This is a genomic window from Francisella sp. SYW-9 (assembly GCF_008711465.1).
GTDB lineage: Bacteria > Pseudomonadota > Gammaproteobacteria > Francisellales > Francisellaceae > Francisella.
In genome coordinates this window covers 57,672-272,673 of the sequence record NZ_VXKQ01000009.1, presented here as the reverse complement: position 1 = coordinate 272,673, position 215,002 = coordinate 57,672, and the positions used below count along the sequence as shown (strand labels likewise).

Genomic DNA, 215,002 nt, shown 5'->3' with positions numbered 1-215,002 from the left:
TGGCTTTGTGGCTTTAGCTAGCACATTTATTTGGCTTAGATAATTTTTTGTTCATGGAACCTAGTTAAGCCATTAAAAATTCTGCTTTTAGAGCATTAAAACACATAGCTTTTAGCAGGGCTTAAGCATTTACTTTAATTGTAAAAAAGTAGCTACTCCTAGCAAAACCAAACCTCATCTTTAAAATACCACAACACTGCTTAACCCTATACCTAACTTTTGATATAAGAATATTTCTTGTTTTCTTTCTTCTAGCTAAAGGTTTATTTCTAATAGCTTTTTTAAGTATATGCGTATTCTATATCCTTCAGCAAATTTCTAGTCTATGCGCCTCATAAACTTAGACTGACTCTCTATTACTCAAACTATACCATTGACCTAGTAATAAAAATTTAAACATCATTATACAATCGCAAGAAGATCTATTTTGTGTAGTAATATCTTGGGCGTGGATAACTTTGAAAATCTACTAATCTGTTTATAGTTTTACAAATTTATTATCAATACCTAGTAACTCTTCTAAGCCTAAAAGAAAAACCTATGAGAGTTAAAATATAAATATCTTCGGCCTCTGTATTTTACAAGATATGGTCAGAATTTAGGATATTAATTCAACAGTCTTTAATTTATTACTATTTTTCATAAATAGGTATTTTCTACTCTATCACCTTCATTATATTCGTATGTAATATGATTTTATGATTTTAATCAAGCTATTTGAAAAAAAACAACACAATGTAAAAAGGAGAGTTTATATGGCTGTGAATGATGAGATACCAAAATCGAGGCTGATGCTTCGATATAAAACTGAGGTTGATGGTGAGTTAAAAGACAAGGAGCTACCTTTTAGGATGCTTGTGGTTGGAGATATATCTCAAGGATTATCAAAAGATAGAAAAGAAGACTTTGAGGAAAGAAAAGTTCGTCACATGGATGGAACTATAGATTCTCTGATGAAGGATATGGATATGGAACTAAATTTGTCAGTTCCTAATAAGATAACTCCATCAAAATCTTCTAATTTAGATATAAAGTTGAAGATTGATTCAATGAAATCCTTTCAGCCTGGGGTTATAGCGGAGAGTATTCCCCAGTTAAAGTCTTTAATAAAGTTAAGAGAAATGGTACAGGAGTTTGAATCCACAGTTGACAACAATAAAGGGTTTCGCAACTTGGTTAAGGAGATTTTACGTGATGAGACAGCCTTAGAAAAGATAAAACAAGAACTTCCTGCACTAGAATCATTTAAGATGACTGATGAAGAAAATGATGTAGTGGAAGGTGAAATTATCTCAGTTGAAGAAGGAGAGGAGTAATGTCTGAAGTAGCTACAGAAGTAAAAGAGAATAATGCTATTAGTTTGTCAAAACTATTTTCTAGCCTAAGTCTTGATACTACAGAAAAAGCTTTACAAAAAGTTCAGTACGACTATGTTACAGACGCTAGTAACCAGAATGATATAGTCTCAGATGATGTATTAAGATTAGCTGCTGGTTTATCTGCTATTTTCGCAAACGCTAAGAATGAAGATATGAATCTTTATAATAAGCATTTGACCCGTAATGTTATAAATCGTATTGACACCATAATAGAAGAACAAGTTAACGAGATTATTCATGATGTAAAATTCAAGGAGTTAGAAAAACAGTGGCTTTCGATTAATGAGATTTATCTCGATAAGCCTAATGATGCACCCATTAAAATATCTGTTTTGGATGTCTCAAAAGAAGAGTTGCTTGATGATTTTGAGACTAATGCTGTAGATATATCATCTAGTGATTTATTTAAGAAGTTATATGTAAGTGAGTATGATCAGTATGGGGGTGAACCTTATGGGACAATGATTGGTCTTTATGAGTTTGAGAATACTCAAGATGATATAAACTGGCTTTCTATAATGGGTAAAATTGCTACAGCGTCCCATGCGCCGTTTATAGCAGCAGCTAGTCCTAAGTTTTTTGGCTGTAATACGGCTGAGGATTTGGCAGATATTAAAAATCTTAATGCACTTTTAGAACACCCTAAGTATGGCAAGTGGAATAAGTTTCGTAAAACAGAGCAAGCAGCTTATGTTGGATTAACTGTGCCACAGTTTTTGTTAAGAGCACCTTATCATCCAGATAATAATCCAACAAAGGGTAAATATATTAAAAACTTCAAAGAAAAGATAGTTAACCCTATATCTAACCAAGAGTATATTTGGGGTAATGCATCAGTATTGTTTGCAAAAAACTTAATGAGAGCATTTAGAGTTACTGGTTGGTGTCAGAGCATACGGGGACCTCGTGCAGGAGGTACTGTGGAAGGGTTACCTAGTCATACTTTTAATATAAGAGGGTATGAGGAATTAAAGGTTCCTACTGAGTTTGTTATTCCAGACTATAGAGAGTTGGAGTTTGCAAATGCTGGGTTTATGCCTTTTGTGTATAAAAAAGGTACATCAGAAGGCTGCTTTTTCAGTGTTAATTCATTGAAGATGGTTCAGGAATATAAAGATCCTAAAGATTCTGAAAACTCTCAGTTAATAGCAAATATTTCTTATACATACTCAATTACTAGGCTGGCTCATTATATCAAGATGATAATGAGAGATCGTATAGGTTCTTCAGCTACTAAAGAAACCATAACAGATACTTTATCTAGTTGGATAAATAGTTATGTTACAACTGTTCCAAGTCCAACGGATTTGACTAAGAGCTATTTTCCTTTTAAGGCTGCAGAGATATCTGTAGAGCCGATAGAAGGTAAGATAGGTTGGTATAAGTCAAGTATCCAAATACTTCCACACGTTCAGTTTGAAGGTATGGATGTTGAATTAAGTGTTGAAGCTAGGCTTAATTCGTAAATAACTAAACTGGCAAGTTAATTAATATAAATAACAAGGAGATAAAATATGTCAGATTTTATAGCAATAGATGGTCAAAAGATGACTTTGGCACCAAACTCACACCCTGCAGCGAATCTTTCTGCACCATCACCAACACATGATGCTGTTTTTTTACAGGTAAAATTAAGTGCAGAATCAGGGCCCGTAGACTTAAAGGAAAAGCTACCGTATTATGATCTTGGGACATCAACTCCTGGTCAACAGCCTGTGAACTTTAAACTAGAATATGGCGAGTTTGATGCAATATCACAAACAATAAGTTTGCATCTTCGTACTAACAAGACTATTGCTGCAGAGCTAAATGCAGGGCTTACAAAAGTGCTAAAAGGAGGTGCTAAAGCACAACTTTCTGTAGAACTGGCTGTAGCAAATGATAAGCAAACTGTAGATCAAGCGAACAAGGGTACAATTGTGCAGTATTTTGACCCTCAAGGTGCCAAATTTACAATGTGTGAAGAACAAACTCGTCAATTTCAAGAGTTGATTGCTTATGAGTGTGGGGACTCATATCTTCGTACAGCAACACAAAATGAAACTGAGTTAACAGGTACTATAGTTCTAAGTGGAAAGTGGGAAAAAGGTACACCAGTATCAACATGGAGTGGAGATAGTACAAAGAAAGTTGTTATCGGCGTAGATGCTGGCGGTAAATAATTTTCAAATACTAAAGGTTTAGGTTAATTCTAAAATAGTTGAGGATATAAATTCATGAGTAAAGCAGATAAAGAGTTGTTACACTTGTTTGGTGATAAGCAGGATTGGGATTTAGCTAAAAGATCTGATTTTGATGTGTTGACTGAGTGTACAGGGCTTATCGATGCTAGAGAATTTCAGGCAGTTATCGATAAGATTTCTGAATATACTCATGAATATAGAGTTCTTGACATTCAGCTTGTATGTATTTATTTACAGGCACATTTTAACCTAAACCATTCAGCAGATGATTATGTTTCTAGCTTAAATATACTAGCGGATGTTTTAAATAAATATGACTTTATTTCACCAATAAATAAAAAAGAAACAATAACTATACAGAGTACATTAACTTTAATTAAAAATGCAAATGATGCTATAAACTATTATTATCCAGATTTCTTAGATACTCAACAAGAGCTGATAATACAACATCTAAGTCGTATCTTGGAGTTACTCTCAGAAAATATTGAAGATATCGATTTGTTGGAATTAAGTGAATCAAAGAATCAGTTAATATCGACAGTAGCAAAATATCTAATAAAAGAAGATAAAGATCCTGAGGCTGTAGAAGAAGCTCCAGAGGATGTCTTAGTTACACCAAATGTATCAAAACAAGATAGATATAGTTTTGCATGGGCAAATCTTTTACTGAAAATATCTAAGTTTGGAGGTTTGGCTAATATGGCAGAGACACCATCAGAGAAGTTCGAGCTAGCACTATTATTTGACTCGATTCAAACAGAAATTGACAATTTTAATCCAATTAAATATTTTCCAAGAGAGTTAGGAGCCTTTCTAAACTCTATAACACCAGAAGTCTATACTGAAATTTCACAAATAATTGAAAATAGCAAAGGATCGCCTTTGTGGGAGTTTATGCTAAACAAGACAGATGTAAATATTCAAATAGACCCTGATAATAAACCTTCAAATATGGGTGATTTTAATATTGATGAGATATTAAATAAACGAGCAGGTACAAAAACATCCCAGAATGACAATAATCAAGATAGTTATAACGATAATGAAGCTGATCAAATAGATCATGAAGATGATTTTAGCTCGGCTTTTGATTCTTTAGATTTATAGAGGAAGATGTATGTTTGATAATCTAAAAGTTAATGAGCTTAAACGCAATTATGATGAAATTTTAACAAAAAGAGTTTGGCAATATATTGAAGAGAAAGGCTTTACTAATATAAGTGTTGCTAAAGCATCTAATAAGGCTAAAAGTTATAGAGTGATGGTTACTTTAAAAGATACTATTTATCTTACTAACCTAAGTAATGAAAGTCAGAGAGATAGATCAGATACTTGTGTGTCAAAGATTAAATATGCTATTTCTGAAGAAGCATTATTAAAGGCAGATTTTAGCAATATTGATAGTCAAGGCATAGCACGTACTAAAGTTCTTATTTCTATTTTAACTAGAAGCTATATCAAACAAATTATAAAGCTAATATCTGAAATCCGTGAAGAGGTTGGTAAATCAAGTATACTTGTGAATAAGCTTAGTAGAGTTCTGTTAGATATTGTTACTAAGTTTTATACATTTTCAATGGAACTCTCGACAGAAGATACTCATGAGAAGTATAAGCAGATTCTTGAAAACTCTAACAACTATATAGAGTTAGCATCTAGCCAAATGAGTAGGTTAGAAGATGCTTGTGAGATTATAGGTCAGACATCACAAGCGTTAGATAGCGGTAAAGTATCTGAAGAAAGTGTAGAGTTGCTAAATGGTTATGTTAAAGAAGCTATTGAGCAACTTAATCAAACAATATTAAGAATCAAAGAATATATTGTTGCAGATGTGGCTGACAATATTCAAAATTTAAAAGCAAAGTTTGTAATGTTTAGTAAATATGCAGTTCCATTACAATATAGTTATCAATGTAAGGCTATTATCGATTCTGGTGATAGTTCTGCAATTTTTCATAAAGAAATGGCTCAATTAATATTTAGAGAAACCATTGAAATTTATATTACAGAATTATTGCCTAATTATGAAGTTCATATATTAAGCAGTCATAATAATGATTGGTTTACTCGTTTGCAGCAGAGTCTAAAAGCTAGGCTTGCTAGTCAAAATCTATTTGTAGATGATATAAAAAAAAATATTTTAGCTAAAGAAGAGCTTAGCGATGTTAGTCTACCAGATCTAGATAGTAGCTATGATAGTTTAGAAAAAGAGCTTGATCCTTTCGTTGATAGGCATCTTAAAAATGTCGATGAGGCATTTAATCAGAAAAAGGGTTTCAAAGGTGATCCTAAAAAACACTATATTCAATCATTGATAAAGTTCATAGAGGCTAATTATGAAAAAACTATTGCTGAGTATAGTTCCGATAAAATTGAATCAGAATTTTTTGGTGATAAAGTTAGTGATGATTTTCATAATAAAATTTTGTTTTTTAATTTGATAAACTTTATATGTGGTATTTCAACTAAATTATCAGCTGTTTATGGACAGGGTAAGATAACGGATAATAATCATATAAGGTTTATTTCGCAACAGCTACATATAACTACTAATTTCAGTCAAGATATTATAAATACTTTTGATGAGCCAATGACTAAAGCTCAGTTTAGAGAGTATTCGGAAGCTCTTTCTAATGAGATAAAGAGATTTAATAATTATAAAAATAGTGTTTTGTCTAGCTTAGAACGGTATCAATCACTACCTGATAACATAGAGCAGATAGGAGATGTTCTTAAAAATATTGATAATCAGCTTGGTGGTAGTAGAGATGCTGTTATTAAACTTAAAGAAAATATCACAGATATTAAATCAGCGGTTCATCAACAGCTCAAAATAGTTAAAAAACAGGCAGAGTTACTTTCAAGTACGCTAGAAAATATAAAAAGTACCACCGAAGATATTAAAGATATTGAAACTGCTAAGATTGAACGTTTAAGAACCTTTTCTCCTAATTTACAAGATGCTGAGAATAGAGCTCAATACTATATTTTAAATGCTTTGGCGGAAACTCAGTCAGAAACAGCTCAAAATGTAAGTAGAGATATTAGTGGCTTGCGTAACCGGGCATTAAATTTTGTTAAGATGACTGCGGTAATGAATTTTATTGTTAAGCAAGGGTTGATCGGTAAAACATCTTTAGAATTAACTATGGTTTCGAAGGATAATACTAAAAAGCTTTTTACATACAATGAATTTAATAAGCTTAAGCTAGAAGAGAACATCTTTACTGTCGATAATAAATCGATCGCTGACGATTTTCCTGGTTTGTTTCAATATTGTTATTTAGGGGCATTAAGAGAGGCTTATAACAGGGTTAATGGAGAAATAAAACTTAAAGATGATAAGGGTACTAAAGAATATGAATTCCATACGGTTTTTCCAACTGACTCAAATTATATTGACTTCATGATATCTTATTATTATATTCAGATAATTTTTCCTTTTCTTTCTAAGGATCAGGCTGAATTCGAGATATATATGCAAATATTAGCTCTTATGGAAAGTATATTTATCTCTTGGATATCAAATATTCAAGAAATGCTTAGCAAGAAAGAGCATTTTAAAATGATGAAAGAAGCATACATTAACGCTATGGATAATGCGATGAGGGATATGCATAGAGATCATCTTAAGTCTCAAGAAAATATGACTATATTTCAATCTATGAGTAGAGGAAGTAAAAGAGCTATATCGTGGGTTGGCGAGCTATTTGTTAAAGATTCATCAATGGCAAAAATTGGTAAAACATTTAAGAATTACAATGTTCAGGCTAAGCATATAGATGATTTTTATAAGATATTTGCTACTAAGTATAAAGATGAAATAGGTAATGCTACAACGGTTAATTTACCTATGGTATTGCTTGTGGCTTCTGATTTATCTATCAAGGCGGTCAAAGATAGGGAAGTTGACATGATTAAAGTTTTGTTTGCTGGAGCAATCACAGGAGGTGTAGCTGGTCTTATTGGAATATCTAAGTTTAAGTCTGTATTAGCAGGTTTAACTGCTAGCACAGTCTATGGGTTAGGTAGTTGGGTTTGTAATACATTTAGTAATTATCCTAACAATGCTTTGAGAGTTGAGCATTTAAGAGAGGCTAATGAAAATGCTAAGGACAATGATAAATCTTCAAAACTATGATAGAGGGTAGAAGTAATGAGTCAGAAATATTTTATTAAACCAACTGCAAAAATCCTTAATCCATTCGGTAATCTATTAAGTGTTGATACTAATTATTATAATAGTCGTTGTGAGAATGCATCAATTTTTATCAAAAATTTCACATTAGCTATCTTAGTTAAAGAAGATGCTGACTTATCTTTTGTACAAAATTTAGAAAAGGATTTAAATACTGCTATTGATAGATTAAAAGTTATAGCTAACGAGATAAGTAATTATACTCCACAGAACCCTAGTAATAGTCCACTAGATGGAATATATGTAACAGTAAAAAATACAGTTGAGCACTTTCAGAGAAGTTCAAATGGAATAAATAGAGATGAGCTTAAAAAAATAGGGTATGCAAATATCTTAGATAAAGTTGAAGGGTTGATTGAACTTGTCAGAAAAGTTTCACAAGAGCTTGTAGGTTCAATAAAAACTGTAAATGATGAATATAAAGAGCTTATTAAAAAAATAAAAAACATAGTTGAAAAAATAAATGATTTTATAAATTGCTCTTATAAAGTCGCCTCTACTTTTAAAGACTCTCTGTATGTCTTTAATACTGAAAACGAAAATGAAAGACTCTTATTTGAACACTTTAATGAAGATAAATTATTTTCACCATGTAGCGCTAAAAGCTATTTCAGTCTTAATTTGAATTATCAGCATAATTCAGCAAAGGAGAGTGATTTCACTAAGTATTTTAAGAATATATATAGTGAGAAAGAGATTATTTATGATGATACAAAAAACATTAAGCTATCAGCTACTAGCAAGTTTAGGTATAAAGAAAAAGAGCAAATAATAGAAAAAGAGGTTAAATGTAAACTTTGGCTTGTTCCAGTGAGTACTTTTATATTGCTTAGAGCTTTTGCGCGAGTAAACCAAGAAAGAAAAGAAAAAAGAGTCCTTAATGATCATATTGGTGTTATAAATAGTGCGAGTGAGTCTTATGAGGAACATGTTAAAAATAATAAAAGTCTATACCTTAAGAAAATACTAATAAGTCCCGCTAACGATCAAATAATGCTTGATAAAGATACTATACAGTCTCTAAAGGTAAATGAAATGGAGCTTCTCTGGCCTAAGTCACCAGGTGGCAAGCTATTGACTTCGTTAACTTTAAAAGATCTTATTATGATGCACTTTAGGGATGTTAGGAAACATGACACCTTTGGTAATATTATAGGTTTTAGGGGGACTCGTTATGAAAATAAGGTTAAAGAATTTATTAGGGATAACGAATATCTAAGTATTTCTCGAGTTAAAGCGGATAATAAGTATGATAGGTCTGTAGAGGGACTTATTGACCGTATAAATGGTTTTACAGGATCTAAAAACTCACGTTTAGTTAGAAAAATATCCATATTTATAAGCTCTTATATTACAGAGAAGTTTCAGTTTTCTTTATATGATAATGTTAAAACAGGAGCTATTTATAAAGATTATGATGAAACTAAGTTTCTTAGTAGCATTGTATCTGAGAACAAACTTTTAGAAGCTAAAAAAAAGTCAGTGATTGAAAAAATAAAAGCCAATAATAAGGTTGTAGAAGATATACAAAATCAACTAATCTCATTGACTGCAAATATTAAAAAAATTGATGATATTTTAAATGAAAGGCCGAATACAGAAGACAAAAATCACGATGAAGGGGTTAGTGTATCATTAGATGATGAAAATATTGACTCAATAGAAAATCCTTGCTTCAGCTTAGAATTAGGAGATAAATCACATGTTAAAATTAAAATTGATAAAAAACAATTAAACAGAAAAGTAGTACAATATAGTATAGCTAAGGTATTAAATAATATTCTTTTTAGTGCAAAAATAAACGTAATGGATAAGCTTATAAAGGAAACTGAGTTGCCAGGAGTTTTCTTAGATCCATTAGTAGAAGCACTACAGTATGATATCAATGATAAATCTATCGTTAGGTCGAGCTTTATGGGATATTTTATGGCTATCATGTATATGTCGCTTCCATATCATAAGTGTTTCCAAAGAAGAAATTGGTGGGATATATACCATTTGACTCCAAAAAGTAGAATACTCTTTATGTCAAAGGCAGCAAATTGGTACTACAAAGCATATTATGATATTTGTAGAGAACTTTGGTATTCTGTTGGGCCATTTATAGGATCAAACCTTGATTTACAAACTGTACGCAGTAGTCTAAGAGAAAATTTAAGATCTAATTTGGAAAATAAAAATCTAAAAGTAGGCTATGAAAATGCTTATAGTCATAAAGATTCAATATCTAAGAGAATAGATACGGTTGGCTCTGCCGTAACATATATTTCATCAATGTTTATATATGATAATGCAATACAAGAAGAAGACCTTGTATCTACAGAAGTCAATGAAAATATCGATTTAACAAGTCTAGATAAATCAACTACTAGTATTAAGAGACATGAATTTGAAAGATCGCTTGAGAGCCATAAACTTGAAAGATCTCGTTCATTTCAGCTGAACTCATCGATAGATGGCAAAATAATTGAAGTAGGTAACTGGATGAGGGAATCTAAATTTTTGGAATCTAATAATCTTGATTATGCAACTCTAATGGTATTGACAATATCCCTTCATGTTGAGTCTTCACATAAATATATAGTATCTGCAGATTTGAGTAAGAGGGCAGAAGTGTTTACGTTATTAAATAAAGTATTTTTTAGTGACTATGGAACTTCTATACATAGTAGCTATAATTTGGAAAATCGTGGAGGTATAGATAGAAATATAGTCAATGTGTTGTTAAATATTGATAAAGATTTTATAGATTTTGCTATTAGTAATATGGGAGAACAATACTCGATGATGTCATGTCCAAACTCAGACAGGACAGAAAGTGTTCAGCAAGATAGGGCATTAAAATTACTTTTAGTAATACAAATGTTATACCTTAAAATAGTCAGTTATAGATATTCATTAGATATAGGTAAAGGTGGATCGCAATGCTGGGACGATAATATATATGACCCATGCTATAAAGCTTTAGAAAGTAAAAAAAGTAGTTACCACCTTGGAGGGGTTTATAAGAAATGTGTCTTAGAGGAGGTAATTAGATCATATAATGCTATATTTGGGGATAAGGGCAAGGGTATTAGAAGAATAACAAAACCTGTTGGTGAATGGACTGGTTGGCATACAGATCTAACAAGTACTAATCAAAAAGCACAAATAATTCCTTTTGTAAAAGATGTTATGAATGGTATTTATATGTATACACAAAAATTTATAATCGGTTCTAATATTTTAGAAGGTGAAACAATATTTGATCATATTATAGCAGCTGTAAAAACGAATAACGTTTTAAATAAGTATGCTCTTAATTCTTATGAAGTCTATGGTAATAATTTAAAAAATATACTCATAGAGTTGAAAGATGGATCAAAAGAAAATTATTTTACTGTTTTGGTATATGGATTACTTTTAGCATGTATGGCATTAGTTACCAGAACTGCTTATAAGTATGGCTCAAAATTTGCAGGAGTAGCAGATTTTCAAAATAAGATCGAAGTGAGAACTTCAGAAGATGACATTCAAAGTATATTAAAATACTGTTTACCATTTTATATTTTTTGCGCGAATATGGTTAGTCGTATAGCCATAAAGAACCAACCGTTAGATTTAACATTAACAAATATTTATACAGATCCTAGTCTAGCTGACACAAGTATAGATAGGTATGGAGGTATAAATATTTCATCAGTATATGCTTTTATAAGATCATTTATAGTAGAAGATAAATATGTTGAAAGTGATGATAATAAAAAGGTTGATTTGTCAAATATGTCAATACGCCTAGATAATATGAAGGTTCTTGATAAAACAAAATATAATGATAATATGGATTAATTATGCAACAAATAAATTGGCACTTAGGTCAGGCAGTATTACCTGAGCATTTTACATTATCACAGAAGTTCTCAAATCAGCGTAATGTTGCTCTGTGTGAGATTAATTCTGCTACTGATTTCTATGGATTGGCAGAGTTAACTATAGATGAGCATCTTTTTGAGAAAAATATTTTTAGGATAGAGTCACTGACGTATATAACCCCTAAGTCAGAGTGTATATATTATCGCGAGTCTAGTTATCCTAAAACATTAGAGCTTAATCTTAATACTATAGATTCTGACACAGCTGTTATTGCAATCAAGGTTTCTGATGACCCTTTGATTGAAGATATTAAGAGTGGTCAAAATAGAGTTCAAACAAAGCTTTATAATATATCTTTTACTATAAATCCTGAAGAGGTTGATGAGCTATCTACTTTTAAGATTGCTGTATTAAATAAGTTAGGAGATGGCCAGTGGGTATTAGGAGAGTATCTACCTATGATTTTATCGACAAAGGTTTATAGTTTTAGACTTGTATCTAATAAGCTAAATAATCTCTTGCAGACTATACGCTCATATGTTCAAAATGAGAAAGTAATAAACTCAGCGATATCTGCAGCTAAACTAGCATTACTTAATAATATACTATATAGTTGCAATCAGTTGCAGTACTACATTTTGCAACTAGCATATACAAAGTATTCACCATTATTTATATTTCATGCGATTCAAAATATTTATTTGTACTTGTTACAATATCAAGATTTTGTAGAAGTGGATACAACACTAGTCTACAAGCATGATAAACCTCTAGATAGTTTTCAGCGTTTGATAACAGCAACCTTTGAGAAAGTTCTACACACTAAGTCTATAGAGTACAAGGCCTTTAATCTGATAGATAATCTTTTGTCTACTGGAGTTATTGAATCTGAGGCGCTAAACCGTAAGAAACATTATCTTGTTGTGCGTAAACCGGTAGAAGATTATAACTATTCATTAGCTATGATTAAATTAACATCTCCAAGCAGAGTTGAGCATGTATATAAGTATGCGATGGTTGGCTTGAAATTATCTAAGCTTGATTTTAATCCTTTACCGATCTCAAGTGTAGATAAGTATTGCGATGTTTATGAGATTTTGCCATCTAGAGAGTGGGATTACATACTAAGTGAGCAAGTTATATGCTTGCTAAATACAAAAGAAGTAAGTGAGCTAAAGTTTGTATATTACTATATATAGTTGCTATAAGTTATGAATATTTTAGAGTTAAAAAAGATAGATACTACTAAACTGAAGAAGCTAGATTTAATAGTGTTGTTGAATCTACTATATAGAGCTGGCTTTAGTAGAGATAACATTATTTTTGAGAGTCGGCTTAGTTTTACTCAATCAGGACATTTGGTTGAAGATGTTGAGTTTGATAATAACGACGTTAAGTTGATTCTTAATATGGGTATTCTTTCTGCTAACTCAGCACTACCTGATAAAATGCTAGATTTTTTCTCATCTCATAGTGATTTGACATCATTTAATGTTTTAAATGCTGTAGCAAGTAAGCTGCTTAAAAATCAGATAAATATGCTTTTATCTGAACAGTCTGTTGATCTAAAGAACTTTTACCTAAAAGGAGATGTTCTTTTCACAGCAAATGATAACTATTTTTACTCTCCAGCATCTTTAAACAGCTTATTTGAGAGAGCTTTAGAGTATTATAAACTAAATGTCTGCTCAGAATGGCGAACTACTTTAATAAACAAAAGTAGCTATTTAAATAAAGATAAAAATTTTACCAATATGCATCTTGGAGATATGGTTTTACTCCCTAAATTGCATTTTGATATAACAATTCAATCAGAGACACTTCTTGAGCAACATGAGTGTAATGAGATAGCTAAGTGTATAGATCAACTAGTTTTGGGTAAATTTTTTGATGCTAATAGGGAGTTTATAGCCGTTAGCGTTTGGCTTATTGTACATCCTGTTAATTTGATATTTATTCCTTTTAAACTATCTAAAAATGACAAGCTCATGAGCAATAAAATAAAAATTTATGAGAGATATGAATATGGATGTTAAATTAAAAGATCTTCAGTCAAAAGAGCAGTTATATCAATATCTTGAAACTAATAAATATAACAAGCATGATATATTGGGATCACAAGAGCTAAGAGCAATTATTGATGCTGTTGATTATACAGTACAGCGTTCAACCTATAGTACACAGAACTTCTTGCTACAGAGGAGGTTTAACCTTTTTTATAGTTATTATCCTTACTTTTTTCAGCATGTTCCGAATCATGCTATAGTTGAGGTATCTAAACCACTTAATGACAAGTTTATTGACTTGGAGTTAGGAGAAGAGTTTTCTCTTAGTTTTGACAAGCAAGATTTTAGATTTCAAGCAGCTATACCTTTTACACTATCGCCATTTCATGTATCAAATTGCTATGTAATGAAGAACCATATCAATATTGAGCTTGATGCGACTACCCCTTTTAGCTTTGATAGAAATTATTTTTTACTAGGGTGTGATCCTTTAGAGCTAAAAAACTATCAGATATATCATTTAATCAATGCAATGAAGAGTTATACCTCAGCAAAGATGTTTTTATATAGTAAGCAGTTAGAAGAGCCTTTAATAGTAGAAATATCTTTAGATTTTGATATTAAGTTTAATATAGGCGTAACACAAGAGACGATATTGCGTTCACTCACACAATCTATGTTTAGTAATTTTTATGTTAGATTTGAGAGTTTACCGGAGGACTTTCTTTTTGATAAGATAGTCTTGGAAATAGAGGCCTCTAAGTTAGATGATGTAGTTAGGCTATTACCAAAAAAAAGCATTAGAACTAATTTATTGCCTGTATTAAATCTTTTTGATGACTATGCGATGAAGATTAATTGTGATTATTCACAAGAGAGCTATGCAATACAACATCTTGAAGAACCAGAAGAGTATATTCCGACTAAGCTGTATGAGGTTCAGTATAATAGTACAAAGGCATATCATAGTTACTTAAACTTAAGTAATGCAAAAAGTTATAACTTAATGTTTGAGTCTTCTGGTCATATGAGAGTCACTTTTTTAGATCCTGATATAGAGGATCTCTCAAATGAGTCAAATGAGGTAGTAATCAATGCTCAGTGGACTCAGGCAGCTTCTGCTGAAACACAAAAAAAGAGCTATACATTTTTACCTTTGAGTAGAGCAATTGGTAATTTAAAGTTTAATATCATTTATAGCTATGGTTATAAACGTAATCAGCTTTTGGAGCGAGCGGATAACATCCTTAAAGTTTTAAATATTATAAATGCGATAGGTCTTGATACTGAGATATTTAAGATCTTAGTTTCTTTAGTAAGTAATCACGATATGTATGCTCTTGAATTTATTGATCAGAATATTGTAGATATAGAAGTTATTGGACAGTTTAATTATGCAATTTATGTAACTAGTGATTTATGTAAGTCCGAGTTTATATTCTATACAAGTTTAGTAGATACGTTTTTAAAAGCACATCTTTCTAGACAAGTAGGGATACAAATTAATTTTCAAGTAAAAGTCAGATAGGAGAGTTTTATGCATCAAAGTATTATAGATGTTTTTGTTACAATAAATACTTTTGTAGAAGAGTATAATGTAGATATTCAGGTGCAAGATTTAATTGCATTTCGTAATAAGATCATTCACAAAACTAATGATATTCGCGATATGATTTATCAAGATTATGGAGAGAGGGTTAGCTTTTTCATAGCTTTTGCAATATATAGTTATTGTGATGAGATGATAAATAAGGTAAGTCTAAATATGCAAAATAACCTGACAGAATGGCACCTTCTTCAAGAAGAAGTCTACCAAAGGAATGATGGAGGAGACTATTTTTTTGAGATAGTAGACAATGTTTTAGATAACCCTGTTTTTCCGAAAGTAGTTTCTCAAGTGTTATACCTTATCTTAGCACTGGGGTTTAAAGGGTGTTATTTAGGTGTAGAATCTGAGATAGATAAATATAAAAATAAGCTGAATACTATTCTACCAAAGCACGATATTAAAGGTTTAGACTATTCAGTTTATAATGACAAAAATGTTGAGTTTAAAAGAACTAATAAGTCAAGGCTTCTTAAAGCATTATTTATGATAGGTGTATCTTTCCCAATATTAACCTACTTGAGTATATGGCTTGTGAGATAATCAAATATGAGACAAAAGTTATTTCCACAGATTTTTCAAAAAAAAAGTTTTTTTGAAAAGTTACAGCAGACTATCACAGACAACATAGAACTTGTACAAAGAGGTAAAGAAAATTTATCTTTAGCACTAGAAAAATGTAGTATCGAATACCTTATAGCTTTAGAACATATTCCTTTGTGTGTCGAGCTACTCAAGGCTGAGTATGTCTTATCTTTCAATAAAGAATTTACGTTATCGTTTTTAGATAAAGATTTCACAGAGTTATATAGCTGTTTTAAAGAGCATAAATATACCAAACTAAACCAGGTAATACAGTTTATTAACAGAAGTGGTGAGGTGCTGAGTCAAAGAGAGTCTCAAAAGATACATATTTTAGATAGAGTTGGTTTAGCAATTAAACAACAGGCTAGTCATGACCAGGTGCTAAATCACTTGGATAAGTTACAAGAGTTAATTGACTATGATCAGTTGATTATAGAATCAAACATTATTAAAGAACAACATTTAAATAAAACAAGATCTATAGAATATTACCAATCTTGTATGGCTATCTTAGCATTAATCAAAAGTTATAATAAGAAGATTCAGCTACATGAAATAACTAAAGCAAGCCAACTAGAGCTATTAAATAACCTTGATAATACTCTCAAAAACTCTCCTAAAATGATAGCAAGACTGTTAGAGCCATTTATAAATAAAATAGATTATGGGTTGAGGAGTCAGATATCAGAACCTAAAGAATCGTTACAGCAACTCTTAAGAGATGCCAACCATATTCTGTATGCCAATAGCTTTGGAATTAAAGAGGAATTAAAGACAGTAAGGTCGACTAATTTTCTATTATTACCATTAGACAAACTGTTAGAACTAAAGCAGTATCTAGAAAGTTTAAGTACAAAGGATCGATATGTGATACTTTTAAAGTCTCTAGACTTTAGTATCGAGTATTGTAGATATAAAGAATTATGCATAAACCTTATTGAGATAAAAAAAACTTTTAATTTTAGTGATATTCTTTACAGTTTAGCAGAGCTTAAAGTAAATGCATTAATCTCTACAGATAGGAGTATTTTATGGGAGCCCATAGTTTCTAGACTAGAAAAAGAGTTTTTTGTAGATATTAAAGCAAAAAAAACTCTTGCATATCAAGATATTAAAATACTTACTCAAGATCTAAAAATATTTGATTTATTTTTCAGGTTCAAGCTTAATATGGTAGCATTGTGGAATTTTTATAAGTTAGCTTCTGATAGGTTTTTCGAGGATGTATCTTTTAATAAGGATCAAGTCGAGCCAAAAAAATATATTCAGATATTACAGCAGCAATCTAAAAAAAATATATTACAAGAGAGTCTTAATAATGATAATCAACAAGAGTTATATAATAAGGTCATTGACATCTTATCCGAGCTAGATCAGTTTAAAAAAATAGTATTTAGAGACTTTGAGAATATTAACGTAGATGAGCATCTTATAGATTTTGAAGTTAATGATGAGCAGCATTTTCTTAATAAAAAGCTAGCTTATAAAATTCTATATTCACGTTATATTGAGTCAGATCATACTAAAACTTACCAAGTGTTATATGATAAGTGGATAGAAGTTCAGTCAATATACGGAGAGGGTTTTGTAATTTGTGATCTTGAAAGAAATGTAGCTATTATTGATGACCTTTTTGTACAAATTAGAGAAAAGTTTTTGACTCAAGAAATAGCTGATCTGTGTGATAAAACATCTATGGAAATTATAAGCTTATATACAGAATGTTCTGAAAGAAATATGCTTCATAAACTTAGTCAAAGAATCAATGATGATACAAATATGCTAGATAAGTTAAAAAAATTACAAAGCAAAGATAAGTTTTCTTTAGAAGATATTACGTTGGCTAGTGATTTTGAATCAATAGTCAAAAAATCTAGAACTAGACGATGGCAAATAAACTCAGAATACTCTGATCAACTAAGTGAATCTTGCAAAAAGCAAAATCCTTTATTTAATTCTGCAACAAAGTTAGAAGAAGTTAGTCGTTGCCTTAATAGTTTAGAAAATGTGCCTGACAAGAAGAAGTCTGTTGTAGAGTTAACAAAGCTAATTAATAACTTATAAGGGGTTACTTATGGATATTAGTAGTTTAATTAGGAAAGTCGATCAAGATCGTAAACAACTACCTACTTACCCTAGTTTAAAAGAGTTAATACTAACTAAAAGTGTTTATCAAAATGGCTTCATAATGCAGCTACAGACTGTTCTAAGTGGCTGTAAGGATAATGTTGATATTCAAAAATTAAAACAGGCTGTTAATGAGTCACAGCTGTTAGCTACTAAGTCAAGGGAATCTTTTGTAAATAAGGGAGAGAATATCAAAAATCTAAATCAGCGTGATCAGCCTAAAAAGCTCTTAGAAAAGCTCAAAATAATAAGAGAACAAATATCTGATGCGAAAATTAGTTTTTTAACTAAAAAGAGGCTCTATCGAGTTATAGATATGAAAGAGTCTAAGTACATTAACTATGCAAATCTTATAGAGAGCTCTAAGCAAGTTAGTAGAAAACTATCAAGTTTTGCTGAAAATAATATTAGCCAAAGAGATATTGATATTTTTAAAGATAAGTTAAAAGAACTGGGGTATTACGAATGTGTAATTGAAAATACAGTTTGTAGAAAATCAATAATGCCTGAGCTATTAAATAAAAAACATTCATTAGAAGGGGAAGAATATGAGTAATTTTGTTGTTAACAATGCATTAATAAAGTGTTCATTTGGAACAGCTCCAGCTCCATTAACAACTTTACCAAAAGGACAATTGGTAAAAGGTCAGAATCAGCTAGCTGGAACTATAAATGATCACATCCCCATGGCTAACATAAAACCTTTTGGAATGTGTAATAGTCCATCAAATCCTGCAGGTATGGCAAAGCCTGCACTTCCAACACCTTGTCCATGTGTACCAGTTACTATGTCACCTTGGACACCTCCAGCAACAACTACAAAGGTTAATAGTCAGCCAGCACTATTAAAAAGCGCAACCTGCATGTGTATTTGGGGTGGGCAGATTAGTATTAATATGCCTGGTGAGATGATTATTACAGCTAAGTAGGAATAATATGTCTAATTATTATGAAAATCTTATAAGAAATATTAGAGAGTTAAGCAGTATCTCTAATATAATTTATACTGAAGTTTTAGTGGAAGATGACTGCTGTTTAGGATTAAATAATATAAGGAAAGCAGCTTTAGAAAAACAGGCCAAATACTTTATTTGAAACATTAAAGTTATAAGCATCTAATTACTGCTAGTTTAACTCAAGAGAGTATTGACATGACAAAGGTCTCTATCGGATTGTATGATTTAGATGTTCCTGGCCATAATAAACACTCTTTGAAAAAATATACTAGGTATTGACCTACAGTGGATAAGCAATACTAGTCACTAAGTACAGTTAAGTTAAGACAAAAAAGGAGATGTATAAAATGAATTTTGGGGGAGTTTATTTTGAGTTTGCTGTGGATGTAAATAGCCCATTTGTTAATCTATATAATAAGAGTGAAGAGCAGCTTATTAACATAGTTGAAGGAGATATTAGAAAGATTAAAAAATCAGAAGAAAAAGTTTTAGGAGGATTTAATGGGGAGATAATCAATACATTGTTGACCTATGGGGGACAGAGATATATTGGTATTAACTGTCAATTCCCTTTTTTTAATTACAAAAATGCTAAACCAAATCCGATTGATGTTGGAGTGATAAATCAGATAAAAGATTTTATTCAAGAAAGAATAACAGGTAAATCAATTAAAATTGTGGTTGCTATTCATGGGCATAATGATACATATTTTTCAAATACAATAGTACTATTTGAATATCGTATTTTAGGAGAAATAATATCACATATAACAGAAGGATTTTCTCAGATTGATTGTACATTAATAGCTTGTCATGCGAGAAAATTTGGTATAGATATGAAGCTTAGAGATTGTATATTAGAAAAGAATCCAGAAAAAACAGTTATTCTCACAAGCTATTTTGATTTGGTTACTTTGACTAAAAATAAACATATGAATGAAATTACTTTGAAAAAAGAAGCAAATCCAAGTTATGTAAATACACAGCCAGATTTTCTTTATAACATTGGGATGGATTTATTTAAAGATTAATCGAGATAGCAATGAATGGTAGTATTAAATTTATATGCTACGATAAAAAACTATTTTTGTACATAAAACCTGGTTAAAAACTTATGTTACTGGATATAATTATAGGGTAACACTTAAGCTGGACTAGCACGTCCGGGTATATCATGATAAGTTGAAGAGCTTGGAGATAATGCTCCTATCGTTTGTTTACCATCTGAAACACTAACATAGAAGTTAAATCCATTTTTTGATGTTGAGTCATTACAGTGTTGCCATATAGCTCCTGTAACTATTTTCTAATAAATGCTCCTTACGATTATGTCATATAAAAAATTATATGTATTTTTAGTTTAGCATCTTAATAAGAAAAAAAATTAAATTTTATTATCTATCTATAGAATAATTTTTAATTAAAAGTTTATAATAAATTAATTAATAAGAACAACTTAAAAAATATGTCAATATCGATAATAGGAAGTGCTAATAGAGATCTTGTTGTAAAAGTTGATAAGCTTGCCCAACCAGGTCAAACAATTATAAGTCAAGATTATGAAGAGTTTTGTGGTGGTAAGGGGGCAAATCAAGCTGTAGCGGCAAGAAGACTAGGAAAAAATATAAGCTTTATAACTAATCTTGGTAAAGATAGTTTTGGTGATAGGCTTTTAGAGTTCTATAAAAAAGTTGGTTTTGATACATCAACAATTAATCAAGATCATAATAGTAATACTGGATTGGCATTTATTTCTGTAGATAAGATGGGTCAAAATATTATCAATGTTGTAATGGGTGCTAATGCTAAATTAGGTGACAAGGTAATAGATAAATATATCCACAAAATACAGTCTTCAAAAGTTGTATTAACACAGTTAGAAACACCATTAGAAACAATTCAGTATTTAGCAAGTAACTTAATTGATAAGCAAACTTTTATATTAAATCCAGCTCCTGCTAGAGAGTTACCAGAAGATTTATTACAAAAGGTTGATATATTAACTCCTAATGAAACAGAAGCTTCTATTCTTTCGGGTGTAGAGGTTAGAGATATTGAAACTGCTAAACAAGCAGCAAAAGAGCTACATAAGAAAGGTGTAAAAACTGTAATTATAACCTTAGGTGAAAAAGGTGCTTTACTATCAAAGGATAATGCACAAGAACAAAAACTTTTTGCTACTAAAAAAGTAGATGTGGTTGATACAACTGCAGCAGGAGACACTTTTAATGGAGTGCTCGCTTTTTGTTTAGATAAAGACTTCTCTATAGAAAAATCTATAGAAATAGCAAATATAGCTTCAGCACTAGCTGTAACTGTAGCAGGAGCAGAAAACTCAGCACCAACTTTAGAAAAATTAAATACATATTTAGAACAAAAAATATAATAAGTGGAGATTTAAAATGGTTATATTACACTCATATGGTGTTGCAGTATTTTTTTGTATAGTGACGATGCTATGCTGGGGATCATGGGCAAATACACAAAAACTTTCGACAAAAGAATGGCCGTTTCAACAGTATTATTGGGATTATGCATTAGGAATCTTGATAATCTCTTTTATATTAGCTATAACAATGGGAAGTTTTGGTTCAGAAGGTAGATCTTTCTTTAGTGATATATCTCAAGCATCACCTGCGAGCTTTTTCTATGCATTTATGGGAGGAGTAGTTTTTAATTTAGCTAATATTCTTCTTGTTGCAGCAATTGATATAGCTGGAATGTCTGTTGCATTTCCATTAGCTATCGGTTTAGCTTTGGTTATTGGTGTTATTACAAACTATATAGCAACTCCTTTAGGCCAACCTGTGGTGTTATTTTTAGGTGTCTTAAGTGTGCTTGCTGCAATAATAATAGATGCTGTTATATATAAGCGTATTTCTGATAATAAAAACAAAAATATGCTAAAAGGATTTATAGTTTCGATAATATCCGGTATTTTAATGGGCTTTTTCTATCCTTTGGTTATTAAGTCAATATCTAGTAATTTCGTAACTCCTCAAGCTGGCTTGATGACGCCTTATACTGCTAGCTTTATATTTGCATTAGGAATTTTTATATCAAACTTTGTTATCAATGGCTGGATGATTAAATTTCCTATTTCAGGTAAGAAACTTAAGTTTAAAGATTATTTCTCACAAGGAACTCCTTGGTTGCATATCATAGGTATTTTAGGTGGTGTAATTTGGGGTGTAGGATCTTGTTTGAATTTTATAGCTTCAGGTATTGCTGGACCTTCGATTTCTTATGGCTTAGGGCAAGGAGCTACTATGATAGCAGCGTTCTGGGGAGTGTTTATTTGGAAAGAGTTTGCTAAAGCTCCTAAAGGTACAAATAAGCTGATAGTATTGATGTTTATAACATATATATTAGGCTTAACACTTATAGTTTTAGCTAGGAATATTTAATAGCTAGAAGTTTCTAAATACATTAACAACTCTACCAATAATCTCAGCTTCAGATGGTTGTTTTATTTCATCATTATTTTGAAAATCTGAATTAAGAGGCATCAAGCATAGTTTTCCATCTTCTATATAAACTAGCTTAACTGTAGCTCCATCTGAGTTTTTAGCTACGACAACTTTTCCAACTAAATTCATAATATTTATATCGTTAGGATCAACAATAATAGTTTCTCCTTCATCTAGGGAATATTTAGCATATTTTTTATCAAGCTTTTGTTTATCATTATAGTCATAATGCATACTATTACCTTTGACTTCTAATAAAAAGCCATTTTTAGGTATCATATTTACTGGTAAGTTGAGGTATCTTATAGGGTCTACTTCATAAGATGATTCCGTAAATTCGCCAGCTTGAACATATGATAATACAGGTACTCTAATAGACATATTATCTGTATCTGACTCGTCTATACCCAATATTTTCATTACTTCTAAGTGAGTATCATAAGCTGGTGAATTAACTCCAGCTACCCAATGTTTAATAGTTCTTTCACTTTTACCAAGGATTTCAGCTAATTCTTTTTGCTTCATACCTATCTTTTTAAGAGTTGGTTTTAGATCTTTTGAATATTTAAACATAAACAATAACGGATTTTGGGTTTTATATAATTATATGACTATCAATTGAATCAATCAATAATGCAATAATAAAAAAGTGCAATTAACCTTCACTTTGGTAAAAAATATGATATATTTTAAATGTAAGGTGAAAAAATAAGGCACTAAATAAGAAAGTGAAAGTGAATTTAAGCTATATAAGAGAATTTTTGATTAAATTTGTTTTCTAAGTTTAAAAAAATTTATTTATAAAAAGAGGAGTTACTTATGCGTAGATATTGTGTGATTCAAGAGGACCATAAAGTAAAGAGATTGCTATCAATAATAAAAACTCATTATAAAGCAGAATATGGAGATTCTTTAATACAAGAAGTTAACCTTAGTCATGTTATTAATAAAATTTATAATGATAATATAAAAAAATCAGTCAAAGATCTTTGGCAGGATTTAGAGCTTAAATTAGGATATGAAATAAGGTTATTAGAAGTTAATAGTAAAGTTAGTATTTTGCATAAATTTAATAAAAGATCGAGGGACTTATGTTTTATAGTAAAGATTCGAGCAGATATGACATCGGAGGATATTTTTGACTCTATATATAATGCTTCTGAATATAGAGTAAGGCTAAGAGTGATAAAAGTATAGTTTTCTAATATTTTTATTTATTAACAGTCAAAACACTGACAAAACTTTTACTTTGAACATGATCACCAGTATCTGATGTGTTTTTTGTATTACCCGCTTTTATATAGTTATCCAAGGAAGCAGAATATATTTTAACTTTTGGTAATTTATTTATTACACTTTTGATCAGTTCATTTTTAGCTTCATTAAAAGACATATATAAGTTGCCACAATTTATGTTATCTCCTTTAAACCATAGAGACTCTCGAGATATTGATATTGCATAGATAAATGTTTTTGTATTATCTTTTTCCTCTACATATGGACCCATAAGTCTAAAATGATCTGCATATTCATTAAAATCCTTTTCAAATGTGAAAGGAACATTCTTTTGATTGGTATTTGTAGGTGTTCCAGATAGTTGAGAATATAGTTTATTGTTAAAATACACTCCATAACCGCCACTATGGTTTATGGAATCTGTATTCGAATAGCCAAGTTTAGCAACCATATTAATTAGATAATTATTAGCTTGTTGAGCATTTGTAAATCCATTTAATACAAAAACAGTATTTATAGGTTCAACAGTATAGTTATGAGGCTGAGATACTCCATTAACAATAAAGTTTTTTTCGCCACGCCAATATACCCAAGCAGCAGCAATATCTTTAGGTAAATCTTCTTTATGATATCCCTTGGTATTTACCATCATCCATTTACCGATAAAAGGTAAAAATTTAGCCATATTGCTAGTTATAGGAGTAATGGTATATTCCTTCTTAGTAGTTCTAAATTTTATACTATCTTGAGTAGGTTTTAGTTTACCCTGTGAGTCATTTGTGATGCCTTTATTTTTCCAGTTTGTAGTATTTTCTAGATTTATAGGCTCGAAAGTCATACCACATGCTTTTAAGTTATTACCAAAATGGTTGTTTGAATAACCAAAAGTAATGGATAGTATAATAAATGATACAAAGAGAGTTTGCTTTTTCATTACAAGCCTTAGTAAGTTTTTATATTTCCTAAGTAATATTATTCTTTAAAAGCTTTTAGTAGTAAAGTTGTAGTTGTTTTAATAAAGTCATTTTTTTCTAAGATATCTTTATCAAGTTCATATGAAAGTGTAAATGGAGCTATTGTTGCCGCTGAAATAAATAAAATGACATATTTGGCTGAGAAGTCTTTTGATAACTGCCCAGTTTCTTGGAAATATTTAATTTTTTCTTCTAACTGATCAAATGATGCAAAGTTTTGTTGATTTTTAATACCAGCCAAAGAAGAGTTTTTTTCTAAGCGTTGCCAATCTAAAATTTTTAGCATATCTGGATTACTAGCATGAATGTTAAACCTTGCTTCGACTAATTTTTCTACAAAGCCTTCAAAAGTATCTTGTTTGATACAGTTATTTATAGAAGAAAAGCTTTCTGGATTTATTAAAGACTCTTTAACTGTTTTCCATAGTTCAACCTTATTTGAAAAGTAGTGATAAATTAGAGAACTTTGGACATTTGCTTTTTTAGCTATATCTCTAATAGATGTACCATTGAAACCATTTTCAAGAAATAGATGTTTAGCTGACTTAATAATCTTTTTTAGAGTACTGTTTGTTTTAGCTTTGGATTCCATAAATTTAAGTTTTTACTTTTAGCTATAAAAAGTATATCAGAAAGTTTATATCTTTTTCTATTGAACGATCGATCAAAATTTTGTATTATTATTGATCAAGTGTTCAATAAGTTTATTTAAAAAGGTTTTCCTTATGAAACTAATTAGAAAAAAGCCTATAGGCTTTGTGATGCTAACTATATTTACAATAGCTTTAGGATGTGGATATTTTTTTGGTGCTGTAATGTTTACACCATCTTTACCTGCAATAACAAATTATTTTGACACAAACTCATCATTAGCTCGAATGACGGTATCAAGTTTTTTTATTACAATGTCGTTATCACAGCTTATTTATGGTCCAGCATCTGATAAATATGGTAGAAAACCATTTATATTATCAGGAGGACTAATATTTGCATGTGGTTCAATATTTTGTATTTTGTCACAATCAATTATATTTTTAATCTTAGGTAGAGCTATACAAGGGGTCGGAGCTGGAGCTTTGATTACATTAGCTAGAACACTTGTACAAGACTCGTTTACAAAAGAGCGTTTCTTAAAAGCAGTAGCTTGGATGAGTATCTTTTTTGCAGTTGCTCCAGCTATTTCTCCTCTTATAGGAGGTTTTTTACAGTTCCATTTTGGTTGGCATAGTAGCTTTGTTTTTATGCTTATTTTTGCGATTACTTTAATTATCTCGGTAATTTTTCTTTTACCCGAAACAAATAAAGATAAAAACCCTAATGCTTTGAATGTTAAGCATTTAGCTAAAAACTACATAACTATCGCAAAAACCAGAATGTTTTGGGTTTATTTAACTTTTATTATTACAGGTTTCTCAGGAGGAATTTGTTTTGATGTGATTGGGTCTTTTGTATTGATTAATGACTATCATTTAACATCAGCAGTCTTTGGGATAGTTTCCACAATGTTATTAATGATGATAATTCTTTCACGTTTTTTGACATCGATGTTGTTGCTTATGTATATGGAAAAAGAAAGTATTATTTTATTAGGTTTATCTATGATGTTTTGCTCATCAATCGTTTTAGTTATATTGGATTTCTTAAACCTGATAAGTTTAATAGATTTGATTATTATTCTTGCTATCTTTTTCTTAGCAGCAGGTATTGTTACACCAATATCTGTGGCAAACCTTTTAAGTTTATTTGATAATATGAAAGGCGTAGCTAGTGCTTTTTATGGATCTATGCAGATGAGTGGTATTTTCTTGGTAAGCATTATTGCATCTAGTATGAATCCATCTATTGGATTTATGGTGAGTATCTTATGTGTATTGTCCTTTATCTCTTTGTTTATAGGATATAAAATACTTTACAAGCAAAAAAGTATTTTTAAACTTAGAAGAAATAGTCCAAGATTAGTCTAAACTTATCTTAGATTAGAAATTATTTTGATTGCCATTTGATGTTTTTAGGATCTTTATAATTATTTTTTGTAATTTTATATGTACCGAATTCAAAGTTTACTTTTTCGCCAGTTTGTAGTTTTGTTGTTTGAATAAAAGTATGATCTTTTGAGTCAAATAATAATTTTAGATAAGCTGCTTTACTATCCCAGTCATTAGAAGGCATAGATATATGATAAATTGTAAAAATATTTTGTTTAAAGTTACCACCTTCTAATGTATAAGACACCATTATCATAGTAGAAAATATTTGCTCCATGCCATGCTTTTTAGAGTACATTTTTTGATAGTATAGCTCTAGTTCGTACGTTAGTTTACTTACTTTTACATTTATCTCAGGAGCTGAGCTGTTTGTTGTTGCATAAGTAAGGTTTAGCAAATAAAATCTAAAAATATTACTATAAGTTTTTTCATGATTTTTTCCTTTCTCGTATCTCTATATTCGATAAATTTAATTAGATTTTCATTCTGTCATAAAAAAATGCTATAAAAGAATGACTAAATACTTAGATTCTAAGAAGATATATTTATATATTAGATAGGATAATTACTTATTTCTAATAACCTTTGTTTACCTGCTGAGATCATATCTGTAATAACTTTATGGTATATATCATCTGGTAAATCCCAATAGTGCCAGAATAAGGGCATTTTCCAGATATTCTTATAATCTAATATAATAAGCTCATTATTTGAAATTTCATTTAGGATGTCTGGTTTGGGTAAGAGTGCATATCCTTTACTCTGGAGACACATTTGTTTAAAACCTTTTACTGAAGGGATAATATGACAGTTATCTATATTGGCTTGAAAGTTATAAAACTTATCCATAAATCGAAAATTTAGCTGATCATATTGGTTAAAAAGTAATGAAGATGCTTGTTTTAGGGCTTCAATCCAGGAGTTATAATTGTTTTTAACTTTTTTGAAGTATTGATTATAAAAATCAGGAGAGCAAACTAGTAGATAATCGACTTCACCAAGTTTCTCAAAACAACAACCGTGAAATGTTTTTTCCATAGTGCTAATACATGATAATACTTCACCTTTTTGTAACAGTTTATGTGTCATTTCTTGATCGAATGTTTTGAGATTAAACTTTACCATACTAGGAATTTTTACAGCCTTTAAAACATCCAAAAACCATGTATCTAAGCTATCTTGATTTATTGCTATAGAGATATGTAAATTATTAGTTTTAGTACTTTGCTTTTCTTTTAAAAAGCTAGACTCTAACCATTCAACTTTTGATAGGTGGCTTAATAAATCTTGTCCTAATTTTGTAACTTTATATGGTAACACTCTTATCAATACAGGAGCTCCAAATTTAATCTCGAGAGATTTTATTCTTTGAGATACAGCTGACTGAGTAATACATAGCTTATTTGCAGCAAGCTCAAAACTTTGAAGCTCAATAACCTCTTTTAGTGCTTGGATGGATTTATAGTCAATCATAATTATTAGTTTATCTAATGATTAATAATATTTATTAATTATACTAATACATATGTCTGTGCTAAAGTTTTATCTCATAAATATAGTAAATGGATTTAATGATGGCATTTATATCAGGATTTAGTTTAGGTTTGTCACTAATTTTAGGAATAGGTGCACAAAATATTTTTGTATTAAAGCAGGCAATCAAAAAAAATTATGCTATTAGCACCGCAACTATCTGTTTTTGTTGTGATGTTGTGTTGATATTGCTTAGTGTTTTGCTAACTACTACTATGGTTAAGTATCTTCCAATTGTACGACCTGTTTTACTTATTTTTGCAATTATATTTTTGGTTTATTATGGTGGATTATCAATAAAATCATCATTTTTGAATAAGAAGATATTGGACGATAATTTTAGTCGAATTAGTTTCAAGAAAGTTCTTGTTTTAAGTATGTCTTTTAGTTTACTTAATCCTCAAGCTATATTAGATATTGTTGTGCTTTTGGGAGGAGTAGCATCTAACTATAGTACAAATATTTTAAAAATTGAATTTATGCTAGGTGCAGGACTTGCAAGCTTAGTTTGGTTTTCTTTTTTGACAATGTCTGGAGCTTTCTTAAGGAGGTTTATTCAAAAGATTGTTGTTTGGCAATGGTTAGAACGTATAACTGGAGTATTAATGTTTATAATAGCTATAGATTGCGTATTGCTATTGTTTACGAAATAATTTAATACAGATAATCTTTTCTGTAGGGTATTATTAGACAGTATAAAGTAATAAATACTGTTTCAATAAGGTTGCGATGAAAACTCTAAACTTTGAAAAATTATATTCAGATTTTACAAATATGTTTGATTTATGTAGATATACAGATGAGTCTTTAGAGGAAGAAATTATTAGAAGAGTTAAAGAAGATAGTATTACCCAAGGTATATTTCTCTTTAGATTTAAGCTAGTGATATTTAAATTTGAAGTAACTGATAACTCTATTGAATATATTGGTTATGAGAAGTAGCTAGTATCTAACGCTGTATCAAATATTAATCTTTAACTCTAAGTACTTTATTCTTAATTAGAAGGCTTTCTTTAGTTTTATAGACACGTTTAAAATAAACCATAAGCCTTAAATTAATCATGCCCCATATTATCTGAAGTTTAAAATTCTAGGTAGTATAAAAAATACACAGGGAGAGTTTAATGACTAATAGAAACTTCTATGAATTACATAAATCTTTTTTATCTTATGGTGATAAGTTGGCAATTTGTCGTTTAAAAGATAAAAATGTCATACAATCTATTACATATAATCAGCTATATAATAAGGTATGTAATAGTTATCAAAATATTTGTAACTTTGAAATTAAAACAAAAAATGTTTGTGTATTAACTACAGATATTATTAATTTTACTTCAGCTTTGATAGCGCTTATATTAGCTGGAAATACGGTTACTATTTATGAGAAAATAACTGATCAGGAGAGTTTAGATAATTATTGTGACAAGCTTAAAGAAAGAGTCGCCGATAGTAAATCTAGCGTACTGATCTGTGATGATACTGATGTTTCTAAATTCACTAAAATAGATTGTCAACTAATTTCTTTCAAAGAACTAAATAGACAAGTAGAATTGCCTGTTGAAATTAAGAAAGAGAGTGGGACTTTAATACAATACTCTTCTGGCTCGACAAGTTTACCTAAAGGTATTATTTTAAGTGAGGAGAGTATTCTTAAAAATATAAATGAAAGCCGAGATATCTGGAATGTCTTACCTAAAGATAATTGTCTATTATGGTCCAAATACTCTCATTTATATGGCTTAGCAACAAGCTTACTTTTACCATTATCTATAGGTTCAAGCTTATATCAGGTTGATACGGATGAAATACTAGCAAATCCATCTTATTTAGTAGAAATAATATCAAAATATAAGATCAACTTCTTAGGAGCTTTGAATTTTATTTATGACTTATGTACTAACTATACAGGTGATGATTTAGATATTGATTTATCAAGTTTAAGAGTTGCTGTTGTTGCCGGTGAGATAGTAAAGAAAAAAACACTAATAGAGTTTTACAAGAAGTTTAAACACAAAGGTTTTTTATTTGAATCATTTTGTCCTTCATATGGGATGACTGAGATGGCAGGGTTTATTTCAGCAACATCACCAGCAAGTATGATTGAATCAGATGAATCTTATAATGCTAGTGTTGGTAAACCTTTACAAAGTAAAGAGGTTTTAATTATAGATGATAACAATAAAGTATGTAGTGAAGGCGAACCTGGAGAAATCGTAGTAATAGGAGGTTTTATTGGATATAACAAAAGCTCCTTAAATATGGACGATTTATTTTATATAGAGCCATCAACAAGTAAAAAATTCTTTAGGACGGGTGATATTGGTTATATCAAGAACAATCAAATATACATAGCAAGCCGTAAAAAAGAGGTTATTGTTCAAAATGGTAAAAAGCACTATCCTATAGATATAGAAAATATCTCTTGTGATGCTCATAGAGGTTTTGATAAATATGTTGTTGCTTTTTCATATTTGGATAATGATCTTACCGAAAGAATTGTTATAGTACAGTCAGTAAAAGATATTAAAGCCAATGAAGTTTCTTTTTTAGTAAATAAAGTCAGAAGAGATATTTATAATAAGATGTTAATAAATATTGATGATATTGTTTTTATTAAGAGTTTAGATTTTCCATTAAGCAAAATGGGAAAAATATTGAGAAAAAAAGTCCAAGAAAAGTACTTATCAAAAAGATTAGATCTCATAAAATCTCATAAGGTAAAAAGGTATAAAGATATAAATTCTAAATATTTACCTATAGTTGATATTTGGAAAAATATATTAAAGGTGGATACTATCTGTAGTGAGAATGCAGATTTTTTTGAACTTGGAGGTAGCTCACTAAGAGCATTAGAATTAATTATTGAAGTAGAGAAAACACTTAATAAAAAAATCACTATAAAAGAGTTTATGAAAAACTCTAAGATTAGCAGTTTATATAGACTATTATCAATAAAACAGCTAGTAGAAGACGCATCCTCAAACAATGAGTTTTTAGTAGAGAATGAATTAAAAGATTTTCAAGTTACTTCTGTACAGCAGGGATTAATAAGCTTTTATGAAGAATATATTAATAACTTCTATGCTATGGGTATTTTTGATATATATTCAGATAGTTTTTCTCCTGAAGATATTTATAACTCAACAAAGTATGTTATAGCTAAAAATTTATCTATGCAGCTTAAAGTTTATAAAAAAGATAATAAGTTTTTTCAAACTAAAAAATCAGATATATATGATTTTAAGTTTGATTTCTATGACTTTGATGAAATGGAGCAGAGTCAGAAAATAATAGAAATAAAAAAAAGAACCTCAAAGTTAACCAAATTTAATATTTTTGGAGGAACTACGGTTGCTATTGGGTATTATAAGAATTTTGACAGTCTTGGACATTCGCTAATAGTTTTTAATGGCCCGCATATTTTTTTTGATGCACACTCTATAGATCTGTTTTATAACCAGATGTTTGAGTATTTATATACTAATATTAGAAATAATGAATTAGATACTTCATTATATAAATATAGTTTGATAATGGATAAGTTAGAAAAGGCAAGTATAGAGAGCAAAAGAAACTCTTACTTGCAGTGGAAGAAAGAGATTACGAATGGAGAATTTTTATTTTCTACTTTAATGAAACATAGTTATGATTTAAATAATAGTGATAGGGCCGAAAAACTTATAAATTTCAAATTAAATATATCAAAAGCTAATATAAATATAGAACATGCTCTTTTTATATCTTTCGTTAAGGCCGTTTATCAAGTATTTAATATTGATATTAATAAAAATATTGCTTTTCATTTGACCTATAATCATAGAAATATACCAGCCTTTGAGATAGGAGAAACTTTTTACAGCACAATGGGAGCATTTAATGGCTCTGTTCCAGTATGTGTAAATTTTAATGAAGTTTCATCTAAGGATACTACTAGAAGTAGAGAGCATATTAATGAGATTGTTTCTAAAGGAAGAGACTTTAGCCTTTTGAGGAAATATATATTTAAAAATCCAGCAGATGAGAGAAAATTATTTAAAACGATGTTTAATGTATTTAGTAGTGAAAAAGCCCATGAAAAATCAAATTTTGTAAAAGGAGATCGCTCTAGAGATATATGGGGTAAGTCATTAATATCATATAATGATATGTGTAAAATAAAGTACTTACTAGAATATCATGCTATTGTTTTTGATGATATGTTACAAATACAGATTCATTATTCAAAGTATCATTATACTGAAGATGTACTCATGAAATTAACTGATAAAATGATTGAAAACTTTTATAAACTAACAAACTAAAGAAAAGTTTTTAAAATAATGAAAAATCTATTAAGTATATTGGTTGTGAAAAGTAGTTTATAAAGTAGTTTTATTTATTATTTTTGTAGAGCTTCTTAGCTATTTTGTAAGAGCTTTAACTTCATTTAATTTTTGTTGAAGTATATTAAAAGGAGCATATCCAGGGATTACTCTAATATTTGATGGATTAGCATTTTGAGTAGGCATAATAATAATACCAGGGGTGCCTTGTATTCCTAATTTTCCACCTAATTCCATAGAGTTAGATATTAGGTTAGGAGATGATTTTCTCATATATTCTTTAACTTTATTAAGATCAACTCCTTTTATAGATTTAATAACATTATATATATCTTCATCTTTTAGACTTCCTTCGTCTTTATTAGCATTCTTACCTAGGAATAACTCATTATGGAATTGCATATATTTATCTGTTCCGTACAGATTATATATAGCAAATCCTGCTTCAGCACCTAGTTTAGATCCTGTGAAATGGTTACTAAAAATAGGGAACTCCTGGAATACATATTTAACGTCTTTATTATTATCCATTAATTTTTTGATAGCTGGGGCTTCTTTATGACAGTAGACACATTCGTAATCAAAAAACTCAATAACTGCTACTTTAGCATCTTTATTACCAAAGGTTGGCGTTGTCTTTGTGCTTAAAAGTTTCTTGGCATTACTAACTACAGCAGTATTCATGGATTTTTGTTGAGCTTGTATTTGTTTATTTCGAATTTCTTGAGCTGCTTTGATTATTATTTCTGGATGTTCATATATGTATTGTTCTGCAATTTTGCCAATTTCCTCCTTTTGTTGAGCTGAAAACGATTGGTTAGAGCTCGTATTGTTAGCAGCAAAGACTGATGTTGAAAGCAATATACTTGAGATTGCGATAGTTAGTTTTTTCATTAATTTTCCTTACTTTGTTGGTTATTTTTAATAAAAGATATTTCAGTATATTTAAAGCACATTATAATATTTTATAACAGATATATTTAGGTATATTTTATTTTCTTAGTCTTTATATTGTAGAGACATATTATATATCTGCTATAATTTCCTTATCTTAAAATTTCAAAAAATAATTTTCATGGCTGAAAAATATATATACTCAATGCATAGGGTTGGTAAAGTTGTGCCGCCTAACAAATATATCCTAAAAGATATTTCTTTATCTTTTTTTGATGGTGCAAAAATTGGTGTACTAGGTCTTAATGGTTCTGGTAAATCAACACTACTTAAAATCATGTCTGGTCTTGATACTGAGATCGTCGGTGAAGCAGCTCCGCGTAAAGGTGTAAAAATAGGTTATTTACCACAAGAACCAAAACTTGATGAAACTAAAGATGTGCGTGGTAACGTTGAAGAGGCTCTTTCTCATCTAAAAGATATGCTTACTAGGTTTGATGAAATCAGTATGAAATTCTGTGAGCCAATGTCTGATGATGAAATGGCGAAACTTCTTGAAGAGCAAGGTGAGCTACAAAATGCTATAGATGCTGCTGGAGCTTGGGAAATAGAGCGTAAGCTAGAAGTTGCTGCAGAGGCACTTCGTCTACCACCTTGGGATGCGGATGTTACTAAACTATCTGGAGGTGAGGCACGTCGAGTTGCCTTATGTAAACTACTACTATCAGCTCCTGATATTCTACTTTTAGATGAACCTACTAACCATTTAGATGCCGAGTCTGTAGCATGGCTTGAGAAATTCTTAGCTGAGTACAAAGGAACTGTAGTAGCTGTTACACATGATAGATATTTCTTGGATAATGTTGCTGAGTGGATTTTAGAGTTAGACCGTGGTGAAGGTATTCCATTTAAAGGAAACTATACAGAATGGTTAGAACAAAAAGAGAAGCGTCTAGAGATGGAAGAAAAACGTGAAACTGCGCATCGTAAAGCTTTACAGCATGAGTTAGAGTGGGTTCGACAAAATGCTAAAGGACGTCAAGCAAAATCAAAAGCAAGACTTGCTAAGTTTGATGAGCTAAGCTCACAAGAGTTCCAAAAGCGTAATGAAACTCAAGAACTATATATTCCACCAGGAGAAAGACTTGGTAAAAATGTAATTAAAATTAAAGATATTGTTAAATCATTTGATGATAGACTACTTATTGATCATTTAAATATGGAAGTTCCAGCAGGATCTATCGTTGGTATTATTGGTGCTAATGGTGCTGGTAAATCAACATACTTTAAGATGATAACAGGTCAAGAAACTCCTGATAGTGGTGAAATAGAGCTTGGTGAAACTGTAAATCTAGCTTATGTAGATCAGTCTCGTGATGCTTTAGATGATGATAAAACTGTATGGGAAGAGATTGCAGATGGTTTAGATGTAATCACTGTTGGTAAATATACAATCCCATCACGTCAGTATGTAGGTAGATTTAATTTCAAAGGTGCAGATCAGCAGAAATATATTTCTCAATTGTCTGGTGGTGAGAGAAACCGTGTGCACTTAGCTAAACTACTTAGAAGTGGCGGTAACGTTATCCTACTTGATGAACCAACAAACGATCTAGATGTAGAGACTCTAAGAGCACTTGAAGAGGCTATTTTGGCTTTCCCTGGTTGTATTATGGTTATCTCGCATGATAGATGGTTCTTAAACCGTGTGGCTACACATATGCTTGCTTTTGAAGGTAATAGTGAGGTAGTTTGGTTTGAAGGTAACTATGATGCTTATATCGAAGATAAGAAGCGTCGTCTTGGTGATAAGTATGATGCGATTACGAAGATTAAGTATAAAAGAATTTCTGTAGATTAATCTTTAACTTCTATTTTGTTAATATCAAAAGGTTGGTTTGTAGAAACAACCTCATTCCAGTTATCTATACGACACTGATTATCAAAGTTAAAAGATGCTATTTCAACAATTTTAAAGTCAGAGTTATTTTGATATTTTCCATTTATTTGGTATTTAAATATTAAATTATGACTGTTTTGACTTAAATAGTTGAAGTTACTAAAATGCATTTCTTTAATATTTTTGTTAAGCAAAATAAAGTGCTTTTCAAACTGATTGTATCCTGTTGCTAAAATTACATCATTTGTAGTCATTCTAACACTAGGGTTAAAGAAATTTTTGAAATCTTTTATTTGAGGCTTATTAAATTTAGTAGAGTTAAAATACTGATATAGATTTGTAACTATTTGAAACTTTTTAAGGTTACAGTTATTTACAATACTAGCATCTGCAAAAGCGTTTGTTGATATTAATAGAAGTGAAGCTAGACTAATAACCAATGTTAGTATATATTTCTTCATGGGATGCTCCTTGATATTTAGAATTTCTTATTTTCAGCTATCTATATTTAGGTAAATTTTGATCGAATATCTATGTAGATAGCTTTTTATATTTTTTTATTTATTCGCTATATCTATATGTACTATTAGAACCATTATTTTTTATAGAAATAGAACTAAAATTAGATCCTAAAGCGAATTTGGTTCTCATGATTTTCTAAGAACTTTAGCTAATCATGTACAGTATATTTTAGAGTAATCACTTAGCGCCTAATATCATTAATTAGACTATTTATGAATAATTATAGACATTTTGTTGTTGATAGATAAAAGAGGATTATCTACTATATAAATCAGTTTTTTAAAACAAGGCTAAAAGATTTGATTGTAAGGTAAAGATATATTTTTTGGTAGATTTTCAAAAGTTGCACTTATGTGCCAATCTGGTCTAAGCAGAATATATTTATGGGAATATGTATTTTCAGGAAGCCTTAATATACAAATTTCTTCTGGTAGATTAGTATCTATATTATGATCACCAACAACTAGTAAACTCCATTGAGTGCGAGATAAAACCTCATAAATTGATTTATTATCAATAAAGATTTCAGGAAGAAAATACCCAGGATCTACATGAGCTATGTAGTCATCATTTCTCTTTATATCATCTAGAGGTTGTAACCTATTTAGTTTTGTGAGGCTGCTATATAAATAAGTATAAGCATGGGTTAGATGTCTAGCATTAACTTGTTTATCTGAAATTTCAGCAAGTTTTTGAATATTATCTTTTACAAGTATTCTATCTTGAGCATTTTGTTCGGCAGTATGTAGATTGCGTATAGCAACAGGTCTACGTTCAGATTCATATGTTGATAGGATATTAGAGTTCTGCTGTTTATGAATTACAGCTGCAAGTTTCCAACAGAGGTTTATAATATCTCCAAAGCCTGTATTTAAACCAAGCCCACCTGTAGGAGCAAAGGCATGAGCACTATCACTAACTAAAAATATTTTTTGGTAATAAGAGAAGTACTCGGCTATTTGTACTTGCATTTGCCATAAGTGGTAGTTCATTATCTCTTTATCAATTTTTAGTCCAGCAACCTCATCGAGTATTTCACCTGCTAATTCTTTTGACGGAAGCTCTTTATCGGGATATTGGATTTGTGCATACCATATTTCCTCTTTGGCTCTTAGGTCTATAGGCCCAATTGCTGAAGCACCATCTTTAGTTAGGCATAAGTGCATCATACAAAGCTTCTTAATTTGTGATTTTAGATCATTCGCTTTAAATAAGATGCTCAGCATTTGCCTTTTAGGACCTAGCTCTAGAAAAGGAATCTTACATTTTTGGCGCACTATACTATTTGCTCCATCGCATGCAATAACATAGTTTGACGAGAATGAGTAATGTAGGTTATCTTTATTTATAGCAGATACTTTTGTTGTATCTTCAGATACCTCAATATCAACAACTTCATGATTTTTTAGTAAAGTTACAGATGAAAACTCAGAAAGTCTTTCTCGTAATATATTTTCAGTAATATATAGAGGTATTCGCAATCCTTCAGATTTTAGACTGCCAGTAGCAATAGGATTTGTTTTTAGATTAGCTTGCCAAACAACATCCTGAGGGAAGTCTTTACGCAGAAGAGTTTGACTTGATAATTTATCGAAAACTCCCCAGCGTTTTAATAAGCTAACAGTTCTTGAATTAAGATATTGAGCTCTAGGACTAAGTAAAGGATTATTATATTTTTCAATAACTAAAGTTTTTATATTTTGCATGCCTAGTTCTATAGCTGCTGCTGCACCAGTTGGTCCACAACCTACGATAATAACTTGATAATCTGTTGTAAATTTTGAAAAATTTTTCATAATACTCTCCTTATTATTTTAAGCTTTATATATTTTTTAACAATACATTCGATACTTTACATTGCTAGCATCATCTGTACGCTACCTTTTTTTGATAAAGCATGATGTGGATATGATGAACTTATAAGATATAAGCTATCGCCAATACTTATAGAAAATAGAATTAATGTAAGTATTAATAAAATATTAATTTTTTTCATGATTAATTCCCTTGAGATATTAATTTAATAGTATGCTGGAGATTGTAAAAGAATTAATTTAAGCGTAATATAATAATTTGGACTATTTATAACTATATGTGGACATTCAATGATTGATAAAATTCCTCCATTCCTTATAAAGAGTGAATCTCCAGTATTTGGTATTAGTCATGATGGTTCGCCATTTGTAGATGGGAGTCATCAACATATAGAGGCACAGCTGATGTATTGTTCTAAAGGAATAATAGAAGCACAAGTTTCCGAAAAGGTATTTTTAATTCCTCCAACAAATGCAATATGGATACCAGGTAATGTTCCACATAGTACATTAAGTAAAAATCCTGTGAACTATCGGAGTGTATATTTTTGTGAGGAAAAGTTAGATAATTTACCTAAAATACCACAGGTTATTTCAATCTCTCCTTTATTACGTGAATTAATTCTTGAAATTTGTAATTTTGAAGGACGTCTATCGATAGAGCAAAAAAATATAATAACTGTACTAATAGACCAATTGAATTTAGCAAAGCAGCAAAACTATATTCTAGAAATACCTAATGAAAGTATTATAAAATCTATTTATAAATATGTTATAGAAAACTTATCCGAAGCTCTTTTGCTTGATCAGGTAGCAAAGAATTTTGCAATGAGTAGTAAATCATTAACTAGATTATTTCAAAAACATGTTGGTATGACTTTTGAGCAGTGGAAACAGCAAGTGAAAATACTAGAAGCTATATCATTGTTATCTCAAGAGACAACTACTACGACACAAGTAGCACAAGCTCTAGGTTACTCTAGTGATAGTGCTTTTATTCATCGTTTTAAAAAAATGACAGGTAAAACTCCAATGGAGTTCAAGAAAAAGTAAAAACTACTTTGATAACTGCTGTTTTCATAAATTGTAATTTTTCTTTATTTAGATATTATCTTAATCAATAAATATAAAAATAAAATTTTATCTGATGAGCTTAACTAAAGATCAGTTTGATCTACTAATCAAAGAAGGGTATTGTGTTACAGATATTCCAGTATTATCAAGCTCTCAAAGTTTAGCAATATGTTTGAAGAGTTTTGTATTACGAGAAAAATCATACAAGCAACAATACCTACAAAAAAACTTTTCTAAAGGTTTTGATGGTTATTCATATTTAGGTCAAGAAGATAGTACAAATCAAGGAGCAACTGATCTGCTACACACATTTGTTTTATCAAATCTACATGATCCAAGTTATTTTCCTATAGAGTTTAAGAAATTTCTATCAAGTGAGTGGGCTGATATCTATAAACAGATTTTTAAGATAGAGAAAGATATACTTTTCCTTTTAAGTTTTAATAATCTAGAGGATATTCATAAAGATATGGCTCATATGGTTTCATGTAATTTCTATCCTGAAGTTAAAAAGGATATGCTTCACCAAAAATTACGGTTAACTGAGCATACTGATATTTCTCTTTTTACAATTTTTCCTTTTGGGACAAGTGAAGGTCTAGAGTATAAAAATTCTCAAGGGCAATGGCAGAAAATACCACCAAGTAATAATGTAACTATTTTTAATGGTTATTTTATGGAGTACTGGAGTAAAGGTAGATTTCCTGCTTGTAATCATCGCGTTAATCTTGATAAGAAAGAAGTTAAAGAAAGGTCATCTTTTGCGTTTTTTTCTATTCCTCATCCTCAGCAAGATATTAAGTTAATTGATGGTTCTAAGGTTTCAGCACAAAAGTATTATGAGGATTATTTAGCATTATTTTCCTAAAAGATACTTATATGCTAAACAGGTTCATATTTTTTTAAATAAATCATGGATTTTTTGATATAAAAATTATTCTTAGTATAAGAAGAGGTTAAAATATATCAATTTATAAAAGCATGTCGATGATTACATATATTAGAATAAATCTAAATAACCATAAGGATGCTGATTCTGGGCATATCTTAACAAGCTTAATTCCTATTGGGGTTCCTATAACTGAGCCAACTAGCAGCCCTAAGAAAGCAGGTAAATATAAGTATCCTAAGCTATATGCAGGTATTCCAAGCGCATGATAGCTTGATACTAACATTGTAATAGTTGCTATTAAAGCTACAGGAACAGCTGTTGCAGCCGCCATAGCAGCACAGTTTTTCATTGGATAGTTATAATGTTTCATATATGGGTTAACAATACTTGAGCCACCAATTCCAACAATACTTGACAATAAACCAGTAGCACCACCTAAAAAAGTACAAGATAGTCTAGATGGCATTATTATTTTAGAGTTTACAATAGTCTGATTAAAGCGGAATGTTTTAATCAGACTTACCAATAAGATTATTGCAAACAAAACTTCAATAGCCTTTGCGGGCATTACTTCACTAAGCATTGTCCCAAGTATTGCACCAATGAAAATCGCAGGTATGGCATTCTTTAATATTTTAGTCACCAAATGATTATGTTTATAATGTTTGTACGAGTTATAAAGAGCATTAATCATTATAAATGCTAATGATGTTGAAACTGCTAAGTGAATAGCTATTTCATGTGAGATACCTTGATATTTACATACAATTAGCATTAATGGAATAACTATAGCTCCACCTCCAGCTCCGATCCATGCTGATAGTGTCCCAGTAACAATCCCACCAATAAAATAAATAAATAAAACTAATGCAAACATAAGTAACTTCACTTGTAATTAATTTAATATAAATTTATTGTAAAAAATAAATAAATGAAATAATATCTTAATTATGGACATTTTATAGGTAATTATGGACATATGAATGTTAGAAGATAGATATCCTAAGGAAGGTGGTTTTTCTTATGTTTTTGGCTTTAAGCATAGTGGTGAACCGCTAGTTGATTATATTCATCATCATACTCATGGCCAGCTAATGTATTGCTCAAAAGGAGTAATAGAAATTCAAGTTTCTGATAAAGTGTTTATCATACCTCCAGGAAATGCTGTATGGATACCTAGTAATGTACCACATACTGCGTTGAGCAAGAGTATTGTTAGTTTTTACAACGTGTATTTTAATGTAGATAAATTAGAAAATTTACCTAATAGCGTACAAGTTTTTTCGGTTACTTCTTTAATTCATGAGTTAATTCGTAAAGTTTTAGTTTTAAAAGGTAACTCTATAAAAGAGGAAAATATTACAAGGGTATTAGTTGATCTATTACATGAGGTTAATCAACTAGAGCATTATGAATTATCAATACCCAATGATAAAAATATACAATCTATTTATGAATATATCATAAATAATATATCGAAGCCTCTTTTACTTGAAGATGTAGCTAAAGAATTTGCTATGAGTGGTAAGACCTTGACTAGATTATTTCAAAAACATGTTGGTATGACTTTTGAGCAATGGAAGCAAAAAGTAAAAATTTTAGAGGCTATTTCTTTACTTTCTGAAGGTGCTAGTAATAAACAAGTAGTACATGAATTAGGGTACTCGAGTGAGAGTGCTTTTATTAAGCGCTTTAAAAATATAATTGGATTAACCCCAAGAGAGTTTAAATTAAGAGATCGTATCTAATTATAATCAAGTTAGATTAAAAAACGCGTAACTTAAATTTTAAGCATATCTTATAAAATGTCCATTATCATATATAAAAAGTCTAGATACGTTCTATTAAGGCATTTATATTTTTCTTAAAATATTGAATTATTAAAAATTTCTGTAAGAGAGTATATTATGAAAAAAATTAATATTTCATTAATACTTACATTTATTCTGTTCTCTATAAGTGTTGGTGACAGCTTATGTCGCATAAGTTCACCATATCCTGAGAATTCTTCAAATAATACACAAGTGCATATGAATTTATTAATGTAAGCTTTTGTAGAGCTTAATATTTTGATAAATACATAATATTTAAATTAAAAAAAACAATTAGATAAAATGATTAATTATAAAAAATATTTCAGAACATTTAATGACAAAATTAAAGCTAATAAGAAAATCTATGGTATTTGTATAATTATCATATTAATACTCATATGGTTAATACTTGGAAATATAGGACTTACCATAGGGATTATATATTTAATTTTGAGATTATCAGTTGTTCAAAGGCAAATTCCTAAATTAAAAAATAGGAAAATAGCTGCTATATTTGTTATTGTAGTACCTATAATTCTTTTTGGGTTAATTTTTGGCGTAGCAGAATTCATGCAGGCTTTAACTAATCATAGGCTAGCATCTTTTATCCCTGAGCCTCCAAATGTAACATTTACTACAATAAAAGAGACTAAATGGAAACAAGATATAAGTGCGATTGGTGAAGCTCAGGCTCCTGAATCAACACAGATATCTTCACAGTCTGGTGGAATTGTTAGTGAAATCAATTTTAAGAGTGGCCAAGAAGTAAAGAAAGGTGATTTGCTTTTTAAATTAGATACAAGTCAGTTAGAAGCAAATTTAGAAAAAGCAATATCAAAATTGAAACTTACTAAGATAACTGCTGATCGTTATAATAAACTTGTTAGGCAACGAGCTACATCAAAAGAGTCAGCAGATAAGGCCGATTCAGATTATTTATCTGCTTTGGCAGAAGTTCGAAATATTGAATCTCAAATTAACTTTAAAGAGATTAGAGCTCCCTTTGATGGTAAAATAGGTATCAGAAATATTAACTTAGGACAATATTTTAATAATGGTGATAATGCTGCAACACTTACAAAAATATCGCCAATCTATATTGAATTCTCTGTACCACAGAAAAAGGTTGGATTAGTAAAAATTGGGCAAAATATTGATTTCTTTACTGATGCATTTCCTAATAAAAAATTTAGAGCTAAAGTAACTGCTGTTAACTCTTTTATTAATGACTCAAATAGATCAATTCTTGTTCGAGCAAGTTATAAGAATCCTAAACATAATATAGTTCCAGGAATGTTTTTAGATGTACATATAAACCTTCCTAGTAAAGGAAAATCTATTGTTGTGCCACGAAATGCGATAGCTTACTCATTATATGGTGAATCTATACTAACGTTGACTCCTGAATTAAATAAATCCGGAAAACCTAAAAAAGCCATCTATACGAGTGGGGGTAATATTATAAAAACAAATAAAACTTTATACAAAGTTGGAGAGGTTAATATTAAAGTTTTAGAAACTCGTAATAACTTAGCTTTAGTGAAGGGGTTAAAACCAAATACCGTTATCGTTACCTCAGGTCAAAATAAGCTTCATAAAGGTATGGATGTTATGTTAGATAAAGATGTTAAGTTTAATAATGATATTTATACTCAAGGTGATATGTAATGAAATTTATTGATATTTTTATATGTAGACCAATACTCTCAATAGCTATAAGTTTAATGATTATTGTTGTTGGAATTGGAGCATACTTTACATTACAAGTAAGACAATATCCATTTTTAGATACTGCAAATATTACTATAACAACAGATTATCCAGGTGCTAACCCTTCTACAATACAAGCTTTTATAACAAGACCAATAGAAGCTTCTGTAGGTGCAACAAGAGGTGTTGATTATATGACTTCTGAGTCTGCATTAGGAGAAAGTACAATAACCGTATATGTTAAATTAGGAAAGGATCCTGATACTGTGCTGTCAGAAGTTGTACAAAATGTAAATGCTGTTTTAAATAAACTTCCTCATGATGCTTATTCGCCAACTATAAAATTACATCCTGCAGCATCATTTCCTCCTTTTGTGTTAGCATTTACTAGTAAGTCTATGACTATTCCTCAAATATCTGCTTATATAAATGCAGCAATAGTTCCAAAACTACGTGCTCAAGGAGGTTTATCTGATGTTAATGTGTGGGGGAGTGAGCCTTATGCAATGCGAATTTTTCCAAATAAAGATAAGATGGCAGAGTATGGAATCTCACCAAAAGATCTAAACAAGGCTATAGCATCAAATAGTTTAATCTCTGCTGGCGGAACAATTCAAGGCCCATATTTAAATTATGTTTTGAATCCCAAAACAAGTCTTTCTACGGCGCAAGGATATAGTGATATAGTTATTAAAAAATCTAAGAATCAAATCATTAGATTAAAAGATATAGCTAAGGTTAAGCTTGGACCTCAGGATTACCAAAAAGATGTTGAATTTCAAGGTAAACCAGCTATACTTGTGGGCCCTGTTGTGTCACCAGACGCTAATATTCTTACAGTAGTTGATCGATTAGTAAAAAGTGTTCCTGGAATAAGAAAAACTCTTCCAAATGGTTTAAATCTTGTTGTAGCATATAATAGTACGGTATATATTAAAGATTCTATTAATGATGTAATTTATACATTAATAGAATCAATAATTATTGTAGCCTTTGTAATCTTCTTATTTCTAGGTTCATTTAGAGCAGTAATAATACCTATTATATCTATACCATTATGTTTAATAGGAAGTTTCTTCTTGATGAAAATGATGGGATTTTCAATAAATCTTTTAACATTACTTGCTATGATACTATCTATAGGACTGGTTGTAGATGATGCTATTGTAGTGCTAGAAAATATACACCGCTATATTGAAGAAGGAATTGCTCCATTTACAGCTACAGTTAAAGGAGCTCGAGAGGTTGCTACACCGCTAATATTAATGTGTCTTACTTTAATTGTTGTTTATGCTCCAATAGGTATGATGAGTGGTCTCACAGGACAACTATTTACAGAGTTTGCTTATTCATTGGCGGGAACAGTATTGATTTCGGGAATTGTTGCATATACTTTATCTCCAATGTTATGCTCAAAGATTCTAAAAGATAATTCTTCAGAAGCTAAGTTTGCTAAATTTATTAATCACATATTTGATAAGTTGGCTTTTATTTATAAAGAGGCATTGACAGTTGCATTAGATATTAAGCCGGCTTTTATTGTAATGGCTATAGTTGTTTTAATTAGTTGCTTTGTAATGGGACAAGGAATAAAAACTGAATTAGCTCCAACAGAGGATCAGAATTTTCTTGGTATAAATGCAATATCTCCTTCAGCAGCAAATATTAATTATTTAAAGAAGTTTAGCTCTTTACTTGGAAAAGTTGAGGCTAAAATACCTGGAGTAAAATATTCATTTACTTTAGATGGAGTATTAGGTGGTCCTCAGTCTATGGCTGGAGGACTTTTTATGAAACCTTCTAGTAAAAGGAGTATTTCTCAACAAAATGCTCAAAAATTACTTCAAGCCAAATTAAATGAGCTTCCAGGGGTTGTCCCTTTTAGTTGGCAGATTCCGTCTCTTCCAGGAGTTGCACATGGCCCTGATGTCGCATTGGTAATACAAAGTACAAGTGATTATAAATCAATTAACCAAGTTACAAATAATATTATTAAAAAAATGAAAAAAAGTGGCCTGTTTTCATTTGTAAATAGTAACTTAGTTTTTGATGATCCAATAACTAATATAAATATAGATAGAAAGAAAGCAGGAAGTTTAGGAATAACTATGTCAGATATTGCTGAGACTTTACAGAATGCATACGCTGGAGGATATATAAATTATTTCTTTTTAAAAGGCTATAGTTTTGAAGTAATACCACAGCTTAAAAGAGAGCAAATGTTAACAAATGAGCAGTTAGGAAACATATATATAGAATCTGATAAAATAGATAATATGTTTAACTCACAGGTTCCTTTGTCTGCGTTAGTTAATTTTAAAACAGTTGGAGAACCATTAACTTTAAATACATTCCAACAATTAAACTCTGCTACGGTATCTGCAATGTTAAGTTCAGGAGTGTCAGAAGGTCAAGCTATAAACTATATTAGAAAGATGATAGGTAACGACTTACCAGCAGGATTTTCATATTCATTTTCTGGAGGTGCTCGTCAGTTTATTCAGAATGGTAATACTATGATGATTGCTTTTGGATTTGCTGTTATTCTTATTTTCTTAGCCCTTTCTGCACAATTTGAGAGTTTCAGAGATTCATTGGTTATTCTTATTACGGTACCTATGGCCATATCTGGAGCCTTAATTCCATTATATCTGGGACAATTCTTTGGTAAAGATTGGGCTTCTTTAAATATTTATACGCAACTTGGTTTAGTTACACTAATTGGTTTAATATCAAAACAAGGGATTATGGTCGTTGAATTTGCTAATAAATTGCAATTAGAAAAAGGGTTAAATAAATATGAAGCTATTATTAGATCATCTTCTTTGAGGCTTAGACCAATATTAATGACTGTGACTGCTATGATTGTAGGAGTACTTCCTTTGGTAGTGGCTACAGGACCAGGATCTGTTAGCCGCGAATGTATAGGTATTGTTATATCATCAGGATTACTAATAGGTGTTGTATTCTCTTTATTTATATTACCTATTATTTATATGTATATATCATCTGATAAGCGAGAGACTGTTAAAGTGAAACTAGCAAACAGACAAGAAATAGAAAAGATTAACCGTAATGAAATATAAGTTCATAAATGAAAATTATAGACTATGATAAAGATAAAAGAATTATTATATCAGAGTATCAAAAAGTGTTTCTTCTAGAGTAGGAGATTAATCTCTGAGAGTACAAGCTCGGAGAATCCTTGTTTTTTTAAGACTCTAAAGAAGTAGTAATCATTTTTAGAAGTTTAGGCTCATCAAACTTATCAAAAGAAAGCTCTACTAGTTTAGGCCCATTTTTGCATAGAAAATCATCAATGTTAGATAATTCCGAAAAGTTTTCACATCTTAAAGTATGTTTAATACCTACAGACTCAGCAAATTTAGTATAATTCCATTTGACAATATCATTATATTTTGCATTAGGTCCATGTATACCTCTTTCAACAGTATAGCCATCATTATTTATTACAAAGATATTAATGTTAAGATTGTATTCTGATATGGTTGAGAGCTCTTGAGCTGTTAAATTAAAAGATCCATCTCCAATAAAAAGCATAACTCTTGAGTTTTTATTTGCCATTGATGCTCCAAGAGAGGCAGGTAGCGTGTAGCCAATAGATGACCATTTAGGTTGCGATACAAAGGAAACATTTTTAGGCAATTTTTCAGTCATTAGTCCGAATGCGGAGCATCCTATTTCACCTATAACAATATCATTTTCTTTGATGATGTGTTTACAAGAGATAAAAGGCCAAAACTTATTTTGTGTGAGCTTACCATTAAACTCAACATTTTCATTAGATTCGAAAGAATACTCATTTTTAAAAGTTGAGAATTCAAAATCTAAGCCATTTAAGTCTAAAAAAAGTTGCTCTAAACATTTATCATAATTGATATTAGTGGAGAAGAATCTTTTTTCGATTTGATAGTTGGTTCTGTTAAATATAATCATTTCTTTTTCATTTATATACTTGCTAATAGAGAAACCACCTAGGATCATATCGCTATTTAAAACACCAATAGAAATTATACAATCAGCATTTTTAACAGTTTTACAGGTAATAGGATCTGAAAAATCTCCTGCAAATATACCACTAAAAAGAGGATGATCCTCTCCAATAACTCCTTTGCTTGCAAGGGTTGAAACAAAAGGTATGTTATTTCTTTCTATAAAGCTTTTTATGATCTCTTCTTTTCCTTTAATATCATTACCTAAAATTAATAAGGGTTTATTAGAAGAAGAAATTTTCTTGATAGAGAGATTAATAAAGTCTTGCTCAAAACTACCAAGTATATGAATATCTTCAATATGTTCAGAAACATCCATATCAAAAAGATTAACAGGGATATTAAGATAAGCAGGCTTTTTTTGCTTAATCATAGTGCTAATGACTCGAATTATTTCTTGGATATAGTTATGCTTGGTAATCGAAGATGACGCACATGTGACTGTTTCAAAAACTCTATTAAATCTTGGAGATGTATAATCACCCAGACTATGATGTACAGGTAACTGAGCTTCAATTAAAGTATCTTTTGGGCAGCCTGCAATTAATAAAACTGGTATATTCTCTGCATAGCTTCCAGCAATTGCATTTACTAGACTAAGTTCGCCAGGTCCTGAAGTAACTATAGTCATTCCATAGCTTTTTGATCTTGCATAAGCATCAGCAGCATATCCAGCATTTAACTCATTACAAGTAGTGCAAAGAGTTATATCCTGATCTTTCTCATAATAGTCAAGACCATTCATGACATAGTCACCAGGCACTCCAAAAACAGTATCAATATTTAACTTCTTAGTAATTTTAACTAAAAGATCTCCTAGTTTCATGATGCACCTCCGTTGGCAATGATAACTAAATTAACGGAATGAGTATTAGTATAAATCGGATATGGTGTTTTATATAAATTCTAATTACTTATTAGATAATAAATAAATTAATATAATGATTCAATCAGCATTATAGCAGTAATATTGTAAATAATTACAGATTGAATACTTTATGAGATTTGCTACCTTCTTTATTTCCTGGGTTAATATTAATGCTAATGATCTAGATTAATTGAGGAAGCTCTATCTTCAAGTTGTCTTATTTGAAAATATTTATTGTTAGTATTTTGTTTAGTTGTAAAAGTCATACTTCTCATATATTGATCAGCTGTTGCATAAGTAAAAGGTAAAACTAACATTATTGAAACTATTAATATTTTTTTCATTTTAATCTCCATCTTATATCTATGCTTTAAATACTACAAAAAATATTTATTTTGGAATAGACAGAAAAAGGACTAATTATAGCTTATTATAGACAATTCTAAGTTCAGACATTCTGCGATCTATAAAAAGGTCAGTATTTAGGGCTTTCTATTAATATATTGTTTAAATATTTTTAGATCTTTAGTATTCATTTATGCGCTGAAACATTATTTTAATATAGTTTAAAAATAGGTATATTCCAGTACTAAAGTAATACAAGTTATCTTTCAAATATGGCATATTCACATCATCTTATAAGGAAAGTATTTAAGTTATTAAATGAAGGACATAGTTATAGGGAGTTGGCTTCTAGGTTTAATATTGGATTATCAACAATAATAAAATGGAAGAAAGGCATATTGCCTCAAGGTAAGCGTAATAAGCCAAACACTAAATTAGATCTAGAGCTATTAAAAGAAGATGTAATGCTATATCCATATGCTTTTCATTATGAAAGAGCAGCAAGATTGGGGGTAAAAAAATCCTGCATTGGTAATAATCTTAATAAGATTGGAGTTATATATAAGAAAGACTCAAAATTTTCAAAATATAAAAGAAGAAAAGCTATTATCCAATCAGAAAATTAAAGAAAAAAACTATTAAAGATCTGTATTATTTTTATACTGGATTATCTAAAAAAGTCACTTATGGAAAAATATTTTTTTACTGTATAAAGCCATTCAAATCCCCCAATGTTTTTGCTAGGTTGTTAATAACAACTTAAAAAAAGAAGTTCTATTTCTTAACGTATACCAAATTGTTTTTTAACAGATAGATAGCATTAAATTTTTAATTAGACCTAGGTTTGTTTTAGAAGTCGACCTAGATTAATACTGAGGAGTGTTTATTGTGAGAGTAGAGGATATTTCGATTAAACTACGACTAGGAGTGTATATTATAGCCTTGCTAGGGTATGTGTTTTATACATATAATTTTGTTGTTATAGATTATATTCGTCCCTATTTACTACAAAGTATGACCTTAAGTCAGACGGCATATCTTTATACTTCAGAAAGTGTAGGGGCTGTTATAGGCTCATTTTTAATGGCTTGGATGGGTAAGAGAATAGGTCTTAAAAATTCGATCATACTAATTACAGCAATAAATGGTATAGGGTCTCTCATAAATATACAGTTTTCTAGTTTTATACCTTGGTTAATTATGCGTTTTATTATAGGTATAGCACTAGGAGGATATTTTGTTGCAGCTGTTGGGATACTTGTGTTTTTTATGGAGATTACATATAGAGGTAGGTTAGGAGCATTTTATGAGTGTTGTTTTTCATTATCTTTAATACTACTTGGCTTTTTAGGTAGTTTAGTAAATCAGCATGATTGGCAATATTTGGTTGATTTTGGGGCAATACCTCCAATAGTAATAGCTATAGTTATGTATTTTGTTATTCCTGATGATAGAAAGCTTACTACCTTTTCGAATCAAGGTGAGACAAAAAAATCTAATAAAAGTAGTTATAAAGGGCTGTTTAAAGATAAACGTTTATTAGTGTTTGCTTTATTATGTTTGATTCTATCTGGCTGTAATTTATTTGCCTACCAGTTTTTTGCAGCTTATTTAACAACTTATACACATACAGTACTTCACTTATCTGATCATAAGATGGGATATATTATAGTTGCTCAAGGAATAGGTGCTTTAATTGGAGGGATAAGCTGGGGATTTATATCAGATTTTTTAGGAAGGAAAGTTGCGTTGTTAGGATTTGTGATAGCGGCTATAGCAATCTTCTTCTTCTTTTTAAGTGGGCATAACTTCGCATTATTATTTTTATGTGTAGTTATTTATGGGTTTATGATCTCTTGTACTTACTGCTGGGGAGTTTATTTCGCAGAAATTTTCCCTGAGGAACATAGGTTGGTTGGCGCATCATTATACCATGGGGGTAGAATATTTTCCTTTTTTGCCCCTTTTGCATTAATGACATTAACTAAAGATACTAGCTTAAGATTTAGCATGGAAGTCGGGTCAATAACAATATTGATTCTTGGAGCATTAATTTGGTCAGTTTTGCCTGAGACCTTTATAAAGCATCAGGATGCTACAGTTAGTAAAAATTAAGTAATAGTCTTTATCTATTGCTACTTTAAACAAATAAAATAGGAGATAAAAATAATGATACGAAAAATTAAAGATGGAATTACAACAGAGCAAAAGCAGTTAGATAATGCAAAAGTAAAGCAAATAGTTGAGTCTGCTTTAAATGATATTAGAGAAAATGGTGATGCAGCTGTTGAGAAATATGCAATTCAATTTGATAAATGGGATGGGGGTAAAAACTTTCGCTTATCTAGAGAAGAGATTGATGAATGCTATAAACAGTTAACACAACAAGAAATTGATGATATTAAATTTGCTCAAAAGCAAGTAAGGAATTTTGCAGAGATTCAAAGAGCATCTATCAAAGATGTTGAGGTTGAAACTTTACCAGGCATTACCTTAGGACATAAGAACGTACCAGTAAAAAGTGCTGGATGCTATATTCCTGGTGGGAAATATCCTTTAATAGCCTCAGCGCATATGAGCATTATTACAGCAAAAGTAGCGGGTGTTAAAAGAGTGATTGCATGTACTCCTCCTTTCCAAGGACGTATGCAGCCTTCAGTTGTTGTAGCAATGGATCTTGCAGGAGTAGATGAAATTTATTGTTTAGGTGGGATTCAGGCAATTGGTGCAATGGGTATTGGTACAGAGACAATTAAGCAAGTTGATATTTTAGTTGGACCAGGTAATGCATTTGTTGCTGAGGCAAAAAGACAATTATTTGGTGAGGTTGGAATAGATTTATTTGCAGGACCAACAGAGACTTTAGTTATTGCTGATGATTCTGTTGATGGAGAACTTTGTGCTACAGACTTATTAGGTCAAGCAGAGCATGGCTTGAACTCACCAGCTATTTTATTGACAAATTCAGAAAAGTTAGCGCATGATACTATCGAGCAGATTAAGCTACAGTTAGAAACTCTTGAGACAGCTCCTATAGCAGGTCCAGCTTGGGATAATTATGGTCAAGTAATAGTATGTGACTCTTTAGAGGAGATGATTGAAGTCGCTGATGATATTGCTTCTGAACATGTTCAAATTATGACAAAAGACCCTAATTATTTCCTAGAAAATCTAAATAATTATGGCGCATTATTTTTAGGAGAGGAAACAAACGTATCTTATGGAGATAAGGTAATTGGGACAAATCATACTTTACCAACACAAAAAGCTGCTAGATATACAGGAGGGTTATGGGTTGGTAAATTCCTTAAGACTTGTACTTATCAGAAAGTCACAAAACAAGCGTCTCATATGATTGGAGAGTATTGCTCAAGATTATGTAATATGGAAGGGTTTATGGGGCATAAAGCTCAGGCAGATATTAGAGTTAAACGTTACTCGATGGAGGCTAGTGGCAAATAATATGAACGGAGGGCATTATTTTTTGTCTGCAAACAATAAAAATGATAATCGTCCTATAATTTTCTTACCTGGGACTCTTTGTGATCAAAGACTATTTAGGCATCAAGTTAAGTATTTTAATAAAGATAGAGATATTTATGTCGCTAATTTTAATAGTTGTAAAACTATCAAAGAAATGGCTGAAGGAGTACTTAAACTTACTGATGGATGCTTTGACTTAGTAGGACTATCAATGGGAGGAATTGTTGCTTTTGAAGTAATTAGACAAAACAGCAATTTAGTAAAAAATCTAGTGTTGCTAGATACTAACTATGCTGGAGAAACCGATGTAAATCGACAGAATCGTCAAAATCAACTAGCTCAGGCCCAACATGATAAGGATTTTAACTATCTAAGACTAATAGATGATTTATATCCTAAGTATGTGGCAAAGAAAAATATAGGAAATAAGCAATTATATTTAGATGTTATAGATATGGCAAGACAGGGTACTTTAAAAGCTTTCATGAATCAGTGGAATGCTTTAATGACAAGGTCTGGTAGTTTAAGGACGTTAGCTGAAATACACTGCCCGACACTTATTATTTGTGGCGAGGAAGATATGTTAGTTCCTGTTGAAAAACATAAGTTTATGAATGAACAAATTAAAGATTCTGAACTTGTCATATTAAAAGAGTGCGGACACTTGAGTACTCTAGAATCACCATTAGAAGTTAACCAAGCTATACACAAATGGTATAAGCAAAGAGAAAATTGATTATTAAGAAGTATAAAAAAATGAATATAACTCATACCAATTTTAAAAAGGCTCTTAATTCCGGAGAGGTAATATTAGGAACATTTGTAAAAACTCCTAGTTTAATGATTAATGAAGTACTTTCACAGACATCGTTAGAAGCTTTTTGTTTAGATGCTGAGCATTCACCATTTGATAGAAAAGATTTAGATATGGCTATTTTTGCATTTAGGAGTAGAAATAAGCCTTGTTTTGTAAGAGTACCAAGCAAGCAAGATCATCATATATTAAACGCTTTGGATTGTGGTGCAACAGGAGTAATTATTCCTCATGTCGACTCAGCAGAGATAGCTAGGAAAGTTATAAAAGCTACTAAATACTGTACTGGAGGTCGAGGGTATGCAGGATCTTCTAGAAATGCAGAATATGGAGGTTTAAACATACTTCAAAATTTAGAGAATAATAGAGAAATAACAACTGTAATAGCACAAATAGAAGATAAGCAAGCATTAGATAATATAGAAGAGATAGCCCAAGTAGATGGGCTTGATTGCTTATTTATAGGCATAATGGATTTGACAATATCCCTAGGTGCAAATTCTCCTAAAGATGGTCAGGTTCAAAAAGCAATAGAACATATTTGTGAAGTTGCAAAAAAAGCAGATAAAAGATTAGGTATTTTTTTACCTAATACACAAGATTTAAATTATTGGTTTAATAAGGGAGTTACACTCTTTCTTTTATCATCGGAGCATTCGCTACTTAAACAAGCATGTGCTGCTATGGTAGAGGGTGCAAGGGACAGCTTAAGAAACAGAATATAAAATTAAAAATGGAGAAAATTATGACTTTAGAAAATGTTTCTTCTACTTTGAGAAGTAGAATTTTAAGAAATGCTGAGTTAGAACCATGTAAAACGGCGTTTATTGATGCTAAAACCCCAGGTAGTGATCAAAAGGAAAATTTTTGTTTAATAGGTGGAGGGGTCTCTGAAAATCCAGGTCAAGTCACTCATATTAAAATTCCTCATGGTTTTGATGTAGGAGCTGCAAGGCAACCTAAAGGTTGTAAGAATTCACATCACACCCATGATACAGAAGAAATTTTTGTAGTACATAAAGGCTCTTGGAAATTTAGCTGGGGACATGATGGAAGTGATGGCTATGTAGTATTAAATGCGGGAGATACTATATCTTTACCAACGGCTGTTTTTAGAGGTTTTGAAAATGTAGGAGATGGAGATAATTTCTTGTTTTGTATTTTGGGTCAAAAAATAGATGGTACAGCAGGTAAAGTAACATGGCCCCCTTATGTATTTGAAAATGCTAAGGATCATGGTTTAGTTTTACTAGAAGGTGGTAGGTTAATAGATACTTCTTCAGGTGAGAAAATTCCTGAAGGTGCAAAACTTATGAGAGCAACAACAGACGAAGATGTAGCTAAGTATAAGCCATTTAGTCATGCCGATATAGCAAAAGGAGTTTTATTAGAATCTGAATTAACTGATCAAATCTGTGAAACTGGTGGCTTAAATAGTATTGAGGGAGTTTCGGAAATACCTGTTATAGGTCTTCAAAATGCTAATGAATCATTAAATAAAGGTAAGATTGATTGGTCACATAATTTTGTTTTAAGACGTTTAAGACTAGAGTCAGGCGCTATAGTTCCTGAGCATAAGCGTTTTGAAGAAGAGGTTCTTTTTGTCCATAAAGGAAGTCTCCATGTCAAAACTTCTGAGGGAGAGTTTGATTTGCATGAAGGAGATTTATTTACATGCCCTATAGAATTGATGCGAGAGTATTCTAATATTGCTAATGAAAAAGTAGATGTTATTGTCGCTCGTCGTGGAGATAATCCAAAAGCTGCTGAATTTAAATAAGTAAGGAAATAGAGAATGACAACAAGTAATAATCATCAAGAAAATAAACAGTTAGTTTGGAGTTTCTTGCAGGAGTTAAATAACGCAACTCCAGATAATATTAAAAATATTTTTAGTAAGTACCATTCTACAGATGCTAATTTTAATATAAGTTATCCATTTAATATAATAAAAGGTATCGATAAATATATTGATACTTTTTGGAAAGATTTCCTACATGCTTTTCCTAGTAGAACTAGGGTTGAGAGTGTGTTTTTTTCAGGAGACTTTGATAATAAGCAATGGGTTACAGTAACAGGTAATTATTGTGCTGAATTTGAACACGATTGGCTTGGAATACCTGCAAATAACAAAATAACGTATATTCGTTATGGAGAGTTCTATCAAATAGAAAATAATAAGATTGTTAATACTTACGTATTATATGATATCGTTGATATTATACGTCAAGCAGGTATAACTTTATTACCTTCGAGCTTAGGTACGGAACTTCCTTTTCCATTACCACAGACACAAGATGGAATACTACTTAATCAACAGTCTGATGAAGCATCTAAAGCATCATTGAAATTAGTTGAAGATATGATATTTATAGGGCTAAGAGATAGATCTAAAGATGAGTTCGCTAGTAGAGGAGCTGAACGTTATTGGCATCCTAAGGTAATGTGGTATGGTCCATGTGGAATTGGTTCTACAAGAGGAATTGATGGGTTCCAAAAGCAACATCAAGAACCGTTTATTAGAGCATTTCCTGATAGAGTAGGAGGTGATCACAAAGCTAGATTTGCAGAAGGTAATTATATTGCTTCAACAGGTTGGCCAAGTATCAATGCAACACATACTGGAGAGGGATGGTTAGGTTTGGCTCCAACAGGTAAGAAAATCACTATGCGAGTTATGGACTTCTGGCGAAGAGAAGAGTCTCTATTAGTTGAGAACTGGGTATTTATTGACTTTCTCGATTTATTTAAACAAATGGGTTATGATTTGCTTGAGCGAATGAAAACGCAGTTAAATCCTCTGCGTAGATAAAAATCTAAGATTTTCTAAAGTAAATTTATTAAAAGGTTTTTCTTATTGGGCGGTCCATCCACCATCTACTTTCATACAAGATCCTGTTACAGACTTAGCTAGAATATTACTAGCTAAATATACTGTTGCATAAGCGACATCTTCTATAGTTGCTAGCTTTCCTAAAGGGATGTTATTCATAACATATTCTTTAAATTTAGGGTCAGTAAGCATAGGTTTTATCAATGGTGTTTCTATAAAAGTTGGGGCTATACTATTTACTCTAATTTCATTCTTAGCTAGTTCAATAGCTAAAGACTTGGTTAGTCCTTCAACAGCATGTTTTGTTGCACAGTAAACAGTTCTATTAGGAGCTCCAATATGTCCCATTTGCGATGAAATGTTAATAATACTACCTTGAGTATTATTCTCTAACATTTTCTTTACGACAGCCTGGGTGATCGTATATAGAGATCTTACATTAAGGTTTAGTAATTTATCGAGCTCTTGATTTGTGATATCTAAGAAAGGTTTGGGGATATTTGAACCCATATTATTTACAAGGATATCAACGCTGTCTAGCCTATTTATATAGTCTATAAACTCATCACTAGTTCCATCTATTGATAGTGTTTTAATTTTTCCATCAGATTCAGCTGAAAGTTTGTCTAAGTCACTTTGAGTTCTAGCAATAGCAATAACGGTTGCTCCTGCCTGGCTTAATGATAAAGCACAAGCTTTTCCTATACCTTTTCCAGCACCTGTGACAAGAGCTATTTTGTTGTTGAGTAAGTTTTGATTAAAGGGAAAATTTGAATATGACATTATAAACTAAAAGTTTAATGATTTGTGAAGTTTACTTTACTTTAAATAAGGCTAATCTGAAACAGTAAATAGCAATATTTTTTTCTTATTTATAACGTGTATTTTCTACTATAAACATTGTTGATGTTAGCTATTTAGAAGACTAAACTTAATTAAAGTAATTATTGTATATTCAATGCTCGCCCGAGTTCAGAATTTCAAAGTTTAAAACAGCTATTACAAGCAGTCTAATCTGTTTAGATAAACTGATTTATTGGTAAGTGATACAAACAAGGAGATAAAATGGATAATAGATTACAAGGACATTTTGATAATGCTAAGTCTGAAAATAATCAAACTACAAGCATGAAAGGTTTTGATAGTGAATTTACTGATATCGTAGATTATATAAAAAGAATCACATACAGAATATGGGAAGGTAAACAGATAGGCTTATGCTATGACTACTATTCTGAGGACTGTCCCGTATATACTTTGGCAGGCGTCTGTGCAGGCTATAAAGTTGTAACAGAGAATACCATTAAGACATTAGCATCTTTTCCTGACCGTACGTTACATGCAGATAATATAATTTGGGGAGGAGATGATAATGAAGGCTATCACTCATCTCACCTAATAAGTACTCATATGACAAATCTTGGAGATAGTGAGTATGGACCTGCTACTGGAAAAAAAGCTGTTATTCACGTTATAGCTCATTGTATTGTTAAAGATAACCAAATTATTGAAGAATGGCTTGTTAGGGATAATTATGCTCTATGCCAGCAGCTTGGTTATGACCCAATTGAGGTAGCTAAAAAAAATGCTTTAAGTGAGCAAGATAGTGCAACAAGACAATGGTTTGAATCAGAAATCAAGCGTCTAAAAGGTTCTGCAAGTAAGCCTAGATCACCAGTTGTCTACGAAGACTCTAATCCAGAAGGGCTTGTAAGGAGCATATTACAAAATGTTTGGAATGCTAAATTATTTGGAGATATTTTCTTAGCTTATGCAGAAGATGCACGCTTATATACAACAAGAAAGCGCCAGTTAAATGGACATACTGAGATCTTACAGTTTTATATAGAAATTTTAAGTACATTATCCGATCTGAATTTTTCAATTGATTATGTTTGTTCTAATTCACCGACTTCAAACACCGATGTTGCAGTACGTTGGAGCTTAGTTGGTAAGCATACTCATCTTGGTATGTTTGGACCAGCAACTAATGAAGATATTTTAATTATTGGAGAAAGTCATTATCAGATAGTTAATGGTAAGATCTATCAAGAGTGGACAGTATTTGATGAGGTTGCTGTACTAACGCAAGTTGAGCGTGCGCGTCTTAAAAAAAATTCTTGTATTGAAAATTAATATGTCATTTACCTAATTTCTTAATAATATTTTCTACCATTAGATCTATTTTATTACTAACCACATTAGAAACTATTTCATCTTTTTCAAAGATTCTTTGACCTTCTACACCATAAAACTCAACGTTGCTAATATCGATACCAATAGCATCAGCTAATGCTAAAGATGGCGCAACGCCAACACTATGTGAAGATAGAAAGCCACTAAAACTTAGAATATCTTTTGTTTTAAAGTAGAACTCTGTTCCAGGTTCAACTTTGGCATATACAGCATCTATAAGGATAACTTTATCATAGTCTCTATCTAGATATGTCAGTAAGTTTAATCCCGGCCTATCAGCACTTTCTACAGTTACATTTTGGATGTTTTTTTCTTTCATAATCTCAACAAGTTTATCTGCGACAAACCAGCCAAACTGATCATCTGCAAAGGGAGAGCCAATTCCAAGTATTAGAGTTTTTTGTTTCATTTTTTACCTTTATAATATAAGTCATCCTGAACTTGTTTCAGGATCTCAATATGATTTATACTTGTCGTGAGATGCTGAAATAAATTCAGCATGACGGGCTTATTTTAAGTTTGATTATTTTCTTTTTGAATACCCATTTGCAAATTTAAACATAAAAAATATAGAGAAGATAGTAACTAAGCTAAATCCAATAATAGGAGAGTTATTACCGATAAAGTCTGTAATTAGATTAATTGTTGCTACATTTGTATTTAATAACCCAAGTAGTTCAACTAGCGCGATAATGTACGCAGCAGTTACCACAATAGACAATATTATAATGTTATAATGATAAAATCTGTGTTCTTTTGAGTTGAAGCTCAAGACTTTTGACATCAACCCAGCATCTATAGAGTCAACTATAATCATACCAAGAGCAAATGAGAGAGGTAAAAGTATAACATACCAAATAGATAAGCCGTTTAGGATATTTGCTGCAGCCATGCCTAAAAGAGCAATCTCAGTAGCAGTATCAAAACCTAAACCAAATAAAAAGCCAACAAAATACATTTTATATGGTCTATCTATTACTTTTATTAAAGGTCTGAAAAGCTTTGATAATATCGAGTTTGAGGTATGATCATGTGTTGAAGAGTTTTTATTTTTTAGGAGATTCTTTAGCGAGATGAGACTCATTGTCCCTGTTAGTAGGAGAAATATCGCTGATACAATAGTTCCAAAGAATGCACCAATATCCAAAGCACTAGTTTTTTCGATACTAGCAAAGCTAAAGCCTATAATTATTAGTAGAGTAAGCAAAAATACAATTGTTGAATGACCTAGGGCAAAAAATAACCCAGTTTTAAAATTTGCCCTATTTTGAGTTATTAGTTGCCTAGTTACATTATCTATGGCAACTATATGGTCAGCATCAAAACCATGTCTAAGACCTAGTAAAAAAGCTATGCCAATCAAACTAAGCATTTTAAGATCTTGAACTGCTATGAATAAAAGTAGTGCTAAAATTAAAATAGAAAAAGTAACTATATTACTTTTCATAGAAGTTTCCTTTTTATATAACTTATATTTAGTGAATCTCATTATACCTGTTACATAATCCTTAGCAATATACTCTTTAAGCCCTTAAGCTGTTTCTTTAATATAAAATTCATAAATTTATGTATCATCTTGTTACAGATACAGCACTTTGATCGATATACTATTTTTATATAGGTTTTTTAGTTATTGATTAGGCTATTTTATAAAACGAGGTTATTATGAGTGACAGAAATATTAAAAATACTTCTAATTTATTTACTGAAAATAGTATTTCAGAACGAGCAATAGAATATTCTTTAGATTCTAGTGATATTCAAGAACTAAAATATGCACTTAAAAGAGCAGTTCAAACCAAAAAAGATTTAACCTATCTAAAAGTCACTGATTTTCCTATACCTAAATTATCATATAAAATTTCAGACTTTTCTAAGGAGTTAGAAGATGGTTTAGGTGTTGTTAAAATTAATAAATTTCCAATAAATGAGTTTAATTTATTTGAAATTAGAATTATTTTTTGGGGGTTAGGAATTCATTTTGGAACTCCTATTTCACAATCAGCTAGTCGACAATATATGATGGATATTAAGGATTTAGGAGAAAGTTTAGATGGTAAAGGACGTGGGCCAAGAAATAAAGATGAACTAGGCTTTCATACAGATGTATCTGATGTTATTGGCTTTTTATGTTATAATCAAGCTAAGCGTGGAGGGGAAAATTCTTTAGTAAGCTCAATACATGCTTATCACCATATATCACAAAATAGGCCAGATTTACTTAATGTTCTATTGAAACCTTTTCCTTATATAACACCAAAATGGGTTAAGCAAGAGTGTAGTGAACGACCTATCTTTGCAATAGAGAATGGAAAATTAGTTTGTCAGTATCTACGGGCGTTTATTGAGAATAAGTATAATATTGATAATAAATTGGCTATTTTATCTGACAAGCAGGTAGAGGCTTTAGATTACCTAGATAGTGTATTAAAAAAACTATCATGGAAATTTCTCTTACAACCTGGTGATATGCTTTTTATAAATAATTTTACTATTTTACATGCTCGTTCAGCATTTGAAGATCATATAGATGAAAAAAGAAAAAGGTTACTTCTTAGGCTATGGCTATCTATGCCAAATAGTCGGAAATTACCAGATTCTTATAAAAATTTCTATGGAGCAACTTTTGCTGGAGCCCTCAGGGGAGGAATTTATTAATAACTTAGCAAAGTATCTAACTTGTGAAATTTAACATTTGATTTTTTAAGAGAAGTATAAGTATTAATCTTAAAATGAAGTAAAATAAGTCACTTTAGAAAGTAGAGGTTTTCTAGAATATTTTTAGATCAATAGTATTATGAAAATCAGGCATCAATAGCCTTTCTTTTTAAGCAGTAGCTTATCTGTATTTTTATATGACTGAGGAGCAAAATCTCCCATCCACTCTTTAACAGCTTTAAAATTCTCGATAAAAGTTTGCTTATCACCATCAGAGACTTTTTCAGCATTAGAGTTTACAAAATCCGCGAATTCGGCGATAGTCTGTTGTCTTTGTTTATCAGACATAATAATATCAGCATATAGTCCAGGACCCTGACTAAAAAGCCTACCAACAATATTAAGCTCCATCTTATATACAGGGCTAGCTAACTTTAGCATTTTTTGGATATCAACATTTTTGTGCTTAAGAAATAACCCTAGGCAGTACACACTAAAATGCTCAATACCTTGGATAAATGTCATAGCTTCATCATGCTCTTCGGCAGTCATTTTTTCTATACTAAAGCCAATTCTGGCTAGATCATCGATAAAGTATTGATATTTATCTTGTTGTTTACCATCACAGACTACAATTACTTGATTATCAGGTGAGCTAATAGTTGGACCAAAGATTGGATGCAGACCGACAACAGGACCGTCATAGTTCGCTAACATACTATCTAGAGGCTCTTTTTTAATACTAGTATAGTCTGCTAAGATAGTTCCCTCAGAAAGATAAGGTATAGTTTTTTTTATAATCTCCTCGGTCATATATATTGGTACTGATAGTACTACAATATCTTGATTAGCAAGTTTTTGCTTAGGGTTTTGCCAATCGCTTTGACCAAAAATAGTTAGAGTATATTCAGGTAAAAACTTACTAAAGATGTTTTGAGTCATCTGACCCATTTCACCATTACCACCAATTATACAAATTCTTTTTTGCATTTTTAAAATCCTTAATTTTAATTTTTTCGCTGCTTACTCTGTAAGCTATAGCGACATACTTTTTTCATAGTAGAAAAAGTATGCAAAACTGCCTAGCACTACGCTAACGTAATTCAAAATAAATAGAAAATAAAAAAACTCACATTGTTCAAACAGTTTTATTTTCTTATTATTCATTTTTGAAATTACTAATCGCTAATGTGCATTTATTTTTCTATAAGAAGCAAGTCATCTATAGTTTTACTAATTACTAAATCTTAAAACTAAAAGTTACTGGTCCATCATTAGTTAGAGATACTTTCATATCAGCGCCAAATATTCCAGATTGAACTTTTTCATATTTGCTCTTAAAGATTTCTTGAAACTCTTCAAATTTACCTTTTGCAATATTAGGAGGGCAGCCATCACTAAAACTAGGTCTATTACCATTACGAGTATTCGCAGCTAAAGTAAATTGCGGTACAAGAATTATTTCTCCTTGGATATCTCTAAGAGATAAATTCATTTTACCAGCATCATCTTCAAATATACGGTATTTAAGGGTTTTCTCAGCCATCTTCTCAAAGTTTTGGTGAGTATCTTCTTTTTCAACACATACTAGGGCTAATATACCTTTGTTTATATCAGCAACTTTTTGCTGCTCTACAATTACATTTGCACAACAGACTCTTTGAATTATACTAAGCATTTTAAAAATATTTGTCTTATAAACAGTTTTAGATTGTATCAAAAAAATATCCCAGACAATATAATGTTTATAAAGATAGTTTAGTTCATTTGAACTAGATACTGTAATAGGATAAAGTTTTTCAAAAGGGAGAAAAGTTAGGTTATAAAACATATGGTTTCAAAAATTATAGAGGTCCTGCGAATAAGTATTATAGTTATTGGAGGTTTTTCTGTTTCATATATATACAAAGATAATGCTGTTGAAGTATTACATTATGATACGCTGATAGTAGTTTTGGCAATGTCAGGACTTTCTGGGATAGAAGGCATATTTTTTGGTCAAGAATCAGCAAAATCATTAGCAAGAGAGACTAACCACTCATACCAGTTACAGTCAGGAGCAAATAGTTTGGCAGTTGCATTAGTAGGTGTTTTTATTTATCTAAAAAACTGGGGAGTATATGCCGATGCGACGATACTTCTTTGTTGTCTAGTATTTTTTAGCTTATCCGCTATTATTCATACATGGGATTTTCTAAAGTATAAGAACCCTAGTAGAAAAAATGCAATGAGAGGAGTTTTAATGTTAGGATTATTATTTTGGCTTACTCCTGTTATATATCAAGCAGTATAGTTATTTAGCTAGAAACTTTTTTGTTTCTTACATATACGGTAAATACTAAAACAATTATAATCACACAAAGTATAGGTCCAAGAATTATAGGTACTTGCTTGTCGATATGTTGACCTAGGAATCCTGAGATAAATAGGCAGATCGAAGCACCTATAGAGCCTGACATTATTAAAAAAGAGGAGATCTTTGGACTAGAGTAATTTGCATTATTAATACCGTACCCAAGAAGTGTTGGAAACATTGCAGCACAACCAAAACCAAGTACGATACCACCTATGATAAACCCTGTAAGACTATTAGCAATTAAGAATATTATAAAACCAACTAGAGTAATAAATGAGCTAATCATAATATAAACAGCAGGCTTAATTTTTGTAAGTACAAATAGTCCTACTATTAATCTAGAAATAGCGATAATCCCCCAAAATAGACCGATAACTAGTCCAACATCTGTAACACTTACATGTTTAGCTTCTTGTAAATATGGAGAGAACCAATATGAAACAATATACTCAATATATACATAAATCATTATAGCAAGTGCGATTAGAACTACACTTATATTTAAAAGTTTTGGTTTAGCAGTATCAGATTCATCAACTAGATCATCACTAATAGTTACAGCCGCTTTTTCTTCAAATTTTGATAAAAAGATAATAATAAATAGGATCAAATATAAACAGCCCATACCGATAAACACCGCACGCCAAGAGAATTGCTCAACTATATGACCACCGACAAAAGGCACAAATGCCGAGCCGGCACCAAAGAAAAAGTTTAAAACATTTAAGCGTGATTCACTTTTACCAGTTTTTGTATATGCTGCATGGATTGTTTGGCTAACAGCTGGTACCAAAAAGCCCACGCAAGTACCATTTAAAAGAGCACAAATAGCATAGACATATAAAGGAAATCCAGCAGCGATAGTAAATTGTGCAATTAGACCAATTACTAAGGCAATTAGCAGGGTGTTTCTACAACCCAAAGAGCTCATTGTTTTTGAACTTAAAGCATTACCTACCAAAAGGCCTAATATATTTAAAACATCAATATAAACAATATGAGAAACATTAACGCCATAATGACTAGATATCTGTGGTGATACTAACCCAAGTATTGCCCCAAAACCTCCTGTAATAAATGCTGCGAAGAAACAAATGCTCACAGCCTTTAGTATTAAATTTTCTGGAACGGTGAATGTTGATAATTGATTATTTGTATTAATTGATGCCATTTGTACTCTCTCTAGTTTTTATTGCCATATTGAATTTAGTTCATATAATTTGATGATTAGGTTTTTTTGATCTGAAGCTTTAATCCTCATAGCATCTTTTATGTTGCTGGAGCGTTCAAATCTCATTGAGATAGACTCTTGACCTTTATTAACAAAAAGCTCAATACTTGTTGTATCTAAAAAAATATCTACACAGATATTTTCTGAACATATATCTTTTATAAAAGCTTCATCCATAACTTGATTTAGACTATTTTTTACTGAGATTTGGTTATCTTGATAACAAATATTAATCACAGGCTCATGATTATCCTCTAAAAGGTCTAGCTGCCAAGTATTGTTTGAATTAAACTCTAAATTTAGTTCAATAAGATCTGATGGGATATCAATATTTTTGTTAAGGTTTTCTATCTGTAAACATTGCACTCTAAGGGTTTTATAAGCATCAACAGGGTAGGAAATAAGCTTATTATTCACTACTTTGAACTGTCTCATTAGACTCATTGCACCAGCTGAATCTTCTTTTGATCGGTTCTTATGATCTTCCCAACAGTTCATCCAACCAATGACATATCTACTACCGTTAGCTTCAAAAGTCTGTGGAGCATAAAACTCTTTTGCAGAATCTATATATGTAGCAGGTGTTTTAGCTGAAAAATATTTACCATCAAAATCACCAATATAGTAGAAAGATTGATAATCGAAGTCTTTTTTATTTTTTGTTGTAAAAATTGAAAGCACTAGCACGTATTTGCCATCTAAATAAAATAAATCTGGGCATTCTAGCGTTCTACCAGAGATAGTTTTTTCTTGAAATAAGATGCTATGATAATGCCAATTCTTAGCATCATCAGATCTATACAGTGCAACGCTTGGATAGTTATTTGCATAAGTACCAATCACCATATAATAGCAATTGAAATTTTTATCAAACCATACTTTAGGATCTCTAAAATCGTAAGAGCAAAAATCAGGCTTACGATTAACAATAGTTTCAGGCTTTGAAAAGTGTATACCATCTTTACTTTTTATTAGATTCTGTTTTTCGATGAAAATATTAGGAGAATTTTCTAGATCCTCAAAATGCTCTGTATAGACAAGAAATAATTCATCATCAACAACCATGGCACTACCTGAGAAAGCTCCACCTATATATCTGTCATCAAGGTCATTTTGTGGATAAATGGCAATAGGTAAGTGATGCCAATGTACCATATCTTCAGAAACAGCATGCCCCCAGTGTAACATTGCTGTATGTTTACCATAAGGGTAGTGCTGATAAAACATATGATATTTACCTTTAAAGTAAACTAGGCCGTTAGGATCGTTTAACCAGGCTTTCTTTGCTGTAAAGTGATACTGTAGACGTTCTGTATCTTTTAGATTTGAGTTATTATGAGAATGATGTGACTGGAATTGTCCATATTTAAGACTAAAGCATATTCCTCCATGCTCAAGTAATGTATCATCATATATCCAACCATTTTCTATATTTAAACTTTGTGTGTCACAGACTATTTTAAGTATATATTCTTTATTTGATTCTAGTAACCACTCTACATGGTAGTATTTTGTTTTTAATGATGTTGTTTGTATAGGCTCACATTCAATTACTACATCATTATCATAAAGTCTAAACTGACCATGAATATTTGTGTTATAGTCAAAAGAAATTACGGAGTCATTTTCAACATAAATACTAATAGAATTCTCATCAAGTTTAGTTATAATCATTTCTTTAAAATAAAGAGTATGTATATAAAAAAGTTTATGTGACTAGATGTGTAGAGTCAATTTTATACTTAACAAAATAGAATCTACTTTAGATTTAGCACTAATTAGGTTACATTATTCCTTTAATCTAAATAATAAGTAGAGGAATAGTTTTGATAAAAGACATAGTAACTTTAGGTATGGGCTTCTTTATGCTTGCAATAGCTCTAGGAGGTGCTTTATCTGGTAAGTTAGGTCAGTTAGTTGCTATGCCTGATGGTAAGATTGATCCAATGGTAAGTTTAGGAATTTACCAAAACTACTTCTTATGGTTAGGAATAATCACTATTATATTAGGTATTTTATATGGAATAGTAGCCAAGGTTGTGACTACTATAGCTAATAAGCATAATATTTCATTAGGATAAATAAGTTTATAATCTCATCTGCCTTCTTTCTTAATACTTGACTGTCATTGGAGGGTATGATTACCTTTGATTTAACAGCTATAGTTCAATAACACAGCGTAACTCTATATTTCTTCTTGTTTGACCAACTAGTTTTGTATCATCACATAATTCAATACTTGAGTGTAGGGCGGGAGTTATACGATCTCCATCTAACGAATCATACTGAGACATTACTAATAACTCATTTGGAATCATTAATGGGTAAATATAGAACTTCAGAGATTTATTATATTTAGTAGAAAATATTTGCCTAGTTGGCACATTATCTCTATGTAAAGTTGCATTGAATAAAGAATCAGGATTAATACTCGATTTATCACATACTGCTAATGGTGCATTGATGATAGGGACTAGTGGTTTCCAAATAGTCAAGACTAACCATCTTTTATTAGGGTTATTAACATTTATTTTATCTAAATTTATTGGGTAATTAAAATAGTCTGTTTTTTTACCTTTTTTTAAATCTTGCAAACGGTCTAGAGATAAGTCTCCATGTAAGATAGCAACTGGCTTCCTTGGTTCTGAGCTTGAGGTACCTAAAGTATGTCTACCGGCCTCCTGAGAGCGAAAACAGTAACTGAAAAAATGCACTTCTTTAGCACCAATTTTTCTTTTTAATATTTTTTTTAACGTTTCAAAGTAGCTAAAGACGTCATCTTCATTTTTTAAACTATATAGTCCACTATCATCAGCTAATAAACAAAAACCATTTTCTAATAAGTTTAAGTTGTGATATCTTGCATTATATATATCTGTAGGTATTTTTTTTAGTCCGTCTATTTTATCGTTATTTTTATAGTAAAGAGCTTCATTCTCGATATATCCTATATCAGACACTACTGTTTTATCGGTTATTTTTTGATATAAATTAAACATAATTATCTCCTATTTATTAATGCCATATTCAATTAATTAGGTTTTTGCTTAATGAAACCTAAAGTCTAATTAAATAATATTAGATTGGTTTAATGAAAGGAAATTAAACTTTTTAATGGTTATCATAAGAAAAAAATATATCTATTTTATACGAGTCGTTAATAAATAAGATTGGCGTAATTTATTAGCGATAGGAGAGAGCTCTTCAATTGAGCTACAGACAAGATTTAGAGGTTTTCGAACTGGGAAAGGTTTGATATTTATAGGTTTAACTTTACTAAGTTTTTCAATACCATTATTGAAAATTCCCACTATCGAAATACCAAGGTTATTCTCTACTGCTTTATAAACACCGTCAGAGCTATTCACATAAAATAAATTTGATGTTGGGTTTACAAAATGAGTTTCTAGATATTTTCGTGGCTCAGAACCCGTTTCTCCTAAGATAATAGTTTCATCAGTTAAATCAGCTAATGTAATATTCTTTTTATGGAATAGGGGGTGTAGTTCTGAAGCAATTAAATATAGTGAATAAGTATCTATTACTTCAATAGATAAGGCCTGGTTTGGAACAGCACTCATTATCGCTAAATCTAATTCGTGATTTTTAATAGCATTTATAAGTGCTTCACGCGATAAAACTTGTAAATCAATAATAACGTTGGGATGGTCTAATTGAAATTTCTTTAAAATACTTAATAAATAATCTAAACAGCTAGATGGAATTCCTATAGCTAAATTACCTTGTAGAGAATGCTGAAATTCATCGATAAACTGTGAAAAAGACTCGAGATTATAATATGTTTTTTGTAGCTTTTGGTAAATAGTTCTACCTGAAGGGGTTAGTTGAATCCTTTTGTCTGATCTAAGCGAAAAAAGCTTTGCCCCAATTTGATATTCAAGCTTTTTCATCTGTATTGAAATAGCCGGTTGGGTAGTGTGTAAAAATTGCGCTGCTTTAGTGAAATTTGAGAATTTCACACAAGCCATAAAAATTTGTAGTTGTTTTAAAGAAAAATGAAAGTTCATAAGATTGAGTCTAGGAGTTTTTTAAAAAAACAAATGTAAAAAGATGGCTAAAATATTTTATTTTTCATTTATATTTTATCAAGCATCATAAAACATTTATCTATACCGTGTAAATATTCTATAGGAATTGTAAACGTAGGTATAGCTCCTTTAATTTTATAATCTCTTTATAATCTCATTTGTAAACTCTTGTGTAGAAGCTAGTTTAGTTCCTTGAGTATAGATATCTTGAGTTCTAAAGTTATCTTCAAGAGTTAAATTAATCGCATTTGCAATAGCCTCAGCTTCTGATACTAATCCAAATGAATAGGAAAGCATTAGTGATGCTGAAAGTATCTGTGCAATTGGATTTGCTTTGTTTTGACCTTTGATATCATAAGCAGAACCACCAGAAGGCTCATAAAGACCAAAACCACCTTTATTTAAGCTTATAGATGGCACTAATCCAATTGATCCAGGTAGTACAGAGGCTAAATCAGATATAATATCTCCAAAAAGGTTACCTGTAACCATTACATCAAATTGACTTGGATTTAGGACCATTTGCATAGCACAGTTATCAACATACATATGGTTGACTGTAACATTTGGATAGTCTTTCGCTACTTCATTAACTATATTTCTCCATAGTCTTGATGTATCTAAGACATTTGCTTTATCAACGGATGTAAGTTTATTTGAGCGTTGTGTAGCTCTCTCAAATGCTTGAGTAACAATACTTCTAATTGTATGTTCATCATATTCAGCGATATCTGTAGCACATCTTGTACCATTTTCATCTGTAAAAGTTCTATGCTCGCCAAAGTAGATATCTCTGGAAAGCTCTCTAAATATCTCAATATCAGCACCATTAGCGATACGGCTATCTTTTAAAGGGCATGTTTCTTTTAATGACGGGAATATTTGGCTAGGGCGAATGTTTATGTTAAAACCAAAGTGCTTTCTTAGCGCTAGGATACTATTGGCTTCACAGCCTTGCCATTTTTCTTCATTTTGAGCTTCAACAGGTCCACCAACAGAGCCAAAAAGGATCGCATCAGAGTTTTTACATATATCTAAAGTTTCAACTGGGCAGTGGTTTTTATATTTATCATATGCAGCACCACCAACTAGAGCTTCAGTATAGTTGAATTTGTGATTATATTTTTTAGCTGTAGCATCAAGAACCTTTATTGCCGATTCCATTACTTCAGGACCAATACCATCACCAGCTAATATAGCAATATTTTTTTCCATTTTAGCCTCTTCTTGATTGTTCAAATTGTTTAATTATATCTAATTTATCAATAAGATAAGTCATGTCATCTAATCCTTTGATAAGACAGTTTTTACGAAAAGGATCATAATCAAAATTATAAGTATGCCCATCAGCAGAAACTGCTTGGTTTTCAAGGTCAATAGTCACATTAAATTTTGGATCCTCTGCTCTGTCACATAGATTTTTAACAATATCTTTATCTAAAGAAATTAGTAATAAACCATTTTTAGCAGCATTATTGAAAAAAATATCAGAAAAAGATGGTGCAATTATAGCTCTAATACCTGCTTGAGTAAGAGCCCAAACAGCATGTTCTCTAGATGAGCCACAACCAAAATTACTGCCGGCGATTAGTATTTGTGAATTTGAGTAATCAGGATTATTAAAAATAAAGTCACTATCTTTTTCTTTTAAATTATGAAATAAACTACTCCCATAACCATCTTTACTTGTTTGAGTTAGAAAGTTTGCAGGGATAATCATATCCGTATCAATATCACTTAGCCATAAAGGAATTGCATTAGATGTTAGTTTTTTAAAAGCTTGCATTTTCGTAGAGCTCCTTATTATAGTTTATCAACACTGCAAATTTTACCCATAACAGCGCTAGCAGCAACTGTTTGAGGCGATGCAAGATGAGTTATACTACCTTTACCTTGGCGACCGATAAAGTTTCTATTTGATGTGCTAATACATCTTTGACCTGCGGGAACTTTATCATCATTCATTGCTAGGCACATTGAGCAGCCAGGCATTCTAAACTCAGCACCAGCATCAGTAAAGATTTTGTCTAATCCTTCTGCAATAGCTAGGTTTCTAACTTGCTCTGAGCCTGGAACTATATACATAGTTACATTTCCAGCGACCTTCTTACCTTTTAGAACCTCTGCAACAGCACGCATATCTTCAATACGACCGTTAGTACAGCTACCAACAAATGCCCATTGAATTTCTTTACCAAGAATATCCTCATCAGCATTAAACTTGGTATAGTCATAAGCTTGTTGAGCTAATTTATGTTGGTGTGAAGGGATATCTTTAAGATTTGGAATCTTAGCAGATATGCTAATTGCATGCTGAGGATTTATTCCCCAAGTTACCATAGGTTTTAGATTATCGATGTCTACTTCTATATGTTTGTCAAAGTGTGCATTTGTATCACTTTCTAGCTTTTTCCACTTCTCAATTGCTTTATCAAAATCAGCGCCTTGAGGAGCATATTTTTTACCCTTTAGATAACTAAAAGTTTTTTCATCAGGAGATACTAAGCCTGCTCTTGCGCCGCATTCTATAGACATATTACATAAAGTCATACGCTCTTCCATAGTCATATCTGAGATTACCTGACCAGTATACTCTATTACATGACCGCCAGCACCACCAATACCAATTTGAGCAATTAGTTTCATTACTATATCTTTAGCTGTTGCTAGATCTGAGGGCTTACCTATAAATTCAACCTTCATTGTCTTAGGCCTATATTGAAGGATACAGTTAGTAGCAAGTACATGTCCAACTTCAGATGTTCCAACACCAAATGCTAAAGCACCAAATGCTCCGTGAGTTGAAGTATGAGAATCACCACATACAAGAGTTGTTCCTGGTAGAGTAAAACCTAATTCTGGGCCCATTACATGAACAACACCTTGATGTTGACTGTCAAAGTCATAAAAATCAAGACCAAACTCTTTAACATTGCTACGAAGTTTTTCAACCTGAGCTTGAGCAACCTTATCTTCCATCTCCAAACGGTTAATAGGAGATGTTGAGATACTATGATCTACAGTTGCAATGATAGATCTAGGATCATTTATTGGTATATTCAACTCTCTAATTTTATCAAATGCTTGAGCGGAGGTTACTTCGTGCATTAACATTCTATCTATATATAAGATATCTGGAAAATTAGGTATCTTTTTTACAACATGGGCATCCCAAATTTTATCTATAATATTCTTTGCCATACTATTTCCTACAATTTGTTTCTACATGTAATTTATTCGTAGCAGATATTAGAGCTTTAAGAGTAGAAATCTCTATATCTTGATCAGTAGCGACACCCTCAAAAGTAGGGCTACTCTCACCGGCTTTTATTATAATTGTACTTTCAGACTTAGAGTTAACACCATCATTCTTTAGTGATCTAGAGAAATAATCTGAAATATTGATTGCTGGTATATATTCTTGGATACCTTTTAATAAAGCAGATAATGCTGAGTTTTCACTATGGTCTGCGATTCTAATATCTGTACTACCAAAGAAACTGCCCTTAAGTTCAACATATGTTTCACCATTAGACTTTCCATAGTCAATGCTTGTTACATTGATTGGGGATTTAATTTCTTTATAAGCATTAATTAGCTCTTCATCTGTGATACCTTTTCTACGCTCATGATAAATATCTTTTATTTGTTGGGCGATTTTTGCTTTTTCTTTGTCATCACAAATATAACCATTCTCTTCGATGATCTTTTTAGCATGATTACCACCAGAAAGAGGACCAAATACAAAACTAATTTCATTCCCTACAGACTCTGGGTGAAATGGTTGATATGCTAATGGATTATTTAATATTGCATTAGTATGGCCACCAGACGTATGCCTAGCAGAGTTTAGGCCTGTAATAGGGTAGTGAGGCTGTCTTGATAGCATTCTTTCACTAATAAAGTCAGAGATAGCTTTAAAGTTAGAAATATCAATATCGTTGTAATAGTGACAATCTTTTTGTTTACCAAAAAGATTTATAAACATTACACATTGCTCTAAAGATGCATTACCTGCTCTTTCACCGACACCATTAATACAGCCTTCGATTTGCCTTGCAGGCCCATCAAATACTGCATTCATAGAGTTTTCTAATGCTAAACCTAAATCATTGTGGCAATGTGCTGACCAGATTATATCTTTATCAGGGAACTCTTTTTTAATAATTTCAGCATGTTTTGACATGTTTTTGACAAAGTAATTATCGCCTTCTCTTTCACATGCACCACCAATAGTATCTGGACAGTTTATTACAGAAACTCCAGCAGAAACAGCAGCTCTAAAAACATCTGTTACATAGTCAAAAGTATCACCAAGCTTAGAGTATCCTTCAGCACTAAACTCAACTTCAAAGCCTTCATCACTAGCTAATTTAACTAGTTCGTAAACATTTTTAATATTTTGTTCATTATCATTTTTGTTACCTAAGCTTGCTTGAGCTAAATTAGGGTCTACAGGCAGATACATATGAACTCTGGCTTTACCTATCTCTAGCGAAGGGCGTAGAGCATCCATCGTGATTTCAACCTGGTTTTTACGTAATTGGCATAGTCCAGCAATAGTCATATTAGACTTTCTCTCAGCCATTTTTTTTGAGATAGTGTTAACTATTTTAAAATCAGTATTACTCGCTGAAGGGAACCCGGCCTCTAAGACATCAATCTTTAATTTATCTGCTAGATCAGCATATGTGATATTATCATCAAAAGACATCCCTGCTCCTGGAGACTGTTGGCCATCTCTAAGAGTTGTATCAAAAATATAAACTTTCTTCTTATCTCTATCCATCAATTAATGCTCCTATATGTATGTTAAAAAGTCTTTGTAAGCCTCTCCTTTGTTGAGTTTTGCAAAAACTTCTTTTATTTGCTTAGTTATTTTATGGTCTGAGTCATTAAGTTTACTATCATCAACACTTCCAACAGGGATTAGTTCAGCAGCAGTTCCTGATAAGAAAACTTCATCAGCATTCATTAGTTCATCTACTTTATATAAGCGCTCTGTAACTTTATAACCTAAATCTCTAGCTATTTGGATAATAATTTGTCTAGTGATTCCATTTAATATTGTTCCTGGAGGAGTTGTTATAATTTCATTGTCTTTTACCATGAAAATATTCATTGCACCAGCTTCTGCAATATTACCATCAACATCAAGCATTACAGATTCATGATAATGAGTGCCTCTAGTTTCTCCCGATGCTAGTATACAATTTACGTAAGTTCCACTAAGCTTTGCATCACAAACTGTTGATTGAGGGTGGATACGAATATATTTACTAATTTTAATATCAGCTAATTTAATATCAGTATAGTGATTTAGATCAAGGCAAAATATAATGATATCTACCGGATGACCTTCAGATGGTAATACACTTATACCTCCTTCAGCAAAGTATGCTAAAGGTCTTATATAGCATGAACTTTTGCCACTAGCTTTTACTATATCTATTACACCTTGGCATAATTCATCAACACTATATTTACTTTTCATTCCAAGAACACTCATTGAATATATGAACCTTTCCATATGCTCTTTTAATTTTAAAATGCCTGTTCCGTTAGGTGTTTTGTATGCTCGTATACCTTCAAATACAGAAGAACCATAATGTAGAGCATGAGTATCGATACCTACTTTTGCATCTTCATAAGAGATGATTTCGCCATTTTTCCAAATTTTCTTTGACATTTATTAAACTCCGATATTTATGTTTAGTTAGTTATTTTTTAAAAAATTGGGTATATTCTAATTGTCTTCATTAGAGACAGAGGAGTGCTTGAGAGGAATTACTTTGAGATTTATTTTTTTGAATGAATATTGCTGTAGTAGTATTTAATATAGTTTTGCTATTACTTAATATTCTAAGTTTAATATTTACATATGTACGTACACGTGTGCATGAATTCACTACTTTATACATTTTCCCTTATCTTTTGAGTGTAAGAATATTCTAGAGTAATACTCTTAATTAAAAGTTAATACAGCTATTGTAGCCAGATAATATTTTGGTGTAAACCTTGTTTTACCATAACTAATGATTTTTTCAATTCTATATTCATAAAAACTAGTACTTTATACTGTTTAAGATTAACTTATCTTTAGATAACCTTATCCAAAAAATTATGCTAAAAGGATAAATTCAAATGAAAGAACCTATTAGTTTTGAAAATAAAGATAAAGGTAATTATGAGAATTCTTATAAAGAAAGATTATATTCGAGTACAGATTTATCATACAACGAAAGATATCAACCTTCTAATAGAGATTTTTGTATGAAACCTAGGATGCAAAAAAGTTTTGAGGATATGGAGTTTGTTAATGGAGTTGGGTATTTTGATATTTCAAGTATTCTTATTGAGAATGGTACTATGGAATATGATTGTTTTCGCGCTTTGCAGAGGAGTCTTAAAGAATTTGATTATTATCAAGGCCTTCCTGTAGATCTCATTTTGTTCAATAAGAGGGATAGGTGGGAAGATGATTTTGAAATCGAATTTTTGGGATATGCTCAGTATCTATCTTCAACAAAAAATGCCCAAACTCTGTATATTGTTAAGAATCTGCCACCAAATAAAGAATATCCAGAAAATGTAATTAATGATAGTTTCATAGAAGGTTACCCAAAGAATGATGGAGAAATAAGCCATCAAGTAAAACTATATTTTAAGATAAAAAAATTATTAGAAAAAATAACTAGGCATTTAATCAAGGTTAAACTACAAAATCTTATAACAAGATCTGTTGAAAACTATATTGGGTGGTCTAAGAATCTAAGTATAATGAGCATTTTCAAACATGGTGAGAGTGGGAGGAGAAGGGCGTCAGCTCTTAAAAGGGAAGCTTATAACGCAACTAGTGCACAAGAGGTTGTTAATGCAATAACAAGTTTTTTTAATAATACTATTAGAGATGAGTTTGGAAAGAAAATTTCAGGTTCAATAAACACTAACAATCACTCATTTATAAGCTTTTTCCTAAATGAGCTAAAAAAAGAAGCTCTTTTTATTAGAAAGATATTAGTACCAGACCTAGAAATATCATCACCTAAGTATAATCGTATTAAGAATAATGATGCTAATTATACGATGCCTGGTGAGTCAATTGAAAGAAAAGACGCTAAGGAATGTTTAAGCAAAAAAAAAGAAATAAATATAAAGATAAATCCACAAGGCTATATCATAAATACTAAAAGGGTAGAAGAAGAGCTTAGACAAGCAAGAATACGAGAATGTTTAAGACAAAAAAAATGCGAAGCTAGGTTACGCAATGAATTATCACGACATAACATGCTCTAAATTCCTGGTAAAAATTAGTGGTTTTTTAGACTTTATATCCATAAAATCAGTATTTTGTACTATTTTAAACTAACGTGGCTTTAGTTAGTATTCTTCTTATCTTTATATGAAGGTAGTTATAGTATGGAATGTGTTATTTGTTGGAATTATATTGAGAATTATAATTTTTTCTCTCGAAAAGAACAAGATCAAGGTCTGCTTGAAAATAATATATATAGGCTACAATGTGGACATTTTTTTCACTTAAACTGTATAGTCGAATCGGTTATAAATAAGCCGGAATGTCCATATTGTAGAGCCCAGACTTCTTTGAAGGAGATAGAGTTTTTTATATCTCAATATTTTGATAGTTCTGGTGAATACTCAGTACCTACGCTTCTAGAGGATTTAATATCTTTGTATTTTAATAATTTAAGTAAATTCTTTGTATCTACGGATATGGAGTCTCTTACTCGAAATTCTATACCTATTACGTCTTTTTTTATAAGCTCTACTAAAGTTAATATTACTTTTAAAATAGATTATAATCAACGGTGGTCATATGAGTGTTTCCGGCTTTTGGCTGGTGACTCAGCCCCATATCAGCCTTATTCAGTTACTTCTATAGATCTCAGCTTTTCTGATGAGACACGGCCAGAACATATCCAAGTTATATTTTGTGAAGATAGTGAAGTAATACGTAACATGGTAACTTTACCAAGAAATAGTCGAACTGTCTTTATTGTTAAGAATATCTTAAGACCTTTTCCAAATATAGGAAATGTAATTAATGATAGTTCTATTCGTAATTCAGATGAATTATTAGGAATAATAATCTGGCGTTTAGTAAAGATTGAACTACAAGACACTATAACAAAATCTGTTGAAGAATATATTCGGTGGTCTCAGAATCTAAGTTCAATAAGCATTTTTAAACATGGTGAGAATGGGAAAAGGAGGGCTTTAGCTCTTAAAATACTATCTGATAGTTCAACTAGTGTAAAAGGTGTTGTTAATGCAATAAGAAGTTTTTTTAATAATACTATAACAGATGAGCGTGGAAATACAATTCCAGGCTCAATAAACACTAACAATCACTCATTTATAAGTTTTTTTCTAAATGAGCTAAAATATAGAAAATATCTTAATAAGATATTATTGCCAGATCTAGAACTAGATATCCGAACTGATTATCATAATCATAGCTCTGATAATAAAGACAAAAGAAATAGTGCTAAACTAAGTTTGAGCCAACTACCGGAAAGTATGGCTATAGGAATCAGATGATAAGCTTTAGATAATGAAACTTGTGTAGTCACTGTCGCTATATATTGATACAAATCAGTATTTTCTACGAATATTGAGTTAATTTGCTTTTAGGTATCCTTATCTGAAAAATTATGCTATGAGATAGTTTTAAATGAGAGTATGTAATATTTGTTTGAAAGATAAAAGAAATTATAGTAATTATCTTGAAAGAATATTAGGTGAGGATAGGGGTGAATTATACAGGCTACAATGTGGACATGTTTTTCATTGGGGCTGTATAGCTGCTACGCTTCGAGCTGCTACGCTTCGGGCTACTACGCAACAATGTCCATTTTGTAAACAAAAAGTCTCTTCTGAGGAGATGAGTTTAATACAGGCGTATTCGAACCTTTATTGTGGTAATTCTTACAATCCCGTTTTTAAACTTCTATCGGGTCATATGTATGAATATATAGACTATATGGAGCCTTCTAAAAATCCTAAGGAAGACCCCAGTCAATTAGTTTCTATTCCTATTTATGTAGGTCGCGATCAAAAGGAGTCATATAACTGTCTCCAGCTTTTGAAACATTACTCTGGTAATAGTTACTCAAATATTCCTCTAAATCTCCGGTTTAACTATATTACAGATAGTGCATACTTTAGCCCTAATGATTGTAAGGTCGTATTTTGTGAATATGATATAACTAGAACTAAAAAGGTGGTAAAGTTACTAGAAAATGCTCGAACGCTCTTTATTATTAAAATTCCGGAAGTGCTCACTCAAAATCCATTTAATCCTATGCGTACTTTGCCACAAGATATTATAAATCTAGAAAATGTAATTAATGATGGACCCATTGACTCAATAGATAAATTATTAGAAAAAATAACTAGGCATTTAATAAAGGTCAAGTTACAAGACGTTATAACAAAATCTGTTAAAGAATATATTAGCTGGTTTGATAATCGAAGATCAGTAGGCTTTTTTAACAGACATGGTGTGGATGGCAAAAAGAGGGCATTAGCCCTTGAAAGGAAGGCTTATAGAGCAAAGAATGCTCAAGAAGTTGTTAGAGCAATAAAAAATTTTTTTAATAATACTATAACAGATGAGCGTGGAAAGACAATTCCAGGCTCAATAAACACTAACAATCATTCATTTATAAGCTTTTTTCTAAATCAGCTAAAATATGAACAAACTTTTATTAAAGAGACATTAGTACCAGGTGTAGCACTAAGAATAAGTGCCGATTATACGAGTCCTAGTGAGAAAATAATAAGAAATCAAGCTAAACAAAAGTTGAGTCAATCAAGAGAAATAGATATAGGAGCAAAATCATCAAGATTTGAAGCAGTTCCTTTTAGACAAGAAACAGAAAAAGCAAAAAAGAGGTCTTAGATTCCAGTTGTAAGTGCGCCAAAATATTTATGGCACAAAAAAAGTAAGTTGTCTATTGTTGCACTTGCTTAAAAAAACAACTGGAGACTATAGTTCATAGGTTGTGGTAGAGTCCAAGCTTTACTGATAAAACATTGATTGAGCAGTATTTGATAGATCATCCAGATTCAAGTATACTAGATATAAAAGAAGCATTATCCCCTGATACTCCAAGAAGTACATTTTATGATTGTCTTAATAGACTTGGTTTAAGTTTTAAAAAAAGACTCCAAAATATGAAATAAAGAAAAAACATGAAAGGTTGGAGTATATAGAAAAAATTAAAAGAAATAGCTCAAACCTGTTAGTTTATATAGATGAGATGAGATGAGATGAGACAATAAGCTTTCTATACTAAGAGGATGGTTACTAACTGGTGAGCCTAGTTATGGTGAGGTTTTAGCATAGCTAGTGATTTTTTTAGACTTTATATTTATGAAACTAAGTACTTTCTACTGTTTTAAGTTAACTTATCTTTAGCTATTCTTGTCTAAAAAATTATGTTAATGGATGAGCTTAAATGGAAGCATGTTATTCTTGCCAGAAAAGTGGAAGTCAGTCTACAATAAAATCAATTCAGGATCAGCGTCAATTATATAAGCTACAATGTGGGCATTATTTACATTTGAGATGTATAGCGGAGCTTCTTAAGACTAGTCAGAAATGTCCATTTCCAGATTGTGGAGGAGATCTCTCTTCTAAGGACATAAGTTTAATAAGAGGAGTATCTAGATCTTTAGGTTATAGCTACCATTTTAATTATATACCAAAAGAGATGAAATTTTTTAAAAATCCTTATGTACAACCTGGAGAGCTTGTTACTATTTCTCTTGATATAAATGAAAATGACCTACAAAGTAGTCTAAATGGGTGTTTCAAGACTTTGAAAGAAGGCTCATACGAGCATTATCAAAATATTTCTCTAGAGCTCCTTATTTGCACTCAACCATCCCAAGCTATTAATCATAACATCTTATTTTGTAAATATGATATAGAAATAGAGGACATAATATCTTCACTAGAAAATGCTAGAACTTTGTTTATTGTTAAGGATCTGCCACAAAATAGAAAATATCCAGAAAATGTAATTGTAGATAGGCCCTCTTATACGATATATGAATTATTAGAAAAAATAACTAGACATTTAATAAAGGTCAAACTACAAGATCTTATAACAAAATCTGTTGAAGAATATATTAAATGGTCTCAGAATCTAAGTAGAATGAGCATTTTCAAACATGGTGAGAGTGGGAGAAGAAGGACGTTAGCTCTTAAAAGGGAAGCTTATAAAGCAAAGAATGCACAAGAAGTTGTTAGAGCAATAAAAAATTTTTTTAATAATACTATAACAGATGAGCGTGGAAAGACAATTCCAGGCTCAATAAACACTAACAATCACTCATTTATAAGCTTTTTTCTAAATGAGCTAAAATGTAGCATGTATCTTAATAAGATATTGTTGCCGCCAAATCTAGGGCTAGCTAGAGAAATTGATTATACGAGTCCTAGTGAGAAAATCATAAGAAATCAAGCTAAACAAAGTTTGAGCCAATTACCCAGAAGTATGAATATAGGAGTAAGGTAATAATTTTTAACTAATGATGTTTATGTAAATATAAGTATGTATTCTGCACTACTTATATCTGCATATTTGTGACTATTTATTAGTTCAATGAAAATTATTTTTTATCATGCATAATGAGAAAGCTAATACAAAAAATAGAGGATTATACACATAGGTCAAATGGTATTTTTAGTAGGCATGGTGAAGAAGGTAAAAAAAGAACTCGGTTATTGCAGGATATTGTAAATAGGTATTGGTTAAGTTCTATTTATGATGAAAGTTGGAAAGAAAAATTAAATTATTTTTTGGATAGATATTTAAAAAGCGAGTTTAGCTCTAGTGATCTAGATGAGTTTATAATTAAATCCACTGATAAGTGCTAGGAATATTCTAAATGGTGGAAGCTCTAGTAATAACTCACTAAGAACCTATATAAGAGGTGTTCTAAGTGAAAATAAGAATATTTATAATTGTGATGTAAAGTTACCAGAAAAAATTTCAAAAAAATTAAATCTTTGTATATTTTCCTATAAAATATTTTCTCAGCTAACATATCATATTGATCCTCTTTTTGAAGATTATGGAGTAGCTAAGTCTAAAGCTTTAAAAGAAATATCTCCGGTGGAAAGGCTTGACTATGTTGCTTCAGATGTTTTATTAAAGGATTATAGTTTCCCTGATTTTAATAAGCAAAACCTTTATATCCCAGTATACAATTGGATAGAGGCATTTGACATCCCCGAAGATATAAAAGATAAAATAAAAAATATTTATTTTACTCATAATGGTAGCAATAAATTAATTTCAGCTAGTGAAGGATTAGGGGGTAATATTGATCTTTATATCTTTACTGGGGAACAGGTGCAACTGCAAATAGACCAAATCAAAAGCAAACATCATATCTAGGATATGTATTACATGATACTCTTAACAAAGAAATTAATATTGTTTTTAGAGGGTCTCGTTCTGGTGATGAAACTTCAGCGTTTTTAAATGCTCTTATTTATAGTAAAGGAACTGCCGATTGGGTGACTGATATGAATATTTATAAAACTCAAGTGTCCGATGCTTTTATTAACTCTAGCCTAAAAGAGTATTGCTTTGGTGAGAATCTAAGGAATATAAATATCTCATCTGGTTTTGCATTAGCAGCATATTCTGTTAGAGAAAATTTAAAGAGTATTTTACAGAGTATAGAAGTTATTGGAGAATATCCTGTAGTAAGTATTACAGGGCATAGTCTTGGAGGGGCTTTAGCACAAATATGTTATCTTTCTATGAGATACGGTAATTATTATAGTAGCATTAAATATGATAAAAAGGAGAAGTTATTCTGCTATCCTTTTTCAGCACCACCATTTATTGAAATCGTATCACAAAACCTTTTACTTAAAGAGCAAGAAATTCTTGAGTCTTCAAATATATTTCATACATTTATCAACTCTGATTTAGTTCGTGATATAGATATTGATAACTCTCCAAACCCAGGAGCTCTTAATTTGGGGACTAGCTCTCTAGGATTAAGGCACACTGGTGTAAGAAAAAATATAAAGCATCCTGGTAAAGTTATTTTTCGCTTAAATTCAGGACTATTATCAAAGATAGCATTTCCACAGTCTCATAGTTATAATCTATTATTTGATGAGATTCATAATGTATTCAAGCAACAAGATATAGAAAAAAGAGAGTGTTGTTGTACATTTTCAGATAAAACATTACTAGAAGATCTTAAAAAGCTTGTTGATAATCTTAAAGAAGATGCAAGAGTTGAATATATAAAGGAAATACGCCTAGCTAACTTCATAGTTGCTTTACGCTTAATTTCAAAAAAAATGGCATCCTCTTTATCTGTTAAGTTAACCAAAGAACATTTTCAGATTTATGAAAAAGAAATAGTCAAGGTTTTAGAGTCTTGGGAGAGATTCCTTACAAACCCGGAGAAATGTAGTAGAAAGGATTTACTTACTAAACTTAAGGGTTTAATAATATTATTAAGTGAGGATAGCAGATACAAGACTGTTGGAAGCTATACTAAAGCATTTAGAGTAAAGTTAATCATTTTATTTTTTTGCATAAAATTTTCTACAGACACATCGCTTTTTAGGGCATAAATAATAATCTAGATTTATTTATAGAAAGAAAATTAATCAGTGATATTTTATTTAAATAGGCAAGAGCTATTTACGATCAGCGTATATTTTTGCTTGAGCTGCTGATAATCTTGCAATTGGTACTCTAAATGGTGAGCAAGACACATAGTCTAGATCTAAATCATGACAAAAGCCTACAGAGTATGGCTCACCACCGTGCTCACCACAAATACCCATCTTTGCATTAGGATTGACAGCTTTTACGCCTTCTTTGGCTATTTCCATCAGCTTACCAACACCTTTGGGATCAAGTCTAGCAAATGGGTCAAAGCTTAAGATACCATGCTCAAGATAATCTTTGATAAACTTATTAGCATCATCTCTACTAAAGCCAAAAGTCATTTGTGTTAGGTCATTTGTACCAAATGAGAAAAACTCACTACCAGCTTCAGCTAGCATACCAGCACCAATAGCACCACGAGGAGTCTCAAGCATTACACCAACTTTATACTCAATTTCAATATTTTCACGTTTAAGGATAGTGTCAGCGACTTCTCTAACAATTCCACTTAGAAGCTTAAACTCACCAAGAGTACTTACTAAAGGAATCATTAGCTCAGGTTTAACATCGATACCCATGCGTTTACTAGAAATCGCAGCATATATGATAGCTTTTGTCTGCATTTCTATGATTTCTGGGTATGTAACAGCAAGTCTACAGCCTCGATGCCCCATCATTGGATTCATTTCACTAAGAGATTCGATTCGCGCTTCTAGCTCGCTATAGCTAATATTAAGTTCTCTTGCTAAAGCATCTATCTCATCAACTTCATGTGGTAAAAACTCATGTAAAGGTGGATCAATAAACCTAATTGTTACAGCTAACTTATCCATTGCCTCAAACAGCTCTTCAAAGTCTTGCTGTTGTACAGGAAGTAATTTGTCTAGAGCTTTTTGTCTTTCTCTTTTATCTTTTGCTAAGATCATTTGTCTAACATATGAGATGCGATCTTCTTCAAAGAACATATGCTCAGTACGGCATAATCCAATACCTTCAGCGCCGAAAGCTCTAGCGATAGAAGCATCTTTATATGTATCTGCATTGCATCGTACACGAAGTTTACGCACGCTATCAACAAACTTCATAAAGTCTTCGAAGTCTTGAGTAACTTCAGGATCTACAGTTTTAATAATACCTCTATAGACATTACCTTTTGTTCCATCAAGAGATAAGTAATCACCTTCTGTGAAAACCTGACCTCTCTCAAAAGTAATAGTTCTTTTTTCTTCATTAATTCTTGCAGACTCTAAACCAGAAACACAACATTTACCCATGCCACGAGCAACAACAGCCGCATGTGAAGTCATACCTCCACGTAATGTAAGAATACCATTACAAGCATTCATGCCGGCAATATCTTCAGGAGATGTTTCAATTCTAACTAATATAGTTTTCTCTTGACCTCGAGCTTTTGCTGCAAGTAATGATTCAACATCAAAGTAAATTCTCCCACTAGCAGCACCAGGAGATGCTCCAAGAGCTGATCCAAGAGGGCGTTTTGATGCTAGAGCTTTATCATCAAATTTAGGGTGAAGTAGCTGCTCTAATAAGTGAGGTTCTACCATCATCACAGCCTCTTCATTAGTGATTAGACCCTCTTTTGCCATATCAACTGCTATTTTTAATGCAGCTCTAGCTGTTCTCTTACCATTTCTTGTTTGTAGCATAAAAAGCTTACCATCTTCGATAGTAAACTCCATATCCTGCATATCTTTGTATACTATTTCTAAATTCTTTGCGATCTTTACAAAGTCCTCAAATACTTGTGGCATTTTATCTTTAAGAGTAGATATATGTGCAGGAGTTCTTACACCAGCAACGACATCTTCGCCTTGAGCATTGATTAGGTATTCACCAAAGAGTTTGTTTTCTCCAGTAGAAGGGTCTCTTGTAAAAGCTACTCCAGTACCAGAGTTATTACCAGAGTTACCATATACCATTTCTTGAACATTAACAGCAGTACCCCAGTTATTTGAGATATTATTGATCTCTCTATATATGATAGCTCTTTCAGCATTCCATGATCTAAATACTGCTTCAACGGCAGCTAATAGCTGTTGAATTGGATCTGTAGGAAACTCTTTACCAACTAGATCTTTATAAACTTTCTTATATTCAGCAACAATATCTTTGTAATCAGTTGCACTTAGATCACAGTCATTTTTTACTTTTCTTTTCTCTTTTTTATCATCAAGTATTTTATCAAAGGGTTTTTTCTCACAGTCCATAACAACGTCAGCAAACATCATTATAAATCTTCTGTAGCTGTCATAAACAAATTGTTTATTGTTTGTCTTAGCTACCATAGCTCTAGCAACTTCATCATTTAATCCTAGATTTAGAACAGTATCCATCATTCCTGGCATAGAAACTCTAGCGCCAGAACGTACTGATACAAGTAGAGGGTTGTTGCCACCACCGAAAGTTTTACCTGTTCTTTTTTCTAAATCAGCAATATGAGCAAATATTTGCTCTCTAACATTTTTACTTAGTATTTGACGGTCATCATAGTATTTAAGACAAGCCTCTGTTGTTACAGTAAATCCGTCAGGTACAGGAAGACCGCTGTTAAGCATCTCACTAAGATTTGCACCTTTTCCACCTAGTAAATCACGCATAGACTTGTTGCCTTGGCTAAAGGCATAGACAAACTTCGACATAAAAACTCCTCTCAAGTTTTATAAATTAAATTGATTCTGTTACACCCTCAAATGTAACTATTTTTCATCGTATCATATTTTTATGAATAAAAGGAAGGGCTTTATGAAGAAAATTTTTAAACTAGTTTAACTCCTGATATGAATGGGTGCAAAAATATAAATATACAGAGAGCAACTAGTCCAACCAGAATATTTAAGATATCTGATTTTATAGAAAATTTTTCTGGGAGATTTTTTTGAATCTTCGCATCCCTATGATTTGTCTGTATTATTGAGATAATAGCCCATATTACTAGACCTCCAAATAAGATTATTGCTTTTAGATTTATATTGCTAATTATATGACCTACTCCCCATGTGATGACAGCGACTAATTGAGGATTGTGAATGTATTTGATAATTCTTGATTTAATACGTCCTGAGAAAAATAGCAAAAAGCTTATTGTTACACATATAAAAGTGATCGGATGAGCTATAGTTTCTGGTAGTGAGTATATTGTTTCAGCGGATGATGTTCTCCAGCCAATTACCATTAAAACTATAGATATTACTATTAGTAATGAGAAGATTCCTTTGTAGGGATTTTCACCAGTAATATTAATAATTTTTTTCCTAAAATTAAAAAAATAGGTAGGTATAAAGTGTATCAAAGACCATATAAGTATTCCGACTATCAAATATAACATAAGCTTTTATACGTTTTTAAGTCTTATAATATTAGATCATATAATTTTGTGTTAAAGATATCAAGAATTTAGGAAGATGGAAAATTTTATTTATATCTCAAAATAATCCTAAGAACATTTAGTGTTACAGCTTGAGCATCCTGTAAGATTGGCGACAAATCCTATCTTAGTTGATAAATATTTCATCGTAAAAACAATAATTAAGGTATAAATGATAGCACCAATAATATAGCTTACTGATTTTACAGGAGTATTGATGATATTGGCTGTTTGATAAACCAATAATGCAGCCACATATGCAATTGATGTACTCCAGATTATTGATAGTATAGCCCAGCCACGAGTAGCTTCTCTAACAGTTGCGCCTATTACAGATATACAAGGTATATATAACAGCACAAATAGCAAATATGAAAAAGCAGCAATACCAGAACCAAACTTGCTAACCATATTACCCATAGCAGCAGTACTCATATTTGCATCAGCCTCATTTGAAGTTATTGGATTAAAATCAATATGTTTGAAGTTATCTATTGTAGTACTTACAGCTTGTTTAAAACTATCAATAGCACTAAAGCTTTTTGGTATACCATCATCATCAGCTTGAGTATAAATAGTATTTAGAGTACCAACAACAACTTCCTTTGCAAGTGTTCCAGTTACTAGACCGACAGTTGCTGGCCAGTTATCATTACTAACCCCAATTGGATTTAATATAGGCGTTATCTCTTTACTTCCATAGCTTAGAAGGGTTTCATCTTTAGATACGTAAATACTATTTAAACTTCCAACAATAATTGCAACAGGTACAATAACCTTACCTGCACGGATAAGAAATGATTTTAGCCTATTCCAACTATATAGCATAATTGTCTTAGCATGAGGAAGGTGATAGTTTGGAATATCTAGAATAAATGGGGATGTGTCGCCTTTTAGAAAGGTAAATTTAATTACATAACCAGTTATGATGGCACCTATTATGCCTGTGATATAAAGTAAGAATATTATAGATGCACCATGGTTTGGAAAGAAGGCAGTCGCAAAAACTGAAAATATTGCTAGCCTAGCTCCACAAGACATAAAAGGTGACATCATAATAGTCATAAGTCGATCTTTTCGTGTCTCTAGAGTTCTAGCAGCCATTACAGAGGCAACATTACAACCAAAGCCTACTATAAGAGGGACAAAAGCTTTACCTGATAAGCCAATAGATTGCATAAATTTATCCATTACAAATGCCGCTCGTGACATATAGCCAGAATCTTCAAGGATTGAAAGAAATATAAATAAGAAGCCTATTTGAGGTATAAATGCTAAAACAGTATTAATACCAGTACCAAACCCTTGAGATAATATTTCAGTGACAGTTATTGGTAAACCTATTAGGTGTGAATAATAAGCAACACCATCAATAAATATAGCGCTAGAGAAATCATCAAATAGAGGCTGTACAGCAGCTCCTAAGGTAATAGAAAATAGAAACATTAGGTACATCATCAGTAAGAATACTGGTACACCTAAGTATTTATTCATACATATTGCATCTAGAGCACTTGTTAGATTAATACGTGATATCTTTTTATTTTCTGTTGAAGTATTTATAATCTCAGCAACAGCTTGATAACGAGATTTAGCAATATCAAAATTTTGCTTTCTATCTATAGATTTTTCTAGAGTATCTAAGTCTTTAGCATTAATTTCTTGAGTAATTTGGATGTCTCTACCATCAAGTAACTCAGTTGTAAGCCATAGGTTACCTATATGATTATGACGAAGATTGCTAATTTGCTTTTCTAAGTTAAATACTGTTTTAGGGTAGAATTTTGTAAGATCAAAACTTGGAGTCTTTTGAGGAGTTGCTAAAGTTTGCTTTAGATCCTGAATGCCAATATTTTTTGAGCCAACTATAGGTAAAACTTTACATCCTAGAATTTTTTCTAACTTATCATAATGTATTACAATTCCCTTTTTAGTCGCAACATCTACCATGTTTACAGCTAAAATCACTGGTAGGCCAAGCTCTATAAGTTGAACAGTTAGATATAAGCTTCTATTTAAATTTGATGCATCTACAACATTAATAATCGCATTTGGTTTTTCTTTGACAATAAAAGAATAAGCTATTTGCTCATCAATTGAATTTTCATCTGAAACCGATAAAGAATAGATACCAGGTATATCGATAATTTCTATTTTTTTGTTATTTGAATTTAAAGTACCTACTTTCTTGTCAACAGTAACGCCAGACCAATTGCCAACTTTTTGATTAAGACCTGTTAGTGAGTTAAATATCGTTGTTTTACCACAGTTTGGGTTGCCAACTAAAGCATATTTCATAATTTGTACTCTAGAATATATTTTTTTAAAAGGTAATTTGGTGTAACAAGTATAGCAAAAGATAATTGATTGTGATATACGATAATGAGAATTATTATCAAATATTTGTTGTGATATTAGGGCTTACTCCTAGTATTTGATCATTATCATAAATCATATTGCATCTAGCAGTACCTTTAATTATTCCAGAAGTTATTTCTACTCTAGCACCTTTTGCATATTGTGGCATCCTTGCGGTTATTACAGAACAGTCATCTAAAAAAGTATTTAGGTCCTTACAAATCTTAATCTGAGATCCTATTAATGAGATATATAGTTGTTGGCTTTCATTAAAAAACTTATTGTTGTTTTGATAATAGGTTAGGTTAGATGTAGTAGTTTTACCTTTAATCGTATCAAAACTAAATGCTTAAATATCATTTCAATTATTTATGAAAGCTTGATAACTGACCTTTTCTAATCACACATTGGATATACTGGCCATACTCAGGATGAGCTTTATGTTAGCAATTTCCTGCTGCTGTTGATAAGCTTGAGCTTGTTGCTCAGGAGTGATGTTTTGTCATGTCTCATCAGATAGGATGGGTAGAACAACTAGCTATTAAAAGAGCTGAAATACCTAAAATTAATATTTTCTTTATTTAGTTTATCTCTTTAAAGTGATAATAGTTTCTTTCTATAAAACTTTAGTTCCTCTATGGATTCTTGGATATCATCTAGTGCTTTGTGGGTAGCTTTCTTATTAAAAAACTCTCCATCACCCCAGTATTCATTTAGAAGTTTTAAGCTTGTAACATCGAGCATCCTATAGTGGCAATAGTCATCTATTTTTGGCATATATTTAGCTAAAAATCTTCTATCTTGCCATATTGAGTTGCCGCATAAAGGAGAGCTTTGATATGGTACATATTGTTTGATAAAATCAAGAACCTTTAGCTCAGCCTCTTCAAGAGAAATTTTGCTATCTTTAACTCTCTGAGTAAGACCTGTTTCGCCATGAGTCTTGATACACCATTCATTCATAGTTTCTAAGACTTCATTAGGTTGGTAGATTGCGATAGGCTCAGCTTCAGCAACTACATTTAAATCTTTATCTGTGATAATTGCAGCGATCTCAATGATTTTACATTCTTCTACATCAAGACCTGTCATCTCTAGGTCAATCCAAACTAAGTTATTTGAAGACTGCATGATCTATTAGTCCTTAACTCTAGATACATAGCTAGATGTTCTTGTATCTACTTTAATAACTTCACCAGTTTGCACAAAAAGAGGGACTCTTACAACTGCTCCAGTAGATAATGTCGCAGGTTTACCACCAGTTCCAGCAGTATCACCTTTTAAGCCAGGATCTGTTTCGATAATCTCAAGATTTACAAAGTTAGGAGGAATAATTGAAATAGGCAGACCATTAAATAAAATTACTTGATACTCATCTTGATCTTTTAACCATTTTTTAGCTTCACCTAATCCTTCTTCAGAAACCATATATTGCTCGAATGTCTCTGGATGCATAAAGACATAGCTATCGCCATCAAAATATGAGTATACGGCTGTTAACTCTTCTACATCAGCGGCCTCAACAGACTCACCTGATTTAAAAGTTTTTTCTATAATACGATCGTTAAGGAGATTCTTAAGTTTGACTCTATTAAAAGCTTGCCCTTTACCAGGCTTAACAAATTCATTTTCAACAATAACCATAGGGTTACCATCTATTAAAACTTTTAAGCCACCTTTAAATTCGTTTGTACTGTAATTTGCCATTTTTAGTAGTCCTTGATTTTCTAATTGAATATTTTATGGTTTTATTAATCCCAGCATGCTGTAGGTGTTCTATCAACAATAGCACCATTGACCTGTAGTTGAATATTTATACAAGGAGAGTCAGCTGTCTGTGTTCCTTGTGCTGTCGCTGTAATAGTATATCCTGAGCCTGAGTTTATACTGGTATAAGCTAGGCTATAAAGCCCAGTTTGAGAATTTGCATGGTAGAAAGAGTTTATGTTGCTATCAGATGGGTATGAACCATTACGAATTTCAAAACTATCTGCAGCGTTTGATGCTGCTAATAGCTCAGAAGTTGCTTCGCTACGATGGCTTCTTAATACATAGTTGTTATACATTGGTATACCAATAGAGGCAAGTATAGCTATAATTGCTATTACAACCATTAGCTCAACTAAAGAAAATCCCTTAACTATAAGTAAAAACTTTTTTTTAAACATTTCTATAAACTCTAGTAAATTTGAGGCTCGCTATTTGGTCTTGTTCTATAGCGTCTATGTTGCCATAAATATTGTTCTGGGTATTTACGAATAGCATTCTCAAGAAATTTATTCGTTATCTCTGCATCTTTGTAGGTATCGCCTGTAAACTCTAAAGGTTCTCCCATTACAATTTTATATTTTTTTAAGCATTCTTCCCTTACGTAGTAGACTGGTAGTACAACAGCTCCAGTTTTTTGAGCAAGCCATGGAGTTACAGTAAGGGTAGCACAAAGTTTACCAAAAAAAGGTGCAAAAACTGAGTTCTCAATACCTGAACTTTCTAAGCCAAAATCCTGATCTGGAGCATACCACATACTGTAGCCTTTTTTTATACTCCTAATTACAGAAATAAAATTTTTACTATCAAGACATTTATAAAGGTTTTTCTCACGATATTTCTTTATCAAATCCTCTATAAGAGCATTACTGTTTTTTTGGTACATTACTGTAAAAGGAGGAAACTCTTGGCCTATATATCGTCCAATTATTTCAATACAGTGAAAATGAAAGCCTAATGTAATTAACTTTTGCTTAGGATCATTGTGGTATTTTTCAAATATTTCTCTTGAACCATCGGCCCATTCAAACTCTATTTTGTTAAATCTTTTTTTTGATAAAAACCAAGCTGCAGTAGTTTCAGCACCGGAAAGTACCATAGAATAGTAGCTTTTCTTGACGAGTTTTTCTATTTCTTTATCTGATTTCTCTGGGTAAGCGATTTTAAGGTTTTCTCGGGCAATTGTATTTCGGCTTTTTAAGAAAGGCTTAATTATAAACCCAATAAATAAAACAATATACTTATGTGTAAATAAAGGCAGCTTAGAAGCATAATTCATTATGCCAACTATAATCCATATTCCCCAGTTTTCAGGTTTAAAGTTCTTACTGCTCATTTTACTCTTAAGTTAAGGTACTAATTCCAATTCTAACATATAGTCCTCTAATCATAAATAACTAATAAATTTTTTCTTCGCCCGGAGGTCTTGTTTTATAGCGTCTATGTTGCCATAGGTATTGTTCAGGATACTTGCGAATAGCAGCTTCAAGGAATTCATTAGTCATTTTTGCATCTGTATAATCGTCACCTGTAAACTCTAGAGGTTTTCCAGATATTATTTTATAACCAGATAAATCAGGTTTTCTAATGTAATATGTTGGAACAACTACAGCATTAGTTTTTTGAGCAAGCCAAGGGGTAACTTTAAGGGTAGAGCATAGCTTATCAAAAAATGGGACAAAGATAATGTGCTCTCTAAAATCTTGGTCAGGGGCATACCATAACGTGTATTTTTTTTTGAGACTTTTAATTACTGGTATAATATTCTTTCTGTGAAAGCACTCATAGACATACTTCTTTCGTGATGATGTAATTAAGTATTCCATTAGTGGATTCTTATGTTTTTGATACATTAATGTTAATGGTGAATAATTGCTTCCTGAGTGGCGGCCAACTATTTCTAATGTGTGAAAGTGAAAGCCTAAACAGATAGTAGCTCTATCTTTATCATTATGGGCACTTATAAATGTAGTTAGTTCAGAATCATCAAAGCTTATTTTTTTAAAGTTTTTTTCTGACATAAACCATGCAATTAAACTCTCAAACCCAGCCATACATGCTGACTTGTAACTTTCACTAGCAAGTTTTTTTATTTCTTTATCTGATTTTTGAGGAAATGCGATTTTTAAGTTGATTAAAGTAATTCTCTGACGTTTTTTAATTATGGGCTTTGTTAAATAGCCAATAAAGACTGCAAGTTGCATAAGGGTTTTATATGAAAGTGTATTGACGAGTATTTTAGCGATAAAAATTAGAAACCATATTCCCCAGTATTTAGGTTTTAAAAGATATTTATCCATTTTTAACCTCTCTATTTAATCATCAATACCTACATAATGAAGATCTATTAATATATAGCTTCTTCACCTTCTGGCCTTGTTTTATAGCGACGGTGTTGCCATAAGTACTGTTCAGGATACTTACGAATAGCACTTTCAAGGAATCGATTTGTCATGTTAGCATCCTTGTATGGATCACCTGTAAACTCAATTGGCTCACAAGAAATTAGTTTATATCCTGAGAGATCTTTTTTTCTAACATAATACATAGGAACTACTGTAGCACCAGTCTTTTGTGCTAACCATGGTGTAACTGTTAAAGTAGAGCAAAGCTTATTGAAGAAGTCTACGAAAATAATATGCTCTTTAAAGTCTTGATCAGGTGCATACCACATCGTCATTCCTCTTTTTAGGCTCTTTATTACAGAGACTATGTTTTTACGCTGAAAGCATTTGTCAATATACTTTTCACGGGAAGTAGTTATGATGTGCTCCATTAAAGGGCTACTATGCTTTTGATACATTATTGAGAGAGGTTTAATATTATCACCAACATATCTTCCTGCAATTTCTAAGGAATGAAAGTGAAACCCTAAGGCTAAAAGTGTCTTGTTTGGGTCATTATGAGTGTTGATAAAAGTGTCAAACTCAGATGTGTCTATATTTAATTTCTTAAAGTTCTTATCTGACATAAACCAAGCTATTAAGCTTTCAAAGCCTGCCATGCATGCAGATTTATAGCTTTCATCAGCAAGTTTTTTTATTTCTTGGTCTGATTTTTCAGGAAAAGCAATCTTTAAGTTTGTAACAGCGATTTGATTACGTTTTTTTGCAAGAGGCTTCGCTAAAAAGCCAATACCAATTGCTAGTCGCATTAGTACCTTATATGGAAGGGTATTTACAACAGCTTTACATAGACCAACTAAGATCCAGATACTCCAATATTTTGGTTTTAGAAAAGATTTATTCATAGACTAGAAAAATATTATTTTTTGTGTGTTGCCTGATAGCGTTTTGTTATTGTCCATTGTTGCAAGATACTTATTAGGTTGTTTGTTAACCAGTATAGCACAAGTCCAGATGGGAATGATGCAAATAGGAATGTGAATATTACAGGTAAGAACATCATTATCTTAGCTTGCATAGGGTCAGCTGGAGCTGGAGAAAGTCTTTGCTGTAAGAACATTGATAGACCCATTAAGACAGGAAGTACAAAGTAAGGATCTTTCATTGATAAGTCATGAATCCAGAAAATAAAAGGAGCATGTCTTAGTTCTACAGACTCTAGTAGTACCCAGTATAATGATATGAATATAGGGATCTGGATTACCATAGGTAAACATCCACCAAGAGGATTTACTTTTTCCTCTTTATACATTTCCATCATCTTTTTACCAAGAACTTGACGATCATCCTTGTAAGTCTCTTGAAGGCGTTTGATTCTTGGCTGTAACATTCTCATTTTTGCCATAGAACGGTAGCTCTTAGCAGAAAGAGGGTAGAAGATTGCCTTAATAAGTACCGTAACTAGGATAATAGATAAGCCCCAGTTACCAACTAAAGCATGAATATGGCTCATAACCCAGAAAATGATTTCTGAGAAGAATGAAAGCATACCGTAGTCTAGAGTCTTTTCTAGATTAGGAGCTAGACTAACAAGATTGTTCTTAATAATTGGTCCTGTATATAATACAGAAGAAATATTTTGTGATTGGTTAGGTGCTATAGTAACACTTGTATACTCACCAGCTTCAAAAACATTATCATTTAGGTTTTTATAGTATATTTTTGAGTTTGATGATTGTGGTATCCAAGCAGTCAAGAAATAATGCTCTAAAAATGCAACCCAACTTTGGCCGTTATTATCAATAACTGTAGGTTTGCCATTAGTTTTAGATATATCTTTAAAAGATTCTTTTCTAAACTTGTCTTGTGGAGTTGAATAAGCAACTCCAGTGAAAGTATAGCTATGAGCATTTAATAAGCTAAAGCTATCTCCGGCAGGATCAAAATCTCTAGCTAACGAATCATCAACAATTACATTTATTGGATTAGAACTAGTGTTAGTAATTTTTTGAGCTATAGAGATATTATACTTAGAGTCATCAAAAGTATATGTTCTAGTTATATTTAAGCCATCAATAGAACCTGATAGAGTTAGGACTTGTTTGTCACCTTCTTTCTTGATACCTTGATTTTTGAACTCAACATTTACTGGCTTTCTATCTATGACAATGCTGCTCTTAGCAATGTATTCAGAACCTTGTTTTTCAGTTAGAAGGTTCATAGGAGTTTTATCTTTAAGACTAACTGTGTAGTCTTTTAAAGATGCTGAAGTGATAGCACCATTTAGTAGGCTGATTTTTAAGTTTTTGAAAACCTTGGTGTTTATAGTTACACTATTAGTTTTGTCATATTTTGAGAAGCTTGTTTTAGCTGTTAAGCTAGGAGCCTGATCTTTTGTTACATCATTGGATGTTGAATCTGTAGATTTTGTATAATGGCTATTCTCTTGAGTTTTTGCAGGTTGCTGCGTATTGTCGTGTGAAGGGAAGGTTTGCTCCCACTTGCCCACTAGAGATATAAACATTATTGCTATTATGATTAATAGTAATATTCTTACATGATTAGCTTTCATTATTTTTTTAAACCTTTTATTTTTGCCGGAACTGGGTCAAAGTAGTCTCTTTTTGCTAATGGATGGCAACGCAAGAGCCTACGTATGGTTAAATACAATCCCTTTAGTATACCATGAGATTTTAGAGCTTCTAGAGCATATGCAGAACAAGTTGGATAATATCTACATCTAGCGGGTAGAAAGGGACTAATAAAATAGCGATAAAACTTGATTAATAGTACAAAAGGAACTATTGCGATTCTTTTAAAAAATGAGAGAATTTTTCTATAGATTGCCACAATTCTTCCTTAGTAGCTTGAGATGCCGGTTTTTTGCTCAGTACAATCAGGCTTTTTTGGTCTAAGAAAAATTTGTTTAAACGAAAAAACTCTTTAACAAGCCTTCGACAAAGATTTCTTTTAGTAGCTTTTTTTATGCTTTTTTTAGGTAAGATCACACATATACCAGGATCTTTAGTGTTTCTTTTGCTTAGCAAGAAAGTAAAGTGTAACGTGCTTAGTTTATTATCAACGTTATCAAAAGCCTGCTTGATCTCACTCTTATTAAGTATATTTTGTTTTGTTAAACAAAAGTTATGCACTAAGTTTAGCTCTACCTTTAGCTCTTCTGTTTCTGATAACCTTTCTTCCGCTTAAAGTTTTCATACGAGCACGGAAGCCATGGTTTCTTTTTCTTTTTAAGTTTGAAGGTTGAAACGTTCTTTTCATTTTTATTTTCCTCTTTTAAATTTTCTTTATTTTATATAAATCACAGAAATAGTTTCGGTATTCTATAGAAAAGACAAGAATTAGTCAAATGTTATTTGTTGATGTAATTATTTGGAACAAGGGATTAAATTCATTTTATTTAGTTCGCTCCAAGATTCACTAGGGCATTTTTTAGGTTGTTTACTTGGTAAACAATAACCTTTCCAACCTCTATATTCTTGGGTGCTAAGACACTTTTTGAACTTTTTAACTTTTAGGTATGCTGGAGTCCAAGTTGAAGAGCTAGAGCCAACTACCTGTTCTTTTTGCTTAGGTTGATCTATTTGTATTTTATTTTGATTTTGTTTTGCTTGCTCAGTAGTTACGTTTATGGGCATTGCATTCATAGCAGTAGGAGCTTTTTTAATACTAGAGCCAGAGCTAATTTTTTGAGTTGAGCCACTAGATACTTGTAGGCTAAATCCAGTAGATAAAAACACACTTAATCCTAATGTTATTACTATTTTCTTCATAGTTTATATTTAAGTTTCTTAATTTTTATGTGCCTAATGATATTTATTTTTTTTGCTCTATTCAAGTTAATCGTGTTTTTTAGCATGATATAATTCTCAGTAATTATAAAATTGTAGAGAAATTGCTGATGTCAGATCTGTATCATGTTATTGGATATCCTGTAAAGCATAGCCTGTCACCAAAAATTCAGATGGAGTTAGCTAGAAAGTATAATCAAGATATGATTTTTACCGCTATAGAAGTTAACCCGGAAGATTTAGAAAACAAAATTAAAGAGTTCAAGAATAATTCTCAAATTAAAGGTCTAAGTGTAACAGTTCCACATAAAGAAAAAGTTTTTGAGCTATCTGATGATTCAGACACTACCGCAAAAGCTGTTGGGGCTGCGAGCAATGTTATTTTTACGCCTGAGCGTAAAATGATTGCTCTAAATTATGATGGTTTAGGAATAGTTAATGATATTAAAAATAACTATAAAATTGAGATTGAAAGTAAGAAGATTCTTGTAGTTGGCGCTGGAGGTGCTGCAAAAGCTGTTGTGGCTGCAATAATAAAAGAGTCTCCAGGTTCGTTGACTATTACAAACAGGACTAAGCAAAAAGCCGAAGCTATTGCTGATTTATTTAGTGCAGACTTTACTATAAAAGTTGAAGATTTTAGTAGCATTTCGGGTAGTTATGATGTTGTTATTAACTCGACATCATCAAGTATTTATAATGAGGCGCTACCGTTAAAAGCAGCCAACTTTTCCAAAGGAGCATTTGCATATGATCTTATGTATGCAGATGGAGGGACTATTTTTACAAGGTGGTGTCAGGATAATAGTATTTATGCTGCTGATGGTGAAGGTATGTTACAGGAGCTAAGCAAGGCGGTATTTAAATACTGGCGAAAGCTGTGACTAATAGAGTCTGTATGGTATTATATTAAGTATATAAAATATTAGCGTTTGCTGTAAATCGAATTTGGATAAAAAAATATTATTTCTTGGTGTTGGTGGTATTGGAGTTTCTGCGCTTGCAACTGCAGCTAGAAATCTCGGAGCAACTGTTGTAGGATATGATTATAAGCCGAATAAGCTAACATCAAAGCTTGAGTCTCTTGGGGTTAAAATATATACCTCGCTAGATAATATTCCTTTGGATAACTATGATATGGTTGTTTATTCAAGTGCGATATCATCCGATAATAGTTTTTTACAAAAAGCGAGAGCTCTTGGTATAGAGTGCCTACAAAGAGCAATGTTTCTAGCAATTCTTATGAAAGATTTTAGCTATAGTATTGCTATAACTGGAACTCATGGTAAAACAACAACATCAAGCATTTTAGCAACTTTATTATGTCATCTAGATGAAAAGAGTAGCTTTGTCGTTGGAGGGGTTGTTAAATATTCTGATTCTAATATTCAAATTAATGGTATAGATAAGTTGGTAATTGAGGCTGATGAGAGTGACGCCTCTTTTTTACATTTAAATCCACAAAGTGCAGTAATTACAAATATTGATCTTGATCATATGACAACTTACCAAAATAGTTATGAAAATCTCTTAGATAACTTTTTGCAGTTTATATCGAAAGAAACTATTCAAGATATCTATCTATGTGCAGATGATAGAGGCTGTAACGATCTGTTAGAAAAAGGAGCCTTACTAGATAAAAATATAGTTCTATATGGTTTCTCAGAAGAAGCAGATATTCTCATAAAAGATTATTATGTAACTGATAAATACACTTACTTTAAAATTAGCTATAAGGGGATAGATTTAGATTTTTCTATTCAATTGCCAGGTAGATATAATGTGCAGAATGCTACAGCATGTATTCTTTGTTGTTTAGGTTTTGGTTTTAAGTATGAAGATATAAAGCAAGCGTTACTAAATGTTGAAGGTGTAGCAAGAAGGTTTGATTTGTATACAAAAAATATTTCAGGGCATAAAGTACGAGTAATTGATGATTATGGACATCATCCTGTAGAGGTTACTAATTGTTTATCAGCAGTTAGAGATAGATTTCCAAATAAAAAGGTTATTCACGTGTTTCAACCACACAGATATACTCGAAATAGAGATTTATTTAAAGATTGGCAACAAGCTCTTTGCTTGTCAGATCAGTTAATATTATTACCAACGTATACAGCCGGTGAAGAAGTTATTTTAGGAGCAGAAAGTAAAGATATCGCTAAAAAGCTCACTAACTGCACTTTAGTAGATGATTTTAACAGTGTTGTGAGCATCTTAAAGCTGATCGTTAATGAGGATACTGTTATCTTAGTACAAGGTGCAGGAGATGTTACAAATTTAGTGGAGATGTTAGGTGAGTAGTTGTGGATAACTCAATTCTTTATGTAGTTGCGACACCAATAGGAAATCTTGGAGATATAACTCTTCGAGCTATGGATGTATTAAAAGAAGCTGATGTTATCTTGGCAGAAGATACTCGTGTAACAGCTAAGCTCTTGATGAGTCTTAATATAAGAAATGAGCAACAATTAGTATCGTGCCATGACTTCAATGAGGAGTCCAGGGTACAACAGGTAAAGCAGTTTTTAGATGATGGAAAGAAGGTTGCTTTAGTTAGTGATGCAGGAACCCCACTAATATCTGATCCTGGATATAAAATAGTTGCAAACTTGCGAAATGATAATTATAAAATAGTCCCTGTTCCTGGAGCTAGTGCTGTAACAGCTGCTTTATCTGCAGCAGGTTTGCCATCAGATAGTTTTATGTTTAAAGGCTTTTTGGCTGCAAAAAAAGCAAAAAGACAAGAGCAGATTAAAGAACTTAAGAAGCTTAGTACAACAGTTATACTTTATGAGTCAGTGCATAGGATAGAGTATTTATTAGAGGATTTAGATAGTATATTACCAGATGTGGATATTGCTGTTGCAAAAGAGTTAACAAAACAGTTTGAGACTTTCATTAATGGTAAACCTGCACAAATAATGGAATTTTTTAGGGATTCTCCAGAGAAGTTAAAAGGTGAATTTGTTGTTGTTATTGATTGTAGTGGTTTTGATAAATCTGAATCTTCAAAAATTGATAAAGATTTATTGCTTGAAGCATTACTGGATGAGTTACCTTTGAAAAAAGCTGTTAAACTAACATCAAAGTTATTAGGGCTTAAAAAAAATGATATTTACCAAAGGGCTTTAGATTTAAAAAAAGATATGGGTTTGAAAGAAAATGCTTAGTCGATCTTTGTATACTATTAAACAAATGTTTAAGCATAAAAAAATGCTTAAATCTCTAAAATATAATAATTGCCTAGAGAGTGTTGTCAATTTGACACCAGAATTTTTAAATCAACAGCAAATCAAATATTTAGCATTAGATTTTGATGGAGTGCTAGCAAGTCATGGTAAGCCAGAGATTCTTGGAGAAGTTAAGCAGTGGCTAGATGGTTTTGTTACTAAATTTGATGAAGGTAATATATTTATCCTTTCAAATAAACCTACTCAAGAAAGACTTGAATATTTTAAAAAATATTTTCCTAAAGTTAGATTTATATCCGGTGTAGCGAAAAAGCCCTATCCAGATGGTCTTAATAAAATTATAAATATTTTAGGCTGCCAACCAGAAGAAGTCGCCCTTGTTGATGACAGGCTTTTGACAGGGGCTTTAGCATGTTTTATCGCAGGTTGTTATCCAATACTTATAACAAAACCTTATGTTGATAGAGATAATTATACAAAAGAAGAGAGATTCTTTAGCTTTTTGCGCTATTGGGAACAAAAAATCTTTTTATAGAATTTTACTTGTGAGCTTTTTGATTTATCATTAATTAATAACATTTGAGATTTTGAAACTAACTTTATTTATGAAAAAAATTATAGTTCTATTAGTAGTTGTGCTTTTGTACACTAATGCATTTGCTACCTTTACCCAATCTTTTTTTGATGATCATAATCATTCAACTAATAATTTTGTACCTAAAAATAACAGCTTTCGAGATGATGCGAAGGTACAGAGGTATGGTGATGGTTTTGGTAAAGATGATTCAGAGAATTATAACTGTAGCTATGATGTTTCAGGACAGGTTCGATGTGGTGACTATAAGATTAGGAAAGATACAACTAGTGATGGCGGTAAAAAGCTTAGTAAGGAAATGTTAAAGCATCTTGAGAAGCTTAAAAAATCTAAAGATGTTAGAGAAGGTGATGACTTTAATTGTGCCTTAGATGATGGCGATGAGGCTTACTGCTGGGGTAGTAATAAAAGAGGTCAGCTAGGAACTCCAGATATAAAAAATAAAGCCTCTCTACCACATAAAGTAGACACGAGTGTTAAATTTAAAAAAGTGTATACAAAAGCACATTATGCTTGTGCACTAGATGAAAAGGATCATGCTTACTGTTGGGGAGATGGTACCTACGGTGAGGTTGGAAATGGAAAAAAAGGTCTTTTCAATGAGCCACAAAAAGTAAAAACAGATATACAGTTTAGTAGGCTGATAATGGCAAGGACATATACCTGTGGAGTTACTAAGAAGTCCAATGAGGTGTATTGTTGGGGAAAAAATAACAAAGGCACTGTGAATCTAGACTCAACGGTACCTGTTAAAATTTAAAAAATGATATTAAGAAGTTTATTTATGAAAAAAAATGTAATTATAATAGCTCTGATGTTTTTATGTAGTAGTGCTTTCGCTCTTGATACATTTACACAAAGTTTCTTTACAGCATACAATAGAAACAATGAATATAATAAAAATATAGCTTACTATGCTTCTGGCGAGCTTAGGGTTGGACATTATGATATTATTCAACCTGATTCCGGTAATGATAATGCTAAACAAATAGAAGATCATTACAAACAACTTCAAAAAGCTAAAGGTATTAGTGCGAAGAGTGGTTCTAAATGCTTTATGGATAAAAATTATAATATTTACTGTATTAATGAGAAGAATACTGATCAACCTGAAGAGCAACAGCAAGCCCAAGCATCAGATGCTTTAGGTATGAGCTTTAGTGATAAAAACAAGTTTGAAAAAGTATATGGGCAAAGTAAATATGCTTGTGCTTTAGACAAACAAGGCAGTGCATATTGTTGGGGCGATGGCGAGCAAGGAGAGATTGGTAATGGAAAACGAGGTCATTTCAGTCAGCCACAGAAAGTTAAAACAGATGTTAAGTTTAGTAGATTAAGTGTATCTAAAACATATGTTTGTGGTATCGCTAAACACAACAAAGGTATTTATTGTTGGGGTAAAAGTTCAGGCAGTACAAATTTAAATTCTGCTGTTCCTGTTCAAATATAATATGAGTAAAGACTCTAAGAGATTTCTTACAAATTCAAAACATTCTAAAATCGTAACAGAACTAAATGATCAGCTAAATAATTGTGATGAGTTTATAATAAGTGTTGCTTTTGTGACGCTTAGTGGAGTTTTGTGTATCTTAGAATCTTTGCGTCAGCTACAAGCCAATAATATAAGAGGTAAGATTTTAACGGGATGTTACTTAAATTTTACAGAACCTAAGGCATTAGAGATTCTTCTTGAGTTTAACAATATAGAACTTAAAATTTTAGATAAAGAGAACTTCCATGCTAAAGGATTCTTTTTTAGGAATAAGCAAAGCTGGCAGGTAATGTTAGGGAGCTCAAATTTAACTCAATCTGCTCTAACAGTAAATAGTGAGTGGAATATTCTCTTTGAGGCAAAGCATAATGATGAAATTATCAAACAAGCTTTATCAGAGTTTAATAAACTCTTTAGTCAAGCTAGGTGGGTTAGTGACTTTATTGATGAGTATAGAGAGGTGTATTATAAACAACAAAGTTTACAGCCTATTCAAAATATACACCTACAAAATAATGAAGTAAGCCCGAATAAAATCCAAAGCGAAGCTTTAGGTAGTTTGGATGCTTTAAGAAATGATGATAAAGATAAGGCTTTGATAATAAGTGCTACAGGTACAGGTAAAACTTTTTTAAGTGCGTTTGATGTTGCAAAAGTTAAGCCTAAGCGTTGTCTTTTTATAGTTCATAGAACAAATATAGCAATAAAGGCTAAAGAAACTTTTGCTAAAGTTATTAAAGATAAAACTCTAGGTTTATATACGGGAGATAAAAAAGACTCTACAGAATACTTATTTGCGACTATACAAACACTTAAGAATCCAAAAATTTTAGAGAGTTTTTCAGAAAGTGAATTTGATTATATAGTTATTGATGAAGTGCATCATGCAGAAGCAAAGAGCTATAAAAGAGTACTTGGTTATTTTAGACCTAAATTTTTACTTGGAATGACAGCTACTCCGGAGCGCACAGATGAAGCAGATATATTTAAGTTATTTAACTATAACATTGCTTATGAGATTAGGTTACATCAAGCCTTAGAAGAAGATTTACTGTGTCCATTTCATTATTTTGCGATAGAGGATTTTTATATTGAGTTAGAAAAATCTTTAACTAAGGACTTCTCAAAGTTAATTAATGATAGTCGTGTTGAACATATCATCGCTAAGATGAATATTTATAAGTTTAGCGGAAGTTTTCGAAGTGCATTAATGTTTGTGAGTAATGTTAATGAGGCAAAACAGCTAGCGATTAAACTAACTAAAAGAGGAGTTAAGGCTAAAGCTTTAACTAGTGAAGATTCTGAAAAATCTCGATCAGATGTTATAAGTCAGCTTGAATCAAATGAATTAGAAGTGATAGTCACTGTCGATATTTTTAACGAAGGTATTGATATTCCATGTGTGAATCAAGTCATATTACTTCGTCCAACACAAAGTGCTATTGTGTATATTCAGCAGTTAGGTAGAGGTTTACGTAAATATAAAGATAAGCATTTTGTTGTAGTTTTAGATTTTATTGCAAACTATGATAATAACTTTCTTATTCCTGTGGCATTAAGCCAAAATAATAGCTATGACAGAGATGAGCTTAAGAAATTTGTTGTCTCACCAAATAGCTATATAGCAGGACAAAGTACAATAACATTTACGAATATTGCTAAAGAGATTATTTATAAAAATATTCAGATAACAAATTTTTCACAACTAAAGAATATTAAAAGAGATTATAAGCAATTGAAAAAAGAGCTTGGAGGAATACCTACATTAGTTGATTTTCAAAAGTATAATTTTATATCTCCCGAAGTGATCTTATCTGCCAAAGACACATATTATGATGTATTGAGATCTTTAAAGGAAGATATCGCAGAGCTTGATAGAAGGCAGTATTTAGTTTTAAAATTTATTTCTAAAGAGTTTACACCAGCAAAAAGGTTATATGAAATATTAATCTTAGAGTGTTTGCTAGCTTGTGATAAGTTGGAAATATCTCAACTTGAGTCAGATCTTAGAGGGAAACTAAATGATTTTGATATCGATAGTTTTGAAAATGCTCTAAAACATCTATCTTTAGATATATTTACAGTAAATGCAGCAAGACAAGACTATGAGCCTTTGATATCTATAAGTAAGGGTAAAATTATATTTCTAATAGCTGATTTAATAAAAGGAAGTGATTTATTGGAATCTCAACTTAGCGATTTGATTGAATACAATAAGCTAGTGTATCTAGAAAAGTATAATCAGCATAAACATAAAGGTTTAGCAATGTATAGTAAGTATTCAAAAAAGGATATTGCTCATTTGTTAAATCAGGATTATACCAATGGCGGAGTCAACTTAGCTGGATATAGATCTTTTGATGATAAAGCTCTTCTTTTTATGACTCTTGATGAAAATAAAAAGTTTACACAGCATGATAATAAATTTATTTCTTCAACAACATTTACTTACTATTCTAAAGTCGGAAAAAGTTTAAATGACGTACTTGAAAATAATTTAACAAAAGATATTTATATGCGATATGTCTTTGCAAGAACAAATAAAAATGATGATTATTTTTATTTAGGTACAGTATCTAAATGTATAGGTGCTAATGAGCTTTTAGAACCTAAGAAAATGATTGAATATATCTTTGAGTTAGAGTGTGAATTGCCTAATGAAATATGGAAATATTTTGAGGTAATTTACAAAAATAAAAATTAAGCTGTAATTAAATGCTTTTTTATTTTTGTTTGTTATAATGAAGTTAAAGGAAGACACGTTACGGAGATTTATCATGGCGTATAAAAAAGTACTATTAGCGGTAAATGTTTATGAAAATGCAGATGTTGTAATTAACTCAGCTGTTGATTTCGCTAAGAAGAATAATACTGAAGTTTTAAAGGTGGTCACAGTTATTGACTGCGTTGCTCCATTTGCACCATCTATAGTTGATTTCCAGCATTCAATAGAAAAAGAGGCAAAAGAAGAACTAGATAAGTTAGTAGCTAAAATTTCAGGTATCAAAGTCGAGCATGAAGTACTTGTTGGTAATCCTGCAGCAGAGATTGTTACATATGCAGAAGAAAGTCAGTGCGATGTGATTGTACTAGGTTCTCATGCAACTCATGGCTTAAATTTACTGCTGGGTTCTGTTGCTAATGCAGTTTTACATAAAGCTAAATGTGATGTTTTAACTATAAGAGTTAGTGAAGATGAGTCTGCTGTAAGTAAAGCACATAGCTATAGTAAGTTACTAGTACCGACTGACCTTGAAAATGATTCATGTGACGTTGTAGATAAAGCAAAAGAAGTTGCTAAGCTTTATGATGCTAAATTAGACACAGCATTTGTAATTCCAAATGATAGTATTTCTTTGATGACTTATGAAACTGCAAAAGTTGAAGCAGCTTTAGAAGAATTTGCTAAGAAAAATGGTATAAATGGCGAAAAGTCTGTAATGATAGGAGCAATATCTAATAGTTTATTAGAAAAAGCTGAAGAAAGTAAGAACGATTTAATTGTGATTGGTAGTCATAGAAGAGGTGCTATAGGTAGATTCTTCCTTGGTTCAACTGCAAATAGTGTCTTACAGGAAGCCAATATCGATGTCTTAGTTGTAAGATTAAAGTAAAAAAATAGTTCATTTCTTTTTTACCTTCTAAATCTTTCTTTTCTTAAATAAAATCTCACAATCTTTAGCTAATTTATATTTAAAAGTGTATTTCTGCCAAAAAATATATTTTAATAGAAGTATAAAGTCTAAATAATTGGTTAGAGAATGAAGAAGTTTTTAGTACTTTTAGCAAGTACAGCTGAATGGTATGAGTTTACAGTATATTCATTTTGTGCTGTGTATATTGGTGAGGCCTTTTTTCCAAATCTAGCAACTCCGTTTGCTAGTTTTTTAGCGGCTTTTGGAGCTTTTGCTGCTGGCTTTTTAGCTAGACCTTTTGGAGGCATTATTTTTGGATATATTGGTGATAAGAAATCAAGAACAACAGCTCTTGCTTGGACTGCATTTTTTATGGGATTTCCAACAGTAGGTATTGCGCTATTACCGTCTTATGCAAGTATAGGTATTTTAGCTCCTATATTACTGGTTCTATTTAGGATACTTCAAGGAATTGCTTTAGGAGGTCAGTATAGTGGTTCAATAGTTATTCTTGTGGAAGAGGAAGATACAATAGTCGGGAAAGCAAAAGCTACAGCAAATGTTATAGCTACAGCTTTTGGAGGAATGTTATTTGCTATTATTAGTTTTCAAATTATTAGATATTTTATTCCTAATGAGTTAATGTCACATGGTGGGTGGAGAATACTGTTTGCTATAGCAATTATCCTTATAGTCATGTCGTTTTTTATTAAACATACAGGTGATAGCAAATCGGAAGTTTCATCAAGTCAACAAGTTAAATTATGGCATTTAATTGTGAAGTATTGGAAAAGTATCGTTTTTATGATGTTATTATGTTTTCCTGGAGCAGTCGTAGCATATTTTCAGATAACTATATTACCAAATATTATTACTCAGGTTCTTGGTCACAAAGATGTTGATGTTGCTATCCTTACTACTATAAGCCTAGTTGTTTTTATTGGGTCATGTACTTTAGCAGCTAGATTAACGAAGTTCTTTAATATTAAGTCAATAACGGCTACAGGCTTAGTTCTAATGTTATTACTTCCATTGCCAATGTATGCTCTTTATAAATATGATAATAGTTTGTTGATCTTATTTTTTGTAATAATATCTGCTATTTTTGGTTTATTCTATGGCAATATTATGGTGATTTTCACAGAGAGTTTCCCTAAGCAAATACGCTACACCGGATTTGCTTTAGCATATAATATTGGCTTTGGAATTTATGGAGGACTTCTACCATTTTTATGTTTTTATCTAGCAGATCATGTTTCCGATTATATGGCTGTTGGAATGATATGCATAAGTGCAATAGTTGGATTAATTACTTTATATAAACTTGAGCCTGAAGGCTGTAAAAAGCTTACTAGTGGGGTAATTGGGTAATATTTATGGATGGATATTTTTTGGGTCAAAATTGTTTTGTATATAATTTAAGTAATCAACTATCTTTAAGTGATAATTTGAAAGTTCTTAGAATATATAATGATATTTTAGCTGATCGTCAATTTTGTGATAAATTTAATATTTATGATATTGTACCATCATATAACTCTGTGGCATTTCATTTTGATTATGGTGATCCGCTTGAACTAAAAAGCTCTATCCTAGATAAGATACAACATGTTGACTATGATCAGCAGATAGAGCCACAAACCCATAAGATAGACGTTAAGTATAATGGACAAGATTTAGAGTTAGCAGCAGAGAAGCTTGGAATCAAAGTAGCTGAAGTTATAAAAAGACATACTCAAAATGAATACCATATTGCGATGCTTGGTTTTAAGCCATACTTGCCATATTTACTTGGATTGGATAAAAGCCTGTCGTTACCTAGATTAGAGACTCCTAGAAATAGGATTGCTGCAGGATCTATAGGTATCGGAGGTGCTCAAACAACAATCTTTCCAGAACAAACTCCTAGTGGGTGGAATATTATTGGTATATCAGATTTTAATGATTTCTCTAAGCTTAAGCCTGGAGATAAAATAGTTTTTAGGGAGATATAATATGCTTTTGATAAATTGTGATTTAGGTGAAAGAGGTGTTGCCCATACTGTTGATGATCAATTGGTAAAATATATTGATATTGCAAATATTGCTTGTGGTGGACATGCTGGTGATAAGCAAAGTGTTGATTATTATGTAGATCTTTGTAAAAAAAATAATGTAAAAGTTACAGCTCATATATCGTATCCAGATAAAGAGGATTTTGGTAGAAAAGTTATCAAGATTGATGATAGAAGCTTATGTAAATCTTTTGATGAGCAATTTGCTCTTTTTGATGGTCATATCAAAGCAATAAAGCCTCATGGTGCTTTATATAATGAACTTAATGTGAATGAAAAGCTAGTTAAAACATTTACTTCTTGGTGTTTAAAAAATGATGTTCAAGAGCTATTGGTTAGCCCTTTTGGTCTTTTGAAGAAATATGCTGAGGAAAATGGTATAAAAACAATAAAAGAGAGCTTTGCGGAAAGAGGTTATTTGCTAGATAAAAATAATAATCCGATGCTTATACCAAGAGGTCAGCCAAATGCAGAAATTAAAGAGGTTGATAAAGCTGTTGATCAGTATCGTGAACTAGCAAAAGGCTTTATAAATGTGAATGGTCAGGAAATAGCATTTGACTCTCAAACAATATGTATACATTCTGATAGTGAGATAGCCTTAGAGCTAGCTAAAGAACTTAATAAAGTAAAAGGTTAATTATGGTAGACTTTTTTTCAGTTAATGGAGGATTATCTTTCCCTATTTCATTAAGAGAGTTTGGATCTCAGGATAAAGGAGTATCACCTAAAGGGGCACAGGATCAGTTAAGCTTTATTACCGCATATAACTTATTAGAAAAGCCTCGATGTTTTCAGGCTATAGAGATGATTTATCCATCAAAGATAAAAGCTAACAAGGATTTACTTGTAGTTATATCAGGTGCTTCTTATAACAGAACAGAGACTGCTTCTCAAAATATTCCATACAATCGAATTTGTAAGCTTAATAAAGATGAGATCCTAGAGTTTAAAGGTACAAAAAAAGGCTTCAGAACGGTTGTTTTAGCAATAGAGTTTGAATCAGGGTTACAACGCTTAATTGGTAAGAAAAGACCTGAGGAATTAAGTGATTTCATAAACCATAATTATAAAACTAATTTCATAAGAGTCATAAAAGGTCCTGAGTATTTTATTTTAAAAGATAATGCCTTTTTTGATGAGCTTTGGAGTATTTCACCAAACTCTAGCCAAATGGGGTTATCTTTAAAAGGAGCAAGTTTAGATACACAAAAAATTGAAATGATATCTCAACCTGTTTCTGATGGTACTGTGCAGCTATCTCCAGGAGGACCAATAGTTCTAATGAGACATCGCCAGACTGTAGGAGGCTATCCAAGAGTTGTAAATGTTATTGAGCCAGATATAAGTAAGCTGGCACAGTTTGCTCCAGAATCTACGATTAGATTTAGGCTTATTGAAGATGATGAGGCTTTTGTTATTATAAATGATCTAAAGAAGATGATTTAAACTTCTATATAGGATATTTCAAAAACTTTAAATAAGCCTAAATAACGTCTTTTAATTTAAAAGAAAGTTGTTTAAAATGTATTCTCACTTTTTCAAGAATGATCTTTCCCATCTAAAAAAGCCTAACATAATATATTAGTTTTGCTATTAAAACAACAAAAAAAATAATATAAAAAAAATAATAAAATCTTGTTGTTTTTGTTTATTTCTTTGTTATAAACTTTGAGTGTCGAATATGCAAAAACATAGTTAGGAGATTGTACATAATGTTGCGCAAACTAGTTAAGACACTAATTCCAAGCCAAGATAAAATATTTTTTGAGTTAATGATAGAGGCAACAGAGGCTGTAGAGGACTCAGCTAGAATCTTAGATCAAATAGTTAAAGAAAAAGATAGTCTAACACTATCTGAGCTAGCTGAAGAGTTACGCTTAACTAGGACAGTAACAGTAGAAGTTGCTAACAAAATGGATCATGAGTTAGCAAGACATTTTGTAACTCCTGTTGATAGGGTTGAGTTACATAATGTAATAACATTGCTACTAAAGCTTAATAAAAGAATTGTTAAAATACATAGATATATGCAGATCCTAATGGAAGAGGAAAGAGGTGATGTGAATCTATATCTAGCAAACTGTGTTGAAACATTACGTAAAATGACAAAAGTCTTAGATGACATGATGAAGGCTTTTACTAAAGGTGAGAAGAAAGATTTAAAGAGTTTATATATTAGATTAACAGCTTTAGATGAAAATGTTTTGGAAGATCTTGCTCATGCACTTAAACGTTTTTCTCACTTTGAAGAAGGTGATGTGATATTTATCATGAAGGTAAAGGATATATATAAAGCTATTGAAAATGCTATTTCAACTTGTACTTCGATAGCTGAGTCAATAATGAGAATTCATGTTAAAGAAGTTTAGTAAGGTATTTGCTATATGATTTCAACAGTTTTGGTAGCGATTATTATAATTGCTTTGTTTTTTGAGTTCACTAACGGTTTCCATGATGCAGCGAATGTCGTTGCAACACCAATTGCGACAAAATCTCTAACTCCTGGTCAGGCGATAGGTTTAGCAGCATTTTTTAATTTTTTAGGAGCATTTTTTGGAACCGCAGTAGCTGCGACTATCTCTAAGGGGCTTGTAGATACTAGTGTTGTTACAGATATTGTATTGATCTCAGCTTTGCTAGGAGCAATCAGTTGGAACTTTTTTACATGGAGTTTTGGTATTCCATCTAGCTCATCTCATGCGTTAATAGGTTCATTGGTTGGTGCTGTAATTATCGGCTCTAGTTATCAAGATGTTAACTATATGACTGTTGTTAATAAGGTTTTGATACCTATGGTTAGCTCGCCAATTATGGCATTTTTCTTAGCGCTAATTATTTGTATAGTTTTACTGAATATTTTTATTAGATTAAGTGGAGTTAGAAGAACAAATAAATACATACGAGAGATGCAAGTAGTATCAACTAGTTTGTTATCTTTCTCTCATGGCTCTAATGACGCTCAAAAAACAATGTCAATAATCACTTTGGCGTTATTTAGTGCTGGGCTAGTAAATACTACAGAAGTACCTACCTGGGTGATAGTATTATGTGGTATCGCAATGGGGTTAGGAACTCTTTCTGGTGGTAAAAAAATTATTAAGACATTAAGCTCTAAATTATCTAAGCTTGAGCCAGTAAATGCAGTTTCAGCAGAGCTAAGCTCAGGTGCTTTAGTTTTAGTAGCTTCTCATATAGGCTTACCTGTTAGTACGACACAAGTTGCGTCAGGATCAATAATGGGTGCAGGTTATGCAGACTCTGGGGTAAATTGGAAAGTTGTTAAAAAAATGGCTGTAGCATGGATTTTAACTATCCCGGCATGTATAGCAGTTACTAGTATTATTTATATAATCTTATTTAATATATTTGGTACTTTCTAAGAATATACTCTTTAGATCAAATTCTTTTTCCTTTTATTTTCAAAAGTCATTATAATCATAGATTATTTATAATTATGATGATTAATTATATGCAAGCAAAGATTAATCGACTTATGGTGTATATACATTGGCTTACTGTTATTTTGATATTTCTAGCATTTATATCTATAGAATTTAGAAGTACTTTTGGCAAACACACGTTATTTCATGATTTTATGAAAGGATCTCATTTGTATATAGGCTTTTTAGTACTATTTTTGACTATTTTAAGGCTTATTATTAGAAAGTTTGTGGAGTTTCCAATTATAGGGCAAAGAGTATACTATAATCTCTTTAGGAGTATTGCTTCTAAGGCTGTCCATATCTTTTTATATGTTTGGTTAATACTTATGTCCATTTTGGGTTGGTGTCTGATAAGTGCAAAGGGGACATATGTAATTCCTTTTGGCTTGCCAGCGATTCTTGAGGTGATGGCTAGACCAGATGTTGTTGAAATTAAAGATATACATGAGTATTTTGCCTATATTGGTTTAGCTGTGATATTTGTACATGCGAGTGTAGCTATTATTGAAAGTATAATTATAAAGAAGATTAACAAGTAGATTATATTTTATTAGTCTGTATATTTTTCTTTTATTTTATCAATGCCCGATCTAACTATATTTATAAGTTCATCTTTATACTTTGAATGCTTATATACTAGCACTAAATGAGGCTCTAGAGGGAACTCTATTTCAACACCTTCTACCTTAGCAATATTATCATAATCTCTTAACACTGTATTGTGATAGAACTTTGGCATAAAGCCAATAACATTCTCACTTTTAATAATATTTGCCTTTTGTATCTCATTATCAACCGTATATTTGACATTATCGAGATTAAACTTATAGGTTTCAGCTCCATGTTTAAACTCAGTTACACCCAGAGAAAAATCATATTTGTTAAAAACAACTGGAGATTCGATAATACGTTGCGGGTTATTATGCATATCTTTGATAAGATTTTTATTACCATAGATATATGCAGGCAGTTTGATGGCATCAACTGATGAGCAAACTATCCAGTCATCTAAATCAAGGTGCTCGAGGTGTTTTGTGAAAATTTGAATGACGCTATATGAGTCAAACTGATATTGACTCCCATTTAGATTGTCAATTTGATAACTATCTAAAGCAAAGTTAAAAGATTCATCGTTAATTTCTTGAATTTGTGGTAGTACAAAATCAATTACAATTTTTAGAAATAGTGGTGTCCCTAAGATTTTTATAGATTTACGCTCTCTAAAACCACTTTGCTTTACATTTTGAATAGTATCTTCTAGGTCCTTAAAAGTTTTGTTACAAGAGTGGTAATACTTCATTCCATCAGCTGTTGGAGAAATGCGATTCTGCACATTTCTAATAAGTTTTATATCTAGGAAACTCTCTAAAACTTCAATTTTATTTTTTATGGTATTTAATTCAACACCATAATATTTTTTGACTGAACTATATGAGCCTAGTTCGACTAATTTTAGGAAGTAGCGAGTTGCTTCAATAATATCTTTGCTTATAATGCTCATTTTGACATTAAATTAAATTTAATTTTAATGTTTTAATAATATCATTATATTGAGAATTACTAAAGAAATTAGAAAAAACTGACAAGGTTATGAATACTTTCTCTTTCTGTTCTATAGTTATTTACATCTGCAGATGTATCTTCGTAACCAATAGCAATACCACATATGAGTGTATACTCTTTAAACTCAGGGAAATCTTTTTTTATTATGTCTGGGTAGTGCCCTAATGAAGCCTGAGGGCAGGTTGCTAGGCCTAGGTCTGTAGCTGCAAGTAATATCGATTGGATTAGCATGCCACAGTCCATATAGCTACTAATACTATCAGTAGGATATTTAAATATAAAAATTGCAGAAGGAGAATCAAATGAAATATAATTTTTTTTCCATTGTTTGATACGCTTTTCTTTGTCTTCTCTAGAAATATCTAATGCCGTATATAGATCATGGCCACACTTGATAGCTCTTTCTTTTAGTTCTCCTTCTAGTTTAGTATCACCATCATAGTTGTATTCCATTCTTGGTTTTTCGCCATTTTCACAAGCATTTAAGATTTTATTCATGAGATCTATTTTCTTTTGTCCACTAACTACAACTATTTTCCATGGTTGAGTATTTTTGCTTGAAGGAGTCCATTTTGCAGCCTCAAAAAGCTGCTTAAACATTTCTCGGGGAATTTCTTTAGCTAAGAATTCTCTGACACATTTGCGATTTTTCAATACTTCTAATGTTTGCATAATATTTATTTAATTGGAAATTTATATAGTATTTATTTTAACTACAAGGTATTTAAAAATATATAGCTCTTCTGAGCGTAGCATAAAAATGTTACATTTGATGTATAAATTACATTTTGGGGAAAGTTAATGCGAGTAGAAACAGATAGCATGGGAGAAATCAAAGTTGCAGATGATAAATATTGGGGAGCACAAACTCAAAGGTCATTAAAATACTTCTCAATTGGTAATGATAAAATGCCTTTAGATATTGTTAAGGCTATGGCTATTATTAAAAAAGCGTCTGCTATTACAAATAACAAACTAGGTATACTATCAGAGCAGAAGAGGGATCTAATCGTTAAGGCATCTGAGGAAGTATTAGAAGGTAAGTTAGATGGCAATTTTCCATTATATGTTTGGATGACTGGTAGTGGTACTCAATTAAATATGAACGTTAATGAGGTAATAGCTAACAGAGCAAATGAAATATATGGTAATAAAAAAGGAACTAAAACACCTATTCACCCCAATGATGATGTTAATAAATCTCAATCATCAAATGATAGCTTCCCAACCGCAATGAATATCTCAGCAGTAATAGCAGTTTCTCAAAAGCTAATTCCTACTGCTAAATATATGCAAAAGCACTTACAAGAGAAGGCTCAAGCATGGATGAGTATAACTAAGATCGGTAGAACTCATATGCAAGATGCGGTACCTATGAAGCTAGGAGATGAGTTTGGCGGTTATGCAGCATTAGTTGAAAAAAATATTGAACGGATAAAGTTAGTCTTAGAGGATGTCTATGAGTTAGCATTAGGAGGTACTGCTGTTGGTACTGGTATAAATGCACCACAAGGGTTTGCAGAACTTGTTGCTAAGAATATTGCTAAAATAACTGAGATGCCTTTTATTACAGCAACTAATAAGTTTGAGGTGCAAGGGTCTCATGATGCCCTAGTCGCTTTAATGAGTACTATAAAAGTCTTAGCTAATTCTTTATTTAAGATAGCTAATGATATTCGGATCCTTAGTTGTGGTCCTAGAGCAGGATTGTTTGAGTTGATATTACCCGAGAATGAGCCTGGATCATCTATAATGCCAGGTAAGGTTAATCCAACTCAGTGTGAAGCTCTGGCAATGGTTTCAACTCAAGTAATGGGTTTAGATGCTGCTGTAGCTATGGCAGGATCAGCAGGATATTTGGAGATGAATGTATATAAACCGTTAATAATATTTAACATTATACAGTCAATCCAGATGCTGTCTGATAGTATGCTTAATTTCTCAGATTATTTGCTTAAAGGAATGAAGCCTAATAAGAAGAAAATAGATTATTATCTACATAACTCTTTAATGCTAGTGACAGCTCTTGCTCCAGAGATTGGATATGACGAGGCTACGAAGTTAGCACATTACGCTTATCAAGAAGATATTTCTCTAAGTGAGGCAAATTTAGAGCTCAAGTTACTACCTCAAGATAAATTTGATGAACTAATAAATAAGAGTATAAAATGATGCAAAGATTAAATATTCGTTAGTGTTGACAGTTAAATTATTTTTTTGTATATTTTTTCTTTCCTCTTCTAAAAAAAAAATTAGAAGGGAAAATAGTTAGTCACAAATTAAAGGGAGGGTAAATATGCGATTAACACAACAATTATTTACAACGAGAATTTCTTTAGTTCGATCTTTTTCTAAGAAAACTCAAGGTCTAAAGAGTTTAATAAAGACTCAGCCTAAAGAAAGCAAAATAAAAAAATGATTTTTACTATAAAGCCTATATAATATTTCTTAAACGCTAATAAAAAAGGAGCTAAAAAGTGTTTACGAAAAAAATGGCTTTTACTTATTTTATTACGGTTATATTGATTTTTAATACTGGTTGGATTGATAGCGTAGTTTTATATAACTCTTTTGGTGCCAGTGTGGCAGTAATGTCAGGGAACTTAAGGATTCTTGGTCATAGTATCGCGGGATCTGATTGGTTTTTTGTATATAAAGTTACAATTCTTGTCTTTGGTTTTGTTGTTGGAGCTGCTGTAAATGGCGTCTTAATGAAGACTGATGCATATGTCATTTCAGAAGATCACACCAAAACATTAGTTTTACAAAGTGCTGTAATGCTTACAGGTACTTTATTGATAGATATCTTTAGTAATCATCGTATTATTGATGATTTATTTTTAGCTGTTGCTATGGGAATGCAAAATAGTTTCACAACAATATTTTTTGGTGGTTTTGCTCGAACAACTCATATGACAGGTACGACCACAGATCTGGGTATTGAGATAGGGCGAGTTTTACGTGGTGATAGTTCAAATATTTGGAAAATCCCTTTTTTTGCTACTTGTATGATAACCTTTGTTGTTGGTAATGCTGTTGGTTTTGCTTGGGTAAGGATCGCTGGTGAGTATTTCACCTTGATGTTATTCCCCTCAGTCATTTTACCAATATTTGTCGGTATTGTGATCTTAATAGCTTATAATATGAAAATTAAGAACCATAGCCTTTAGTTTAGCCTGGGTAATAACTCAAAAGAGCTAAGAATCTGCAAAGAAATTATAACAATTGCAATAGCTACTATAATTACAGTCATAGCTGATGTACTTACAAAACCTTTTCTCTTACGGTAGTTGATTACCCAAAGCATCATTACAGGTAGGGCAACTTGTAATACAGCAACAAAAATACTTGCATAACCTAACGCTGATTTAAATCCATCAGGATATATAATTGCGTAAAGATATGCTGGTAAGAATGTAATTATAAAGGCAAGGATTTTGTGTTTGTGTAGGTTTTTTGAGATATTATACGTACTACGGTTAAAGTCAAATAGCCCTAATGCTACACCTAAAAATGAAGTTGCTAAAGCAAAAAAGCCAAATAGGAAAGATATTGTTGAAATATATCCAGAAGTTCCTTCAAAATGAGTAACTATTACAGATGTTATTTCTCCAGACTCTTTGCCTAATATACCTGTGGGTGTTGCTACGGGTAAAGAGCCAAGAGTCGCAAATATCCAAAGTAGATAGATTACTAAAGGAACTGAACTACCTAATATAATTGCTTGGCGCAAGGAGCCTCTATTTGAACCAACGTATGTTCTAAGAGTTGGTATAATATGATGAAAACCAAAAGATGTTAAAAGGATTGGAAAAGCAGCCCAGATAAAGTTAGGGTTTTTAATTTGATAGGCTAAATGATCAGTTGAAATATGAGGAACTAATACAGCGATTAGTAAAAAGAATGCTAGAAGCTTACCTGTTAACATAAGTTTATTAACATGGTCAACCACTCGAGTGCTAATGTAGATAAATACTCCAAGTATAAGTATAAAAATAATACTAGTGAACTTTTCAGATAAGCTAATACCTAAGCTACTTAGTGTTGTTGATAGTAATGATCCTCCACCAACTGTATAAGCAGCCACAAGAGAGTAAAGTAGTAAAACATAACAGATCCATACTACTCCCACACCAAAAGGACCAAGTGTTTTACTTGTCATTTCTATAAAGTTTGAGCCATCTTCCATTTTTAAGTTTACTTCAGCTAGGACTAAAGCCGTAAATGTCATTAAAGCCCAAATACAGATAATCAAAATAGAGCCAATAAAGAAGCCACAACTAGCAACTGTCGCAGGGATAGCTAGCATCCCTGCTCCGATACAAGTGCCTGATATAATCATTGCAGCACCAAATTTTCTTGATAAAATCATATTATATGCGTCATGTTTGAGATTTATAAAATTTTAAATCCCAACTATTTTTTTTAAGGCTTATAATATAACTTATTATAGCTTATATAAAAATTATATTTCTAGAAAATGGATATGAATAACAAAATTAAACAAGCTTTGACTGAATTAGATATTCAAGCTAATGAAACACAGATTAGCTTATGGATAGATTATCTAAAATTATTAGAAAAATGGAATAAAGTCTATAATATGACAGCAATCAAGAATATTGAAGATATGCTAGTTAAGCATTTATTTGATAGTTTAGCTGTTGCTAGATATATAAAAGGTTCATCAACTATAGATGTTGGCACGGGAGGTGGTTTGCCTGGTGTAGTTCTTGCTATATTATACCCAGATCATCAGTTTACATTAGTTGATAGTGTTGGTAAAAAGATTATCTTTCTTAAAAATGTCAAAAAAACCTTAAATTTGAGCAATATAAATCCTGTTAACTGTAGAGTTGAGGACTTAGAAGGAAGCTTTGATAATATTATTTCACGAGCATTTAGTTCTGTTGATACCTTCTATGAGTTATGTAAACAGTTCTTAACAAATGATAATCAAATGTTAGCAATGAAAGGTCCAGACGTAGAAGAGCAAAATCTAGCAAAGTTACCATTGGAGGCACAAAAGTTTAAAATAAAAGTACCTTTCTTAAAAGCTGAAAGAAATCTAATAGTAATGAGAAAAAAAGATGCTAAATAAAGATTATATAAAAGATGCTTATGAAACGATTAATCAAAATATAGCTAATCATGCAAACTTACTTGCAGTAAGTAAATATCAGTCATTAGAAAAAATAAAGTATCTAGCGGGCTTAGGCCAAAAAGATTTTGGAGAAAATTATTTTCAAGAGCTTGAGCAAAAAGCTCAACAACTTCCAGATCTAAGGTGGCACTTTATCGGATCTTTGCAGTCTCGAAAAATAAAGCATATTGTCAAATATGCTAACTCGATACAAAGTGTTGAGAAAGTAGAGCATATTGAGAAGATTAATAAATCAGCGTGCCAGTTAGAAAAAGTAATAGATATCTATTTGCAAATAAATATTGATGATGATCCTAATAAATCAGGATTTAAATCTTCTCAATACAAAGAAGTTGTTGAGTGTGTTGAAAGATCAAAAGATTTAGTTGGGGTAAAAATAGTTGGACTAATGAGTATTCCAGCTAAATCTGCATCACCACAAGAAAGTTTCAAAAGAATGAAGAACTTTTTTGACTTAGTTAATTCTAAACTTTCTCAAGATTTACGACTAAATAGATTATCAATGGGAATGAGTGCTGATTATAAACTAGCTATACAATATGGAAGTACTGATGTACGGATTGGGAGTAGTTTATTTGGTGAAAGAGAAATTAAATAGACGTTCTTTTTACACTCTAATCCATATAAGATTATACAATAGCTGGACTTTAGTAATTGAAATGTGTCTTAAATGCTTGCTCAATAATTTTAAACGCTTTATCTAGTTCCTCATTTGAGATTACTAATGGCATTAAAGTTCTAAGTACATTACCTTCTAGACCTGCAGACATTAAGACAACCCCATTTTTTAATGAAAGAGTTATTATAGATTTTAAGATATCACTACCATTTTCATTATTAGAGTTACAAAATTCTATACCTATCATTGCACCAAGTCCTCTAATATCAGAGATACAATTATATTTTTTTTGCATTTTACTAAAAAAAGATCTTACTTTTTCACCTATATCATTCGCTTTTGCTGAAAGATTATCTGATTCATAAATTTTTATTGACTCTAAAGCTGCTTGGCAAGCTAGTGGATTACCACAGAATGTTCCTCCTAATCCTCCAACATGAGATGCATTAATTAAATTTTTGCTACCTACAACAGCTGTTAGTGGCAATCCAGATGCTATTGATTTTCCTATTGTCATTAAGTCTGGAGTTATGCCATAGTTTTCTATAGCAAACATCTCACCAGTTCTACAAAAACCACTCTGTATCTCATCAGCGATTAATACAATATCGTTATCTGTACAAAGTTTTCTGAGTTTTTGTACAAAATCTTTTGGCATTGGTATAAAGCCACCTTCCCCAAGAACTGGTTCAAATATAATAGCTGCAATATTATCCGCTGCGACAACTGTATTAAATATATTTTCCCAATAAGCATCAAAGTTCTGAATACTTGATATTTCTGGATGTGGTACATGATAAACTTCTGGTGCAAAAGGCCCATAACCTAGTTTATATGGTTTAATCTTAGTGGTAAGACTCATCGTTAATAGAGTTCTTCCATGGTATCCTCCATTAAAACAAACTATACCTTGTCTTTTTTTGGCATAACGCGCAATTTTAATTGCGTTTTCAACCGCTTCAGCTCCAGAATTAAATAATACTGCTTGCTTTTCATTATCTCCTGGCATTATTTCTACAAGCTTCTTAGTTAGTTTAATATACGGCTCATAGTTGGTTATATTAATACCAATATGGAGGTAATTATCAGCTTGCTCTTTTATTGCATTTACGACACTATCAGGATTGTGTCCAGCATTAACACAACCTATAGCTCCAACAAAATCAATATATTCATTTCCTTCTGAGTCCCATATTTTAGCTCCTTTTGCTTTTACTATGTTCAGGTCTGTTAATTGAAAAACAGCATCTGGTACATATTTTTTACGTAATGATTGTAGTTCTTGATTGTTTAGCATAAGTTAATCCCTCTATCATATATTTATTAAATTTATCTCTTCTTTATAGCCCTTAGATCTTATGAATCCAAAGATTATACCTATAATCATCCATGATCCGCCAATAATGTATGTTTTAGTAGATAGTCCAGTCATTAGCCATATCATCAGTATAATACCTATAAAAGGTATTACTACATATCTAATTTTTCCAGCATCACTAGGCTTTTGTTTAAAATAAAAGTGGATTACAGTAATAGTTAATATTGTAAAGCCTAAGATAGCGCCAAAATTAACTATTTCTGCTAAGCTATTTAGGTTTAATGATAAGCCTAAAATAATTTGTACTATCATAATAATTATAAGGTTCAAGTGAGGTGTTCCATATTTATGATGGATTTTTCCAAAAATTGATTTGGGAAGAACATTATCTCTACCCATAGCATATAATAGCCGCGATGCTGCAGTATTTGCGACTAATATAAAAACCATTTGAGAAAGTAAGAATCCTGCTGTAAAGACAGTTACTAGTAGGTGTCCTCCTGTAACCTTAGATACATACAGTAAAGCGGTATTAACCCAATCTGGATTATTAATAAAATCTTTCCAGTTAGGGATTACTAGTACTCCTATATATCCTACTAGAAACATTATAATACTTATTGAAATAATAGAAATTATAATAGCTCTTGGGACATTTTTTGTTGGATTAATAGTTTCTTCACTCATAGTTGTGATCGCATCAAATCCTAAGTAGCAAAAGACAGCAATAGAAGCAGCAGCTGTTAGTGATGATATTGAGCTAAAATGGAATGGTATCGAAGATACTAGAGTTCCGGTACCTGTGCCATTAAAAACAGAGTACGCCCAAACAGCAACTGCGGATATTACAATTATCATTACAAGCAGTAATAAAAAAAGTCCTAGCTTGGCTAGTAAATTAATTCCTCGAATGCTTATTAAGCATGCTATTACAATAAAGCTGCAGTATAAAAATGCATAGTTACCAAAATGGGATAATTGCATGAAATATAAAACTGAACTCATAGATGCTATAGTTGGTATAAATATGTAGTCTAAGAATAATGTCCAGCCAGTAATAAACCCAACATGAGGGTTTAGGCCTCTTGAAATAAATGAGTATAGCGAGCCACATATTGGGAATTTTTTAGACATCAAAATATAACTATTAGCAACAAACAGCATTATAAATCCAGCTAATAGGTACGATAAAGATACGCTGCCTCCTGATTTTTTAAGTATTATCCCAAAAACAATCGCAGATGATGTTGGAACCATGTAATTTATTCCAAAAGCAGTAAGTTGCCATATCCCCATTCTTCTTTTTAACTCGGACAAAATCATCTCCTTTTTGCTTCAAAAAAACTTAATATAAGTTAAATTTATATTAGGGTTGGTGTGAAAACAATTTATTTAAGGGCTCTTATTGAGGGTTCTTTAAGTAATTTTCTTCATAATAAAGAAGATATTCATTAATCAGTATTTTGCATTTTAAGTTTTTTGACTTAGTTAATCCAAGCTTTCACAAGATTTAGTATTAAATAGGCTATCAATGGGGATGAGTGCTGATTATAAACTAGTTATACAATATGGAAGTGCGGATTGGGAGTAGTCTATTTGGAAAAAGAGAAATTAAGTAGCATTTGATAAAAATTTGCTACTTAATACTAAATTAACAAACTCTCTTATTTTAGGTTGGACAAATTTATTTTTTGGATAATATATAAATAACTCTTGTTCCTTTGAGAACTCATTAGCTAATATCTGAACTAATTTTCCATTCTCTAGTTCTTTCTTTACAATATATTCATGAAATTGGGCTATACCCATACCATCTAAAACACATTCTTTTATAAATTCTGCACTATCGGCAGAAAGTACAGGGTTATAGATATTTGCGTCAATATTATTTTTAACATTTAATAGCTGAGATTTTCTAGAGCTGTGCGTTATATAATCGTAGTTGGATAGATCTACTAAATTTTGAGGAGTACCATTCTTTCTAATATAGCCAGGAGTTGAGCATAGTATATACCGAGTTTTTGAAATTTTACGAGCAATGATATCTTCCGGAGGAGACCAGTTAACCCCTAAAGCAACATCAGTTTCCTGAGCTTTAAAGTCAGGTAATTTTTCTATAATATTTATATCTATTTGAACTTTGGGGAAGTTTTTCTTATATTCTTTTATGATTTTTAAGAGGAATTCTCGAGCAAAAAAGGATACTGTGGTTATCTTTAGTGTTCCGGATGGCTCACTATGAAATGACTCAGCAAGTCCTCTTACGTTGACTATTTCTTGTTGTAATTTACTACAATATTCAAATAAGATATTTCCTTCATGGGTTAGAGATAGGGTTCTTGTCGTACGGTTAATTAAATCAACTTTTAGTTCCTTTTCAAGAAGCTTTATCGAGTGGCTTATGGCTGCTTTCGTAACACCGAGAGCTTTTGCAGTATTAGTGAAACTATTATGCAAAACTAGCTCATAGAAAACTTCAAATAAAGATATTGATATTTTTTTATAGTTTTTCATTGTTTAAGAAAAGTTAACTTATGCTTGGTATACCATCTATTGTAAAATATAATTTATAATTTATCATTCTATTTTAATAAAATTGAATTCTAAATCTAATTTATAGATGAAAAGTTATAAAGTAATCATATTATTAAGTTATATTGGGCTGGCTAGTGGTTCAGCAGCTATTCTTAACCCTGCATTACCACATATTACTAGAGAATATAGTTTATCTAAAGGTGCTATTGAATGGATAGTGACAGCTTTTTTGATAGGATATGTTGTTGGGTTAATAATATATGGACCAATTGCAAAGAAATACGGTGGTGCAAAGACATTAAGAATAGGTATGGTTATAAATATAATAGGCATAGTAGTTTGTTTATTAGCTTCAAATTACTCTTCAATGTTTATGTTAGCTATAGGTAGATTTATAACAGCAGTGGGAGCATCTGCTGGTTTAGCATGTGTTTTTCTTATATTAAATCAATCACTTAAGCCTCATAGTGTAAAATTTGCTTTATCATTTGCAACTGTATCTTTTACCTTAGCAATAACAATAGCGACATTAATAGGAGGTGTTATAACTACTTATAGTTATTGGAGCTACTGTTTTTATGTGTTATTGCTACAGGCGGTATTAATGTTTGGAATGAGTTTCTTGTATGAAAATAAAAAAGATTCTGGGTATGAACTTAAAATATCAGTTATTGTTGGCGGGTATCTTGAAGCTTTTAGAAGTTTTAAACTAATAATTTTCTCATTAGCAATAGGTTCAATGTCTGTTTTTAGTTATTGCTATTCTGCCTCTGGACCTTTTATGGCGCATTCTTTATTTAATTTTAGTAGTGCTGAATATAGTGTTTGGACTTCTATGACTATGATAGGAATATTATCAGGATCAATAGTGATAGCTAAAATAATAAATAAATACGAAAGTGAGAATATACTTCTTGTTGCCTTGGCTTCTTTAATTATTTTGATTGTGATCTTATCTATACTAAAGGTCTCTAATAGTCTCACACCAATAATATTTTTTGTATTGATCACTTTGATGTATTTTGTATGTAATTTTATATTTCCTACAGGATCACATATTGCATCAAATGCGATTGAGTGTAAGGCAAATGGGTCAGCTGCTATGAATTTTATAAATATGTTAACAGCTGTTGTAGGAGTGACTGCGATGGGTTATGTACCATTTGAGTATATTTGGAGTTTCTTATTATTATCAGTTATATTGCCTGTTATATGCTTAGTGTTAATTGCAATTAATAAGAGAATATCTAATTAGTAAACTCATTATGCACACTAATCCTTATTAGCATCAGCTAAATGATTATTCTATATTTTCAATATCCTATCTCAAACAGTATTGGTATGAATTTTCTGAGTTATCAGAGTTGCTAGCTATAGATATCTCTAAAATGCTATTTTTCATAGTTTAACTATTTGTGATGATATTAACCCAAGTAATTTATTCTTAGTTTGTGTTAGTCAAATATATTCTTCATTAAAGTTTTGAATGTATACTTCTTTTTATATAAGAAATATTATCTATTAAATTAATTTTGACTATTTTAATATCAAGATATAAGAAAGTGATTTAAGGTTTCTATGTTTGTTATTTTAGTCTTTCTATCTGGATTGTTAAATAAAAGTAATCTAATGTTAAACTTCTAGGCTATTGTAAAATATTATTTTTAATTTATTATATATTTCATAAGTAAAAAGTAATAAATGATAATTTTAGTGATTTATTTTTTTATAATTACTACTGTTTAAAAAAAGTATACTTAAGTTAAACATATTTATTATTGTAAAATGTTGCCTTTTATTTAATATATTGTCTAATAAAATAATAAATGAGAAAAGTTATGAAAAATTATAAAATAATAATTCTGCTAAGCTATATTAGTATAGCTAGTGCTTCAGCAGTTATTATAAATCCTGCTTTACCAAGTATTTCTAAAGAATTTGGATTATCTAGTGGGGCTGTTGAATGGTTAGTGAGTATTTTCCTTATAGGGTATGTTGCTGGTCAAATAATATATGGACCAATTGCAAAGAAATATGGAGATTCCATAACATTAAGAATTGGTATGATTATAAATGTTATTGGTATTTTAATATGCTTATTATCACCTTCTATGACAATGTTGCTAATAGGAAGATTTATAACAGCTATAGGAGCATCAGCAGGACTGGTATGTACTTTTATTATATTAAATAATTCTGTTGAACCGCATAAAGCAAAGTTAGCATTGTCATTTGCTACACTATCTTTTGCGATTTCATTAACATTAGCCACATTGATAGGAGGTTTAATTAGTACTTACACTCATTGGTATTATTGTTTTTACGTGCTATTAATACATGCTGTAATAATGTTTATAGCTAGCTTTCTTTATGAAAATAAGAAAGACTTTGACTTTAACCTAAATGTATCAGCTATTATTGATGGTTATAAGGATGCTTTTAGTAGTTTCAAATTAATAGTATTTGCAATGACATTAGGTGTAATGACTGTTTTTAGCTATTGTTATTCAGCAGGAGGACCTTTTATTGCTCATCAAATGTTTGGTCTTAATAGTGCGCAATATAGTTTATGGACGTCAATGACGATTGTAGGTATTGTATTAGGTTCAATATTGATTGCTAAAATAATAAACAAACATGACAGTCATAGAATACTTATAGTTGCTTTGATATGTTTTCTAGTGTTGGTTGTAATTATGGCTGGGTTAAAGATTGCGAATGATATGACGCCGTTAATATTCTTTGTGTTAATAACTTTGATGTACTTTGTATGTAACTTTATATACCCTACAGCATCACATTTAGCATCGACAGCAATTGAGTGTAAATCAAATGCTTCCGCAGCAATGAACTTTATAAATATGTTAACGGCGGTTATCGCAGTTTCTATAATGGGTTATATACCATTTGAATATATTTGGAGCTTCTTATTAATGTGTACAATACTTCCAGTTATTTGTTTTGGGTTAATTATCTATAATAAATTTTAAAGTAAATAACTCTTCTTATTTTTTCACAAATTAGATCCTTCGGGAAATAAGCTTTGCTACCCGTAGTCTATGCTAGTAGTACAGTGTTCTATCTTATAATGATTGTAAAGGATACCATATAAATCAATAGACTTAATTATTATTGCAAGCTGGATTGTTTAGAAAATTAAATATAGTGTAGAAAAATTTATTCAAAACTCGTAGCAGTAAAACGTTGAACTATTTTATTGTTTTGTAGAATAACAATACTTTTTGCAGGGATATCTATTTTATTATAATTTTTCGTAGAATCAGCAAAGTTAGCAATTACCATAACACCATTTGAGAACTGTGTAGATTGAAGTAATTTATCCTTGCTTAAGTAGCTAAAGTTAGTCATCTTCTGTTGCACTAAAACTTTATGCCACTTAGACCATACTGGTAAGTATTTGCTTAGAAGGTTCTTTTGTTGTTCCCAAGCTTTTCTATCTAAATGTAATAATGGTGGATAGTTGTATAAGAAAGTCTTCAAGATATTGTTCTTTATCTGAGAAGGGAATTTAAAGGTTGCATATTCCCAGTGATCAGAAGTTATAATGCTATTGTTGTAAACCATTTGATAAAGAGGAACTTCAAAGGTAGGGTTGTAGTATATATAGCTTAATAAAGGCTTTAATGGAGTAGGTTTGCCATATCTAGGAGGAATTCCAGTGGGTGACCAATAGCTTCCCATATAGTATTTTGAATTCTTATTTTTGCGCATATCTTTATCCCAAATGCCTTGAGAAACTAAACCTTGGCCATAAACTGCGACAGGTGCAATATAATCTTTACCATCTTCTGTACCAACTACTAAATTATAATGCTTAGCAGCCCATTTAAAATAATCTATTTTATTTTGGGCGTCTTGAGCTTTAGTTTGAGGGTGCTTCGTAGAAAAATCATTATATAGAGCACCAGCTCCATCACTATCAAAGAACCAGGAGTTAAATTTTGTATTATATATGTTTATAGCTTTATTTAGACGGAGCTTGACTTGAGGCATTGCATATGAAGAGTTTAATTCGCGTTGCCCATCTAAGAAACCTTGGAGATATTTACCATTTTGTTTAATTATTGCAGCTTTATCAAAGAAGTTTTCTTTGGTAGCAAAATAAGCTGTTGGCATAGAATCTGGGTTTTTTTCTATTAATGAATTATATGAATCATAAGGAGCTATAAGATATCCAGCTTTTTTAGCGTTATTAATAACATTAGTATGATATATACCATCCATTACATCATTTAGACCTAGCCAAGAATTTTTTAAACCTATATCTTGTAGTTGTTTTATCATCCATATAGAGACACCATTACCCCATTGAGGGACAGGAGCAATATATTTAGAGTAAGCAGATTGGATTAGGTTTTTATTAAGTGCGATCGTATTGGCAGGAGTTCTTGGCTCAGATATTAATTTGGTAGCGGCTGAATTTAGTTTAATGGAGTCAAACTCTTGCTTGTTCCATAATGTTGGATCTTTTACTAATTCTTTAAGAGCATTGTCGACATCTGATTTTAGAGATTTATAAAGCCACTTTTGTTTGGCAAACTCTTCTAGAGAGTTATTCGAGTGTTCTTTTAGTATTATATTAAAGTATTTTGTTGGGTTATCAGACTTACTTTCAAGTTGTTGTTTGACAAACTTTTGGAGTTCTTTCCAATTTATATTTGTTTGACCAACTAGTTCATCTCCCCAAAGATATATAAAAGGAGCACCATAAAGCTTTGTAACATCTGGGACGACTTTAGCTTTTTCTGTTAATGTTACAAAATCTCCTTGATCTATCTTATGTTGACGATATGTATCAGCAATTACTGCTGGATCATTCTTTAATTCTTTAACTGTGAATCCAAAAGGTTTATCTTCGTTTAAGATATTAAAAGTATGTTTAAAATGTAACGTTAAATTTTCCTTACCTGTAAACCAAAAAGAATTATCAAAGATATTACTAATCTGATAGTAGGTAGCAGACTTACCAAATCCAGCTGTTAAAAATTGCATTGATAGGCTACCAATACCGGATAAAGGATACCTTTCACTAGAAGTTGATGTTAAGTATTTTATCCATTTTTTATTGTTTGCGGGGATATTCCATCCTTCTAACATTGGTAATAAGAAAGATTTTTCTCCACTAATAATAGGGAAGGTAATAGATTTATTTTGTGTTCTAGTCAGTTTTTGATTATTTTTAAAACTAACATTTAATCCATTGTTATCTAACTTAAAATCAACATTAATATTATCGCGTGTAAAGTCTAACTCGCTTTTATTCTGTGATATTATTTTGAAACTTTGCTTTGCTTGGGCAGCTGATATAGGAGTCTCATTAGTTCCTTTTTTAAGGTCGACTTTTAGAGTTGCTGGATCAATTACAAAACAACTATTTTGTTGGCAGAGACTAACAGGATTAGCAAAAGCTATACCTGATATTATAAGAGATAATAATGCTATATTTTGTAGTTTCATAAGGGTGACAAGATTTACGCTATTTTATTCAATAGTATAGATAAAAAATATAAGATAAATATTTTTATGGCAGTTCTAGATTAATTCTACTGGTTCAACTTTTATAGTCTTAAGGTCAATAATAGCACCCATACTATCATCAGCCCCAGCTTCACGAATAGTTAGTTTTTTAGTTGAAGCACCATCTGAGTTATCTAGGTCAATGCTAATATTTTGCCAGTCTGATGAGAAGTCTTCTTGTGTATAAACTACTTCATCGCCTAAGAGAACTTCAAAGCCTCCTGAGGCATCCCCCGTACGGGAGTAATACTCAAAGCTTAGATTCATTTTTTTAAACCCTTCAGTATTTAGATCATGAGATAGCTCAACAATTTCATTTGAATGGCCATCTAACTCAATAGCGGCTTCTCTACCATCAGAGTTCTCAAAACCATTCCATACTTCGAGTTTACCACCATCTGTATACCAATCACCTGTGAAGGGGTGGTCAGAGTCGATAAATGCTAAGAAACCATCTGGAGCAGGGTTATCTCCCCATTGGAAGCCATATCCATCAGGGATTAATGAATTTTGAGTAAGAGCATTATAAAAATCTATGCCATAACCTTGGCAAGTTGATGGAACCATAGCTTGTGTGATATTTTCTCCAGTAATTATACATCGCCACTCTATAATACTACCATTAATGGTAGATCTAAGTAATATGTAGGCATCTCCAGAGACAGTTTGTGCTCCTGAGCTACCAATATTGCGAGAGATATCTGCATTTTCATCAACACTCATATGAGGATCATTTATATTGATAGTAGAGACACTAGTTTGATTAGCTATTGCATTGGAAACATCTTGTTTAATAGCTCCCATAAAGCTCAGTTGGTTGGATATTTTTGATCTAATCGTGTAGTTTGAGTAGACCGGAATGGATACTGAAGCAATCAAAGCTATTATTGCGATTACAAACAAAATCTCTAATAATGAAATTCCTAGTTGAGATCGTAGATGTAACACTGTCTTTATTTAGATCCTGTAGTTAAAATAAATACTTTAACTATACATTGTAATATAAAAGAGAGTTTTTTTTAATATAATCTTAGATTCATTTGAAATACTAGTTATTACACTGGCTATCAAAAATTGGATATAGTAAAATTTTTCTAGGACTTAAATATAGAGTAAAAAATGACTTCTTTAGATAAGGTTAATAGCTATTTTGAAAGTAGTATACAAGCTAAAATAGAAACAGCAAATGTTTTACCTCCAGCTATTTCTCAAGCTGCAAAAGCTATGGTTTCTTGCTTAGAGAATGGCGGTAAGATCTTAGTATGTGGCAATGGTGGATCAGGTGCAATAGCTCAACATTTTTCATCAAAGCTATTAAATCACTTTGAAATGGAAAGACCACCTTTACCAGCAATTTCTTTGACATCTGATACTGCAACTATTACAGCAGTAGGCAATCATTATGGTTTTGCCGAGATTTTTTCTAAGCAAGTTGCGGCATTGGGTAATGAAGATGATATATTATTAGTTATATCTACTAGTGGTGACTCTGAGAATATACTTAAAGCTGTTGAAGAAGCTCATGATCTTGAAATGAAAGTTATAGCCCTAACAGGCGGAAATGGCGGAAGGCTACAAAATATGTATAACCCTGAGGATATAGAATTGAGAGTTCCTTCAGATAACGTTGCTAGTATACAAGAAAATCATTTTCTTATAATCCATTGCTTATGTGATATTATAGATCAAAAATTATTCGCAGGCCTAGAAGATTAATAAAATGAATTCAAAAAGACTAACTAAAATTATTATCTTGGCTACAATTAGTTTTTTCTTAGCAGGATGTGTAGAACCATATACTGCACCAGTTCCTCAGGGTAAAAAAATATTAAATAAAAAGCTTCTACTAATAAAGCCTGATATGACTAAGAGTGAGGTTGTATATATATTAGGCTCACCTGATATGATAGATACTTTCAACCCTAATCAATATATCTATATTAATACTTACAAAAAAGATATGCAGTCTAGTAATTTTAGTGAATCAAAACTAATATTGACATTTAATAACCAAGATAAATTAGTTGGAATTGCTGGGAACTATGCACCACCAACTAAAGAACCAGTATTCTAGAGACCAAAATAAAATTCAGTATCTGTTTGTCTTACAGTAACACGATAATCTATAGAAATGTCACAGTCACTACAAAGTAATTTTAGATCACCTAGTAATATGTTTCCTAGTTTCTTGCGTAGCTCAGTGCTCCTACCAGGAAGAATGTCTACTTCAAGTTGAATAAAGCCATCAAAATTACTAGAGCTATCACCAACGATATAATTTTTGCATGGATATATTAGGGTTCTACATGTATGAATATCTGTTTTGATTATTTCAACAAGAGTAGTATGTAAGCTTTTGCTAAATTTATCTAATTTGTCTGATATCTGAATATTGTCAGTATAATAAATTTTGATTGTAGGCATTGTATTATTACATTTCTGTGTAACGCTAAAAGATATAATAATACAAGAACTAGGAAATATTTATAGAAAAGTAATAAAAAATAATTAAGCAGCAGAAAGAGCTTTGATTTTAGCGCTTAAACGAGACTTATGTCTAGCTGCTTTATTTTTATGGATTAAACCTTTAGTAGCATACTTATCTAGTAAAGGAACTACTTTTGTGAAGTTTTCTTTTGCAGCTTCAACATCGCCTTTTTCTATAGCGTTAGTTGTTTTTTTCAAGAAAGTTCTCATCATAGAACGACGAGCAACATTATGTTGACGATTTCTTTCAGCTTGAATAATTCTTTTTTTTGCTTGTTTTGAGTTAGCCAATTTTATTCTCCAGTTTTAATTTTTTTAACTTTTATAACTTTAGTTTCTCTGGGGGATAAATCGAGAAACACAAATATATAAATATAATAGCTAAAGTATTTTGCATACATTACGCTTTTTTGTCAATAAAAAATATAAGATAATTAATCAATATTAGTTATTAAATATCACTATTACTACATTTTAACATCATTTTGTAGCATAATAGTTAGCTAGATTTATAAATTCAGTAAATAACCGTAACCGATAAAGTATACACATATATGAAAAATATTAGAAATTTCTCAATAATAGCACATATTGACCATGGTAAATCGACTCTCTCAGATAGATTCATCCAAGTTTGTAATGGTTTAACAGAGCGTGAAATGAAAGAACAGGTTCTTGATTCTATGGATATAGAAAGAGAGAGAGGTATTACGATCAAGGCTCAATCTGTAACTTTAGATTACACAGGTAGAGATGGGCAAACATATCAACTTAACTTTATTGATACTCCAGGGCATGTTGATTTCTCATACGAAGTTTCACGCTCATTAGCTGCTTGTGAAGGAGCTCTGCTTGTTGTAGATGCTGCTCAAGGTGTTGAAGCGCAAACTGTTGCTAATTGCTATACAGCTATCGAGCAAGATTTAGAAGTGATTCCAATATTAAATAAGATAGATCTTCCATCTGCTGAACCTGATAGGGTAGCAGAAGAGATTGAGGAGATCATTGGTATTGACGCAACTGGTGCGACTACTTGTAGTGCAAAAACTGGTATAGGTGTAGAGGATGTACTAGAAACAATCGTTGCTAAAGTTCCAGCACCACAGGGTAATGTTAATGATAAGCTGCAAGCTTTGATTATTGATTCATGGTTTGATAATTACTTAGGAGTCGTCTCATTAGTTAGAATTAAAAATGGTACTTTGAAGAAAGGTGAGAAATTCAAGGTTATGTCAACGGGAGTTTCTTATCAGGTGGATAGAGTCGGTGTATTTACACCGAAGATGAAAGATCTTGATCATTTAAAGGCAGGAGAGGTTGGTTTTATTATTGCTGGTATAAAAGATATTCATGGTGCTCCTGTTGGTGATACTCTTACACATACCCATAATCCTACAGATAAGCCAGTACCAGGGTTTAAGAAGGTACAACCACAGGTTTATGCAGGGATGTTTACCATAAGTTCGGATGACTATCCAGATTTTAGAGAAGCTCTAGATAAACTGAGTCTAAATGATGCTTCATTATTTTTTGAGCCAGAGGTATCTCAAGCCCTTGGATTTGGTTTTAGGTGTGGTTTCTTAGGCATGCTACATATGGAGATTATCCAGGAAAGATTAGAAAGAGAATATAATCTTGATTTAATCACTTCAGCACCAACTGTTGTCTACAAGGCAGTTAAGAAAGATGGTGAAATGGTTGAAGTCGATAATCCAGCTAAACTACCAGAGCCCGGCGCAATCGCAGAGATACATGAGCCAATTGTACGAGCTAATATTCTTGTGCCAAAAGATTATGTCGGTAGTGTAATAACTATCTGTGTTGAGAAAAGGGGTGTACAGGTTGATTTAAATTACGTTGGTAATCAGGTTTCAATAACTTATGATTTACCGATGATAGAGGTTGTTTCAGATTTCTTTGATACTTTAAAATCTGTGACTAAAGGATATGGCTCATTAGATTATGAACTTGTTCGTTATGAAGCAGCAAATATGGTGCGTCTAGACGTGCTTATAAATGGTGATAAGGTTGATGCTCTAGCAAGTATTGTGCATAAGGATCAAGCTAAGTACAAAGGGCGAGAGCTAGTTGAAAGGTTAAAAGAGCTTATCCCAAGACAGATGTTTGAAGTAGCTATCCAGGCTGCTGTAGGTGGTACTATAGTTGCTAGAAGTACAGTTAAAGCTTTACGTAAAAATGTCTTAGCAAAATGTTATGGTGGTGATGTTTCACGTAAGAAAAAACTTCTAGAGAAGCAGAAAGAGGGTAAAAAGAGAATGAAAAATATTGGTTCAGTTGAAATTCCTCAGGAAGCTTTCTTGTCTGTATTAAAGAAATAATCTTAATTTAATCCCATTTATTTCTAAACTAAATTTTTTATTTCACAGTCTTTTGAACAATGCTACTTTTTAAGAATATAAATTTTATTAGCATATTTTGTAATGATTACCATGTTTAATATATAATTTGTATCAATAAGTATTTATAAGAGTATTTTATGTCTAAAAAAATAATAGTAGGTATCTCGGGTGGAGTTGACTCCTCAGTTTCAGCTTTGCTACTTAAGCAGCAGGGCTATGATGTAACTGGTGTTTTTATGAAAAACTGGGAAGAGGATGATACAGAAGAGTTTTGTTCGGCTGAGCAAGATATTGCTGATGCTCAAGCAGTTTGTGATTCTATAGGCATTCCTTTTAAGAAGATCAACTTTGCCGCAGAGTACTGGGATAATGTCTTTGAACATTTCCTAGTGGAATATAAAGCAGGTAGAACACCAAATCCGGATATTCTATGTAATAAAGAAATCAAGTTTAAAGCTTTTCTAAGCTATGTTCATCTTCTCGGTGGTGATTATATAGCTACTGGTCATTATGCTCGTACACGCGTCTTAGAAGATGGTTCTGTACAGCTTGTTAAAGGGTTGGATGATAATAAAGATCAAACATATTTCTTATACACTCTTGGTCAAGAGCAATTAAAACAAACAATATTCCCAATAGGGGATATTGAAAAAGAAAAAGTTCGTCAAATAGCAAAAGAGAATAACCTTGTTACATTTGATAAAAAAGATAGTACAGGTATATGTTTTATTGGTGAACGTAAATTTAAGGAGTTTTTATCTAAATATCTACCAGCTCAAAAAGGCGAGATTCATGATGAAAATGGCATTAAAATTCGTCAGCATGATGGACTTATGTATTACACAATCGGACAAAGGCAAGGTTTAGGTATTGGGGGTGTTAAAAATCGTCCAGAAGTGCCATGGTTTGCTGCAAAAAAAGATTTAGAGAATAATGTTCTTATCGCAGTACAAGGTCATGATCATCCGATGCTCTTTAGAGATTCTTTAGAGGCAATTGATTTAAGCTGGGTAGCAGGACACCCTCCTGCAAATAAGTTTAAATGTAAGGCTAAAGTTCGCTATAGGCAGAAAGATCAGTCTTGTGAAGTATCTGTAATGTTAGATGGTTCAGTTAAGGTAATATTTGACCAATCTCAAAGAGCTATCACTCCAGGTCAATCAGTAGTTTTTTATAATGAAGATGTGTGTCTTGGAGGAGGTATTATAGTTTAAGAAGATTAGAAATATAAATAATATTTGGTTATACTTATTTAATATTACTCACTATCAAGTTTGTCCATTATAGAAGAGTTCTTTTGCTTTACTGATCCAAACTTGTCACTACTATCATCTGTGCTGGTTACTACTGAACTACCACTACTTACTTTGCTTGTGGAAGGAGTATTACTAGCGTTGTTACTTTCATTGTCTAGTTTTTCAGTAGTAAAGTTACTAGTTGTTGTTGAGCTAGAAGAAACAGCTGTAGTACTTCCTGAATTTACATTTGTAGTAGTAGAGCTACCGCTATTTTGAAGATCATTGTCCGTTACTATATCACTGTCTTGAGAAGCTATTTGGCTAGCAATACTCTCTTCAGGGTTGCTACTAGTATTTGCTTTTTTATCTTGATCTACAACTTCATTAAGATAATCAGCAATTTCTTTTTTAACTTGCTTTTGGTTACTTAATACATCTTTTTGCATATAGTGAGCTTCATGAACTGTATCTATAGTCATATGAGTGTATAAATATTCAGGATCGATGACAAATGGTCTAAGCTCTGTACCATAACGCTTCTCTAGACCTGGGAAGTCAACGGTATAAGCAACTTTTATGCGTTTTTTACCATCATTATCTGATGTAACCATTGCTACAAGATTAGCCTGTACTTTGTATTTTTGTCTAACTAGGTGATATTGTTGCTTTCTATCAATAACAATTTGTCTGATAGGAGTAGCGTAAACATCTTTAATCTTAATAGGTTTATTAACTGTAGTAATCCCAGCTTTTTGTAGTTCATGGATAGCGTAACTACCATAGTTGTCTTTAGCAAGTTTTAGATCTATCTCAATCATTTTAACCAATACTTTTTTTCTAAACTCTCTTGCTTGTTGTAAAGATAGGGCAAAACATGTTCCTGTATCATCTTTTTGGAAGCATCCATTTCGTTTATCTATCAGGACAAACATTTTACGAGTTTTATCATAATATAACTGATAGTCAGGGGTGTTTTTACCGTGACCTACATATACAAATTTGTCCCCAGTTAGCATTCCACAAGAAGCTATTAACAGAACAAATAATAGTAATGATGTTTTTTTAAAAATATTGCGCATATTAAAATCCGTTTTTACACTTATACAAGAAATATTTTGCCTAGAGTTACTATGAAAAGTAAAGCTTTGTTCACCAAAATTTTTAAAAAAACTATACTTGAGAGTTTTCTTTCATAAGTTTTTTATATTTTTTTTCAATCATCTTTCTTTTAAGAGAGCCAAGGTGATCAAAAAAAGTAATTCCGTTAAGGTGGTCTATCTCATGCTGGATACATCGAGCTAGGAAACCATCTTTCTGAATTATAACTTCTTCACCAAACTCATTTAAGGCGGATATTTTGACATTTGTTGCTCTTTTTACTTTTGCAGAGACTCCCGGAAATGATAAACAACCCTCTTCATCAATTACCTCACCATCTTGCTCTATTATTTTAGGGTTTATAATAGCTATAATCTCAGGAGAAGAGTCATCTAGATTATCAAACATTATAAAAAATCTCTTTTTGATGCCTACCTGTATAGCTGCTAATCCAGCACCATTAGCCTCAAGCATCATATCTCGCATTTCATTTAGTGTCTCACGGAGTTGATCATTTATCTCTTCACTCTTTACTTCTTCAGCAACCTCTTTTAAGACAGGGTGAGGATATTTTAAGATCTCTAAAGGCATTTGTTATGCTCCATATATTTAATTTATATTTATCGTTGAAGCTAAAGATAGCTTATCTCTTTACTTATTATAAAAACCGTCATGCTGAATTTTTCAACATATCATTGTAAGTATATATTGTATAAATATTGAATCAAGTTCAGGATGATTGGTAATTTTTTGTTAGTTACACGCGGCTAGAAATAATGGTAAGGTTTTTACTAAAGCTCTTCACTAATACTTTTTTTCAGTTTTGCCATAGTTAAAGCTGCCTGGACGCAATACTTACCTTTGTGGCCTTTTTTACCACCAACTCTTTCTAGGGCTTGCTCTTTATTATGCGTAGTTAATATACCAAAGATTACTGGTAAATTATATGCAAGCATAACTTCTTGAGTACCATAGCTCACTTGATCGCATACGTAATCATAGTGATCTGTAGCTCCACGGATTACACAACCTAGCAAAACTATAGCATCAAACTTTCCTGTTTCAGCTAAAAGTTTAGCCGCATACGGAAGTTCAACAGCTCCAGGAACTTTGTTGATATATATTTGACTATCTTTTAGCCCCTGAGAGTAAGCCTCTTCCAAAGCTCCTTCTAACATTTTATCAGTGATTAAAGAGTTAAATTCACTTACAACAATTGCTAATTTTTTCATATCTATTCCTTACAGTCCTTTAATAGAGTGTTTCATCTTATCTTTTTTAGTCATTAAGTAACCTTTGTTGTGAGAGTTCACAAAAGCTTCACAAGCTACAGGTTCTGCATATATTCCAACAGTTTCCAAGGCATTTATTTTCTTTGGATTGTTCGAGATGAGTCTGCAACTATCAATTTTATTATACTTTAAAACCTGTATTGCTAAATCATATTTTCTAGCATCAATAGGTAAACCTAAAGCAACATTTGCTTCAATAGTATCCATGTTTTCGTGCATTTGTAGGTTATATGCTTTTAGTTTATTTGTTAAGCCAATACCTCTACCTTCTTGATCCAGGTATATTAAGAACCCTCCTTCTTCACTAATCATTTGCATAGCTTTTTTTAATTGTGCTTGGCAGTCACAACGCAGTGACCCAAAAAGATCTCCTGTTATACATGAAGAGTGCATTCTTACGAGAGGCTTGTCGCCCTTATAAGGTTTTGATAATACTACAACTTCTTCATTGTTGAATTTATCTTTGTATACGCTCATTTCAAGCTCACCAATCTGATCAAAAGGGATTATAGAACTAGCAGCCTTTTCAATAAAAGTTTCAGTGGCTAAGCGATATTGATATAGTTCAGCAATAGTTAAAAGAGGCAGGTCATGCATTTTTGCAAACTCTTCAAGTTGTTGAGCCTTCATCATAGAGCCATCTTTGTTCATAAGCTCACACAAAACACCGGCACTATTAAAACCACTAAGCTTCATAAGATCTACAGCTGCTTCAGTATGGCCATTGCGCCCTAAAACACCTTTATCATTTGCAATAAGCGGGAAAACATGTCCAGGACGAGCTAATTCATTAGCTTTAGCGTTAGGGTTTGAGGCTACTTGAATAGTATGCGCTCTATCTTTTGCAGATACACCTGTTGTTACACCTTCTTTAGCTTCTATTGTTATTGTGAAAGGTGTTGAGAATGTGCTGTTGTTTTTATCAGCAGCAACCATTGGTGATAAGTTTAATTGGTTTGCCTGCTTTGAATCCATAGATAAACATACAATACCACTTGTATGCTCTAACATAAAAGCAATATTTTCTTCATTTGCTTTCTGGCCAGGTAATATCATATCTCCTTCATTTTCACGATCATAGTCATCAAGCACTATAACCGGAGTACCTTGCTTAAGAGCTTTAATAGCTTTTTCAATATTGTCTTTTATTTGTTTAAACATTTTCTTTAAATCCTTTTATATACTTATAAATATATTTTCCTGTGGCATCTGCTTCAAGGTTTACAATAGAGCCTTGTATATAATCTTTTGCAATAGTTGCATCAATAGTATGAGGGATAAGTGTAATAGTGAAAGATTTATCTAAAACTTCAACAACAGTTATACTCATACCATCAATAGTTACAAATCCTTTATTTACTAAATACTTAAGGAAGTTCATTGAAGCGGATACTTCAATTATCCAAGCCCCACCAACATCTGTAATGCTCTTAATTATCCCTTTTTCATCGACATGGCCTTGAACCATATGTCCACCAACAACATCACCATAGCAAATAGCAAGTTCTGTATTTACTAAATCACCAAGCACTAGCTGGTCTAAATTTGTTTTTTCTAGAGTTTCAGGGACAGCATCAAAACTAGCTATATCATTATCTTTTAGTTGCGTAACGGTTAAGCAAACCCCATTTATTGCTACGCTATCACCTATTTTACATTTTTGACTATTGCTAAAGGCTATTTCAAAAGTCTTAACATTTTTATCGGTAGAAATTTTTTTTATTTCACCTAATTGTTGTACTATACCGCTAAACATTTTTATTTTCCTTAAAACTAGAATTTATAAGCAAATCACTACCTAATTTAGTTACCTTGTTAAAAGATAATTGTTCTTTAGGATTGTGGTTAGCTATTATTACCGGACTTAGGTAAGTATCAAATTCATTTACAAGCTTATTATTGATGAAGTTCTCAAGGGTCTTTTTACCACCTTCTACAAGAAGGCTTGTTAGGCCCATATTTCCCATTTTTTCTAGAAGGCTCTCTAAGCAAACTTGTTTATCCTTTGACGATAATGCCCAATATTCAATTCCTAAGTGATTAAGTTGAGCTTTTGCCTGTTCTGAGATATCACTGCAAACAAAAATAGTTTTAGCGATGCTTTGGTCTAAGATCTTCCAGTTGTTATCAATCTCATCAATTTTACTGAATAGGACAAATCTAGTAGGGTTCTTAATCTTATTGATATTGATGCGGACATTTAAACTTGGATTATCTTCAACAAGAGTTTGTTTACCAATTAATATGGCATCACAGATATTACGTAATTGATGGGTGTTTATGAAGGCTTTATCGGAGCTTATTTCTTTCGAATCACCATTATTAACAGCTATTTTACCATCTAAAGACATCGCCCATTTAGCATATACAAAAGGGGTTTTATGTTTTTGATAGTGAAAGAATATTTTGTTTAGCTGTTGGGCTTCTTTTTTTAAGAGTCCTACTTTAACTTCTATTCCAGCACTTTTAAGCCTTTTGATACCGTTCCCCGCTACTTTAGGGTTTGGATCAAGTGTCGCTACTATAACCTTTTTAATACCAGCTTTAATTAGAGCTTCTGTGCATGGGGCAGTTCTACCTTGATGACAACATGGTTCAAGGGTTACATATACCGTAGAGTTTTTAGCTTGGCTTCCTGCTTTAATTAATGCATATATTTCAGCATGAGGTTTACCTGCTATTGAATGCCAACCTTCAGAAATAATAGCGCCATTTTTGACTATAATGCAACCGACCATTGGGTTTGGTGAAGCTGTGAGTTTGCCTCTCTTAGCCAAGATTAAAGCCTGTTGCATATAATATCTATCAATATTTTTCATTTGCCCGTCTAATATTTGGTTACATTTAGGGCAGGACAGCAAAACATGACGTGAAGCAAAAAGTCAATAAATACCACTGACATAAAGCCTTACAAAAAAGGGTTCACAAGTTTTACTAATCTTCTTCCATCCAGACTATACTGTCGGCTTTGGATTCTCACCAAATCTGCTTGACCTTTCTAAAATATTTATAGAAAGCGCTCGCGGGCTTCTGTATACAATTTACCGCCGGTAGGGAATTTCACCCTGCCCCGAAGATTCTATACTATAGTATATCACTATAGATCTTGAATATGAATTATACTCCTGTTTTTTACTGAATTAAAAGAAATCTTAATTATTTTGATATTGTTCATTAAGTACATATTAATCATATGTTTATTTTTTATGATATTTTCTTTAAAAATATCATAAAATAATATGTGTAAGTGTTTATGTCCATTTTAAGGAGGAGGTTTAATGGAAAAAGCAATATTAATTATAGATCCAAATGTTTCTATAGAATATGCAATTTCTGAGTTTAGCCGTTGGGGCTATAAGGTACTAGGGTTAGCTACGTCAAATTATGATAGTAGCATAAATTATTCTATATTTGATTCTTTTAAATTTAGTGCAAATGATCTTGAACGAGATAGGGAAAATTTTGAATACTTTATAAAGAACTATGATATAAAGTATGCCTTTTGTAATGAGGAATTCTCGGTAATTTATGCGGATCAATTATTATCCAAATACCTTCCTGATTTTGCTAATAGCCATAGTAGCTCGGAGAAACGCTATAGCAAATATGCTATGCAAGAGAATATTAAATACTTTGGCTTGCCATCAGTGCCTATGTTAAAGCTAGGGAGCTACTTAACTAAAGAAGAGAAAGTAGAGTCTACATATAAGTTTCTGGATATGTATAGAGATATAGTTTTAAAACCTGATAGTAATTCTGGAGGATCTGTCGGTGTAAAAAATATTTATGATAAAGCTCAAATTAATCAATATTTTAATGATAATAGTAAACCAATGTTTGCAAATGTTGATAGTTATTTGCTACAGGGACTTATTTCAGGCCAAGAGTATTATATAGATACAGTTTCATTTAAAGGAAGTCACATTATAACATCTATTGGTAAGTATAATAAAAGTGTAGAGGATGGTAATTTCTTGTGTCACTACGTTGATATTAAAAGTGCTGTAGACCCTGAAGTCAAACCTATTGTTGACTATGTGAAAAAACTACTGGATATTTTTGAGATCAAAAATGGTCCCGCGCACTGGGAAGTAAAGTATGATGGTTCGTCTAATCAGCTATTTTTAATAGAGCTTAATATGCGTATCTCGGGGCTTAGAGGATTGCTAAACTTAGCAGCTTCAAAAAGGCAAGGCCTTGATCAGGTTTTAGGTATTCACAAGCTTATTGAAGGAGGTGTTACATCTTTAGGTTCTCAGGAGTATAAAAATATACGGCTATATATTCTTAAGAACTTCAAAGGTAAATATAGTAGTATTGATAAAGATATCCTTTTAAAGGCTCTAAAGTCACAGAGCAGAGAATTCTTCTTATTTAATGACTCATCTGACTCAGCTACACAGAATGTGCTGGATTTAGTAGGAGTGTGTTTACTAGAGTCTAGTAATCAAGACCATATTGATGAAGATACTAGAATTATCTCAAAGTTAGAAAGACAAGGAGCATTTTTACAATGATATTGGGGTATATACAAGCATTTTTATATGTGTTATTTATGTCGGTGTCATTAATATGGCTTGATGATCTGGGTAGTAGCTATAATAATGTTGCCTTTATGCTTTTAGTAACAACATTTATTACTGCATTAGCTTTTAATGTTGCTAACTTTAAAGGTCTTAAACGATCATATTTAGCTATTTGTCATGATTTTACAACGTGGTTGAAGATGTCTATATGTATATCTTTAATGTGGATAGGGACATATTATGGGACTATTTTTGGGTCTCCTATTCTTGCTATAGTATTATCTATATTGGGTGAGGCTTTATTTGCTTCTATCTATGATAAGAAGATTCTAAATAGTATATTGTCTATAATAATGTTATTTCTTGCTATTTTCGCTTTTTATCAAGAAAATATGATTCCTATTATAGTTTCTATTTTTACTGGAATTATAATTTTTATATACTCTAATATTTCAGAAAAATTTGCTAGGAATAATAAGCTGTCATCTCTTGATATATTATCAACAAGGTTCTGGCTACTTTTGATAGGGTGTATAGTGTACTTTTTAATATTTAAAGCCAAGGTTCCTGTAGCAGCATATTCAATACATACGTGCTTAGCTTTATTAATAAGCTTAGTATCAGTAGCTTTTCTAAATATGATCATACCAATATTTTTATCACAAAGTAGTGTTTTACGTATTGGAGCTATTAATAATGCTTATATAATGACTTTGACTCCGGTAGTTGTTTTTATACTGCAATGGATATTTTTAGGAACGCTATCGATTTATATCTTTTTGATATGCCTAATAACTACTCTTTGGTTAAATAAAGGTAATTATAAGAACTATATCAGATTTATGAGTGCTGCTTTATCCTCACTTAAGTAAATCTTTATAACAGTTAGATATTAGATTTATTTTTTAATAAATTAATTTTTAGCTATCACCATACATTTGTTTGAGGTTGTGATTATAAAAATCAAGAGCCTCACCATAGTCATACTTATCGGTTATAACTTCAATGTAAACACCTTTTGAATGCTCTCTTGCATTCTTTAGAGCATTAGCAAGTTCAAGCTCTGTTCGAACTTTAATAGTTAGCCAGCCCTTACATCCAAAAGCTTTGGGCAGTAGTGTATAGTTTAACTGAGCTATATCATCATAATTTGGGTCAGGATCTAACTCTAACGCTCTTTCGACCATAAAGCCATCGTTATTTATGCACAAAATAATAGGGTTTATTTTATATCTGCCCATCACTCCTAGTTCATTAAGTGTTAGTTGATGAGATCCTTCACCTGTAATTAGTATTGTTCTAGAATTAGGACTAGCTAATGCTACGCCAAGAGTAGCAGGTGTTGCCCAGCCAATAGAGCCCCATAAAGTTTGATTATGGTATTTAACACCTTCAGGTAATGGTAATTTTGGCATATTAAGTGAGGATGAACCTGTCTCTACCACAAGATTGTCTGTATTTTTTAAGAATTTTAAAATTTGGGAATATAGCACTTTAAGTGTTAAGTTCTCTTGAGTTATCGGAGTATCTTGTATAGTCATTCTAGAGTATTTAGGGCTATAGTTTATACTCTCAACTTTCTCTAGTAATGCGTCAAGAAGTTCGGATAAATAAACATCAGTTAGATAATTTTTCTTGTCTTCAACAAATAAAGGGCCTAAGTTCAGAACCTTATCTAAATCTAAATTATTAGTAAATCCAGAGGTGTTAAAGTCAGACCATAACGCGTCACCTAAATTAATAACAAGATCTGCATCTTCAACTATTTCAGCTGTATTTGTGTCTGATAATAAACCAGCATAGAATCCTATATAGTTAGGGTGTGCTTCAGATATCACACTCTTATCATGAGGCATAATGGCAAAAGGGATATTTAACTTTTCTATAAGTTTGGTAGCCTTTTCAGTTACTCCAAATCTATCTAATTTGACAGCAGGGATAGCAACAACTTTTTTAGCCTTACTTAGGCGTTCTAACACAAGGCTTACAGCTAACTCAAGCTGATGTGAGTCGGTTTTTAGATAATTACAGTCTATATTATCTGGTGTTATATCTGTTACAGGACGATTACCTCCACCCAGTGAGACACTTATATAAGCAGGCTTACGATATTTGAATGCTTCTGCTATCACTCTATTCATTTCTCTACGAGCATTTTCAGGAGTAATAACAGCTGAGACACAGGCTGCAGAAGCAGATAAATCAAAAAAATTTCCAAAAACACCATCACCTAGTGTGTGGTGAACTTGTTTTTTCTTTCCAACAGCAGCATCATTTGGGCTACCAACTAAGTGAAAAACAACTAAGTTTTCTGCTTTTGAACCCATGACACCGTTTAGAGCACTTAACTCACCGACAGCATAAGTAGTACACAAAATAGCAGCTCCATTAACTCTGGCAAAACCATCTGCGGCATAGCTAGCATTAAGCTCATTAGCATTTACGACATTATTAAGTTTTGGGTTGTTGATAAGTGCGTGATCTAGTGCAAATGCAAAATCTCCAGGTACTGAAAATGAATGATCTATTCCTAAATCGACCAACCTTGATACAACATATTCAGCCACATTAGTAGCGTCTTTAGCTGTATTAAAAACTTTTTTACCATTAATGTTTTTAGTCATAAATCACCTCTTATGCTCGAAATAAATTCTTAAACTACTTTCAGCATATCCTTTGTTTATAGGTATAGCAATAATTTATATTTGTTAGAAAAAAGAAAACTTGAATTAAGAAGTCATTTTAGAGAGACAAGGTGTTGCCAAAAATAATTAAGGTTCTTTTTTTGCAAAAGCGTATTTTTCGACTACTTCGCCGTTGATTAAATGCTTTTGAATAATTTCTTCTAATACCTCTGGCGTACATGAGTGATACCAAACATTATCAGGATGAACTACTGCAATAGGGCCATTTTGGCAAATTCGTAAGCAGTATGTTTTAGATCTATAGATATGACCATTTTGAGATAGGTTTAATTCTTGTAATCTCTTTTTTAAGTAGTCCCATGACTTTAGCGAAACTTCACCAGCACAGCATTTCTGTCTTTCCTGATCACAGCATAAAAAAATATGCTTTTGAATATTCTTTAAGCCTAAGTTATTAGATTTTGTTTCTAAAGGAATTGGCATTTTATTATCTCCGAATTTAGCTAATGTATTTTTATTAAAATGCGTTTAAAATTTATTTTGTAGATATTAACAAATATGGAGCTGAAATGGAAAATAACATTTCGAATGAAACTTTAGAAAAATTAGCTAAAGTGCATATAAAAGACATACAGAGTAAAAAGCGTTGGAGATTCTTTATTAGGATTATAATTATTTTACTTATTCTGATTATGATTGTGCCAGGGTTGTTTACATCATCAAAAGAGCTAACTTCGCATATAGCTTTGGTAAAAGTTCAAGGCGTTATTGCTACTGATTCAGAAGCTAATGCAGAAAGAATAAATAAGAGTTTAGATGATGCTTATGAAAGTAAATTAACAAAAGCAGTTGTTGTTGAGATAAATAGCCCAGGAGGATCGCCTGTTCAAGCAGATGATATATATATGCACATGAGATATTTACAGAAGAAATACCCTAAAATACCTATGTATGCTGTATGTACAGATGTTTGCGCTAGTGGTGGGTATTATATAGCTGCCGGAGCCAAAGAAATTTACGTAAATAAAATGACAATTACAGGCTCTATAGGTGTTGTTGGTAGTGGTTTTGGCTTTACTGGTCTAATGGATAAACTAGGTATCCAAAGGAGAACTTATACATCTGGTAGTAATAAAGATTTTTTAGATCCATTCTCACCAGAAAAACCTAGTCAAACAAAACAATTTGAAAAACTTCTTGATCAAACTCACCAAGTTTTTATAGATGCAGTTGAAAAGTCTAGAGGAGATAGATTAAAAGATAAATCTATGGCTACAACCTTTTCAGGCGCTCCTTTTAGTGGTATAGAGGCTAAGGAAATGGGTCTTGTAGATGGTTTTGCATCCATTGATCAGTTAAGAAGAGAAAAATTGAGCAATCTAGAAGTAGTTGATTATACTCAACCGTTAGATTTTCTATCAGCAGTATCTAATAAATTAGGTAATAGCGTATATTACAAAGCATTATCAGAGAGTAGCTTTAGTTTTAAATAAGTATTGAAACATAAAAAAACCATGACTATAATCGATAAGGAAAGAACAATAAAACTAAAAGATAAGGAAAAACTATGAAAAAAACAGTTTTAGGAGCAATGATTGCTGGTGGTTTAATGGTTTCTGCTTCAACAGCTATGGCTGGAGGCGTATGTTTTGCAAACGTTCAAGATATTTTTGAGACATCTCCTCTTGGAAAAGCAAAGGTGACAGCAGATCAGCAGAAGTTAAAGCCACAAATGGATAAGCTTAAGAAAACAATCACTACTTTACAGCAGAAAGTAAACTCATATACAGTAGAAAAAGATGATGTTGTTTCAGATGATGCTAAGGGTGATAAGTCTCAAGCAAAAACTGCTGACAAAACTGAAGACCAAGATAAGCAACAAGCACAAGCAGATCTTGAAAAAGCTATGCAACAGTATCAAGATCTAATGAATCAAGTTCAAAAAATGGCTTCAGATGATGCAGATGCATTTAAAGATGCGTTAACTAAAGCTTCGGGCGATGTTGCTAAAGATAAAGGTTGCGATGCTGTATTACCTGCTGAGATGAGTTTATATAACGTAAATGGCATTGATGTAACTAAGCAAGTTATCGCTAAAATGCAGTAATCTAAATAATAATATTCACCTTTCTTCAAATCCATCTATTTATTAAATTAAAAGCTTCTTTTTTTTAGATCTAAAGCTATGTATAATCTTTAGCTTATATTTAGAAATAATTATAAAAGACAATTAAAGTATGGAAAATTTAGGCTATTTTGTTTCACAAAACTTAGTGTTTTGTTTATCTTTTATCTTACTGTTAGTGATATATATAGTTTTTGAACTAACACAAACTAAGAAATCTCAATATTCATTATCTGTTGCAGATGCAGTAATGACTGTAAATAAAGGTAAAGGTGTGTATTTAGATCTAAGGGATCAAGAAGCTTTTGCAAAAGCTCATATTATAGGAGCGCAAAATATTCAGCTAGGTGAAATTGCACAAAAGCATAACAAGTTGGCTAAATATAAGGCTAAACCTATTGTGATCTATGGAGATAATGCTAAAAAAGCAATGCAAGAGCTACGTAAAGAAGGTTTTGAGCAAGTATTTGTACTTAGTGGAGGCCTAGGTGAATGGATGAAGGCTAGTTACCCAGTTAAATCATTAGCGAAATAAAAATTATTAAGGATCATTAAAATGGATCAACAACCACAATTTCAAATTCAAAAAGTTTATGTAAAAGATCTTTCTTTTTCTATACCTAATTCTGATAAAATCTGGGCTACAGCATGGAGACCGGAGCTACATACTGATTTAAAGGTTGATGCTGTAAATCTTCCAGAAGAAAATACTTATGAGAGTGTTTTAACTCTTGAAATAAGAGTTGAAAATGATGGGATGACTGCTTTTGAGATAGAAGTTAAACAAGCAGGTATCTTTACAGTATCAAATATGCAAGAAGAGCAAATTGAACATGCTAAAAAGGCATTTTGTCCTAATATTCTTTATCATTATGCGCGCGAAGCAGTTTCAGACTTAGTGCTAAGCGGAGGTTTTCCTCAGTTATGTTTATCTGCAGTGAACTTTGATGCTATGTACCAAGATTCTTTAAAAGAGTCTATGGATGGAAAACAGCATTAATATATAAATTAGGGATATAGTTATGAGTAAAGAAAAAGCTCTAGAGTCAGCTCTTGCCCAGATTGAGAAACAATTTGGTAAAGGTTCAGTTATGAAGCTGGGAGACCAGCAAGCTACTCATGATATAGAGGTCGTGCCATCAGGTGTTATAGCTTTGGATGTGGCATTAGGGATTGGTGGATATCCAAAAGGTCGTATAATAGAGATATATGGTCATGAATCCTCAGGTAAGACAACACTTACTTTATTAGCCATTGCTCAATGTCAAAAGCAAGGTGGTACGGCAGCATTTGTTGATGCTGAGCATGCATTAGATCCTAAGTATGCCAAACTTTTAGGTGTTGATGTTGATAATCTAATCGTTTCTCAACCAGACACAGGTGAGCAGGCTTTGGAAATAGCAGATATGCTTGTACGTTCTGGTGGTGTAGATATTGTAGTTATTGACTCTGTTGCAGCACTGACACCAAAAGCTGAGATTGAAGGTGATATGGGTGATTCTCATATGGGTCTACAGGCAAGACTAATGTCTCAAGCTTTGAGAAAACTAACAGCTAATATCAAACGTTCAAATACATTAGTTATGTTTATTAACCAAATTCGTATGAAAATCGGTGTAATGTTTGGTAATCCTGAAACAACAACTGGTGGAAATGCTCTTAAATTTTACTCGTCTGTGCGTTTAGAAGTTAGAAAGGGTGGTGCAATTAAAGACGGTACTGATATTAACGGTAACGAGATCAAAGTTAAGGTTGTGAAAAATAAAGTAGCTCCTCCATTTAAACAAGCAGAATTTGAGCTTATTTATGGTGAAGGTATTTCACTGGAAGCCGAATTAGTAGATTTAGGTGCAAAACATAATATTATAGAAAAATCTGGAGCTTGGTATAGCTATAAAGGTAAGAAGATTGGTCAAGGAAAAGAAAAGGCCAAAGATTATCTAAAAGAAAATACTCAAGAACGCGATGAAATTGAAAGAGCAATACTTGAGCTTTTATTGCCTCATAAATATGCACCACAAAACCCTGAATTAGCTACTCAAGATGAGCTTATCTAAAGAAAAAAACTATCTTCTTTACCTTCTTGCAAAGCAAGATTACTCACGAAAGCAACTTTCTGACAAACTCTATACTAGAGATAATATCTCATCACAAGAGATAGAGTCTTTACTTGATGAATTTGAGAAGAATAGGTGGTTATCAGATGAGCGTTTTGCTAGTGTGTTTGTAACAAGTGAGTTGTCTAAGCTTAGAGGTAAAAAGAGGATTGTAAATACTGCAGTTTATCAAAAAGGTTTATCTCAAGAGTTGGTTTTAAATGTTTTGGGTGAGCTGGATATCGACTGGTTTGGGTTATGTAAAAGGTGTCTACAAAAGAAATATAAAGATATAGATCTATTACAGTCTGATTTTAAGCTAAAACAAAAAGCTATGAGTTACTTAGCATATAACGGTTTTAGCTTTGATGAGATAGATTTTGCGATTAATGAATCATAGCGTTTATTAAATAAATATTTTGAAAAAAATAAAAAAAATATTTTAAACAACTTATAAGGTGAGTTTTTTTACTGTAAGCTGTAGTAGTGTAATTATATAAAGAATACAGGAGATCAAAATGGCCAAAGGAACGGTTAATAAGGTTATATTACTTGGAAGATTAGGTAATGATCCAGAAGTAAGAACTACGCAAAATGGTACAATGGTAGCCACTTTGAGTATCGCAACTAATGATGGTATGGGTGAAAATATAACTACAGAATGGCATCGTGTTGTTGTATTTGGTAAAACTGCTGAGATTATCCAAAGATATGCTAGTAAAGGATCTCAACTTTTTATCGAGGGTAGATTGCGTACTAATAAATGGCAAGATAAAAATGGTAATATGCAGTATACCACAGAGATCGTTGCTAATAGCTTCCAGTTTATTGGTGGTGGTAATGCTCAAGCTCAAGGAAATCCTAACCCTAATTATCAGCAAAATAATCAAAACTTTAATCAACAATCAAGTGGTAATTTCAACCAGAACCAGCAACAACAGCAGAAACAAAATGATATGCCAGATTTTGCTGAGATTAATTCATCTAACTTTGATGACGATATTCCATTCTAAGCTCATTATGAGATTTTGAATATAAATTAAAATGTAGGTTTAAATATGCTAAAAATTAAGTAGCCTACTAAAATAGAGTTATTTAAATAATATTTTAAAAGCGCCTTAAAGGATATAGACAAATAGTTAAGATTTAACTTTTAAAATTAAAAAATCTTGGAGTAATAAATGAAAAAAATTATTATGAGCATAATATTTTATTTAATGATGTTTTTTAGAAAACCATTTTTACTAATAGGTAAATTTATTGGTGGAATATTTTTTATAGGTTTTTTAATCGCTATTTTTTCAGGACCAACAAAAATGGTATTCATCTTTTTGATATTTAGTTTTATATTTTTTATGCTTTGTTACTTCTATGATATGATTTTATTAAAAATAAACCCCACAAGAAATGATTTATATTTGAGTCAATAGTATTTTTAAGTTTTCCACAAAAATAACTGCTGTATAATATAAATTAATTGCTATTCAATTGATAATCATTGTTTTTATGTCACATATATTAGTTTTAAATTGTGGAAGCTCATCTGTTAAATTTGCTCTTATTGACCCACAAACAGCAGAGTCTCTCTTAACAGGGCTTGCTGAGAATATTGGAAGTAAGAATTGTAAGGTTACTTTCAAATCTAAAGAGAAGTTTCAAAAAAATATTGAAAATGGTTTATATTCAGATATTTTCAATGAACTCAAAAAGTTTTTATCAGAGAACAACTTTTTAAAGAAAGTTTCTGCTATTGGTCATAGGGTAGTTCATGGAGGGCAATTTTTCTCAGAATCTGTATTAATTGATGATGACTCTTTACAAAAAATTAAAGATTGTATTCCTTTAGCTCCTTTGCATAATCCTGCTCATATTGAGGGTATTGCTTTTTGTAAGCAAATATTTCCTGGTTTACCTCAGGTGGCTGTTTTTGATACGGCTTTTCATCAGACTATGCCTAATTATGTTGCAGAATATGCGATACCAAGAGAGCTTACACAAGATCATAATATCAGAAAATATGGGGCTCATGGAACATCTCATAAGTATGTATCTCAACAAGCAGCAAAAATATTAGCTAAACAAAAAGCTAATGTAATAGTTGCTCACCTTGGTAATGGCTGTAGTATAACAGCGATTGCAGATGGAAAAAGTATTGATACTAGTATGGGATTAACCCCTCTAGATGGTTTAGTAATGGGGACACGCTCAGGAGCTATAGATCCAAGTATTTTTGCATATATCTCAGATAATCTTGGTTGGGATATTACTAAAATCACAAATACTCTTAATAAGAAAAGTGGTCTTTTAGGGATATGTGGACATAATGATATGCGCGAGGTTTCTGAACTAGCTGCAAAAGGAGATGATTTAGCAAAATTAGCTATAGAGATTTTTTGTCATAGAGTGACTAAATTTGTTGCTAGCTATATGGTTTATTTTGGAGATTTTGATGCACTTGTTTTTACTGGAGGTATTGGAGAGAACGCTGCTAAGATTCGTGAGAATATTATTTCAAAATTAAATAATATTGGCTTTGAAATAGATGTTGAGAAAAACGGTAAATCTGATTTATTTATCAATTCAGATAGTAGTTATAACATAATGGTTATAGCTACTAATGAAGAGTTGATGATAGCTCAAGATACACAAAAATTAATATAAGAGGATATTATGAAAAAATCTGTATTTATATTACCAACATCGAAGCACACTGGTTTGCGAGTTTTAGCAAATGGTTTGAGTTACTCGTTACAACAAAAGGGTCTTAAGGTTGGACTTTTTCATCCTATTTATGACATGGAGATGCCTGTTGAACAGATTGAAGTATATTTACTAAATGATCGTGTGAAAGATTATGTTGAGGTTGTTCTTAGTAAGTTTTATGAAAAGTGTAGCTCATCAGATTTTGTGATTATCTCTGGGTTGTTTAGGCAAGGAAGTAGTTCTCATAAGTTATATCCTATTAATGCTGTTGTTGATCAGCTAAATCTTGAAATTATAAAGGCGTTGAGCGCTGATGTTATAATAACATCGTATCATGGTAATAAACCAATGGCTGATATTAATGACGAATTGGATTACGCGGTCAAAGGGATTCCAAAGAAAATAAATATAATTGGTGCAATAATTACAAAATTAAATGCTCCGTATGATAGTGATGGTAAAGTTAGTTTTAGTTTGACAGATGAAAGTGCCGCAAACTACGAGCAGAAGCATGTGACAAGAGGTCAGCTTGAGCAACTACCTGTATTTGTGCAAAAGGGTTTGAGTTTAATAGGTGTTGTTGATTGGAATAAAGAAAGAACGTTTCCACGCGTTTTAGATATTAAAAATACTCTTAATTTAAATATTTTATCTAATGTAAGTTTAGAGGCTAGAGTTAAGAAAGTTATGATGTGCTCTAGAGGAGTTGATAATCTAGTAAATGATCTTACACCTAACTCATTAGTAATAACTTCGGCAGATCGTTCAGATATTTTAGTGGCAGTTTGTTTAGCTGTACAAAATGGTATGAAGATAGCAGGTATAATTTTAACTGCTGAAGAATATATCTATCAAAAACCCAAAGAAAAAGTAAAACAGCTATGTATTGAGACTGCTGAAAAAGCGGGATTTGCGATACTTACGACAAAAAATAAGAGTGTCAAAACTATTCTTAAAATAGCGGATATTGATTTAATAGGAATTCCTCTTGATGATAAAGAAAGAATTCAAAAGGTAAAAGAAGTTATTTCAAATTCATTAGATAGAGAAAGAATAATAGCTACATTGACATCTAAAGAGGTAAAGCAAGAGGTTATGTCGCCGCCAGCCTTTAGATATCATTTATTGAAGATGGCAAGAAAAGCTAAAAAACGTATTATCTTACCTGAGAGTTATGAACCAAGAACATTAGAGGCTGCTAAGAACTGTCATGAACAAGGATTGGCAGAATGTGTATTAATTGGTGATAGAGAAAAGATTAATAAAGTAGCAGAACTAAATGGTTTTAGTTTGCCTAATGACATTGAAGTTGTAACTATTGATGATACTGCTGAAGCTAAATATTTAGATACCTTGGTTAAATTACGTAAGCATAAAGGTTTATCTGAGAGTATGGCAAAAGATGCTCTTAAAAATCCAGTAATCGTTGCAACACTTATGCTATATCTAGGTGAGGTTGACGGTTTAGTATCTGGTGCTGAGCATACGACAGCAGATGTTTTAAGACCAGCGTTACAGCTTATTAAAACTAAGCCTAATGTTTCTCTAGTATCATCGGTATTTTTCATGTGCATGCCGGATGAGGTTGTAGTTTTTGGAGATTGTGCGGTAAATCAGGATCCAACTGCTGAGCAACTAGTTGATATTGCTATACAAAGTGCGGAATCTGCAAAAAAATTCAATATTGAGCCACGTATTGCGATGATAAGCTATAGCACCGGGAGCTCGGGTTCTGGAGCACAGGTTGAAAAGGTTAGATCAGCAACACAAATGCTTAAACAAAAAGCCCCTGAGTTATTAGTGGATGGACCATTACAATATGATGCGGCTATGATAGAAAGTGTAGCTAATAAAAAAGCCCCTAATAGTCCTGTTGCAGGTAAAGCAACTGTTCTTATATTTCCAGATTTAAATACAGGTAACACTGTTTATAAAGCTGTACAAAGAAGTGCTAATGTTTTAAGTGTAGGTCCAGTCTTACAAGGTATAAATAAGCCTGTTAATGATCTATCTAGAGGTGCTACTGTTGATGATATAACTTATACGATTGCAATTACTGCTATTCAATCTATATAATTTTCCTTATAAGAGTCTAAAATAACATAGTAGTTATGAAAAAAGTTTTTTTAGTTTTATTGGTTATAAGCTTATCAGGTTGTATAGGTGTTACTTTTAATCAACCTAGTAATAGCAATAGGTATGCAGCAGCAAGATATTAGAGTACTAAGATACTAAGATGGAGAAAATTATGAATAAACTACTAAATAGAGTTTTACAAAAGTACTCATATTCTGGGGAAAATAGTTTTGAGTTAATCAATCCAGCTACAGGTGAGATTTTATGTCAGCTTGAAAGTAAGAGTACACAACATGTTAGAGATAGTATCTTAGTTTCTAAACATACTCAGAATGTTTTTAAAGAAAAGCTTGCTATTGATAGATCAAAGATTTTATCTAGGTGGTATGATTTAGTTATTGAAAATATTGATTATTTAGCAGAGATTATCACATTAGAAAGCGGTAAACCGTTGACTGAATCAAAAGGAGAGGTTCAGTATGGGGCAAATTTTATTAGATGGTATGCTGAAAAGGCAAATAGAATTGATTCACGAGTATTTGACCCTAATATCAAAGATGCTGAAGGCCGTGTTGATTATCAGCCGGTGGGTGTAGTAGCCGCGATAACTCCATGGAATTTTCCTCTTGCTATGGTTACACGAAAAGCAGCACCCGCTATTGCGGCAGGCTGTAGTGTGATATTAAAACCAGCTGAGTTAACACCGCTAACGGCATTTGCAGTTAAAGAGTTGTTGGTAGATGCAGGAGCAGATGAAAATTTATTACAAGTCATATGTGGTGATTCAAAAACTATAGGTAAAGAGTTTCAACAAAGTAGCATAGTTAGAAAGATAACTTTTACAGGCTCAACAAGAGTAGGCAAACTTCTTATGCAACAAGCAGCAGATACCGTCAAGAAAGTATCTCTTGAGCTTGGAGGAAATGCGCCTTTTATAGTATTTGACGGAGCTGATTTGGAAAAGGCTATACAAGGACTTTTAGCTTCTAAGATTAGAAATGCTGGTCAAGTTTGTATCGCACCAAATAGGGTTTTTGTACAGAATTCTATTAGAAAGGATTTTGTATCAAAGCTTAAACAAGTAGTTATGGGGCTTAAGCAAGGTAATGGTTTAGAGCAAGATGTAAAAATAGGTCCTTTAATTAATAATGCTGCAGTAGAGAAAGTTCTATCACATGTTAATGATGCTATTAAAAAAGGTGCTGAATTAGTTTGTGGTGGTAAGGTGAACTTAGAGCTAGGTGGTAACTTTTTCGAGCCAACTATTTTAGATAATATGCAAGATAATATGGTTGTTAGTTGTGAAGAAACTTTTGGTCCTGTTATTGGTATTTTTGGTTTTGATTCAGAAGATGAGGTTATACAACGATCAAATAATACAGTATATGGTTTAGCGAGCTACTTCTTTAGTAGTGATATGAACCAGATAAGAAGAGTTAGAAATGCTCTTGAATATGGTATGGTAGGTATAAACTCAGGAGCTATCTCTAGCGAAAAAGCACCATTTGGCGGAATTAAAGAGTCTGGACTTGGTAGGGAAGGGTCTGATGATGGAATTTATGAATTTCTAGAGGCTAAGTATAGTTTACAAAGTTTTATTTAATATTATAATTTAATGATTATTTATTAAACTACTCTGAACAGGAGTTTTGTCTTGCGAGCTAGATCTATTATAGTTTCAAGTGTTGGTAGTGCTTTTGAAACATTTGACTTTCATATATTTGGCTTATTTGCTTTTCAGATATCAATGTCACTCTTACACCAAGAATCACTAAATAGTTCACTTATTTTAATTTTTGCTATTTTTGGAGCTGGATATTTTGCTAGACCAATTGGCGCGATATTTTGGGGCAACCTTGGTGATAAATATGGCAGAAAAGTACCTTTTAAATGGACGGTTATTTTAATAGGAATATCTTCATTAATAATAGCTATATTACCAAGTAGTAACATTTTAGGTATATTTACTCCTTTGATATTAGCAGCATGTCGACTAATTCAAGGATTCTCTTTTGGAGGTGAGTTAACAGCTGCGGTATTATTAGTTAATGAACAGTCATCAACTAGACGAAATTTCTTTACTTCAATAGTTATATTCTGTGCCACTTTTGGTATGATTTTAGGATCAATAGCATATTTCTTGCTCAGCCTTGTACTAACAACAGAGCAGTTTTTTGCCTATAGTTGGCGTTTAGCTTTTGGCTTTGGCGGTGTTGCGGTACTTTTTAGTTATTTCTGGCGCTCATCAATTGATGAAACTCTAACCCCTGATACAGATGAGCCAAGAGGTTTAGTTTTGATAGAACTGCTGAAGAATCATTTGGGATTGTTCTTACGATCCATATTAACAATATCATCTTGTACAGTATTTCTGGCTATGTTTATTGTATTTCTACCAACGTATTGTCAAAAGTGTCTAGGTTTAGATAAAAATATAACATCAACTTATGTGCTAGTAACTATAGTTGTATATGCCATATCAGTTCTAGTAGGAGGATATGTTGCTGATAAAATTGGTAATAAAGCTACTCAATGTATTGGGATAGTATTAGCTATAGTATTGCTTGTGCCTTTAGCTGTAGCACTAATTTTAAAAATATCTTTAGTTTGGACTATAGTGCTTATAGTTCCTTTTGCCTTTGTAAATGGCTTGATTAATGCTAATTATATGTGCGTAGTACTAAATAGGTTTAAGAAAAGTCGTAGGTTTAGTGGTTTAGCTATTACACAAAATTTAGGTATGGCAATATTTACTGGAGGTCTACCGATATTGTTTGCTTATTTAGCTATTGACCTAAAGATTTTAACCGCACCTTTTTATATATTGGTTATAATATATATTATCTCTTTACTCTCATTATTTGATAAGAAATAAAAAATAATAAAATTAGCTGTAAATTCTTGTTTATTCTATTAAAGATGTGTAGAGTTTTAAATATAGCGCTGATTTACTTCAAATTGCGAGCGCTTTATAAGTCCTGCTAAAGCGAACATTTCTTCCATAAAGTCTTGTAATCGTTTTAGTAGGAAGCTTTTTGCTAATATTCAAAAAGTTTGTTTATTAATTAAAACGTGGAGATTTCCAAAGTGAAAAAAGAAAATCTACTTGAGAGACTTGATAAAGGTCCCGTAATCTGTGCAGAAGGTTTCCTATTTGAAATAGAACGTCGTGGTTATTTAGCATCAGGTGAGTTTGTGCCGATGGTATCACTTGAGCATCCTGAGGTTTTAGAAAGCCTACATAGAGAATTCCAACATGCTGGTTCTGATATTGTTGAAGCATTTACATATAATGGCCACAGAGAAAAACTAAGAGTTATTGGTAAAGAACATTTGCTTGAGCCATTAAATAGACAAGCCTTAAGAATTGCAAAGAAAGTTGCTGATTCAACACCAGAAGGTCTAAAGCCAAACTTATTAGCTGGAAATATTTCTAACTCAAATATTTGGAAGCAAGGGGATCAAGAGTCTCAAAAAGAAGTTAAAAGAATGTTTAATGAAATGATTGGTTGGGCTGCTGAAGAAGGTGCGGATTTACTAATTGGTGAAACATTCTACTATGCAGAAGAAGCTTTTGCTGCTTTAGAAATCATGAAAAAAGCAGGTTTACCTTGTGTAGTTACAATAGCTCCATTTGGTGAGAATGTTATGCGTGATGGTTGGAGTATTGTAGATACTTGTAAAGAATTAGAGCAACGTGGAGCTGATGTGGTAGGGATGAACTGTTTCAGAGGGCCTCATACAATGCTTCCTGATATAGAGCAGATTCGTAAAGCTGTTAAATGTCATGTTGCGGCATTACCTGTTCCTTATAGAACTACAAATGAGCATACTACATTCTTTAACCTACCAGATGATAATGGTTGTGTTTGTGGTGCTCCTCATGGTAGAACATTCCCAACAGCACTAGATCCTTTATATTGTAACCGTTATGAAATTAGAGATTTTGCTAAGAAAGCGTATGATTTAGGAGTTAATTACTTAGGCGTATGTTGTGGTGCAAGTCCTATGTTAATTAGAGAAGTTGCTGATGCTGTTGGGTTACAGGTACCAGGAAGTAAGTACTTAGAAAAAATGGAAAACCACTTTATGTATGGTACTAATAAACGTACAGCAAAGCATATGCAAGAGTATGGTGATAAAGCATAAAAAAGTAATAAACTAAGTTAAAAAGCGCTGATTTATTTCAAATTGCGGGCGCTAGATAAAACCTGCTAAAGCGAAAACATTATTAATATTGTTCTCATCGTTTTAGCAATTAAAAATTATGGGAGCAAAGATATGACCATTATAAATTCTAAAATTGATACTCTAGCTGTTCATGCAGGTAATCCAGGTGATTCAGTAACAGGTGCTGTAACAACGCCTATATATACTTCTTCTGTCTATCGTCAACAAAGTCCAGGCGGTGAAAAAGCTTTTGAATATGGTAGAGTAGGAAATCCTACTAGATCTAGTTATGAGCAGGCTGTTGCAGAGTTAGAGGGTGCAAAAAAAGGCTATGCTTTTTCATCAGGAGTTGCTGCAATTAATGCGGTATTAGATATTTTGGGAGTAAATAGTCATATAATAGCAACTGATGCATTATATGGTGGAACTTATAGATTGTTTGAAGAGGTTAAAAAATACTCATCAGGTCTTCAAGCAACATATGCTAACCTAAGTGATTTAGATAGTTTAGAAGAAAACCTTAGAGAAAATACTAAAATGGTATGGGTTGAAACACCATCTAATCCGTTATTAAGAGTAGTTGATCTAAGAAGATTAGGTCAGTTTTGTAAAAAGCATGATCTAATACTGGTTGTTGATAATACCTTTGCAACTCCTTATAATTTAAAACCTATCTCTTTTGGTGCAGATATAGTTATTCATTCAGCATCAAAATATATAAGTGGTCATTCTGATGTGATTAGTGGAATTGTTGTTGTAAAAGACAATGATGAATTAATTGAAAAGTTAGATCTTGTTCATTTAGCTGGAGGAGCAGTATCTAGTCCATTTGATAGCTTCTTAGCTACTAGAGGACTAAGAACATTGGCTCTAAGAGTAAGACAACATAATTATAATGCTTTGACCCTAGCAAAATGGCTTGAGCACCATGAACTAGTTAAGAAAGTATACTATCCAGGATTAGAAAGTAGTCCAGATCATCATCTTGCAAAAGAGCAAATGAAAGGTTTTGGTGGGGTTTTAAGCCTTGAGCTAAATGGTAGTGATAATTTAGCTAAAGCATTCTTAGAAGAGCTAAAGCTATTTGCTATAACAGTGAGTGCTGGAGGAGTTGAAAGTTTATCATCAATTCCTGCTTTAATGTCTCATTCATCAATCCCTAGAGAGGTTAGACTTGAGCAAGGTCTAAGTGATGGTTTAATTAGGCTTTCAATAGGTATAGAAGATGTTGAGGATCTTAAAAATGATATAGAGCAAGCTCTTATAAAGGCAACAACAAGGGAGGGCAATATAGATGTCATTGACTACAACCAAGCAGTCTAAATACCCTCAAGGAATGGTTTATCTTTTCCTAGCTGGTCTATGGGAGAGATTTAGTTACTATGGAATCACAGCATTATTAATTCTATATTTATTCAAGTTTTTTGATATATCTGATGCTAAGACATACCTTATCTATGGTGCATATGCTTCGATGGTGTATGGTACTCCGATAGTTGGGGGTATTATTGCGGATAAGTATATTGGTCAATATCGTTCAATAATTATAGGAGCTTTATTAATAGCTTTAGGACATTTTGTAATGATTATTCCAAATACTCAGCATATATATTTCTTTTTAGGATTAAGCTTTGTGATTATCGGTACAGGCTTATTTAAACCTAGTATCGGAGCTATAACAGGAACACTTTTTACAAATACTCAGTATAAGAGAAATGAAGGTTTCACTTTACTATATATAGGTATGAATATCGGAGCTATAACAGCGCCGATAGTTTGCTCATATATAGCTGTTACAATTAGTTGGAATCTAGCATTTGGTATTGCCGGATTAGGTATGTTAGCCGGGCTATTAATATTTATAAAAGGTTCAAAACATTATAAAGATATTAAACAAAGCACAAAACCCATAGCAGAGAAATATCTATTTGCAGGAGCAATAGCTATAGGTTTGGCTGTCTTGATAGGCTTTATTTTTGTTTTACTTGCTTATCCTATTTGGGCGAGTAGAGTTTTATATCTAATAGGAGCAATTACATTACTAATAATTCTATACTTTGTGAGAATCTCGGAAGCTAATGATAGAAGTAGGATATATATCACGGTAACGTTAACAATTTTCTATATGATATTTATGATCTTGCTACAACAAAGTGGTGGAATGATGAATGTCTTTACAGAGAGAAATGTTAATAGAGTAATATTTGGATTTAGTATCCCAGCTAGTGCGTATCAGTCTGTAGAGCCTTTCTTTATAATTCTTTTTGGCCCTGTATATACTTACTTAAGTCGTAAATATGGAACAAATCCATATACGTATCCAACTAAATTTGCTAAAGGATTATTTATAATGGGATTCTCGTTCTTTATTTTGGTTGTAGCTATTCCTTTGACGGCTAAGAACGGTATTATTTCATCATGGTGGATAAATTTAAGTTATCTTTTTGAAGCTCTAGGTGAGCTATTTATAGGTCCAATAGGCCTAGCAATGGTGAGTATAGTATCTCCTAAAAGAATGGTAGGCTTTTTTATGGGCGTATGGGTTTTGAGTTCAGCTTTTGCTAATTTCTTAGCAGCAAGTTTTGGGATATTAATTAGTGGTCATGGTAAATCAGCGACACTTCCTCCTATTGAGACAATACATACCTACTCAAAAGCATTTGGCTATTTTACTCTGCTTGGATGTGGTGCTGCAGTTATTTTATTTATCTTATCACCGTACTTAAATAGAAGACTCAGACAGCTAATAGCATGATCTCTTTAGTCACTACGTTTTAATGTATATAGATCTTTACGTCTATCTCTTAGGTTTTTAACACTACCAAATTGGTTAAGCTCACGTAAAAGATTAATATCAACATCAACAATTAAAATCATCTCAGTATTTGGAGTTGTCTCAGCTTTTATCCCTGTAGCTGGGAAAGCAAAATCACAAGGTGTAAATACCATTGATTGAGCATATTGGATATCCATATTATGTACATTGGGTAGGTTACCAACACTACCAGCAATAGCAACATAACACTCATTCTCAATAGCTCTTGCTTGAGCACAGTTTCTAACTCTAGAGAAGCCATTTTGTGTATCTGTTAGGAAAGGGACAAAAAGAATATCCATACCATCTTCAGCAAGTATTCTACTTAGCTCTGGAAACTCTGAATCATAACAAATTAGGATACCTATTTTTCCACAGTCAGTATCAAACACTTCTAGTTTACTACCTCCTTGAAGCCCCCAAACCATAGCCTCATCAGGTGTTACATGAAGTTTCTCATATTTTTCTACTGTACCATCTCTACGACATAGGTAACCAACATTGTATAGTCGCTCACCTTTCATCTCTGGCATGCTTCCTGTTATGATATTTATATTATATGTAACGGCAAATTCAGAAAATTTATCAGTGATAAATTGGGTGTGTTTTGCAAGTTCTCTAATTGCTTCAGGTTCTGATAAATGATTATTTTCCGCCATCAATGGAGCATTGAAGAACTCTGGGAATAATGCAAAATCAGATCTGTAGTTTGATACTGCATTTACAAAATACTCAGCATGTTGCATTAGTTCATCAAGACCTTTATATGGTCGCATTTGCCATTGGATTAATCCTAAACGAACATCTTTTTTAATAGGGGCGGCTTCTTTCTGCTCTTCTTCATAGTAGATGTTTGTCCATTTTAGTAGAACAGCATAATCATTAGATTCAGTATCTCCATCTAAGTATGATTTGATAATCCTAACTGGCTGAAAATCATTACTTAATTGGAAACGTAGAACAGGGTCGTGTAGTTCTTGTCTTTTAAGTTTATTTATATACTGTTGAGGCGACATTTTATCAGCATATTCATGATACCCAGGTATTCGACCACCAAAAATTATACTTTTTAAATTTAATCTTTCACATAAGTCTTTTCTATAGTCATATAATCTACGTCCTAAACGCATACCTCTAAATTCAGGTTTAACAAATAGATCTATACCATATAAAACATCACCATTATCATCATGGGTATTGAAGGTGTCATTTCCAGTTATCTTTCTATATGTATGCTTATGGCCAAACTTCTTATAGTCTACAATAATTGATAATGCACAGCCTGCAAGTTGATCATTAACTTTTATAACAACTTGACCTTCGGGGAATTTCTTTATCAAAGTGTTTATTTCATGGTTTTCCCAGTATGGGTTTCTGACATTGTTATAAACCTCAATCATTGCTTCTTTAAGCTCTTGATAGTCATCTAAACTTAAAAAGTCTAACTTAATATTTTCTATGTTTTGCATGTTCTATAAGTTCTAATAAAAGTCATGGTTATTACAAAGTATATTATTATAAATTTTATTTTGTAAAGATTTTGCTCAAATTTAGTCTTCTTTATTATTTCTTGCTATAATATGATGATTAAATTTTGTCTGTTTTATTTATAATAAAAAATTTTAAAGGGTTAGTTTAAATGAGAACGCACTATAGTTCAGATATCAATGAGAAGTTAGAGAATCAAAAAGTTACGGTTTGTGGTTGGGTGCATAGACGCCGCGATCATGGTGGGGTTATTTTTTTAGATATTAGAGATAGAACTGGTTTAGTTCAGTTGGTTTTTAATCCAGATAATTCTAACTTTAGTGTAGCTGATAGTGTAAGATCTGAGTATGTAATTCAAGCAGAGGGTGTAGTAAATCTAAGACCTGAAGGACAAGAAAATAAGAACCTAGCAAGTGGTAAAATAGAGATCATAGGCGATACTATTGAAGTTATCAATAAATCTAAAACTATTCCTTTTCAATTAGATGATTTCCAAGCAACTGGAGAAGACATCAAATTGAAGTATCGTTATATAGATTTACGTCGTCCAGAAATGCAAAATAAATTAATTACACGTTCAAAAGCTATTCGTTATGTGCGTAACTTTTTGGATGATAATGGCTTTTTAGATATAGAAACTCCATTTTTAACAAAAGCTACCCCAGAGGGTGCTAGAGATTATCTTGTGCCAAGCCGTAATTTCAATGGTAGGTTTTATGCTCTTCCTCAATCACCACAGTTATTTAAGCAACTTTTAATGGTATCTGGATTTGACAGATATTATCAAATTGTTAAATGTTTCCGTGATGAAGATCTAAGAGCAGATAGGCAACCAGAATTCACACAGATAGATATTGAGGCTTCATTTATCGATGAGGCTTTTATTATGTCTACTATGGAAAAAATGATCTCTGGATTATTTAAAGAGACTATTGGAGTTGAGTTTAATACGCCATTCCAAGTATTAAGCTTTGCTGATGCTATGGATAAATATGGTTCGGATAAGCCTGATCTAAGAATTCCTCTAGAGTTTGTAAATATCAAAGAGGAAATGAAAAACGAAGAGTTTAAGGTTTTCTCTGGACCAGCAAACGATCCAGAGTCGCGTGTAATAGCGATGAGAGTTGCAAATGGCAATGAGAAGTTTACTCGTAAGAACCTAGATGATTATACTAAGTTTGTTGGTATTTATGGGGCAAGAGGTCTTGCATATATTAAGATAAATTCTCTATCTCAAGGTAAAGATGGTCTTCAATCTCCAATTGTAAAAAACATCTCTGAAGATGCTCTATTTAAGGTAATTGAAAAGACTGGTGCACAAGAAGGTGATATTTTATTCTTTGGCGCAGCGAAAGCTAAAATCGTAAATGATTCAATGGGTGCTTTAAGAGTTAAAATAGGTGAAGATTTAGAGTTATTTGATAAGCAGTGGGCTCCTTTATGGGTCGTTGATTTCCCTATGTTTGAAAAAGATGATGAGCGTTTATATGCAATGCATCATCCATTTACAGCTCCAAGTGTTGAATCTGTTGAAGAACTTATAAGTACCGACCCAGAGAAACTAATGTCTAGAGCATACGATATGGTAATCAACGGTTATGAAGTTGGTGGTGGATCTATTCGTATCCATAAACAAGATATCCAAGCTAAAGTATTTAACTTACTTGGAATTTCTGATGAAGAAGCTCGTGAAAAATTTGGTTTTATGCTTGATGCATTATCTTATGGAACTCCTATTCATGGAGGTATCGCATTTGGTGTTGATAGATTGATTATGCTACTTACAGGTACTACAAATATCCGTGATGTAATAGCATTTCCTAAAACTCAAACTGCAAGCTGCTTAATGACAGAGGCACCATCTACAGTTTCTTTAGAGCAACTTAATGAGCTAGGTATAGCTGTTAAGAAAGAAGAGTCAAAATAAAACTAATCAACTATTAAAATAAATTTTTCATGCAAAAAAATTCTTTAGTTATTTTTAAGTCAAAGCCTGCTAAGGTTATTAGTATTTTAGATAAAAAAATAGAGATTGAGATTCTTGATGGTAAGAATATAAAGTTACCACCTAAAAATGTTCAATTATTAGTACAAGCAGATCGTGATTTTGAACTTGATAGTTTAGAACAGCTGAATATCCCTGAGTTAGCAATGACTTGGGAGTTACTACAAGAGCAAGAGCGTACGAATATAGAAGAGTTATGTGAGCTTTTATTTGAGAATGTCGGTATAAATGAAGCTTATACTGTATGGCTACTGGTATCTCAGGGTGAATATTTTAGCTTTGATGATGATTTTAACATAGTTATCCATTCTTCAAATGAGCGTGATGCAATTGTTAAAGAAAGACAAGAAAAGCAAAAGAAAGAGCAAGAACTAAATGATTTTGTAGAACGAGTAAAACAAAAAAGTTATGCTCCAGAGGATGAGAAATTCTTGAAAGAGATTGCTGCTCTTGCAACATTAAAAACCCCAAATTGTCGCTTATTTAAATATCTTAATATGGAAGAGTCTGAAAATAGTGCTTACAAGCTTTTGCTAGATGTAGGCTATTGGGATGAGTTCTATAATCCATATTTGTATAGATACAAAGCAGAACTTGAAAGTAACCCTGCGGAATTTGTATATAATTCTACTTCGGATACTGATAGAGTCGATCTAACATATTTAACAGCTTATGCAATTGATGATGAGGGCAGTAATGATCCTGATGATGCAATAAGCTGGGATTCAGATAGAAATAAAATGTGGGTGCATATAGCAGATCCATCATCAAGTATAAGTTTTGGTGACGAGGTAGACTTAGAAGCAAGAGCAAGAGGTTCAAACCTTTATGTTCCAGAAAAGATAGTTTCTATGCTGCCTCAAAAAGCGACTGAAGAGTTAGGGTTAGGGTTACAAGATATTTCCTCAGCGTTATCTGTAGGCTTTAGAGTTAGTGAGCAAGGAGATATCCACGATATTGAAATATGTTTTAGTAAGATAAAAGTAACAAGACATTCATATGAATTTGCAGAGGAGCATATCGAAGATTTAGAGCTTGGAAATATAGTTGCTTATGCAAAATACTTTACACAGAAGCGCTTGTCTCAAAAAGCTGTAGAGCTTGATTTCCCTGAAATTAAGATAAGCCTTGATGGGGATAAAAATGTTAAGTTAACAGATTTACCAAGATTAAATTCAAGAACTCTTATAAGAGATACTATGCTAATGGCAGGTGTTGCTATAGGTCAGTTTTGTATAGAAAACAATATTGCAGTGCCTTTTTCAACCCAACCTGAACATGACCTAGAGCAGGAGCACTTATATAGTCTTAATTCAATTGCAGATATGTTTGCTACACGCAAGAAGCTACAAAGAGGTAAGTACTCAACAACTCCTTCAATACATGCTGGCATGGGTTTAAATACTTATGTACAGGTAACAAGCCCATTAAGAAGGTACCTTGACTTACTTGTTCACTATCAGCTTAGAAACTTCTTAAGTCAAGAAACACTATTACAAGCAGAAGAAGTTGATAATATAATTGCACAAGTTGATATTCCTATTCGGACAAATAGACAGACTGAACGTTTTTCTAATTCGCATTGGAAGTTAGTTTATTTATCGCAGAATCCAAATTTAGAATTTGAAGCAACTGTGATCGAAAAATTAGAAAGAGGTCGCCTGATGGTTTCTATAGCAGATTTGGCAATGACTAAAAAACTTTCTGTAAGTGGCAAGTATGAATTAAATGATATTTTAAAATTACAAAACACCTCTGTAAACCTTGTAACACAAGAAGCTTTCTTTAAGGTTATAGAAGAAAGTTAACCACATTCTAACAATAAACCCACAGTTTTATCCACAGGTTGTGAAAAATCAAAAAGAGTATTTATTTATATTTATCTGAAATGCTGTATGTATTGATTTATAAGGCTTTTGGAGTGGTGAAGTTTATTTCACCAAAAGATAGTTAAAGATTTCACACAGAAGTTTCATATACATATAAACATACTTATCCACAATGGTTGTGAATAATTGTTTTCCCCACAGAATTGCTTAGAGTGTAAGGCTTTTTGATATTATTTATGTTCTCTAGTAGTTAATAAATAGTATAAATTAATGTATCATTTCGATAGTTATTTAGAATTTTAAGAAAAATATGAATTATGAGTTAGTAGAGCCAAAAGATAAAGCTCAGTTTTGTGTTATTTGGTTACATGGTCTTGGTGCTGATGGCCATGATTTTGTTGATATTGTTAATCATCTTGATGTGTCTGTTGAAAACATTCGTTTTATCTTCCCCCATGCAGATGTAATGCCTGTGACCATAAATATGGGCATGCAGATGAGAGCTTGGTATGACATTAAGTCATTAGATGCAGATAGCTTAAATAGAGTTGTAGATGTTCAAGGTATAAATACTTCAATCGAAAAGCTAAACAATTTAATAGATGGGCAAGTTAGTCAAGGTATTGCTAGTGAGAATATTATCTTAGCTGGTTTTTCACAAGGTGGTGTCATTGCAACTTATGCAACTATTTTATCTAAGCGAAAATTTGCGGGTTTAATGGCATTATCAACGTATTTACCTGCTTGGGATGAGTTTAAAAATAATATTACAGAAGTAAATAAAGATGCTGCAATATTGATATGTCATGGTACTCATGATCATGTATTACCTGAAGTATTAGGTCAAGATCTATCCTCTAAGCTTAGTGATAATGGCTTTAGTAATGAATATAAGCGTTACTCAGGTATGCAGCATTCAGTATGCATAGAAGAAATAAAAGATATATCTAATTTTATAGCAAAAGCATTTAATATATGAAAGAAATAATCATAGCTAGTAGAGATAGTAAGCTAGCCCTATGGCAGACAAACTTTGTCAAAGACAGACTAGAGAAAGAGTTAAATATCCCTTGTCAAATTAGTACAATGAAAACCCAAGGTGATATCATTCTTGATAAACCTCTTAATAAGATTGGTGGTAAGGCCCTTTTTATGAAAGAGTTAGAAATTGCGATGCAAAATAATAAAGCTAATATAGCTGTGCATTCTCTTAAGGATGTTCCATATGAGTTACCAGAAGGTTTTTGTCTTGCAAGCTTTATGCCAAGAGAAGATCCTCGCGATGCATTTGTTTCAAATAACTATAGCTCTATAGATGATCTTCCTAAAGGCGCGGTTGTTGGGACATCTAGCTTACGTCGCAAAGCACAGCTACTTAATTATAGAAAAGATCTTGTGATAAAAGAGCTAAGAGGTAATGTCCAAACAAGATTAGCAAAATTAGATGCTAAAAATTATGATGCAATAATTCTAGCAGGCGCAGGACTTATTCGTTTAGAGCTACAAAATAGAATAAAACAATTTATCCCAACAGAGATATCATTACCAGCTGTAGGTCAAGGTATAGTGGTTATAGAGGCTTTGGAAAAAAATAAAGAGCTTCTTGAAGTTTTACAAAGGCTTAACTGTGCAGAAAGTCATATTGTTGCTAGTGCTGAACGGGCTTTCAATGAAGAGCTCAAAGGTGGTTGTCATGTGGCTATAGGGGCTTATGCACAAATTATAGATAAGCAAATAACTCTCACAGCAATGGTTGCTAGTAGTAATGGCGATCGAGTGTTAAGACACTCTACTTTGGGAAAAGATCCATCAGCCCTAGGTAAACAATTAGCCCAAAAAATGATAGAATTGGGCGCATATGAAATATTGGAGAGTTAATAAATGGAAACATTATTACTATTAGTAGGTATTGGCGGGGGGCTTGGTGCAATGACTAGATTTGCATTAACTCAGGCAACAGCAAGTATCTCTGAGCAGATTCCATTGGGGATTTTATTTTGTAATATTATAGGTTCTTTAGTTATAGGTGCAATAGCAGCTTTTTTACTTGAGACAAAGCTTTTTAATGAAGATGTATCTGTGTATGTCAGGTCTTTCTTTGTGACTGGCTTCTTAGGAGGCTTTACAACTTTTTCTAGTTTTAGTTTAGATATACTAAACTTACTACAAAGAGGAGAGGTTTTTATAGCTTTAGGATACGTGCTTGTGAGCGTTTTAGTATCACTATTTGCTGTAATTTTAGGGTATTATTTTATAATAGGACTTTATAGATGAAAAAAGTAGTAGGTTTAGCTTTATTAGCTATGATTTTTGCTATATCTGGGTGTATTCCTTTTGCAGGAGGAAATGTTGTTGCACAGGATAATATTTTTGGCGCTAATGGAGATATTCACAGCCTAGAAATGCAACAAGGAACGACTATCAACCAGCTATATAATGCTATAATTAAGGCTATTAAAAAACATCCAAAAGAGTTTGTTATTAAAGGAGACTCTCATGGCGATGAGAAATCAACAGTATGGGTATACTCAAATAAATATAATAAGCTAGTTACGTTTTATGCACTTAAAAATGGTAATTATGTTTATCTTGGCGTTCATCTTGACACTGATAAGGATAATAAGAATAAACAAATGGATCGTATTTACTATTTAGAAGATCTCGTACTAGATAACTTAAAATAGATATCCTTATTAATCTAATATTCTAAAACCTCTATCAAATATCAATTCTATTTATATATAAGATAAGAAAACCTAGCTTTATAGTTAGTTATAGTCCATAGCTATGAGGCTATTTCAAAAACTAGTATCTTGTTCAAGTAACCCCGAGATTATTAGACTTGGTTTAGGTGTTATTAAGTCAGAGCAACAGCTAATAAGTAAAGAGTAGATCTTTATAAAAGTGAATATAAAGGAGAAAAAACTTATTTTATTAAATTAATAAACCAAGAAAATAAGTAAGCAGATGCTTTATAAAAGCTTCATCAAATTTATATTTTGTGTCAAGATATATTCTAGATTAGTAACAAAATATAGTATGTTGCGCCACTGTATAGTACAATGTATTGAAATTGGGTGTGTTTTTTATTTCATCGAAGTGAAAATCTTTTCCCTTTATATTTCAGTTAAAAATATTTTGTTAATAACATTTTAACAAGCTTGAGGTTGAGTTTATGCAGAAATTTTTAGAAAATGGGCAAGCAGTTGGAGAGGGACCTAAAACTAGTTTAAAACCTTCTCATAAGGAATATAAACATGCTACAGGATCTTGGGGTGCAAGTCTTAGTGTAGGTAATACAATTCTAAAGGCACGAGAGCCAGTAAATGCAGTTAAAGCCATTTTTAAAATGAATCATAGTGCAAAAGGTTTTGATTGTCCAGGTTGTGCATGGCCAAATGATCAGAATGGTCTTAAAATGGATATCTGTGAGAATGGAATTAAACATTCTACATGGGAGATGACAAAAAATCGTTGTGATCCTAACTTTTTTCAAAAATATACTGTTAGTGAATTAAGAGAGTGGAGTTGCTATGAACTCGAAAAGGCCGGAAGGCTTACTCATCCGATGTTATATAACTCTGAAACTGATAAGTATGAACAAACTACTTGGGAACAGGCATTTAGGCTGATAGGAGATACTTTACAATCTTTAGATTCACCAAATCAGGCAAGTTTTTATACCTCTGGAAGATTATCAAATGAGGGGACTTTCTTATATCAATTACTCACAAGAGAGTATGGAACAAATAACCAACCAGATTGCTCTAATATGTGTCATGAAGCTAGTGGTAGAGCATTAAGTGCTTCTATAGGGACTGGTAAAGGAACAGTTGATCTTAATGATTGGCATAAGACGGATGCTATATTCTTAATAGGAGCAAATTCTGCGACTAATACTCCTAGGATGCTGACAGCCCTAACAGAAGCTGTAAAGCATAATGACACGAAGGTTGTTCATATTAATCCTCTTATTGAAGGAGCTGCAAAAAAAGCTATTACACCACATGAAATTATGGATATGGTGCTTTTGAGAGCTACCAAGGCTTCAACATTGGATGTTCAGGTTAGGATTGCGGGAGATCTTGCTTTATTAAGAGGAATGGCAAAAGCCCTTATAGAGATGTCTGAGACAGATTCTGGAGCAATTGATTATGAGTTTCTAAAGAATCATACTAGTGGGTATGAAGAATATAAAAAAATATGTCTGGAGACATCATGGGAGTTTATTACAGAACAATCAGGGATAGATAAAGAGACTATTCTTGAAATGACACAAATTTATCGTGAATCTAAGGCATCTATTTTTGCTTGGTGTTTGGGTCTTACTCAGCATGATCAAGGTGTAGATACTATTAGAGAAATCATGAATGTACTTTTACTTAGAGGAAATATTGCTCGAGAAGGAGCAGGACCTTGTCCAATAAGAGGTCATAGTAATGTCCAAGGTAATAGAACATTAGGAATTAATAATCGACCAAGTGAAAAGTGGTTGAAAAAGATGGATGAAGCTTGTGGTATAGTATCTCCACGTAAGCATGGCTATGGGACAGTTGATACTATTCAAGCTATGATGGATGGAGATGTTAAAGTGTTTTTTGGGCTCGGAGGAAACTTTGTTAAAGCAGCGCCAGATCCGGAGTGTAATGCAAAAGCCCTTAATAAATGTGAGCTTACAGTCCAAGTGAGTACTAAGCTTAATCATAGTCACTTAATACATGGTAAGAAAGCGCTTATACTACCGTGTCTTGCTAGATCTGAAGTGGATGAGCAAGAGAATGGTGTACAGAGTGTTACAGTCGAAGATTCAATGTCGGTAGTTAGTATATCAAAACCAATGAAAAAGCCTATTAGAGGAGACCTTCTTTCTGAGATTGCCATTATTGCTAGAGTTGCTAAAGCAACTTTACCAAATACAAAAACACCATGGGATAAGTATGCTGCTGATTATGATGTTATAAGAGATAAAATCTCGGAGGCAATTGAAGGCTTTGAAGACTTTAACCGTCGTGTAAGAGAGCCTTTAGGATTTAGGATTAATCAACCAGCAAGAGATCTTGTATTTCTAACACCAACAGGAAAGGCAGAATTCTCTCATGCACAGATCAAAGATATTCTACCTAAAAATGGTAATTTAATGCTATCTACAATGAGGTCTCATGATCAATGGAATACAACAGTTTACACAAATAATGATCGCTATAGAGGGATTAAGAATATAAGAACCGTTGTTTTTATGAACGAAGATGATATGAAAGATAGAGGACTATCTGAATTTGATCTTGTAGAAGTAACAAGTATTGGTAGAGATGGCAAAGAAAGAACTTTAAAAGGTTATAGCGTAATTAAGTATAATATTCCAAAAGGTTCTACTATGGGATATATGCCAGAGATGACAGCTTTATGTTCTATTGCTGATTTTAGTCCTCAGAGTGATCAAGCATTATTTAAAGAAATAATTGTTAGAATAACTAAACAATAATAAGCTCTATATATTTATTGAAGCTATAAGTCAGATTTTTATGAAAGATGATAGTATTAAAATTATCGATACAAAGAGCCATAAAGCAGTTGTAGATTCAAAGGGCACCTTTATTAAAAGAGAAGAAACTCTCGCTGTTGAAAGAGCTCTGCAGATTGTTATTAATAATATTGAGTTTAGTATGACTATGCAGACTCCTGGAGCAGAGAGATATCTTATAAGAGGGCTCTTATTTGCTGAGAGTATAGCAAACCTACCTTTCAAATCTTTTAAAAAGAGAGAAACAGACATTGGAACAATTGCAAAAATACGCTTAGATATCGATAATAATGAGCTTATATCAAGAAGATTTAATATGAACTCAGCATGTGGAGTATGTGGTAAAGAGAGTTTAGAGAATCTTTATAAGTCTATCATTCCTGTTAATAGAAAGTCGACTTTAAAATTGGATGTTGATGTGGTTAATGATCTTTATACATCAATGTACCGTTATCAGAAGATTTTTCAGCAAACTGGAGGTGTCCATGCAGCAGGTGCTGTAAATAGTAAGGGAGAACTAATAGTTGTATTTGAAGATGTCGGCAGACATAATGCTGTTGATAAGGTTATTGGTTTTTTACTAGAAGAAGACTTATTGAATTCAGCAGAGATGCTTATAGTTAGTAGTAGAGTTTCTTTTGAGATAGTTCAAAAATGTGCTAATGCTAAAATTCCAGTGTTAATAGCCATATCAGCACCATCATCATTATCCGTAGAAATGGCAAGAAAAGCGGGTATAAAACTTTTAGCATTTTGTAAGAAAGATAGGATGACATACTATAATGGATATGAATAAGTATAGTAGACAAACATGTCTACCTAATTTTGATGAAGAGACTCAACTAAGACTTTTAAATTCAAAAGTAGCTGTTGTTGGTACCGGTGGGGTTGGCTCGCCATTATCTTTATATTTAGCTGCAGCAGGTGTCGGGCATATTGTATTAATAGATAATGATGTTGTTGAGTTGCATAATTTACAAAGACAAATCTTGTATAGAGAGAGTGAGGTCAATCAACTAAAAAGTAAAATCGCAGCTAAGGAGTTACACTCTCTAAATAGTGACATAAGTACTACAGTATATTCAGAGAAGCTTACAGCAGACAATGCCAAAATAATACTTAATAATTGTGATCTAATTATAGATGGTACAGATAACTTTAACTCTAGATATGTTATTAGTGATGCTTGTATTGAACTAGAAAAACCTTATATACAAATAACTGTTGATAGGTATTATGGAAGTTGTTCTCTTTATAATTATAAATCAGGTATTAACTATAGAGATGTCCATAAAATAGCTCCTGAGAAATCTGGTGTTGTTTCTCCTAAGTTAAGAGGTGTTTTAGGGCCATTAGTGGGTACTATAGCGACTATAGGAGCTACACAAGTATTGAAGCTCTTAGGAGGTTTTGCTGAGCCATATGCTGGTAAAATTATTTATGATGCGCTAGATTTTAAAATTACTAAAATTCCTTTTGCAAAAAGCTAATCCTTTTAGAGTATTCATCTATAAACTCTTGAGAACTCATGCTTTTCTTAATCCTTCCATTATTAATAATCACAACGTTATCTGTGAAAACAGATATTTCTAAAAAGTCATGTGTGCTTAGTAGAGTTATTATTTGATTTTTTTTGATGTAATCTTTTAGCTTTTTCATTAGTACTAACTTAGATTCAAAATCTATGCCTGAGAAAGACTCATCAAGTATAAGAACTTCTGGATTAGATGATAGAGCTTGGGCAATAGCTACCTTTTGTAGTTGTCCGCCAGATAGTTGTGCTGGATAAGACTTTAATAGCTGCGATATCTCAAACATATTGATTAGTTCTTCAATATGTTTGTTGTTTGAAGCTTTATTATATTGTAGATTTTTTTCTACTGTTAAGTGAGGGAATAATAATGCTTTTTGTGGAATATATCCTAAAGATCTCTTTATTAGAGGTAAAAAATAACTATTATCTTGCCAGGTATCGTTATTTACAATTATCTTAGATTTTTTAGCAATTTCAGTACCAACTATTCTTTTTAAAATACTACTTTTGCCTGTGCCTGAAGGTCCAAAAAAAGCGACTATTTCAGAGTTATATACTTGGTGTTGTATATCTATAGAAAAACTTTTTGAAATATGGTCTGAAATATTAAAAGTAAGCATTTGTCTTTTTATTATTTAATAGTTGAACAATAAGTAATATCGTAAATGAAAATACTAAGAGTATTATAGACATATGATTAGCTTGATGATAGTTAAGTTGTTCAACCTGTTCAAATATGGCAATAGATAAAACTTTAGTTTCATTAGGAATACTTCCTCCAACCATTAGAACTACACCAAATTCACCAACAGTATGAGCAAATACTAAAATTCCAGAGGTAATTATTCCTCTTATAGATAGCGGTAATATTATGGTGTAAAACCTTCTAAAAGCACTAGCTCCTAGTAACTCAGCATTAACCAATAATTCTTTCGGAATATTTTCAAAACTATTTAATATAGGTCCTATTGAGAAGGGTAGAGAATATACTAAAGATGCTATTAGAATCCCGCTAAAACTAAAATTAAGCGATCCTCCTGTTAAGGAGTACCAAAGTGATCCTAGGTAACCATTTTGGTTAAATAAAACTAAGAAGTAAAAACCTAGTATAGTAGGAGGCAAAACCAAAGGTATATTTACTAATATGGATATTAAGTTTCTAAAAAGAGTTTTCTTTCGTGAAAGCCAGTATGCGAGTAAAGCTCCTATAAATAATAAGATTATAGTAGTTAGCAATGAAAGTTTAAAAGTTATATATAAAGCATCCCAATCCATTTTTCACCTATTTGGGTATAGAATATCCCATACTCTTTATTATTTGTTTAGATGAGTCAGAGTGTAAGAGGTACTTTAAGAAGCTATTTATTTGAGCTTCTTTTTTTGCGTCTTTAGAAATGACTGTACCATATTGTGCAATATACTCAGCTTTTGAATCTAAATTATATACTTTATAGTTTTTATTCCATTTTGTGCTGTTTGCTATCTTATAGAACTTTACTTGTGAGTCTGCTACAAAAGCTATGGCAGCATTATTTGTTATGAAGTAGCTAAAAGCTTGTCCAATATTTTCACCATAGATAATTCTTTGATTTGATACTAAGTTATTCCAAAGCTTTTTTGCTATAAGGAAAGTTTTTGCATGACTTCCATAAGGTGCTAGATCAGGGTTAGCTATACTAATTTTAGCGTTAGATTTTTCTACTTCATTTAGAAGTTTGCTAAGGCTTTTTTGTTGTTTAAGTTTGTTTTTATTTAATGCAAGAACTAGTTTCCCATAAGCATAAATAAATATTTTGTTACTGACTGCTGCTGCATGTTTCTTATCTGCTGATAAGAAAACATCTATAGGTATACCATTTCTAATTTGGTTTGCTAATTTGCCTGAAGATCCTTGGATAATCTTTATATCAACATCCTTATTTGTTGTATGATACTGTTTTGCTACTTGCTGTAATGTGGTGACGAAGTTACTAGCACAAGCTATGGTTATGGTAGTTGCATTAGCACATGTAAATAAAAGTGCAGTGAATATAAGTAATAAAGTTTTTTTTAGCATGATTGTAATTAATTATCCTCCTAGTGTGGAAAAATGCTTATCGTCACCAATAATCCCTTCTGTGAGATAATGAGATTCTTTTTTTAAAGCGTAGGCATCTTTGATTATCTCTAATAACTCTTCAAGTTGTTTTTCATTTTGTAAATATTCCCTTAATGAAACATTTTCTTTATCAAAAAGACAAGTATATAGTTCTCCTTTTGAATTAACACGAACTCTATTACAGTTAGCACAAAAAATATTCGAGTATGGTGAGATGATTCCTATTTTTCCTAGGTAATCTTTATGCATATACTCTATTGCTGGACCAGATGATTGCTCTCTTGGGCAACTAGTCCAACCTTCTTCTCTTAACTTGTCACGAATATAATTCGTTGTTATAAAGCTTTTTTTATGTAGATTAAGATTATCCTGGGTTTCCATGAGTTCTATAAATCGAACAGCTATTTTCTTGTCTTTGACATAATTAAAAAAGGCTTGAATATCTTCTTTAGAATCATTGTAGCCCTTTAATAATACAGCATTAATTTTTACTTTATCGAAGTCTAGCTCTAAAGCTTTCTCTATTCCCAACATTACTGTAGAAAAATTATTCATTTGAGTTATATTTCTGAATTTATTAGCAGATAAACTATCAAGACTCACAGTAATATTATTTAGTCCAGCTTTATAATATTCGTGTATATTCTTAGCAAGTGAATAACCATTTGTTGTTAGAGATATAGTTTTAATGCTTTCTTGAGATGATATAAAGTTAAGAATGTCTAAGAAATCATTTCTAAGCGTAGGCTCTCCACCAGTTAACCTGACTTTTTGTACTTGAAGTACATTCATTGCTCTTAAAAGGTTTTTTATTTCATTAAGGTTTAGAAAGTTATCCTTTTTACCTTTGCCTTGGTAGCCATTAGGTAAGCAATACTGGCAACGAAAATTGCAGACATCTGTTAGTGATAGTCTTAAATAAGTAAATTTTCTACCAAATGAGTCAGTTAACATTTTTCTTTTTCCTTTTTACAAAAATATCTATGGCAATATTTGCAGTACAATCATTTTTTTTAAAAGAATATCCTTCTTTTGTAATATTTTGTTTCATATTTAAAAAATCTTCTAATTTCATTGTAAATATGAAATGATCACTCTCGTAATAGAAGTCATTTTGTTCAGTTATCTTTAACGTAACTGTAATACTTGTGTTTGGTAGTATAATTTTTTCGGAAATATAATCTCCTACTTTATTTAATTTCAACCTATCTTCATTATTTAATTTTAAGCTAACGGAACTATTATAAAGTTTTAGGTTCATTTGTTTTCTCCATCTAGCTGTTTCAAATCATCAGGTGTATTTATATTTATAAAATTTTCGTTAGAAATATTCTCATCTTGTATTGAGATACAATCCATATTATCAAACAATAGTTTTCTCATAGATATATTCTGAGATGATTTAATAGTTGCATTCACTTGTTTTAGACTTTTAAGATCTAACCAACAGGGTAGAAAATAGTTGTTAAAAATAACCGATTTAGTGTCAGGCTTAGTTAAATACTCAAAACCTTTTATAATAGTACTTTTTTCAATATAAGGCATATCAACAGCAATAATGACAACTTTCTCGTAACCCTTATCAAAAAGGTAGTTACTTATGCCTAAAATTGCACTAGCAGGACCAGATTGAGGATATTTATCTATTAGAGATTTATACCCTTTATGATTTCCGGAAATATATACATGATCACCTAGAGCTGAATATAAAGTTTCATATGACTTTTGAAGAAAAGTTTTATCATCAATGTTTAAGCATGATTTGTCTTTTCCCATTCGAGAAGATAGTCCACCTGCTAACACTACTCCAGCATATTTAACTAATATACTCATGTTTAACCACGCAACCTTTTACCCATTCTATTTTTCCATCAACATAATGCTCACGTTTCCATACAGGGCAGCTATGCTTTATTGCTTCAACAATATAACGATTAGCCTTATAGCAATCATCTCTATGAGGAGTGCTAGTTGATACCAACAAGCTTATTCCACCTACATTTAGATATCCTTCATAATGAGCGATATAAATACAAACTTTAGGGTACTTCTGTTGGGTTTCCCTAATTATTTTATTTAAGACATTTTTAGCTAAAGGCCTACATACATCGTAGTCAATTCCTGTAACTTTTTTGCCTTCATTATGATTTCTAACTACTCCTATAAAATGAATAGTGGCTCCATGCTCATCATTTTTTAATATTTGCTCAGCATCAGTTATTGTTATTGTTTTATTTGTAATATGAGCAAAAGAATTTTTATTTTCCATAATTTATAACTTACTTATGTATTTGAAAACTATTTATCTATCCACCACATACGGGAGGGATTAGAAATAGCATTTGATTTTTAGGTAGTATTTCAGTGGTTTCAAAAAATTTTTCTTCTGTAGCAATTACCGAGCTATTAAATAAAGAGGTCGCTTCTTCTAGAAGTTCTGAAGATTTTAGATTTTGTAATAGTAACTCTTTAATTGCAACTGAGTCGACTTCATGATCAATTCTTAATGTAACCTGAGTTACATTATAAAATTCTTTTGCAGGACCACAAACTTCTACTATATAGTTCATATATTCTCCTATACGGATATTTTTACTCAAAAGGAAATACTTCTACAACATCCCCTTTTTTAAATTGTTTTAAAGTTCCATCTAATTGTACCCAAGTATTTGAAGCCAGCATTGGACTTACCATAAAGGATGCTTGAGCCTTAGGTATGCTAACTCTAAGCTCACCTAAATCATTTGTTGATAGAACACCTCTGAGAAAGAAAGTTAAAGGCTTTTGTAATTTTATATCGTTGTCGAGTATAGCATATGTTGGATTTTTTTGTGGTATAGAATATAGCAATGAAATAAATGGATGGACGAAAAAGTTATATCCTGACGCTACAGATCCAGGGTTTCCAGGTAAGCCAAAATAGTAGCTCCCATTGGGTAAAATAGCAAATAAAGTGGGTTTGCCTGGGCGAATAGCTACTTTATGCCAAATAATATTTGCTCCGATTGCTTTTAAACTTCTTGGTATAAAATCATATTCTCCGGCAGAAACTGCTCCTGTTGATATTATGATTTTAGGAGGAATTTCTTGCGCTATTTGAGATTTTATTATTTCTATAAACTCTTGATCACTATCAGAAGTTATTCTTATATGCTGAGAGTTTATACCAAAATCACTATTTAGACTTTCTCTTAAAAAAGGTGCGTTACAATCTCTAATTTGGAAGCTTGAGTCAATATTGCCCTCTGCAAGCTCTTTACCTGTTGAAATTATTAGAGAAGGAAGATTCTTGAATACTTCTATATTATCAATTCCAAAACTAGCTAGAGCCATTATTTTTTGGCTATTAATGCGAGTTCCTTTTTCTAGTAGTATTTGTGAAGTCTTTATATCCTCACCAGCAAAACGTATATTAGCATATTGCTTTACAGGTGAGAATACAGCAGCTTTATTATCTTTCTCTTGAATATTTTCGACAGGAATTACTGCATCAAAACCTTCTGGTATAGGAGCTCCTGTCATTATTTTGACAGCAGTATTTTTGTTTGGATTATTAATGAAAGTATTATCGCCAGCAGCAATTATATCTATGATTTCAAACCAGCAAGGCGAATCATCTGTGGCATTTTTAGTAGATTCATATTTAACAGCAATACCATCCATAGCTGAGTTATCATAGCTAGGAAAATTCTCATTAGCAATAATATCATTTGCCAAGAATCTGCGATTGACTTTCGAAAGAGCAACACTTTCTGTAGGACTATTATCTTTTTGTGCAATTTCTAAAATTTGGCTCTTAGCTTTTATATATGGTGTTAGCATGGGTTAACTCTCCTAAGATTCTTTATTCATGGTTCTCACAAGGTGCGGTAGCAAATGTTTTAAGGCTTCTAGTCCTTCTTTGACGGCATTTGGATTTCCAGGAAGTGCAACAATTAGAGTTTTCTTATATATTCCTGCAATTGCTCTACTAGCCCATGAAAGGTGAGTATATTTCTCGCCATCTTTTCTTAGCAGCTCAGAAATACCAGGTATTTGAAGTTCACAAATATCTTGGATAGCTTCAGGAGTAACATCTCTTGGCGAAACTCCAGTCCCTCCAGTTGTAATTAATATATTTGGGCTCTTTTGGGCAACTATATTAATGATAGTATCTTTTATGGTTTCTTTTTCATCAGGAATAATTTCTTTTGCTAATATAGTAGCTCCTTGACTTTCTAGTATATTTGATAGAGCTTCACCTGATTTATCTTCGTATATCTTTGCAGATGCTCTATCACTGATTGTAATATTAGCACAAGATATTTCGTCAAATAGTTTTGGAGTATCTATTATTTGTTTTATTGATTCTGGAAGATGTTTTTCATTATAAATTTTATCATTCTTCCCACCTTCTTTATACAAGAGCCTAATATCTGAAATCAGCATATCTTGGCCATACATTTTACATAGGTCATATATACACAATAAAGCAGCTTGTACACCAGCAATAGCTTCCATCTCCACCCCTGTTTTTGCATGCGTACCTACATAACAAAAAACTTCGACACAATTGTCTTCTTTGTTGATCTCTGTTTTAACACTTACATGATCTATCGCTAGAGGGTGACATAATGGTAAAAGAGTGGCTGTAGACTTTGCACCACTAATTCCTGCAATTTCTGCTAAAGGTAGCACGTCTCCTTTTTCTAGCTTTCTCTCGGCTACTAAATTAAGTATTTCCCTTCTCATTTGGATTTTACCTTTGGCTAAAGCTCGTCTATGAGTGGGAGACTTACTACCAACATTTATCATGTTATAAGAAGAGTCTTTGAAGAATTCTTTTATAATTTTATCTGTATTTGAGTGCATTTTAGATTATTGAAAATAAAGATTTTTAATGTTAAATTTTAACATTAATGATTGAATTTAGGTATCAGAATATTAGCAGATACTGCTTAACCTTATATTAGAAATTTATTTTTCAACTTTAAAAGTCGTGCCACAATATGGGCAAGTATTTGTCTTTTTGTCCTCAAGGTCGATATAGACCCTTGGATGCAAATTCCAGTTTTCATGGTATTTAGTTGGACAAGATACTCTTTCACCAGGCTGTACTTTAATAATTCTTTGTTCTTTTTTCATTTTTCTGATGTAACAAATCTTATAGTGTCTAGATTTTAACAAAAATATAAAGAAATTAATAATACAAAAACAAATATAAATCACTTATACTTAAAGCGTTATGTAAAAAACAAAAGGTTTTGACATATGAAAAGGTTATATAATGCAAATATGTCAGCAAAAGTGTCTCGTTCAAAGTGGGATATCTTAGCTTTATCAATAATACTTTTAATCCTATGTATCTTTGTTTGGTCAACCTCTAACCTTGGTGGAGCTGTTGATTATACGAATCAAGCAAGTGTTGAAAAATATTCAGAAATTTCTCTAAATTTGTGGATGTTGCCTTACTATACTGCAGAAACAACTATTAGGATGTTTATTGGTTTAGGAATCTCCCTACTGATTACATTTATTTTTGGGGCATGGGCTGCAAAAAGTAAGAGAGCAGAAAGTCTAATCATACCTGTTGTGGATATTCTACAATCTATACCTGTATTAGGTTTTTTTGCTATAACAGTAACAGGTTTCTTAGCACTATTTCCAACTTCTTTATGGGGTGCTCAGGCAGCTGTGATTTTTGGTATTATTACAGCGCAAGCATGGAATATGATACTAAGTTTTTATCAGTCGTTAAAAACAGTTCCTAAAGAGCTAAATGAAGCAGCAGAGATGTATCAGCTTTCACCTTGGCAGAAATTCTGGAAAGTCGAGGTGCCATTTTCGATGCCTGGCTTAGTTTGGAATACTATGATGTCGATGTCAGCTAGCTGGTTTATGATTGTTGCATCTGAGACTATAATGGTTAACTTCAGTGCTTCACAGTCTATACCTATAAACTTATCTGGTATTGGATCTTTTATAGATGCTGCCAACAACGCCCAAAGTTTTGGAGCTGTTGGAGCTGCGATAGTTACAATGCTAATAACAATTGTTCTATATGATCAGCTTTTATTTAGACCTTTAGTTGCTTGGTCTGAGAAGTTTGTAATAGGAGATAATCCCTCAGAAGCCCATAGTAAATCATGGTTCTTAAATATTTTACAAAAGTCTATGGCTGTAAAGTTTTTCTCATCTGTATTGGCCAAGATCTCTAATAAAGTTGTTAATATTAAGATATTTAAAAAAGATCTTAATAAAGCATATAATCAGAAGGTTCATCGTAAGGCAGAAAAAACAGAGAGTGTATTTAAAAGGGTTTTTTGGAATGTAATTATTAGCGTTGTTATTTTGCTTTTATTGTTCTTTATGTATCAAACTATTTATGCAAAAAATCCAGATATAGGCCTAGAAGAAACTTTAAAAGTTTTTATATATGGCTTATTTACAGGTGTAAGAGTAGCTGTTTTGATACTTATTACCTCTTTAATATGGGTTCCAATAGGTATTTGGATTGGCTTAAGACCTAAGATTGCTCAAAAAGTTCAACCATATGCTCAAATGGCAGCAGCTTTCCCTGTAAACGTTTTATACGGTATCTTTGGTACGCTAGTTGTAATGTTTAATCTAAACTTTGATATCTGGTGTATCTTATTAATGGCGCTTGGAACACAGTGGTATATTTTATTTAATGTTATTGCAGGCGCATCTGCGATACCTGAAGAGCTAAAATATGCAGCTACAAATATGCAGCTTAAAGGTATAGCAAAACTTAAGAAGTTTCTAATACCGGCTGTGATGCCTTATTATGTTACAGGTGCAATTACAGCAGCAGGAGGCTCTTGGAATGCTAGTATTATCAGTGAATATATAAACTGGGGCAAGAACTCAGTAATTCAAGCATCAGGGATAGGGGATTACATTACAGAGTATACAAATATGCCTGGAGATCATACTGCGAATGTTCTTTTAGGTGTTATTGTGATGTGTATTTTAGTTGTAGCATCAAATAAGCTGTTTTGGCGCAGATTATATAACTATGCAGAAAATCGTTTTAGTATGAATATGTAAAGCATAGGGAGATTTTTTAAAATGAGTAAGAAGATATTCACAGTAGAAAAAGTTAATAAAGAATTTAATATTAAAGGAGGTCACTCTCTTAAGGTATTAGATAATATAAATTTTACTTTGCACGAAGGCGAAATCGTTGCTTTATTAGGTAAATCAGGATCAGGTAAGTCAACATTATTAAGAATAATAGCAGGACTTTTAAGTCCATCAAATGGAGAAGTATTGTATCGAGGTAAAAAAGTATCTGCGCCAGTACCAGATATCTCAATGGTTTTCCAAAGCTTCGCTCTTATGCCGTGGCTGACAGTTTTGCAGAACGTTGAACTAGGTCTTGAAGCACGCAAGATAAATCTTAATGAACGTAGAGAAAGAGCTTTAAAAGCAATTGATATGGTTGGTCTTGATGGTTTTGAAAATGCCTATCCAAAAGAGCTTTCTGGTGGGATGAAACAGCGTGTTGGTTTTGCAAGGGCTTTAGTTCTTGAGCCTGACGTTTTACTTATGGATGAGCCATTCTCAGCACTAGATATTTTGACAGCGGAAAACCTTCGAGAAGACTTGTTAGATCTATGGGAAAACAATGACGCTATGAATGGTATCTTGTATGTAACTCATAGTATTGAAGAAGCGGTTTTAACTGCAGATAGAATAATAATATTTGGTAGTAACCCAGGATTTATTCGTGGTGAATTAAAAATAGATATTCCTCATCCAAGAAGCTCTCAAGATCCAGTCGTTGCAAACCTTGTTGATGAGGTTTATCGTATGATGACAACAGCGCAGACAAAAGAGCTTTCAGAACGTATGAATAAGAAAACTGCTATGACGATTGGTTATAGACTTCCTGATGTGGATATTTCTGAGATGAATGGTCTTTTAGATGAGATGGCGGAAATTAAAGATGTTGATGCTGTTGATCTTCCTCAGTTAGCAGATGAATTACATTTAGATATCGATGATTTATTCCCAATTATTGAGATTCTGTCTATTTTACGTTTTGCAGAAGTCTCTGATGGTGATATTAAAATGACTGCGATGGGACGTAAGTTTATTGATTCAAATATTGATGATAGGAAATTCATTTTTGGTAGATTATTCCTAAAATATATACCTCTTGCACGCCATGTTGTTAAAGTTTTAAATGAAAGAGAAACTCAATCAGCTCCAAGAAGTAGGTTCCTAGCAGAACTTGATGATTATTATCCAGTTGATGTTGCTGAGAGAGTTTTTGATACATTTATTGATTGGGCGCGTTATGCTGAGCTTATTTACTATGATGCAAATACAGGTACTATCTCCTTAGATGATAATGCTGCTGAATATATAAAAAAAATGTAATAAAGAGTTTGCTGTAAAGGATTATTAAAAGTATAAATGTTAGGAATATAATAAATCTTAGTGAGAAATAACCTATAAGGGGTTATTATGAGATTTGTTTTTAAATTTCTAGCGATTCTCCTAGTGTATTTTTTTCTATTTAATATTGGTAATTCTTCTGAAAATCAAAATGCTGAAACGCAAATAGATATAAAAGATATACAGGCTTTACAGAAAAAAATATCTGCATTAAAAGAAGAAATAAAAGAGGTTAAAGAATCACAGTACTCTACAACCTTTAGTTCTAGATCTGATTTTGCTACCTATGGGTCGAAGGTAGTTAATCCTCCGGTGTTAACACCAACTAAAATAAATGTTTATGATGCTAACTATGGATCTAAAACTAACTATGTTGCGACAAGAGTAGCTAGTAATGAAACTTTGGATCAGATTTTAAGGAGAAACAGGAAAAATGAAGGAGTCTTTTTTTCAAATGGCTCAATTGATGTTGGTAAAGAACCAGCTATAACGACTCAAGGTCAGATAACTTATTTAGGGTCATATTCTGGGAATAACACCATACCTATTGGGCAGATATCGAGAAACCTGTTTTCCTCAACAATAATTGGCCAAAAAGATAAGTTTGGTGAGTATTCGATGTTTTTTGGTGGTTATCTTGAGGCTGATGCCCAGACATGGTTCGGTAGTCAGATAAATAGAATAGGAGGAGCTCCTAACTTTCCATCCACTGGTCAAAATATACATCTGACAACTATGGACTTATATTTTCTAGCAAATGTAGGTCATTATGTAACGGCTGTATTTGATTTTGTTACTGATGAAAATAATGATTTTGGACTTAGAAATGGCTTTGTTATTTTAGGGAATTTAGATGTTTCTCCTTTCTTTGTAACCATTGGACACCATAGAAGACTATCTTTTGGGACATATGGAGGAGGTGGTCCTTGGAGTAATGGAATCACTGCTGATTTCTTAGCACCAGATTCAGTATCAGATGTCGCATTTAATTATAAAACTAATACTATAAATGCTAATATAGCTGTTTTTGGAACACAAGAAAATCATCCTGACTTCTCTGCTGCTATATTTTATGCTAATAAATTAACTATGGATTTATCATATGGTTTTAATTTTGGATATATATTTAATATTGCAGGTGCTGGGAATAATAGTATAAGAGATTTTCTTGATAATGTTGGAAAAAGTAATGATAATCTCGGTGTAATAAACATTGATGGAACATTAGCATATTCAGTATTAGAAGGTACTTTACAATTTCAAAGTGGTTGGGCTACGACACTAAATAAAGAAGATTTTAATGATGATGGAACTAATGTTAATACTGGGGCTTGGTATGTTAGCTTGGCTTATGGAATTAAGTTATACGGGCGAAACACAAACGTCAACTTTAGCTATGGTCAATCATACAATGCAGCGAATATCCCAATGCCATTGTCAAATGCATCACCAACCTTTGGGCTTTCTAGTTCGGGGATAAAAAATCAATGGATTGTTTCTGCTCAGAGATCATATTTTGATAACAATGTGCTATTAGGACCAGAGTACTCCTATCAACGCTTATATAATAACCAATATATGAATACACTGACCTTAGATTTATCGATATATGTTTAGTATAAGAGCGATAAATCTTATAAATTAGAAAAACCTAATAATTAATATTATTTTAAATAGTAAAGTTGGTATTGGTTAGGAAGTAGCAATTTTACTTTCCAAAAATAAACTCTAGTTGCTATACCATAATAATTGGAAATGAACCATGTTTTTTGCATACTATAAGCTACATTCTCAAAGAGTAAAATAAACTAGTTTTGCAACAGTTATGTTTGAGGATTAAAAATGAATCACGTTAAAAACAAGGATTTTAAATGATTGAATTAAGAAACAAATATAAATGCGAAAAAAGTATTAACTTCAGTTCGGATATGGTTTTTACTGATAAAGAAATGGATCAGGTAGAACTACTATTACAAAAAATTCCTCTAGAAACCATCGACAAAGGCGATACTGATGAGAAAGCTAAAGCCAAAGTGGGAAGATTAATAGAAGATAAAATCGATCAAAACCCTAAAATTGTAAATAAAGATACGTCTACTAAAGTTCTTGATATTTTGTATAAAAAAATAAATTTTTTTGAAGAAATATTAGAAGGAGGTAAGAAATATATAATAAGGGCACAGGTTAATGTTCTAGAAAAAGGGGGATTTGTATCAAAACATATCGATACAGATAGTAATGAAGATTATGAAGCATCCGTAATAATACAGCTAGGTAAAGGTTTTAAAGGTGGAGAGTTCGTAACTCATTATAAAAATCAAGTTAAAAAAATAAAACCTGAATATAGAAGTATTACTGTTACATCTGGTAGATTAATTCACGAAGTAAAAGAAGTTACTGACGGTGAAAGAATCTCTTTTGTATTTTTTTTGAGTAGTGCTAATAGCCTTAATTATCAAGCGTAGCTCAAATGTGTTGTTTCTGCTCAGAGACCATATTTTGACAAATTAGGATATCAATACTCCTATCAACTTTTATATAATAACCAATATGTTAATACATTGACTTTAGATTTATTTATATATGTTTGAAAATCGGAAGTTAAGTATTATAAGCATTATAACGAAGTAATCTATAGATTGATAAAAAAATTGATATAAGATAATATTTTAGTTTCTTATCAATATATTATCTCTTTAGGGAGTGGTTTTGAACAATAGTATAGAGGTATTCTTACACTCATCTAACTATATTATGTTGGCTTCGGGTTTAATATTGTTCTCAGCTATTGTGTCTCAGTTTTTATCTTGGAAACTAAAATTACCATCAATTTTATTCTTGATCCTAAGCGGTATTATTTTGGGGCCAGTTTCAGCACAGTTCTTTCCTGATAATTTTAAGCTTGTTGATGGAGGGGTTATCTTTGGTGAGGCGCTATCTCCATTTGTGTCTATATGTGTTGCTATAATTCTATTTGAGGGGAGTCTTTCTTTAAATTTTAGTAAAATAAAAAATATTAGTAGTATTGTAATCTTACTTATAACAGCTGGTTTAGCTCTAACAGTGATATTTACAGCTATATTTTGCCATAATATCTTACATTTAAATCTTCAGCTTTCCTTGTTAATTGGTGGAATAACCTGTGTTAGTGGACCAACTGTCGTACCACCATTAATGCGAACAGTTAGACCTAAGCGACATGTTGCAAATATATTAAAATGGGAAGCAATAATTGTTGATCCTATAGGAGCTCTAGTTGTTGTTTTTATGCTTTCTTGGTTTTTATTAGGAAGCTCGTATTATAGTCAGACTAATGGGGTTAGTGTATTTATAGCGTATATAGTGTTTGTCTGTATTTTGGGTGTGACCACAGGGTTTATATTTGGTTATTTGATCGGTTTAAGCTTTAGAAGACACTATATACCAGAATACTTAAAAAGCTTCTTTGTTTTAGCTGTGATAGTTGTAGGGTTTATAATTACAGACTCTTTAATGCATGGTGCAGGTTTATTGATGGTTACTGTGGCAGGTCTTGTGATGGCAAATATGAAAGATATTCGAATGTCTGATATCGTGTCATTTAAGGAAAACCTGAGTATAGTTATTATTTCAGTGTTGTTTATTGTATTAGGTGCAGATATAGACTTTAGCTTATTTAAAGATTACTGGTTAGCTTTAATAGAAATATTCTTATTTTTACAATTTGTTTTACGACCAGCTGTAGTTCTTTTGTGTTCTATAGGGTCAAAGATAAACTTTGCCGAAAAGATTGTTATGGGGATGATTTATCCACGCGGTATTGTAGCAGCTTCTGTGGCGGCTTTAGTGGCAGTTAAAATTAGTCATTCAAATTCAGATCTAACATCTCAAGCAGATACTTTAGTATTTTTTGTATTTATGATAATTATATTTACGGTTATCTTTCAGAGTATTTTCACTCCAGCAATCTCAAAAGCTCTCGGAGTTACAGAGCCTGAAGGTAAAGGATTCTTAATAATTGGGGGTAATAGGTTTGCTCGTGAATTAGCGGAAATTTTTGTTAAGAATGATATTGAAGTTATTATCACAGACTCATCTTGGGCAAATGTACAAAAATGTCGTCAGCTTGGCTTAAATACATACTATGGAAGTCCCGTTTCGATTCATGCTGATTGGAGTATTAATTTAGTAGGTATTGGTTCAATGCTTGGTTTGTCAACTAGTGAGTATGTAAATGCAGTATCAGCTGTTAAATATAAACATGAATTTGGCTCTAAAAATACATATGTTCTAAGAGCATCTCAAAAAGAAAGTTATAAAGGTATTGGAGCAATTGAAACAAATCTTGCAATGTTACTTTTTGATGAGGGTGTAGATTTTAATCTTTTGATAGATAGGTTGAACCAGGGTGCTAGTATTAGAAGTACAAATATTACGCCAAACTATACGCTAGATAACTTTTTTGCGGATAATCCTGGTGCAATAGCGTTATTTATTATTGATAATAATGGTTATGCACAACCATTTGCTAAAAATAAGAAAATCAAATCAGACAGTTATAGTTTGATATCATTAAGAGATAATGCTAATAAAAGAAATAAGGATCAGTTGTGTCTAAATGTATAAGAAGTTTTTATGGTAAAAGTCCAAATGTCGCGGAATCTGCGTATGTTGATGAATCTGCTGCTGTAATTGGTGATGTTATACTTAAAGATGATGCTTCAGTTTGGCCTCAAGTTAGTGTTAGGGGAGATTTACTAACAATTACTATTGGTAAAGGTACTAATATCCAGGATTGTAGTACTTTGCATACTACAGAATATCCCAAAGATTCTGGAGAGGGTTTCTCGTTAACTATCGGCGATGATGTAACGGTTGGTCATGGTGTTATATTACATGGTTGTGAAATTAAAAATAATTGCTTAATAGGAATGGGGTCTGTAGTTTTAGATGGGGCGGTTATTGAGCCTTGGGTTTTTTTAGGTGCAGGTAGTTTAGTTCCTCCAGGAAAGGTTCTTGAATCTGGCTATATGTATTTAGGTTCTCCAGTAAAGAAAATTAGACCAATAAGTGACCAAGAAAGAAAAATCATACAAGAAAATGCTAAACATTATGTTAAAGTTAAAAATAGGTATAAAGCAGATATCTAAGCTTTTATTAGCTTTTTTATTTGTTAGTGCAGTAGTATCTTGTACTACTGTGCAAACACAAATGATTCCAATATCTTCGAAAAATACTTTTGAGCAAGATAAAATAAAGCCTGAGCTTCTTAAACTTGAGAGTTGGAAGATTAGAGGGGTTTTAGGAATTATCTATAATGATAAGGCTGAATCAGCAAATTACATATATACTCAGGATGGTGATAAATTTAGTATCAAACTTTATGGACCTTTAGGTATAGGAAGTATTCAGATCAAAGGAGACACTAGTCAAGTAACTTTAGAAAATAGTAAAGGGCAAAAAATACAAGCAAAAGATGCTAAATCATTGATGTTAGAGCAGTTAGGGTGGTATGTGCCAGTAGATGGTTTGAAATACTGGGTAAAAGGTATAGCTATTCCTAATATCAAATATAAGTCGAAGTTAAATCAAAATAACCTTACAGAGATGTTACAGCAGAATAATTGGAATATTTCATATAAGAATTATCAGTTTGTGGGTTCTAAATATCCTTTACCATCAAGAATAAAAATGGATAGAGATAATTTAATAATAAAAATAGTTATAAAATCATGGCAGATTTAAGATATAGAGAATATAACAGTCTTGCAAAGATTAATCTTTTTTTGCATATATTAAATAAGAGAGATGATGGTTATCACAATCTACAAACGTGGTTTACATTTCTAGATTTAAAAGATAATTTGAGGTTCAGATTTAATGACTCGTCTAAAATCAATATCTCAAGCAATATAGTGATCTCATCAAAAACCGATAATTTGGTTTATAAAGCTATAAAAGGTTTCCAGAAAACTTTTGGCATTGGTAATGTTGGAGTTGATATTGAGCTGGTAAAACAAATACCTATGGGAGCTGGTCTTGGTGGGGGAAGTTCTAATGCTGCAATAGCTCTTATGGCAATGAGAGATTTCTATATGCCTGGGTTGTCTAATCAAGATATGTTGGAGTTAGCAGCTAAACTTGGCGCCGATGTACCAATATTTTTATATGGTAAATCAGCATGGGCAGAAGGAATAGGAGATAAGCTATATCATAAGGATTTTAAAGAACAGTATGTGTTATTAATTAAACCAAATATTCATATAAGTACAAAAGAGTTCTTCGAAAGTAAAGATTTAATTAAAACAACAACTAATTTATCTAAAGATCAGAGTTTTGATAAAAAACTTATGCGTAATGATTTTGAGAATGTTTTCTTTGCAAAATATCCTCAATTTGATCAGTATCTTAAAGACCTAGATACTAACTTTAGAATGACTGGAACTGGGTCATGTTTTTATCTACTGTCGCAAGATGAAGATAAACTGCAACAACTTGCAAGAAAAATTGATAAACCTCTTGACAAATGGGTGGTTAAGACATTAAACTATGCCTACTAACTTTTGAGGTTAGTTCTTTAGTTGGGCTATCGCCAAGCGGTAAGGCAACGGGTTTTGATCCCGTCATGCGCAGGTTCGAATCCTGCTAGCCCAGCCACACAAATTCCTAAACTTTTAAAATAAATCATCACCTGACTTTTAGCTTAAAAATATATATAATTGTTAGCTAACGTTGTATTAACTAGTTTGAAAAACATGTCTGAAAATTATCATATTGGTACACCTGGTGAAAAATGGGGTTCTCGAGAGAAACAGCAGTGGCTTAATGAGCAAAATAAGAAAAGATCTTACCATGAAGAAGCTGAGAAAAAGATATTAGCCTTGACTTCAAATTTTGATGTCGATGTGTATCATAAGCTGGAATATTCAGTTGGCAGTTATACGTTGTATGCTCTTAAAACCAAAAACTGGGATGCCTCTAAACCATCTATATTAGTCACTGGTGGAGTTCATGGATATGAGACAAGTGGTGTACAAGGTGCTATTAGTTTTGCTCAAACGAGAGCTTTAGAATTTGCTAATGATTTTAATATAGTTATCTTACCATGTCTAAGCCCGTGGGGTTATGAAACAATTAACCGTTGGAACCCTAATGCCGTAGATCCAAATAGGTCATTTTATCTAGATAGTAGCTGTCAAGAGTCAGTTGCTGCAATGAAGTATGTACACTCTTTAAAACAAGATTTTATAATGCATATAGATTTACATGAGACTACAGATACCGATGATAGTGAGTTTAGGCCAGCTTTAGCTGCTCGTGAGGGTATATCTATAGATAAATGGGGAATCCCAGACGGCTTCTATTTAGTAGCAAATAGTAATAGACCTCATTATAGCTTCCAAAAATGTATAATTGATGCGGTTGCGAAGGTTACTCATATCGCACCGACAGATCCAGATACAACTATTCTTGGTGATGATACGATAAAGGATGGTGTTATGGCTTGTGATTCAGACAAAGAAAAATTATGTATGTCTCTATCTAATGCTGAATATACAACAACAACAGAGGTATATCCAGATAGTCCAAAAACTAATCCTGAAGAATGTACCTTAGCTCAAGTTGAGGCAATAGTGGCTGGTATAGAATACATAAAAAAGAGTAAATAGGTAAAACAATGTTAAATGGTTTAATTAATGTTGCTGATTTTCTAGTTAGTATAGTTTTTGGCTTATATGCTTTTATATTGTTGTTTAGGTTTTTTTTGCAGTGGGTAAAGGCGGACTTTTATAACCCTGTTTGCCAGATGATTATGCGTGTTACTAATGTAATTATTCTACCGCTAAGAAAGCTAGTGCCTGGGGTTTTGAATTTAGATTGGTCATGTATTGTTGCTGTATATCTGGTTTTTATTATCCAGGATTTGCTTTTAGGCTTACTAAATGGTTTAGGATTTAATTTAACTTTTGTGTTCATAAAACCTTTCTTGGATATAATCTTTGCTATTATAAATATGTATGTTTATTTGATAGTCATAAGAGCTATAGCTAGCTGGTTTATCCAAGGTGGTATGAATCCTATATTTATTGTAATTTTCCAAATTACAGAACCACTATTAGCAAGAGCTAGAAGTATTATAAAACCACGATCAGGATTTGATTTTTCGCCTATAATTGTCCTAATAGCGCTATTTTGCATTCAAATATTTTTACAAAGTATTATTGCTCAGCTTTTTCATTATTAATTTGTAAAGCTTGTTTCCTTACTAAAAGCATTTTATATGCAGCATCACCATTTTCATAAAAATAATTTATTTGTTTGCTAATTTTGAATCCTACACTTTTATATAAAGAGATAGCTCGAGAATTATTTATATTTACCTCTAGAGATATATTTTTTATTGAATTATCTAAAACATACTCTAAAAGTTTTTTACCTATTCCTTGTCCTTGATGATTCTGACAAACAGCAAGGGAGTATACTCTTATTACTTTTTTATATTCAAAGCACAATATATATCCTGTTAGGCACTCTTCTTTTTTAGAAACAAAGAAATATTTTTGTTTTTTTATATTGTATATAAACTGTTTTCTAGATATTTTGTCAGATAGAAATGTAGAGTTTTCTAAATTAAGAAGCTCTTCAAGATCTACTAATTTAGCTTTAGTTATTTGCATATGGTAGTTTCTTATGGTTCATTCGATTGAGAAACTCCAACATTATTGTTGTATATAGTTGGTCACCGATATAAGCATCTTCAATATCAGAATCGATAGATGGATTATCATTAATCTCAATAATGATAGGTTTGTTATTAATCACTTTAATGTCTATGCCATATAGCCCATTACCAATAGTTTTTGCTGCCTTAAGAGCTATTTTGATAACAGCTTTATCAACTTGATGAATAGCAAATGCCTCAGATTTACCATGCTGTGTTGATTTTTTGTTATGGTTAGTTATTTGCCAATGATCTTTTGCCATATAGTATTTACATGCATATATTGGCTTATTATTTAGTACTCCTATACGCCAGTCAAAATCAGTATAATAATATTTTTGCGCAATTATTATTGAAGATTGTTCAAACATATTGCTAAGGATTTGATCTAAATCTTCAATAGAGTTAGCTTTTTTAACTCCCTTTGAGAATGAGCCATCAGGAATTTTTAGTACGATAGGTAGACCAAGCTCATTAATTAATTCTTGAGGAGAGAAGTCATCATTTTTAAAGATAAGCTTGCCTTCTGGTGTAGGAATTCTATTTTTAGTCATCAAGTTATGTAGATAAACTTTATTTGTACAACAAGTTATTGATTTTGTATCATCAATCACTACTAAATTATTGTCTTCGGCTTTTTTAGCAAAGCTATAGCTATAATGGTTAATAGAAGTTGTCGTTCTAATAAAAAGCCCATCATATTCAAGCAAACTCATATAATCATCTTTTGTTATTAAATCTGTATATATACCTAAATTATTTGCAGCTTTTTGAAAGTTCTTTAGAGCTTTACTATCACTTGGAGGAAGAGTTTCATTAGGGTCATATAGTATTGCTAGATCATAATGATAACTTTTTTTATTTTTTCGCTTACGCCAGACTTTACTACTAAAACTATTTAGAGAGTTCGCAAATATTGTCTGTTCATTATCATTTAATTGACTCAGCTTACCAATAGATATTTTTTTGATTTTCCAAGTGATATTTTGTTTCTCTAATATTACTTCTAATACTGGCGCAGGAAATGCCTCAAATATCTTTTTAGCTATTTTTTCAATGCCTGTTATATTAGATATTCCAAAGAATATTTTCATATTTATATATTCAGACTTAAGAGCATTAACAAGCTTAAGATCCTTACCTATTAAGTCAAATAATAGAGTTTCTTCAAAATGACTAATACTATTAAGAGTTTCGATGGTTGGTAGAATAGTATCTTTATTTGAGTGTGCTAACAAACAAGCATAATACCCTTGCTCTAGATACTTCATCTGTTCAGATAAATTTATAATATAGTTTGGTTTTATACTAATATATTGTAGATATTGATGAGTTGTTTCTAAGTTTGAATAAGGATAGTAGGGAGACCATATATCTTTGTTATCAATAAGTATTTTTAAGGGCTTCATATAACCTCTTGTTGTAATTAAGGCGAACGTATTATCTACCTTTTTTAATAAATTACAATAGATTTTATAAAAGATAAGCTCAATATTTTCTCTTTATAAAGTACAAAATGGTATTATCAATATAGTTAGAGAAATTTTTCGTATTTAATGATTACGGTAAGGCAAAGATTTTTATTGTGCATTCTGTTCTTTACGAGTTTTTCTCTTTGCTATTCATATCAGCATATTGAAGACTTTAAATATAACCAAGAAATATCATTGTCAGGTATTGTGAGTACTATTCCAAAGCAAAATGATCACAAGTTAGAATTTATCTTTCATACATCTAAATATGGGGATATTTTACTTAAGGCAAATAAAAGTTATCGGCATTATCTAATACCTGCGAATAAGCTTACACTATTAGCAAAAATCTATAAGCCACATGAATATGATAATACAAATGCTTTTAACTATTCACAGTATTTGGATCATAATCATATTATAGCAATAGGCGATGTTAAGAGTGGTTCTAAAATCACATATAATGGTACGTCATTCTTATATTTGCCAGAAAGGTTTAGATACTATATTTATAATCACTTGCAAAGTCAGCTAAAAGAAAATGATTTAAAACCTTTCATATTGGCGCTATTAATAGGGGATAAGGATTTTACTGAATCACAACAGAGTTTACTAATTAATTCAGGAACCTCGCATCTAATGGTGATTTCTGGCTTACATATAGGTTTATTGGCATTTATTGCGTTCTTGATATTTAGAGGTGTATGGTCACTTTCTCCTAAATTATGTCGTAAGTTACCAGCACAATATATTGGTGTTATATCTTCAATTATTGTTGCTTTTGGTTATAGTTTGCTTGCTGGATTTAGCTTACCTACGCAGCGAGCCGTTATTATGCTATTAGTAGTGGTTATTTTCTGGCTTGTTAAAAAGAGGATTTCGATTGTTAGATCTCTTTTTATTGCATTTGTAGTGATATTATTACTAGACTTTAAATCTATTTATAGTATTAGCTTATGGCTTAGTTTTTCCGCTGTAGCATTATTGGTTATTATTTCAATATTGCTACAACAATATAAGTCAAAATTAGCCCATTTTCTTATACCACAGATTTATCTAACAATATTTTTGATTCCTATTTGTGTCTATTATTTTGGCAATTTTTCTTTAGTTTCGATTTTCGCAAATATTGTCGCTATTCCATTAGTAAGTTTTGTGATATTACCATTACTTTTAGCTTGTTTGATTATTTCTTTCATAGGAATTAAAATTTGGTTTATACCTATACTTCTATTAAAGTTGCTATATGTATATCTAGAATTTTTAACCAAGCATATTCAGCTTGTAGAATATTGGAATTATTTTTCATTAGCTAGTCTAGTAATTGTACTTGTTGGTATTACTTTATTGATTTTTCCCTTTTCTAAATCGACTAGATTGCTTGGGTTGGTGATGTGTTTAGTCTTTTTTCAGTCATCTGTAGATTTATCAGAGAAGTATAAGTACTTTAAGTTGCATATTTTTGATACTAGAAATCAGATGGTTTTAGTTCAAAATAATGGTCAAAACTTTTTATATACATCAGCTAAGAATTTAGATAATAAATATATTCTATCTAATATCTTAGCGAATTATTTAAAGATTGAAGGTATTGATAAAGTTGATTATTTGATTATTGCTGATGTTGAAAAGAGCTTGAGTTTAGAAAGTATTAAGCAGATTATTCCAGTAGAAAGAACTATTTCAAATAGTGATAATCGTAATTTGGATTTAATAAAATGCAGTTATAAAAATAATCTTTCATTTAATAATTTGCATATTAAGTTTTTATCTAATAAAAACAATTGCTTCGTTGATATTAAGTATTCGGATAGAGAATTTTTGTTAGTTGATAGTGCTAATTTAAAGTCTCAAGAAGAAGTTTTTAATTTATACGGTAGAGTAGTTTCGCCAGGTATTATAATTACATCAACAAAGTTATATTCAAAATTTATCAACAATAATCTTGATTATGTTGTTTATATTTCAAATAATGTAAAAGAGTTACATCAGCTTAATAACTTAAAACATCAAGTATTTGATACGTATTCAAATGGGGCTATATCAATTCAGATTGATCAAGATAGTAAATTAAGCATTATTTCACAGCTTAAAAAGTATTAATAAATATTGTTAATTTTAGAGAGAAAACCTATTGTAAAAGAGTTTATCTATATTTTTACAATACTAAGTTTTAAAAGTTAAGAATTATTAACCAATATATATAGAGAAGATCTTTTAAAAGAAAGCTTATAAATGGTACTATATATTAAAGAAAAAGATTTTTTAATATTATGATTAAAGCTCTAAAGTATACTTATTATGCTTTGTTCTCTACTATTTGTTTTTTATCAAGTGCGATAGTTACTGTTGTCCCTGTATTTTTCTTTTCATTGATTAAATTACTTGTGCCAGTTAAAAGTGTAAGATATTTCTGTACCACAGCTGTTCAGTACTGTGCAAGCTTATGGGTTAGTTATGCTATTTTGATTACTAAACTTTTTTCCCCGACAAAGATTCAGTTTGAACAAAATGCTAGTTTGGATAAAAATAGCTCTTATTTAATCATATGTAATCATAAAAGTTGGCTTGATACTTTTATACTTATGCTAGCTTTTCATAAGAAAATTGCTTTTCCTAAGTTTTTTATGAAAGTTCAGGTCTTTTTTATACCTGTTTTAGGTTTGATTGCTTGGGCTCTTGAGTTTCCAGCAATGAAAAGATATTCAAAAGAGTATTTGGCTGCTAATCCAGAGAAAAAAGGAGAGGATTTAAATAAGACTTTTGAGTATTGTAAAGGTTTATCTTTAAGGCCTACTACAATAGTTAATTTTGTTGAAGGGACTAGGTTTTCTCTTGAGAAAGTAAAAAAGAGTAACTATAAAAACTTGCTTAATCCTAAGGCTGGAGGTATAGCGGTAATACTTAAGAGTTTATCAGGTAGAATGGCTGGAATATTAAATACGACTATTGTATATGATGACCCTGAACAGACTTTGTGGGATTTTATGGTTAGAAAAACTAAAAATATAAAAGTAAAAGTTGATTTAATACCAATCTCAGATGTTCCTCTAGGAGATTATTTTAATAATGAAGAAGATATGAAAAGTTTTCAAAATTGGCTAAATGATATTTGGCAAAAAAATGATAATTATATTTCTCAGCAACAATTAGGTATTTTGTCTAGTTCTTAATAACTTTACAAATATACAAAAAGTAAGATATTGTACAAAATAATTCATTATTATTATATAGACTACGAACTTCTCTTTTAAGAAAACTATATTCGTGTTTATTTATATTATTGTTTTCATAATTTGAGCATATAACGCCACTATAGAACATATATGCCAGATCTTGAGTCTAGTTTCTACTTCAAAATTAAGATCTAAATCTTTTAGATATTTCGGAAGTTGTCTTCCTATCCAACCGTTACGGATATTTTTATCACAATCGTAATTAATGATTTTTCTTACTAGCTCTCTATCTGTAATATTTACTATGTTCGTTTTCCAGTGAGGTTCAATTAAGCATATATAACTATTGCTTTTAGTTATTCTTTTAAGTTCTTTTAGTGTTTGTAAAGGGTCTTCTAGATACAATAGTATTCTTTCTGCTTGTGAGTAATCGAAAAAGTTATTATTAAAGTCTAGAGCATGTATATCCATTTGCTGAAAGTCTAAATTTATAAGATTCTCATCAGTAGCCTTGAGATTGGCATTTTTTAAAAAGTCGCTACTTAAGTCAACAGCTTTACAAGTGCTGTTAGGAAATTCAATTGCTATTTTAATTGATTTAAACCCTGGACCACACCCTGCATCTAAAATATTGGCTTTACTAAAACTTTTAATTTTACTTCTTGCTATTTGCTTAAGTTCTTGAATCTGTTTGGTAGAGTTAAATTTTTCTAAAGCTCTGATAAATGTAAGAGATTGCTTAGATGAGTCAATATTTTCAAAATCTTTAACATTGAAGATGACATTATTAAGAACTAGTGATTTAACCAGGCAATTTGGATAAATAAGAATAAAGCTGAATATATACCCATAAATATAAATGGCATATAGATTTCTAAAATTCTAATAGGCTTAAATGAGCCTTTCTCTTCAGCGATATGTTCTTCTGTTAGCCAAACCCTTGAAGGTAAGCGTCTTTCTAAAGAAGGAACAATACTATTTTTAATTTGTATATGGTGTCTGAAGAATCTAATAATTTTCCACCAAGCATAACAAAATACTAAGCCAGCAAAATAAGGTATACTTACTAACACAGCTGATGGAGGGTTATTAACATTTATATTATTACTAATAGCTAAAGCAACAACACCAACTAATATTAAATTGAAAACTAAGAAGAAAAGATTTATAACAATTCTTCTATATGCAGTCTTATCAGTTAGTTCTACATAGATTCTATACTGCTCGATTAAAAGAGTATTATATTGCTCGTTAGATAAGCTGTTTTCATCTTCATTACTCCACAACTTATCTTGGATTTCTTTATGACTTATCTTTTCCATTTTTTTCCTTTAACTTTATAACTCTAAATAGTTTAACAGAGTAATGCTATTACATTTTAAGTAATTTATCAAACTATAAATCACTTGTGCTTATCTTACCCTTTGACCTGTAATTATATCAATAATTCTAGATGGTTGCGATTCTTTTGCTTGGGTTTTTAAGACATAAATTTCAGGAAATGTTTTACTTATATTCTCAGCATTGTTAATAAAATCATGACCAGAGATATTTGCACTAGTTGATATAATGGCATCATCAATATCTGAACATATTTTACTAACTATAGTTGTGTCTACTAGGCGTATAGCAATAGTTGGCTTGCCACCTGTTAGCCATTGGATACTTTCTTTACCAGGCACAATCCATGTGGTAGGAGTAGTCTGCTTTGTAGATATTTTTTCAATTTGCTCTGTAGTTAGGGATTCTGTATCAACGTATTTCATTAGATGCTTATAATCATGAGATATTATAATAAAGCCTTTACTAGAATCTCTTTTTTTTAGATTTATAACTTCATCAACGGCATTTTGGGATAACTTACAGCTAAGACCATATACTGTATCAGTTGGTATACTAACAACTTTATTGTTTTCTATCTCAGTAATGATAGTTTGAATATTCTTAATAAGCATGTTTTTAGTAGTAAAATATTTTGTGAATGTAATTTTAGTTGATTTTAGAAATAAAAAAACCTATAAGTTAAAAATAACTTATAGGTTAAGTAGATTTAATGTTTAAGTAGTTGTAAGATTCTTACTTCTTGCTTAGCTGTTCTTTAATAAGATCACCAAGAGTAGTAGGAGTCATTTGCTCTACTTTGTAGTTAGATTTGCCAGCTACAGTGTTATCTTCATCAACAGCTTTGATAGAAAGAGCTATGCTTCTCTTCTTAGCATCGATATTGATAATTCTAGCTTCTACTTCTTGACCTTCGCTTAACTCATCACGAACATCTTTTGTATGATCAACAGATACTTCAGCAATTCTGATGAAACCATCAATATTGTTTTCTTCGTCAAGCATAACAACAGCACCGTTTTCTTGTACTTTAGCTACTATACCCTTCACTAAAGAACCTTTAGGGTGAATGTTGATGAAGTTCTTGAACGGATCTTCAGAAAGTTGCTTCATGCTAAGAGCAATTCTCTCAAGGTCTGTGTTTACAGAAACTAATACAGCTTCTACATCATCACCTTTTTTAAGCTCTTTTATAGCTTTAGCAGGGTTATCCCAAGCAACATCTGAGATATGTACAAGACCATCTATGCCACCTTCAAGTCCGATAAATACACCAAACTCAGTGATTGATCTGATCTTACCAGTAACTTTATCACCTGTTTTGTAGTTTTTATCAAACTCGCTCCAAGGGTTTGGTCTACATTGTTTGATACCTAAAGATATTCTGTGCTTGTCAGCATCTAGCTCAAGTACGATAACTTCAACTTCTTGACCAATTGATACAGCTTTATGAGGGTTAACGTTTTTGTTAGTCCAATCCATTTCTGAAGTATGAACTAGACCTTCGATACCTTCTTTAAGCTTAACAAAACAACCGTAGTCTGTGATGTTAGTTACAGTACCCATTAACTTAGCACCTACAGGAAGTTCATTAGCAATATTTAACCAAGGATCTTCACCAAGTTGCTTAATACCTAGAGATATTCTTTGCTTTTCTTTGTCAAACTTGATTACTTTAACATCGATTTCTTGACCTATAGATAGTACATCTGTAGGGTGGCTGATTCTGCTCCAAGAAATATCTGTAATGTGTAATAGACCATCAACACCACCAAGATCAATAAATGCACCGAAGTCTGTGATGTTTTTAACGATACCTTTAAGTACAGTACCTTCAGAGATTTTCTCTAGCATAGCGTCCCTATCACCAGAGTTGTTCTCTTCGATAACAGCTTTTCTAGAAACAACGATGTTATTTCTCTTAGTATCGATCTTAACAACTTTTAATTCGATGTCTTTGTCTTCTAAGTGCGCTACATCTTTGATAGGTCTTGTATCAACTAATGAACCAGGTAAGAAAGCTCTAAGGCCTTCTACATCCATAGTATAACCACCACGTACGTGATTAGTGATTCTACCAAGTACAGTCTCATTGTTTTCGAAAGCGTTTTCGATTCTGTCCCAAAGCTCGATTTTCTTGGCTTTGTCTCTTGATAGTCTAGTTTCACCGCAGCTGTTATCTAAAGCTTCTAGAACAACGTTGATTTTATCACCAACAGCTACTTCTAGTTCACCATCATTATTCTTTAAAGAAGCTACAGGGATGAAAGACTCTGATTTAAGACCAGCGTCAATCATTGCAAATTCTTTATCTATACTAACAACAGTTGCTTCGATGATTTTACCTATTCTCATCTCTGTTTGTTTTAGAGATTGTTCAAATAGTTCTTTGAAATTTTCTGACATTTTATTTATTTCCATTTCCAGTGTGGTTGGTTTAACATGGTTTGCAAGCACCCACTGGCTTTATTAAAAAGCGCTAGCAAACAATTTTGTAATGTGTAATATTATCTAAGAGATATCTTTTGTTCAAGGAAAATATAAATTTATTTTATGTCAAGTGACTTTGAAAAACATAATTTTTTTATGCAAAAAGCTTATGAACAGGCACTTTTAGCCTATAGCGCAGGTGAAGTACCTATTGGAGCTGTGGTTGTTGATCACAGCGGTCAAATATTAGCTCAAGCATATAATCAAACTATCACACTAAATGATCCCACAGCACATGCAGAGATACTAGCTCTAAGAAAAGCCGCTGAGCAGTTGAATAATTATAGATTAGTTGATACAAAATTGTATGTTACTTTAGAGCCATGTATAATGTGTTTTGGTGCTTTAGTTCAGGCAAGAGTTTTTGAATTGGTTTATGCTTGTGATGATACTCGTGTTGGTGTTACATCAATACAGCAGCTGCACCAAAGCAAGGGTTTTAACCATAAATTTGAGATAATTAATGGTGTGATGAATCAACAATGTGGAGAGCTTTTAAGAAAGTTTTTCCGAGAAAGAAGAAAATAAGTTTTATGAGCAAAGAAAAAATAGTTGTTTTGTATGGTGGCGATTCTCCTGAAAGGGAAGTATCTTTAAATTCTGGAAAAGCTGTCTTAGATTCATTGATAAGCCAAGGTTATGAGGCTGTAGGGCTAGATGCAAGCTCAAAAGAGTTAGTGTCAAAACTTATAGAGTTAAACCCCGATAAGTGTTTTATCGCGTTACATGGCGAAGATGGCGAGAATGGCAGAGTTTCAGCGTTATTAGAAATGTTGGGTATCAAGCATACCAGCTCTGGGATGAGATCATCTGTAATTACAATGGATAAAATGATATCTAAAGAAATTTGGATGCATCACCGCATGCCAACACCGATGGCAAAAGTACTTACTAATAAGTTAGTGAGTGAGGATGAAATAAGCTTTCCTGTAGCTGTTAAGCCAAGTAATGGTGGCTCAAGTATAGCTACATTTAAAGTTAAAACACTAGATGAGTTAAAGCCTGCATATGATGAAGCTTCTAAATATGGTGAAGTAATGGTTGAGCAGTGGGTCACAGGAAAAGAAATAACGGTGGCTGTGGTTAATGATCAGGTTTTTTCATCTGTGTGGATTGAACCATTAAACGAATTTTATGACTATGAGTCTAAATATAGTGGTAAATCAGTATATCATTGCCCAAGTGGTTTATGTCAGGAAAAAGAGCTTGAGGTGCGCCAGCTAGCTAAAAGAGCATATGATTTGTTAGATTGTAAGGGGCATGCAAGAGTTGATTTTATCTATGCTGATGGAGAGTTTTATATTATGGAAATAAACTCTTCTCCAGGAATGACAGAAAATAGCCTTTCACCAAAATCTGCAGCAGCAGAAGGCATCAGTTTTGATGATCTGGTTAAATTAATAATAGAACAGGCAAAATGATCGGCGCTACACGAAAGTTCCTAATATTAGGTTTAATATTGTTGATATTGCTTAGTATTGCAATTTATATTGCTAGTAAAACAGATAGGTCAATTTCAAGGGTTGATGTGGTTTCTAATGATGGCTTAGTCTACATATCAAAGCAGGACTTAATAAATAAGGTCGATAAATTTAGTAATAAAGAATGGTTTGATGTAAATACAGATGGTATTGAGAACTATATCCATTCATTTAAAGGAGTTGATTATACTTTAGTAAAAAAGGTATGGCCATCAACACTCGTTATCTACTTATATGACCATAAGCCTATAGCTTACTGGAATAATGATAAGATTTTGTTAGATAATATGGATATTATCACTCCACAAGTTTTCAGTTATGATGGCGAGCTTCCTTATATAGAAAGTAGTGATAGTAACAATAAAGATTACATCTATGAGACCTATCAAGAGTTAAATAATATTGCTAAACAAAATAGCACAGAAGTAATAAAGATTTACTATAGTGGTAACCAGTTTAGTCTGCTACTTGCTAATGATATGAAAGTTATTTTAGGTTCAAAGAAATTACATTCTAGATTAGAATTATTCTTTAAATCATATCAAAAAGTAAAAGATTATAAGTCAGCACAGTATTTTGATATGCGTTATAGCGATGGGTTTGCTGTAAAGTATAAATAGAAAAGATGTTTATACTATTGGTTTTCTATGATTATCAGCTTATAATGTAATATAAGTGTATATTATAAATAAAAAATATCTGTCTTTTTAGATTGGGGCTAAATAAATGAGTTTTGGGAATGATAATTTTTGTGCAGTTGATCTAGGATCACACAAAGTCACTGTTGCGATTGGACAACTTGCAGAAAATAATAGTATAAAAATACTAGGCGTGAGCCAGAAAAAATCCAAAGGTATAAAGCAAGGTTCAGTTATTAATCTTGAAATGGCAATGGAGACATTAAATGCAGCACTAGATGAAGCTAAGAGTATAGCTGGTGTTGATGTTAGAGAGGTGACTTTAGGAATAAGTGCTCCTAGTATAGCTGGATTTAACTCGTATGGCTTAGCAGCTGTAGATAATGGTGAGGTTAGTATGGAAGATCTTGCTATGGCGATAAAAACTGCAAAGGCAGTGCCAATGTCTGCAGATACTGAGATGCTTCACGTGTTACAAAGAGATTATATTGTAGATGGACAAGCTGGTGTTACAGAGCCAATAGGTATGTTTGCGGTTAGATTAGAGTCGAATGTTCATATAATAGTAGCATCTTCGCGATTATTACAAAATGTCAGAAAGTGTGTCTCAAATTGTGGTTATAAGATAAGTAGCTTAGTAGTTGAGCATCTAGCAGCAAGTAGTGCAACTCTTACAGAAAATGAAAAAGAGATGGGAGTTTGCTTAGTTAATCTAGGAGCCGACTCTACAAGTTTTTCTGTATTTTCTGAAGGCGGAATTTGTTATACATCTAGCATTACAACAGGTGGTAGTAATATCTCTTCAGATGTATCAAAGGTATTTAGACTTCCTATAGAGGCTGCAGAAAGCTTGAAGTTGCAATATGGTTATGCAGCGAGCAAATATCTTAAAAATCCAGATGAGAAGATAGATATACCAAACTCTTTGGGTAATGCTAAAAAAAGGATATCACTACAAGATCTGTCATTAGTTATAGAAGCTAGAGTTGAAGAAATATTTGAAGCGCTATATAGAGAGTTAGACCAAAATCGCTTATTAGATGTTATATCTTCAGGTATAGTATTTACTGGTGGCGGGGCAAAACTAAAAGGTCTTGCTAGGTTGGCTGAAGATATGTTTAAGTTACCTGTAAGAGTCGGCGGTCCAATAGAAGTTAGTGGAGCAAATGAAGTAGTACACAACCCCTCTTATTCAACAGTTGTCGGACTATTAAAATATGCTTCTGAGAATGCTCAGGTAAGTTCTGAGCAAAGCGTTGATGAAGATATGATAGAAATCGATGAAGATACAGGAAAATCTAAGAAAAAGATAATGTCATCTGTAAAAGGATGGTTTTCGAATAATTTTTAAAGATATAAAAGGTTAGAAAAATAAATCTAAAGTAAAGGAGTATAATATGTTTGATTTTAACGATTCAATGGTTTCAAGTGCCATAATTAAAGTTGTTGGTGTTGGTGGAGGTGGCGGTAACGCTGTACAACATATGTGTGAAGATGTCACTGACGTTGAATTTTTTGCTTTAAATACAGATGGCCAAGCATTATCAAAATCAAAAGTTCAAAATGTGTTGCAGATTGGTACTAACCTTACTAAAGGTCTAGGTGCTGGAGCGAATCCTGAAGTTGGTAAAAGAGCAGCTACAGAGGATAGAGCTAAAATCGAGCAACTGTTAGAAGGTGCGGATATGGTTTTCATTACTGCTGGTATGGGCGGTGGTACAGGTACTGGTGGAGCTCCTGTTGTTGCAGAAGTTGCAAAAGAGATGGGAATTCTTACAGTTGCTGTAGTTACAAAACCTTTCCCATTTGAAGGTCCTAGAAGAATGAAAGCTGCTGAGTATGGTATTGATGAACTTACTCAACACGTTGACTCTATAATTACAGTACCTAACGAAAAGCTTCTAAGTGTACTTGGTAAAGGAGCATCTTTATTAGATGCGTTTAATGCTGCTAATGATGTATTAGGAAATGCTGTAAAAGGTGTTTCTGAGCTAATCACTAAGCCAGGTTTAATTAACGTCGATTTTGCCGATGTTAGAGCTGTAATGACTGATATGGGTCTAGCTATGATGGGTATGGGTCAAGCAACTGGTGAAAATAGAGCAAGAGAAGCTGCAGAGGCTGCGATTTCAAGCCCACTTTTAGAAGATATTAACTTAGATGGTGCTAAAGGCGTAATTGTAAACATTACAGCTGGTATGGACATGTCTATTGGTGAGTTTGAAGAAGTTGGTGAAGTTATTAGATCATTCATTTCTGATGAGGCTATTGTAATCGCTGGTACTGTTATTGATCCAGATATGTCTGATTCTATGAATGTAACAGTTGTTGTAACTGGTATCGAAAAAGTTGCTATGAAGAAAGGTTTCGGTGTTGAGAAAAAGCCTGCTACTAATCAAGGTTCAAGCTTCTCAAACAAGCCAAACACTTCTTTTGCAAGAAAAGAGTCAGAAGTTTCAGCCCCTAATGATTCATCAAAATCTGATTTTGATTCAGCTGATAAGTCAGATATCCCTAGCTTCTTAAGAAGAAGATAATTTCTAATATAGATTTTTCTTATACTTTTAATAAATCAAATATATCTATAAGAGCCTAAAATCTTAGGGTACTCTATATCAATATAAATTTTTGCCATATATAATTTAAGTATTGATGTTTTTATTATATATAACTAGTTTATTATGAGCTTGTATACTGAGCTTATATTAGTATTTACTTGTAAGGTATAACTCTTTATCTTCTAAGTAAGTGTTGAAGGTTACACTATATTGGTTATTTATAGTAAGCTACTTTATATCCATAATTAAAGAGGTTAAGAATGAAGCAAAAAACAATAGCAAACCAGTTTTCTGTAACAGGTATTGGTTTACACTCTGGTGTAGATGTTTCTATGACAGTTAAGCCAGCAGACGTTAATACAGGTATATTATTTCGTAGAGCGGACTTAAATCCTGTAGTTGATATTAAGGTAACGCCTTTTAATATTAAAGAGGCTATTATGTGTACTCTTTTGACAAAGGAGGGTGATCAGAATCTAGCTATATCAACAATAGAACACCTAATGTCAGCTCTTGCTATGTTTGAGGTAGATAATGTTCTCGTTGAAGTTAATGCTCCGGAGCTTCCTGTTATGGACGGTAGTTCTTATGAATTTACGCAACTTTTAAAAGAAGTCGGGATAAAACAACAAAATGAAGCTAGAAAAGGGATTAGAATCTTAAAGCCTATAAGAGTTGAGTATGAGGATAAGTTTGCTGAAGTACTACCTAGTGATACTCTTAAATATGAATTTAAAATACAGTGGGATCATCCGGTAATTGCTGCAACAAATGATCATATTGTATTTGAGTATGATCTTGATGAATATATTAAAATGGTATCAAAAGCTAGAACATTTGGCTTTTATGAGCAGCTTGCATATCTGCATCAAAACAATCTTGCAAAAGGAGCATCTTTAGATAATGCCGTAGGTATTAGTAATGAAGGAGTCCTTAATGAGGGTGGTTTACGTTATGATGATGAGTTTGTTAGACATAAGCTTTTAGATGCTATTGGAGATTTCTATGTAGGTGGTTATATCTTAGGTCACTTTAATTGCTTTAAGTCAGGCCATACTCTTAATAATAAACTCTTACATGCAATCTTTGCTGATAAAGATGCGTGGGAGTATATCTAATCTAACACCAAAGCAAATATGTCATTCTACAAATTGATCATGGAATCTAAAATATATTCAAACTGGTAATATTGCTCCTATAACTAGATTATAGGATGATAAAAAATATTAGTTATAAAACTACTTATCAGTCTGTTAAAACTATATTTTCATCTTTGATATCTAACTCTAAACTACCCTTTATTAGCTCTACGCTTTTATCACTATGGATTTTCTGTACTGCGTTTTCACGTTTTATTTCTGCGGGAGACTTATTCGCACCATTTGATACATGAGAAGGTAAGTTTTTAATATCAAGCCTAAAGCTTGGGTTATCCAGAAATTCACAAATAGCGGACTGTAGTTTTGCGATACTTTGAGGATCAAGTTCTAAAATCTTCTTGGCATCATCATTTAATTGGATTTCATAAATATCATTACCATCCTTAATCAAATGGCTATTAAAGGCTAGTGTTTTTGTGAAGCCTTTAAGTTTTACCTTATTAAGAATATTAAACCAGTGTTTATCAAGTTCACTATGTTGTTTTTGTACTTGTATTTGCTGTTTCTCTAAGCCTTGCTTTTGTGGAGTGTTTGCTCCATTAGTTTTAACTAGGTTGGAGGCTGTAGTAGGCTTACTGTACTCATTTTGAAGATTGGAGAGATCTTTGTTTTTTGGTTTAGATATATTACTTGTGTTAGATAGAGGAGTGATATTAGAATTATTACTTAAGCTTTTTTTTTTGAAAGCTATAAGTCTAAGAATAGCCATTGCTAGCCCAGTTTCAAAGTTTGGAGCTAAAGAAAGATCTCTTTTTGCCGCAATGGTCAGTTGATAGAGTAAATGGGCTTGCTCAATATCTATTTTTTCTAGAATATTGTTTATCAAATCTACACTAATCTGATTTGTTGAGTCTAAGCTCTGTGTTATTCGATATAGACAGCAACTAAACCAAACTTCAGCTATTCGATCAAGAACAGCTTCAGCGTTATCTTCAGATAGCGTTAGATTTTTAACTGCTGGTAATATCTTATCTGGAGTGTCATTTATAATGGCACCTATTAGTGTATAAATTTCTTCACTATCGACTATACCAAGCATTTGTTTAATCTGTGACTGCTCAAGCTTACCACTACAAAAGCTAATTGCTTGATCAAGTAGGCTTAGTGCATCTCTAAGACTTCCTTTGGCATGATATGCTATATAATCAAGAGATTGCTCATCAGCCTCAACATTTTCTTTAGAAAGAACCATCTTTAACTGATCTTTGATATCTGCTTGAGATATATGCTTGAGATGTAACTGTATACATCTAGAAAGTATCGTTACAGGTATTTTATGATAATCTGTAGTAGCTAAGATAAACTTTACATACTCTGGAGGTTCTTCAAGAGTCTTTAATAAAGCATTAAAACTCTGTTTAGATAACATATGAACTTCATCTATTAGATAAACTTTGTAGCGACCTTGAGAGGGCATGTATTGGATGTTATCAAGAATCTCTTTTGTTTCTTCGACGCCTGTACGTGATGCTGCATCAATCTCTATTAGATCAATAAAGCTGTTATTATTTATAGCAACACAGTTTTCACATTCGTTACATGGTTCTGCAGTTACGCCTGTTTTACAGTTTAGGCATTTTGCTAGTAACCTTCCAAGAGTTGTTTTACCAACTCCTCGCGTACCAGTAAAGAGATAAGCGTGGTGGACTTTCTGCGCTTCTAATGCGTGAACTAAACTATTTAAAGCATGTTGTTGTCCAGCAACTTCAGCAAATGATTGAGGTCTGTATTTACGAGCTAATGCTTGATATGACATTTGTAGCAATATTTTATATAAAATCTTTAGACTAAATAATAACAAAGTTTTGATTGAAATAGTAAATATTATCTCCTTTGATTAATTCATAGATTAGTCAGCTTTAATATTTCTTATTACTGTTTAGATATAGATTTATAATAATTAAAAGACCATAACACACGGCACAAACAATCAGACTTGAATAAATAGTAGTAGCATCAACAATTACTCCCGTGATTAAAGGTATAAATGCACCACCGGAGATTGCAGTAAGCATAAAACCTGATAGTTCGATATTTCTTTGCTTATTGAAATAAAAACCTAAACTAAATATTATCGGGAAAAGTACAGAATTAGTTAAACCGCACAGTACTAACATGGCGATAGTCAGCTTACTAAACAATAGTCCTGTTATAAGCAGAAGTATGCCAATTAAGCATACAGTTACAATTGTCAAAACCTGTTTTGAATTTTTTAAGAACTTGCTTCCGATAAGTCTACCAATAAAGATTAGTAGCCAATATAAGCTAAGATAAAATCCAGATGACTGCAATGTTTGTTTTTCTAAGAGAACTAAATATGTCGCAACTGTGATCTCTATGCCAACATATATCATCAGTGATATAAAGCTAAAAATAGCAGATCTGAAGTTTTTGGTTAGAAATAATATATCAATGCTTTTGTCTCTATAAGTGTGACTTTTAAACTCTACGCTCTTTTTAAGAGAGACCTTTATAAAGTATGCAAATGCAACCATAGCTATAAAAAACATTATAAAAACTATATTTGGGGAGTTTATAAATACGTTAATAGTAAGCAATGACGATATTAAAAATGGTGCTAAAAAGGCACCGATACTATGAATAGATTCATATTTGGAAAGTCTCTTAACGGAATATATGCTTCTCTCAAAAAGAGCGAGATATTCACAACATGTGAAAATTGCAACTATACCTATTGAAAGTAAAAACTGACTAGCTAATAGATAGTAGAAACTTGAAGGGTGAATAATCTGGCAAATAAGCCAACCTAGATATGCTATTAGAACTAAAAAAAGTCCATAATTTATCATTTTGGTAGGTTTGATTCTCTTTGCAATAATAGCAAATATGAAGCTGAAGAAACCATAGCTAATAAAAAATGCAGCGTCAAAAAAACCTATTTGGAAATAGCTTAGGCTATATTGCTGCTTAAGTGAAGGGATCAGAACCTGCACGAAAGTACTAGATATTCCTACAATTAAAAATAGTCCTGAGATTACTATTTTATTCATTTAATTAGTTTTAGATAATAGAAAGTGTGACTATTTTAACAGCATAAGTCGGTTTTAAATCTTAATATTAGTTAATTTTTGAGTTTTGTAGTATTTAAAACAGTTAGAAATAAAGAGTGGTAATTTGTAATAGCTATTTATCTCTGCAATTTAATTGTCATTTTTCTTATAAAAATATAAAATCTATAAACAAAATTTAACGAACATAAAAATTATCAAATGGAATCTATAAATTATAGAGTTTTATTGAAAAATCTAACGGCCCGTATTGAATCTTTACGGGACTATCTTTGACTATGATGTTAAAAAAGAAAAGTTAACAGAAGTTCTTATGGAGCTAGAAGATGGCTCTATTTGGGACAATCCTGAGTATGCACAAAACTTAGGTAGACAAAAGGTCGAACTTGAAAGCGTAGTGCATAACTGTGAGCATATTTCAGAAACATTGGAAACTTTAACAGAGCTTTTAGAGCTTGCTGAAGAAGATGAGCCACTTATGCAAGAAATTGTTAAAGATACCCAAGATGTAACTACTGAAATAGAAAAGCTTGAGTTTCGTCGTATGTTTTCAGGGGAGATGGACGCAAATAATGCTTATCTTGATATTCAATCAGGCTCAGGTGGTACAGAAGCCCAAGATTGGGCAGAAATGCTAATGCGTATGTATATGCGTTGGGCAGATAGTCATGGCTTTAAAGTAACTGTTGATGATGTTTCAGATGGCGATGTTGCCGGCATCAAAGGCTGTACTTTAAAAATCGAAGGTGGGTATGCTTATGGCTGGTTAAGAACAGAAACAGGCATTCATAGACTAGTTAGAAAATCGCCATTTGATTCAAATAGTAAGCGCCATACCTCATTTGCATCAGTTTTTATATCTCCAGAAGTTGATGATAATATTGATATAGAAGTTAACCCTGCTGATTTAAGAGTTGATACTTATAGAGCATCAGGGGCAGGCGGCCAACATGTTAATAAAACTGACTCAGCTGTTAGAATAACACATATACCCACAAACATTGTTGTTCAAAGTCAAAGTGACAGATCTCAGCATAAAAATAGAGATAGCGCGATGAAGCAGCTTAAATCTAAATTATATGAGATGGAGCTACAAAAGCGCAATGCTGAGAAAAATGCTTTAGAAGATTCAAAATCTGATATTGGCTGGGGTAGTCAAATTCGCTCGTATGTTCTTGATCAATCACGTATTAAGGATTTGCGAACTGGTGTTGAAAATACCAATACTCAAGCGGTATTAGATGGTGATTTGGATAAGTTTATTGAGGCAAGCCTAAAAAGTGGGTTATAATAAATAGTTTTATAAAATAAAGTTTCGCTACTTACTATGTAAGTTATAGCGACATACTTTTTTCATGGCAGAAAAAGTATGTAAAACTGCCTAGTACTTGCTATCGCTTATTTGCATGATAATGGTATCTACAAAACTTGCGTGAGCTCAAACAGTTGTAGATACTTTTTTATTATCATTAGCAAAAGCTAACCGCTAAAGTGCAAAGATAATATAATAATAGGGTAAAAAATGAGCAGTAAATTAAAAGATTTAATAAAAACGTCGATAAAAGAGTATTTAGATGCTAATGATATAACAGTTAAAGATGCTGTTAGAGGAAAGATAAGAGAGCAGATTAGTAACTCTCTTGGAGAAGTTGGTGAGATCAATGAGCAAGTTAAAGAGAAGATATCTGATCTTGTGAAAAAGCATATTACAGATATGCAAGAAAGCTCACAGATGGCTTTAAGAAAAGAAAAATTACAGACACTTGCAGAGCAGAATAATGGAGTTAGTCACCCAAATAGTTTTAGAAGAAATATTGTTGCTGCAGATTTACAAGCAAAATATTCTGACAAATCAAAGCAAGAGTTGGAGGAGCTAGAGCCTAAAGAGCGTTATAAAGTAACTGGTAGAGCAGTTTTAAGAAGAGTGATGGGTAAAGCTTCTTTTATTACTTTGCAAGATTTCTCAGGTAGAATACAAATTTACTTAAAGAAAAGTGATCTTCCAGAAGGTCAATATGATACTTTTAAAAACTTATGTGATTTAGGTGATATTGTAGGTGTTTCTGGGACTATGTTTAAGACAAATACTGGTGAGTTATCTATTCATGCAGACCATTTTGAGATTTTAACTAAAGCAATTCGCCCACTTCCTGATAAGTTTCATGGTTTATCAGATCAAGAAACTAGATATCGTCAAAGATATGTTGATCTAATTACTAATGAAAAGGCTAGAGAAGTATTTAAAGTTCGTTCAAAAGTTGTGAGCTTTATTCGTAATTATTTTGATAGTATGAGCTTTATGGAGGTAGAGACTCCAATGATGCATGTTTTACAAGGTGGTGCAGCAGCTAAGCCATTTAAGACTCATCATAATGCTTTAGATATGCCTTTATATTTACGTATTGCTCCGGAACTTTATCTAAAAAGATTAGTAGTTGGTGGTTTTGAACGTGTTTATGAAATAAACCGTAATTTCAGAAATGAAGGTGTATCATCTCGTCATAATCCAGAATTTACAATGCTTGAATTCTATATGGCATACTCTGATTATAATGATCTTATGGATTTAACAGAGGATATGCTTTCTAAGCTTGTACAAGAAGTTACAGGAACTCTAGAGCTTGAGTATGGTGAGTATAAAATCAACTTCGGTGGTAAGTATGAGCGTATTTCAATGGTTGATTCAATTGTTAAATATAATAAAGATATCTCAAAACAAGATCTAGCAGATTTTGAATCAGCTAAGAAAGTTGCAGATAGATTAAATATTAAGGTTGAAGCATTCCATGAACTTGGACACTTAATAAATGAAATATTTGAAGAAACTGTAGAGCATAAGCTTATTCAGCCAACATTTATTACAGACTATCCTGCAGTAGTTTCACCACTGGCACGTAGACAAGATGGTAATGCAGAGTTTACTGATAGATTTGAGTTCTTTATAGGTGCGCGTGAGATTGCTAATGGTTTCTCTGAGTTAAATGATGCCCAAGATCAGGCAGAAAGATTTAGAAAACAAGTTGAAGCAGCTGCATCTGGTGATGATGAAGCCATGCCTTATGATAAGGACTATATTCGTGCTTTAGAGTATGGTATGCCGCCAACAGCTGGTCAAGGTATAGGTATTGATAGACTTGTAATGTATCTAACAAACTCTCAATCTATTCGAGATGTAATATTATTCCCTCATATGAAGCCTGAGTAATTTGAGTGCTAGAAAAGCATTTTGAACCATAGCATATATGCTATAAGATAGACACTAGTAGTGATCTTATACTTTGTAATGGTTGGAATGACAGGTGCTGAAAAATTATCTTAAATCATTATTTGAAAATATATATAACCCTAAAGTAGATCCTGAACAGTATATTAGTACATTTGTTAGTAGAAATTATAAGCAAGTAGTTGATGGTCATAGGATTGACTATATTGATTTTATTGATCACATTAAAAAGCAGCGTGAGATCTTTGAGAGTATTTCTTTTGATTTTATCTGTCTTGTAGAAGAGGGTGATACTGTTGCATCTTTACATAAAGTCTATGCTAAGAAAAGAAATAGTGAACAAGAAATTGTTGCTGAAGTTCATGCTTTTTTTAAATTTAAAGATAAAATGTTAATCTCATGTGCTGAGCGTACAAGAATTATTCAAGGCTCCGATGAGGATAAAGATTTAGGTCGTAGAAAATGAAAGAAAAGGATTATTATGTCTAAAGAAATTGTTAGTCACGGAGCATTCGTTAGTTATGATGATGCTTATAATGAAATTAAGCTTAGAATAGCAAATGATGATGTTTTATTGGGGCTTTTAAGTCAGTTGGATAATTGTCCTTTGGGTAGATTTCTAATCCAAAATAGAGGGCTTAATGCATACTGGACAAAAGTCATAACTCAGAATAAAGGAGGCTATTCTAGTGATTTTGAGAATAAGCTTATAACTACTTTTTCAGGATTTAATGCTACTCAGGAGAGATATCTAAACTTTAAGCAGAAGATATCAAACTTGTTGAGTGGCTCTAAAATATTAGCTGTGCCTGCCGGACTTTTACCAGAGTTCTCCGAAGAGTTAATTTTATCTAAAAAATTTAATATAGATGCTTATGACCTTGATAGTAGCTGTGCTGGCCAAAGTGGTCTAGCTGAATTAGAAGAGGTTAACTATATAGTTGAAGACGTTTTTAAAATGGATGTTAAGAATCATTATGATGCTGTAGTTAGTAATGGTCTTAACATTTACCTTAAAACAAAAGGTGAAGTTCAAAAGTTTTTCCAGATCCTAAGTGATTCGTTAAAGCAAGGAGGAGTGCTTATTTCTAGCTTCCTTATTCCGTTAGATAAAGTTGATATCAAAGACTTGGATAAAGCTAAATTTGGTAGGCAGATTTTTGTAGATATCCTAAATGTTGGCTGGACAATGACTCATACAGAAGATGAATTTTGTCAGATTTTATATAGTTGTGGCTTTGATATTAAAGAAATAATTTATGATAGTCAGAAAATGTTTCCAACAATAGTAGCTATTAAAAAATAGCTTATCATTATTAATCTAGTGATCATAATTGTTGGTTTTATGACAAAGTGAATAGGTTCCATGAACAAAAAATTATCTAAGCCAAATGAATATGCTAGCTAAAGCAATAAAGCCAAGAAAAGCAGAGCAAGTTTTATCAAATCTAGAGAACACCCTTCTAAAATGCTTAATTTTAGAGAAAAAGTTCTCAATCAAATGTCTTTCTTTATATATATGCCAATCGATAGTATAATTTTCTCTAGCAGGAATCACCAGCTTATTTTTCTTTTTAAAGCATAGTGATTTTTACCTGAAGCAAGTTTGAGTTTTTCAAGTTCAATGGATGCACCAATAGATAAGCCTATATGATTTAGTTGTGTTGTAATTACAGATGTTGGTGATTTGGCTAAGCTAACATTTTGTTTTAAGCTACGGTGATAAGTCTCTATATTCCATCTTTTTTGATAGATATCTTCTATGTGGTTACTCTTAAGGTTTAGATTATTAGTAATTAAATATATCTCACCCATAGAATTGTCTGCGTTTTTGTAGACTTGGCGAGTAACCACAAGACTATATTTATACCTTTGAGAAAAACTTTCATAGACTCATGATCTGATAATTCTAACTCATCTATCCTACAGTAGTTACCAGCATTAGCATCAAACTTAACTTTATGCTTATTGAAAAACTTTAAATTATCCTTAGAAGCAAAGTACCTATCACCAACGATATAGTCAATGTAGCCAACGTTCTTTAAAGATAGTAAAACAAGCTTTCTAGCTAATTGATTTATACTATAGCGAGCTTTACGTTTAAATTTATAATTACCATGTTTATCTTGACTAACAACAAGTTGGTCTTTAGTCTGTACTTCAAAACCTACAGGTATATTAGCTATAGGAGTATGTAATAATGCATTTATAAGATTAATACTTTTTAATAGCTCTACCTACAGAGTGATCATAAAACCAGTTTACTACTTCATTAACTTTACTATCTGGCTTATGTATTATTGTGTTATCTAAGGATAAGATTTTAGTAGTATATTTAAAGTTATTTAATACTGTTTTAGCTTTGCTCCAAATATAAGCACTTCCATAATTATCCAACTTCAGCATCCTTGAAAAACTATCATGCTTAACAACATTATCTAGCATATTAGAGCACATCGTCGCGCTAGCTTGTGATGTCGGACATAATAAAAACTCTGTATATAAATTCGAACTATCCTGTAAATTCATATCTATTAAAGTTACTTTCGATGGATACTTATAAAATAAGGACTAAATTGCTGCTTTAAATATAAAGTCCGTAACTTCAGTTATCAGCAAGAATATAAGCGTTTGTTATCCCTTGTAAGAGTTGTTGCGAAGGTAAAATATCATGAACATTACCAGCAGTTATTATAAACCTTACAGGATTCCCTAAAGCATCTGTAAGAGTATGAATCTTTGTTGTTAAACCACCAACACTTCTACCTAATGCATTGATTTGATTACCGTTTATTTCATAGCCACTAGCACATGCATGTGCTTTGACAGATAGTGAATCTATCATAAACTGTTGTGAATCAATATCTAAAACATAGGTCATTAAATTATTCCATATTCCTTTATCAACCCAATATTTATAACGTTTAGCTCTACTATCACCATATTCTTTATGAAGGTATTTCCATTGAGTACCTGTTTTTAGAATATAAAAAAACTGCTTCTATAAATTTTCTAAGCTTAGCAGTGTCTTTTGTATGTAAGCCTTTTTGATTTGTAAGAAAAGCTAAAATTGTTGACCAATTTGATTCTGATATATAATATTCCATATATGTTAGGTGTGTTATTTGTTTCGCAAAACCATTTAAATACACTTAACATCTTTATGCAAAAATTTTGTTCATGGAACCTAATTAATAGAGTTGAAGTGACATGTACCAGAATGAGAACTTTACAGGTAAAAGAGTTATTTTAACTTAGAAAGAAAGCTTGAAAGATATATTGCTATTAATTATTATACTGAGAATGCTTTTGACAAAAGAGTACAAATTTCTTATTAGTAACTAAGTAAAAGAATATTATTGCTAAAGCAATGTGAATTATAAAAAATATATAGTAGTTAAATATTCCACAGCCTTCATAAGCAACTGGGCCTAAAGAAATATTTATTAAGACTAGCCACAAGAATGCTAGAAATGGTAAGGTACATTTTAATATATATTTAGGTTCAACAGATTTATTATTCTTTATATTAAAAAAGATAAATACTATCATGAGTAAAGTTATAACAATAGTCAGATAAGTCATATCTTTTGATCCTATGAAAGCAAAAAAGATAGTTTGTACAACAAATAGTAAGTAGCATATTGGTTTAGCAAGCGGCATTTTGAACTTTCTTTCTATTTCTTGAGGACTATTCCTCATAGCAACTAAAGAAATAGGAATTACCATATACATTAAAACAATTAATGCAGTGATGATTAAAACAATTGCTCCCCAGCTTCTGAAGCAGAACAAAAAGATTAGTGTCAATAAGAAGTTAAAAATCATAGCTCTATATGATACTTGGAATCTAGGATGTAACTTGGCAAAAAATCCTGGAACTATTTTTTCTTTAGACATACCAAATAATACTCTTGATGCTGTACCGACAAAAGTAATTCCAGTTCCTGAAGGAGACATGACAGCATCTGCATATAGTATTAAAGCAACAATGTTAAGTCCTAATAAGGTAGCAACTTGCACAAATGGTGAATTGAAATTTAATGATAACCATCCTTTTGTAATTAACTGATGTCTATCTAAAGAGCCAATAAATGCTGTTTGTAATAGAATAAAAATTGCAAAACATAGAACAATAGATATTATTATTCCAAGAGGGATGTTTATATGAGGCTTTTTAATTTCTCCAGCAAAAGATGTTGCCAATTGAAAACCGTTAAAAGCATAGACCATCCCCGCAGATGTTACAGCCATCAGGATTGAATTTATACCATAAGGAGATATTTGATTATGATATGCTGTGAAATTCCCAGAGTCAAAATGTGCTCCCATGATAACAATACAAACATATATAGGTATAATTATCTTTAATACAGCAATGGTATTGTTACACTTCTTAAATATTTCCATTCCAATCATATTTATTAGCCAATAAAAGATCAGAAAAATAAAAGTTAATCCTAATCCTGCTGCAGATAAGTCTCCTTTAGACATTAAAATATTTGAGATAGAAGGAGATAAATGTGATAAGTATTGAACAGATGCTTGAGCTTCACCAGGCATACTACCTACTAGTTCTAACCAAATTGCGAAAGAGAATAGTGCACCAAAGTATTTATTGTGGGAAATTGATCCCATGCGCCCAACTATTCCTCTAACTGGATATGCAACAGCTACTTCAGAAACAGCTAGTCCCATTAGTAAGAAAAATACTAATACAATTATCCAGGAGAAATAAACTCCTGATCCTGCTTGTTTTGCTCCGAGGTAAGAGCTAAATAACCATCCACTACCTATTATTCCACTAACAGAAATAAAGATAATGGTAAATAGCCCCACAT

Annotated in this window: 202 protein-coding genes, 1 tRNA gene, 3 pseudogenes and 1 riboswitch (1 of these 207 running past the window's edge); of the genes and pseudogenes, 122 read left to right on the top strand and 84 right to left on the bottom strand. The window is 31.8% G+C overall.

From position 1 onward, the window contains the following. Positions 1-755 precede the first annotated feature (755 nt). The 16 genes from tssB (at position 756) to F3D62_RS05895 (ending at position 22,302) form a co-directional block, all read left to right on the top strand. Complete coding sequence (gene tssB / locus F3D62_RS05970) at positions 756-1,316, top strand: type VI secretion system contractile sheath small subunit (RefSeq protein ID WP_150467333.1); 561 nt, start codon at positions 756-758, stop codon at positions 1,314-1,316. Further along, entirely contained in the window at positions 1,316-2,845 is a 1,530-nt protein-coding gene (gene tssC / locus F3D62_RS05965; protein WP_150467332.1) for a type VI secretion system contractile sheath large subunit, read from the top strand. Before tssB ends, tssC begins: the two co-directional genes overlap by 1 nt. A gap of 48 nt (positions 2,846-2,893) precedes the next feature. Further along, complete coding sequence (locus F3D62_RS05960; protein ID WP_150467331.1) at positions 2,894-3,541, top strand: hypothetical protein; 648 nt, start codon at positions 2,894-2,896, stop codon at positions 3,539-3,541. 54 nt (positions 3,542-3,595) lie between these two features. Continuing rightward, positions 3,596-4,672: a type VI secretion system protein IglI family protein gene (locus F3D62_RS05955; RefSeq protein ID WP_150467330.1), complete on the top strand. Its 1,077-nt coding sequence runs from the start codon at positions 3,596-3,598 to the stop codon at positions 4,670-4,672. Between the two features lie 10 nt (positions 4,673-4,682). Continuing rightward, positions 4,683-7,706 (top strand): hypothetical protein, encoded by a 3,024-nt coding sequence (locus F3D62_RS05950; RefSeq protein WP_150467329.1) that lies wholly within the window; start codon positions 4,683-4,685, stop codon positions 7,704-7,706. 15 nt (positions 7,707-7,721) lie between these two features. Further along, positions 7,722-11,591, top strand: a complete 3,870-nt coding sequence (locus F3D62_RS05945; protein WP_150467328.1) for a hypothetical protein — start codon at positions 7,722-7,724, stop codon at positions 11,589-11,591. 2 nt (positions 11,592-11,593) lie between these two features. Next, positions 11,594-12,814, top strand: coding sequence for a type VI secretion system baseplate subunit TssK (tssK, locus tag F3D62_RS05940; protein ID WP_150467327.1), 1,221 nt, complete (start codon positions 11,594-11,596; stop codon positions 12,812-12,814). A gap of 12 nt (positions 12,815-12,826) precedes the next feature. Then, on the top strand, positions 12,827-13,651 hold the full coding sequence (locus tag F3D62_RS05935; RefSeq protein WP_150467326.1) for a hypothetical protein: 825 nt from the start codon (positions 12,827-12,829) through the stop codon (positions 13,649-13,651). Further along, the gene (iglH, locus tag F3D62_RS05930; RefSeq protein ID WP_224732649.1) at positions 13,626-15,149 is read left to right on the top strand and encodes a type VI secretion system baseplate subunit TssF/IglH; all 1,524 of its coding nucleotides are present in this window, start codon (positions 13,626-13,628) and stop codon (positions 15,147-15,149) included. Before F3D62_RS05935 ends, iglH begins: the two co-directional genes overlap by 26 nt. 9 nt (positions 15,150-15,158) lie before the next feature. Next, positions 15,159-15,770 (top strand): DotU family type IV/VI secretion system protein, encoded by a 612-nt coding sequence (locus F3D62_RS05925; RefSeq protein WP_150467324.1) that lies wholly within the window; start codon positions 15,159-15,161, stop codon positions 15,768-15,770. 6 nt (positions 15,771-15,776) lie between these two features. After that, positions 15,777-17,876 carry a hypothetical protein gene (locus tag F3D62_RS05920; protein ID WP_150467323.1) on the top strand — a complete coding sequence of 700 codons (2,100 nt, stop codon included), beginning with the start codon at positions 15,777-15,779 and terminating at the stop codon, positions 17,874-17,876. Positions 17,877-17,886: 10 nt separating this feature from the next. Then, positions 17,887-18,495, top strand: a complete 609-nt coding sequence (locus F3D62_RS05915; protein WP_150467322.1) for a hypothetical protein — start codon at positions 17,887-17,889, stop codon at positions 18,493-18,495. Then, positions 18,488-18,868, top strand: a complete 381-nt coding sequence (locus F3D62_RS05910; protein WP_150467321.1) for a DUF4280 domain-containing protein — start codon at positions 18,488-18,490, stop codon at positions 18,866-18,868. The genes F3D62_RS05915 and F3D62_RS05910 overlap by 8 nt, the downstream gene beginning before the upstream one ends. A gap of 374 nt (positions 18,869-19,242) precedes the next feature. Continuing rightward, the gene (locus F3D62_RS05905) at positions 19,243-19,926 is read left to right on the top strand and encodes a hypothetical protein (RefSeq protein WP_150467320.1); all 684 of its coding nucleotides are present in this window, start codon (positions 19,243-19,245) and stop codon (positions 19,924-19,926) included. Positions 19,927-20,360: 434 nt separating this feature from the next. Further along, a complete protein-coding gene (gene rbsK, locus F3D62_RS05900; RefSeq protein WP_150467319.1) occupies positions 20,361-21,281 on the top strand; it encodes a ribokinase in 921 nt (306 codons plus the stop codon). 16 nt (positions 21,282-21,297) lie between these two features. Next, positions 21,298-22,302, top strand: coding sequence for a multidrug DMT transporter permease (locus F3D62_RS05895; RefSeq protein ID WP_150467318.1), 1,005 nt, complete (start codon positions 21,298-21,300; stop codon positions 22,300-22,302). Between the two features lie 3 nt (positions 22,303-22,305). Here F3D62_RS05895 and F3D62_RS05890 read toward each other — a convergent pair whose 3' ends face one another. Further along, the gene (locus F3D62_RS05890) at positions 22,306-22,938 is read right to left on the bottom strand and encodes a LexA family protein (RefSeq protein ID WP_150467317.1); all 633 of its coding nucleotides are present in this window, start codon (positions 22,936-22,938) and stop codon (positions 22,306-22,308) included. Between the two features lie 246 nt (positions 22,939-23,184). Between F3D62_RS05890 and F3D62_RS05885 the strand changes: the two genes are divergently transcribed. Next, the gene (locus F3D62_RS05885; protein WP_150467316.1) at positions 23,185-23,562 is read left to right on the top strand and encodes a normocyte binding protein 2b; all 378 of its coding nucleotides are present in this window, start codon (positions 23,185-23,187) and stop codon (positions 23,560-23,562) included. A 13-nt stretch (positions 23,563-23,575) separates the two neighbouring features. On the opposite strand, the gene F3D62_RS05880 is transcribed toward F3D62_RS05885, so the two are convergent. Then, entirely contained in the window at positions 23,576-24,535 is a 960-nt protein-coding gene (locus F3D62_RS05880; RefSeq protein ID WP_150467315.1) for a hypothetical protein, read from the bottom strand. Between the two features lie 38 nt (positions 24,536-24,573). Beyond that, a complete protein-coding gene (locus tag F3D62_RS05875) occupies positions 24,574-25,167 on the bottom strand; it encodes a TetR/AcrR family transcriptional regulator (protein WP_150467314.1) in 594 nt (197 codons plus the stop codon). Positions 25,168-25,300: 133 nt separating this feature from the next. Between F3D62_RS05875 and F3D62_RS05870 the strand changes: the two genes are divergently transcribed. Beyond that, a complete protein-coding gene (locus F3D62_RS05870; RefSeq protein WP_150467313.1) occupies positions 25,301-26,539 on the top strand; it encodes a Bcr/CflA family efflux MFS transporter in 1,239 nt (412 codons plus the stop codon). A 19-nt stretch (positions 26,540-26,558) separates the two neighbouring features. Here F3D62_RS05870 and F3D62_RS05865 read toward each other — a convergent pair whose 3' ends face one another. Both F3D62_RS05865 and F3D62_RS05860 read right to left on the bottom strand, forming a co-directional pair. Then, on the bottom strand, positions 26,559-26,957 hold the full coding sequence (locus tag F3D62_RS05865; protein WP_150467312.1) for a hypothetical protein: 399 nt from the start codon (positions 26,955-26,957) through the stop codon (positions 26,559-26,561). A 155-nt stretch (positions 26,958-27,112) separates the two neighbouring features. Continuing rightward, positions 27,113-28,033: an ArgP/LysG family DNA-binding transcriptional regulator gene (locus F3D62_RS05860; RefSeq protein ID WP_150467311.1), complete on the bottom strand. Its 921-nt coding sequence runs from the start codon at positions 28,031-28,033 to the stop codon at positions 27,113-27,115. Between the two features lie 101 nt (positions 28,034-28,134). Here F3D62_RS05860 and F3D62_RS05855 point away from each other — a divergent pair, with 101 nt between their 5' ends. The 3 genes from F3D62_RS05855 to F3D62_RS05845 all read left to right on the top strand — a co-directional run bounded on the left by F3D62_RS05855 (position 28,135) and on the right by F3D62_RS05845 (position 32,397). After that, positions 28,135-28,746 (top strand): LysE/ArgO family amino acid transporter, encoded by a 612-nt coding sequence (locus F3D62_RS05855; RefSeq protein WP_150467310.1) that lies wholly within the window; start codon positions 28,135-28,137, stop codon positions 28,744-28,746. 76 nt (positions 28,747-28,822) lie between these two features. Beyond that, positions 28,823-29,035: a hypothetical protein gene (locus tag F3D62_RS05850; RefSeq protein WP_150467309.1), complete on the top strand. Its 213-nt coding sequence runs from the start codon at positions 28,823-28,825 to the stop codon at positions 29,033-29,035. Positions 29,036-29,217: 182 nt separating this feature from the next. Continuing rightward, on the top strand, positions 29,218-32,397 hold the full coding sequence (locus tag F3D62_RS05845; protein WP_150467308.1) for a non-ribosomal peptide synthetase: 3,180 nt from the start codon (positions 29,218-29,220) through the stop codon (positions 32,395-32,397). A 99-nt stretch (positions 32,398-32,496) separates the two neighbouring features. Here the strand turns inward: F3D62_RS05845 and F3D62_RS05840 are convergent, their stop codons facing one another. Next, the gene (locus tag F3D62_RS05840) at positions 32,497-33,312 is read right to left on the bottom strand and encodes a thioredoxin domain-containing protein (protein WP_150467307.1); all 816 of its coding nucleotides are present in this window, start codon (positions 33,310-33,312) and stop codon (positions 32,497-32,499) included. Positions 33,313-33,493: 181 nt separating this feature from the next. On the opposite strand from F3D62_RS05840, the gene ettA reads away from it, so the two are divergent. Next, positions 33,494-35,173, top strand: coding sequence for an energy-dependent translational throttle protein EttA (gene ettA, locus F3D62_RS05835; protein ID WP_150467306.1), 1,680 nt, complete (start codon positions 33,494-33,496; stop codon positions 35,171-35,173). On the opposite strand, the gene F3D62_RS05830 is transcribed toward ettA, so the two are convergent. The 3 genes from F3D62_RS05830 to F3D62_RS12735 all read right to left on the bottom strand — a co-directional run bounded on the left by F3D62_RS05830 (position 35,170) and on the right by F3D62_RS12735 (position 37,730). Continuing rightward, on the bottom strand, positions 35,170-35,673 hold the full coding sequence (locus F3D62_RS05830; RefSeq protein ID WP_150467305.1) for a hypothetical protein: 504 nt from the start codon (positions 35,671-35,673) through the stop codon (positions 35,170-35,172). The genes ettA and F3D62_RS05830 overlap by 4 nt on opposite strands. A 351-nt stretch (positions 35,674-36,024) precedes the next feature. After that, positions 36,025-37,530, bottom strand: a complete 1,506-nt coding sequence (locus F3D62_RS05825; RefSeq protein ID WP_150467304.1) for an FAD-dependent monooxygenase — start codon at positions 37,528-37,530, stop codon at positions 36,025-36,027. Between the two features lie 56 nt (positions 37,531-37,586). Then, positions 37,587-37,730, bottom strand: coding sequence for a hypothetical protein (locus F3D62_RS12735; RefSeq protein ID WP_191092546.1), 144 nt, complete (start codon positions 37,728-37,730; stop codon positions 37,587-37,589). Positions 37,731-37,839: 109 nt separating this feature from the next. Between F3D62_RS12735 and F3D62_RS05820 the strand changes: the two genes are divergently transcribed. Then, entirely contained in the window at positions 37,840-38,601 is a 762-nt protein-coding gene (locus F3D62_RS05820) for an AraC family transcriptional regulator (RefSeq protein ID WP_150467303.1), read from the top strand. A gap of 94 nt (positions 38,602-38,695) precedes the next feature. Further along, entirely contained in the window at positions 38,696-39,490 is a 795-nt protein-coding gene (locus tag F3D62_RS05815) for a 2OG-Fe(II) oxygenase family protein (RefSeq protein ID WP_150467302.1), read from the top strand. 103 nt (positions 39,491-39,593) lie between these two features. On the opposite strand, the gene F3D62_RS05810 is transcribed toward F3D62_RS05815, so the two are convergent. Then, the gene (locus F3D62_RS05810) at positions 39,594-40,391 is read right to left on the bottom strand and encodes a sulfite exporter TauE/SafE family protein (protein ID WP_150467301.1); all 798 of its coding nucleotides are present in this window, start codon (positions 40,389-40,391) and stop codon (positions 39,594-39,596) included. Positions 40,392-40,497: 106 nt separating this feature from the next. On the opposite strand from F3D62_RS05810, the gene F3D62_RS05805 reads away from it, so the two are divergent. The 4 genes from F3D62_RS05805 to F3D62_RS05795 all read left to right on the top strand — a co-directional run bounded on the left by F3D62_RS05805 (position 40,498) and on the right by F3D62_RS05795 (position 46,124). After that, positions 40,498-41,262 carry an AraC family transcriptional regulator gene (locus tag F3D62_RS05805; RefSeq protein WP_150467300.1) on the top strand — a complete coding sequence of 255 codons (765 nt, stop codon included), beginning with the start codon at positions 40,498-40,500 and terminating at the stop codon, positions 41,260-41,262. Positions 41,263-41,421: 159 nt separating this feature from the next. After that, positions 41,422-41,562, top strand: coding sequence for a hypothetical protein (locus F3D62_RS12730; protein ID WP_191092545.1), 141 nt, complete (start codon positions 41,422-41,424; stop codon positions 41,560-41,562). A 66-nt stretch (positions 41,563-41,628) separates the two neighbouring features. Next, entirely contained in the window at positions 41,629-42,996 is a 1,368-nt protein-coding gene (locus F3D62_RS05800; protein ID WP_150467299.1) for an efflux RND transporter periplasmic adaptor subunit, read from the top strand. Beyond that, positions 42,996-46,124 carry an efflux RND transporter permease subunit gene (locus F3D62_RS05795; RefSeq protein ID WP_150467298.1) on the top strand — a complete coding sequence of 1,043 codons (3,129 nt, stop codon included), beginning with the start codon at positions 42,996-42,998 and terminating at the stop codon, positions 46,122-46,124. The genes F3D62_RS05800 and F3D62_RS05795 overlap by 1 nt, the downstream gene beginning before the upstream one ends. A gap of 127 nt (positions 46,125-46,251) precedes the next feature. Here F3D62_RS05795 and F3D62_RS05790 read toward each other — a convergent pair whose 3' ends face one another. Next, positions 46,252-47,877 carry an alpha-keto acid decarboxylase family protein gene (locus F3D62_RS05790; protein WP_150467297.1) on the bottom strand — a complete coding sequence of 542 codons (1,626 nt, stop codon included), beginning with the start codon at positions 47,875-47,877 and terminating at the stop codon, positions 46,252-46,254. 215 nt (positions 47,878-48,092) lie between these two features. Further along, entirely contained in the window at positions 48,093-48,263 is a 171-nt protein-coding gene (locus tag F3D62_RS12725) for a hypothetical protein (protein ID WP_191092544.1), read from the bottom strand. Positions 48,264-48,536: 273 nt separating this feature from the next. Here F3D62_RS12725 and F3D62_RS05785 point away from each other — a divergent pair, with 273 nt between their 5' ends. From F3D62_RS05785 to F3D62_RS05755, 7 genes are all read left to right on the top strand, one after another. Further along, positions 48,537-48,890, top strand: a complete 354-nt coding sequence (locus F3D62_RS05785) for an IS630 transposase-related protein (RefSeq protein ID WP_150467296.1) — start codon at positions 48,537-48,539, stop codon at positions 48,888-48,890. Between the two features lie 262 nt (positions 48,891-49,152). Then, complete coding sequence (locus tag F3D62_RS05780) at positions 49,153-50,379, top strand: MFS transporter (RefSeq protein ID WP_191092543.1); 1,227 nt, start codon at positions 49,153-49,155, stop codon at positions 50,377-50,379. A gap of 54 nt (positions 50,380-50,433) precedes the next feature. Continuing rightward, positions 50,434-51,726: a histidinol dehydrogenase gene (gene hisD, locus F3D62_RS05775; protein ID WP_150467294.1), complete on the top strand. Its 1,293-nt coding sequence runs from the start codon at positions 50,434-50,436 to the stop codon at positions 51,724-51,726. Then, positions 51,716-52,483, top strand: a complete 768-nt coding sequence (locus F3D62_RS05770) for an alpha/beta fold hydrolase (RefSeq protein ID WP_150467293.1) — start codon at positions 51,716-51,718, stop codon at positions 52,481-52,483. The genes hisD and F3D62_RS05770 overlap by 11 nt, the downstream gene beginning before the upstream one ends. A 20-nt stretch (positions 52,484-52,503) precedes the next feature. After that, positions 52,504-53,286 carry an HpcH/HpaI aldolase family protein gene (locus F3D62_RS05765; protein WP_150467292.1) on the top strand — a complete coding sequence of 261 codons (783 nt, stop codon included), beginning with the start codon at positions 52,504-52,506 and terminating at the stop codon, positions 53,284-53,286. Between the two features lie 20 nt (positions 53,287-53,306). Further along, entirely contained in the window at positions 53,307-54,341 is a 1,035-nt protein-coding gene (locus tag F3D62_RS05760) for a cupin domain-containing protein (protein WP_150467291.1), read from the top strand. Between the two features lie 15 nt (positions 54,342-54,356). Then, complete coding sequence (locus F3D62_RS05755) at positions 54,357-55,373, top strand: ester cyclase (protein WP_150467290.1); 1,017 nt, start codon at positions 54,357-54,359, stop codon at positions 55,371-55,373. 42 nt (positions 55,374-55,415) lie between these two features. Here F3D62_RS05755 and F3D62_RS05750 read toward each other — a convergent pair whose 3' ends face one another. Then, the gene (locus F3D62_RS05750; RefSeq protein WP_150467289.1) at positions 55,416-56,177 is read right to left on the bottom strand and encodes an SDR family NAD(P)-dependent oxidoreductase; all 762 of its coding nucleotides are present in this window, start codon (positions 56,175-56,177) and stop codon (positions 55,416-55,418) included. Between the two features lie 282 nt (positions 56,178-56,459). Between F3D62_RS05750 and F3D62_RS05745 the strand changes: the two genes are divergently transcribed. After that, the gene (locus tag F3D62_RS05745; protein WP_150467288.1) at positions 56,460-57,530 is read left to right on the top strand and encodes an ester cyclase; all 1,071 of its coding nucleotides are present in this window, start codon (positions 56,460-56,462) and stop codon (positions 57,528-57,530) included. Between the two features lie 4 nt (positions 57,531-57,534). Here F3D62_RS05745 and F3D62_RS05740 read toward each other — a convergent pair whose 3' ends face one another. Together F3D62_RS05740 and F3D62_RS05735 are read right to left on the bottom strand one after the other, a co-directional pair. After that, positions 57,535-57,999, bottom strand: coding sequence for a hydrogenase maturation protease (locus F3D62_RS05740; RefSeq protein WP_150467287.1), 465 nt, complete (start codon positions 57,997-57,999; stop codon positions 57,535-57,537). 114 nt (positions 58,000-58,113) lie between these two features. Then, positions 58,114-59,037: a HoxN/HupN/NixA family nickel/cobalt transporter gene (locus tag F3D62_RS05735; RefSeq protein WP_150467286.1), complete on the bottom strand. Its 924-nt coding sequence runs from the start codon at positions 59,035-59,037 to the stop codon at positions 58,114-58,116. Between the two features lie 218 nt (positions 59,038-59,255). On the opposite strand from F3D62_RS05735, the gene F3D62_RS05730 reads away from it, so the two are divergent. Further along, positions 59,256-60,248 (top strand): TauD/TfdA family dioxygenase, encoded by a 993-nt coding sequence (locus F3D62_RS05730; protein ID WP_150467285.1) that lies wholly within the window; start codon positions 59,256-59,258, stop codon positions 60,246-60,248. Between the two features lie 153 nt (positions 60,249-60,401). Here the strand turns inward: F3D62_RS05730 and tyrA are convergent, their stop codons facing one another. Both tyrA and dtd read right to left on the bottom strand, forming a co-directional pair. Continuing rightward, positions 60,402-61,238: a bifunctional chorismate mutase/prephenate dehydrogenase gene (gene tyrA / locus F3D62_RS05725; protein ID WP_150467284.1), complete on the bottom strand. Its 837-nt coding sequence runs from the start codon at positions 61,236-61,238 to the stop codon at positions 60,402-60,404. 250 nt (positions 61,239-61,488) lie between these two features. Next, on the bottom strand, positions 61,489-61,926 hold the full coding sequence (gene dtd / locus F3D62_RS05720) for a D-aminoacyl-tRNA deacylase (protein WP_150467340.1): 438 nt from the start codon (positions 61,924-61,926) through the stop codon (positions 61,489-61,491). A gap of 153 nt (positions 61,927-62,079) precedes the next feature. On the opposite strand from dtd, the gene F3D62_RS05715 reads away from it, so the two are divergent. Then, positions 62,080-62,541: a DUF6790 family protein gene (locus F3D62_RS05715; protein ID WP_150467283.1), complete on the top strand. Its 462-nt coding sequence runs from the start codon at positions 62,080-62,082 to the stop codon at positions 62,539-62,541. A gap of 4 nt (positions 62,542-62,545) precedes the next feature. On the opposite strand, the gene F3D62_RS05710 is transcribed toward F3D62_RS05715, so the two are convergent. Together F3D62_RS05710 and F3D62_RS05705 are read right to left on the bottom strand one after the other, a co-directional pair. Further along, positions 62,546-63,775 carry an MFS transporter gene (locus F3D62_RS05710; RefSeq protein WP_150467282.1) on the bottom strand — a complete coding sequence of 410 codons (1,230 nt, stop codon included), beginning with the start codon at positions 63,773-63,775 and terminating at the stop codon, positions 62,546-62,548. An 18-nt stretch (positions 63,776-63,793) separates the two neighbouring features. After that, entirely contained in the window at positions 63,794-65,509 is a 1,716-nt protein-coding gene (locus F3D62_RS05705; protein ID WP_191092542.1) for a glycoside hydrolase family 32 protein, read from the bottom strand. Positions 65,510-65,661: 152 nt separating this feature from the next. Here F3D62_RS05705 and F3D62_RS05700 point away from each other — a divergent pair, with 152 nt between their 5' ends. Next, entirely contained in the window at positions 65,662-65,916 is a 255-nt protein-coding gene (locus F3D62_RS05700; protein ID WP_224732648.1) for a hypothetical protein, read from the top strand. A gap of 78 nt (positions 65,917-65,994) precedes the next feature. Here F3D62_RS05700 and F3D62_RS05695 read toward each other — a convergent pair whose 3' ends face one another. From F3D62_RS05695 to F3D62_RS05665, 7 genes are all read right to left on the bottom strand, one after another. Further along, positions 65,995-66,834 (bottom strand): CmcJ/NvfI family oxidoreductase, encoded by an 840-nt coding sequence (locus tag F3D62_RS05695; RefSeq protein ID WP_150467281.1) that lies wholly within the window; start codon positions 66,832-66,834, stop codon positions 65,995-65,997. A gap of 141 nt (positions 66,835-66,975) precedes the next feature. Further along, positions 66,976-67,863, bottom strand: coding sequence for a LysR family transcriptional regulator (locus tag F3D62_RS05690; protein WP_150467280.1), 888 nt, complete (start codon positions 67,861-67,863; stop codon positions 66,976-66,978). 156 nt (positions 67,864-68,019) lie between these two features. Continuing rightward, entirely contained in the window at positions 68,020-69,099 is a 1,080-nt protein-coding gene (gene leuB, locus F3D62_RS05685) for a 3-isopropylmalate dehydrogenase (RefSeq protein ID WP_150467279.1), read from the bottom strand. A gap of 1 nt (position 69,100) precedes the next feature. Beyond that, a complete protein-coding gene (gene leuD / locus F3D62_RS05680; protein WP_150467278.1) occupies positions 69,101-69,670 on the bottom strand; it encodes a 3-isopropylmalate dehydratase small subunit in 570 nt (189 codons plus the stop codon). 17 nt (positions 69,671-69,687) lie between these two features. Beyond that, positions 69,688-71,085 carry a 3-isopropylmalate dehydratase large subunit gene (gene leuC, locus F3D62_RS05675; RefSeq protein ID WP_150467277.1) on the bottom strand — a complete coding sequence of 466 codons (1,398 nt, stop codon included), beginning with the start codon at positions 71,083-71,085 and terminating at the stop codon, positions 69,688-69,690. Between the two features lies 1 nt (position 71,086). Next, a complete protein-coding gene (locus F3D62_RS05670) occupies positions 71,087-72,673 on the bottom strand; it encodes an alpha-isopropylmalate synthase regulatory domain-containing protein (RefSeq protein ID WP_150467276.1) in 1,587 nt (528 codons plus the stop codon). A gap of 12 nt (positions 72,674-72,685) precedes the next feature. After that, positions 72,686-73,573, bottom strand: coding sequence for a branched-chain amino acid transaminase (locus F3D62_RS05665; RefSeq protein WP_150467275.1), 888 nt, complete (start codon positions 73,571-73,573; stop codon positions 72,686-72,688). Between the two features lie 455 nt (positions 73,574-74,028). Between F3D62_RS05665 and F3D62_RS05660 the strand changes: the two genes are divergently transcribed. The 8 genes and pseudogenes from F3D62_RS05660 (at position 74,029) to F3D62_RS05625 (ending at position 81,523) form a co-directional block, all read left to right on the top strand. After that, positions 74,029-75,180, top strand: a complete 1,152-nt coding sequence (locus F3D62_RS05660; protein ID WP_150467274.1) for a hypothetical protein — start codon at positions 74,029-74,031, stop codon at positions 75,178-75,180. A 123-nt stretch (positions 75,181-75,303) separates the two neighbouring features. Then, a complete protein-coding gene (locus F3D62_RS05655; RefSeq protein ID WP_150467273.1) occupies positions 75,304-76,446 on the top strand; it encodes an RING finger protein in 1,143 nt (380 codons plus the stop codon). A gap of 133 nt (positions 76,447-76,579) precedes the next feature. Further along, entirely contained in the window at positions 76,580-77,809 is a 1,230-nt protein-coding gene (locus F3D62_RS05650; protein ID WP_150467272.1) for an RING finger protein, read from the top strand. Between the two features lie 96 nt (positions 77,810-77,905). Further along, positions 77,906-78,253, top strand: a pseudogene (locus F3D62_RS05645) (IS630 family transposase); the annotation flags it as partial. A gap of 115 nt (positions 78,254-78,368) precedes the next feature. Further along, the gene (locus tag F3D62_RS05640; protein WP_150467271.1) at positions 78,369-79,433 is read left to right on the top strand and encodes an RING finger protein; all 1,065 of its coding nucleotides are present in this window, start codon (positions 78,369-78,371) and stop codon (positions 79,431-79,433) included. Between the two features lie 113 nt (positions 79,434-79,546). Next, the gene (locus F3D62_RS05635; protein WP_150467270.1) at positions 79,547-79,795 is read left to right on the top strand and encodes a hypothetical protein; all 249 of its coding nucleotides are present in this window, start codon (positions 79,547-79,549) and stop codon (positions 79,793-79,795) included. A 238-nt stretch (positions 79,796-80,033) separates the two neighbouring features. Then, positions 80,034-80,318 carry a hypothetical protein gene (locus tag F3D62_RS05630; RefSeq protein ID WP_150467269.1) on the top strand — a complete coding sequence of 95 codons (285 nt, stop codon included), beginning with the start codon at positions 80,034-80,036 and terminating at the stop codon, positions 80,316-80,318. 32 nt (positions 80,319-80,350) lie between these two features. Continuing rightward, entirely contained in the window at positions 80,351-81,523 is a 1,173-nt protein-coding gene (locus tag F3D62_RS05625; protein ID WP_318010097.1) for a lipase family protein, read from the top strand. Between the two features lie 66 nt (positions 81,524-81,589). Here the strand turns inward: F3D62_RS05625 and ppdK are convergent, their stop codons facing one another. From ppdK to F3D62_RS05550, 15 genes are all read right to left on the bottom strand, one after another. Then, complete coding sequence (gene ppdK / locus F3D62_RS05620) at positions 81,590-84,223, bottom strand: pyruvate, phosphate dikinase (protein ID WP_150467267.1); 2,634 nt, start codon at positions 84,221-84,223, stop codon at positions 81,590-81,592. 116 nt (positions 84,224-84,339) lie between these two features. Further along, positions 84,340-84,909, bottom strand: coding sequence for an NnrU family protein (locus F3D62_RS05615; RefSeq protein ID WP_150467266.1), 570 nt, complete (start codon positions 84,907-84,909; stop codon positions 84,340-84,342). A 108-nt stretch (positions 84,910-85,017) separates the two neighbouring features. Continuing rightward, complete coding sequence (gene feoB / locus F3D62_RS05610; protein ID WP_150467265.1) at positions 85,018-87,246, bottom strand: Fe(2+) transporter permease subunit FeoB; 2,229 nt, start codon at positions 87,244-87,246, stop codon at positions 85,018-85,020. Between the two features lie 97 nt (positions 87,247-87,343). Further along, entirely contained in the window at positions 87,344-87,475 is a 132-nt protein-coding gene (locus F3D62_RS13140; RefSeq protein WP_318010096.1) for a hypothetical protein, read from the bottom strand. A gap of 425 nt (positions 87,476-87,900) precedes the next feature. Further along, a complete protein-coding gene (gene orn, locus F3D62_RS05600; RefSeq protein WP_150467264.1) occupies positions 87,901-88,437 on the bottom strand; it encodes an oligoribonuclease in 537 nt (178 codons plus the stop codon). Positions 88,438-88,443: 6 nt separating this feature from the next. Next, the gene (gene efp, locus F3D62_RS05595) at positions 88,444-89,013 is read right to left on the bottom strand and encodes an elongation factor P (protein ID WP_150467263.1); all 570 of its coding nucleotides are present in this window, start codon (positions 89,011-89,013) and stop codon (positions 88,444-88,446) included. Between the two features lie 44 nt (positions 89,014-89,057). After that, on the bottom strand, positions 89,058-89,474 hold the full coding sequence (locus F3D62_RS05590) for a type IV pilin protein (RefSeq protein WP_150467262.1): 417 nt from the start codon (positions 89,472-89,474) through the stop codon (positions 89,058-89,060). An 11-nt stretch (positions 89,475-89,485) separates the two neighbouring features. Continuing rightward, the gene (locus tag F3D62_RS05585) at positions 89,486-90,409 is read right to left on the bottom strand and encodes a lysophospholipid acyltransferase family protein (protein WP_150467261.1); all 924 of its coding nucleotides are present in this window, start codon (positions 90,407-90,409) and stop codon (positions 89,486-89,488) included. A 61-nt stretch (positions 90,410-90,470) separates the two neighbouring features. Continuing rightward, a complete protein-coding gene (locus tag F3D62_RS05580) occupies positions 90,471-91,373 on the bottom strand; it encodes a lysophospholipid acyltransferase family protein (protein ID WP_150467260.1) in 903 nt (300 codons plus the stop codon). 47 nt (positions 91,374-91,420) lie between these two features. Next, entirely contained in the window at positions 91,421-92,323 is a 903-nt protein-coding gene (locus F3D62_RS05575; RefSeq protein ID WP_150467259.1) for a lysophospholipid acyltransferase family protein, read from the bottom strand. 14 nt (positions 92,324-92,337) lie between these two features. Further along, positions 92,338-93,990: a membrane protein insertase YidC gene (gene yidC, locus F3D62_RS05570; protein ID WP_150467258.1), complete on the bottom strand. Its 1,653-nt coding sequence runs from the start codon at positions 93,988-93,990 to the stop codon at positions 92,338-92,340. Further along, positions 93,990-94,268, bottom strand: a complete 279-nt coding sequence (gene yidD / locus F3D62_RS05565; RefSeq protein WP_150467257.1) for a membrane protein insertion efficiency factor YidD — start codon at positions 94,266-94,268, stop codon at positions 93,990-93,992. Before yidD ends, yidC begins: the two co-directional genes overlap by 1 nt. Continuing rightward, the gene (gene rnpA, locus F3D62_RS05560) at positions 94,220-94,570 is read right to left on the bottom strand and encodes a ribonuclease P protein component (RefSeq protein ID WP_150467256.1); all 351 of its coding nucleotides are present in this window, start codon (positions 94,568-94,570) and stop codon (positions 94,220-94,222) included. The genes yidD and rnpA overlap by 49 nt, the downstream gene beginning before the upstream one ends. Then, positions 94,563-94,697: a 50S ribosomal protein L34 gene (gene rpmH / locus F3D62_RS05555; protein WP_150467255.1), complete on the bottom strand. Its 135-nt coding sequence runs from the start codon at positions 94,695-94,697 to the stop codon at positions 94,563-94,565. The genes rnpA and rpmH overlap by 8 nt, the downstream gene beginning before the upstream one ends. A gap of 107 nt (positions 94,698-94,804) precedes the next feature. Beyond that, positions 94,805-95,209: a hypothetical protein gene (locus F3D62_RS05550; RefSeq protein ID WP_150467254.1), complete on the bottom strand. Its 405-nt coding sequence runs from the start codon at positions 95,207-95,209 to the stop codon at positions 94,805-94,807. A gap of 128 nt (positions 95,210-95,337) precedes the next feature. On the opposite strand from F3D62_RS05550, the gene F3D62_RS05545 reads away from it, so the two are divergent. The 15 genes from F3D62_RS05545 (at position 95,338) to F3D62_RS05475 (ending at position 110,182) form a co-directional block, all read left to right on the top strand. Next, on the top strand, positions 95,338-96,111 hold the full coding sequence (locus F3D62_RS05545; protein ID WP_150467253.1) for a shikimate dehydrogenase family protein: 774 nt from the start codon (positions 95,338-95,340) through the stop codon (positions 96,109-96,111). Between the two features lie 64 nt (positions 96,112-96,175). After that, entirely contained in the window at positions 96,176-97,531 is a 1,356-nt protein-coding gene (murC, locus tag F3D62_RS05540; RefSeq protein WP_150467252.1) for a UDP-N-acetylmuramate--L-alanine ligase, read from the top strand. Between the two features lie 2 nt (positions 97,532-97,533). Next, positions 97,534-98,400 carry a 16S rRNA (cytidine(1402)-2'-O)-methyltransferase gene (gene rsmI / locus F3D62_RS05535; protein ID WP_150467251.1) on the top strand — a complete coding sequence of 289 codons (867 nt, stop codon included), beginning with the start codon at positions 97,534-97,536 and terminating at the stop codon, positions 98,398-98,400. After that, positions 98,393-98,956, top strand: coding sequence for a YqeG family HAD IIIA-type phosphatase (locus F3D62_RS05530; RefSeq protein ID WP_150467250.1), 564 nt, complete (start codon positions 98,393-98,395; stop codon positions 98,954-98,956). Before rsmI ends, F3D62_RS05530 begins: the two co-directional genes overlap by 8 nt. Positions 98,957-99,026: 70 nt before the next feature. Further along, positions 99,027-99,776, top strand: coding sequence for an RCC1 domain-containing protein (locus F3D62_RS05525; protein WP_150467249.1), 750 nt, complete (start codon positions 99,027-99,029; stop codon positions 99,774-99,776). A 24-nt stretch (positions 99,777-99,800) separates the two neighbouring features. Next, positions 99,801-100,466, top strand: a complete 666-nt coding sequence (locus tag F3D62_RS05520; RefSeq protein ID WP_150467248.1) for a regulator — start codon at positions 99,801-99,803, stop codon at positions 100,464-100,466. A gap of 1 nt (position 100,467) precedes the next feature. Next, positions 100,468-103,212, top strand: a complete 2,745-nt coding sequence (locus F3D62_RS05515; protein ID WP_150467247.1) for a DUF3427 domain-containing protein — start codon at positions 100,468-100,470, stop codon at positions 103,210-103,212. A gap of 73 nt (positions 103,213-103,285) precedes the next feature. After that, a complete protein-coding gene (locus F3D62_RS05510; RefSeq protein ID WP_150467246.1) occupies positions 103,286-104,122 on the top strand; it encodes a universal stress protein in 837 nt (278 codons plus the stop codon). Between the two features lie 147 nt (positions 104,123-104,269). Further along, positions 104,270-105,514 (top strand): MFS transporter, encoded by a 1,245-nt coding sequence (locus F3D62_RS05505; protein ID WP_150467245.1) that lies wholly within the window; start codon positions 104,270-104,272, stop codon positions 105,512-105,514. 5 nt (positions 105,515-105,519) lie between these two features. Next, the gene (locus F3D62_RS05500) at positions 105,520-106,137 is read left to right on the top strand and encodes a 5-oxoprolinase subunit B family protein (protein ID WP_150467244.1); all 618 of its coding nucleotides are present in this window, start codon (positions 105,520-105,522) and stop codon (positions 106,135-106,137) included. Position 106,138: 1 nt separating this feature from the next. Then, positions 106,139-106,837 carry a 5-oxoprolinase subunit PxpA gene (locus F3D62_RS05495; protein WP_150467243.1) on the top strand — a complete coding sequence of 233 codons (699 nt, stop codon included), beginning with the start codon at positions 106,139-106,141 and terminating at the stop codon, positions 106,835-106,837. Between the two features lie 2 nt (positions 106,838-106,839). Beyond that, a complete protein-coding gene (locus F3D62_RS05490; protein ID WP_150467242.1) occupies positions 106,840-107,646 on the top strand; it encodes a hydrolase in 807 nt (268 codons plus the stop codon). Positions 107,647-107,912: 266 nt separating this feature from the next. Further along, positions 107,913-108,569 (top strand): PhoU family transcriptional regulator, encoded by a 657-nt coding sequence (locus F3D62_RS05485; protein WP_150467241.1) that lies wholly within the window; start codon positions 107,913-107,915, stop codon positions 108,567-108,569. 15 nt (positions 108,570-108,584) lie between these two features. Then, the gene (locus F3D62_RS05480) at positions 108,585-109,580 is read left to right on the top strand and encodes an inorganic phosphate transporter (RefSeq protein ID WP_150467240.1); all 996 of its coding nucleotides are present in this window, start codon (positions 108,585-108,587) and stop codon (positions 109,578-109,580) included. A gap of 89 nt (positions 109,581-109,669) precedes the next feature. Further along, complete coding sequence (locus F3D62_RS05475; RefSeq protein ID WP_150467239.1) at positions 109,670-110,182, top strand: cytochrome b; 513 nt, start codon at positions 109,670-109,672, stop codon at positions 110,180-110,182. An 11-nt stretch (positions 110,183-110,193) separates the two neighbouring features. On the opposite strand, the gene F3D62_RS05470 is transcribed toward F3D62_RS05475, so the two are convergent. Both F3D62_RS05470 and F3D62_RS05465 read right to left on the bottom strand, forming a co-directional pair. Next, entirely contained in the window at positions 110,194-111,144 is a 951-nt protein-coding gene (locus tag F3D62_RS05470; protein ID WP_150467238.1) for a LysR family transcriptional regulator, read from the bottom strand. 68 nt (positions 111,145-111,212) lie between these two features. Next, positions 111,213-111,878 carry a nitroreductase gene (locus tag F3D62_RS05465; protein ID WP_150467237.1) on the bottom strand — a complete coding sequence of 222 codons (666 nt, stop codon included), beginning with the start codon at positions 111,876-111,878 and terminating at the stop codon, positions 111,213-111,215. A gap of 129 nt (positions 111,879-112,007) precedes the next feature. Here F3D62_RS05465 and fumC point away from each other — a divergent pair, with 129 nt between their 5' ends. Together fumC and F3D62_RS05455 are read left to right on the top strand one after the other, a co-directional pair. After that, positions 112,008-113,378, top strand: coding sequence for a class II fumarate hydratase (gene fumC / locus F3D62_RS05460; protein WP_150467236.1), 1,371 nt, complete (start codon positions 112,008-112,010; stop codon positions 113,376-113,378). Positions 113,379-113,683: 305 nt separating this feature from the next. Then, complete coding sequence (locus F3D62_RS05455; RefSeq protein WP_150467235.1) at positions 113,684-114,376, top strand: YoaK family protein; 693 nt, start codon at positions 113,684-113,686, stop codon at positions 114,374-114,376. Here the strand turns inward: F3D62_RS05455 and F3D62_RS05450 are convergent. Further along, positions 114,373-115,578, bottom strand: coding sequence for an amino acid permease (locus F3D62_RS05450; protein WP_150467234.1), 1,206 nt, complete (start codon positions 115,576-115,578; stop codon positions 114,373-114,375). The genes F3D62_RS05455 and F3D62_RS05450 overlap by 4 nt on opposite strands. 114 nt (positions 115,579-115,692) lie before the next feature. Here F3D62_RS05450 and rsmG point away from each other — a divergent pair, with 114 nt between their 5' ends. Both rsmG and F3D62_RS05440 read left to right on the top strand, forming a co-directional pair. After that, positions 115,693-116,307 carry a 16S rRNA (guanine(527)-N(7))-methyltransferase RsmG gene (rsmG, locus tag F3D62_RS05445; protein ID WP_411961314.1) on the top strand — a complete coding sequence of 205 codons (615 nt, stop codon included), beginning with the start codon at positions 115,693-115,695 and terminating at the stop codon, positions 116,305-116,307. Continuing rightward, entirely contained in the window at positions 116,297-116,968 is a 672-nt protein-coding gene (locus tag F3D62_RS05440; protein ID WP_150467232.1) for a YggS family pyridoxal phosphate-dependent enzyme, read from the top strand. The genes rsmG and F3D62_RS05440 overlap by 11 nt, the downstream gene beginning before the upstream one ends. Before the next feature lie 49 nt (positions 116,969-117,017). Here the strand turns inward: F3D62_RS05440 and F3D62_RS05435 are convergent, their stop codons facing one another. Together F3D62_RS05435 and F3D62_RS05430 are read right to left on the bottom strand one after the other, a co-directional pair. Then, positions 117,018-118,286, bottom strand: coding sequence for an aspartate aminotransferase family protein (locus F3D62_RS05435; RefSeq protein ID WP_150467231.1), 1,269 nt, complete (start codon positions 118,284-118,286; stop codon positions 117,018-117,020). Between the two features lie 15 nt (positions 118,287-118,301). Continuing rightward, entirely contained in the window at positions 118,302-119,624 is a 1,323-nt protein-coding gene (locus tag F3D62_RS05430) for an APC family permease (protein ID WP_191092541.1), read from the bottom strand. A gap of 175 nt (positions 119,625-119,799) precedes the next feature. Between F3D62_RS05430 and F3D62_RS05425 the strand changes: the two are divergent. Then, positions 119,800-119,926 (top strand): annotated as a pseudogene (locus F3D62_RS05425) (YggS family pyridoxal phosphate-dependent enzyme); the annotation flags it as partial. On the opposite strand, the gene F3D62_RS05420 reads toward F3D62_RS05425, so the two are convergent. Next, positions 119,919-120,821, bottom strand: a complete 903-nt coding sequence (locus F3D62_RS05420) for a LysR family transcriptional regulator (protein ID WP_150467229.1) — start codon at positions 120,819-120,821, stop codon at positions 119,919-119,921. The pseudogene F3D62_RS05425 and the gene F3D62_RS05420 overlap by 8 nt on opposite strands. A gap of 106 nt (positions 120,822-120,927) precedes the next feature. Here F3D62_RS05420 and F3D62_RS05415 point away from each other — a divergent pair, with 106 nt between their 5' ends. Next, positions 120,928-122,097: an MFS transporter gene (locus F3D62_RS05415; protein ID WP_150467228.1), complete on the top strand. Its 1,170-nt coding sequence runs from the start codon at positions 120,928-120,930 to the stop codon at positions 122,095-122,097. A gap of 583 nt (positions 122,098-122,680) precedes the next feature. Continuing rightward, entirely contained in the window at positions 122,681-123,832 is a 1,152-nt protein-coding gene (locus tag F3D62_RS05410; RefSeq protein WP_150467227.1) for a multidrug effflux MFS transporter, read from the top strand. Positions 123,833-124,019: 187 nt separating this feature from the next. Here the strand turns inward: F3D62_RS05410 and F3D62_RS05405 are convergent, their stop codons facing one another. After that, positions 124,020-126,320: a glycoside hydrolase gene (locus tag F3D62_RS05405; RefSeq protein ID WP_150467226.1), complete on the bottom strand. Its 2,301-nt coding sequence runs from the start codon at positions 126,318-126,320 to the stop codon at positions 124,020-124,022. 75 nt (positions 126,321-126,395) lie between these two features. Next, complete coding sequence (locus tag F3D62_RS12925) at positions 126,396-127,328, bottom strand: type IV pili fiber building block protein (protein ID WP_224732646.1); 933 nt, start codon at positions 127,326-127,328, stop codon at positions 126,396-126,398. A 171-nt stretch (positions 127,329-127,499) separates the two neighbouring features. Here F3D62_RS12925 and F3D62_RS05395 point away from each other — a divergent pair, with 171 nt between their 5' ends. After that, positions 127,500-128,096 carry a phosphoheptose isomerase gene (locus F3D62_RS05395; protein ID WP_150467225.1) on the top strand — a complete coding sequence of 199 codons (597 nt, stop codon included), beginning with the start codon at positions 127,500-127,502 and terminating at the stop codon, positions 128,094-128,096. Positions 128,097-128,100: 4 nt separating this feature from the next. Next, positions 128,101-128,454: an outer membrane protein assembly factor BamE gene (locus tag F3D62_RS05390; protein ID WP_150467224.1), complete on the top strand. Its 354-nt coding sequence runs from the start codon at positions 128,101-128,103 to the stop codon at positions 128,452-128,454. Here the strand turns inward: F3D62_RS05390 and F3D62_RS05385 are convergent. Further along, positions 128,451-128,804, bottom strand: coding sequence for a hypothetical protein (locus F3D62_RS05385; protein ID WP_150467223.1), 354 nt, complete (start codon positions 128,802-128,804; stop codon positions 128,451-128,453). The genes F3D62_RS05390 and F3D62_RS05385 overlap by 4 nt on opposite strands. Before the next feature lie 84 nt (positions 128,805-128,888). Next, entirely contained in the window at positions 128,889-129,158 is a 270-nt protein-coding gene (rpsT, locus tag F3D62_RS05380; protein WP_072711129.1) for a 30S ribosomal protein S20, read from the bottom strand. Positions 129,159-129,421: 263 nt separating this feature from the next. Between rpsT and lepA the strand changes: the two genes are divergently transcribed. Together lepA and mnmA are read left to right on the top strand one after the other, a co-directional pair. Then, positions 129,422-131,206 (top strand): translation elongation factor 4, encoded by a 1,785-nt coding sequence (gene lepA / locus F3D62_RS05375; RefSeq protein ID WP_150467222.1) that lies wholly within the window; start codon positions 129,422-129,424, stop codon positions 131,204-131,206. Between the two features lie 158 nt (positions 131,207-131,364). Then, positions 131,365-132,441, top strand: coding sequence for a tRNA 2-thiouridine(34) synthase MnmA (gene mnmA / locus F3D62_RS05370; RefSeq protein WP_150467221.1), 1,077 nt, complete (start codon positions 131,365-131,367; stop codon positions 132,439-132,441). A gap of 44 nt (positions 132,442-132,485) precedes the next feature. On the opposite strand, the gene F3D62_RS05365 is transcribed toward mnmA, so the two are convergent. From F3D62_RS05365 to ribD, 6 genes are all read right to left on the bottom strand, one after another. After that, the gene (locus F3D62_RS05365) at positions 132,486-133,544 is read right to left on the bottom strand and encodes a hypothetical protein (RefSeq protein WP_411961313.1); all 1,059 of its coding nucleotides are present in this window, start codon (positions 133,542-133,544) and stop codon (positions 132,486-132,488) included. A 91-nt stretch (positions 133,545-133,635) separates the two neighbouring features. Next, positions 133,636-134,154: a peptide deformylase gene (def, locus tag F3D62_RS05360; RefSeq protein ID WP_150467220.1), complete on the bottom strand. Its 519-nt coding sequence runs from the start codon at positions 134,152-134,154 to the stop codon at positions 133,636-133,638. Positions 134,155-134,354: 200 nt separating this feature from the next. Beyond that, positions 134,355-134,795: a 6,7-dimethyl-8-ribityllumazine synthase gene (gene ribH, locus F3D62_RS05355; RefSeq protein WP_150467219.1), complete on the bottom strand. Its 441-nt coding sequence runs from the start codon at positions 134,793-134,795 to the stop codon at positions 134,355-134,357. Between the two features lie 9 nt (positions 134,796-134,804). Continuing rightward, positions 134,805-136,016, bottom strand: coding sequence for a 3,4-dihydroxy-2-butanone-4-phosphate synthase (gene ribB, locus F3D62_RS05350; protein ID WP_150467218.1), 1,212 nt, complete (start codon positions 136,014-136,016; stop codon positions 134,805-134,807). Further along, the gene (locus tag F3D62_RS05345; protein WP_150467217.1) at positions 136,009-136,611 is read right to left on the bottom strand and encodes a riboflavin synthase; all 603 of its coding nucleotides are present in this window, start codon (positions 136,609-136,611) and stop codon (positions 136,009-136,011) included. The genes ribB and F3D62_RS05345 overlap by 8 nt, the downstream gene beginning before the upstream one ends. After that, entirely contained in the window at positions 136,604-137,674 is a 1,071-nt protein-coding gene (gene ribD / locus F3D62_RS05340; protein WP_150467216.1) for a bifunctional diaminohydroxyphosphoribosylaminopyrimidine deaminase/5-amino-6-(5-phosphoribosylamino)uracil reductase RibD, read from the bottom strand. Before ribD ends, F3D62_RS05345 begins: the two co-directional genes overlap by 8 nt. Positions 137,675-137,788: 114 nt before the next feature. Further along, positions 137,789-137,937, bottom strand: a riboswitch (FMN riboswitch). A 196-nt stretch (positions 137,938-138,133) separates the two neighbouring features. Between ribD and F3D62_RS05335 the strand changes: the two genes are divergently transcribed. Both F3D62_RS05335 and F3D62_RS05330 read left to right on the top strand, forming a co-directional pair. Next, positions 138,134-139,372, top strand: a complete 1,239-nt coding sequence (locus F3D62_RS05335) for an ATP-grasp domain-containing protein (RefSeq protein WP_150467215.1) — start codon at positions 138,134-138,136, stop codon at positions 139,370-139,372. Next, positions 139,369-140,253: a hypothetical protein gene (locus F3D62_RS05330; protein WP_150467214.1), complete on the top strand. Its 885-nt coding sequence runs from the start codon at positions 139,369-139,371 to the stop codon at positions 140,251-140,253. Before F3D62_RS05335 ends, F3D62_RS05330 begins: the two co-directional genes overlap by 4 nt. 48 nt (positions 140,254-140,301) lie before the next feature. On the opposite strand, the gene F3D62_RS05325 is transcribed toward F3D62_RS05330, so the two are convergent. Further along, positions 140,302-142,005, bottom strand: a complete 1,704-nt coding sequence (locus F3D62_RS05325; RefSeq protein ID WP_150467213.1) for an alpha-keto acid decarboxylase family protein — start codon at positions 142,003-142,005, stop codon at positions 140,302-140,304. Positions 142,006-142,152: 147 nt separating this feature from the next. After that, positions 142,153-142,509: a (2Fe-2S) ferredoxin domain-containing protein gene (locus tag F3D62_RS05320; RefSeq protein ID WP_150467212.1), complete on the bottom strand. Its 357-nt coding sequence runs from the start codon at positions 142,507-142,509 to the stop codon at positions 142,153-142,155. Between the two features lie 86 nt (positions 142,510-142,595). Between F3D62_RS05320 and F3D62_RS05315 the strand changes: the two genes are divergently transcribed. The 15 genes from F3D62_RS05315 to F3D62_RS05245 all read left to right on the top strand — a co-directional run bounded on the left by F3D62_RS05315 (position 142,596) and on the right by F3D62_RS05245 (position 157,951). Continuing rightward, on the top strand, positions 142,596-143,519 hold the full coding sequence (locus F3D62_RS05315; RefSeq protein ID WP_150467211.1) for a S49 family peptidase: 924 nt from the start codon (positions 142,596-142,598) through the stop codon (positions 143,517-143,519). 74 nt (positions 143,520-143,593) lie between these two features. Then, on the top strand, positions 143,594-144,133 hold the full coding sequence (locus F3D62_RS05310; protein WP_150467210.1) for an OmpH family outer membrane protein: 540 nt from the start codon (positions 143,594-143,596) through the stop codon (positions 144,131-144,133). Positions 144,134-144,263: 130 nt separating this feature from the next. Further along, positions 144,264-144,686 (top strand): rhodanese-like domain-containing protein, encoded by a 423-nt coding sequence (locus tag F3D62_RS05305; protein ID WP_150467209.1) that lies wholly within the window; start codon positions 144,264-144,266, stop codon positions 144,684-144,686. Between the two features lie 21 nt (positions 144,687-144,707). Then, positions 144,708-145,151 carry a protein-export chaperone SecB gene (gene secB, locus F3D62_RS05300; protein WP_150467208.1) on the top strand — a complete coding sequence of 148 codons (444 nt, stop codon included), beginning with the start codon at positions 144,708-144,710 and terminating at the stop codon, positions 145,149-145,151. 22 nt (positions 145,152-145,173) lie between these two features. Next, on the top strand, positions 145,174-146,208 hold the full coding sequence (gene recA, locus F3D62_RS05295) for a recombinase RecA (RefSeq protein ID WP_150467207.1): 1,035 nt from the start codon (positions 145,174-145,176) through the stop codon (positions 146,206-146,208). After that, the gene (locus F3D62_RS05290) at positions 146,195-146,647 is read left to right on the top strand and encodes a regulatory protein RecX (RefSeq protein WP_150467206.1); all 453 of its coding nucleotides are present in this window, start codon (positions 146,195-146,197) and stop codon (positions 146,645-146,647) included. Before recA ends, F3D62_RS05290 begins: the two co-directional genes overlap by 14 nt. A gap of 118 nt (positions 146,648-146,765) precedes the next feature. Further along, a complete protein-coding gene (locus tag F3D62_RS05285; RefSeq protein ID WP_150467205.1) occupies positions 146,766-147,260 on the top strand; it encodes a single-stranded DNA-binding protein in 495 nt (164 codons plus the stop codon). Positions 147,261-147,428: 168 nt separating this feature from the next. Next, positions 147,429-147,677 carry a hypothetical protein gene (locus F3D62_RS05280; protein WP_150467204.1) on the top strand — a complete coding sequence of 83 codons (249 nt, stop codon included), beginning with the start codon at positions 147,429-147,431 and terminating at the stop codon, positions 147,675-147,677. A gap of 76 nt (positions 147,678-147,753) precedes the next feature. Then, complete coding sequence (locus F3D62_RS05275) at positions 147,754-148,908, top strand: acetate/propionate family kinase (RefSeq protein ID WP_150467203.1); 1,155 nt, start codon at positions 147,754-147,756, stop codon at positions 148,906-148,908. A 9-nt stretch (positions 148,909-148,917) separates the two neighbouring features. Next, complete coding sequence (pta, locus tag F3D62_RS05270) at positions 148,918-151,026, top strand: phosphate acetyltransferase (protein ID WP_150467202.1); 2,109 nt, start codon at positions 148,918-148,920, stop codon at positions 151,024-151,026. A gap of 172 nt (positions 151,027-151,198) precedes the next feature. Further along, positions 151,199-152,629 carry an NAD-dependent succinate-semialdehyde dehydrogenase gene (locus tag F3D62_RS05265; RefSeq protein ID WP_224732645.1) on the top strand — a complete coding sequence of 477 codons (1,431 nt, stop codon included), beginning with the start codon at positions 151,199-151,201 and terminating at the stop codon, positions 152,627-152,629. Between the two features lie 51 nt (positions 152,630-152,680). Then, the gene (locus F3D62_RS05260; protein WP_150467201.1) at positions 152,681-153,901 is read left to right on the top strand and encodes an MFS transporter; all 1,221 of its coding nucleotides are present in this window, start codon (positions 152,681-152,683) and stop codon (positions 153,899-153,901) included. Between the two features lie 212 nt (positions 153,902-154,113). Continuing rightward, positions 154,114-155,175, top strand: coding sequence for a homocysteine S-methyltransferase family protein (locus tag F3D62_RS05255; protein ID WP_150467200.1), 1,062 nt, complete (start codon positions 154,114-154,116; stop codon positions 155,173-155,175). Positions 155,176-155,307: 132 nt separating this feature from the next. Beyond that, on the top strand, positions 155,308-156,519 hold the full coding sequence (locus F3D62_RS05250) for a trans-sulfuration enzyme family protein (RefSeq protein ID WP_150467199.1): 1,212 nt from the start codon (positions 155,308-155,310) through the stop codon (positions 156,517-156,519). Beyond that, positions 156,491-157,951 carry a peptide MFS transporter gene (locus tag F3D62_RS05245; protein ID WP_150467198.1) on the top strand — a complete coding sequence of 487 codons (1,461 nt, stop codon included), beginning with the start codon at positions 156,491-156,493 and terminating at the stop codon, positions 157,949-157,951. Before F3D62_RS05250 ends, F3D62_RS05245 begins: the two co-directional genes overlap by 29 nt. A 5-nt stretch (positions 157,952-157,956) precedes the next feature. Here F3D62_RS05245 and F3D62_RS05240 read toward each other — a convergent pair whose 3' ends face one another. Continuing rightward, a complete protein-coding gene (locus tag F3D62_RS05240; RefSeq protein ID WP_150467197.1) occupies positions 157,957-159,480 on the bottom strand; it encodes a bifunctional GNAT family N-acetyltransferase/carbon-nitrogen hydrolase family protein in 1,524 nt (507 codons plus the stop codon). Positions 159,481-159,650: 170 nt separating this feature from the next. Between F3D62_RS05240 and aspS the strand changes: the two genes are divergently transcribed. The 9 genes from aspS to F3D62_RS05195 all read left to right on the top strand — a co-directional run bounded on the left by aspS (position 159,651) and on the right by F3D62_RS05195 (position 170,344). After that, positions 159,651-161,426: an aspartate--tRNA ligase gene (gene aspS, locus F3D62_RS05235; RefSeq protein WP_150467196.1), complete on the top strand. Its 1,776-nt coding sequence runs from the start codon at positions 159,651-159,653 to the stop codon at positions 161,424-161,426. Positions 161,427-161,455: 29 nt separating this feature from the next. After that, positions 161,456-163,312, top strand: coding sequence for a ribonuclease catalytic domain-containing protein (locus F3D62_RS05230; protein WP_150467195.1), 1,857 nt, complete (start codon positions 161,456-161,458; stop codon positions 163,310-163,312). A 331-nt stretch (positions 163,313-163,643) separates the two neighbouring features. After that, positions 163,644-164,312: a dienelactone hydrolase family protein gene (locus F3D62_RS05225; RefSeq protein ID WP_150467194.1), complete on the top strand. Its 669-nt coding sequence runs from the start codon at positions 163,644-163,646 to the stop codon at positions 164,310-164,312. After that, a complete protein-coding gene (gene hemC, locus F3D62_RS05220; protein WP_150467193.1) occupies positions 164,309-165,211 on the top strand; it encodes a hydroxymethylbilane synthase in 903 nt (300 codons plus the stop codon). The genes F3D62_RS05225 and hemC overlap by 4 nt, the downstream gene beginning before the upstream one ends. A gap of 3 nt (positions 165,212-165,214) precedes the next feature. Then, on the top strand, positions 165,215-165,607 hold the full coding sequence (crcB, locus tag F3D62_RS05215) for a fluoride efflux transporter CrcB (RefSeq protein WP_150467192.1): 393 nt from the start codon (positions 165,215-165,217) through the stop codon (positions 165,605-165,607). Next, positions 165,604-166,017, top strand: a complete 414-nt coding sequence (locus tag F3D62_RS05210; RefSeq protein WP_224732644.1) for a hypothetical protein — start codon at positions 165,604-165,606, stop codon at positions 166,015-166,017. The genes crcB and F3D62_RS05210 overlap by 4 nt, the downstream gene beginning before the upstream one ends. Positions 166,018-166,508: 491 nt before the next feature. Next, a complete protein-coding gene (locus tag F3D62_RS05205) occupies positions 166,509-168,815 on the top strand; it encodes an FdhF/YdeP family oxidoreductase (RefSeq protein WP_150467191.1) in 2,307 nt (768 codons plus the stop codon). 40 nt (positions 168,816-168,855) lie between these two features. Further along, complete coding sequence (fdhD, locus tag F3D62_RS05200; RefSeq protein WP_150467190.1) at positions 168,856-169,650, top strand: formate dehydrogenase accessory sulfurtransferase FdhD; 795 nt, start codon at positions 168,856-168,858, stop codon at positions 169,648-169,650. After that, entirely contained in the window at positions 169,637-170,344 is a 708-nt protein-coding gene (locus tag F3D62_RS05195) for a HesA/MoeB/ThiF family protein (RefSeq protein WP_150467189.1), read from the top strand. Before fdhD ends, F3D62_RS05195 begins: the two co-directional genes overlap by 14 nt. On the opposite strand, the gene F3D62_RS05190 is transcribed toward F3D62_RS05195, so the two are convergent. The 11 genes from F3D62_RS05190 to F3D62_RS05140 all read right to left on the bottom strand — a co-directional run bounded on the left by F3D62_RS05190 (position 170,319) and on the right by F3D62_RS05140 (position 177,610). Beyond that, positions 170,319-171,008 (bottom strand): ATP-binding cassette domain-containing protein, encoded by a 690-nt coding sequence (locus tag F3D62_RS05190; RefSeq protein WP_150467188.1) that lies wholly within the window; start codon positions 171,006-171,008, stop codon positions 170,319-170,321. The genes F3D62_RS05195 and F3D62_RS05190 overlap by 26 nt on opposite strands. Then, positions 170,995-171,663 (bottom strand): molybdate ABC transporter permease subunit, encoded by a 669-nt coding sequence (gene modB / locus F3D62_RS05185; protein WP_150467187.1) that lies wholly within the window; start codon positions 171,661-171,663, stop codon positions 170,995-170,997. Before modB ends, F3D62_RS05190 begins: the two co-directional genes overlap by 14 nt. Positions 171,664-171,670: 7 nt before the next feature. Continuing rightward, positions 171,671-172,444, bottom strand: coding sequence for a molybdate ABC transporter substrate-binding protein (gene modA, locus F3D62_RS05180; protein ID WP_150467186.1), 774 nt, complete (start codon positions 172,442-172,444; stop codon positions 171,671-171,673). Between the two features lie 12 nt (positions 172,445-172,456). Then, positions 172,457-173,440, bottom strand: coding sequence for a GTP 3',8-cyclase MoaA (moaA, locus tag F3D62_RS05175; RefSeq protein WP_150467185.1), 984 nt, complete (start codon positions 173,438-173,440; stop codon positions 172,457-172,459). Further along, on the bottom strand, positions 173,430-173,747 hold the full coding sequence (locus tag F3D62_RS05170; protein WP_150467184.1) for a hypothetical protein: 318 nt from the start codon (positions 173,745-173,747) through the stop codon (positions 173,430-173,432). The genes moaA and F3D62_RS05170 overlap by 11 nt, the downstream gene beginning before the upstream one ends. After that, a complete protein-coding gene (locus F3D62_RS05165) occupies positions 173,744-174,319 on the bottom strand; it encodes a molybdenum cofactor guanylyltransferase (protein ID WP_150467183.1) in 576 nt (191 codons plus the stop codon). The genes F3D62_RS05170 and F3D62_RS05165 overlap by 4 nt, the downstream gene beginning before the upstream one ends. Next, positions 174,303-174,755: a molybdenum cofactor biosynthesis protein MoaE gene (locus F3D62_RS05160; protein WP_150467182.1), complete on the bottom strand. Its 453-nt coding sequence runs from the start codon at positions 174,753-174,755 to the stop codon at positions 174,303-174,305. Before F3D62_RS05160 ends, F3D62_RS05165 begins: the two co-directional genes overlap by 17 nt. Positions 174,756-174,792: 37 nt before the next feature. Further along, on the bottom strand, positions 174,793-175,056 hold the full coding sequence (locus F3D62_RS05155; RefSeq protein WP_150467181.1) for a hypothetical protein: 264 nt from the start codon (positions 175,054-175,056) through the stop codon (positions 174,793-174,795). Between the two features lie 22 nt (positions 175,057-175,078). Then, positions 175,079-176,308: a molybdopterin molybdotransferase MoeA gene (locus F3D62_RS05150; RefSeq protein WP_150467180.1), complete on the bottom strand. Its 1,230-nt coding sequence runs from the start codon at positions 176,306-176,308 to the stop codon at positions 175,079-175,081. Between the two features lie 12 nt (positions 176,309-176,320). Further along, positions 176,321-177,337 carry a bifunctional molybdenum cofactor biosynthesis protein MoaC/MoaB gene (gene moaCB, locus F3D62_RS05145; protein WP_150467179.1) on the bottom strand — a complete coding sequence of 339 codons (1,017 nt, stop codon included), beginning with the start codon at positions 177,335-177,337 and terminating at the stop codon, positions 176,321-176,323. Between the two features lie 105 nt (positions 177,338-177,442). Beyond that, entirely contained in the window at positions 177,443-177,610 is a 168-nt protein-coding gene (locus tag F3D62_RS05140) for a zinc-finger domain-containing protein (protein WP_150467178.1), read from the bottom strand. Between the two features lie 126 nt (positions 177,611-177,736). Between F3D62_RS05140 and F3D62_RS05135 the strand changes: the two genes are divergently transcribed. The 11 genes from F3D62_RS05135 (at position 177,737) to F3D62_RS05085 (ending at position 189,116) form a co-directional block, all read left to right on the top strand. Further along, complete coding sequence (locus tag F3D62_RS05135; RefSeq protein ID WP_150467177.1) at positions 177,737-179,536, top strand: ABC transporter permease; 1,800 nt, start codon at positions 177,737-177,739, stop codon at positions 179,534-179,536. Between the two features lie 21 nt (positions 179,537-179,557). After that, on the top strand, positions 179,558-180,874 hold the full coding sequence (locus F3D62_RS05130; RefSeq protein ID WP_150467176.1) for an AAA-associated domain-containing protein: 1,317 nt from the start codon (positions 179,558-179,560) through the stop codon (positions 180,872-180,874). An 87-nt stretch (positions 180,875-180,961) separates the two neighbouring features. Next, complete coding sequence (locus F3D62_RS05125) at positions 180,962-182,509, top strand: DUF3573 domain-containing protein (RefSeq protein WP_150467175.1); 1,548 nt, start codon at positions 180,962-180,964, stop codon at positions 182,507-182,509. A 254-nt stretch (positions 182,510-182,763) separates the two neighbouring features. Then, positions 182,764-183,357, top strand: coding sequence for a 2OG-Fe(II) oxygenase (locus tag F3D62_RS05120; RefSeq protein WP_150467174.1), 594 nt, complete (start codon positions 182,764-182,766; stop codon positions 183,355-183,357). A 289-nt stretch (positions 183,358-183,646) separates the two neighbouring features. Further along, entirely contained in the window at positions 183,647-185,497 is a 1,851-nt protein-coding gene (locus tag F3D62_RS05115) for a cation:proton antiporter (RefSeq protein WP_411961315.1), read from the top strand. Beyond that, positions 185,482-186,021, top strand: a complete 540-nt coding sequence (locus tag F3D62_RS05110) for a gamma carbonic anhydrase family protein (protein WP_150467172.1) — start codon at positions 185,482-185,484, stop codon at positions 186,019-186,021. Before F3D62_RS05115 ends, F3D62_RS05110 begins: the two co-directional genes overlap by 16 nt. Beyond that, positions 185,972-186,616 carry a lipoprotein insertase outer membrane protein LolB gene (gene lolB / locus F3D62_RS05105; RefSeq protein WP_150467171.1) on the top strand — a complete coding sequence of 215 codons (645 nt, stop codon included), beginning with the start codon at positions 185,972-185,974 and terminating at the stop codon, positions 186,614-186,616. Before F3D62_RS05110 ends, lolB begins: the two co-directional genes overlap by 50 nt. Further along, positions 186,604-187,431 carry a 4-(cytidine 5'-diphospho)-2-C-methyl-D-erythritol kinase gene (gene ispE, locus F3D62_RS05100; RefSeq protein ID WP_150467170.1) on the top strand — a complete coding sequence of 276 codons (828 nt, stop codon included), beginning with the start codon at positions 186,604-186,606 and terminating at the stop codon, positions 187,429-187,431. Before lolB ends, ispE begins: the two co-directional genes overlap by 13 nt. 22 nt (positions 187,432-187,453) lie before the next feature. Continuing rightward, positions 187,454-187,528, top strand: a tRNA-Gln gene (locus F3D62_RS05095). Between the two features lie 98 nt (positions 187,529-187,626). Further along, positions 187,627-188,541: a M14 family metallocarboxypeptidase gene (locus F3D62_RS05090; protein WP_150467169.1), complete on the top strand. Its 915-nt coding sequence runs from the start codon at positions 187,627-187,629 to the stop codon at positions 188,539-188,541. A gap of 8 nt (positions 188,542-188,549) precedes the next feature. After that, on the top strand, positions 188,550-189,116 hold the full coding sequence (locus F3D62_RS05085; protein ID WP_150467168.1) for a YggT family protein: 567 nt from the start codon (positions 188,550-188,552) through the stop codon (positions 189,114-189,116). Here F3D62_RS05085 and F3D62_RS05080 read toward each other — a convergent pair. Continuing rightward, on the bottom strand, positions 189,091-189,549 hold the full coding sequence (locus F3D62_RS05080) for a GNAT family N-acetyltransferase (RefSeq protein ID WP_150467167.1): 459 nt from the start codon (positions 189,547-189,549) through the stop codon (positions 189,091-189,093). The two genes, F3D62_RS05085 and F3D62_RS05080, sit on opposite strands and share 26 nt — an antisense overlap. After that, positions 189,536-191,002 (bottom strand): RimK family protein, encoded by a 1,467-nt coding sequence (locus tag F3D62_RS05075; protein WP_150467166.1) that lies wholly within the window; start codon positions 191,000-191,002, stop codon positions 189,536-189,538. Before F3D62_RS05075 ends, F3D62_RS05080 begins: the two co-directional genes overlap by 14 nt. A 150-nt stretch (positions 191,003-191,152) precedes the next feature. Here F3D62_RS05075 and F3D62_RS05070 point away from each other — a divergent pair, with 150 nt between their 5' ends. Both F3D62_RS05070 and F3D62_RS05065 read left to right on the top strand, forming a co-directional pair. Continuing rightward, positions 191,153-193,168, top strand: a complete 2,016-nt coding sequence (locus tag F3D62_RS05070; protein ID WP_150467335.1) for a ComEC/Rec2 family competence protein — start codon at positions 191,153-191,155, stop codon at positions 193,166-193,168. Between the two features lie 170 nt (positions 193,169-193,338). After that, positions 193,339-194,238, top strand: coding sequence for an acyltransferase (locus tag F3D62_RS05065; RefSeq protein ID WP_150467165.1), 900 nt, complete (start codon positions 193,339-193,341; stop codon positions 194,236-194,238). 102 nt (positions 194,239-194,340) lie between these two features. Here F3D62_RS05065 and F3D62_RS05060 read toward each other — a convergent pair whose 3' ends face one another. The 4 genes from F3D62_RS05060 to rpsA form a co-directional block, all read right to left on the bottom strand. Continuing rightward, the gene (locus F3D62_RS05060; RefSeq protein WP_224732650.1) at positions 194,341-194,964 is read right to left on the bottom strand and encodes a methyltransferase domain-containing protein; all 624 of its coding nucleotides are present in this window, start codon (positions 194,962-194,964) and stop codon (positions 194,341-194,343) included. A gap of 71 nt (positions 194,965-195,035) precedes the next feature. Beyond that, positions 195,036-195,563, bottom strand: a complete 528-nt coding sequence (locus F3D62_RS05055) for a hypothetical protein (RefSeq protein ID WP_150467163.1) — start codon at positions 195,561-195,563, stop codon at positions 195,036-195,038. 90 nt (positions 195,564-195,653) lie between these two features. Continuing rightward, positions 195,654-196,196 carry a Sua5/YciO/YrdC/YwlC family protein gene (locus F3D62_RS05050; protein WP_150467162.1) on the bottom strand — a complete coding sequence of 181 codons (543 nt, stop codon included), beginning with the start codon at positions 196,194-196,196 and terminating at the stop codon, positions 195,654-195,656. 121 nt (positions 196,197-196,317) lie between these two features. After that, positions 196,318-197,988 (bottom strand): 30S ribosomal protein S1, encoded by a 1,671-nt coding sequence (gene rpsA / locus F3D62_RS05045; RefSeq protein WP_150467161.1) that lies wholly within the window; start codon positions 197,986-197,988, stop codon positions 196,318-196,320. Between the two features lie 147 nt (positions 197,989-198,135). On the opposite strand from rpsA, the gene tadA reads away from it, so the two are divergent. The 6 genes from tadA (at position 198,136) to lpxC (ending at position 203,867) form a co-directional block, all read left to right on the top strand. Beyond that, a complete protein-coding gene (gene tadA / locus F3D62_RS05040) occupies positions 198,136-198,600 on the top strand; it encodes a tRNA adenosine(34) deaminase TadA (RefSeq protein ID WP_150467160.1) in 465 nt (154 codons plus the stop codon). 5 nt (positions 198,601-198,605) lie between these two features. Continuing rightward, positions 198,606-199,493 (top strand): D-alanine--D-alanine ligase, encoded by an 888-nt coding sequence (locus F3D62_RS05035; protein WP_150467159.1) that lies wholly within the window; start codon positions 198,606-198,608, stop codon positions 199,491-199,493. Beyond that, positions 199,490-200,173, top strand: a complete 684-nt coding sequence (locus F3D62_RS05030) for a cell division protein FtsQ/DivIB (RefSeq protein WP_150467158.1) — start codon at positions 199,490-199,492, stop codon at positions 200,171-200,173. The genes F3D62_RS05035 and F3D62_RS05030 overlap by 4 nt, the downstream gene beginning before the upstream one ends. A 106-nt stretch (positions 200,174-200,279) precedes the next feature. Continuing rightward, a complete protein-coding gene (ftsA, locus tag F3D62_RS05025; protein ID WP_150467157.1) occupies positions 200,280-201,542 on the top strand; it encodes a cell division protein FtsA in 1,263 nt (420 codons plus the stop codon). A gap of 46 nt (positions 201,543-201,588) precedes the next feature. Further along, on the top strand, positions 201,589-202,728 hold the full coding sequence (ftsZ, locus tag F3D62_RS05020) for a cell division protein FtsZ (RefSeq protein ID WP_150467156.1): 1,140 nt from the start codon (positions 201,589-201,591) through the stop codon (positions 202,726-202,728). Between the two features lie 281 nt (positions 202,729-203,009). Further along, the gene (lpxC, locus tag F3D62_RS05015) at positions 203,010-203,867 is read left to right on the top strand and encodes a UDP-3-O-acyl-N-acetylglucosamine deacetylase (protein WP_150467155.1); all 858 of its coding nucleotides are present in this window, start codon (positions 203,010-203,012) and stop codon (positions 203,865-203,867) included. A 127-nt stretch (positions 203,868-203,994) separates the two neighbouring features. Here the strand turns inward: lpxC and dnaX are convergent, their stop codons facing one another. Both dnaX and F3D62_RS05005 read right to left on the bottom strand, forming a co-directional pair. Then, positions 203,995-205,665: a DNA polymerase III subunit gamma/tau gene (gene dnaX, locus F3D62_RS05010; protein ID WP_150467154.1), complete on the bottom strand. Its 1,671-nt coding sequence runs from the start codon at positions 205,663-205,665 to the stop codon at positions 203,995-203,997. A gap of 103 nt (positions 205,666-205,768) precedes the next feature. Then, the gene (locus F3D62_RS05005) at positions 205,769-206,920 is read right to left on the bottom strand and encodes an MFS transporter (RefSeq protein WP_150467153.1); all 1,152 of its coding nucleotides are present in this window, start codon (positions 206,918-206,920) and stop codon (positions 205,769-205,771) included. 219 nt (positions 206,921-207,139) lie between these two features. Here F3D62_RS05005 and prfB point away from each other — a divergent pair. From prfB to F3D62_RS04985, 4 genes are all read left to right on the top strand, one after another. Beyond that, positions 207,140-208,229, top strand: a protein-coding gene (prfB, locus tag F3D62_RS05000) for a peptide chain release factor 2 (RefSeq protein WP_224732642.1) whose coding sequence is annotated in 2 segments (ribosomal slippage) — positions 207,140-207,211 and positions 207,213-208,229 — 1,089 coding nt in all. Because the reading frame shifts where the segments join, the coding sequence is not laid out codon by codon here. Between the two features lie 231 nt (positions 208,230-208,460). Next, a complete protein-coding gene (lysS, locus tag F3D62_RS04995; protein ID WP_150467151.1) occupies positions 208,461-210,143 on the top strand; it encodes a lysine--tRNA ligase in 1,683 nt (560 codons plus the stop codon). Between the two features lie 94 nt (positions 210,144-210,237). Next, a complete protein-coding gene (locus F3D62_RS04990) occupies positions 210,238-210,627 on the top strand; it encodes a nuclear transport factor 2 family protein (RefSeq protein ID WP_150467150.1) in 390 nt (129 codons plus the stop codon). A 15-nt stretch (positions 210,628-210,642) separates the two neighbouring features. Further along, positions 210,643-211,467, top strand: coding sequence for a class I SAM-dependent methyltransferase (locus F3D62_RS04985; protein ID WP_150467149.1), 825 nt, complete (start codon positions 210,643-210,645; stop codon positions 211,465-211,467). Between the two features lie 72 nt (positions 211,468-211,539). Here F3D62_RS04985 and F3D62_RS04980 read toward each other — a convergent pair. The 5 genes and pseudogenes from F3D62_RS04980 to F3D62_RS04960 form a co-directional block, all read right to left on the bottom strand. Next, a pseudogene (locus tag F3D62_RS04980) lies at positions 211,540-211,728 on the bottom strand (IS5/IS1182 family transposase); the annotation flags it as partial. Beyond that, positions 211,716-211,976, bottom strand: a complete 261-nt coding sequence (locus F3D62_RS04975) for a hypothetical protein (RefSeq protein WP_191092540.1) — start codon at positions 211,974-211,976, stop codon at positions 211,716-211,718. The gene F3D62_RS04975 and the pseudogene F3D62_RS04980, both read right to left, overlap by 13 nt. A 399-nt stretch (positions 211,977-212,375) precedes the next feature. Continuing rightward, entirely contained in the window at positions 212,376-212,690 is a 315-nt protein-coding gene (locus F3D62_RS04970) for a hypothetical protein (RefSeq protein WP_150467147.1), read from the bottom strand. A gap of 76 nt (positions 212,691-212,766) precedes the next feature. Further along, entirely contained in the window at positions 212,767-213,147 is a 381-nt protein-coding gene (locus F3D62_RS04965; protein WP_150467146.1) for a transposase, read from the bottom strand. Positions 213,148-213,446: 299 nt separating this feature from the next. Beyond that, on the bottom strand, positions 213,447-215,002 hold the 3' portion of the coding sequence (locus F3D62_RS04960; protein WP_150467145.1) for an APC family permease. It continues 25 nt past the right edge of the window; only the last 1,556 of its 1,581 coding nucleotides appear in the window; its start codon lies off the right edge, out of view — the gene reads right to left on this strand; it ends in the stop codon at positions 213,447-213,449.

What these genes read in the sequence shown, in the direction of transcription:
- F3D62_RS05805 (WP_150467300.1), top strand. Translation starts at nt 40,498, where the DNA reads ATGTTAGAAGATAGATATCCTAAGGAAGGTGGTTTTTCTTATGTTTTT.
- F3D62_RS12725 (WP_191092544.1), bottom strand. Translation starts at nt 48,263, where the DNA reads ATGAAAAAAATATTAATAGTTTCAATAATGTTAGTTTTACCTTTTACT.
- ftsA (WP_150467157.1), top strand. Translation starts at nt 200,280, where the DNA reads ATGAGTTTTGGGAATGATAATTTTTGTGCAGTTGATCTAGGATCACAC.
- F3D62_RS05525 (WP_150467249.1), top strand. Translation starts at nt 99,027, where the DNA reads ATGAAAAAAATTATAGTTCTATTAGTAGTTGTGCTTTTGTACACTAAT.
- tssB (WP_150467333.1), top strand. Translation starts at nt 756, where the DNA reads ATGGCTGTGAATGATGAGATACCAAAATCGAGGCTGATGCTTCGATAT.
- F3D62_RS05920 (WP_150467323.1), top strand. Translation starts at nt 15,777, where the DNA reads ATGAGACAAAAGTTATTTCCACAGATTTTTCAAAAAAAAAGTTTTTTT.
- F3D62_RS12735 (WP_191092546.1), bottom strand. Translation starts at nt 37,730, where the DNA reads ATGAAAAAAATTAATATTTTATTAATACTTACATTAATTCTATTTTCT.
- lolB (WP_150467171.1), top strand. Translation starts at nt 185,972, where the DNA reads ATGCTAAACATTATGTTAAAGTTAAAAATAGGTATAAAGCAGATATCT.
- F3D62_RS05530 (WP_150467250.1), top strand. Translation starts at nt 98,393, where the DNA reads ATGCTTAGTCGATCTTTGTATACTATTAAACAAATGTTTAAGCATAAA.
- F3D62_RS05120 (WP_150467174.1), top strand. Translation starts at nt 182,764, where the DNA reads ATGATTGAATTAAGAAACAAATATAAATGCGAAAAAAGTATTAACTTC.
- F3D62_RS05285 (WP_150467205.1), top strand. Translation starts at nt 146,766, where the DNA reads ATGGCCAAAGGAACGGTTAATAAGGTTATATTACTTGGAAGATTAGGT.
- F3D62_RS05035 (WP_150467159.1), top strand. Translation starts at nt 198,606, where the DNA reads ATGAGCAAAGAAAAAATAGTTGTTTTGTATGGTGGCGATTCTCCTGAA.
- F3D62_RS05840 (WP_150467307.1), bottom strand. Translation starts at nt 33,312, where the DNA reads ATGAAAAAACTAACTATCGCAATCTCAAGTATATTGCTTTCAACATCA.
- F3D62_RS05420 (WP_150467229.1), bottom strand. Translation starts at nt 120,821, where the DNA reads ATGAAAAACTATAAAAAAATATCAATATCTTTATTTGAAGTTTTCTAT.
- rpsA (WP_150467161.1), bottom strand. Translation starts at nt 197,988, where the DNA reads ATGTCAGAAAATTTCAAAGAACTATTTGAACAATCTCTAAAACAAACA.
- F3D62_RS05240 (WP_150467197.1), bottom strand. Translation starts at nt 159,480, where the DNA reads ATGCAAAACATAGAAAATATTAAGTTAGACTTTTTAAGTTTAGATGAC.
- F3D62_RS05440 (WP_150467232.1), top strand. Translation starts at nt 116,297, where the DNA reads ATGCTAAATAAAGATTATATAAAAGATGCTTATGAAACGATTAATCAA.
- F3D62_RS05730 (WP_150467285.1), top strand. Translation starts at nt 59,256, where the DNA reads ATGAGTGACAGAAATATTAAAAATACTTCTAATTTATTTACTGAAAAT.
- F3D62_RS05115 (WP_411961315.1), top strand. Translation starts at nt 183,647, where the DNA reads ATGTTGGCTTCGGGTTTAATATTGTTCTCAGCTATTGTGTCTCAGTTT.
- fdhD (WP_150467190.1), top strand. Translation starts at nt 168,856, where the DNA reads ATGAAAGATGATAGTATTAAAATTATCGATACAAAGAGCCATAAAGCA.
- tssC (WP_150467332.1), top strand. Translation starts at nt 1,316, where the DNA reads ATGTCTGAAGTAGCTACAGAAGTAAAAGAGAATAATGCTATTAGTTTG.
- F3D62_RS05055 (WP_150467163.1), bottom strand. Translation starts at nt 195,563, where the DNA reads ATGGAAAAGATAAGTCATAAAGAAATCCAAGATAAGTTGTGGAGTAAT.
- F3D62_RS05085 (WP_150467168.1), top strand. Translation starts at nt 188,550, where the DNA reads ATGTTAAATGGTTTAATTAATGTTGCTGATTTTCTAGTTAGTATAGTT.
- F3D62_RS05690 (WP_150467280.1), bottom strand. Translation starts at nt 67,863, where the DNA reads ATGAACTTTCATTTTTCTTTAAAACAACTACAAATTTTTATGGCTTGT.
- F3D62_RS05475 (WP_150467239.1), top strand. Translation starts at nt 109,670, where the DNA reads ATGCAAGCAAAGATTAATCGACTTATGGTGTATATACATTGGCTTACT.
- F3D62_RS05465 (WP_150467237.1), bottom strand. Translation starts at nt 111,878, where the DNA reads ATGCAAACATTAGAAGTATTGAAAAATCGCAAATGTGTCAGAGAATTC.
- F3D62_RS05795 (WP_150467298.1), top strand. Translation starts at nt 42,996, where the DNA reads ATGAAATTTATTGATATTTTTATATGTAGACCAATACTCTCAATAGCT.
- F3D62_RS05615 (WP_150467266.1), bottom strand. Translation starts at nt 84,909, where the DNA reads ATGTTATATTTGATAGTCGGAATACTTATATGGTCTTTGATACACTTT.
- recA (WP_150467207.1), top strand. Translation starts at nt 145,174, where the DNA reads ATGAGTAAAGAAAAAGCTCTAGAGTCAGCTCTTGCCCAGATTGAGAAA.
- F3D62_RS05910 (WP_150467321.1), top strand. Translation starts at nt 18,488, where the DNA reads ATGAGTAATTTTGTTGTTAACAATGCATTAATAAAGTGTTCATTTGGA.
- F3D62_RS05905 (WP_150467320.1), top strand. Translation starts at nt 19,243, where the DNA reads ATGAATTTTGGGGGAGTTTATTTTGAGTTTGCTGTGGATGTAAATAGC.
- F3D62_RS05750 (WP_150467289.1), bottom strand. Translation starts at nt 56,177, where the DNA reads ATGTCATATTCAAATTTTCCCTTTAATCAAAACTTACTCAACAACAAA.
- F3D62_RS05960 (WP_150467331.1), top strand. Translation starts at nt 2,894, where the DNA reads ATGTCAGATTTTATAGCAATAGATGGTCAAAAGATGACTTTGGCACCA.
- F3D62_RS05205 (WP_150467191.1), top strand. Translation starts at nt 166,509, where the DNA reads ATGCAGAAATTTTTAGAAAATGGGCAAGCAGTTGGAGAGGGACCTAAA.
- rbsK (WP_150467319.1), top strand. Translation starts at nt 20,361, where the DNA reads ATGTCAATATCGATAATAGGAAGTGCTAATAGAGATCTTGTTGTAAAA.
- F3D62_RS05925 (WP_150467324.1), top strand. Translation starts at nt 15,159, where the DNA reads ATGCATCAAAGTATTATAGATGTTTTTGTTACAATAAATACTTTTGTA.
- F3D62_RS05140 (WP_150467178.1), bottom strand. Translation starts at nt 177,610, where the DNA reads ATGAAAAAAGAACAAAGAATTATTAAAGTACAGCCTGGTGAAAGAGTA.
- ribH (WP_150467219.1), bottom strand. Translation starts at nt 134,795, where the DNA reads ATGAAAAAATTAGCAATTGTTGTAAGTGAATTTAACTCTTTAATCACT.
- F3D62_RS05575 (WP_150467259.1), bottom strand. Translation starts at nt 92,323, where the DNA reads ATGAATAAATCTTTTCTAAAACCAAAATATTGGAGTATCTGGATCTTA.
- F3D62_RS05590 (WP_150467262.1), bottom strand. Translation starts at nt 89,474, where the DNA reads ATGTTTAAAAAAAAGTTTTTACTTATAGTTAAGGGATTTTCTTTAGTT.
- mnmA (WP_150467221.1), top strand. Translation starts at nt 131,365, where the DNA reads ATGTCTAAAAAAATAATAGTAGGTATCTCGGGTGGAGTTGACTCCTCA.
- F3D62_RS05125 (WP_150467175.1), top strand. Translation starts at nt 180,962, where the DNA reads ATGAGATTTGTTTTTAAATTTCTAGCGATTCTCCTAGTGTATTTTTTT.
- F3D62_RS05760 (WP_150467291.1), top strand. Translation starts at nt 53,307, where the DNA reads ATGACTTTAGAAAATGTTTCTTCTACTTTGAGAAGTAGAATTTTAAGA.
- F3D62_RS05385 (WP_150467223.1), bottom strand. Translation starts at nt 128,804, where the DNA reads ATGCCTACAATCAAAATTTATTATACTGACAATATTCAGATATCAGAC.
- ribB (WP_150467218.1), bottom strand. Translation starts at nt 136,016, where the DNA reads ATGTTTAAACAAATAAAAGACAATATTGAAAAAGCTATTAAAGCTCTT.
- hisD (WP_150467294.1), top strand. Translation starts at nt 50,434, where the DNA reads ATGATACGAAAAATTAAAGATGGAATTACAACAGAGCAAAAGCAGTTA.
- F3D62_RS05875 (WP_150467314.1), bottom strand. Translation starts at nt 25,167, where the DNA reads ATGGAATCCAAAGCTAAAACAAACAGTACTCTAAAAAAGATTATTAAG.
- tssK (WP_150467327.1), top strand. Translation starts at nt 11,594, where the DNA reads ATGCAACAAATAAATTGGCACTTAGGTCAGGCAGTATTACCTGAGCAT.
- F3D62_RS05075 (WP_150467166.1), bottom strand. Translation starts at nt 191,002, where the DNA reads ATGAAGCCCTTAAAAATACTTATTGATAACAAAGATATATGGTCTCCC.
- F3D62_RS05165 (WP_150467183.1), bottom strand. Translation starts at nt 174,319, where the DNA reads ATGAGTATATTAGTTAAATATGCTGGAGTAGTGTTAGCAGGTGGACTA.
- F3D62_RS05390 (WP_150467224.1), top strand. Translation starts at nt 128,101, where the DNA reads ATGAATTCAAAAAGACTAACTAAAATTATTATCTTGGCTACAATTAGT.
- F3D62_RS05510 (WP_150467246.1), top strand. Translation starts at nt 103,286, where the DNA reads ATGGCGTATAAAAAAGTACTATTAGCGGTAAATGTTTATGAAAATGCA.
- moaCB (WP_150467179.1), bottom strand. Translation starts at nt 177,337, where the DNA reads ATGCACTCAAATACAGATAAAATTATAAAAGAATTCTTCAAAGACTCT.
- F3D62_RS05435 (WP_150467231.1), bottom strand. Translation starts at nt 118,286, where the DNA reads ATGCTAAACAATCAAGAACTACAATCATTACGTAAAAAATATGTACCA.
- lpxC (WP_150467155.1), top strand. Translation starts at nt 203,010, where the DNA reads ATGAAGCAAAAAACAATAGCAAACCAGTTTTCTGTAACAGGTATTGGT.
- F3D62_RS05765 (WP_150467292.1), top strand. Translation starts at nt 52,504, where the DNA reads ATGAATATAACTCATACCAATTTTAAAAAGGCTCTTAATTCCGGAGAG.
- F3D62_RS05050 (WP_150467162.1), bottom strand. Translation starts at nt 196,196, where the DNA reads ATGCTTATTAAGAATATTCAAACTATCATTACTGAGATAGAAAACAAT.
- F3D62_RS05495 (WP_150467243.1), top strand. Translation starts at nt 106,139, where the DNA reads ATGCTTTTGATAAATTGTGATTTAGGTGAAAGAGGTGTTGCCCATACT.
- F3D62_RS05755 (WP_150467290.1), top strand. Translation starts at nt 54,357, where the DNA reads ATGACAACAAGTAATAATCATCAAGAAAATAAACAGTTAGTTTGGAGT.
- rsmG (WP_411961314.1), top strand. Translation starts at nt 115,693, where the DNA reads ATGAATAACAAAATTAAACAAGCTTTGACTGAATTAGATATTCAAGCT.
- F3D62_RS05545 (WP_150467253.1), top strand. Translation starts at nt 95,338, where the DNA reads ATGTCAGATCTGTATCATGTTATTGGATATCCTGTAAAGCATAGCCTG.
- F3D62_RS05245 (WP_150467198.1), top strand. Translation starts at nt 156,491, where the DNA reads ATGTCATTGACTACAACCAAGCAGTCTAAATACCCTCAAGGAATGGTT.
- leuB (WP_150467279.1), bottom strand. Translation starts at nt 69,099, where the DNA reads ATGGAAAAAAATATTGCTATATTAGCTGGTGATGGTATTGGTCCTGAA.
- F3D62_RS05790 (WP_150467297.1), bottom strand. Translation starts at nt 47,877, where the DNA reads ATGAAACTAGGAGATCTTTTAGTTAAAATTACTAAGAAGTTAAATATT.
- F3D62_RS05365 (WP_411961313.1), bottom strand. Translation starts at nt 133,544, where the DNA reads ATGCGCAATATTTTTAAAAAAACATCATTACTATTATTTGTTCTGTTA.
- F3D62_RS05855 (WP_150467310.1), top strand. Translation starts at nt 28,135, where the DNA reads ATGGCATTTATATCAGGATTTAGTTTAGGTTTGTCACTAATTTTAGGA.
- F3D62_RS05580 (WP_150467260.1), bottom strand. Translation starts at nt 91,373, where the DNA reads ATGGATAAATATCTTTTAAAACCTAAATACTGGGGAATATGGTTTCTA.
- F3D62_RS05520 (WP_150467248.1), top strand. Translation starts at nt 99,801, where the DNA reads ATGAAAAAAAATGTAATTATAATAGCTCTGATGTTTTTATGTAGTAGT.
- F3D62_RS05800 (WP_150467299.1), top strand. Translation starts at nt 41,629, where the DNA reads ATGATTAATTATAAAAAATATTTCAGAACATTTAATGACAAAATTAAA.
- F3D62_RS05695 (WP_150467281.1), bottom strand. Translation starts at nt 66,834, where the DNA reads ATGTTTAATTTATATCAAAAAATAACCGATAAAACAGTAGTGTCTGAT.
- F3D62_RS05310 (WP_150467210.1), top strand. Translation starts at nt 143,594, where the DNA reads ATGAAAAAAACAGTTTTAGGAGCAATGATTGCTGGTGGTTTAATGGTT.
- F3D62_RS05160 (WP_150467182.1), bottom strand. Translation starts at nt 174,755, where the DNA reads ATGGAAAATAAAAATTCTTTTGCTCATATTACAAATAAAACAATAACA.
- F3D62_RS05250 (WP_150467199.1), top strand. Translation starts at nt 155,308, where the DNA reads ATGACCATTATAAATTCTAAAATTGATACTCTAGCTGTTCATGCAGGT.
- F3D62_RS05655 (WP_150467273.1), top strand. Translation starts at nt 75,304, where the DNA reads ATGGAATGTGTTATTTGTTGGAATTATATTGAGAATTATAATTTTTTC.
- moaA (WP_150467185.1), bottom strand. Translation starts at nt 173,440, where the DNA reads ATGTTAACTGACTCATTTGGTAGAAAATTTACTTATTTAAGACTATCA.
- F3D62_RS05155 (WP_150467181.1), bottom strand. Translation starts at nt 175,056, where the DNA reads ATGAACTATATAGTAGAAGTTTGTGGTCCTGCAAAAGAATTTTATAAT.
- F3D62_RS05845 (WP_150467308.1), top strand. Translation starts at nt 29,218, where the DNA reads ATGACTAATAGAAACTTCTATGAATTACATAAATCTTTTTTATCTTAT.
- F3D62_RS04975 (WP_191092540.1), bottom strand. Translation starts at nt 211,976, where the DNA reads ATGGGTGAGATATATTTAATTACTAATAATCTAAACCTTAAGAGTAAC.
- F3D62_RS05065 (WP_150467165.1), top strand. Translation starts at nt 193,339, where the DNA reads ATGATTAAAGCTCTAAAGTATACTTATTATGCTTTGTTCTCTACTATT.
- F3D62_RS05210 (WP_224732644.1), top strand. Translation starts at nt 165,604, where the DNA reads ATGAAAAAAGTAGTAGGTTTAGCTTTATTAGCTATGATTTTTGCTATA.
- F3D62_RS05650 (WP_150467272.1), top strand. Translation starts at nt 76,580, where the DNA reads ATGAGAGTATGTAATATTTGTTTGAAAGATAAAAGAAATTATAGTAAT.
- F3D62_RS05890 (WP_150467317.1), bottom strand. Translation starts at nt 22,938, where the DNA reads ATGTTTAAATATTCAAAAGATCTAAAACCAACTCTTAAAAAGATAGGT.
- crcB (WP_150467192.1), top strand. Translation starts at nt 165,215, where the DNA reads ATGGAAACATTATTACTATTAGTAGGTATTGGCGGGGGGCTTGGTGCA.
- F3D62_RS05405 (WP_150467226.1), bottom strand. Translation starts at nt 126,320, where the DNA reads ATGAAACTACAAAATATAGCATTATTATCTCTTATAATATCAGGTATA.
- efp (WP_150467263.1), bottom strand. Translation starts at nt 89,013, where the DNA reads ATGGCAAATTACAGTACAAACGAATTTAAAGGTGGCTTAAAAGTTTTA.
- F3D62_RS05820 (WP_150467303.1), top strand. Translation starts at nt 37,840, where the DNA reads ATGATTGATAAAATTCCTCCATTCCTTATAAAGAGTGAATCTCCAGTA.
- F3D62_RS05190 (WP_150467188.1), bottom strand. Translation starts at nt 171,008, where the DNA reads ATGCTTACTTTTAATATTTCAGACCATATTTCAAAAAGTTTTTCTATA.
- F3D62_RS05305 (WP_150467209.1), top strand. Translation starts at nt 144,264, where the DNA reads ATGGAAAATTTAGGCTATTTTGTTTCACAAAACTTAGTGTTTTGTTTA.
- F3D62_RS05785 (WP_150467296.1), top strand. Translation starts at nt 48,537, where the DNA reads ATGGCATATTCACATCATCTTATAAGGAAAGTATTTAAGTTATTAAAT.
- F3D62_RS05135 (WP_150467177.1), top strand. Translation starts at nt 177,737, where the DNA reads ATGAAAAGGTTATATAATGCAAATATGTCAGCAAAAGTGTCTCGTTCA.
- F3D62_RS05705 (WP_191092542.1), bottom strand. Translation starts at nt 65,509, where the DNA reads ATGATTATAACTAAACTTGATGAGAATTCTATTAGTATTTATGTTGAA.
- F3D62_RS05950 (WP_150467329.1), top strand. Translation starts at nt 4,683, where the DNA reads ATGTTTGATAATCTAAAAGTTAATGAGCTTAAACGCAATTATGATGAA.
- F3D62_RS13140 (WP_318010096.1), bottom strand. Translation starts at nt 87,475, where the DNA reads ATGCCACAATATGCAAAAGGTGCTAGAGTAGAAATAACTTCTGGAATA.
- F3D62_RS05955 (WP_150467330.1), top strand. Translation starts at nt 3,596, where the DNA reads ATGAGTAAAGCAGATAAAGAGTTGTTACACTTGTTTGGTGATAAGCAG.
- F3D62_RS05850 (WP_150467309.1), top strand. Translation starts at nt 28,823, where the DNA reads ATGAAAACTCTAAACTTTGAAAAATTATATTCAGATTTTACAAATATG.
- F3D62_RS05415 (WP_150467228.1), top strand. Translation starts at nt 120,928, where the DNA reads ATGAAAAGTTATAAAGTAATCATATTATTAAGTTATATTGGGCTGGCT.
- F3D62_RS05815 (WP_150467302.1), top strand. Translation starts at nt 38,696, where the DNA reads ATGAGCTTAACTAAAGATCAGTTTGATCTACTAATCAAAGAAGGGTAT.
- F3D62_RS05290 (WP_150467206.1), top strand. Translation starts at nt 146,195, where the DNA reads ATGAGCTTATCTAAAGAAAAAAACTATCTTCTTTACCTTCTTGCAAAG.
- leuC (WP_150467277.1), bottom strand. Translation starts at nt 71,085, where the DNA reads ATGGCAAAGAATATTATAGATAAAATTTGGGATGCCCATGTTGTAAAA.
- F3D62_RS05470 (WP_150467238.1), bottom strand. Translation starts at nt 111,144, where the DNA reads ATGAGCATTATAAGCAAAGATATTATTGAAGCAACTCGCTACTTCCTA.
- ribD (WP_150467216.1), bottom strand. Translation starts at nt 137,674, where the DNA reads ATGAAAAATATTGATAGATATTATATGCAACAGGCTTTAATCTTGGCT.
- F3D62_RS05665 (WP_150467275.1), bottom strand. Translation starts at nt 73,573, where the DNA reads ATGTCAAAGAAAATTTGGAAAAATGGCGAAATCATCTCTTATGAAGAT.
- F3D62_RS05735 (WP_150467286.1), bottom strand. Translation starts at nt 59,037, where the DNA reads ATGAAAAGTAATATAGTTACTTTTTCTATTTTAATTTTAGCACTACTT.
- F3D62_RS05170 (WP_150467184.1), bottom strand. Translation starts at nt 173,747, where the DNA reads ATGAACCTAAAACTTTATAATAGTTCCGTTAGCTTAAAATTAAATAAT.
- F3D62_RS05660 (WP_150467274.1), top strand. Translation starts at nt 74,029, where the DNA reads ATGAAAGAACCTATTAGTTTTGAAAATAAAGATAAAGGTAATTATGAG.
- F3D62_RS05745 (WP_150467288.1), top strand. Translation starts at nt 56,460, where the DNA reads ATGGATAATAGATTACAAGGACATTTTGATAATGCTAAGTCTGAAAAT.
- F3D62_RS05935 (WP_150467326.1), top strand. Translation starts at nt 12,827, where the DNA reads ATGAATATTTTAGAGTTAAAAAAGATAGATACTACTAAACTGAAGAAG.
- F3D62_RS12730 (WP_191092545.1), top strand. Translation starts at nt 41,422, where the DNA reads ATGAAAAAAATTAATATTTCATTAATACTTACATTTATTCTGTTCTCT.
- F3D62_RS05825 (WP_150467304.1), bottom strand. Translation starts at nt 37,530, where the DNA reads ATGAAAAATTTTTCAAAATTTACAACAGATTATCAAGTTATTATCGTA.
- F3D62_RS05225 (WP_150467194.1), top strand. Translation starts at nt 163,644, where the DNA reads ATGAATTATGAGTTAGTAGAGCCAAAAGATAAAGCTCAGTTTTGTGTT.
- leuD (WP_150467278.1), bottom strand. Translation starts at nt 69,670, where the DNA reads ATGCAAGCTTTTAAAAAACTAACATCTAATGCAATTCCTTTATGGCTA.
- feoB (WP_150467265.1), bottom strand. Translation starts at nt 87,246, where the DNA reads ATGAAATATGCTTTAGTTGGCAACCCAAACTGTGGTAAAACAACGATA.
- F3D62_RS05480 (WP_150467240.1), top strand. Translation starts at nt 108,585, where the DNA reads ATGATTTCAACAGTTTTGGTAGCGATTATTATAATTGCTTTGTTTTTT.
- F3D62_RS05030 (WP_150467158.1), top strand. Translation starts at nt 199,490, where the DNA reads ATGATCGGCGCTACACGAAAGTTCCTAATATTAGGTTTAATATTGTTG.
- modA (WP_150467186.1), bottom strand. Translation starts at nt 172,444, where the DNA reads ATGCTAAAAAAAACTTTATTACTTATATTCACTGCACTTTTATTTACA.
- F3D62_RS05410 (WP_150467227.1), top strand. Translation starts at nt 122,681, where the DNA reads ATGAAAAATTATAAAATAATAATTCTGCTAAGCTATATTAGTATAGCT.
- F3D62_RS05860 (WP_150467311.1), bottom strand. Translation starts at nt 28,033, where the DNA reads ATGATTGACTATAAATCCATCCAAGCACTAAAAGAGGTTATTGAGCTT.
- secB (WP_150467208.1), top strand. Translation starts at nt 144,708, where the DNA reads ATGGATCAACAACCACAATTTCAAATTCAAAAAGTTTATGTAAAAGAT.
- F3D62_RS05880 (WP_150467315.1), bottom strand. Translation starts at nt 24,535, where the DNA reads ATGAAAAAGCAAACTCTCTTTGTATCATTTATTATACTATCCATTACT.
- lysS (WP_150467151.1), top strand. Translation starts at nt 208,461, where the DNA reads ATGAGCAGTAAATTAAAAGATTTAATAAAAACGTCGATAAAAGAGTAT.
- lepA (WP_150467222.1), top strand. Translation starts at nt 129,422, where the DNA reads ATGAAAAATATTAGAAATTTCTCAATAATAGCACATATTGACCATGGT.
- F3D62_RS05505 (WP_150467245.1), top strand. Translation starts at nt 104,270, where the DNA reads ATGAAGAAGTTTTTAGTACTTTTAGCAAGTACAGCTGAATGGTATGAG.
- hemC (WP_150467193.1), top strand. Translation starts at nt 164,309, where the DNA reads ATGAAAGAAATAATCATAGCTAGTAGAGATAGTAAGCTAGCCCTATGG.
- dnaX (WP_150467154.1), bottom strand. Translation starts at nt 205,665, where the DNA reads ATGTCATATCAAGCATTAGCTCGTAAATACAGACCTCAATCATTTGCT.
- F3D62_RS05635 (WP_150467270.1), top strand. Translation starts at nt 79,547, where the DNA reads ATGAGAAAGCTAATACAAAAAATAGAGGATTATACACATAGGTCAAAT.
- F3D62_RS05080 (WP_150467167.1), bottom strand. Translation starts at nt 189,549, where the DNA reads ATGCAAATAACTAAAGCTAAATTAGTAGATCTTGAAGAGCTTCTTAAT.
- F3D62_RS05740 (WP_150467287.1), bottom strand. Translation starts at nt 57,999, where the DNA reads ATGAAACAAAAAACTCTAATACTTGGAATTGGCTCTCCCTTTGCAGAT.
- F3D62_RS05585 (WP_150467261.1), bottom strand. Translation starts at nt 90,409, where the DNA reads ATGAGCAGTAAGAACTTTAAACCTGAAAACTGGGGAATATGGATTATA.
- F3D62_RS05710 (WP_150467282.1), bottom strand. Translation starts at nt 63,775, where the DNA reads ATGGCATCAATTAATACAAATAATCAATTATCAACATTCACCGTTCCA.
- modB (WP_150467187.1), bottom strand. Translation starts at nt 171,663, where the DNA reads ATGGATTGGGATGCTTTATATATAACTTTTAAACTTTCATTGCTAACT.
- def (WP_150467220.1), bottom strand. Translation starts at nt 134,154, where the DNA reads ATGCCTTTAGAGATCTTAAAATATCCTCACCCTGTCTTAAAAGAGGTT.
- F3D62_RS04970 (WP_150467147.1), bottom strand. Translation starts at nt 212,690, where the DNA reads ATGAATTTACAGGATAGTTCGAATTTATATACAGAGTTTTTATTATGT.
- aspS (WP_150467196.1), top strand. Translation starts at nt 159,651, where the DNA reads ATGAGAACGCACTATAGTTCAGATATCAATGAGAAGTTAGAGAATCAA.
- fumC (WP_150467236.1), top strand. Translation starts at nt 112,008, where the DNA reads ATGCGAGTAGAAACAGATAGCATGGGAGAAATCAAAGTTGCAGATGAT.
- F3D62_RS05500 (WP_150467244.1), top strand. Translation starts at nt 105,520, where the DNA reads ATGGATGGATATTTTTTGGGTCAAAATTGTTTTGTATATAATTTAAGT.
- F3D62_RS05315 (WP_150467211.1), top strand. Translation starts at nt 142,596, where the DNA reads ATGGAAAATAACATTTCGAATGAAACTTTAGAAAAATTAGCTAAAGTG.
- F3D62_RS05640 (WP_150467271.1), top strand. Translation starts at nt 78,369, where the DNA reads ATGGAAGCATGTTATTCTTGCCAGAAAAGTGGAAGTCAGTCTACAATA.
- F3D62_RS05490 (WP_150467242.1), top strand. Translation starts at nt 106,840, where the DNA reads ATGGTAGACTTTTTTTCAGTTAATGGAGGATTATCTTTCCCTATTTCA.
- F3D62_RS05090 (WP_150467169.1), top strand. Translation starts at nt 187,627, where the DNA reads ATGTCTGAAAATTATCATATTGGTACACCTGGTGAAAAATGGGGTTCT.
- F3D62_RS05265 (WP_224732645.1), top strand. Translation starts at nt 151,199, where the DNA reads ATGAATAAACTACTAAATAGAGTTTTACAAAAGTACTCATATTCTGGG.
- F3D62_RS05450 (WP_150467234.1), bottom strand. Translation starts at nt 115,578, where the DNA reads ATGATTTTATCAAGAAAATTTGGTGCTGCAATGATTATATCAGGCACT.
- F3D62_RS05895 (WP_150467318.1), top strand. Translation starts at nt 21,298, where the DNA reads ATGGTTATATTACACTCATATGGTGTTGCAGTATTTTTTTGTATAGTG.
- F3D62_RS05550 (WP_150467254.1), bottom strand. Translation starts at nt 95,209, where the DNA reads ATGAAGAAAATAGTAATAACATTAGGATTAAGTGTGTTTTTATCTACT.
- yidC (WP_150467258.1), bottom strand. Translation starts at nt 93,990, where the DNA reads ATGAAAGCTAATCATGTAAGAATATTACTATTAATCATAATAGCAATA.
- F3D62_RS05130 (WP_150467176.1), top strand. Translation starts at nt 179,558, where the DNA reads ATGAGTAAGAAGATATTCACAGTAGAAAAAGTTAATAAAGAATTTAAT.
- F3D62_RS05195 (WP_150467189.1), top strand. Translation starts at nt 169,637, where the DNA reads ATGGATATGAATAAGTATAGTAGACAAACATGTCTACCTAATTTTGAT.
- rpmH (WP_150467255.1), bottom strand. Translation starts at nt 94,697, where the DNA reads ATGAAAAGAACGTTTCAACCTTCAAACTTAAAAAGAAAAAGAAACCAT.
- tadA (WP_150467160.1), top strand. Translation starts at nt 198,136, where the DNA reads ATGTCAAGTGACTTTGAAAAACATAATTTTTTTATGCAAAAAGCTTAT.
- dtd (WP_150467340.1), bottom strand. Translation starts at nt 61,926, where the DNA reads ATGCTTAGTATAATTCAAAGAGTCTGTTGTGCAAATGTAATTGTAGAG.
- ppdK (WP_150467267.1), bottom strand. Translation starts at nt 84,223, where the DNA reads ATGTCGAAGTTTGTCTATGCCTTTAGCCAAGGCAACAAGTCTATGCGT.
- F3D62_RS05280 (WP_150467204.1), top strand. Translation starts at nt 147,429, where the DNA reads ATGAAAAAAATTATTATGAGCATAATATTTTATTTAATGATGTTTTTT.
- F3D62_RS05870 (WP_150467313.1), top strand. Translation starts at nt 25,301, where the DNA reads ATGAAACTAATTAGAAAAAAGCCTATAGGCTTTGTGATGCTAACTATA.
- F3D62_RS05150 (WP_150467180.1), bottom strand. Translation starts at nt 176,308, where the DNA reads ATGCTAACACCATATATAAAAGCTAAGAGCCAAATTTTAGAAATTGCA.
- ftsZ (WP_150467156.1), top strand. Translation starts at nt 201,589, where the DNA reads ATGTTTGATTTTAACGATTCAATGGTTTCAAGTGCCATAATTAAAGTT.
- F3D62_RS05325 (WP_150467213.1), bottom strand. Translation starts at nt 142,005, where the DNA reads ATGACTAAAAACATTAATGGTAAAAAAGTTTTTAATACAGCTAAAGAC.
- F3D62_RS05945 (WP_150467328.1), top strand. Translation starts at nt 7,722, where the DNA reads ATGAGTCAGAAATATTTTATTAAACCAACTGCAAAAATCCTTAATCCA.
- F3D62_RS05005 (WP_150467153.1), bottom strand. Translation starts at nt 206,920, where the DNA reads ATGAATAAAATAGTAATCTCAGGACTATTTTTAATTGTAGGAATATCT.
- pta (WP_150467202.1), top strand. Translation starts at nt 148,918, where the DNA reads ATGAAAAAATCTGTATTTATATTACCAACATCGAAGCACACTGGTTTG.
- F3D62_RS05275 (WP_150467203.1), top strand. Translation starts at nt 147,754, where the DNA reads ATGTCACATATATTAGTTTTAAATTGTGGAAGCTCATCTGTTAAATTT.
- F3D62_RS05885 (WP_150467316.1), top strand. Translation starts at nt 23,185, where the DNA reads ATGCGTAGATATTGTGTGATTCAAGAGGACCATAAAGTAAAGAGATTG.
- F3D62_RS05670 (WP_150467276.1), bottom strand. Translation starts at nt 72,673, where the DNA reads ATGGATAGAGATAAGAAGAAAGTTTATATTTTTGATACAACTCTTAGA.
- F3D62_RS05810 (WP_150467301.1), bottom strand. Translation starts at nt 40,391, where the DNA reads ATGTTTGCATTAGTTTTATTTATTTATTTTATTGGTGGGATTGTTACT.
- ispE (WP_150467170.1), top strand. Translation starts at nt 186,604, where the DNA reads ATGGCAGATTTAAGATATAGAGAATATAACAGTCTTGCAAAGATTAAT.
- orn (WP_150467264.1), bottom strand. Translation starts at nt 88,437, where the DNA reads ATGCAGTCTTCAAATAACTTAGTTTGGATTGACCTAGAGATGACAGGT.
- F3D62_RS05485 (WP_150467241.1), top strand. Translation starts at nt 107,913, where the DNA reads ATGTTGCGCAAACTAGTTAAGACACTAATTCCAAGCCAAGATAAAATA.
- F3D62_RS05830 (WP_150467305.1), bottom strand. Translation starts at nt 35,673, where the DNA reads ATGAAGAAATATATACTAACATTGGTTATTAGTCTAGCTTCACTTCTA.
- F3D62_RS05230 (WP_150467195.1), top strand. Translation starts at nt 161,456, where the DNA reads ATGCAAAAAAATTCTTTAGTTATTTTTAAGTCAAAGCCTGCTAAGGTT.
- F3D62_RS05915 (WP_150467322.1), top strand. Translation starts at nt 17,887, where the DNA reads ATGGATATTAGTAGTTTAATTAGGAAAGTCGATCAAGATCGTAAACAA.
- F3D62_RS05330 (WP_150467214.1), top strand. Translation starts at nt 139,369, where the DNA reads ATGATATTGGGGTATATACAAGCATTTTTATATGTGTTATTTATGTCG.
- F3D62_RS05335 (WP_150467215.1), top strand. Translation starts at nt 138,134, where the DNA reads ATGGAAAAAGCAATATTAATTATAGATCCAAATGTTTCTATAGAATAT.
- F3D62_RS04985 (WP_150467149.1), top strand. Translation starts at nt 210,643, where the DNA reads ATGTCTAAAGAAATTGTTAGTCACGGAGCATTCGTTAGTTATGATGAT.
- F3D62_RS05715 (WP_150467283.1), top strand. Translation starts at nt 62,080, where the DNA reads ATGGTTTCAAAAATTATAGAGGTCCTGCGAATAAGTATTATAGTTATT.
- tyrA (WP_150467284.1), bottom strand. Translation starts at nt 61,238, where the DNA reads ATGCAAAAAAGAATTTGTATAATTGGTGGTAATGGTGAAATGGGTCAG.
- F3D62_RS05395 (WP_150467225.1), top strand. Translation starts at nt 127,500, where the DNA reads ATGACTTCTTTAGATAAGGTTAATAGCTATTTTGAAAGTAGTATACAA.
- iglH (WP_224732649.1), top strand. Translation starts at nt 13,626, where the DNA reads ATGAGAGATATGAATATGGATGTTAAATTAAAAGATCTTCAGTCAAAA.
- F3D62_RS05515 (WP_150467247.1), top strand. Translation starts at nt 100,468, where the DNA reads ATGAGTAAAGACTCTAAGAGATTTCTTACAAATTCAAAACATTCTAAA.
- ettA (WP_150467306.1), top strand. Translation starts at nt 33,494, where the DNA reads ATGGCTGAAAAATATATATACTCAATGCATAGGGTTGGTAAAGTTGTG.
- F3D62_RS05345 (WP_150467217.1), bottom strand. Translation starts at nt 136,611, where the DNA reads ATGTTTAGCGGTATAGTACAACAATTAGGTGAAATAAAAAAAATTTCT.
- F3D62_RS05320 (WP_150467212.1), bottom strand. Translation starts at nt 142,509, where the DNA reads ATGCCAATTCCTTTAGAAACAAAATCTAATAACTTAGGCTTAAAGAAT.